This window comes from Arthrobacter sp. Y3221159 (assembly GCF_059089885.1).
This window is the reverse complement of sequence record NZ_JBNHFC010000001.1, coordinates 1-228312: the sequence shown is the minus strand read 5'-3', so window position 1 is coordinate 228312 and position 228312 is coordinate 1. Positions and strand designations below refer to the sequence as shown.

At 65.4% G+C, this 228312-nt stretch carries 205 protein-coding genes, 3 tRNA genes and 2 pseudogenes (1 of these 210 only partly in view); 84 read left to right on the top strand and 126 right to left on the bottom strand.

Annotated elements, in window-relative coordinates:
* Positions 1-358, bottom strand: partial view of a permease gene (locus AC5RT3_RS01050; protein WP_494123297.1) — the 5' end (the start) only. The gene continues 410 nt to the left of window position 1, outside the view; only the first 358 of its 768 coding nucleotides appear in the window; it begins with the start codon at positions 356-358; the stop codon falls past the left edge of the window.
* Between the two features lie 334 nt (positions 359-692).
* Here AC5RT3_RS01050 and AC5RT3_RS01045 point away from each other — a divergent pair, with 334 nt between their 5' ends.
* From AC5RT3_RS01045 to asd, 11 genes are all read left to right on the top strand, one after another.
* Positions 693-1391 (top strand): winged helix-turn-helix transcriptional regulator, encoded by a 699-nt coding sequence (locus AC5RT3_RS01045; protein ID WP_494008955.1) that lies wholly within the window; start codon positions 693-695, stop codon positions 1389-1391.
* A gap of 33 nt (positions 1392-1424) precedes the next feature.
* Complete coding sequence (mshD, locus tag AC5RT3_RS01040) at positions 1425-2396, top strand: mycothiol synthase (protein WP_494051019.1); 972 nt, start codon at positions 1425-1427, stop codon at positions 2394-2396.
* 130 nt (positions 2397-2526) lie between these two features.
* Positions 2527-4776, top strand: coding sequence for an RNA degradosome polyphosphate kinase (locus tag AC5RT3_RS01035; protein WP_494051020.1), 2250 nt, complete (start codon positions 2527-2529; stop codon positions 4774-4776).
* 11 nt (positions 4777-4787) lie between these two features.
* Complete coding sequence (locus AC5RT3_RS01030) at positions 4788-5756, top strand: NUDIX hydrolase (protein ID WP_494123296.1); 969 nt, start codon at positions 4788-4790, stop codon at positions 5754-5756.
* Between the two features lie 49 nt (positions 5757-5805).
* A complete protein-coding gene (locus AC5RT3_RS01025; protein ID WP_494051022.1) occupies positions 5806-6609 on the top strand; it encodes a thymidylate synthase in 804 nt (267 codons plus the stop codon).
* Positions 6606-7190, top strand: a complete 585-nt coding sequence (locus tag AC5RT3_RS01020) for a dihydrofolate reductase (protein ID WP_494051023.1) — start codon at positions 6606-6608, stop codon at positions 7188-7190. Before AC5RT3_RS01025 ends, AC5RT3_RS01020 begins: the two co-directional genes overlap by 4 nt.
* Before the next feature lie 4 nt (positions 7191-7194).
* Complete coding sequence (locus tag AC5RT3_RS01015) at positions 7195-7413, top strand: NF038396 family protein (RefSeq protein WP_138133130.1); 219 nt, start codon at positions 7195-7197, stop codon at positions 7411-7413.
* 123 nt (positions 7414-7536) lie between these two features.
* Positions 7537-8499: a hypothetical protein gene (locus AC5RT3_RS01010; RefSeq protein ID WP_494123295.1), complete on the top strand. Its 963-nt coding sequence runs from the start codon at positions 7537-7539 to the stop codon at positions 8497-8499.
* Positions 8500-8518: 19 nt separating this feature from the next.
* Positions 8519-9181 (top strand): hypothetical protein, encoded by a 663-nt coding sequence (locus AC5RT3_RS01005; protein ID WP_494123294.1) that lies wholly within the window; start codon positions 8519-8521, stop codon positions 9179-9181.
* 1 nt (position 9182) lies between these two features.
* Positions 9183-9617 carry a hypothetical protein gene (locus tag AC5RT3_RS01000; RefSeq protein ID WP_494123293.1) on the top strand — a complete coding sequence of 145 codons (435 nt, stop codon included), beginning with the start codon at positions 9183-9185 and terminating at the stop codon, positions 9615-9617.
* Positions 9618-9752: 135 nt separating this feature from the next.
* Complete coding sequence (gene asd / locus AC5RT3_RS00995; RefSeq protein WP_494123292.1) at positions 9753-10883, top strand: aspartate-semialdehyde dehydrogenase; 1131 nt, start codon at positions 9753-9755, stop codon at positions 10881-10883.
* 169 nt (positions 10884-11052) lie between these two features.
* Here the strand turns inward: asd and AC5RT3_RS00990 are convergent, their stop codons facing one another.
* Entirely contained in the window at positions 11053-12180 is a 1128-nt protein-coding gene (locus AC5RT3_RS00990) for a winged helix DNA-binding domain-containing protein (RefSeq protein ID WP_494123291.1), read from the bottom strand.
* Positions 12181-12285: 105 nt separating this feature from the next.
* Between AC5RT3_RS00990 and AC5RT3_RS00985 the strand changes: the two genes are divergently transcribed.
* Positions 12286-12720 (top strand): hypothetical protein, encoded by a 435-nt coding sequence (locus AC5RT3_RS00985; protein ID WP_494123290.1) that lies wholly within the window; start codon positions 12286-12288, stop codon positions 12718-12720.
* Here the strand turns inward: AC5RT3_RS00985 and AC5RT3_RS00980 are convergent.
* The 9 genes from AC5RT3_RS00980 to AC5RT3_RS00940 form a co-directional block, all read right to left on the bottom strand.
* Positions 12701-13768, bottom strand: coding sequence for a UDP-N-acetylmuramate dehydrogenase (locus AC5RT3_RS00980; protein WP_494123289.1), 1068 nt, complete (start codon positions 13766-13768; stop codon positions 12701-12703). The genes AC5RT3_RS00985 and AC5RT3_RS00980 overlap by 20 nt on opposite strands.
* Positions 13769-13790: 22 nt before the next feature.
* Positions 13791-15077, bottom strand: coding sequence for an MFS transporter (locus AC5RT3_RS00975; protein WP_494123288.1), 1287 nt, complete (start codon positions 15075-15077; stop codon positions 13791-13793).
* 9 nt (positions 15078-15086) lie between these two features.
* Positions 15087-15524 carry a MaoC family dehydratase gene (locus tag AC5RT3_RS00970; RefSeq protein ID WP_494123287.1) on the bottom strand — a complete coding sequence of 146 codons (438 nt, stop codon included), beginning with the start codon at positions 15522-15524 and terminating at the stop codon, positions 15087-15089.
* Between the two features lie 2 nt (positions 15525-15526).
* Positions 15527-15988 (bottom strand): FAS1-like dehydratase domain-containing protein, encoded by a 462-nt coding sequence (locus AC5RT3_RS00965; RefSeq protein ID WP_494008970.1) that lies wholly within the window; start codon positions 15986-15988, stop codon positions 15527-15529.
* Between the two features lie 68 nt (positions 15989-16056).
* Positions 16057-16281, bottom strand: coding sequence for a DUF3188 domain-containing protein (locus AC5RT3_RS00960; protein WP_133345727.1), 225 nt, complete (start codon positions 16279-16281; stop codon positions 16057-16059).
* 32 nt (positions 16282-16313) lie between these two features.
* The gene (locus AC5RT3_RS00955; protein ID WP_494123286.1) at positions 16314-17285 is read right to left on the bottom strand and encodes a DUF2797 domain-containing protein; all 972 of its coding nucleotides are present in this window, start codon (positions 17283-17285) and stop codon (positions 16314-16316) included.
* Positions 17285-18148 carry an HpcH/HpaI aldolase/citrate lyase family protein gene (locus AC5RT3_RS00950; RefSeq protein ID WP_494008972.1) on the bottom strand — a complete coding sequence of 288 codons (864 nt, stop codon included), beginning with the start codon at positions 18146-18148 and terminating at the stop codon, positions 17285-17287. Before AC5RT3_RS00950 ends, AC5RT3_RS00955 begins: the two co-directional genes overlap by 1 nt.
* Positions 18149-18311: 163 nt before the next feature.
* Positions 18312-19253: an aldo/keto reductase gene (locus AC5RT3_RS00945; protein WP_494123285.1), complete on the bottom strand. Its 942-nt coding sequence runs from the start codon at positions 19251-19253 to the stop codon at positions 18312-18314.
* Between the two features lie 46 nt (positions 19254-19299).
* On the bottom strand, positions 19300-21012 hold the full coding sequence (locus AC5RT3_RS00940) for a glycoside hydrolase family 13 protein (protein WP_494123284.1): 1713 nt from the start codon (positions 21010-21012) through the stop codon (positions 19300-19302).
* Positions 21013-21239: 227 nt separating this feature from the next.
* Between AC5RT3_RS00940 and AC5RT3_RS00935 the strand changes: the two genes are divergently transcribed.
* On the top strand, positions 21240-22442 hold the full coding sequence (locus AC5RT3_RS00935) for an ROK family transcriptional regulator (RefSeq protein ID WP_494123283.1): 1203 nt from the start codon (positions 21240-21242) through the stop codon (positions 22440-22442).
* Here the strand turns inward: AC5RT3_RS00935 and AC5RT3_RS00930 are convergent.
* From AC5RT3_RS00930 to AC5RT3_RS00915, 4 genes are all read right to left on the bottom strand, one after another.
* Entirely contained in the window at positions 22439-23092 is a 654-nt protein-coding gene (locus AC5RT3_RS00930) for an SDR family oxidoreductase (RefSeq protein ID WP_494123282.1), read from the bottom strand. The two genes, AC5RT3_RS00935 and AC5RT3_RS00930, sit on opposite strands and share 4 nt — an antisense overlap.
* Positions 23093-23108: 16 nt before the next feature.
* The gene (locus AC5RT3_RS00925; protein WP_494123281.1) at positions 23109-23666 is read right to left on the bottom strand and encodes a dihydrofolate reductase family protein; all 558 of its coding nucleotides are present in this window, start codon (positions 23664-23666) and stop codon (positions 23109-23111) included.
* A 60-nt stretch (positions 23667-23726) separates the two neighbouring features.
* Positions 23727-24518 carry a membrane protein insertase YidC gene (yidC, locus tag AC5RT3_RS00920; protein ID WP_494123280.1) on the bottom strand — a complete coding sequence of 264 codons (792 nt, stop codon included), beginning with the start codon at positions 24516-24518 and terminating at the stop codon, positions 23727-23729.
* 126 nt (positions 24519-24644) lie between these two features.
* Positions 24645-25967: a YjiH family protein gene (locus AC5RT3_RS00915; protein ID WP_494123279.1), complete on the bottom strand. Its 1323-nt coding sequence runs from the start codon at positions 25965-25967 to the stop codon at positions 24645-24647.
* Positions 25968-26115: 148 nt separating this feature from the next.
* Between AC5RT3_RS00915 and AC5RT3_RS00910 the strand changes: the two genes are divergently transcribed.
* A complete protein-coding gene (locus AC5RT3_RS00910) occupies positions 26116-26913 on the top strand; it encodes an IclR family transcriptional regulator (protein WP_494051040.1) in 798 nt (265 codons plus the stop codon).
* Positions 26914-26975: 62 nt separating this feature from the next.
* Here the strand turns inward: AC5RT3_RS00910 and AC5RT3_RS00905 are convergent.
* The 4 genes from AC5RT3_RS00905 to AC5RT3_RS00890 all read right to left on the bottom strand — a co-directional run bounded on the left by AC5RT3_RS00905 (position 26976) and on the right by AC5RT3_RS00890 (position 30695).
* Positions 26976-27049, bottom strand: a tRNA-Met gene (locus AC5RT3_RS00905).
* 60 nt (positions 27050-27109) lie between these two features.
* Positions 27110-27181 (bottom strand) — tRNA-Thr (locus AC5RT3_RS00900).
* Positions 27182-27546: 365 nt separating this feature from the next.
* Positions 27547-29631 carry a DEAD/DEAH box helicase gene (locus tag AC5RT3_RS00895; RefSeq protein ID WP_494051041.1) on the bottom strand — a complete coding sequence of 695 codons (2085 nt, stop codon included), beginning with the start codon at positions 29629-29631 and terminating at the stop codon, positions 27547-27549.
* A gap of 407 nt (positions 29632-30038) precedes the next feature.
* Complete coding sequence (locus AC5RT3_RS00890; protein ID WP_494051042.1) at positions 30039-30695, bottom strand: MOSC domain-containing protein; 657 nt, start codon at positions 30693-30695, stop codon at positions 30039-30041.
* 159 nt (positions 30696-30854) lie between these two features.
* On the opposite strand from AC5RT3_RS00890, the gene AC5RT3_RS00885 reads away from it, so the two are divergent.
* The 4 genes from AC5RT3_RS00885 to AC5RT3_RS00870 are packed head-to-tail and all read left to right on the top strand — an operon-like array spanning position 30855 to position 35419.
* A complete protein-coding gene (locus AC5RT3_RS00885; RefSeq protein WP_494051043.1) occupies positions 30855-31463 on the top strand; it encodes a Tat pathway signal protein in 609 nt (202 codons plus the stop codon).
* A gap of 2 nt (positions 31464-31465) precedes the next feature.
* Complete coding sequence (locus AC5RT3_RS00880) at positions 31466-32677, top strand: glutathionylspermidine synthase family protein (protein ID WP_494051044.1); 1212 nt, start codon at positions 31466-31468, stop codon at positions 32675-32677.
* A 13-nt stretch (positions 32678-32690) separates the two neighbouring features.
* Entirely contained in the window at positions 32691-34214 is a 1524-nt protein-coding gene (locus AC5RT3_RS00875) for an APC family permease (RefSeq protein ID WP_494051045.1), read from the top strand.
* 8 nt (positions 34215-34222) lie between these two features.
* Entirely contained in the window at positions 34223-35419 is a 1197-nt protein-coding gene (locus AC5RT3_RS00870; protein ID WP_494051046.1) for an acyl-CoA dehydrogenase family protein, read from the top strand.
* Between the two features lie 42 nt (positions 35420-35461).
* Here the strand turns inward: AC5RT3_RS00870 and AC5RT3_RS00865 are convergent, their stop codons facing one another.
* From AC5RT3_RS00865 to AC5RT3_RS00835, 7 genes are read right to left on the bottom strand one after another with little or no spacing between them, the layout of a single operon-like run.
* A complete protein-coding gene (locus AC5RT3_RS00865; RefSeq protein ID WP_494051047.1) occupies positions 35462-36232 on the bottom strand; it encodes an SDR family oxidoreductase in 771 nt (256 codons plus the stop codon).
* A gap of 25 nt (positions 36233-36257) precedes the next feature.
* Positions 36258-37604 carry an MFS transporter gene (locus tag AC5RT3_RS00860; RefSeq protein ID WP_494123278.1) on the bottom strand — a complete coding sequence of 449 codons (1347 nt, stop codon included), beginning with the start codon at positions 37602-37604 and terminating at the stop codon, positions 36258-36260.
* Entirely contained in the window at positions 37601-38110 is a 510-nt protein-coding gene (locus AC5RT3_RS00855; protein ID WP_494051049.1) for a winged helix-turn-helix transcriptional regulator, read from the bottom strand. The genes AC5RT3_RS00860 and AC5RT3_RS00855 overlap by 4 nt, the downstream gene beginning before the upstream one ends.
* 46 nt (positions 38111-38156) lie before the next feature.
* Positions 38157-39320, bottom strand: coding sequence for a cystathionine gamma-synthase (locus AC5RT3_RS00850; RefSeq protein WP_494051050.1), 1164 nt, complete (start codon positions 39318-39320; stop codon positions 38157-38159).
* 9 nt (positions 39321-39329) lie between these two features.
* Positions 39330-40715 (bottom strand): cystathionine beta-synthase, encoded by a 1386-nt coding sequence (locus AC5RT3_RS00845; RefSeq protein ID WP_494051051.1) that lies wholly within the window; start codon positions 40713-40715, stop codon positions 39330-39332.
* Between the two features lie 34 nt (positions 40716-40749).
* Positions 40750-41127, bottom strand: a complete 378-nt coding sequence (locus tag AC5RT3_RS00840) for a DUF1304 family protein (protein ID WP_494010338.1) — start codon at positions 41125-41127, stop codon at positions 40750-40752.
* Positions 41128-41156: 29 nt separating this feature from the next.
* Entirely contained in the window at positions 41157-41594 is a 438-nt protein-coding gene (locus AC5RT3_RS00835; protein ID WP_494051052.1) for a VOC family protein, read from the bottom strand.
* A 170-nt stretch (positions 41595-41764) separates the two neighbouring features.
* Between AC5RT3_RS00835 and AC5RT3_RS00830 the strand changes: the two genes are divergently transcribed.
* Complete coding sequence (locus tag AC5RT3_RS00830) at positions 41765-42772, top strand: DNA-3-methyladenine glycosylase family protein (RefSeq protein ID WP_494051053.1); 1008 nt, start codon at positions 41765-41767, stop codon at positions 42770-42772.
* A 117-nt stretch (positions 42773-42889) separates the two neighbouring features.
* On the top strand, positions 42890-43453 hold the full coding sequence (locus AC5RT3_RS00825) for an ABC transporter permease (protein WP_494051054.1): 564 nt from the start codon (positions 42890-42892) through the stop codon (positions 43451-43453).
* A gap of 21 nt (positions 43454-43474) precedes the next feature.
* Here AC5RT3_RS00825 and AC5RT3_RS00820 read toward each other — a convergent pair whose 3' ends face one another.
* Entirely contained in the window at positions 43475-45154 is a 1680-nt protein-coding gene (locus tag AC5RT3_RS00820; RefSeq protein ID WP_494051055.1) for a LuxR C-terminal-related transcriptional regulator, read from the bottom strand.
* 181 nt (positions 45155-45335) lie between these two features.
* Between AC5RT3_RS00820 and AC5RT3_RS00815 the strand changes: the two genes are divergently transcribed.
* On the top strand, positions 45336-45758 hold the full coding sequence (locus AC5RT3_RS00815; RefSeq protein ID WP_494051056.1) for an ester cyclase: 423 nt from the start codon (positions 45336-45338) through the stop codon (positions 45756-45758).
* A 14-nt stretch (positions 45759-45772) separates the two neighbouring features.
* Here AC5RT3_RS00815 and AC5RT3_RS00810 read toward each other — a convergent pair whose 3' ends face one another.
* Entirely contained in the window at positions 45773-47452 is a 1680-nt protein-coding gene (locus AC5RT3_RS00810; protein WP_494123277.1) for an AMP-binding protein, read from the bottom strand.
* Between the two features lie 93 nt (positions 47453-47545).
* On the opposite strand from AC5RT3_RS00810, the gene AC5RT3_RS00805 reads away from it, so the two are divergent.
* Positions 47546-47824 carry a putative quinol monooxygenase gene (locus AC5RT3_RS00805; RefSeq protein ID WP_009357160.1) on the top strand — a complete coding sequence of 93 codons (279 nt, stop codon included), beginning with the start codon at positions 47546-47548 and terminating at the stop codon, positions 47822-47824.
* A gap of 63 nt (positions 47825-47887) precedes the next feature.
* Here the strand turns inward: AC5RT3_RS00805 and AC5RT3_RS00800 are convergent, their stop codons facing one another.
* Together AC5RT3_RS00800 and AC5RT3_RS00795 are read right to left on the bottom strand one after the other, a co-directional pair.
* Positions 47888-48313 (bottom strand): thioredoxin family protein, encoded by a 426-nt coding sequence (locus AC5RT3_RS00800; RefSeq protein WP_494010333.1) that lies wholly within the window; start codon positions 48311-48313, stop codon positions 47888-47890.
* Positions 48314-48439: 126 nt separating this feature from the next.
* Positions 48440-48991 (bottom strand): acyl-CoA thioesterase, encoded by a 552-nt coding sequence (locus AC5RT3_RS00795; RefSeq protein ID WP_494123276.1) that lies wholly within the window; start codon positions 48989-48991, stop codon positions 48440-48442.
* A 69-nt stretch (positions 48992-49060) separates the two neighbouring features.
* Between AC5RT3_RS00795 and AC5RT3_RS00790 the strand changes: the two genes are divergently transcribed.
* Positions 49061-49795, top strand: coding sequence for an ion channel (locus AC5RT3_RS00790; protein ID WP_494051059.1), 735 nt, complete (start codon positions 49061-49063; stop codon positions 49793-49795).
* A 351-nt stretch (positions 49796-50146) separates the two neighbouring features.
* Positions 50147-51160, top strand: a complete 1014-nt coding sequence (locus AC5RT3_RS00785) for a LysM peptidoglycan-binding domain-containing protein (RefSeq protein WP_494051060.1) — start codon at positions 50147-50149, stop codon at positions 51158-51160.
* A gap of 81 nt (positions 51161-51241) precedes the next feature.
* On the opposite strand, the gene AC5RT3_RS00780 is transcribed toward AC5RT3_RS00785, so the two are convergent.
* A complete protein-coding gene (locus AC5RT3_RS00780; protein ID WP_494123275.1) occupies positions 51242-51667 on the bottom strand; it encodes a CBS domain-containing protein in 426 nt (141 codons plus the stop codon).
* Between the two features lie 251 nt (positions 51668-51918).
* Complete coding sequence (locus AC5RT3_RS00775) at positions 51919-54174, bottom strand: Ig-like domain-containing protein (RefSeq protein WP_494123390.1); 2256 nt, start codon at positions 54172-54174, stop codon at positions 51919-51921.
* Between the two features lie 793 nt (positions 54175-54967).
* Here AC5RT3_RS00775 and AC5RT3_RS00770 point away from each other — a divergent pair.
* Positions 54968-55336, top strand: coding sequence for a hypothetical protein (locus AC5RT3_RS00770; protein WP_494051062.1), 369 nt, complete (start codon positions 54968-54970; stop codon positions 55334-55336).
* Positions 55337-55401: 65 nt separating this feature from the next.
* On the opposite strand, the gene AC5RT3_RS00765 is transcribed toward AC5RT3_RS00770, so the two are convergent.
* A tRNA-Tyr gene (locus AC5RT3_RS00765) sits at positions 55402-55483 on the bottom strand.
* A 170-nt stretch (positions 55484-55653) separates the two neighbouring features.
* Positions 55654-55908, bottom strand: coding sequence for a hypothetical protein (locus AC5RT3_RS00760; protein WP_494051063.1), 255 nt, complete (start codon positions 55906-55908; stop codon positions 55654-55656).
* 190 nt (positions 55909-56098) lie between these two features.
* On the opposite strand from AC5RT3_RS00760, the gene AC5RT3_RS00755 reads away from it, so the two are divergent.
* On the top strand, positions 56099-56590 hold the full coding sequence (locus AC5RT3_RS00755; RefSeq protein WP_009357171.1) for a YajQ family cyclic di-GMP-binding protein: 492 nt from the start codon (positions 56099-56101) through the stop codon (positions 56588-56590).
* 156 nt (positions 56591-56746) lie between these two features.
* Here AC5RT3_RS00755 and AC5RT3_RS00750 read toward each other — a convergent pair.
* Positions 56747-56930: pseudogene (locus tag AC5RT3_RS00750) on the bottom strand (protease HtpX); the annotation flags it as partial.
* Positions 56931-57092: 162 nt separating this feature from the next.
* On the opposite strand from AC5RT3_RS00750, the gene AC5RT3_RS00745 reads away from it, so the two are divergent.
* The 3 genes from AC5RT3_RS00745 to AC5RT3_RS00735 all read left to right on the top strand — a co-directional run bounded on the left by AC5RT3_RS00745 (position 57093) and on the right by AC5RT3_RS00735 (position 59828).
* Positions 57093-57578: a Fur family transcriptional regulator gene (locus AC5RT3_RS00745; RefSeq protein WP_494010325.1), complete on the top strand. Its 486-nt coding sequence runs from the start codon at positions 57093-57095 to the stop codon at positions 57576-57578.
* 7 nt (positions 57579-57585) lie between these two features.
* The gene (locus AC5RT3_RS00740; protein WP_494123274.1) at positions 57586-59067 is read left to right on the top strand and encodes a catalase; all 1482 of its coding nucleotides are present in this window, start codon (positions 57586-57588) and stop codon (positions 59065-59067) included.
* Positions 59068-59192: 125 nt separating this feature from the next.
* Positions 59193-59828 (top strand): DUF2461 domain-containing protein, encoded by a 636-nt coding sequence (locus tag AC5RT3_RS00735; protein WP_494123273.1) that lies wholly within the window; start codon positions 59193-59195, stop codon positions 59826-59828.
* A 50-nt stretch (positions 59829-59878) separates the two neighbouring features.
* Here the strand turns inward: AC5RT3_RS00735 and AC5RT3_RS00730 are convergent, their stop codons facing one another.
* The 8 genes from AC5RT3_RS00730 to AC5RT3_RS00695 all read right to left on the bottom strand — a co-directional run bounded on the left by AC5RT3_RS00730 (position 59879) and on the right by AC5RT3_RS00695 (position 69555).
* The gene (locus AC5RT3_RS00730; protein ID WP_494051066.1) at positions 59879-60481 is read right to left on the bottom strand and encodes a TetR/AcrR family transcriptional regulator; all 603 of its coding nucleotides are present in this window, start codon (positions 60479-60481) and stop codon (positions 59879-59881) included.
* Positions 60482-60568: 87 nt separating this feature from the next.
* Positions 60569-62134, bottom strand: a complete 1566-nt coding sequence (locus AC5RT3_RS00725; RefSeq protein ID WP_494123272.1) for an amino acid permease — start codon at positions 62132-62134, stop codon at positions 60569-60571.
* A 173-nt stretch (positions 62135-62307) separates the two neighbouring features.
* Entirely contained in the window at positions 62308-62715 is a 408-nt protein-coding gene (locus AC5RT3_RS00720) for a DUF779 domain-containing protein (protein ID WP_494051068.1), read from the bottom strand.
* Complete coding sequence (gene adhP, locus AC5RT3_RS00715) at positions 62715-63737, bottom strand: alcohol dehydrogenase AdhP (RefSeq protein ID WP_494123271.1); 1023 nt, start codon at positions 63735-63737, stop codon at positions 62715-62717. Before adhP ends, AC5RT3_RS00720 begins: the two co-directional genes overlap by 1 nt.
* A 39-nt stretch (positions 63738-63776) precedes the next feature.
* Positions 63777-65300 (bottom strand): acetaldehyde dehydrogenase ExaC, encoded by a 1524-nt coding sequence (exaC, locus tag AC5RT3_RS00710; protein WP_494051070.1) that lies wholly within the window; start codon positions 65298-65300, stop codon positions 63777-63779.
* Between the two features lie 246 nt (positions 65301-65546).
* Positions 65547-66884 (bottom strand): helix-turn-helix domain-containing protein, encoded by a 1338-nt coding sequence (locus AC5RT3_RS00705; protein WP_494051071.1) that lies wholly within the window; start codon positions 66882-66884, stop codon positions 65547-65549.
* A 160-nt stretch (positions 66885-67044) separates the two neighbouring features.
* Entirely contained in the window at positions 67045-68475 is a 1431-nt protein-coding gene (locus tag AC5RT3_RS00700) for an FAD-dependent oxidoreductase (protein WP_494051072.1), read from the bottom strand.
* Between the two features lie 81 nt (positions 68476-68556).
* Positions 68557-69555 carry a DNA topoisomerase IB gene (locus tag AC5RT3_RS00695; protein WP_494051073.1) on the bottom strand — a complete coding sequence of 333 codons (999 nt, stop codon included), beginning with the start codon at positions 69553-69555 and terminating at the stop codon, positions 68557-68559.
* A 103-nt stretch (positions 69556-69658) separates the two neighbouring features.
* Between AC5RT3_RS00695 and rarD the strand changes: the two genes are divergently transcribed.
* Complete coding sequence (gene rarD, locus AC5RT3_RS00690) at positions 69659-70708, top strand: EamA family transporter RarD (RefSeq protein WP_494051074.1); 1050 nt, start codon at positions 69659-69661, stop codon at positions 70706-70708.
* Between the two features lie 83 nt (positions 70709-70791).
* Here rarD and gabT read toward each other — a convergent pair whose 3' ends face one another.
* Both gabT and AC5RT3_RS00680 read right to left on the bottom strand, forming a co-directional pair.
* A complete protein-coding gene (gene gabT / locus AC5RT3_RS00685; RefSeq protein ID WP_494051075.1) occupies positions 70792-72162 on the bottom strand; it encodes a 4-aminobutyrate--2-oxoglutarate transaminase in 1371 nt (456 codons plus the stop codon).
* An 82-nt stretch (positions 72163-72244) separates the two neighbouring features.
* Entirely contained in the window at positions 72245-73675 is a 1431-nt protein-coding gene (locus AC5RT3_RS00680; RefSeq protein ID WP_494010312.1) for an aminobutyraldehyde dehydrogenase, read from the bottom strand.
* Between the two features lie 157 nt (positions 73676-73832).
* On the opposite strand from AC5RT3_RS00680, the gene AC5RT3_RS00675 reads away from it, so the two are divergent.
* Positions 73833-75269: a PucR family transcriptional regulator gene (locus tag AC5RT3_RS00675; protein ID WP_494051076.1), complete on the top strand. Its 1437-nt coding sequence runs from the start codon at positions 73833-73835 to the stop codon at positions 75267-75269.
* Positions 75270-75284: 15 nt separating this feature from the next.
* Here the strand turns inward: AC5RT3_RS00675 and AC5RT3_RS00670 are convergent, their stop codons facing one another.
* The gene (locus AC5RT3_RS00670; protein ID WP_494123270.1) at positions 75285-76868 is read right to left on the bottom strand and encodes a CYTH and CHAD domain-containing protein; all 1584 of its coding nucleotides are present in this window, start codon (positions 76866-76868) and stop codon (positions 75285-75287) included.
* Positions 76869-77010: 142 nt separating this feature from the next.
* Here AC5RT3_RS00670 and AC5RT3_RS00665 point away from each other — a divergent pair, with 142 nt between their 5' ends.
* The 3 genes from AC5RT3_RS00665 to AC5RT3_RS00655 all read left to right on the top strand — a co-directional run bounded on the left by AC5RT3_RS00665 (position 77011) and on the right by AC5RT3_RS00655 (position 80360).
* Positions 77011-78339, top strand: coding sequence for an MFS transporter (locus AC5RT3_RS00665; protein ID WP_494123269.1), 1329 nt, complete (start codon positions 77011-77013; stop codon positions 78337-78339).
* Between the two features lie 6 nt (positions 78340-78345).
* Positions 78346-79026, top strand: coding sequence for a FadR/GntR family transcriptional regulator (locus AC5RT3_RS00660; RefSeq protein ID WP_494123268.1), 681 nt, complete (start codon positions 78346-78348; stop codon positions 79024-79026).
* Between the two features lie 83 nt (positions 79027-79109).
* Entirely contained in the window at positions 79110-80360 is a 1251-nt protein-coding gene (locus AC5RT3_RS00655) for an AI-2E family transporter (protein ID WP_494123267.1), read from the top strand.
* A gap of 164 nt (positions 80361-80524) precedes the next feature.
* Here AC5RT3_RS00655 and AC5RT3_RS00650 read toward each other — a convergent pair whose 3' ends face one another.
* Positions 80525-81061: a hypothetical protein gene (locus tag AC5RT3_RS00650; RefSeq protein WP_494051081.1), complete on the bottom strand. Its 537-nt coding sequence runs from the start codon at positions 81059-81061 to the stop codon at positions 80525-80527.
* A gap of 156 nt (positions 81062-81217) precedes the next feature.
* Here AC5RT3_RS00650 and AC5RT3_RS00645 point away from each other — a divergent pair, with 156 nt between their 5' ends.
* Genes AC5RT3_RS00645 through AC5RT3_RS00635 form a run of 3 tightly spaced genes read left to right on the top strand, consistent with a single transcriptional unit; the run spans position 81218 to position 83588 of the window.
* Positions 81218-81508 (top strand): hypothetical protein, encoded by a 291-nt coding sequence (locus AC5RT3_RS00645; protein ID WP_494010306.1) that lies wholly within the window; start codon positions 81218-81220, stop codon positions 81506-81508.
* Positions 81509-81511: 3 nt separating this feature from the next.
* On the top strand, positions 81512-82339 hold the full coding sequence (locus AC5RT3_RS00640; protein WP_494123266.1) for a DUF1206 domain-containing protein: 828 nt from the start codon (positions 81512-81514) through the stop codon (positions 82337-82339).
* 28 nt (positions 82340-82367) lie between these two features.
* Entirely contained in the window at positions 82368-83588 is a 1221-nt protein-coding gene (locus tag AC5RT3_RS00635; RefSeq protein ID WP_494051083.1) for an SRPBCC family protein, read from the top strand.
* Between the two features lie 136 nt (positions 83589-83724).
* Here AC5RT3_RS00635 and AC5RT3_RS00630 read toward each other — a convergent pair whose 3' ends face one another.
* From AC5RT3_RS00630 to AC5RT3_RS00600, 7 genes are all read right to left on the bottom strand, one after another.
* Entirely contained in the window at positions 83725-85191 is a 1467-nt protein-coding gene (locus AC5RT3_RS00630) for an FAD-dependent oxidoreductase (protein ID WP_494051084.1), read from the bottom strand.
* Between the two features lie 20 nt (positions 85192-85211).
* On the bottom strand, positions 85212-86471 hold the full coding sequence (gene cobA, locus AC5RT3_RS00625) for a uroporphyrinogen-III C-methyltransferase (RefSeq protein WP_494051085.1): 1260 nt from the start codon (positions 86469-86471) through the stop codon (positions 85212-85214).
* A gap of 252 nt (positions 86472-86723) precedes the next feature.
* A complete protein-coding gene (locus AC5RT3_RS00620) occupies positions 86724-87665 on the bottom strand; it encodes a PLP-dependent cysteine synthase family protein (RefSeq protein WP_494010301.1) in 942 nt (313 codons plus the stop codon).
* Positions 87666-87798: 133 nt separating this feature from the next.
* On the bottom strand, positions 87799-88779 hold the full coding sequence (locus AC5RT3_RS00615) for an ABC transporter permease (protein WP_494051087.1): 981 nt from the start codon (positions 88777-88779) through the stop codon (positions 87799-87801).
* Entirely contained in the window at positions 88769-89494 is a 726-nt protein-coding gene (locus AC5RT3_RS00610) for an ABC transporter ATP-binding protein (RefSeq protein WP_494051088.1), read from the bottom strand. The genes AC5RT3_RS00615 and AC5RT3_RS00610 overlap by 11 nt, the downstream gene beginning before the upstream one ends.
* A 26-nt stretch (positions 89495-89520) precedes the next feature.
* Positions 89521-90648 (bottom strand): ABC transporter substrate-binding protein, encoded by a 1128-nt coding sequence (locus AC5RT3_RS00605; RefSeq protein WP_494051352.1) that lies wholly within the window; start codon positions 90646-90648, stop codon positions 89521-89523.
* Between the two features lie 130 nt (positions 90649-90778).
* Positions 90779-91945, bottom strand: coding sequence for an RtcB family protein (locus AC5RT3_RS00600; protein WP_494123265.1), 1167 nt, complete (start codon positions 91943-91945; stop codon positions 90779-90781).
* Positions 91946-92019: 74 nt separating this feature from the next.
* Between AC5RT3_RS00600 and AC5RT3_RS00595 the strand changes: the two genes are divergently transcribed.
* Complete coding sequence (locus AC5RT3_RS00595) at positions 92020-92457, top strand: SRPBCC family protein (RefSeq protein ID WP_494051108.1); 438 nt, start codon at positions 92020-92022, stop codon at positions 92455-92457.
* A 78-nt stretch (positions 92458-92535) separates the two neighbouring features.
* Here AC5RT3_RS00595 and AC5RT3_RS00590 read toward each other — a convergent pair whose 3' ends face one another.
* The 5 genes from AC5RT3_RS00590 to AC5RT3_RS00570 are packed head-to-tail and all read right to left on the bottom strand — an operon-like array spanning position 92536 to position 98343.
* Positions 92536-93939: a sulfate adenylyltransferase subunit 1 gene (locus tag AC5RT3_RS00590; RefSeq protein ID WP_494051109.1), complete on the bottom strand. Its 1404-nt coding sequence runs from the start codon at positions 93937-93939 to the stop codon at positions 92536-92538.
* Positions 93939-94886: a sulfate adenylyltransferase subunit CysD gene (gene cysD, locus AC5RT3_RS00585; protein WP_400611432.1), complete on the bottom strand. Its 948-nt coding sequence runs from the start codon at positions 94884-94886 to the stop codon at positions 93939-93941. Before cysD ends, AC5RT3_RS00590 begins: the two co-directional genes overlap by 1 nt.
* The gene (locus tag AC5RT3_RS00580; RefSeq protein WP_494051110.1) at positions 94883-95674 is read right to left on the bottom strand and encodes a phosphoadenylyl-sulfate reductase; all 792 of its coding nucleotides are present in this window, start codon (positions 95672-95674) and stop codon (positions 94883-94885) included. The genes cysD and AC5RT3_RS00580 overlap by 4 nt, the downstream gene beginning before the upstream one ends.
* Positions 95674-97419 (bottom strand): nitrite/sulfite reductase, encoded by a 1746-nt coding sequence (locus AC5RT3_RS00575; RefSeq protein ID WP_494010296.1) that lies wholly within the window; start codon positions 97417-97419, stop codon positions 95674-95676. Before AC5RT3_RS00575 ends, AC5RT3_RS00580 begins: the two co-directional genes overlap by 1 nt.
* Before the next feature lie 54 nt (positions 97420-97473).
* Entirely contained in the window at positions 97474-98343 is an 870-nt protein-coding gene (locus AC5RT3_RS00570; protein ID WP_494051111.1) for a sirohydrochlorin chelatase, read from the bottom strand.
* 61 nt (positions 98344-98404) lie between these two features.
* Between AC5RT3_RS00570 and AC5RT3_RS00565 the strand changes: the two genes are divergently transcribed.
* Positions 98405-99073, top strand: a complete 669-nt coding sequence (locus AC5RT3_RS00565; protein ID WP_494051112.1) for a trimeric intracellular cation channel family protein — start codon at positions 98405-98407, stop codon at positions 99071-99073.
* Positions 99074-99086: 13 nt separating this feature from the next.
* Complete coding sequence (locus AC5RT3_RS00560; RefSeq protein WP_494010293.1) at positions 99087-99518, top strand: hypothetical protein; 432 nt, start codon at positions 99087-99089, stop codon at positions 99516-99518.
* Between the two features lie 120 nt (positions 99519-99638).
* Here the strand turns inward: AC5RT3_RS00560 and AC5RT3_RS00555 are convergent, their stop codons facing one another.
* The 4 genes from AC5RT3_RS00555 to AC5RT3_RS00540 all read right to left on the bottom strand — a co-directional run bounded on the left by AC5RT3_RS00555 (position 99639) and on the right by AC5RT3_RS00540 (position 104172).
* Complete coding sequence (locus tag AC5RT3_RS00555) at positions 99639-100484, bottom strand: DUF559 domain-containing protein (RefSeq protein ID WP_494123264.1); 846 nt, start codon at positions 100482-100484, stop codon at positions 99639-99641.
* Between the two features lie 465 nt (positions 100485-100949).
* A complete protein-coding gene (locus AC5RT3_RS00550; protein ID WP_494051114.1) occupies positions 100950-102050 on the bottom strand; it encodes a polyprenyl synthetase family protein in 1101 nt (366 codons plus the stop codon).
* On the bottom strand, positions 102047-103390 hold the full coding sequence (locus AC5RT3_RS00545; protein WP_494051115.1) for a geranylgeranyl reductase family protein: 1344 nt from the start codon (positions 103388-103390) through the stop codon (positions 102047-102049). Before AC5RT3_RS00545 ends, AC5RT3_RS00550 begins: the two co-directional genes overlap by 4 nt.
* A 5-nt stretch (positions 103391-103395) precedes the next feature.
* Positions 103396-104172, bottom strand: a complete 777-nt coding sequence (locus tag AC5RT3_RS00540) for a demethylmenaquinone methyltransferase (RefSeq protein ID WP_494051357.1) — start codon at positions 104170-104172, stop codon at positions 103396-103398.
* Between the two features lie 125 nt (positions 104173-104297).
* On the opposite strand from AC5RT3_RS00540, the gene AC5RT3_RS00535 reads away from it, so the two are divergent.
* The 6 genes from AC5RT3_RS00535 (at position 104298) to AC5RT3_RS00510 (ending at position 110749) form a co-directional block, all read left to right on the top strand.
* Entirely contained in the window at positions 104298-105704 is a 1407-nt protein-coding gene (locus tag AC5RT3_RS00535; RefSeq protein WP_494123263.1) for an isochorismate synthase, read from the top strand.
* A 183-nt stretch (positions 105705-105887) separates the two neighbouring features.
* Entirely contained in the window at positions 105888-106691 is an 804-nt protein-coding gene (locus AC5RT3_RS00530) for an ABC transporter substrate-binding protein (protein ID WP_494051117.1), read from the top strand.
* 139 nt (positions 106692-106830) lie between these two features.
* Positions 106831-107622, top strand: coding sequence for an amino acid ABC transporter permease (locus AC5RT3_RS00525; RefSeq protein WP_494010288.1), 792 nt, complete (start codon positions 106831-106833; stop codon positions 107620-107622).
* A gap of 12 nt (positions 107623-107634) precedes the next feature.
* A complete protein-coding gene (locus AC5RT3_RS00520) occupies positions 107635-108438 on the top strand; it encodes an amino acid ABC transporter ATP-binding protein (protein ID WP_494051118.1) in 804 nt (267 codons plus the stop codon).
* A 251-nt stretch (positions 108439-108689) separates the two neighbouring features.
* Positions 108690-109904 carry an aminotransferase class I/II-fold pyridoxal phosphate-dependent enzyme gene (locus AC5RT3_RS00515; RefSeq protein ID WP_494051119.1) on the top strand — a complete coding sequence of 405 codons (1215 nt, stop codon included), beginning with the start codon at positions 108690-108692 and terminating at the stop codon, positions 109902-109904.
* The gene (locus AC5RT3_RS00510) at positions 109901-110749 is read left to right on the top strand and encodes a VOC family protein (protein WP_494051120.1); all 849 of its coding nucleotides are present in this window, start codon (positions 109901-109903) and stop codon (positions 110747-110749) included. Before AC5RT3_RS00515 ends, AC5RT3_RS00510 begins: the two co-directional genes overlap by 4 nt.
* 24 nt (positions 110750-110773) lie before the next feature.
* Here AC5RT3_RS00510 and menD read toward each other — a convergent pair whose 3' ends face one another.
* The 3 genes from menD to AC5RT3_RS00495 all read right to left on the bottom strand — a co-directional run bounded on the left by menD (position 110774) and on the right by AC5RT3_RS00495 (position 116063).
* A complete protein-coding gene (gene menD, locus AC5RT3_RS00505) occupies positions 110774-112537 on the bottom strand; it encodes a 2-succinyl-5-enolpyruvyl-6-hydroxy-3-cyclohexene-1-carboxylic-acid synthase (RefSeq protein ID WP_494051121.1) in 1764 nt (587 codons plus the stop codon).
* 207 nt (positions 112538-112744) lie between these two features.
* The gene (locus tag AC5RT3_RS00500; protein ID WP_494123262.1) at positions 112745-114820 is read right to left on the bottom strand and encodes a PhoX family protein; all 2076 of its coding nucleotides are present in this window, start codon (positions 114818-114820) and stop codon (positions 112745-112747) included.
* Between the two features lie 232 nt (positions 114821-115052).
* Positions 115053-116063 (bottom strand): o-succinylbenzoate synthase, encoded by a 1011-nt coding sequence (locus AC5RT3_RS00495; RefSeq protein WP_494123261.1) that lies wholly within the window; start codon positions 116061-116063, stop codon positions 115053-115055.
* Between the two features lie 97 nt (positions 116064-116160).
* On the opposite strand from AC5RT3_RS00495, the gene AC5RT3_RS00490 reads away from it, so the two are divergent.
* The 3 genes from AC5RT3_RS00490 to AC5RT3_RS00480 all read left to right on the top strand — a co-directional run bounded on the left by AC5RT3_RS00490 (position 116161) and on the right by AC5RT3_RS00480 (position 118052).
* Positions 116161-116496, top strand: a complete 336-nt coding sequence (locus AC5RT3_RS00490; protein WP_494010281.1) for an ArsR/SmtB family transcription factor — start codon at positions 116161-116163, stop codon at positions 116494-116496.
* A 15-nt stretch (positions 116497-116511) separates the two neighbouring features.
* Complete coding sequence (locus AC5RT3_RS00485) at positions 116512-117018, top strand: SRPBCC family protein (protein WP_494123260.1); 507 nt, start codon at positions 116512-116514, stop codon at positions 117016-117018.
* A gap of 128 nt (positions 117019-117146) precedes the next feature.
* Complete coding sequence (locus AC5RT3_RS00480) at positions 117147-118052, top strand: phosphatase PAP2 family protein (protein WP_494051125.1); 906 nt, start codon at positions 117147-117149, stop codon at positions 118050-118052.
* Between the two features lie 9 nt (positions 118053-118061).
* Here the strand turns inward: AC5RT3_RS00480 and AC5RT3_RS00475 are convergent, their stop codons facing one another.
* The 8 genes from AC5RT3_RS00475 to AC5RT3_RS00440 all read right to left on the bottom strand — a co-directional run bounded on the left by AC5RT3_RS00475 (position 118062) and on the right by AC5RT3_RS00440 (position 125289).
* Positions 118062-119195, bottom strand: coding sequence for a glutamate--cysteine ligase (locus tag AC5RT3_RS00475; protein WP_494123259.1), 1134 nt, complete (start codon positions 119193-119195; stop codon positions 118062-118064).
* 681 nt (positions 119196-119876) lie between these two features.
* Entirely contained in the window at positions 119877-120374 is a 498-nt protein-coding gene (locus tag AC5RT3_RS00470) for a hypothetical protein (protein ID WP_494123389.1), read from the bottom strand.
* Entirely contained in the window at positions 120374-121021 is a 648-nt protein-coding gene (locus tag AC5RT3_RS00465) for a signal peptidase I (protein WP_494123258.1), read from the bottom strand. The genes AC5RT3_RS00470 and AC5RT3_RS00465 overlap by 1 nt, the downstream gene beginning before the upstream one ends.
* On the bottom strand, positions 121011-121619 hold the full coding sequence (locus AC5RT3_RS00460; RefSeq protein ID WP_494123257.1) for a SipW-dependent-type signal peptide-containing protein: 609 nt from the start codon (positions 121617-121619) through the stop codon (positions 121011-121013). Before AC5RT3_RS00460 ends, AC5RT3_RS00465 begins: the two co-directional genes overlap by 11 nt.
* A 69-nt stretch (positions 121620-121688) precedes the next feature.
* A complete protein-coding gene (locus AC5RT3_RS00455; protein ID WP_494123256.1) occupies positions 121689-122231 on the bottom strand; it encodes an alternate-type signal peptide domain-containing protein in 543 nt (180 codons plus the stop codon).
* 142 nt (positions 122232-122373) lie between these two features.
* Positions 122374-123285 (bottom strand): LssY C-terminal domain-containing protein, encoded by a 912-nt coding sequence (locus tag AC5RT3_RS00450; RefSeq protein WP_494123255.1) that lies wholly within the window; start codon positions 123283-123285, stop codon positions 122374-122376.
* Entirely contained in the window at positions 123282-123986 is a 705-nt protein-coding gene (locus AC5RT3_RS00445) for an esterase/lipase family protein (protein WP_494051131.1), read from the bottom strand. Before AC5RT3_RS00445 ends, AC5RT3_RS00450 begins: the two co-directional genes overlap by 4 nt.
* Before the next feature lie 85 nt (positions 123987-124071).
* Entirely contained in the window at positions 124072-125289 is a 1218-nt protein-coding gene (locus AC5RT3_RS00440) for an MFS transporter (RefSeq protein ID WP_494051132.1), read from the bottom strand.
* 153 nt (positions 125290-125442) lie between these two features.
* Between AC5RT3_RS00440 and AC5RT3_RS00435 the strand changes: the two genes are divergently transcribed.
* Positions 125443-125787 carry a thioredoxin domain-containing protein gene (locus AC5RT3_RS00435; protein ID WP_494051133.1) on the top strand — a complete coding sequence of 115 codons (345 nt, stop codon included), beginning with the start codon at positions 125443-125445 and terminating at the stop codon, positions 125785-125787.
* On the opposite strand, the gene AC5RT3_RS00430 is transcribed toward AC5RT3_RS00435, so the two are convergent.
* A complete protein-coding gene (locus AC5RT3_RS00430; RefSeq protein WP_494051134.1) occupies positions 125709-127601 on the bottom strand; it encodes a hypothetical protein in 1893 nt (630 codons plus the stop codon). The two genes, AC5RT3_RS00435 and AC5RT3_RS00430, sit on opposite strands and share 79 nt — an antisense overlap.
* A gap of 6 nt (positions 127602-127607) precedes the next feature.
* Here AC5RT3_RS00430 and AC5RT3_RS00425 point away from each other — a divergent pair, with 6 nt between their 5' ends.
* Positions 127608-128138, top strand: a complete 531-nt coding sequence (locus AC5RT3_RS00425) for a hypothetical protein (protein WP_494051135.1) — start codon at positions 127608-127610, stop codon at positions 128136-128138.
* A gap of 197 nt (positions 128139-128335) precedes the next feature.
* Here the strand turns inward: AC5RT3_RS00425 and AC5RT3_RS00420 are convergent, their stop codons facing one another.
* Together AC5RT3_RS00420 and AC5RT3_RS00415 are read right to left on the bottom strand one after the other, a co-directional pair.
* A complete protein-coding gene (locus AC5RT3_RS00420) occupies positions 128336-130120 on the bottom strand; it encodes an EAL domain-containing protein (protein WP_494051136.1) in 1785 nt (594 codons plus the stop codon).
* Positions 130117-130953 carry an alpha/beta fold hydrolase gene (locus AC5RT3_RS00415; RefSeq protein ID WP_494123254.1) on the bottom strand — a complete coding sequence of 279 codons (837 nt, stop codon included), beginning with the start codon at positions 130951-130953 and terminating at the stop codon, positions 130117-130119. The genes AC5RT3_RS00420 and AC5RT3_RS00415 overlap by 4 nt, the downstream gene beginning before the upstream one ends.
* Before the next feature lie 151 nt (positions 130954-131104).
* Here AC5RT3_RS00415 and AC5RT3_RS00410 point away from each other — a divergent pair, with 151 nt between their 5' ends.
* Both AC5RT3_RS00410 and AC5RT3_RS00405 read left to right on the top strand, forming a co-directional pair.
* Positions 131105-131431, top strand: a complete 327-nt coding sequence (locus AC5RT3_RS00410) for an ArsR/SmtB family transcription factor (RefSeq protein ID WP_494051138.1) — start codon at positions 131105-131107, stop codon at positions 131429-131431.
* Positions 131428-132060 (top strand): cation diffusion facilitator family transporter, encoded by a 633-nt coding sequence (locus tag AC5RT3_RS00405; RefSeq protein WP_494123253.1) that lies wholly within the window; start codon positions 131428-131430, stop codon positions 132058-132060. The genes AC5RT3_RS00410 and AC5RT3_RS00405 overlap by 4 nt, the downstream gene beginning before the upstream one ends.
* A gap of 107 nt (positions 132061-132167) precedes the next feature.
* Here the strand turns inward: AC5RT3_RS00405 and AC5RT3_RS00400 are convergent, their stop codons facing one another.
* The 5 genes from AC5RT3_RS00400 to aztB form a co-directional block, all read right to left on the bottom strand.
* Positions 132168-132707 (bottom strand): dihydrofolate reductase family protein, encoded by a 540-nt coding sequence (locus AC5RT3_RS00400; RefSeq protein WP_494123252.1) that lies wholly within the window; start codon positions 132705-132707, stop codon positions 132168-132170.
* A 220-nt stretch (positions 132708-132927) separates the two neighbouring features.
* Positions 132928-134142: a zinc metallochaperone AztD gene (aztD, locus tag AC5RT3_RS00395; protein WP_494051141.1), complete on the bottom strand. Its 1215-nt coding sequence runs from the start codon at positions 134140-134142 to the stop codon at positions 132928-132930.
* A gap of 34 nt (positions 134143-134176) precedes the next feature.
* Entirely contained in the window at positions 134177-135115 is a 939-nt protein-coding gene (aztC, locus tag AC5RT3_RS00390) for a zinc ABC transporter substrate-binding protein AztC (protein WP_494123251.1), read from the bottom strand.
* Positions 135112-136317: a YncE family protein gene (locus AC5RT3_RS00385; RefSeq protein ID WP_494051143.1), complete on the bottom strand. Its 1206-nt coding sequence runs from the start codon at positions 136315-136317 to the stop codon at positions 135112-135114. The genes aztC and AC5RT3_RS00385 overlap by 4 nt, the downstream gene beginning before the upstream one ends.
* Positions 136298-137197 (bottom strand): zinc ABC transporter permease AztB, encoded by a 900-nt coding sequence (gene aztB, locus AC5RT3_RS00380; RefSeq protein WP_494051144.1) that lies wholly within the window; start codon positions 137195-137197, stop codon positions 136298-136300. Before aztB ends, AC5RT3_RS00385 begins: the two co-directional genes overlap by 20 nt.
* Before the next feature lie 23 nt (positions 137198-137220).
* On the opposite strand from aztB, the gene aztA reads away from it, so the two are divergent.
* The 6 genes from aztA (at position 137221) to AC5RT3_RS00350 (ending at position 147578) form a co-directional block, all read left to right on the top strand.
* On the top strand, positions 137221-137901 hold the full coding sequence (gene aztA / locus AC5RT3_RS00375) for a zinc ABC transporter ATP-binding protein AztA (RefSeq protein ID WP_494123250.1): 681 nt from the start codon (positions 137221-137223) through the stop codon (positions 137899-137901).
* Between the two features lie 537 nt (positions 137902-138438).
* Positions 138439-140952 (top strand): Ig-like domain-containing protein, encoded by a 2514-nt coding sequence (locus AC5RT3_RS00370; RefSeq protein ID WP_494123249.1) that lies wholly within the window; start codon positions 138439-138441, stop codon positions 140950-140952.
* A 137-nt stretch (positions 140953-141089) separates the two neighbouring features.
* Complete coding sequence (locus AC5RT3_RS00365) at positions 141090-142112, top strand: extracellular solute-binding protein (protein WP_494051147.1); 1023 nt, start codon at positions 141090-141092, stop codon at positions 142110-142112.
* Entirely contained in the window at positions 142109-143800 is a 1692-nt protein-coding gene (locus AC5RT3_RS00360) for an ABC transporter permease (protein WP_494123248.1), read from the top strand. Before AC5RT3_RS00365 ends, AC5RT3_RS00360 begins: the two co-directional genes overlap by 4 nt.
* The gene (locus AC5RT3_RS00355; RefSeq protein ID WP_494123247.1) at positions 143797-144963 is read left to right on the top strand and encodes an ABC transporter ATP-binding protein; all 1167 of its coding nucleotides are present in this window, start codon (positions 143797-143799) and stop codon (positions 144961-144963) included. Before AC5RT3_RS00360 ends, AC5RT3_RS00355 begins: the two co-directional genes overlap by 4 nt.
* A 41-nt stretch (positions 144964-145004) precedes the next feature.
* Positions 145005-147578 (top strand): AMP-binding protein, encoded by a 2574-nt coding sequence (locus AC5RT3_RS00350; RefSeq protein ID WP_494123246.1) that lies wholly within the window; start codon positions 145005-145007, stop codon positions 147576-147578.
* A 40-nt stretch (positions 147579-147618) separates the two neighbouring features.
* Here AC5RT3_RS00350 and AC5RT3_RS00345 read toward each other — a convergent pair whose 3' ends face one another.
* Positions 147619-147978 (bottom strand): VOC family protein, encoded by a 360-nt coding sequence (locus tag AC5RT3_RS00345; RefSeq protein WP_494123245.1) that lies wholly within the window; start codon positions 147976-147978, stop codon positions 147619-147621.
* Positions 147979-148206: 228 nt separating this feature from the next.
* Positions 148207-149625: an MFS transporter gene (locus tag AC5RT3_RS00340; protein WP_494123388.1), complete on the bottom strand. Its 1419-nt coding sequence runs from the start codon at positions 149623-149625 to the stop codon at positions 148207-148209.
* A 309-nt stretch (positions 149626-149934) separates the two neighbouring features.
* On the opposite strand from AC5RT3_RS00340, the gene AC5RT3_RS00335 reads away from it, so the two are divergent.
* The 3 genes from AC5RT3_RS00335 (at position 149935) to AC5RT3_RS00325 (ending at position 151978) form a co-directional block, all read left to right on the top strand.
* On the top strand, positions 149935-150324 hold the full coding sequence (locus tag AC5RT3_RS00335; protein WP_494051152.1) for an Hpt domain-containing protein: 390 nt from the start codon (positions 149935-149937) through the stop codon (positions 150322-150324).
* A 42-nt stretch (positions 150325-150366) separates the two neighbouring features.
* Positions 150367-151131, top strand: coding sequence for an SDR family oxidoreductase (locus AC5RT3_RS00330; protein ID WP_494051153.1), 765 nt, complete (start codon positions 150367-150369; stop codon positions 151129-151131).
* A 97-nt stretch (positions 151132-151228) separates the two neighbouring features.
* Positions 151229-151978: an ANTAR domain-containing protein gene (locus tag AC5RT3_RS00325; RefSeq protein WP_494051154.1), complete on the top strand. Its 750-nt coding sequence runs from the start codon at positions 151229-151231 to the stop codon at positions 151976-151978.
* A 272-nt stretch (positions 151979-152250) separates the two neighbouring features.
* Here AC5RT3_RS00325 and AC5RT3_RS00320 read toward each other — a convergent pair whose 3' ends face one another.
* The 8 genes from AC5RT3_RS00320 to AC5RT3_RS00285 all read right to left on the bottom strand — a co-directional run bounded on the left by AC5RT3_RS00320 (position 152251) and on the right by AC5RT3_RS00285 (position 160755).
* Positions 152251-152388 (bottom strand): hypothetical protein, encoded by a 138-nt coding sequence (locus tag AC5RT3_RS00320; RefSeq protein ID WP_494051155.1) that lies wholly within the window; start codon positions 152386-152388, stop codon positions 152251-152253.
* 100 nt (positions 152389-152488) lie between these two features.
* Positions 152489-153829: a right-handed parallel beta-helix repeat-containing protein gene (locus tag AC5RT3_RS00315; RefSeq protein ID WP_494051156.1), complete on the bottom strand. Its 1341-nt coding sequence runs from the start codon at positions 153827-153829 to the stop codon at positions 152489-152491.
* A 26-nt stretch (positions 153830-153855) separates the two neighbouring features.
* Entirely contained in the window at positions 153856-154794 is a 939-nt protein-coding gene (locus AC5RT3_RS00310; protein ID WP_494051157.1) for a carbohydrate kinase family protein, read from the bottom strand.
* A 35-nt stretch (positions 154795-154829) separates the two neighbouring features.
* Complete coding sequence (locus AC5RT3_RS00305) at positions 154830-156413, bottom strand: glycoside hydrolase family 32 protein (RefSeq protein WP_494051158.1); 1584 nt, start codon at positions 156411-156413, stop codon at positions 154830-154832.
* Between the two features lie 39 nt (positions 156414-156452).
* Positions 156453-157505 (bottom strand): LacI family DNA-binding transcriptional regulator, encoded by a 1053-nt coding sequence (locus AC5RT3_RS00300; RefSeq protein ID WP_494051159.1) that lies wholly within the window; start codon positions 157503-157505, stop codon positions 156453-156455.
* Positions 157506-157572: 67 nt separating this feature from the next.
* Positions 157573-158523 carry a carbohydrate ABC transporter permease gene (locus AC5RT3_RS00295; protein ID WP_494010244.1) on the bottom strand — a complete coding sequence of 317 codons (951 nt, stop codon included), beginning with the start codon at positions 158521-158523 and terminating at the stop codon, positions 157573-157575.
* Entirely contained in the window at positions 158523-159410 is an 888-nt protein-coding gene (locus tag AC5RT3_RS00290) for a carbohydrate ABC transporter permease (RefSeq protein ID WP_494010243.1), read from the bottom strand. The genes AC5RT3_RS00295 and AC5RT3_RS00290 overlap by 1 nt, the downstream gene beginning before the upstream one ends.
* Before the next feature lie 67 nt (positions 159411-159477).
* Positions 159478-160755: an ABC transporter substrate-binding protein gene (locus AC5RT3_RS00285; protein WP_494051160.1), complete on the bottom strand. Its 1278-nt coding sequence runs from the start codon at positions 160753-160755 to the stop codon at positions 159478-159480.
* 372 nt (positions 160756-161127) lie between these two features.
* Here AC5RT3_RS00285 and AC5RT3_RS00280 point away from each other — a divergent pair, with 372 nt between their 5' ends.
* Positions 161128-162462, top strand: a complete 1335-nt coding sequence (locus AC5RT3_RS00280) for a NosD domain-containing protein (protein ID WP_494123244.1) — start codon at positions 161128-161130, stop codon at positions 162460-162462.
* Between the two features lie 523 nt (positions 162463-162985).
* Here the strand turns inward: AC5RT3_RS00280 and AC5RT3_RS00275 are convergent.
* Positions 162986-164254, bottom strand: a complete 1269-nt coding sequence (locus AC5RT3_RS00275) for a glycoside hydrolase family 26 protein (protein ID WP_494051162.1) — start codon at positions 164252-164254, stop codon at positions 162986-162988.
* A 504-nt stretch (positions 164255-164758) separates the two neighbouring features.
* Here AC5RT3_RS00275 and AC5RT3_RS00270 point away from each other — a divergent pair.
* Both AC5RT3_RS00270 and AC5RT3_RS00265 read left to right on the top strand, forming a co-directional pair.
* Positions 164759-165637 carry a glycoside hydrolase family 25 domain-containing protein gene (locus AC5RT3_RS00270; RefSeq protein WP_494123243.1) on the top strand — a complete coding sequence of 293 codons (879 nt, stop codon included), beginning with the start codon at positions 164759-164761 and terminating at the stop codon, positions 165635-165637.
* 107 nt (positions 165638-165744) lie between these two features.
* Positions 165745-166407: a class I SAM-dependent methyltransferase gene (locus AC5RT3_RS00265; protein WP_494051164.1), complete on the top strand. Its 663-nt coding sequence runs from the start codon at positions 165745-165747 to the stop codon at positions 166405-166407.
* Between the two features lie 760 nt (positions 166408-167167).
* On the opposite strand, the gene AC5RT3_RS00260 is transcribed toward AC5RT3_RS00265, so the two are convergent.
* Positions 167168-167323, bottom strand: a complete 156-nt coding sequence (locus tag AC5RT3_RS00260) for a hypothetical protein (protein ID WP_494051165.1) — start codon at positions 167321-167323, stop codon at positions 167168-167170.
* A 306-nt stretch (positions 167324-167629) separates the two neighbouring features.
* Here AC5RT3_RS00260 and AC5RT3_RS00255 point away from each other — a divergent pair, with 306 nt between their 5' ends.
* Positions 167630-167980: a flavodoxin family protein gene (locus AC5RT3_RS00255; protein WP_494051166.1), complete on the top strand. Its 351-nt coding sequence runs from the start codon at positions 167630-167632 to the stop codon at positions 167978-167980.
* Positions 167981-168493: 513 nt separating this feature from the next.
* Here AC5RT3_RS00255 and AC5RT3_RS00250 read toward each other — a convergent pair.
* Positions 168494-168712 carry a hypothetical protein gene (locus tag AC5RT3_RS00250; RefSeq protein WP_494123242.1) on the bottom strand — a complete coding sequence of 73 codons (219 nt, stop codon included), beginning with the start codon at positions 168710-168712 and terminating at the stop codon, positions 168494-168496.
* Between the two features lie 226 nt (positions 168713-168938).
* Between AC5RT3_RS00250 and AC5RT3_RS00245 the strand changes: the two genes are divergently transcribed.
* The gene (locus tag AC5RT3_RS00245; protein ID WP_494123241.1) at positions 168939-169664 is read left to right on the top strand and encodes a hemerythrin domain-containing protein; all 726 of its coding nucleotides are present in this window, start codon (positions 168939-168941) and stop codon (positions 169662-169664) included.
* Between the two features lie 248 nt (positions 169665-169912).
* Here AC5RT3_RS00245 and AC5RT3_RS00240 read toward each other — a convergent pair whose 3' ends face one another.
* The 3 genes from AC5RT3_RS00240 to AC5RT3_RS00230 all read right to left on the bottom strand — a co-directional run bounded on the left by AC5RT3_RS00240 (position 169913) and on the right by AC5RT3_RS00230 (position 172026).
* Positions 169913-170206 (bottom strand): acyltransferase family protein, encoded by a 294-nt coding sequence (locus AC5RT3_RS00240; protein ID WP_494123240.1) that lies wholly within the window; start codon positions 170204-170206, stop codon positions 169913-169915.
* Positions 170207-170473: 267 nt separating this feature from the next.
* Positions 170474-170995 (bottom strand): acyltransferase family protein, encoded by a 522-nt coding sequence (locus AC5RT3_RS00235; protein ID WP_494123239.1) that lies wholly within the window; start codon positions 170993-170995, stop codon positions 170474-170476.
* 185 nt (positions 170996-171180) lie between these two features.
* Complete coding sequence (locus tag AC5RT3_RS00230; RefSeq protein ID WP_494123387.1) at positions 171181-172026, bottom strand: SGNH/GDSL hydrolase family protein; 846 nt, start codon at positions 172024-172026, stop codon at positions 171181-171183.
* A gap of 124 nt (positions 172027-172150) precedes the next feature.
* Here AC5RT3_RS00230 and AC5RT3_RS00225 point away from each other — a divergent pair, with 124 nt between their 5' ends.
* The 3 genes from AC5RT3_RS00225 to AC5RT3_RS00215 all read left to right on the top strand — a co-directional run bounded on the left by AC5RT3_RS00225 (position 172151) and on the right by AC5RT3_RS00215 (position 175042).
* A complete protein-coding gene (locus AC5RT3_RS00225) occupies positions 172151-172537 on the top strand; it encodes a hypothetical protein (RefSeq protein WP_494123238.1) in 387 nt (128 codons plus the stop codon).
* Entirely contained in the window at positions 172530-174557 is a 2028-nt protein-coding gene (locus AC5RT3_RS00220; RefSeq protein ID WP_494123237.1) for a DUF8189 domain-containing protein, read from the top strand. The genes AC5RT3_RS00225 and AC5RT3_RS00220 overlap by 8 nt, the downstream gene beginning before the upstream one ends.
* Before the next feature lie 239 nt (positions 174558-174796).
* Positions 174797-175042 (top strand): three-helix bundle dimerization domain-containing protein, encoded by a 246-nt coding sequence (locus AC5RT3_RS00215; protein WP_494123236.1) that lies wholly within the window; start codon positions 174797-174799, stop codon positions 175040-175042.
* Here the strand turns inward: AC5RT3_RS00215 and AC5RT3_RS00210 are convergent.
* The 6 genes from AC5RT3_RS00210 to AC5RT3_RS00185 all read right to left on the bottom strand — a co-directional run bounded on the left by AC5RT3_RS00210 (position 175008) and on the right by AC5RT3_RS00185 (position 183881).
* Positions 175008-175823 (bottom strand): MBL fold metallo-hydrolase, encoded by an 816-nt coding sequence (locus tag AC5RT3_RS00210; RefSeq protein ID WP_494123235.1) that lies wholly within the window; start codon positions 175821-175823, stop codon positions 175008-175010. The genes AC5RT3_RS00215 and AC5RT3_RS00210 overlap by 35 nt on opposite strands.
* A gap of 87 nt (positions 175824-175910) precedes the next feature.
* Entirely contained in the window at positions 175911-178064 is a 2154-nt protein-coding gene (locus tag AC5RT3_RS00205; protein WP_494123234.1) for a CBM96 family carbohydrate-binding protein, read from the bottom strand.
* A gap of 156 nt (positions 178065-178220) precedes the next feature.
* Positions 178221-179405: a glycoside hydrolase family 16 protein gene (locus AC5RT3_RS00200; protein WP_494123233.1), complete on the bottom strand. Its 1185-nt coding sequence runs from the start codon at positions 179403-179405 to the stop codon at positions 178221-178223.
* Between the two features lie 967 nt (positions 179406-180372).
* A complete protein-coding gene (locus AC5RT3_RS00195) occupies positions 180373-181026 on the bottom strand; it encodes a sugar transferase (RefSeq protein ID WP_494010219.1) in 654 nt (217 codons plus the stop codon).
* Between the two features lie 21 nt (positions 181027-181047).
* The gene (locus tag AC5RT3_RS00190) at positions 181048-182181 is read right to left on the bottom strand and encodes a DegT/DnrJ/EryC1/StrS family aminotransferase (RefSeq protein ID WP_494123232.1); all 1134 of its coding nucleotides are present in this window, start codon (positions 182179-182181) and stop codon (positions 181048-181050) included.
* Positions 182178-183881 (bottom strand): polysaccharide biosynthesis protein, encoded by a 1704-nt coding sequence (locus AC5RT3_RS00185; RefSeq protein ID WP_494051177.1) that lies wholly within the window; start codon positions 183879-183881, stop codon positions 182178-182180. The genes AC5RT3_RS00190 and AC5RT3_RS00185 overlap by 4 nt, the downstream gene beginning before the upstream one ends.
* A gap of 580 nt (positions 183882-184461) precedes the next feature.
* Here AC5RT3_RS00185 and AC5RT3_RS00180 point away from each other — a divergent pair.
* The gene (locus AC5RT3_RS00180; RefSeq protein WP_494051178.1) at positions 184462-185514 is read left to right on the top strand and encodes a GNAT family N-acetyltransferase; all 1053 of its coding nucleotides are present in this window, start codon (positions 184462-184464) and stop codon (positions 185512-185514) included.
* Between the two features lie 165 nt (positions 185515-185679).
* Positions 185680-186585, top strand: coding sequence for an acylphosphatase (locus AC5RT3_RS00175; RefSeq protein WP_494051179.1), 906 nt, complete (start codon positions 185680-185682; stop codon positions 186583-186585).
* A 100-nt stretch (positions 186586-186685) separates the two neighbouring features.
* On the opposite strand, the gene AC5RT3_RS00170 is transcribed toward AC5RT3_RS00175, so the two are convergent.
* Positions 186686-186793, bottom strand: coding sequence for a sugar transferase (locus tag AC5RT3_RS00170; RefSeq protein WP_494010368.1), 108 nt, complete (start codon positions 186791-186793; stop codon positions 186686-186688).
* 20 nt (positions 186794-186813) lie between these two features.
* Here AC5RT3_RS00170 and AC5RT3_RS00165 point away from each other — a divergent pair, with 20 nt between their 5' ends.
* On the top strand, positions 186814-187413 hold the full coding sequence (locus AC5RT3_RS00165; protein WP_494010214.1) for a YdcF family protein: 600 nt from the start codon (positions 186814-186816) through the stop codon (positions 187411-187413).
* 47 nt (positions 187414-187460) lie between these two features.
* Here AC5RT3_RS00165 and AC5RT3_RS00160 read toward each other — a convergent pair whose 3' ends face one another.
* Entirely contained in the window at positions 187461-189062 is a 1602-nt protein-coding gene (locus AC5RT3_RS00160; RefSeq protein WP_494123231.1) for a glucosamine inositolphosphorylceramide transferase family protein, read from the bottom strand.
* 190 nt (positions 189063-189252) lie between these two features.
* Between AC5RT3_RS00160 and AC5RT3_RS00155 the strand changes: the two genes are divergently transcribed.
* Positions 189253-190566, top strand: a complete 1314-nt coding sequence (locus AC5RT3_RS00155) for an O-antigen ligase family protein (protein ID WP_494123230.1) — start codon at positions 189253-189255, stop codon at positions 190564-190566.
* Between the two features lie 35 nt (positions 190567-190601).
* Here AC5RT3_RS00155 and AC5RT3_RS00150 read toward each other — a convergent pair whose 3' ends face one another.
* The 8 genes from AC5RT3_RS00150 to AC5RT3_RS00115 all read right to left on the bottom strand — a co-directional run bounded on the left by AC5RT3_RS00150 (position 190602) and on the right by AC5RT3_RS00115 (position 201204).
* Positions 190602-191735: a hypothetical protein gene (locus AC5RT3_RS00150; protein ID WP_494123229.1), complete on the bottom strand. Its 1134-nt coding sequence runs from the start codon at positions 191733-191735 to the stop codon at positions 190602-190604.
* Positions 191736-191850: 115 nt separating this feature from the next.
* Positions 191851-192456 (bottom strand): YveK family protein, encoded by a 606-nt coding sequence (locus AC5RT3_RS00145; protein WP_494010210.1) that lies wholly within the window; start codon positions 192454-192456, stop codon positions 191851-191853.
* Between the two features lie 285 nt (positions 192457-192741).
* On the bottom strand, positions 192742-194220 hold the full coding sequence (locus AC5RT3_RS00140; RefSeq protein WP_494123228.1) for a glycosyl hydrolase family 28-related protein: 1479 nt from the start codon (positions 194218-194220) through the stop codon (positions 192742-192744).
* A 319-nt stretch (positions 194221-194539) separates the two neighbouring features.
* Positions 194540-195592, bottom strand: coding sequence for a glycosyltransferase (locus AC5RT3_RS00135; RefSeq protein WP_494123227.1), 1053 nt, complete (start codon positions 195590-195592; stop codon positions 194540-194542).
* Between the two features lie 101 nt (positions 195593-195693).
* The gene (locus AC5RT3_RS00130) at positions 195694-196980 is read right to left on the bottom strand and encodes a nucleotide sugar dehydrogenase (RefSeq protein ID WP_494123226.1); all 1287 of its coding nucleotides are present in this window, start codon (positions 196978-196980) and stop codon (positions 195694-195696) included.
* A gap of 52 nt (positions 196981-197032) precedes the next feature.
* The gene (asnB, locus tag AC5RT3_RS00125) at positions 197033-199000 is read right to left on the bottom strand and encodes an asparagine synthase (glutamine-hydrolyzing) (RefSeq protein ID WP_494123225.1); all 1968 of its coding nucleotides are present in this window, start codon (positions 198998-199000) and stop codon (positions 197033-197035) included.
* A gap of 48 nt (positions 199001-199048) precedes the next feature.
* Positions 199049-200206 (bottom strand): glycosyltransferase family 4 protein, encoded by a 1158-nt coding sequence (locus AC5RT3_RS00120; protein ID WP_494123386.1) that lies wholly within the window; start codon positions 200204-200206, stop codon positions 199049-199051.
* A 59-nt stretch (positions 200207-200265) separates the two neighbouring features.
* Positions 200266-201204 (bottom strand): NAD-dependent epimerase/dehydratase family protein, encoded by a 939-nt coding sequence (locus AC5RT3_RS00115; RefSeq protein WP_494123224.1) that lies wholly within the window; start codon positions 201202-201204, stop codon positions 200266-200268.
* Between the two features lie 544 nt (positions 201205-201748).
* Here AC5RT3_RS00115 and AC5RT3_RS00110 point away from each other — a divergent pair.
* The 6 genes from AC5RT3_RS00110 (at position 201749) to AC5RT3_RS00085 (ending at position 206132) form a co-directional block, all read left to right on the top strand.
* Positions 201749-202507, top strand: a complete 759-nt coding sequence (locus tag AC5RT3_RS00110) for a prolipoprotein diacylglyceryl transferase (RefSeq protein ID WP_494123223.1) — start codon at positions 201749-201751, stop codon at positions 202505-202507.
* Complete coding sequence (locus AC5RT3_RS00105; RefSeq protein ID WP_494010202.1) at positions 202504-202836, top strand: hypothetical protein; 333 nt, start codon at positions 202504-202506, stop codon at positions 202834-202836. Before AC5RT3_RS00110 ends, AC5RT3_RS00105 begins: the two co-directional genes overlap by 4 nt.
* A gap of 34 nt (positions 202837-202870) precedes the next feature.
* Entirely contained in the window at positions 202871-203230 is a 360-nt protein-coding gene (locus tag AC5RT3_RS00100; protein WP_494010201.1) for a hypothetical protein, read from the top strand.
* The gene (locus AC5RT3_RS00095; protein ID WP_494123222.1) at positions 203227-204825 is read left to right on the top strand and encodes a radical SAM protein; all 1599 of its coding nucleotides are present in this window, start codon (positions 203227-203229) and stop codon (positions 204823-204825) included. The genes AC5RT3_RS00100 and AC5RT3_RS00095 overlap by 4 nt, the downstream gene beginning before the upstream one ends.
* Before the next feature lie 20 nt (positions 204826-204845).
* Complete coding sequence (locus AC5RT3_RS00090) at positions 204846-205220, top strand: hypothetical protein (protein WP_494123221.1); 375 nt, start codon at positions 204846-204848, stop codon at positions 205218-205220.
* A gap of 183 nt (positions 205221-205403) precedes the next feature.
* Positions 205404-206132, top strand: a complete 729-nt coding sequence (locus tag AC5RT3_RS00085) for a hemerythrin domain-containing protein (RefSeq protein WP_494123220.1) — start codon at positions 205404-205406, stop codon at positions 206130-206132.
* A 365-nt stretch (positions 206133-206497) separates the two neighbouring features.
* Here AC5RT3_RS00085 and AC5RT3_RS00080 read toward each other — a convergent pair whose 3' ends face one another.
* From AC5RT3_RS00080 to AC5RT3_RS00060, 5 genes and pseudogenes are all read right to left on the bottom strand, one after another.
* Positions 206498-207763: a beta-propeller fold lactonase family protein gene (locus AC5RT3_RS00080; protein WP_494123219.1), complete on the bottom strand. Its 1266-nt coding sequence runs from the start codon at positions 207761-207763 to the stop codon at positions 206498-206500.
* Between the two features lie 196 nt (positions 207764-207959).
* Complete coding sequence (locus AC5RT3_RS00075; protein WP_494123218.1) at positions 207960-209942, bottom strand: APC family permease; 1983 nt, start codon at positions 209940-209942, stop codon at positions 207960-207962.
* Positions 209943-210110: 168 nt separating this feature from the next.
* Positions 210111-210782, bottom strand: coding sequence for a response regulator (locus tag AC5RT3_RS00070; protein ID WP_494010195.1), 672 nt, complete (start codon positions 210780-210782; stop codon positions 210111-210113).
* Positions 210760-211161, bottom strand: coding sequence for a sensor histidine kinase (locus AC5RT3_RS00065; protein WP_494123217.1), 402 nt, complete (start codon positions 211159-211161; stop codon positions 210760-210762). Before AC5RT3_RS00065 ends, AC5RT3_RS00070 begins: the two co-directional genes overlap by 23 nt.
* Before the next feature lie 193 nt (positions 211162-211354).
* Positions 211355-212287: pseudogene (locus AC5RT3_RS00060) on the bottom strand (DUF4118 domain-containing protein); the annotation flags it as partial.
* 358 nt (positions 212288-212645) lie between these two features.
* Here AC5RT3_RS00060 and AC5RT3_RS00055 point away from each other — a divergent pair.
* A complete protein-coding gene (locus tag AC5RT3_RS00055) occupies positions 212646-212867 on the top strand; it encodes a hypothetical protein (protein WP_494010193.1) in 222 nt (73 codons plus the stop codon).
* Between the two features lie 102 nt (positions 212868-212969).
* Here AC5RT3_RS00055 and AC5RT3_RS00050 read toward each other — a convergent pair whose 3' ends face one another.
* The 3 genes from AC5RT3_RS00050 to pdhA are packed head-to-tail and all read right to left on the bottom strand — an operon-like array spanning position 212970 to position 216917.
* Positions 212970-214550 carry a dihydrolipoamide acetyltransferase family protein gene (locus AC5RT3_RS00050; RefSeq protein WP_494123216.1) on the bottom strand — a complete coding sequence of 527 codons (1581 nt, stop codon included), beginning with the start codon at positions 214548-214550 and terminating at the stop codon, positions 212970-212972.
* Between the two features lie 4 nt (positions 214551-214554).
* Positions 214555-215667: an alpha-ketoacid dehydrogenase subunit beta gene (locus AC5RT3_RS00045; protein ID WP_494123215.1), complete on the bottom strand. Its 1113-nt coding sequence runs from the start codon at positions 215665-215667 to the stop codon at positions 214555-214557.
* Positions 215664-216917, bottom strand: a complete 1254-nt coding sequence (gene pdhA, locus AC5RT3_RS00040; protein ID WP_494123214.1) for a pyruvate dehydrogenase (acetyl-transferring) E1 component subunit alpha — start codon at positions 216915-216917, stop codon at positions 215664-215666. The genes AC5RT3_RS00045 and pdhA overlap by 4 nt, the downstream gene beginning before the upstream one ends.
* A gap of 161 nt (positions 216918-217078) precedes the next feature.
* On the opposite strand from pdhA, the gene AC5RT3_RS00035 reads away from it, so the two are divergent.
* On the top strand, positions 217079-217543 hold the full coding sequence (locus tag AC5RT3_RS00035; RefSeq protein ID WP_494010189.1) for an Lrp/AsnC family transcriptional regulator: 465 nt from the start codon (positions 217079-217081) through the stop codon (positions 217541-217543).
* A gap of 1434 nt (positions 217544-218977) precedes the next feature.
* Entirely contained in the window at positions 218978-220144 is a 1167-nt protein-coding gene (locus AC5RT3_RS00030; protein ID WP_494123213.1) for an acyltransferase family protein, read from the top strand.
* Between the two features lie 98 nt (positions 220145-220242).
* On the opposite strand, the gene AC5RT3_RS00025 is transcribed toward AC5RT3_RS00030, so the two are convergent.
* Positions 220243-220716 carry a serine O-acetyltransferase gene (locus AC5RT3_RS00025; protein ID WP_494123212.1) on the bottom strand — a complete coding sequence of 158 codons (474 nt, stop codon included), beginning with the start codon at positions 220714-220716 and terminating at the stop codon, positions 220243-220245.
* Positions 220717-220843: 127 nt separating this feature from the next.
* On the opposite strand from AC5RT3_RS00025, the gene AC5RT3_RS00020 reads away from it, so the two are divergent.
* Positions 220844-222091, top strand: a complete 1248-nt coding sequence (locus AC5RT3_RS00020) for a hypothetical protein (protein WP_494123211.1) — start codon at positions 220844-220846, stop codon at positions 222089-222091.
* 25 nt (positions 222092-222116) lie between these two features.
* Here AC5RT3_RS00020 and AC5RT3_RS00015 read toward each other — a convergent pair whose 3' ends face one another.
* From AC5RT3_RS00015 to glmS, 3 genes are all read right to left on the bottom strand, one after another.
* Positions 222117-223334, bottom strand: coding sequence for a MinD/ParA family ATP-binding protein (locus AC5RT3_RS00015; RefSeq protein WP_494123210.1), 1218 nt, complete (start codon positions 223332-223334; stop codon positions 222117-222119).
* 2282 nt (positions 223335-225616) lie between these two features.
* On the bottom strand, positions 225617-226642 hold the full coding sequence (gene galE / locus AC5RT3_RS00010; RefSeq protein WP_494123209.1) for a UDP-glucose 4-epimerase GalE: 1026 nt from the start codon (positions 226640-226642) through the stop codon (positions 225617-225619).
* Between the two features lie 120 nt (positions 226643-226762).
* On the bottom strand, positions 226763-228312 hold a 1550-nt coding region (glmS, locus tag AC5RT3_RS00005), incomplete at its 5' end, for a glutamine--fructose-6-phosphate transaminase (isomerizing) (RefSeq protein ID WP_494123208.1).

Sequence of the window (228312 nt, the reverse complement as noted above, 5' to 3'; positions counted from 1 at the left end):
CAAGCCGCTGCGCCTGGCCGGTTCCCCGGATGAGCTGCACCACGAAGACTGCCATCATTCCCAAGGCAATGAATCCGGGCGTCCAGTCGAGGAAACCGGGTGCGGGCACCACCGCAGCGGCGATTGCGGAAGCTGCGCCGGGCAGGGCAATGACTGCTGCGAGCGTCTTCTTGGCCGGAATCCGCAGGAAGTGGGGCCAGCCGACGCCCACCGTGGCGGCGATCAGGACCGCCACGACCACCAGGGCTTCCCTGGTGGTGTAGACACCGGCGATGATGGCCGCGAGACCTGCGATTCCCACGAGGCCGATGGTCCAGGAGCCGAGTGAACGAACGGGTGCCTGCAGATCCGCCGTCATGCGGGACCCTGCCTCTGCTTAGCGTCTGCACTCACTGCGCTGCAATCCCATCCTGGCGTCGACCTGGGGCAGAGCCCCTTCCTGGCAGGGCATCCGGCCCTGGCTCAATCCTGCCTTATATGAACGGGATATGTCGCAAAACGTCCCGTTGCAGCGCGTGAAGCTCTGGTACCGCAGAGGGTGCCGGGTATACTCAAGGTTCAGCTAAGCGCCCTGCCGGGGTGGCTGGCCGGCAGCTTTCCACGCCGGCCGGAAACCCTTACGGGAGCCAGTACCCGCCGGTGGAAATCCGGTTCAGTCGCTCAATGATGCGCGGACGGCCCTTGGAGGAACAATGTCGCACATCCTGTTACTGACGAACAGCACCGGCACTTCGGTCGACATCCTGCCTGCCCTTGAATTGCTGAACCACCGGGTCCATATCCTCCCCGCCGAGCCCACGGCCCTGCTCGAAACAGACCCTTGCGACATCGTCCTGCTGGACGCGCGGAAGGACCTGGTGGGCGCCCGCTCGCTCACCCAGCTCCTGAAGGCCACCGGCCTCAGCGCCCCGCTGGTGCTGATCCTCACTGAAGGCGGCATGGCGGCCGTTTCCTCTGCCTGGGCTGTGGACGATATCGTCCTCGATTCGGCCGGCCCCGCCGAGGTGGAAGCGCGGATCCGACTGTCGGTGGCCCGGGCCGTACCTGAACAGGAAGACGCGCCAAGCGAAATCCGCGCCGCCGGCGTGGTCATCGACGAAGCCAGCTATACCGCCCGCGTAAACGGTGCTCCGCTGAACCTGACCTTCAAGGAATTCGAACTCCTGAAATACCTCGCCCAGCACCCCGGCCGGGTATTCACCCGCCAGCAGCTCCTCACCGAGGTGTGGGGCTACGACTACTACGGCGGCACCCGCACCGTGGACGTCCATGTCCGGCGCCTGCGCGCCAAGCTGGGCGCCGACCATGAGAACCTGATCAGCACCGTCCGCAACGTGGGGTACCGCCTCACCCTGGTGCGGCAGCAGGAAGACGAGCTCACCGAGGCCTGAGTGGTGGGCCTCCAACCCGTATAGCCTTGCTTCATGACTCCTGCGCATCCTGAGAAGTGGCCCGTCCATGTTGTCCGAGGCGGCGTTGACCAGCAGCTCCTGAAAGACTGCCGCGACCTGCTTGCCGCGGCCGAAGAGTCCGACGGCAATCCGTCCATCTCGGAACAGACCCTGGTGACCATGCGCGCCGGCGATTCCACAGGACACTCGCTGCTGACCTTGGCGCTGTACGCCCCTGATGAGGACTCGGATCCCGCCACGGGGCAGGATCTGGCGGGCTTCGCCGTCGTGGTCGAGGAAGCGGACGGCAGCGGAATCCTGGAGATCGCCGTCCACCCCTCCTACCGCAACCAGGGCGTGGCCGACCGCCTGGTGGGCGCCCTGGTCGAAACCCGGGGGCTGGACGGGTTGAAGGCCTGGTCCCACGGCAACCACGAGGCCGCCGCGGATCTCGCCGCCCGGTACGGTTACACGCCCGTGCGTGAACTGTGGAAGATGCGGATGACGACGGCGGGCGCTGACCTTCCCGACGCCGGCTTCCCGGAGGGGGTAACGCTCCGTGCCTTTGTGCCCGGTCAGGATGAGGAGGCATGGCTGGAGGTGAACAGGGCGGCCTTCGCAGACCATCCGGAGCAGGGCAACCTCACGCGGGCGGACCTTGAGGCACGCATGGCCGAGGACTGGTTCGACCCCGCGGGTTTCCTCCTGGCCGAGGATGCCGGCGGGCGGCTGCTGGGCTTCCACTGGACCAAGGTGCACCCGCAGCACGGCCCGCACCCTGCCATCGGCGAAGTCTATGTGGTGGGCGTGGCGCCCGAGGCACAGGGCATGGGGCTGGGCAAGGCGCTCACCGTCGCGGGGATCCGGCACCTCCAGGAGCAGGGGCTGCACGCCGTGATGCTGTACACCGACGCGGAGAATGCACCCGCCGTTTCCCTGTACCGCCGCCTGGGGTTCACCCGCTGGGACATGGATGTGATGTACGGGCCGGTGGCGGCCGGTTAGTCCAGTCGACTGACATGTGCGCCGGAGTACCCGGAAATCGAGGGTTTCGCGGCAATGAATGCTTGTAAGGTTGAAACAAGACCGCGCGGGCCGGAAGCACCAGCACCAAGCGCCAGGTAAAGGAGATGCCATGAACCCGGAACCTTCCGGAACAGCCACGTCCCAGGATGTTGCGGTTCCTGTACGCGCCCGCTTCGGTTCCTCCGAAGTACCGGCTTCCCGCGCCACCCAGGACCGCATTGACATTCCGGAATTTGCGCCGAACCTGCAGCCCGAGGGTGACATCCGCCCCGACCGCTTCCTGGACCGTGAACTGAGCTGGCTCGCCTTCAACTCCAGGGTCCTGGAACTTGCCGAAGATCCCTCCCTGCACCTCCTGGAACGCGTCAGCTTCCTGTCGATTTTCGCGTCCAACCTGGACGAGTTCTTCATGGTCCGTGTGGCGGGCCTGAAGCGCCGCATCGCCACGGGCCTGGCCGTCCCCTCCCCTGCTGGACTGAGCCCCGTGGAGGTTCTGGAAAGGATCAGTGAGGAAGCACACCGGCTGCAGCAGCGGCACGCGCAGGTGTACGCAGACCAGATCCGCCCGGCCCTGGCCTATGAGCACATCCACCTGATGCACTGGGACGAACTGGACGACGCCGCCAAGCAGCAGCTGAGCGCAATGTTCGCCGAGAAGGTCTTCCCCATCCTCACGCCGCTGGCGGTGGACCCGGCCCACCCGTTCCCGTATATTTCCGGGCTTTCCCTGAACCTGGCCGTGGTGGTGCGGAACCCGGTCAGCGACAAGGAACTGTTCGCCCGTGTCAAGGTGCCGGACCAGCTGCCGCGCCTGATCTCCATCGACGGTCCCCGCGCCGGCGCAGTGGCAGGCCGGGTGGCACGGTTCATCGCCCTCGAAGAAGTCATCGCCGTCCACCTGGACAAGCTCTTCCCCGGCATGGAGGTCCTGGAACACCACACCTTCCGGGTCACCCGCAACGAGGACGTGGAGGTGGAGGAAGACGACGCCGAAAACCTCCTGCAGGCGCTGGAGAAGGAACTGCTGCGCCGCCGCTTCGGTCCTCCCGTGCGGCTGGAAGTCACCAATGACATCAACCCCAACATCCGTGCGCTGCTGATCCGCGAACTGGGGGTGGAGGAATCCGAGGTGTACTCGGTGCCGGCTCCGCTGGACCTCCGCGGCCTGTCCGTCATTGCCGGCATTGACCGTGCCGATCTCCACTACCCCAAGCACGTCCCGCACACTTCCCGGTACCTGAACGAGTCCGAGACCTCCAAGGCCGCAAACGTCTTCGCGGCCATGCGCCGCCGCGACATCCTGCTGCACCACCCGTACGACTCGTTCTCCACCTCCGTCCAGGCGTTCCTGGAGCAGGCAGCTGCGGACCCCAAGGTCCAGGCCATCAAGCAGACGCTGTACCGAACGTCGGGCGACTCCCCCATCGTGGACGCCCTGATCGACGCCGCCGAAGCCGGCAAGCAGGTCCTGGCGCTCGTGGAGATCAAAGCCCGCTTCGACGAGCAGGCCAACATTTCCTGGGCGCGCAAGCTCGAGCAGGCCGGCGTGCACGTGGTCTACGGAATTGTGGGCCTGAAGACGCACTGCAAACTGTCGCTGGTGGTCCGGCAGGAAGTGGACGGGCTGCGCCGGTACTGCCACATCGGCACCGGCAATTACCACCCGCGTACCGCGCGGTACTACGAGGACCTTGGCCTTCTGACGGCCAACGACCAGGTGGGCGAGGACCTGTCCAAGCTGTTCAACCAGCTCTCCGGCTACGCCCCGAAGTCCACCTTCAAACGCCTGCTCGTTGCGCCGCGCTCGGTGCGGTCAGGGCTGATCGACCGGATCGAAACCGAAATCCGCAATGCCCGTGCCGGGGTACCCGGCCGGGTGCAGATCAAGGTGAACTCCATGGTGGATGAAGCAATCATCGATTCCCTGTACCGGGCTTCCCAGGCCGGTGTGAAGGTGGACGTGGTGGTCCGCGGCATCTGCTCCCTCCGGCCGGGTGTACCGGGCCTGAGCGAAAACATCACCGTCCGCTCCATCCTGGGCAGGTTCCTTGAGCACTCCCGGGTCTTCGCGTTCGCCAACGGCGGTGACCCCGTGGTGTACATCGGCTCCGCGGACATGATGCACCGCAACCTGGACCGCCGCGTGGAGGCCCTGGTCCAGCTGGCAAGCGCCGACGACATCAACTACGTCCTGGACCTGCTCAAGCGGTACATGGCACCCGAAACCGCCAGCTGGCACCTGGACAACGAGGGCGACTGGTCCCGGCACCATCTGGCCGAGGACGGCAGGCCGCTTGAGGACGTGCAGTCCTGGCTGCTCGCCTCGCGCCCCCGGCAGCGCAGCCTGAGCCGGCGGTAAGGGCAGCCGTTTTGTCGAGCGATGCACTCGTAGCTGACCAGACAGACCATCCCGGGGAACCAGTTGCAGTTACCGCTGCCGGCGCCCTCCCGTGGCGGGTGGCAAATGACAGGCTTGAAGTCCTGCTGATCCACCGCCCCCGCTATGACGACTGGTCATGGCCCAAAGGGAAAATTGACGACGGCGAGACCATCCCCGAATGCGCCCTCCGGGAGGTGCGGGAGGAGATCGGCCTGGACGCGCCTTTGGGCCGTCCGCTGCCGGCCATCCACTACCGCGTCGCGTCCGGCCTCAAGGTGGTTTTTTACTGGGCGGTGAAGGCCAATGGGACACGGCTGGTTCCGGACGGCAAGGAGGTGGACAGCGTCATGTGGTGCACCCCGGAGAAGGCGGCCAAGCTGCTCTCCAACCCCACCGACGTCGTGCCGCTGGAATACCTGCGCAAAGCCCACGAGGACGGCGAGCTGAACACCTGGCCGCTCATAGTCCTCCGGCACGCCAAAGCGAAGCCACGCTCCTCCTGGACCAAAGCCGAAGGTGAACGGCCACTGGCCGCCACCGGGACACGGCAGGCACAGGCAGTGGGACGGCTGCTGCAGGTCTGGCAGCCCCCGCGCGTGGTCACCAGCCCCTGGCTCCGGTGCGTGGCGACCGTTGCGCCCTATGCGAAGGCAGCAGGGGCGAAGGTTCGGATGGCGGAAGCCCTCACTGAGCACCGCCACCACCGCAGCCCGAAGAAGACCGCCGCCGTCGTCGAGGCCCTGTTCGACAAGCAGCGGCCTGTGGTGGTCTGCACCCACCGGCCCGCGCTGCCGACGGTCTTCGCGCAACTGGCGAAGCACATGCCGGGCCGGCTGAGCAGCCTCCTGCCCTCGGAGGAGCCGTACCTCTCCCCCGGCGAAGTGGTGGTCTGCCATGTGGCGCCCGGGGCAAAGAACCACGTGGTCGCCGTCGAGCAGTTCAAACCGTTCGACGACTGACCCGGCCGGGATTCAGAAAGGCGACAAGCAACCCCGATAGACTTGGGGCGTGAACATCCCAACGCCTTATGAAGACCTCCTGCGCGATGTCCTGGCTTCCGGCACGCACAAATCCGACCGGACCGGAACCGGAACCACCAGCGTTTTCGGGCGGCAGCTGCGTTTTGGCCTGTCGGAGAGCTTCCCGCTGATCACTACCAAGCGGGTGCATTTCAAATCCGTCGCGGTGGAGCTGCTGTGGTTCCTGCGCGGCGAAACCAACGTGAAGTGGATGCAGGACCAGGGGGTCACCATCTGGGACGAATGGGCAGACGCGGATGGCGACCTGGGGCCGGTTTACGGCGTCCAGTGGCGCAGCTGGCCCACCCCGGACGGCGGCCACATCGACCAGATCGCCGAGCTCGTGGAGGGCCTGAAGAACAACCCCGACTCGCGCCGCCACATCGTCTCGGCGTGGAACGTCTCCGAGCTGAGCGACATGGCCCTGCCGCCTTGCCACGCGTTCTTCCAGTTTTACGTGGCCAACGGCAGGCTGTCCTGCCAGCTGTACCAGCGCTCCGCGGACATGTTCCTGGGCGTGCCGTTCAATATCGCCTCCTACGCCCTGCTGACATGCATGCTCGCCCAACAGGTGGGCCTGGAGCCCGGCGAGTTCGTCTGGACCGGCGGCGATGTGCATATTTACGAAAACCACATGGACCAGGTCCTCAAGCAGCTGGAGCGGGAGCCTTACGAGTACCCGCAGCTGAAGATCAACCGGAAGCCGGCATCGATCTTCGACTACACGCTGGAGGATTTCGAAGTGGTGGGCTACAAGCACCACCCGACGATTAAGGCACCGATCGCCGTATGAGCACCGAGAACTTCACCGATCCGCAGTCCTTCACGGAGGAACTGGCCGCCTCGATCACGGGCGTCGGCCTGGTTTGGGCGCAGACCCCCGACGGCGTCATCGGCAAGGACGGGGACATGCCCTGGCACCTGCCCGAGGACCTCAAGCATTTCACCCGCCTGACCACCGGGCACCCGGTCATCATGGGCCGCAAGACCTGGCTGTCCTTCCCGGACAAGTACCGTCCGCTGCCCGGGCGGACGAACATCGTCATCACGCGGCAGAAGAGCTGGGCAGACACGCCTGAGGCGGAGGGCGCCGTCGTGGTTCCGTCGCTGGATGATGCGCTGCTGGAATCGCAGTTTGTCGACGGCGGAGACACCGTCTGGATCCTGGGCGGCGGGGAGATTTTCCGCCAGTCCACGGACCTGGCCAACGTTGCGGTGGTCACCACCATCGACGTGGAGGCCGACGGCGACACGTTCGCCCCCGAGCTTGGCACCAGCTGGGAGGCCACCGCCTCCGTTCCTCCGGACGGCTGGCTGACGGCCGCGAACGGCACACGCTACCGATTCACCAAATGGTCAAGGACCGAGGGCTAGGAACATGCTGAAGAAACCGGAAACCCTCTTTGTCCTGGGGTACATGCTGCTGCCGCTGCTTGCGCTGCTGTCCGCCATCGTGGGGCTGACCATGATCCTGGGCGGCAACAAGATCGCCGGCGCCATCGTGCTGGTGGTTGTCACGCAGGTCTTCGCCTTCGGCGCCTTCTTTGCCCTGCGGGCCCGCAAGGCAGCTGTGGTGGAGGAGTCCAAGCGGGGCTAGCTCATTGTGGCTGTGCCGGCTCTGCATGGGGAGCTCACCCCATCGCGGCTTGGCGGGGCCTGGCCTAGGCTGAAGCCTGCAGCCTGACGGACTGCTGTTTGGACAATATTGGGGGGATGCCGGGTGGCAGGAACTTTGTGGGGTGCCGACGTCGAGCAGCTGCGCACCTTGGCGCGGCAGTTCAGCAAGACCGCCGACATGCTGCAACAGCAGTCGCAGCAGCTGAGCGGCCAGATCAACAACAGCCCCGCGTGGAAAGGCCAGGACGCGTCGCGCTTCCGGTCCGACTGGAACGGCAACCACCGTGCACTGCTGCAGAAGACGGCGGCGCGGCTCCAGCAGGAGTCGAAGCTCCTCCTCACGCACGCGGATGAGCAGGAGAAGGCGTCTGCCACCGGAGGTGCCGGCAATTCCGGGCCCGGCACCGGGACAGCGGGCGGAAACGGACCGGGCAGACAAGTCCCGGGGCAGGGAAGCAACAACCCCTGGGGACCGGACTGGCTCGCAGACCCTGATTCGCCGTTCCGTGACGGCTGGGACATCTACGGCCTCACCAAGGCCTTCCCGAACCTCCGGGCGGGCCTGTTCGACATCGCCGCCATGCTGCAGAAGTCCCGCATCTCTGATTTCCTGGACCCGGCAGCCTGGCGGGCCTTCCAGAACTCCAACGAGTTCAGCAAGTTCTTCAACATGTCCAACAGCCTGTTCGAGGGCAAGTTCCACGAGGTCCTGAACCTCGCCGAGGGATCCAACGCCTTCAAGTACCTCGACGGATTCAGCAAGGGTTTGGGCGTTGTGGGCGTTGGTCTGGACAGCCTGGACGCCTTCAACAACTTCCAAGAGGGCGATTACGGCTCCGCCGCCTACTCCACCACGAAGGCCCTTTTGGGCGCCGGCTCGTTCCTTCCGCCGCCCGCCGGCACTGCGTGCATGGTGGCCAGCGGTGCCCTTGCCCTCTACGACAACGTCCCCGTCATCCATGATTCCGTGAACTACGTCGGGGATACGATCGCCGATGGGGCCGAGGCCGTTGGCGGCGCTATCAGTGACGGCGTGGACGCTGTCGGCGACTTTTTTGGCTTCTGAGAACTGAGGAGAACAACCAGTGACTGAAACAACCACAGCCAGGTCCTCCAGCCCCGGCCAAGGGTTTCCGGACGCGATCGGTTTTGGCTTCGCCGAGCTCCTGGTGCTCCTGAACCTGCGGCGCGGACCGGCCTCCGAAGCCTCTGCCAAGGCACTCCGGCTGGAAGGCGAACTCGACGACGCCTCCCTGCTCTCGGCGGGAGCGTCCTCCCTGGTGGCCCGCGGTGCAGCCACGGTGGGTGCGGACAAGGAGTTGTCGGTTGCGGGTCCGGTGGCAGCCGTTACGCATGCCCTGACGATGACCGAGAAGCTGGTGCAGATCAACCTCCTCACGGCCGGCTCCGTGGACAACGTCCTGTCCGTCGAGTCACCCGAATACCGGATCCTGCTGCAGCCACGGGCCTACCTCAGCTGGTTCGCGATGGCGCAGCGGCCGGACACCACACCGGCAGAAGCCAACTTCTTTCTCCTGCGCAAGCATCTTGAGGACAACCCCGACGGCGGAGCCACCATCCGCCTGCTCGACGGTTCCGACGGCAAACAACTTCTGGTCAAACGCAGCGGGGAGGGCTGGACCGTGGGCTACGGCCATCTTGATGCCCCTTCCGAGCCGATCCGGGAAATCTCAGGCCTCAGCGACGGCCAGGTGTTGGACCACATCCGATCGATCCGACAGGACTAGCATGCAGAACGGCAATCCGGGCAGTACTCCCGGCAGCGCACCCACGCCCGACGACCAGGTCCGCGCCTTTCACGAGCAGGCCCTGGCGCGCGGGGAAAAGCGTGTCCTGTTCCGAACGGTGGAGGGCGCGCTCCACAGCTATGAGAAGGACGAACTCGGTGTGGTCACCGCCAGTTCCCACCCGCAGGTGCGGTCCGCCGGAGGGTTCCTCATGATGGCTGTGTTCTTCGCTGCCTTGGCGGTTTTCTCGATCATGCTGGTGGCCGGGCCCACCAGCAGGGGCCAGGATCCGATGTGGGGAGCCCTGGTCCTCACTGTCGCCGGGGCCGCCGGCGTCCTCTACGCAGCACGGATGGCGGGCGTCGCCGCCAAGGCCAAACGGCTGAGGGCGGAACGGGGGATCCCGGAACCGACGGCCCGGCAGTTCGACCGGTAAGGGGCAGCCCTCCTGACAAAAGGGGCCTGCCTTGTTAGCCGCGCGCCGTCGTCGTGCCCTCAGGTCCGTGTAGCCGCCCGCCCGACGTGACGTAACCGACTGCGCCCCACGGGTCCCGACGTCTAAAATGGACGAATGACTACAGCAGCTACCCCTTCCGTCGGCCTGGTCGGATGGCGCGGCATGGTCGGTTCCGTCCTCATGCAGCGCATGCAGGACGAGGGCGACTTCGCCAACATCAACCCGGTGTTCTTCTCCACCTCCAACGCGGGAGGTGCCGCGCCGTCCTTTGCTGACGGCGCCGGCAAACTCGAGAACGCGTTTGACCTCGACACCCTGGCGAAGCTGCCCATTATCGTCACCGCCCAGGGCGGCGACTACACCAAGCAGGTCCACGGCGATCTGCGCAGCCGCGGCTGGGACGGCCTCTGGATCGACGCCGCCTCCACGCTGCGTATGAACGATGACTCAATCATCGTGCTGGATCCGATCAACCGCGACGTCATCGACAAGGGCCTGGTCAACGGCACCAAGGACTTCATCGGCGGCAACTGCACCGTCTCCTGCATGCTGATGGGCCTCGGCGGCCTGTTCAAGAACGGCCTGGTCGAGTGGGGCACCTCCATGACCTACCAGGCAGCCTCCGGCGGCGGGGCCCGGCACATGCGCGAGCTCCTCAGCCAGTTCGGCACGCTCAATGCTGAGGTCAGCACGGAACTGGACGACCCGGCGTCGGCCATCCTGGACATCGACCGCAAGGTCCTGGCCCACCAGCGCACCGACATCGACGCCACCCAGTTCGGCGTGCCGCTGGCCGGCTCCCTGATCCCCTGGATCGATGCCGACCTGGGCAACGGACAGTCGAAGGAAGAGTGGAAGGCCGGGGTCGAAACCAATAAGATCCTGGGCACCTCCGAGGAAAACCACGTCATCATGGACGGCCTGTGCGTCCGGATCGGCGCCATGCGTTCCCACTCCCAGGCGCTGACGCTCAAGCTCCGCGAGGACCTGTCCGTCGCCGAGATTGAGAAGCTTCTGGCCGAGGACAACGAGTGGGCCAAGGTGGTCCCCAATACGAAGGAAGCGTCCATGGCCGAGCTCACCCCGGTGGCCGCTTCCGGCACCCTGGACATCCCGGTCGGCCGCATCCGCAAGATGGAGATGGGACCGCAGTACATCAGCGCCTTCACCGTGGGCGACCAGCTCCTCTGGGGCGCCGCCGAGCCGCTGCGCCGCATGCTCAACATCGCCACCGGCAACCTGTAGACAGCTGCCGTCACAGCGGTCCTGCCCCGTTTGGGGCGGGGCCGCTCCTGCTTAACCGGCTGTCCCTCGCCGAGAGTGAGAGGGCGTCGGCCGGAAAGCCGCCACAAGTGAGAGGGCGTCGGCCGGAAAGCCGCCACAAGTGAGAGGGCGTCGCGGGGGTGGGGCCGGCTCAGGTGGCGAGGAAATCCCGGTACCGCCGGGAAGCCTTGTCGAAGGCTGCCTGCGCTGCCGGGCCAAGCGGGCGGTCGCCGTCAAAGAGTTCGGGTACGACGGCGGCGCGCTGGCCTTTGCCCGCAACGGCCCAGGTGCCGATCACCTCGCCTGCCGCAACAACTGTCTTCTTGAAGACCCCGTTGCCGCCGGGAACAACCAGGTTGGCATGCTCGGGCGGCAGGACAAGGCTCCGGTCGGTGTAGCCCAGCAGGAACTCGTCGAAGCCGGGCAGCAGCAGGACGGAGCGGCCGCCCGGGACCCTGCCTTCCAGCAGCACGGCGGTCTCCGGGGACATCCAGTAGCCCGTACCGTCAAACTTGAGCTCCACCAGCTCGCCGCGGATCTCCTCCAAAGCGGACCGGACTTCAGTCAAGGGAATCTGGGTCCACCAGGCGAAGTCGCGGACGGTGGCCGGGCCATGACTGCGGAAGTAACGGAACAGCCACTCGGCAACCGCCTCCGCCCGCTCCAGGCGCCGGGACTGCGGAATCCACTGATCAAACGCCACCAGCAGCTGCTGGTTCCCGGACAGCGGCCCCTGCACCAGCCAGCCGTGCCGGCACAGCGTTCCCAGGATGTGGACGCCCCGTTGCCCCTGCGTAGGCTGCCCCGCGGCATCGAAAACACTGAACAGCTCACTGCGGCTGGCTGGCCCGGCGGCTGCGAGGCGGTCGAGCGCGAGATCCCGGCACTTTTCGACGTCCGCCCAGGTGATCCCGAGTTCCCGGTGCCGGGCGGCGATGCCCTTGGTCAGCCGGTCCGCGGTGAGCTCCAGCATCCAGCCCAGGTCCTCGGGTGCCACCAGGTGCAGGGTTCCCCGCATCGGCCAGGACCTCACCACGCTTCCGGTGTCGAGTGCGGCCCGCATGGCGCTAATACCGGAGCCGGGAAGCCGAACGCCAACAGCCCACAAAGCCGCCTGCAGGTCCTGTGCCTGCATGGCCGTCATCCAACGGACCACGCCTGCCGGGGAGTCCGTGGCCTCCCCGGCTGCCGGCAGGCCCTGGGCCAGCAGCCTTTGGGACACCAGCCGCAGCCGGCCCAGCGTCCTGCCGTCAATCCGGTTACCCGCCTGCGCAGCCATGCCCTCATCCTACGGTCGCGGCGGAGCACGCAACACGGCGGCTAGGGTAGAACCATGACTTTGGGGAGTTTGTGGCAGTTGCCTGCGCGTAAAACCAGGAGATGGATGATCGGCGGGACGCTGGGCGTCCTGGCAGGAACTGCGCTGGGACTCATTTCCCTCTCCGCGTTCCTCAGCGCGGGGCGGTCAAACCCCCTTCTGCTGCTCCCCTCCCTCGCCCTGAGCCTTGGAGGCGGCTACGCCGTCCTGTTCCCCGCAATCGCGGTCAGCCGCAACGGCGTCCGCATCCACCGGGACTGGCGGCAGCACCCGCGGGCAGCCCGTCTCCTCTGGATCCTGTCACTCGCCGTGGCCGTCGCCGGGCTGGGCACCTGCATCGCTGCGGGGGCGGCAAACCCGAAGGCACCGGGCCTGCTGGTCTGGCTGTTCATGGGCATCTACCTGGCCCTCACCGGCTGGGCGTCAGCCCTCATGGGCGCTGCGGAAGTGCTCCGGCAGGGCTCGCCGGACGCTGAGCGGACTACAGCTCCAGCCCGATAAGCAGCGGCTCCGGGTGCAGTTCAATGCCAAAGCGGCGTTCGACGCCGGCCCTCACCTCACGGGCCACGGCCACCACGTCCGCCGCCCGGGCTGCGCCGCGGTTGGTGATTGCCAGCGTGTGCTTAGTGGACAGCGACGCCCGTCCGCCTGACACGCTGTCCCGCTCCAAGCCGAAGCCTTTCCCGAAGCCTGCCTGGTCGATGAGCCACGCAGCCGACAGCTTGACTAGCCCGTCGGCCCCCGCCGGGTACCGCGGCGCGGACTCAGGCAGCGCTTCAGCCACCGCCGCGGGAACGATGGGGTTGGTGAAGAACGAGCCTGTGGAATAGGTGTCCCGGTCCGCGGCGTCCCACACCATGCCCTTCGAAGCCCGGAGCCGGAGCACCTCGCGGCGGACGTCGGTGGCGTAAGCACGCTTGCCGGGCTCGACCCCCAAAGCACGGGCAAGTTCGGCATAGCGGATGGGTGCGCTCATCCGGCCGAGCGGAAGCTGGAATTCGACGGTGAGCACGATGTAGCGGGGCGAACCGTTGACGGTGGTCCGCTTGAGGATGGAGTCCCGGTATCCGAACTGCAGCTCGGAGTTGGTGAAGGTCCTGACGGCGTTCCGATCGCGGTCCCAGGTGCGCACCGCGGCGATGGTCTGGGAGACGTCGGCGCCGTAGGCACCCACGTTCTGGACGGGAGTGGCGCCTGTGGAACCGGGAATGCCGGAGAGCGCTTCGATTCCGGACCAGGCATGGCGGACGGCGTGCTCCACCAGCTGGTCCCAGTTGTGGCCTGCCTGCACCACCACGGCAACACCGCCGCAGGAGTCCTCGGCGTTCACGGTGAAGCCCTCGGAGGCGATCCTGACCACCGTGCCGGGGAACCCGTCGTCCGAGATCAGGAGGTTGGACCCGCCGCTGATGACCAGCACCTGTTCGCCCGCCTCATCCGCCGTGCGGATGGCCTCGATGATTTCGGCCTCGGTGCGCGCCTCGATGAAGGTGCCGGCAGGGCCGCCGACGGCGGAGGTGGTCAGGGAGGAAAGCAGGGTGGAAGTCACCCGTCCACAATACAAGGGAAAGTCAGGCAAGCTTCCGGGCCACGGGCGAGAGCAGGAAGCTCACCACCAGCATCACCATGACGGCGAGCAGCGAGTGCAGGATGCCCACGTGCTCGGCCAGCAGCCCCAGCAGCGGCGGCCCGCAGAGGAAGGCCCCGTATCCGATGGTGGACACCACGGAGACCCGGGCGGCAGCTTTGGCGGGGTCGTCGGCCGCAGCGGACATGCCCACCGGGAACCCCAGGGATGCGCCCAGGCCCCACACCGCCAGGCCAACGAATGCCAGCCAGGGCACCGGCGCAAAGACGAACAAGCCAAGTCCGGCAACCGCCATCGCCGCGCACCAGCGCATCACCGGCACCCGCCCGAATCGGTCCAGGACCAGGGTTCCGGCGAACCGTCCGATGGTCATGAACGTGACAAAGAGCCCGTATCCGGCAGCACCGGCGGCGTCTGACTGGCCGTGGCCGTCCGCCAGTGCCAGTGCTACCCAGTCCCCCGCCGCCCCTTCGGCCAGGGCGAGGCCCAGCACCAGCACCCCCAGGAGGAGGGTGCGCCGGTCCCGCCAGGCCTGGGCGATCTTGCGTTTGTTGTCCAGGGGCTCGTGGGCGGACTCCGAAGTGGCTGGAGAGATGACGGGAATCGGCCCGGTGCTGGGGTCCTCGAAGTTGTCCGGGGTGTACGTCCGCTCCGCCGCAACCGGGGTGATGTCGGCACGGAACCAGGACGCCGCCGTCGCTACGGAAACGGCAACCACCACGCCGGCAGCGGCCAAATGCGACGCCACCGGCAGGGAAACGGCGGCCGCTGCCGCACCCAGCCCGGCGCCGGCCACAGTCCCCAGGCTGAACGCGCCGTGAAGCCGAGGCATGATGTGCCGGCCAACGGCCCGCTCAACCGCCGCGCCCTCAACGTTGGACGCGGTGTTCCAGCTGCCGGTGCCCAGCCCGATGACGGCCAGGCCCAGCGCGGTGACCACCGGGCTGGCCAGGACAGAGGTACCGGCACCGGTCAACAGCAGGCCCACGCCCACCATGATGCTGCCGGTCCGGATGGTCCGCTTCGAACCCAGGCGGAGCACGATCAGCCCGGAGGCTGAAACGGACGCGAAGGAACCGAGCGTCATGCAGAGCAGGAGTACCCCCACGTTGCCCGGGGTGAGGTCCAGCGCGTCCCGGATGGCCGGGAGGCGGGACACCCAGGAGGCAAACGCCAGCCCGCTGGCGGCGTAGGCCACCACCACGGCGTTGCGCCAGCGGGTAACTTCACCGGCGGTGACAGTTGCCCCTGTGCCTTGCCTGGGTGTCAACGTGCCCGCTCAGGAAAGCCTGACGACGGCCTGGGCCTTCATCAGGACTTTTTGGCCGGCCGAGACAACGGTGAGGTCGACGCGTGCGGTGCCGGCCTCGGCGTCGAGCTTTCCTATGGTGCCGCTCACCTCGATGGTGGCCCCGGGCTGCTCCGTGCCGGTGGTGTCCGTGACCAGGACCGGCTTGGTGAAGCGGGTCTGGAAGTCGACGACGGCGGCCGGGTCGCCTGCCCAGTCGGTCACCAGCTGGACGGCCGAGCCCATGGTGAACATGCCGTGGGCGATGACGCCGGGCAGTTCCACGCTGGTGGCGAAGGCCTCGTTCCAGTGGATGGGGTTGAAGTCACCGGAGGCGCCGGCGTACTTGACCAGGTCGGCGCGGGTGACGTCGACGGTGCGGCTGCCGATCTCCTGGCCGGCGCTGAGTTCGTGGATGCTGGGGCTCATGGCTACTGTCCCTCTCCGCGGACCAGGATGGATGACGTGGTGGTGGTGACCTGCTCACGGGACTCGTCCGCGGCAAGGGCGAAAATTTCGGAACGGGTGGTGATCATCGCACCGCCGCCCATGGCACGGACGCCGTCCACGTGGAGTTCGGCCACCAGCCGGTCGCCGGCGAAGATGGGGCGGTGGTGGGTGAAGCGCTGGTCCGCGTGGACCACGCGGGAGAAGTCGATGCCGGCTTCCGGATCCTCGATGAGCTGGGCGTCGGCGCGCTGGGCGATGATGATGGCGAAGGTGGGCGGGGCCACCAGGTCATTGTGGCCCAGGGCCTTGGCGGCGTCGACGTCGAAGTGCGCAGGATGGGTGGCTTTCACGGCGCGGGCGAACTCGCGGATTTTCTCGCGGCCGACGTCGTACACCTCAGCGGCAGGGTAGCTGCGGCCCTGCAGGTCCGGATTGATAGTCATGGCCTCCAGCCTATCGCCCGCCTGCTGGAGGGCAGAAAAGCGGGTCCCGGCCAAGGAGGCAGGGAACCCTACCGGCGCAGCCGCTTGCGGATGGCCTGGCCGCGGACCACCATTCCGGCCACGTGCAGGACCAGGCCCAGCCCGATCAGCGGGAGGGAGGCCATGGCCAGCCCCTGGTTGCCGCTGGTGTTGCCCACCAGGTTCAGGATGATGCCGACGGCGATGAGCCCCATCGCGCTGAAAACCAGGACTTTGTAGCGGGTTGGCGCGGTGGCCCAGAATTCGTTCAGCACCCAGCCAGTTTACCGGGCCTCGGTGCAACGGTTCAGAACAGGGCTTCCTGCAGGGCCGGGACCTCGGAGGCGAAGTCGCCCAGGATGAGGGTGCGGGCGCCCAGCTGGGCAAGGTTCACCACGAAGGCGGCATCCGTGCCGTCCAGCCGGGCCAGGGCGTTGTGCCCGCTCAGGCCCATGATCTCGAAGCCGTGCCCACCGCTGTCCAGCGGGTGCGGGTACGGGTGCCGGGCCCCCGGGCCGTGCAGGACGGACGCCTGCCTGGGACGGATCCAGGGCTCGTCCACCACGGTGAACCCGTCGACGGCGGTATGCGCCAGCAGTGCACGGGCTTCGGCGGCGCGGCGGGCGTTGGTAGCATCCAGTTCGGGATCGGGCAGCGGCCGGAGCAGTGCCTCGGCTTTGGCGGCGGACCTGACTTGCTGGGGCAGGCCGGCTTCGGCCGTGACCAGGTCCTCGAGGATCCGGACCACCCTGCCGTCCCGGGCGCGGGCCACATACCGGGCCGCCGCGGCGCCCTGCTCTGCCAGCCGGTTCCACTTCCGCGGTCCGGATGCTGTTCCCACCTTGCTGGCACCGCCCGCGAAGGTGGCCACATACAGCCAGTGTTCCTGCATAAGGTACTCGCGCAGCCCGGGGGTGACGCGGCCGCCCCGGTGGAAGTCGTGGATGAGCCGCGATTCGTCCAGCATAAAGCAGCGCTCGCACTGCTTGCCCCGGGCCGCCGGGGCGCCCGCCGCGCACAGGACGTGGTCGCGGCGTGTCGAGGAGTGGACGCGCAGGTGCCCCAGGCAGGATTTTGCCGGGTCCTCGACGCGAAAGCCGAGCCTGGCCTCCGGGTGGAGGCTGACCTGCCGGAAGTCCCCGGACGGTGACTGGAGGCGCAGGACGGGCGCGCCGCCGTCGTCCGCTGCCCTTGACGCCGGCGGCCCATCCCAAGAGACCCCGTGGACCAGATAACGGGTATCGGCCAACGGGGTCCCGGAGGAAAGCGGGTGGGGCATCAGAGCGCGGGCTGGACTCCGAAGGCCACTGCGAGCTTCATGATTTTTTCGGCGCGGCCCAGGCGGGGAAGATCTGAGCCGTCGCGGATGACGCGGCCGTTGGCTTCGAAGTCGGTCATGAAGTCGGTGGCCCAGGCGACGTCGGACGGGGTGGGGCTGATGACCTCGTTGATGACCGGAGTCTGGTCGATGGCAAGGCACAGCTTGCCCGTCATGCCCATCATCACCGTGATGCCGGTCTGTTCGCGCAGGATGGGGTGGTTGGTGCCCACCGTGGGTCCGTCGATGGGGCCCGGGAGGTTGCCCACGCGGCTGGCGACCACGAGCTTGGCGCGGGGGTAGGCCATGGCCTCCGGGGTGGCAGCCATGCCCGTATCGCGGCGGAAGTCGCCGGAGCCGAAAGCCAGGCGGAACGCGCCCTGGGCCTTGGCGATGTTGTTGGCTTCCTCAATGCCGACGGCGGATTCCACCAGCGGGATGACGGGTGTCTTGCCGTCCATCCGGTGGAAGCTTTCGGTGACCTGGTCCGCGGATTCGGTCTTGGCGAGCATGACGCCCAGGAGCCCGGGGGTGCCGCGGAGGCCTGCGAGGTCGTCGGCCCAGAACGGGCTGGTGGCGTCATTGATGCGGACCCATGCCTTGCCGCCGGCGGTCAGCCAGTCGACGACGTTGCCGCGCGCCTGGTCCTTCTGCGAGGGGTCCACTGCATCTTCAATATCCAGGATGATCGAGTCGGCGCGGGAAACTGCCGACTGGTCAAAAAGCTCGGTCTTCATGGCATTAACCAGCAGCCAGGAGCGGGCGATTTCTGCGGGGATATTGCGTTCCGGCCTTACGGTCTCGGTGGCGATGGTAGACGTCATGCTTTCTACAGTATCCGCCCTGCAAGCGGCGCGGCGACGAAAATGGCCAGCTTGTGAGGATCAATACGAACTAAACGGGATGTGACCCCGCCGGGTGGAAAAGACGCAGCAGCACGGGCCGTTCCGGCGGCCGGAACGGCCTGTGCTGCTGCGCAACTGGTGGTCAGGGGATGTTGCTGCCACGCGCGGTCACCCAGAGCCGGTACCAGTCGGCGCGGGACATGGCGGCGGCGGCCTTCGCGGCGTCGGAACAGGCGCGGATGCGGCCTGGGTTGACCGTGCCGATCACCGGTGCGATGCCGGCCGGGTGCTTCATCAGCCAGCCGAGCAGGACCGCCTCACCGGACGTCCCGTACTCCCCCGCCAGCTGCGCCACGAGCTCCGCGGTGGAAGCGTCCGCGGACGTGGGGCTTTCCGGTTCCGCGCCGGTGTAGACGCCCCGGGCCAGGGAACCGTAGGCCTGCAGGGTGATGGAGTGGCGGGTGCAGTACTCCACGGTGCCGTGCGGAAAGCTGTAGTCCAGGTGTTCCGGATGGTTCACCAGCACCTGGCTTTCCAGCCAGGCCCGCTTCAACAGGCTCATCTCCAGCTGGTTGGCCACCACGGGCGTTTCCAGCCGGTCCTGCAGCACCTCGATCTGCGCCCCGGACATGTTGGACACGCCCAGCTGCCGGACCTTGCCTTCCGCCATCAGCTGCCCGACGGCGGACGCCACCTCTGCGGGGTCTGCCAGCGGGTCCGGGCGGTGCAGCAGGAGGATGTCCACGTAGTCGGTGCGCAGCCGTTTCAGGCTCCCGTCGACCCGTTCCAGAATGGCTTCCCGGCTCAGGTCGTAATGCGTCTGCAGGCCGCGTTCGTTCAGCCTGATCCCGCATTTGGTCTGCAGCCGGATCCGGTCCCGCAGGCCCGGCGTTCCGGCCAGCACCTCGCCGAAGACGGCCTCGGACTTGCCGCTTCGGTAGATGTCCGCGTGGTCGAACAGGGTGATGCCGGCGTCCAGGGCTGCCTGGACGGCGGCAGCGGCCTCGTCCACATGGGCACTGCCATGCGGCTCGTCGGACCAGCTGCCGCCCAATCCCATGCAGCCGTAGATGAGCTCCTGCATCAGGGCTGTTTCTGCAAGGCCTGCCGGCCTGTGCCGGGTGCGGGCATCAGCGCAGCCATGCGGTGGTGTTGGCGGGCAGCTTGCCGTCTTCCAGCGGCCCGCTGCTGAGCAGCACCTCCCCCGCGGGAAGCTCGACGGCGGTGCCGCCGAAGTTGGTGACGGACTGCCATCCGTTGGGGCGGCGGAAGTGCAGGACCTCAGGGTTGCCGGTCTCCACCCACTCGAGTTCCTCGTCCGTCTGCAGCTCACGGCGCAGCTTCAGGGCCGCACGGTACAGCTCCAGGGTGGAACCTTGCGTGCCGTCCTGGGCTTCCACGGCGTACTTGCTGAACCAGTCCGGCTGCGGCAGGTGTGAGCCACCCTCACCGAAGCCGAAGGACGTTCCCTCCACTTTCCACGGCAGGGGCACGCGGCAGCCGTCACGGCCGATCTCCACGCCCTTGTTGCGGAAGAAGGACGGGTCCTGGCGCTCGGATTCGGGAATCTCTGACACTTCCTGGAGCCCCAGTTCCTCACCCTGGTACAGGTAGGCGGAACCCGGGACGGCCAGCATCAGCAGCGTGGCGGCGCGGGCGCGGCGTTCACCGAGTTCCACGTCCAGCTGGTCCTTGGGACCGCCGGCGAGGAGCCAGTCCTTGCCGTCCTGGCCCTTGCTGCCCGCTTTGCCCTTGGACACCTGGGGCAGTCCGTAGCGGGTGGCGTGCCGGACCACGTCATGGTTGGAGAACACCCAGGTGGAGGACGCTTTGGTGGCGGCTGCCTCGGCCAGGTTGCGGGTGATGATCTCCTTGTACTCGGCGGCGTCGAAATCGGCCTGCAGCAGGTCGAAGTTGAAAGCCTGGCCCAGGCCCTGCGGGCTGGCGTACCGGGCGCGCCGGGTGGCGTGCACCCAGGCCTCGGCGACGGCGGTCCGCGGCGGGTTGTACTCGTTGAACACCTCGCGCCATTCGGCGTAGATCTCGTGCACTTCGTCGCGGTCCCAGAACGGGTGCGTGCCGTCGTCGAACCCGTCAACGCCGGTGTTGGCCGCGCTCAGTTCCAGCTTGGACAGCAGCGGTTCGGTGAGGTCCTTGGTGAGGGCGTGAGCCACGTCCACGCGGAAGCCGTCCACGCCGCGGTCGGACCAGAAGCGGAGGGTCTTGAGGAAGTCGTCGCGGACTTCCCGGTTGGACCAGTTCAGGTCCGGCTGCTCCTTCGCAAAGATGTGCATGTACCACTGGCCGGGAGTGCCGTCCGGTTCTGTGATGCGCTCCCAGGCGGGGCCACCGAACACCGAGTCCCAGTCCGACGGCGGGAACTCGCCGTTGGGGCCCTTCCCGTCACGGAAGATGTACCGATCGCGGGCGGGTGAACCCTTGGGCGCGGCCAGAGCCTCCTTGAACCATTCGTGCCTGTCGGAGGAGTGGTTGGGGACGATGTCCGCGATCAGCTTGATCCCGGCGCCGTGCAGGGCCTTGGCCATCTCGTCAAAGTCCGCCAGCGTGCCCAGCTTGGGGTCCACGTCGCGGTAGTCATCCACGTCGTAGCCGCCGTCGGCGAGTGCCGAGGGGTAGAAGGGGCTCAGCCACACGGCGTCGATGCCCAGCGCCTTCAGGTACGGAACCTTCGCGGTGATGCCCTTCAGGTCGCCGATGCCATCGCCGTTGGAGTCGGCGAAGCTGCGCGGATAGATCTGGTAGACCGCTGCCTGGCGCCACCAGTTCGGATCAGCGAGGCGGTCGGAGTCGGAGAGGGTTGCCAGCGTGGCGGTGGTGGACAAAGGGATCTTCCTTTTCTGTGCGTTGGGTTATGGCTGGTCAAGGTCTTTTGGGTCTACTTGGCGGCCCCGCGCATTTACTTCGGACAGTACCCACCGTCGCGCCAGGATGTAAACCACCAGTATGGGTGCCATTGCAAACGAGGCCCCCAATCGGAACATTTTTATATTGAATCTAAATTTAGTACCCCAAGTATTATGGAGGGCAACGCACAGAGAGGTCAACACCCATGACGGAACCCACGCCGGCCACACCCCAGCTGCTCCGTCGCGTCAGCGCAGGAGCAGTCCTGGAATTCCTGCGCGCATCCCAGGCGGTGACCGTCACCGAGGTCATGGAGGCCACCGGCCTGACCCGGGCCACCGCCATCTCCGTCTGCGAGGATCTGATGACGCGGGGCTGGATCCGGGAGCTGGAGAACCAGCGCGCCTTTGGCGGATACCAGAAGGGCCGCCCCGCCCGCCGGTTCGAGCTTAACGAGCGCGCGGGCTACGTCCTGGGCATGGATGTGGGTGTCTCCAAGGCCACGGTGGTGGTCGCCGATCTCCGCGGCAGGATGCTGGGCAGGGCTACCCAGGCGTTTTCCCGGGCGGACATCCCAGCCGAAGAACGCGTCGCCGTCGTCGACCGGGCCGCCCTGCTGGCGCTGGAGGGCAGCGGCGCCTCCCCGGATGCAGTCCTTGCCGTGTGCGCCGGCATCGCCGCGCCGGTGGACCGCCACGGGGACGTCCTGGTGAAGCAGCACTTCTGGGAACTGTTCGACGTCGGCCTGAAGACAGCGCTGCTGGAGATGCGGGGCTGGACTGTACTGCTGGAAAACGACGCCAACCTGGCCGCACTTGGGGACCGCTGGCAGGGAGCGGCAGCCGGAGTGGACGACGTGGTGGTGATCCTGGCCAGCGAACGCCTGGGTGCCGGCATCATCGACAACGGGCGGCTGCTGCACGGGCGCGACGGGGGCGCCGGCGAACTTGCCTTCCTGGAGTGGGTGGAAGGCGTTGGCGACACCTACGGTATCGCCTTCCTCGCCCGGAACTGGGCCGCGGAGGCGCTCGCAGGCAAAGCCGGGACAGCGCTGCGGAAGTACGCAGCGGGCGGCGTCGAGGCGGAACAGGTGTTCGCCGCGGCCGCTGCCGGCGACGCCGTCGCCCGGCAGATCCTCGACCGCCTCGCCGACCGGATGGCACGGGTAGTGGGCGCCGTCGCCACGCTGCTGAACCCGGAGCTCGTGGTGATCGGCGGGGCCGTGGCCAATTCGGCGGACATGCTGCTTGAGGCCATTACCGAACGCCTGGTGCAGTTCACCGCCACTCCCCCGCGGGTGGCCGTCTCACCCTTGGGCGACTCCATGGTCACGGTCGGCGCCGTACGCCGGGCCCTCGACTACGTGGAGCAGAACTCCCTGGACCTGGAGCTCACGGCCGCCGGCTAGGAAGAACCCAGGGCGGCGGCAACCGGAAGCGAGCCGTCGCGGAACTCGATGGTCCGGCCGGCCGTTTCCGGCATCTCAATCACGGCTGCGGCCACGCTGGCAGTGTTGTCACGGGACGTTGCCGCGCTGCCGTCCCGGGGCGGGTCCACGTCGATGCGGCCGGTGCCCGGATTGTCCGTCAGCGACCCCGGTCCCAGGATGGTCCATGCCAGCCCCGTGCCACGCAGGTAGTCGTCAGCTGCCGCCTTTGCCTCCGCGTAGGGGAAGAAGCTGTTGGTTTCGGGCACTCCGTGGTCCTTGCCTGCCCCCAGGTAGGAGACCATGACGTACCGGTCCACCCCGGCGTGGGCTGCGGCCTCCATGGAGCGGATGGCCGCGTCCCGGTCCACGGCATAGGTGCGCGCCGGGTTGCCGCCGCCGGCACCGGCGGACCAGACCACCACGTCATGGCCCTGCAGCGCCTCGGCGAGTTCCGCCGTCGTCGCATGTTCCACGTCCAGGACCGACGGCGTTGCTCCCGTCTGCGCCACATCCGCGGCGTGGTCCGGGTTGCGGATGAACGAGGTGACGCTGTGCCCCTCGTCCGTGAGGAGGGCTGACAGGCGGAGGGCCACTTTGCCGTGGCCGCCGATGATTGCGATTCGGGTCATGGACCCATTCTGCCCCTCAAGCTAGGCAGCGGTAGCGCAAATAGACCACGCCGTTGCGGAACCGCCGCTCATCCAGGAGTTCGAGCCTTGTCTCCAGTCCGTCGGGGAAGAAGCCCAGGCCGCCGCCTACGGCAATGGGGTTCAGGAAGAGCTGGCATTCGTCCACCAGTCCGGCTTCGAGCGCCCGGGCAGCCAGGGTGGGGCCGCCGATGCCGATATTGCGGTCGGTGTTCGCTTTCAGGGCGCGGACGGCGTCGGGGCTGAATGCCCGTTCCACCCGGGTCCGCGCCGCGGACACCCCGACCAGGGAGGTGGAGTAGACAATCTTGTCTGCCCCCTGCCAGATGCGTGCGTAGTCCTGGATTACCGGCGGGTCACCGGCGGTGCCCATTGTTTCCCAGACGGACATGACCTCGTAGATCCTGCGGCCGAGCAGGTACGTCCCGACGTCGCGCTCGAGGTCGTTCACAAAGGCGTGGACCTCCTCGTCGGGTGCGCTCCAGTCGAACCTGCCGTTCCGGTCCGCGACGTAGCCGTCCAAGGAGGTGATGCCGGAATAGATCAGCTGGGCCATGGAGTCATTCTGCCCGTGAATTCCGTCCCAAGACAGGAGTCTGGCGGTCCGGGCGCCTCCTCACGCTTTGCGCGTCACCAGGTACTGCTGTACCAGGGTCCAGAGGTTGGAGACAGTCCAGTAGATGAGGACACCAATGGGGAAGATGATCCCGCCGGCTCCGAAGATCACCGGCAGGATGTAGAGGAGGATTTTTTGCTGGCGGAGCAAGGGATTCTCCGGGTCCTGGCCGGCCAGGCTGCGTGCCATGACGAGTTTCTGGGTGACGAACTGGCAGGCCGTCATGGCCAGGATCATGGCGACGGCGAGGATGGCCACTGCGGCCTGGTTACCGCCTCCGCCGTGCAGCAGGGACGCGGACAACGATGCGCCGAAAATGCTGGAGGCGTCAAACTGGGCGGCCTGGGCGGAGTTCAGGGTTCCGATGCCCTCATCCCTGGCCGCCGCGCCGGAAATGCCGGAGAGGACCTGGAACAGGGCCAGGAAGAACGGCGCCTGGATCAACAGGGGAAGGCAGGCAGAAAACGGATTGGTGCCGTGCTTCTTGTAGAGGGCCATCTGTTCCTGGGCCATGGCCTGCCGGGACAGCTGGTCAGTTTTGCCCCGGTATTTTTCCTGGAGCTCCTTCAGGTCCGGCTGCAGGAGCCGCATACGGCGCTGGGCCCGGACCTGCGCAAGGAACACGGGGATCAGGGCCGCGCGGATGACCAGTACCAGCCCGATGATGGACAGTGTCCACGTCCAGCCGCTCCCCTCCGGCATTCCGATGGCGGTCAGGCCGCCGTGGAACGCCAGCATGATGACGGAAACGAGCCACCGGAAGGGTTCCATCACCTCATTGAAAAAGTCCACCACAGTCCCCCGTCCGCCGCCTGCTGCAAAACTACGGCGAAACGGGGAAGTTGTCACGGATGGGAAGCGGGGCCGGCGAGGGTCACCGGCCCCAACCGAAGCTGCGGATGGAGCCGGGACCGTGCTCTAGGACGGAAACAGCAGGAACGCTATGGGGGTCACAAGGATCAGCGTCAGAGCGACCCGCTGGAACCAGATAACAACCAGCTTCCAGACCGGGATGGGAATATCCGTAGCCATGATGCAGGGAACCAGGGCGGAGAAGAAGATGATCCCGGACACGGACACAACGCCTACCACGAACTTGACCACTGGGACCGCCTCCGCCGCAAGGAGAGCGGGAAGGAACATTTCTGCAACACCAACGGCGCTGGCCTTTGCTACGAGCATGGGTTCGGGCAGCTGCAGCGCCCAGGTAAAGGGATAGAAGAGGAAGCCCAGCCAGTCGAAGACCGGGGTGTAGGTCGCAAGGATCAGCCCCAGCAGGCCAATGGAAAGGATGGAGGGGAGGATAGCCATCGCCATCAGCAGGCCATCCCTGACGTTGGTCCATACGTTGACCGCGAGCGAAGGTGCTGCTTCCACAGTTTGGCGGGCTTCACGCCAGGCGACCGAGAGGCGGCGTCCGGAAACGTCCTCTTCAGGCTGCGGTACGGCTTCGGGGTGGTATTCGTCCGGGATGCTGTTCAATGGCCAGATCCGGACCGTGATGGCCGTAACCGCGAATGTGACCAGGAAGGTGATCCAGAAGTAGGCAGTCCACTGGCCCATCAGGTCCAGGGTCTTGGCCACAATAACCATAAAGGTGGCGGAAACAGTGGAGAATCCTGTGGCAATGATGGCAGACTCACGGGCCGTGTACTTGCCCTCTTTGTAGACCCGGTTGGTGATCAGGAGGCCAAGCGAATAGCTGCCCACGAAGGATGCAACCGCATCGATCGCGGACCTCCCCGGCGTCCGCCAGATCGGACGCATCACGCGCTGGACGAGGACACCAATGAACTCCAGCAGGCCATAGCTGACCAGCAGGGCAAGGAACACGGCACCGATGGGGACAAGGAGCCCAACGGGGATTACCAGCTTTTCAAACAGGAACGGCCCCATGCCGGGTTCAAACAGCCACGCCGGCCCCACCCGGAAGACCATCATGAAACCCACCACCATCCCCACCACTTTCAGTAGCGAGAAAACCACCTCCACCGCAGACCTCTTCCACGTTCCGGCAACGAACGGGTAACCGGCGCCCGCAACGATCACGGCCAGGGCATAGAAGGGCAAAACCGGGCCGATGCTCGCCTGGAGAAAGGAGACGATGTGGTCCAGCATGATCGTGTTTTTTCCTGCTATCGTAACCGGCACAAAAAACATGAATGCACCTATGCCGCTGTACACGAATAGCTTCCAGATGTGGCGTGATGCAGTGCGTGGGGCCTCAGAAGTGATGGCCATGGGTCTGTCTCCTGACATTCTTGCCGGCCCGTACCGGCGCGGCATTTTCTTGAATAGAACCATCGCACCGTGAATCCAGGACAAGGACAATGGAATCCACGGCATAGCAGTCCCATATATGAGATTCAGGTCACGGGTGGTGTTTTAAATGGGTGAACCAGAGAGTTCTCTGCGATCGCTCCGGATCCTCAGCTACCTCGCAACGCAGGCAAACCCTGTTCCTGCCGCCAGGATCGCCGAGGCTGTTGGCTCACCAAGGTCCTCCACCTTCCGGCTTCTCCGCGGAATGCAGACGTTGGGCTACGTAGCCCACATCCCTGAGGAGCAGGCCTACGCCTTGGGTGTCGCGGCCCTGGAAATCGGCCAGGCCTTTGCGATCCAGGCCCCGTTGGCAAGGTACGGCCGTCCCGTCCTGGCCCGTTTAGTTGCCAGTGTTGGTGAAACGGCACACCTGGCGGTCCTTCATGGCCACGAAACGCTCTACATCCATGAACAGACCGCTCCCCTGCGGGCGCCGCTAGTCACCGCGAAGGACGTCCGCCTGCCGGCGCACCTGACGGCGTCGGGAAGGGCGATTCTCGCCAGCCTCGGTCATGACCAGCTGAGGGCGCTGTTCCCGTCTAATTTTGCCTTTATCCAACGGACCGGCCGGGGCCCGGGGACCTACGCCGAGCTGGCCCAGCAGCTGGCTGCTGTCCGCAGGCAGGGGTTCGCGCGCGAGTTTGGGGAGGTGACTGAAGGGTTGACGTCCGTAGCCAAAGCTGTCCGCGACAGGAGCGGGCGGGTAGTGGCTTCAATTGCCGTGACCCACACTTACGACACACAAGCAGCCCCAGCTCCGCCCGCCATAGAAGGCACACAGGAGGACCTAATCCTGGCTGCCCTGGAACGCGCGGCTGTGGAGCTCAGCCGCAGGCTAGGGTGGGATCCGGATCGCAGGGGGTGAGGACTTTCTCAGCAGGCAACAAAAAGCCCCCGGAATCTCGGGGATTCCGGGGGCTTGTCCTGTAGCGGTGGGGAGGCTCGATCTCCCGACCTCACGATTATGAGTCGTGCGCTCTAACCAACTGAGCTACACCGCCACGAATGAGAAAAACCTGTGTCAAGCCGGTCAAACCGCCTTGACACAGGCCCTCATTCAGAGCCCCCCACCGGAATCGATCCGGTGACCTCGTTCTTACCAAGAACGCGCTCTACCACTGAGCTAGGGGGGCAACGAGTAAATACTCTACCGGAAGATTCAGCTCCCAACAAATCGGCACAAGGCGGCCCCGGCAAGCTGTGAAACACTTGCTTTTCGCCGCCTCCCTAGCCCCGGTTTCTGCGCCATTACTGGGGTTACGGGCACCATCCAGAGGCGAAACAGGCAGGGTCACACTGGCCGCGGCGCCACAGCTGAATGGAAAATGTGGCAAGCCCCACACCTCTGGAGTTATTGGGCAGATATGGCGACTTGGACGGCCCTGAAGTCGCCATATCTGGACAAAAACGCCAGGAGGTTAAATGCCGATGGGCCGGCTCGAAAGCCGGCCCATCGCCGTCGTCAATTACCCGGGGTGGCAATCACTCAACGGAGGGTTTACCACTTGCCCTTGCGGTTGTAGTCCCGGTGTCCGCCGTCGTTGCCGTGGCGGGGCTTGCGGGAGCCATCACCGTGGCCGCCGAAGCGGGAGTCGCCGGCCTGTCCGCGGTCGCTGAAGCTGCGCTCCGAGCGCTCGCTGTAGGAGCGGCCGCCGCGGTCAGCAGAGGACCGCTCGCCGTCGTTCTTCCGGAACTCCTTCTTGAACCCCCCGCTGCCCTTGAAGTTCCCGCCGCGCTCGCCGCCACGGTTGCCCTGGTAGGCGCCGCGTTCCCCGGAGGGCTTGCGGCCGTTGTCCAGCTCGAGGTGGATCAGCTCGCCGCCGATCCGGGTGCGCGACAGGGCGCGCAACTGCTCGGCGCTCAGGTCCGCCGGAAGCTCCACCAGGGAGTGGTCCGACCGGATGTCGATGCCGCCGATCTGCGAGGACGAGATGCCGCCCTCGTTGGCGATGGCACCCACGATGGAGCCGGGCATGACGCGCTGGCGGCGCCCCACCGCGATCCGGTAGGTGGCGTTGCCCTCGGTCAGGGCGCGGGTGGGTCCACGGGAGCCGAAGCCGTCCTTGGAGCGCTCACGCTTCTGGAACTCGGGAGCTGCCGGCAGTTCCTTCACCAGCAGCGGCTGTCCACCCTGCGCCATCACGGCAAGGGCGGCAGCGATCTCCGAGGCCGGAACGTTGTGCTCTTCCTCGTAGGACGCAATGAGGTCGCGGAATGGAGCCACATCCTCGGAGGCGAGGGTCTCCGTGATGCGCTCGGCGAACTTGCCCAGGCGCAGCGTGTTCACGGTCTCGGCCGTGGGGAGGTGCATCTGTTCCACCGGCTGGCGGGTTGCCTTTTCGATGGAACGCAGCAGGTACTTCTCGCGCGGCGTCATGAACAGGATGGCGTCACCGGAACGTCCTGCACGGCCGGTGCGGCCGATGCGGTGGACGTAGGACTCGGTGTCGTGCGGGATGTCGTAGTTGATGACGTGGCTGATGCGCTCCACGTCCAGGCCGCGGGCCGCGACGTCGGTGGCCACCAGGATGTCGATGCGGCCTTCCTTCAGTGCGTCCACAGTGCGTTCGCGCTGCTGCTGCGGGATGTCACCGTTGATGGCGGCGGCCTGGAAGCCGCGGGACTTCAGCTTGTCGGCGAGGTCCTCGGTGGCCATCTTGGTGCGCACGAAGGCGATGACGCCGTCGAACTCTTCAACCTCGAGGATGCGGGTCATCGCATCGAGCTTGTGCGGGCCCATGACCTGCAGGTACCGCTGGCGGGTGTTGGCGCCGGTGGTGGTCTTGGACTTGACCGAAATCTCGGCGGGGTCGTTCAGGTACTGCTTGGACATCCGGCGGATCTGGCTAGGCATGGTTGCCGAGAACAGCGCCACCTGTCGCTCCGACGGGGTCTGCTGGAAGATCTGCTCCACGTCCTCGGCGAAGCCCATCCGCAGCATCTCGTCAGCTTCGTCCAGCACCAGGTACTGGAGTTCGGACAGGTCCAGGGAACCCTTCGAGATGTGGTCGATCACGCGGCCGGGGGTACCAACGACAACCTGGGCACCACGGCGCAGGCCGGCGAGCTGGGGTCCGTAGGCGGAGCCGCCGTAGACGGGGAGGACGGTGAAGTCGTCGATGTGCTTGGCGTAGGAGGTGAAGGCCTCGGCAACCTGGAGCGCCAGCTCACGGGTCGGGGCGAGCACCAGGGCCTGGGTCTTGCGGGACGGGCCGTTCAGGTCATGCAGTTCGGCCAGGCGGGACAGGGCCGGCACTGCGAATGCTGCAGTCTTGCCGGTGCCGGTCTGTGCCAGGCCTACCACGTCGCGGCCTTCGAGCAGCAGCGGGATGGTGGCTGCCTGGATGGGTGACGGCTTCTCGTAGCCGACATCCTGCAGGGCGGCGAGGACGCGGCCGTCGATGCCGAGGTCGGCGAACTTGACGCCGTCTTCTTCGGTTTCCTGGGCCTTGCCCGCGGGAGCAGCTTCGGCTGCGGAGTCAGTGGCAGCGGGCTCTGCTGCGGGGACAGCGGCCTCAGTGAATTCGACGGCGACGGTTTCGGAAGTCGCGGCGTCGATGGTTTCGTTCTGGTTTTCGGGCATAGGGAAATATTCCTCATCCATAGGGGGCCAGGCGGCACTACCCAGGGTGAGCGGAGCCGCAGTACATGTGCCGTGGATGCCGGGCAAACATTGACCGGCCGGTCACAGAAGTCCGGCGCTTTCGCAATCCCGTGGCAGGACTTCGCGCTGCATCTCTTGGCTGCTATCCCAGCAGTCTGTACAGCGTTTTCTTCAGCCGGCTCTCCCTATGAAACTGCCCGCATCACAGTTGCGGGCCCCAACACTTGCCAGTCCTGCCTCAAAAATTGGGCAGGAATAAGGGATTTCCGGAGTGGGGGATGTTTCAAGTGTAAGGCACCGGGGCCGCGTCCCCTAAATCAGGGGCCCGACGGCGGCGGTGAGCTTGGGCACATCCGGCACCTCCGCCGTCGGAATTCCCTTGCGTATCAGCCGCGCAGCTGCCGCTGCAGGGCCTCGAATTTATTGTTGAATTCGGGCTGCTGCAGCCGGATTTCGCCGTCGGCGTCCGCGTCCTTGAGCGCCTCCATCAGCTCAACACTGGGCTCGCTGAACCACTGCCCCACCGTGATGCCGTGTGTTGGAACGTAGGTCCGGTGGATGTGGTCTCCGGCCTGGATGCTGCCGGTCCTGATGACCCTCAGGTATGCCCCCACGCGCCCCTCTTCCGTGAAGCGCTTGACCCACTGGCGCTCCCCCAGCCGCCGCTGGAAGGTGGCACAGGGTGTCCGCGGCGAGGTGACCTCAAGTTCGACGTCGAGCCCGATCTTCCAGCGCTCCCCGATAATGGCGGACGTGGCGTCTATCCCGGCCACCCGGAGGTTCTCGCCGAACGAGCCCGGCGGCAGGTCCTGCTGCAGCTGTGCGGCCCAGTAGTCGGCGTCGGCCTGCGAGTACGCGTAAATGGCCTGGTCCGGGCCGCCGTGGTGGACCCGGTTCGCCTGGATGTCGCCCTGCAGGCCCAGCCGGTGCACCTTGACCGGCCCCTCCACCGGGCGCTTGTCGATGGCGGTCACTCCCACGCTCGAGGCATCCGGAAGCAACTGGTGAACACGGCAGACGGCCAGCAGGCACGCGGTTTCCATGGCTCCAGTGTAGGGTCACGCTCCGCGCGCGGAAGAGATGGGCAGCTCTCCCCTGCGGCGTGCTCGCCGCCGGGGCCGGCAGGGACTACGCTGATTCGAGGATTGCATTTGGGGGTGCAGCGCTGTGCCCAATTCACGTGGATAACTGAGGGGGACGCCGTGGACCCAGACAAGCAGGACCCGAACAAGCCGGATCCGAAGCGCCAGCCCACCGGCGGCGCCCAACCGGCCGGGGACAGTCCGAAGCCACCCCCCTGGCAGGTACCCAAGCCTGAACTCCGCCCCGAACTGCTCAATGAACCCGTCACCCCGGTGGATCCGTTCGCCCGTGACCGGGAGAGGCAGTTGAACGAGGCGGCCGCCCACAAGAAGCGATCCCAGCGGCGCACCATCGTCGTCGGCCTGGGCGTGACAGCGCTGCTCGCGGGTACCATCACCGCCGTTGTGGCCAGCAACCAGGATGAGCCCGAATACGCGCAGGTGTGCTTCAACGACGAAACCGGCGAGCGCGTGGAAGACCGCAACTGCGACAGCTCCGCCGGGCGGGCCGGCGGCGTATACGCCTGGTACTTCTTTTCCCGCGGCGCCTATGTCCCGCCGCTGGGGCAGAACCGGTCCACCGCCCCCAACTACACCAAGAACGTTCCCAGCGGCGCGAAGGCCTCCACCGGATACAGCACCCAGGGCGGAACCGTCAGCCGCGGCGGCTTCGGTACCAGCGCCAAAAGCGGGACCAGCGGCGGCGGCGGCAAGGTTTCGGGGGGCTGAACGTGAAGCGGCTGCTGAGCGAACCCCGCCCCGACTGGAAGCAGAAGATCGAGGAACAGGGCCTGGTCTTTTCCACCACCACCATGGATGACGGCCGGAAGATCGAGTACTGGAACGAATCCGCCTACTACGAGTTCAGCATGGACGAGGTGGAAACCCTCGAGGAGACCGCCGAGGAAATGCACCGGATGTGCCTGGAGGCGGCCAAGTTCCTTGCCACCGGGGCCATGGGCACCATCGGGATCGGACCGCAGGCGCTGGAACTGGCCGCCGAATCCCTGCAGGCCGGCGACGTGGACGTCTACGGCCGCTTCGACTTCATCTATGACGGGCAGGGCGGCCCGGCCAAGATGCTCGAATACAACGCCGATACCCCCACAGGCCTGATCGAGGCAGCCGTGGCCCAGTGGTTCTGGCTGCAGGACGTCTTCCCGGGGAGGGACCAGTGGAACGGGATCCACGAGGCACTGATCCGGCAGTGGAAGAAGTTACAGTACCGCACCGGCATGAGCACCCTGCACGTGGCCCACTCCGAGGTGGAGGAGTCCGGCGAGGACTGGATGACCGCCGCCTACATGCGGGACGTGGCCGGCCAGGCCGGGTGGACCACCATCGGGATCAACATGTCCGATATCGGCTGGGACCCCAACCTCAACCGCTTCGTGGACCTGGACAACTTCATGATCAGCACCATCTTCAAGCTCTACCCCTGGGAGCTGATGATGAAGGAACCGTTCGGTCCCCGCCTCCTGGAACGCGCGCACAACCCGCGCTGGGTGGAGCCGGCATGGAAGATGCTGCTCTCCAACAAGGCCCTCCTCGCCGCCCTCTGGCACCTGTACCCGGAGCATCCCAACCTGCTCCCGGCATACCTTGACGGGCCGGGGCCGCTGAAGGAATGGGTGGCCAAGCCGCTCCATGGCCGTGAAGGCGACAACATCCGGATCCATGCCGACGGCGTCAGCCTGGAACAGCCCGGCGGGTACGGCCGCGAGGGCTGGTGCTACCAGCAGTACCACCAGCTGCCCGACTTCGACGGCAACCACCCGGTCCTTGGCCTATGGGTGGTGGACGGCGAGTCCGTGGGCTGCGGCATCCGCGAATCGGACGGCCCCGTCACGGACTACTTCTGCCGCTTCGTGCCCAACACCATCGACGCGCCGGCGCCGCTCTCGGCCGCGGCCTCCTCCAGCAAAGCAGGTATCGCATTATGAATCCGGTGACAGCATGAGCACAGACATGACGACGGCGGGAGGCCCGGCAGGCGGGCCCGGCGCCCCGGTCCCGGCCAAGGGCCTCCGCGCCGGGATCCTCGACCTTGGCGACTCCGTGATGCTCGGCCTGGCCTCGACGGCGCCGGTGTACTCGCTGGCGGCAACACTCGGACTGATTGTGGCGGTGAACGGGAACTACACTCCCCTGATCCTGCTGTTGGGTTTCATCCCGGTCCTGTTCATCGCCTACGCCTTCCGCGAGCTGAACAGCGCCATCCCGGACTGCGGCACCACGTTCACCTGGTCCCGCCGCGCCTTCGGCCCCTGGGCGGGCTGGCTGGGAGGCTGGGGCGTGGCACTCGCCGGCATCGTGGTCCTGGCCAACCTGGCCCAGGTGGCCGGCCAGTACCTGTGGTTGCTGGCCGGCGACGGCTCACTGGCGGAAAACAAGGTGCTGGTCACCGCCACCGGGGTGCTGTTCATCGCCGTGATGACCCTGGTCAACTACCGCGGCATCCGGCTGGGCGAACACGTCCAGCGGGTACTGACCTATGTGCAGTACATCGCGCTCGGCATCTTTGCGCTGGCGATCATTGTCCGGATTGTCGGGGGCCCGCCCGAGGGCCAGGCGTTCGATTTCGAGTGGTTCAATCCGGTGGGCGCCTTCACCGATCCCGGGGCCGTGGTCCACGGCGCGCTCCTGGCCCTGTTCATCTACTGGGGTTGGGACACCTGCCTGGCGGTGAACGAGGAAACCGAAAACCCGAGAACCACGCCGGGCCGCGGCGCTGTGATCTCCGCGTTCGTCCTGGTGGCGATCTATGTGTCTGTCGCCCTGCTGGTGATGATGTACGCCACCGTGGGCAGCGAGGGCATCGGCCTGGGGAACGAGGCAAACCAGGACGACGTGTTCGTGGCCATGAAGGACGTGGTGCTCGGGCCTTGGGGTTGGCTGATCGTCGTCGCGGTCCTGGCCTCGGTGCTGTCCTCCACGCAGACCACCATCCTGCCCACCGCCCGCGGCACACTGTCCATGGGCGTCCATGGAGCCCTGCCGGCAAAGTTCGGCGAGGTGCACCCGCGGAACCAGACCCCGGGGTTCTCCACCCAGGTGATGGGTGCGGCGGCGATCGCCTATTACGTGGCCATGAGCTTCCTCAGCGAGAACCTGCTCTCGGACTCCATCAGCGCTATCAGTCTGTTCATCGCCTTCTACTACGCCCTCACCGGGTTCGCCTGCTTCTGGTACTTCCGGGGCACCCTGCGGACGTCGGCCCGCAACCTGTGGTTCCGCGGCATCCTGCCCCTGGCCGGCGCGCTGCTCCTGACCGCCGCGTTCTTCATCTCCGCGGTGCAGATGTGGGACCCCGCCTATGGCGACACCGAGATCTTCGGCGTCGGCGGCGCGTTCATCAGCGGCGTGGTGCTGCTCGCGCTTGGCGTGGTCCTGGCTGTGGTGTGCCGCTTCCTGCCCTCGACCCGCGGCTACTTCATTGGCAATCCCGCGGCCGTGGCCACCGCACGGAACCAGGCGTAGGCCCTCCGATGAGCGACGCTGCAGAGGTGCCGGGCCCCGATCCCTCGGATGTGCTGGCCCTCGACAGGCTCCTGTCCGCGGACGAGCTTGCCCTTCGCCAGCGGATCCGGGACTTCACCGACCAGCGGATCAGGCCGGGCATCGCCGCCTGGTATGACGCGGCGGTGTTCCCGCTGGAGCTTGCCCCCGAACTCGGCGAGCTGGGCGTCCTGGGGATGCACCTGGAAGGCTATGGCTGCCCCGGCCGCTCCGCCGTCGAGTATGGCCTGGCGGCGATGGAGCTGGAGGCCGGCGATTCCGGGATCCGAACGTTCGTGTCGGTGCAGGGGTCCCTCGCGATGACAGCCATCCACAAGTGGGGCTCCGAGGAACAGAAACAGGAATGGCTGCCCCGGATGGCTGCCGGCGAAGTGATCGGGTGCTTCGCCTTGACCGAGCCGGCAGCGGGCTCGGATCCGTCGTCCATGACCACCTACGCCCGCCGTGACCGCACCGGCGAGCAGGCGGGCTGGGTGCTGGACGGTGCGAAGCGCTGGATCGGACTGGCCTCGGTGGCGGACGTCATGGTGGTGTGGGCCATGACGGACGACGGCGTCCGCGGTTTCCTGGTGCCTGCCGGCACCCCGGGCGTGACGGCCACGCCCATCACGCAGAAATTGTCCATGCGGGCCTCCATCCAGTGCGATGTGGTGTTCGACGGTGTCAGGCTGGGACCGGAGGCCCTCCTGCCGGCTGCGCGTGGTCTGCGCGCTCCCCTCACCTGCCTGAATGAGGCGCGGTACGGCATCGCCTGGGGCGCGATGGGGGCTGCCCGGGATTCGTACCAGGCGGCCCTGACATACTCGCAGGAGCGGCTCCAGTTCGGAAAGCCGCTGGCCGGGTACCAGCTCACGCAGGAGAAGCTGGTGAACATGCTGGTGGAGATCCAGAAGGGCACCATGCTGGCCCTGCATCTGGGCCGGCTCAAGGATGCCGGGACGCTGAAGCCCGAGCAGGTCTCGCTGGGAAAACTGAACAACGTCCGGGAGGCCCTGGCCATCGCCCGCGAAGCCCGCTCCGTGCTGGGCGGCAACGGCATCACTCTGGATTACCCACCGCTGCGGCACGCCGCGAACCTGGAGTCCGTCCGCACCTACGAGGGCACCGACGAAGTCCACACCCTCATCCTCGGCCAGCACATTACCGGCCTCGGCGCCTTCCGCTGACCAATCCCCCCAACTGGGAAGGGAAAAAGGCGGGCCGGGCGCTCAGGCCGAGAAGCCGCCGTCGGCCTTGATGAGCTGGCCGGACACCCAGCGGCCGGCGGGCGAGAGCAGGAAGGCCACCGTCCCCGCGACGTCCGCGGGTGTCCCGAGCCGGCCGGTGGGCTGGCGCTGGAGAACCTCCTCCCGGATGGCGTCATCCATCCAGCCCGTATCCACCGGCCCGGGGTTGAGGACATTCGCCGAGATGTACCGGGGGCCCAGCTCGCGGGCGGCGGCAATGACGATCCGGTCCAGCGCCCCCTTCGAGGCGCCGTAGGGCAGGTTGAAGGCTGTGTGGTCACTGGTCAGCGCAACGATCGCGCCGCCGTCGTCCGTTGCCTGCCGGGCGAACGCGGCAATCAGCTGCCAGCTGGCCCGGGTGTTGACGGCGAAATGCCGCTCGAAGGATTCCAGGCTGGTGTCCAGGATTCCGGAGTCAACGGACTCCGCGTGGCTGAGCACGAGCCCCTGCAAAGGGCCCGCCAGCTGCGCGGCCTCGGCCACGAGCCGGTCCGGCACGCCCGGATCCTGCAGGTCGGCGGACAGGACGTGGACGCGAGCGCCGATGGCCTCAAGCTCCGCGGTCAGGCGGACGACGTCCTCGGGCTCACTCCCCCACGGCATCCGCTCGTCGTAGTCCTGCCAATAGGACAGGACCAGGTCCCAGCCGTCGGCGGCGAGCTGCCGGGCGATGCCGGCGCCAATCGAGGCCAGCCGGCCGGCACCCGTGACCAGGGCAGTGCTGTGCGCGGCGCCTTGCTGTGGGGTCTCCATACAGCCAGCCTAATGGGCGGCCCTGCTAGGCGGCCGCGGACGGTGCCGCGTCCCGCGCCCCGCTGTGCCGGCGGATGGTCGCGCTGATGACCGCGGCAACGGTGCACATGGCGGCAGCCCCCAGCCAGGCGTACGTGTAGTGGCCGGTGGCATCGCGCACCGCGCCGGCGGCGAGGGCTGCAGCGGCCGCGCCCAGCTGGTGCGCCGCAAACACCCAGCCGAACACCACGCTGCCGTCGGCGCCGAAGGTTTCCCGGCAGATGGCGGCCGTGGGCGGAACAGTGGCCACCCAGTCCAGGCCGTAGATCACCACGAACACGATCATGCTCGGCTGCACCTCGGCGCTCAGGAGCAGGGGCAGCACCAGCAGGCCGATGCCCCGGAACTGGTAGTAGACGGCCAGCAGGATGCGCGGGTTGAAGCGGTCAGTGAGCCACCCGGAGGCGATGGTCCCCACGATGTCGAAGATGCCGACGACGGCGAGCAGGCCCGCGGCGGTGGTTTCCGGCATGCCGTGGTCATGGGCGGAGGGGATGAAGTGGGTGCCGATGAGCCCGTTGGTGGTGGCACCGCAGATGGCGAAGCCGGCCACGAGTGCCCAGAACGTCCTGACCCGGCTCGCCCGGCGGAGCACCTGGAGTGCCCGGATGGCGGCATTGGCCCGGGGGCCGGTGGCTGCAGCTTGGGCAGTGGTGCCGGGTTCCGCGCCGTATGGCAGGACCCCGACGTCGGCCGGGGAGTTTTTGAGGAACTTCAGCACTAGCGGGACCACCGCCAGGGCCCCGGCCGCGATCAGGAGCGAAGCCTGCCTCCAGCCGGGATCCTGCGCGAGCACGGCAATGAAGGGCAGGAAGACCAGCTGGCCCGCGGCGCTGCCGGCGGTCAGGATGCCGATGACCAGGCCCCGGCTCTTGACGAACCAGGTGTTGGCGATGGTGGCGGCGAACACCAGGGCCATCGACCCGGTGCCAAGCCCGATAAGCAGGCCCCAGGTCAGCAGGATCTGCCAGGACTGGCTGACGAGGACGGTCAGTGCACTGCCCATGCCAATCAGCACCAGGGCCAGTGCTGTGATCTTTCGGATCCCGAAGCGTTCCATCAGGGCGGCAGCAAACGGTGCGGTCAGGCCAAACAGGACCAGGTTGATGCTGACGGCCGCAGACAGCACCGTGGTGGACCAGCCGAATTCCTGCTGCAGCGGAACCATCAGCACGCCGGGGGCAGCCCGGAATCCTGCCGCCCCCACCAGGGCCAGGAACGCGACGGCGGCGACGATCCAAGCCGGGTGCAGCCGGCGCCGGGACGCCGGTGGCGGAACGGCTACCGCTTCCCGTTCATCAGGAACAGCGGCCTCATCGGGAAGGGTGCTCACGCGGCGGCTCCCGCACCGGACACAGCGGTGGAAAGTTTGATGGGGTGCTCGGACCTGGCCTCGCTGTGCCAGCTGGTGTTGGCGGCAGTCAGCCGCTCCCCGCAGGCGGTGCAGGTATCGGCGGATGTGGTGCGCTGGCCGCAGCCGGAGTGGATGACGTGCAGGTGGGCCTGCTCGGACGGAGCCGCAAGGTGCTTCTCCGACCATAGGGTCACCGCGTTCAGGACCGGCAGGACGTCCTCCCCCATGGAGGTGAGGACATACTCCTGGCGGGTCCGGCCGCCGTCGTCGTAGGCCCTTTTCTCCAGCAGTCCTGCCTGCACCAGGCCGGCCAGGCGCTTGGTGAGCACGGAGTCCGCCACGTTCAGGCGGGCACGGATGGCGTCAAAGCGGCCGTTGCCGAAGAAGAGTTCGCGGAGGATGAGGATGGTCCAGGGGTCGCCCAGGATATCCACGCCGCGGGCAATGCTGCAGTTGTGCCCGGACCAGTCGGATCGAAGTGCCATGCAAGGAGCCTAGCTGGCTTCCTTGAAGAAAGCCAGCTAACCGCAGCTACGGGATGGAGGTGAACGCCTGCTCCAGGTCCGCGATCAGGTCCTCCACGTCCTCGATGCCGCAGGAAAGCCGGAGCAGGTTCACCGGAACGGCCAGTTCGGTGCCCTTGACCGAGGCGTGGGTCATTTCGGAGGGGTAGTTCATCAGGGATTCGATTCCGCCGAGCGACTCCGCCAGCATGAACACCCTGGTGGACTCAGCCACCTTCCGGGCCGCCGCTTCGCCGCCCTTGAACTGGACGGATACCATGCCGCCGAAGCTGCGCATCTGCCGCTTTGCCAGCTCATGGCCCGGGTGCGTGGGCAGGCCCGGGTACAGGACGGCCTCCACCTCGGGGCGTTCCAGCAGCCACTCGGCAACGGCCTGGCCATTGACACTGTGCCGGTCCATCCGCACGCCCAGGGTCTTCAGGCCGCGCGTGGTGAGGAAGGCATCCATGGGCCCGGACACCGCTCCAACGGCGAACTGGATGAAGCCGATCTTTTCGGCCAGCTCCGCGTCCTTGACGACGACGGCGCCGCCCACCACGTCCGAGTGCCCGCCGATGTACTTGGTGGTGGAATGGATCACGATGTCGGCGCCCAGGGCGAGCGGGGTCTGAAGGTAGGGGGACGCGAAGGTGTTGTCGACGACGAGGAGGGCGCCGGCGTCGTGCGCTATCCCGGCGAGCGCGGCGATGTCGGTGATCTTCATCAGCGGGTTGGAGGGCGTCTCCACCCACAGCAAACGGGTCTTGTTCGCGGCGACAGCCTGCCGGACGGTGTCCAGGTTGGCCATGTCCACGGGTGTGTTGCCGATTCCCCACTCACCCAGCACTCTGCTGATGAGACGGTAGGTCCCGCCATAGGCGTCATTGCCGAGCACGATGTGGTCCCCCGGGCGGGTCAGCGCCCGGATCAGCGCGTCCTCCGCGGCGAGGCCGGAGCCGAAGCTGTAGGCGTGGGTGCCGAGCTCCACCGCGGCCAGCTGCTCCTGCAGGGAGTCGCGGGTGGGATTGCCGCCGCGGCCGTACTCGTAGCCGTCCCGGAGTCCTCCGATGCCGTCCTGGGCATAGGTGGTGGCGAAGTGCACGGGCGGCACCACGGCACCGGTGCGGGGCTCGAAATCCTGCCCGGCGTGCACGGCGCGGGTGTTGAAACCTTGGTTTGCAGAGGCTGACATGGTGCTCCTTTAGTTGCTGAGGTAGGCCAGAAGGTCGTGGCGGGTCAGGATGCCGATCGGGGCGCCGACGAACGTGACCATGACGGTGTCCACGTCCGACAGCAGCTCGCGGGCGGCGCTGATGGTTTCCAGCGAGCCGATCACGGGCAGCTTGGGACCCATGTGTTCGGAGATTTTGTCCGTCAGCCTGGCTTCGCCGCGGAAGAGCTTGGCGGTCAGGCTGCGCTCGTCCACGGCGCCCAGGACCTCGCCCATGACCACGGGCGGCTCCTGTGACAGGACCGGGATGTGGCTGACACCGAACTCGTTCATGATGTTGATGACGTCGCGGACGGACTCGTTCGGGTGGATGTGCACCAGGTCCGGCAGCTCGCCGTTCTTGGACTTGATCACCTCGCCCACGGAGGTCTCCTCGCCGCCGGACAGGAAGCCGTAGGAGCGCATCCACTGGTCGTTGAAAATCTTGGCAAGGTAGCCGCGGCCCGAGTCGGGCAGGATCACGACGACGACCGCACTTTCCGGCAGGTCCCGCGCCGCCTGCAGCGCGGCCACCACGGCCATGCCCGAGGAGCCGCCCACCAGGAGGCCTTCCTCGCGGGCCAGGCGGCGGGTCATGGCGAAGGAATCGGCGTCGCTGACGGCGATCACCTGGTCCGGGACGGATTTGTCGTAGTTCGCCGGCCACATGTCCTCGCCCACGCCTTCGACGAAGTAAGGGCGTCCGGTGCCGCCCGAGTAGACCGAACCTTCCGGATCGGCGCCGATAATCCGGACCACGCCGCCGTCGGACTCCGGCCGGTTGGCCGAGACCTCCTTCAGGTAGCGGCCGGTGCCGGTGATGGTGCCGCCGGTGCCGGCGCCGATGACGCAGTGCGTGACCCTGCCGTCGGTGTCCCGCCAGATTTCCGGGCCGGTGGTCCGGTAGTGGCTCTCGGGGGCTGCAGGATTCGAGAACTGGTCCGGCTTGTACGCCCCGGGAGTTTCACGGACGATCCGGTCCGAGACGCCGTAGTAGCTCTGCGGGCTGTCCGGGGGCACGGCGGTGGGCGTCACCACCACCTCGGCGCCGTAGGCCTGGAGCACGGCGCGTTTGTCCTCGCCCACCTTGTCCGGCACCACGAACACGCACTTGTAGCCCTTCTGCTGGGCCACCAGCGCCAGGCCGACGCCGGTGTTTCCTGAGGTGGGTTCCACGATGGTCCCGCCGGGCTGGATCTTGCCGTCCCGCTCGGCGTCCTCCACCATCTGGGCGGCGATCCGGTCCTTGATGGATCCGCCTGGGTTCAGGTACTCCAGTTTCACCAGGACCGTGGCTTTGATGCCCTCAGTCACGTGGTTGAGTTTGATGAGCGGGGTATTGCCGATGAGGTCCAGGATGGACTGGGCGTACTTCATAGGTACAAAGCTACCGCTTCCTGCCCCGCCGGTTTCAGGCGGCAAACATCAGCAGGAGGATCACCGCCGGGAAGAGCGACTGTCCGATGCCGCTGACCCACAGCCGGGGTTCGCTGATGATCAGCACGATGCCCAGGATGAAGTGCGCGATGCACATCAAAGTAACCGTGGTGCGGCCCGCGGTGACCTCGCCAACGTTGGCGAGCACCACGCCGGCAATGCCGAACAGGCCCCAGACGATGTTGTAGAACCCGACGTTGACCGTCCAGAGCCGGACGGCAGCGGTGTCCTCCGGGTTGATCAGGAAGATTGGGTGGAGCCGCTGGTCCTTGTAGCGGAAGGCTTCCAGCAGTCCGACGGTGATCAGGACCAGCCCGGTAAGGACGGCCAGCACCTGCACGGGGATACTCATAGCTACGCTTTGCCCCGGCTGCCTGACGGCTAGGCGGGGGCGCCGTCCGCGGTGGCCCCGGTGTCCGCGGCCTGGCCTGCCTTGTCTGCCGGCAGGTTCTCCCAGAGGCCCATCACGTTGCCCTCGGTGTCCTTGAAGTAGGCGAAGGAGCCCATCCCGGGAATGGTTTCCTTGCCCTTGACCACGGCACCGCCCAGCGACTCCACTGTCTGCAGGGTGGCGTTGATGTCCGCCACGTCCACCGTGATCACCGGGGTCCTGAGGTCAGGATCCCTGGCGAACATGCCGCCATTGATGGCGCCGGGTTCCGTGGGCACGCCTGTTGATTCGTCCATCGGCGTGGTGACCACCATGTTGTAGTCCATGCCCGGGACGGGGTCAATCCGCCAGCCAAGGGCCTCCTGGTAGAACTTCCGGGCCCGTTCCTGGTCGTCCGCGGGGATTTCGAAATGCACTACTCCACCCACTTTTTCCTCCTGGTCTTTCGAGCTTCCGGCGCGGTGTTTTCCGCACCACACGCTGGAGTCTAGTCCTGGTACCAGTGCTGGTTAAGGGTCATTTTCCCGCCCCGGGGATGGCCACCGCGGGGCGGGCTGAAGGCAGGCGGATGTCGCAGGGGCGTGGGACGATTGGGGACATGACCATTACTGAGGCACCTCCCCGGCTGGCAGCCGCCGCGGACGCCTCACTCCGGTGGTATCCGGGCGGCCCGTACAACTTGGGCAGGACGCTGGGACCGCTCCTGCGCGGCAACAGCGATCCGTCCTTCAGTGTCCAGGGCGGTGTCATCTGGAACGCGTTCACGACGGCGGAGGGCCCCGTGACGCTCCGGTTGACCTCCGTGGAGGGCACGGAGGGCGGGCCCGGCGCGGGGATAGGGGTGGACCCCTTCGTGGATATCCAGGCTTGGGGTCCCGGTGCCGCCGCGGCCGTGAAGACTGCGCCCCGGCTCCTGGGCGCCGACGACGACTGGCGGGGTTTTGACGAGGCGGACTTTAGCGCAACCCTGCCCCGCATGGTCCGTGAAGCGCGGCGCCGGAGCCTGGGGCTGCGCCTTCCCGCCAGCGGCCGGATGGTGGACCAGCTGGTGCCCCTCATTCTGGAGCAGAAGGTGACGGTGATCGAGGCGCGGCGGGCGTACCGGTACCTGGTGCACCGTTATGGAACGCCGGCACCGGCGGCCGGCTCCTCCACACCTGCCGGGCTGGTGGTGGGACCCACCGCATCCCAGTGGCTGCAGGTTCCCAGCTGGGAGTGGCACAGGGCGGGTGTGGGGCCACAGCGTTCGGCGACTGTCATGCGCGCGCTGCGGTCCGCCGTCGCGCTTGAACGGCTGGCAGCCCTGCCGGCCGCCGAGGCAGGGACGAAGCTGCAGACCATCCCGGGCATCGGCATCTGGACTGCCGCCGAGGTGGTGCAGCGGACCCACGGATGCCCCGATTCCATCTCGGTGGGCGACTACCACCTGGCGGCGTACGTGGGTGCGGCGCTGACCGGCCGGCGCACCGACGACGCCGGGATGCTCCGGCTGCTGGAACCGTGGACGGGGCACCGGCAGCGCGTGGTCCGCATGATCCAAGCCAGCGGTTTCCGCAAGCCCACCTTCGGTCCGCGGATGACCATCCAGGACCACCGCCGGCACTGACCCGGAAACTGGGACTGCCTCCGGGGTAGAGGGCGTGGACTGGCAGGTCCGGCGGGTAAAGCGTGGCGCAAGGGACCCGTACCCGAGTGCCCGTTCGGCCCGCTGCTCAGTGCCTGGGTGAGAGCCCCGGCCTTCGGCGGCCAATCCACCCTGCAGTGGTTCCTGCCTGGCGTGGTGGTAATGATCGCCCTGTTCGGCACTTCGATGACCGGTTCCTACGAGCGGATCCTCGCCACTCCCCTGTCCCGCTCTTCACTGATGATCGGCCAGGCGCCCAAGGAATGGGCGCCGCTGGTGCTCCAGGGACTCCTTGTCGCCCTGGTTTGCATCCCGTTCGGGTTCGTCTTCCACCCGCTGCATGTGCTGCTGGGCCTGGTGATCCTGGGAATCTTCGGCATCGGCCTGGGCGCACTCTCCTACTCCCTGGCGCTGGTGTCGCAGAACAAGGAGCGGATCTTCTGGGGCGTGCAGCAGACCCTGCTCTTTCCGCTGATGATCCTGTCCGGGATCATGCTGCCCATCGAAGCCGGTCCTGCCTGGATGAAAGACCGCCAGCCTGTTCAATCCGCTGACTATCAGCCGCGACATCCGCTAGGACTTGAGCGCGTGCAGGCCCGCGACGGCGTGTTCTTCCCCGCCCGCCGTCCACGATCAACGGCGCCGCCGGCAACCACTGAATAGCGTGCGGTGCTCAGCGCCGGGTCATTCGTAACCGCGCCTGGCGGCGTACACAGCCGCCTCGGCCCGGTTGCGGAGTCCCAGTTTCTCCAGGACGCTGCTGACGTGGTGGGCGGCGGTCTTGCGGCTGATGAACAGACGCCCGGCAATTTCCTGGTTCGAGTACCCCTGTACCAGCAGCCCCAGGATTTCCTGCTCACGCCGGGTGAGGACCCCTGACCCACGGGGGATGGAGCGGCCGGTGGCGCCCCAGGACCGGAGCAGCGCCGCGGCCACGTCCGCGTGGTGGGATGCACCCAGCCGGTCCAGTACGGTCATCGCCGCCCGTGCCTCGGCTACAGCGAGCGGGGACTGGCCGTCGCGGGCCATGACCTGGGCAAGTTCCAGACGGGTCTGCGCGGCCTCGAGCGGAAGGTCCAGGATCCCGAACCAGCGGAGGGCGTCCTCGAAGCAGCCCCAGGCAGATTCAAAGCTGCCAGCAGCCGCCGCCACACGGCCCCTGGCCAGGGCGGCGTGCGCGGACAGCAGCCGGACTTCCCCGGCGCCGGCGTCAAGTTCGGCCAGCTGCCGGGCAACAGCGGCGGCTGCGGCGGAATCGCCCGCGGCCAGGTGGGCCTCAACCAGCAGGCCGCGGGCACCTGCCGTTTCCAGCGGCGAGCGCTGTTCACCGGTATGCATCGGCGGTACGGAGGCGCCGTCGTGGTTGCTGCGGAGCCAGCGTTCGGTCAGAGCAACGGCTGACGCCGGCTGGTTGGTGGCCAGTGCCAGGCCGGCCGCGGCGAGGCTGGTTTCCACCGGGGCTCCGATGCTGTCGATGAAGGCCCTTGCTTCATCAAAGTGCCCCTGCCGGAGCCGGAGCTCGGACAGGCCCGCAATGGTCCGGTGGTACATGCCGGGGAAGACATCCCTGGTGGCGTCGGCGGCCCGGCGCAACTCGTCCTCCGCTTCGGCCCAGTGCCCGGTCAGCAGGAGGACCTGGCCGTGGACCATACGGCACTGGGCGTATAGGTAGGGACAGCCGTAGGACTTCATCCAGTCATCGGCGGCTTGGGACCATTGCCTGGCGCGTCCCAGATCGCCCAGGAGCTCGCAGACCGACAGCATCGAGCAGCTGGCCATGATGACTGTGTAGAGCGTGGTGCCGTCGCCGCCGAGGGCGCTCGCCATGGCCTCGTCCACGCACCGCAGGCCGGCCTGCACCTCGCCGTCTTTGACCAGGATCACCCCGCGTTCCGCCAGCGCACATACCGTCAGGTCCGCGTCGCCGAGTTCCCGGGATGCCGCCAGCGCACGCTCCACCAGGTCCCGGCAGCGCCGGGCATCGGTGGAGAGCAGGGCCGCGCAATAGTCCAGCCAGGCGAGGGTCTGCGCGTCGTCGGGCTCGGCCAGGCTTTCGGCGCGTGCCAGCCAGCCCCGCGCGGCGGCTTCGTTGCCCAGGGACATGCCATAGACCAGGCACAGCCAAATGGCAGAATCGATCGCGTCGGGTACGCTTCCAGCCCGCCGGCTGGCGGCGTAGGCACGCTCTCGGCAGTGGACGCTGCCGCTGGCGTCGCCGAGGAAGAAAAGGGCGTCGCCCAGCCCGGCAAGTGCCTCCGCCGACCCCGATTCCGCCAGCGCTTCCTCGAATGCCGTGCGCGCCTCCGCCCACCGTCCTGCTTCCAGTGCAGCGTGGCCCTTCGCTGTTGATTCCTCCAGCGTCACGGTTCAATTAGAGCACTCTGCGGGTGGGTTCCCTAGGGATTCACCGACCGGTGCCCCGTCCGACTGTCCGGCCCGGGACCGGTCCAAAAGATGGGTCAGTTGCCCCATCCGCCTGGTCCGGCACCCCGGCAGTCTGGAGGTGTCCGGCGAACGGACAGCACACCTCTTGAAGGAGCCAGCAATGAGTATTGAAGCATTTGCCAAGGCAGTGGAGATCATCAACGCCCATGACGCGAAGAGCTTCGCCGCCACGTATGCCGACGATGCGGTGGTCCACGATCCGCTCTACCCGCAGCCCTTGAAAGGACGGGACGCCGTGGAGCAGGACATGGTGGAACTCCTCCGGGCCTTCCCTGACATGCAGTTCTCCACCGGCCCCCTGCTGCAGGACGGCGACACCGTCGCGGCGGAATTCACGCTGCGGGGAACCCACCAGGGGCCGCTGGCATCACCTGAGGGGGAGATCGCCGCCACCGGCCGGTCCATCGAAAACCACGGCGCCGTCTTCTCCAGGTTCGACGCCGACGGTAAGGTCACGGAGGAACGCCGCTACTACGATGCCGCCGGCCTGCTGGGCCAGCTGGTAGCGGCAGCGGAGGGGTAGGCAGTTCCTGACCCTCACAGCCCCAGCCGGGCCACGGCCTCCTCGCGCATCTGAACCTTCCGGATTTTCCCGGAAACCGTCATGGGGAAGCTGTCCCGCACCTCCACGTAGCGCGGGATCTTGTAGTGGGCCAGGTTCCCGCGGCAGAATCCGGCAACGGCGTCCGCGTCCAGCGGTTCTGCGCCGGGTTTGAGGATGATGCAGGCCATCAACTCCTCGCCGTACTTCTCGTCCGGCACCCCGATCACCTGCACGTCCTGGATTGCAGGATGGGTGTAGAGGAACTCCTCGATTTCGCGGGGGTAGATGTTCTCGCCCCCGCGGATCACCATATCTTTGATCCGCCCCTCGATCACCACGTACCCGTCGTCGTCCATGTAGGCAAGGTCCCCGGTGTGCATCCAGCCGTCCGCGTCGATGGCCTCCGCTGTCTTCTCCGGCTGGTTCCAGTACCCCGCCATCACGGCGTAGCCGCGCGTGCACAGCTCGCCGATTTCACCCCGCTCCAGCACATCTCCCGTGGCAGGATCGATAACCTGGCTTTCCAGCTGCGGCATGGTGCGGCCCACCGTCTCCGTCCGGTGCTGCAGCGTGTCCCCCTGCCGGGTCATGGTGGACACCGGCGAGGTTTCGGTCATGCCGTAGCAGATGGCCACATCCTTCATGTGCATGTCCGATACGACCCGTTTCATGACCTCCACAGGGCACGGCGAACCGGCCATCACGCCGGTGCGCAGCGTGGACAGGTCATAGGTGGCGAAGTCCGGCAGGGCAAGCTCGGCGATGAACATGGTGGGGACCCCGTAGAGGGACGTCCCGCCGAAATCCTGCACGGCCTCCAGGGCTGCCGCGGGCGAGAATCCCCTGCCCGGGATGATGGTGGCGGCGCCGCGGCTGAGGGCGTTCAGGTTCCCGATGACCATGCCGAAGCAGTGGTAGAACGGCACCGGGATGACTACCCGGTCGTGCTCGGTGTACCCGAGCAGTTCCCCGATGGCATACCCGTTGTTCAGGATGTTGTGGTGGGTCAGGGTGGCACCCTTGGGAAACCCGGTGGTGCCGGACGTGTACTGCAGGTTGATGGGGTCATGCGGGTCCAGCTCCGCCATCCTGGCCGTCAGGGCGGAATGCGCGACGGCGTCCGCGCCCTTCAGCAGTTCGGCGTACGTCAATTCCGCCGCACCCAGTGGGGCCACGCCGCCGTCGGGCCCCTCACCGCCGGGGACCGGAAGGAAGACCAGTTCACGCAGGTCCGGACTTTCGGCGAGCGCCCGTCGCGCCATGCCCACGAAGTCGCTGTTCCGGTCCGACGGGGCCGTCACCAGCATCCGCATGCCGTTCTGCTTCACCAGGAATTCCAGTTCGTGGCTGCGGTACGCCGGATTGACGTTGACCAGGATGGCGCCCACCTTGGCGGTGGCATACTGCAGCAGGGTCCACTCGGCGCAGTTAGGGCTCCAGATCCCCACCCGCTCCCCCTTGCTGATGCCCAGGGCGAGGAGCCCGCGGGCCAGCCGGTCGACGTCGTCGTTCATCTTGGTGTAGCTCCACCGCCGGGCATCCGCGCCCGGAACCGGGCCTGCCTCTATCAGCGCGTCGTGGTAGGGAAACCTCGCCACCGCCCGCTCAAAGTTGGCGCCGATGGTCTCCTCGAGCAGCGGAATGTCAGTGTCCCCGGCTGTATAAGCACGCATGCTGGCACGCTACCAACAGGTCCGGCGCAAATGAAGCATCCCCGCCCGCGCAACAGAACGGGAGCTGGTGCGTGGGCCGGTATTGTGAAATCCATGAGTGCACCGATCGACCTGCAGGCAACGTTCATCCCCAACGAAGGCGAATTTTTCCGCGTGAAGCTCGCGCTGGAAATCGCCATCGACGAGGTGGTGAACGAGCCGGGCTGCATCCGCTACGAACTGACGGAAGCCACCGAGGAGAAGCTGGTCCTGACCGAACAATGGGCCTCGGAAGAGGACCTGGAGAAGCACTCCAAGGGCATCGCTGTGCAGGACCTGAACGAATCGCTGAGCGCACTGCTCGCCGAACCCGTCAAGGTGGAGCGCATCTAGCGCAGCCTTAAACAGCGAAGCGGGACCCTTCTGAGGGGTCCCGCTTCGCTGTTTAAGGAAGACTTAGAGGTCGGGGATCTGGGAACCGTCCTGGGGGCCCGCCGGCTTGCTGGCGGCAGCCGCGGCCTCTTCCCGCTGGCGTGCCACGTGGGCGTGGACTTCCTCCATGTCCAGCGCCTTCACCGCATCCACCACCTGTTCGAGCTGCTGGGCGTTCAGGGCGCCGGGCTGCGAGAACACCAGCACCTTTTCGCGGAAGGCCATCAGGGTGGGGATGGACGTGATGCCGGCCTCGGCGGCCAGCTGTTGCTCGGCCTCCGTGTCCACCTTCGTGAAGAGGACATCCGGGTGCTTCTCGGAAACAGCCGAGTACGTGGGGCCGAACTGCTTGCAGGGCCCGCACCATTCAGCCCAGAAATCGACCAGGACAATATCGTTGCCCTCAATGGTTGACGCGAACTGTTCACCTGTGATGTCAAGGGTAGCCATGTGTCCACGCTACGCGGGATGGTTGCCGATGTCGCGGCCACAGGGCGGTTGTTCGCTCCCCGCGTCATCGGGAATAACCCGGAACGCCGTCATATTCATGCAGCACCGGGGCACCTAGCCTGGGGATCAGCCCCTGGCCCAAAGATGCGGGGCTGGTGTGCGGCTGCCCGGCAGCGCGCTGGCTGCACGCCAATCGTGGAGCCAGTCCGGAAGGACCAGGTCCGCTGGGGGTGCGCCGAATTCGCGCAGGATCTCCTCCAGACCCACGGGCCCGGCCTTGGTGACCAGGCGGGTGGCGATGTAGGCACGCGCGTAAATTTCGCCGTCGGCCACCATTCGCTGCTCGAAGTAGATGGCTTTGGCATCCAGCCCGATAATGCGCGTTTCAATGCTGTACCGCTGCCACAGCTGCAGCGACTTCCGGAAGCTGATGGTCTCGGCGGCCACAACGGGGCCCCAGCCGCGGCGGCGCATGTGCTTCCACACGCCGCTGCGGACCATCAGGTCGAACCGGCCCAGGTCCATGAGGGACAGGTACATGCCGTTGTTGACGTGCATGGCGATATCGATGTCCGTTGGGAGCACCCGCAGCGGCAGCGAAGAGCTGTCCCACACGGTGATCGGCTGCCGGCGGACGGAGGTGAACAGCAGGAGGAGGGTTCTCAGGAGCAGGTGCATCCCCCTATATTACCCGCGGGTAACATAGGGCCCGCGACCGGGTGCCGACGGCCAGCTAGGATTTCGTCCATGACCCAACAACGCTACCGGGACCTGGCGGAGTGGCCGCTGATGGCAACCGCGCTCGTGTTCCTGGCGGCCTATGCCTGGCAGGTCATCGGGCGGGTCCAAGGCGGCGGAGCCATCTGGCTGGAAGCCGTCATGTGGGCCACCTGGGGGATCTTCGTCGTGGACTATGCGGCAAACGTGTGGCTCGCCCGGGACCGGTGGAACTGGTTCGTCCGGAACCTGCACGAACTCCTTATAGTGGCCCTGCCGCTCTTCCGTCCCTTGCGCCTGCTGCGGCTTGTGACACTGTTGTCCGTCCTGCACCGGACCATCGGCGAGACCCTGAGGGGCCGCGTGGTCACGTACGTTGCCGGTTCTGCCGCCCTGCTGGTTTTCGTCGGCGCGCTCGCTGTCCTCGATGTGGAACAGTCCGCGCCGGATGCCAAGATTGTCACTTTTGGCGATGCGCTGTGGTGGGGAATCACAACCATCACCACAGTGGGTTATGGGGACATGTATCCGGTGACCCCCATCGGCCGGCTGGTGGCAGCCGCCCTCATGATGAGCGGCATTGCCGTCCTTGGCGTGGTGACCGCGTCCATCGCCTCGTGGCTGGTCCAGCGCGTGGAGGATACCGCCGAGACCGTGGCCGAGGCAGTGGAGGAGCCGGTCCGGGTTGAAGTGGCGGAGCTGGTGGCAGAGATTGCCGCGCTCCGCCGGGAGGTTGCGGAACTCAAGGAGCAGCGCACGCTCTAGGCGCTCACCGAGCAAGTATCGGGCACCCGCCGCTTTGCGTAGCAGCTCCGCCGCCGGCAAGTACCGGCCTCGAAAATTCGGGTATTTCCTACTGGTGCCCGGACCTGTACGCACTTCCTAGACTCGGGATTCCTAGGACCAAATACGCGCTGGCGGGTCCCCCGGGTTGGCTTCCAGGGGGTGTCCGCTTCCTCGCGGAGCCTCCGTATTTTCTGGGTGTGCGGACGCCTCCATCCCGCGCTGCTTGCGGCCCGGTTACACACCGGAGCCGTCGGAGCGCTGCACCTCGATCCGTCCCGCCTGCCGCTGTTCCTGCGTGCCTGGCCGGGACCGACTCCGGATGGGCCACCCATGAACCAGCCTTACCTCACCAACCCCGAAGCCGAGAGCAGAAGCTTCGCCACCGACGAACCCCGAACCGACCTTGTTGCAGTCCGTCCGGCCATCAGCAACCGGTTGTGGGCGGGCATGGCCACAGCCGCCGTGGTTGCAGCCGTGGGCGTTGGAGCCCTCGCGGCGCCCGCTTCCCTGACCGAAAGTACGACGTCGTCCGGCCAGGTTGCCGGCGCGGTGGCACCTGCGGAGGGCGCTGCCCCGGCAGTGGATGCTGCCAGCCAGGAACCTGCTGCTGCCGTCCCGGCAGAGGCAACCCCGGCGGCCGAAGCACCCGCTCCTGCAGAACCTGCACCAGCAGAAGCGACCCCCGCGGAACCTGCGGCTGCCGAACCGGCACCGCCGCCCGCACCGGAACCTGCGCCCGCCGCCGCAGACCAGAATCTTTATACGGTGGTGGCCGGCGACACGGTGGGGAGCATCGCGGCCAGGCATGGAGTGGACACGAATGCCATGCTGGCCGCGAACGGGCTGGGCCCGTACAGCATCATCGTCCCGGGCCAGACGCTCGTCCTGACCGGCCCGCCGGTGACAGCCCCGGCGGCCGCCGCACCCGAGGCCGTCCCCGCCGCGGCTCCGGCTCCTGCACCTGCTCCTGCTCCTGCTGCGGCACCCGCTCCGGCCTTGGTTCCCGCAGCACCTCCAGTCCGGACCATCTATGTGGCCGGCGCCGGTGGCCAGGCAATGGTGGACGCCTGCATCGGCCCCATCCACTACACCCCCGGCGATGCATACTCACTCTTCATCACCGAGCATGATTACTGCGGCGGCTGGGCACGTTTCTCCGGGATCGGAGTAGGCGAAACCGTGAGCATCCCCGGCTATGGCACTTACACGGTGACGGCCAGGGGCCAGGTCCCCAACCCGGGCACCACCAACGATGTGCTGAATGTCTTTGGCGGCTTCCCCCGGGCCATCCTGCAGACCTGCATCCCGGGGACCAGCCAGATGCTCCTGATCGCGCTGAACTGACCTTTTCAAAAGTTTGTCCGCGGGTCCGAACCCTCAAGGGCTGGATCCGCGGACAAGGGGCAGGTTGCTGCCGCGTTGGCGCTACACGTGGTGCCGTTCTGAAATGTGCTCCACCAGTTCGCCAACCCGCTGTTCCGAGTAGTTGCGGGCGATGTCGCCCTGGCTGATGATGCCGACCATCTTGTGGTCGGAGATCACCGGCAGGCGCCGAACCTGGTGCCGTTCCATCATGTCGATGGCTTCGTCCACGTTGGCGTCGGCATCTACCCAGTAGGGCGTCCCGGTTTCCAGTTCGCGGGCCATCATGTCGGCCGGGTTGCGTCCGGCGGCGACGCACTTGAGCACAATGTCGCGGTCGGTGATCATGCCCTTCAACTTGCCGTCATCACCGCAAATCGGCAACGAGCCGCAGTCAAGGTCCATCATCATCCGGGCTGCGTCCACCAGGGTCTGGTTTTCGGTAATACATCGTGCATCCGTGGTCATGAATTCACGTACAGCACTCATTGAATCCTCCTTCATCGATGGATTTATCGACGCAAGGCATCGGGGCACCAGCGCCGATATCGCCAGACTACGCCGGGCCGGTGCAGGTGTCGATGGCGGATTTTGTCTGTACGGAGCTGCCCGGTTGTCCCCCGCGGACGGACTACTCCCCTCATCGTTTCAGGGGGAATTGACTATGGTGCGGGGACATTTAGCGGGCACGAGAAGCCTCCGGAACCTGGTGGTTCCGGAGGCTTCTCAACAAACCTGGCCTACCTGTAGGTGAGCACCAGCTTGGGTGCGTATGCGCCGCTGGACGCTTCCTTGGAATTGAGATCCAGGCCGTCGCTGCTGTTGGCGTCCATACCTAGAGAGAGCTGTTGGCCGAGCTCACCGGCCAGAGCGGTGGCCGACAGCGTAATGCTGTAGTTCGTGTTAGTCGTTGTCGGACCCGGTAAGGTGCCGAGGAGGGCACCCAGCGTCAGCCGACTGTCGTACGTGATCCCCGTCTCGGACCAGGTGTCAGTAGCTATTAGCTTGATGTTCTGCGAACCCGTCGACCCACTGCCCGCGCTGCGCAGCTGCAGCGTGGCACTCTCCAGCGTCTTCCCCGCAAGCCCGGTCAGGTCGAACTTGAAGTACGCGACCTCCACGGGACTGTTGTCCACGCCCAGCACAGTGCTCGTGCCATAGTTCGTTGTCGTAGCCCCGCTGGAGACATAGGTATCTGCAGTGGCCGTGAGCGTGACGGTCTGGGACGTGCCGCCGCTGGCGGCAGCCGTGGTGAAGGTCCAGGTCTTGGCCGATGCCAGGGCGTTGCCGGCAAGATCCTTCGCTCCGGTGGAGATCGTCGCGGTGTAAGTCGTGCCGGCGGCCAGATCGGCCGTCGGATCCAGGGTCGCGACTTTGCCCGTGCTGTCCAGAACCACATTGGCCGACACCGCGTTGGTGCCATTCTTCAACGTGAATGACGGCGTAACCGTTGATCCGTTCATCGCTTCCGAGAAGGTCGCCGTCACGTTCGACGCAACTGCCACGCCTGTGGCAGTGTCAGCCGGAGAAGTGCTCGTCACAGTCGGTGCCGTTGTATCAGCAGTCCCCGCGGGAGCCGTGGTGAACGTCCACGTCTTGTCCGACGCAAGCGCGTTACCGGCGGCATCCTTGACTCCACTGGCGCCGCCCTTGATCGTGGCCGTGTAGACCGTACCGGCTGCAAGGTCCGCACCAGGGTCTAATGTGGCAATCTTGCCGGTGCTATCCAACGACACAGCCGCTGATGCCGCCGGCGTCAGCGTGAACGTGGAGGATGTCACCGATGACCCACTCATCGGCTCTGAGAACGTGCCCGTCACATTCGCCGTTGTTGCCACACCGGTCGCCCCGGCAGCCGGAGAAGTACTTGTCACAGTCGGAGGGGTCGTGTCCGTAGTCCCGCCACTGCCGCTGCTGCCCTCGTAAAAGTGCCAGTACCGGCTGGTGGCGTTCACATCGGCGAGCAACAGTAGGCCGCTGTTCGCCGTGCCGCGTGCAGAACTGTTGAGGTTCTGCTTGGTTGATGTGACGTTGTGGACATACTGGTCCGCATCCACAATCCGGGCCGTCTTTGTGGTGGTGAAGCTGATGGTGTCCAACGGGGTGGACTTCTCGTAAATTGCTCCCCCGGAACTGGTGCAGGCACCGGCGTTTGTCGTGCCGCTCGGCTTCGGATACGTGGCGAATGTACGCAGCCTCTGGGCGGCTTCATCAATCAAAACGATCACCCGGTTGGGGCACTCCGCCACGGTAGCGATCGTGTGCGCCGACCACGCCGCCGTCGAAACGTTCAAAGCCAACAATTGGATCAGCGGCTGGGACGAAGACGTAAACGAGGTCTTGATGGCGGCGAAAACCTTGTCAGACGAAGAATCCAGCCACTTAAGGTTCATATGGTCATCACCGCTGCGCTGTCCCGAAACCGCCGCGACCGGAGTGGACCACGTTGTGTTCGCCGCGCCATCAGCGCGATAGCTCCAGTACATGCCATCGGTAGAGTCCCCGACCTGGCGGCTCCACATCACGCCGACCTTGTTTCCGCCGAATGCAATCACAGCCGACGTGTCGTCAATGGACACGTTGCTCAACGATGCAGGATGCGGGAACGGTGTCCCCCACGTCTTGCCATCCGTTGCAGTGACATTCAGGTAGATCCGGTTCCCCTGCTGCCACGTGGCCCACAACCGGCCTGTGGAGTCTTTGTCGATGGACAGGGCTTCGACGCGGTAGTTGTTGATTTGAGATGAGCCCAGGCTGGTATACGTCTTGGTGCTCGAGTTGTAGCTGTAGCGGCGCAGCGTCGTCGGGTAGTTCGGTTCAGCCGCTACGCCGTCGTTGACGAACCGGTAGCTCGCCACATACAGGGTGGCTCCGTCCCAGAGCACGTCGTGATGGGTGCTCGCACGCGTTTCCGTCGTCACACCCGTACTGGCCCACGAGCTCGTTGAAGGGTTGAACCGGAAAATCTCAAAATCCGAGCTTGCCGTGTCCCACATGTTCCCCCACCAGATCCCGTCGTGGAACCATAAGCCGCTCGTGGACCGCTTCGTCCCAGTCGGCGTTCCCGTCCCCGAATGTGATGGACCCTCCACCCCCACATCACCCGTCGCCGCCGATGCCGGAACCGGCACCACCAGGGCAGCAACGGCGAGCAGCAGCGCTGTCAGCAATCCATGGAATCTCAGGGCTCGAAACCTGCCTGGGCGGAGAGTTGTTCTGCGTCGATCATCCTGCTTCGCGCCGGCCTGCTTGGTCCTGCGGCCATCACCGAAGCCGCTCATGGAAAAGGACGAAGGGTACATCATGATTGCTCCCCGGAATGTCAAATAATCCTCAAGTTCGTCCAGTCTCAGGCGCTCCAAAATGGAAAGCAATCCCTAACCGCGGCTACGTAACCCCCCTAATTTTCCACTCCTCGAACCCCTACCAGAGTCGCCTGCAAGCAGTGGCTTGGCAGCAAGGTGTGACATAGAGTGTGGCTACCATTTTCTCTTCGGGGACATCATGAAGCCTTTCTGCCTGATACCGGTTCTCATCCTGACGCTTGCCTCCTGCACCTTGCCCCCACCCACCTCGGATGGTCCCTCCTCGGGAGCGGCCACCGAAGCGGCTGCCTCGCCTTCGGCGCCATCATCCCCGACGGCTCTTGCGGCTCGTCCCTACCGGGTCACCACTGGATCGGGTGCCGAGATCAACTTCTTGCTGCCCGCGACTGCCGCTGACACTGGGATCGCCGCAATCGAGGCTTACCGGGTCAAGGCTGGCGCGGCCCCCGTTTCATATCTTGTAGTGGATGTTGACAACCGCAGAGGGACTGAACCCGTCAACCTGTACGCGATCAGCGCCTTTGATACAAACGGACGCCAGGTCACGTTCTCCAGTGTTGCCGACGTAATCCACAGTTGGGGACCGACCTACAGCTACGATTTCGGCTGGAAGATGGGCGATGGCAGCGCCGTTGACGAGGCAGTAGCCGGCGAGCTAAGGCGCGAAGCTACCGACCTGCACAGCGCCAACTCGAACAACAACGTCGGTGTGGCTGAACAGTCCAGGATTGTTCTGGCGGCGCACGACGCCCATCTGCCCTCCGAGTTCGTGCGGGTTACCGTGCAGCCCTTCGGCATGGGTGCGGAAGAGGAGGCCACGCCCGCCTCCTAACCCCAACCGCCGGAGCAACAAAAAGGACCCGCCTGGATCTGTATAAGATCCAGACGGGTCCGCTGTGGCAGATGAGGGATTCGAACCCCCGTAGGCGTTGCCAGCTGATTTACAGTCAGCCCCCTTTGGCCGCTCGGGTAATCTGCCGAACTTCTCAAAAGAAGACCCGGGCTGCAGTCTTCAGAACGTCCGTTTCCGGGCCGTTCCGCTTCCAGTAACCGCGGGCAAGACAACTTTACAGAACTTATGCCGAAGAATCGAATCGAGCCCCAGCCAGGCGTTCAAACCCCTGTACTTCGCGGAATTTGGGGGAGCAATCACGCCTCGCCCAGGATCCTCCCGGCAAGCTTCGCCTCGAACTTTTCGGCCTGTTCCTCGGTGATCTGGTTCAGCTGCACCGCCCGCTGCAGGTCCGCATGGACTCCCTCGAGGCGGGAGGACGGGTCGGCCACCGGGCTGAAGATGACTGATGCGGCCACGGCAGCCGCTGCCACCGATGTTGCCGCCGTGGCCACAGCCCCGGCCGCGGCGGTAGTTGTTCTGGCGACGTACGTGGCGGCTTTGCGGTGCATTGGTGTTTCCCTTTCGAGCTGCTCTCCAACAGGTATAACCTTCCCCCGCGCTCCTTGGTTCCCTCCCGACGTCCGCTGAGAGGGAACTGTGAATCCTGCCGCCCGCCGGGCGGCGCATCCGTATTAGGCTTGAAAGCAGTGATCCCAAGCCCTGTTTGAGCGCAGGGCTCCCACCCGTAGAAGGAGAGTCATGGCAGGCGAGTCAACGTTCGACGTCGTAAGCAAGGTGGACAAGCAGGAAGTCGCCAACGCCCTCAACCAGTCCCAAAAGGAAATCGCCCAGCGCTACGACTTCAAAGGCGTTGGCGCCGAGATAGACTTCAGCGGCGAAAAAATCCTCATGAAGGCCAACTCGGAAGAACGCGTCAAGGCCGTCTTGGATGTGTTCCAGTCCAAGCTGATCAAGCGCGGCATCTCGCTGAAGTCCCTGGACAGCGGCGAGCCCTACGCCTCCGGCAAGGAGTACCGCCTCGAAGCCTCCATCAAGGAAGGCATTGCCCAGGACCTGGCGAAGAAGATCAACAAGCTCATCCGCGACGAAGGGCCCAAGTCGGTCAAGTCCCAGATCCAGGGTGACGAGCTCCGTGTCTCGTCCAAGTCCCGCGACGACCTGCAGGCCACCATGGCACTGCTGAAGGACTTCGACGAAGCCGACCTGCAGTTTGTGAACTTCCGCAGCTGACGGCGGTTCGCCGTCGTCCTTTGACGCGATTTACCTGCCGCTACGGAAGAGGCCGGCGCACCCGGAAGATGGGGTGCGCCGGCCTCTTTTGCGTGTCGGGAACAGCTACGGCGTCCAGGGCCCGACGGCGACGCCCGGCTGCCGCAGCGGGTGGCCGGCCAGCCGCTCCAGCAGGGCCATGGCGATCACCGCAAGCGGGTTGGCGTTGCGGCGGTCACTGCCGCCGAAGAACAGCACCACCTGGCCCACCGAGGTGATGACACCCGCGACGGCGGCCGCCACGGACGAGGTGAGGATGTCCGGGTTGTAGGTGCATTAGTTCGTGGCCCAAGATACGCCGCCGTCTTCAGCCTGTTGTAATGCCGATGCACGTCCATTCCCCTCTGTTCTTTAGCTGTTACAGCCTAAGAACTGGACGGCGGGGCCGATCGTCCCAGCCCGGTTTTCCGAGGTTAGCCAACCCTTATTGTGAGATATTCATAATAAGTGCTTCAATGGAGCCATGACGGAGCACTACGACGGCCACGAGGACTGGGCTGGAGCCCTGCGCGCCCACGGCCGCCGGGTGACCAAGCAGCGGCTTGCCGTGCTGGCCGCCGTCGAACGCCACCCCCACTCCCCTGCCGAAAGCATCCTTGCTGCTGCCCGGGCAGAACTCCCCGAGCTGACCGCGCAGTCCGTTTACGTGGTCCTTGGGGACCTCACCGACCTGCACATGCTGCGGCGTTTCGAACCCCCGCACTCCCCCGCGCTGTACGAAACCCGGGTTGGCGACAACCACCACCACGCCATCTGCATCAGTTGCGGCCGCGTGGAGGACGTGGATTGCGCCGTCGGGCACGCGCCGTGCCTGACGCCCCACTGGGATGAGAACGCCAAGCCGATGACCATCCAGATCGCAGACGTCATGTACCAGGGCATCTGCCAGGACTGCCAGCAGTCCCAACAACTTCCTTCCAATCGTCCCTCGCAAGTAACAGAGAAATAGGAGAATAATGACTGTCGTTTCGACAACCCAGTCTGGTGCCCCCGTCACATCCGACGCGCACTCCAAGTCAGTTGGTGCCGATGGTGCCATCATCCTGACTGACCACTACCTGGTGGAAAAGCTCGCCCAGTTCAACCGCGAGCGGGTTCCGGAGCGTGTGGTGCACGCCAAGGGCGGCGGTGCATTCGGCACGTTCAAGACCACCGAGGATGTCTCGAAGTACACCAAGGCCGCGTTCCTGCAGCCGGGCGTCGAGACCGAGATGCTGATCCGTTTCTCCTCCGTGGCCGGCGAGAACGGCTCCCCGGACACCTGGCGTGACCCCCGCGGTTTCGCCGTGAAGTTCTACACCTCCGAGGGCAACTACGACCTCGTGGGCAACAACACCCCGGTGTTCTTCATCCGTGACGGCATCAAGTTCCCGGACTTCATCCACTCCCAGAAGCGCCTTCCCGGCACGCACCTGCGCGACGCTGACATGCAGTGGGACTTCTGGACCCTGTCTCCCGAGTCCGCCCACCAGGTCACCTGGCTGATGGGTGACCGCGGCCTGCCCGCTTCCTGGCGTGAAATGCAGGGCTACGGCTCGCACACCTACCAGTGGATCAACGCCGACGGCGAGCGGTTCTGGGTCAAGTACCACTTCCACTCCAACCAGGGCGCGAAGAACATGACATCCGAGCAGGCCGAAGCACTGGCCGGCTCCGACGCCGACTTCTACATCCGCGACCTGCACGAGAACATCGAAGCCGGCAACCTGCCCTCCTGGGACCTGCACGTCCAGGTCATGCCCTACGAGGACGCCAAGACCTACCGCTTCAACCCGTTCGACCTGACCAAGGTCTGGCCGCACGCCGACTACCCGCTGATCAAGGTGGGCACCATGGAGCTGAACCGGAACCCGGAGAACTACTTCGCGCAGATCGAGCAGGCCACCTTCGCGCCGTCGAACTTCGTGCCGGGCATCGCCGCCTCCCCGGACAAGATGCTGCAGGCCCGCATCTTCTCCTACGCGGACGCACACCGCTACCGCGTGGGCACCAACCACGCCCAGATCCCGGTGAACCAGCCCAAGAGCCAGGTCAACAACTACAGCCAGGACGGCGCCGGACGCTACCTGTTCAACGCCCCGTCCGTTCCGGTTTACGCCCCGAACACCTTCGGTGGCCCGGCTGCACTTGAACCGCAGAACCCGGCAGGCGGCTGGGAGAACGACGGCGAACTGACCCTCGCCGCGCACTCCCTGCACGCCGAGGACGGCGACTTCGTCCAGGCCGGCACCCTGTACCGCGAGGTCTACGACGAAGCTGCCAAGGCCCGCTTCCTCGAGACCATCACCGGCGCCGTGGGCGGCGTCAAGCGCTCCGACATCAAGGAACGCGCCATCCAGTACTGGACCAACGTTGACGCCGAACTCGGCGCCAAGCTGCGCGCCAACCTCGGCGCAGCACCCCTCTCCGACGCTGAGGCAGCCAACAAGATCGGCTGATTCTCCGCTCGCTGAGCAGTGAAACCACCCCGTCATGGATGTCCGTGGCGGGGTGGTTTTTTGCGCTGTCCACATAGCAGCAGGATCTCTGGCCCGCCGGCCTGGGCGCTCCCTAGGATCGCTGTATGACAACTTTCCAGGGCATACCTGCCGCCGCTTTCGGGTTCTATGCCGACCTGCAGGAGAACAACAACCGGGAGTGGTGGCTGGAGCACAAGGACAGCTACCAGTCACTGGTCCGTGATCCGCTCGCCTCGCTCCTGGCGGAGCTGGAGCCCCGGTTCGGGCCTGGCCGGCTGTTCCGCCCCAACCGGGACATCCGGTTCTCACTGGACAAGTCCTCCTACAAAACGGCCCAGGGCGCGTTCGCCTCCGTGCAGGAAGGCGTGGGCTATTACCTCCAGGTCAGCGCGGAGGGCCTGCTGGTGGGCGGCGGCTACCACTCCCACTCCCCCGCCCAGCTGGTGAGGTACCGGAACGCGGTGGACGCCTCGGGCACGGGCGAGTCGCTGCGGCATATTGTGGACGCCGTGGCCACCGCGGGCTTCGCGGTGGAGGGAGAGAAACTCAAGACGGTGCCGCGGGGCTATGACCGCGACCATCCGCGGGCCGAACTCCTTAAGCACAAGTCACTTGCGGCGAGCGTAGACCTGGGCCAGCCTGCCTGGCTGGAAACTCCTGCCGCAGTCGGCGAAATCTCCGGGCTGTGGGACCAGCTGCGCCCGTTGGTTGACTGGGTGGGCCGCCACGCCGCCCCGTAGCAGCCGGCGCCTGTTCCGGATTTTCGCTGGGCTGCGGTGGGCTGACCTGGTCAGGCTTCCTGCGCTGCGGCCAGGCGGGTCTCGAGGTTGTTGAAAAAGACCGAGAGCATCAGTTCGAAAGCCTTGGTGGCCGCCTCCGGCTCATTCATGACCACGAAGTCGAACTGCAGCCCGTAAAAGGTTGAGGTGAAGAGCCGGGCGTCGGTGTCCGCGTATTCCTCGGGGATGCCCTGCACCACCAGCCAGTCGCGGGTCTTGTGGTGGAGCATCCGGAAGTGTTCCTGCGAGGTTCCGCGGGGTTCTGCCGCCACGATGTCCTGGGCGGTGGCCTCGAATTCGAGCCGGGTCAGGTGGCGGTTCCGCTGGGCCATGGTCCACTGCCAGGACTCAAGCAGGAACTCCCGCCAGGCTGCGCGGTCGATGTCCCGGACATCGCTGTTCCGCATCCTGTCCAGGCGGGATTCGATGGACACCACGATGTCATTGATCAGCTGCTCCCGGTTTCCAAAGTGGTAGACCAGCACGTAGGCACTCATGCCCAGCCCTTCCGCGAGGCTCCGGAAGGTCAGCTCCGCCAGGGTCTTGTCCATCAGGTAGTCGAGGATGGCGCCCAGCAGCTCGGCTTTTCGTTCGGTTCGTGTCGGGCGTGCCATGAATCCATCCTACGAGCCGGCGCCGTTCCGGAAGCCGGGCATGGAAATGCCCGCCCGGGGCCGGCCCGGGCGGGCATATTAGGGCTCTCAGGCCCGCGAGTACTCGTCTTCGTTATCGGAATCGCGCTGGTCCGCATCGCTGTCGGATACAGCCGCGCCGTTGACGGCGATGCTGGCTGCGCCGAAGCGTTCGTTGAGGCGCGAGTGGCGCTGGCCGTAGGCAAAGTAGATCGTCATGCCGATGGCCAGCCAGATGGCGAAGAAGATCCAGGTCTCCACGGCCAGGTTGGTCATCAGGTAGAGGCAGAGCACTGCGGAAACGACCGGAAGGACCTTGCCGAACGGGACGCGGAAGGCGGGCTTCAGGTCCGGCCGCTTCTTGCGCAGCACCAGGATGCCCAGGCTGACCACAACGAAGGCAGACAGGGTGCCGATGTTGATCATTTCCTCGAGCAGGTCCACGTTGGTCAGCCCGGCCACCAGGGCAACCGCGGCGCCGCAGAGGACCTGGAGGCGGACCGGCGTCGCGCGCTTCTCGCTGGTCTTGGACAGCGCCCGGGGCAGGAGGCCGTCGCGGCTCATGGCCAGGACCACGCGGGACAGGCCCATCAGCAGCACCATGATCACGGTGGTCAGGCCCACCAGGGAACCGAACGCGATGATTTTCGCGGCGGAGGTGTCGCCCACGGCTTCGAACGCGGTGGTGAGGGTGGGGTTTTCCGCCTCGGCCAGCTGGGTGTAGGAGACCATGCCGGTCAGCGCCAGCGACACCAGGATGTAGAGCAGGGTCACCAGGGCCAGTCCGGCGAAGATGCCGCGCGGCAGGGTCTTCTGCGGGTTCTTCACTTCCTCGGCGGAGGTGGCCACCACGTCAAAACCGATGAAGGCGAAGAACACCAGGGCTGCGCCGGCGAAGATCCCCAGGGTGCCGTACTGGGCCGGGGCCGCGCCCGTGAGGAACCCGAAGAACGACTGCTTCAGGACGTCGGCGGCACCGGTGCCGCCCGTGGGCTCGGCCGCGGGAATGAACGGGGCGTAGTTTTCGAACTTCACATAGGTGAAGCCCACCACGATCACGAACAGGACGACGCCGATCTTAATGAGCGTGAAAATGTTTCCCACCCGGGCGGACAGCTTGGTGCCGAGCACAAGCAGCACCGTGAAGACGGCAACGATGAGGAACGCGCCCCAGTAGAGGTCCACGCCGCCCAGCGAGACGGCCGGCGGAATGTCCGCCCCCATGAGGGCGAACACCTTGCTGAGGTAGATGCCCCAGTATTTGGCGATCACGGCAGCGGCGGTGAAGAGCTCCAGGATCAGGTTCCAGCCGATGATCCAGGCAAGGAGTTCGCCCATAGTGGCGTAGGTGAAGACGTAGGCGGAGCCCGCCACCGGGATGGCGGTGGCGAATTCGGCGTAGCACATGATCGCCAGCGCGCAGGTGATGGCGGCGACGGCGAAGGACACGGTGACGGCGGGGCCGGAGAAGTTGGCTGCGGCCTTGGCGCCCACCGAGAAGATACCGGCGCCGACAGCAACGGCGACGCCCATGATCATGAGGTCCCAGGTGCTGAGGGAGCGCTTGAGCTTGCGTCCGGGCTCATCGGCGTCGGCTATCGACTGCTCGATGGATTTGGTCCGGAGAAGGTTCATAGGGGATCACAATCCTGATTTCGGATGGAAACAGACTTATCCACGATAGTGTCCATCCACTGGACGGTCCCAATTGTTCCGAATGCTGAGACGCTGGTTTCAACGAACTTTGTTCCGTAAAAGCACTTGGGGCCCTTCTGATGAAGAGCCCCAAGTGCTTTAGACCGAACTAGCTAGCAAGGCCAGTCCATCAGGGTGGACCGGATCAGGAAGCGCTTGCCCTCCGGCGCCTCCACCGAGAAGCCGCTCCCCCGGCCGTTGACCACGTCAACGGTCAGGTGGGTGTGGCTCCAGTAGTTGAACTGCTCCCGGGACATCCAGAACTCCAGCGGCCGTGGTTCCACCCCGCCGGACAGGTCAAACAGCCCCAGCAGGACGTCGGAGTCGCCGGTCAGGAAGTCGCCCACGGGATAGCACATGGGCGAGGACCCGTCGCAGCACCCGCCGGACTGGTGGAACATGAGCGGCCCGTGCCGGAGCCACAGCGAGCCGAGCAGATCCGCGGCCGCCGGGGTCAGCGCAACCCGGGAGAAGTCCTCCCCGGGCAGTGTCACGGCGGCGTGGAGCCGGTCCGGTGCCATCAGAACCTCAGGACCACGCGGCCGTCGATCTTGGCGTGCTTCATCTCGTCGAACACCGTGTTGACCTCGGAAAGCTCCCGGACCGAGACCGTGGGATGGATCTTGCCCTGGGCGTAGAAGTCCAGCGCCTCCTCCATATCCTGCCGGGTGCCCACTATGGAACCGCGCACGGTGAGGCCCTTGAGCACAATCTCGAAGATCGGTGCCGGAAAGTCTCCCGGCGGCAGGCCGTTGAATACGATGGTGCCGCCGCGGCGGGCCATGCCGATGGCCTGGCCGAATGCTGACGGGTGCACCGCAGTCACCAGGACTCCATGGGAACCTCCGGTTTCGCGCTGGATCACTTCAACGGGATCCTCGTGCAGGGCGTTGACGGCCAGTTCAGCGCCGTGGGCCTTGGCGAGGGCCAGCTTGTCATCGGCGATGTCGACGGCGGCCACCCGCAGTCCCATCGCCACGGCATACTGGACGGCAATGTGGCCCAGGCCGCCGATGCCCGAGATGGTGACCCACTGGCCGGGCTTGGCTTCGGTCATCTTCAGGCCTTTGTAGACCGTGACGCCGGCGCAGAGCACCGGTGCCACCTCGACGGGGTCGGAGCCCGCCGGTATGCGGGCGGCAAAGCGCGAGTCCACCAGCATGTATTCGCCGAAGGAGCCGTCCACGCTGTAGCCGCCGTTCTTCTGAACTTCACACAGGGTTTCCCAGCCCGTGCGGCAGTACTGGCAGTCGCCGCAGGCGGACCACAGCCAGGCGTTGCCCACCAGGTCGCCAACGGCGAGGTCGGTGACGCCCTCGCCGAGGGCCACTACTTCGCCCACGCCCTCGTGGCCGGGAACGAAGGGCGGCGCGGGCTTGACCGGCCAGTCACCCTCGGCGGCGTGGAGGTCCGTGTGACAGACGCCGGTGGTGAGCACCTTGACCAGCGCCTCCCCCGGGCCGGGGGTGGGAACGGCGATGTCCTGGACCTGGAGGTCCTGGCCGAATTCGTTTACTACTGCTGCTTGCATTGTCGTCGTCATTGGCGAAATCCTCGCGTCGTTGTAGCGGAAGTGGAGCGTTTAGAAGAAGCCGAGCTTGTTCTCGTTGTAGCTGACCAGCAGGTTCTTGGTCTGCTGGTAGTGGTCCAGCATCATGGCGTGGTTTTCGCGTCCGATGCCCGAGGACTTGTAGCCGCCGAACGCGGCGCCCGCCGGGTAGGCGTGGTAGTTGTTGACCCAGACGCGGCCGGCCTGGATTTCACGGCCGGCCCGGTAGGCGATGTTGCCGTTGCGGGACCACACACCGGCGCCCAGGCCGTAGAGGGTGTCGTTGGCGATGCCCATGGCGTCGTTGTAGTCGCTGAACTTCGTCACCGAGACAACGGGCCCGAAGATTTCCTCCTGGAAGATCCGCATCCTGTTGTGGCCCTCGAACACGGTGGGCTGGACGTAGTAGCCGCCGGCCAGGTCCCCCGGCAGTTCGGCGCGGCCGCCGCCGGTGAGCACCTTGGCGCCCTCCTGCTTTCCAATGTCGATGTAGGAGAGGATCTTCTCCAATTGGTCGTTCGAGGCCTGGGCGCCCACCTGCGTGTCGGTGTCCAGCGGATTGCCCTGCACCATCTTCTCCACCCGGTCCACGGCGTCGGCCATGAAGGAGTCGTAGATGTCCTCCTGGACCAGGGCGCGGGACGGGCAGGTGCACACCTCGCCCTGGTTGAAGGCAAACAGGGCGAAGCCTTCCTGGGCCTTGTCGTAGAAGGCGTCGTTTTTCTGCGCGACGTCGTTAAAGAAGATGTTGGGGCTCTTGCCGCCGAGTTCGAGCGTGACGGGGATCAGGTTCTGGCTGGCGTACTGGCTGATCAGGCGGCCCGTGGTGGTCTCCCCGGTGAACGCGATCTTGCGGATCCGCGGGCTGGAGGCCAGCGGCTTGCCGGCCTCGACGCCGAAGCCGTTGACCACATTGAGGACGCCGGCGGGGAGCAGGTCGCCGATGAGTTCCATCAGCACCAGGATGGACGACGGCGTCTGCTCGGCGGGCTTGAGGACGACGGCGTTGCCGGCTGCGAGTGCCGGTGCCAGCTTCCAGACTGCCATCAGGATGGGGAAGTTCCAGGGGATGATCTGGCCCACGACGCCGAGCGGCTCGTGGAAGTGGTAGGCGGTGGTGTCGTCGTCCAGCTGGGAAAGGGTGCCCTCCTGGGCTCGGACGGCGGAGGCGAAGTAGCGGAAGTGGTCCGAGGCGAGCGGAAGGTCGGCGTTGAGTGTCTCGCGGACGGGCTTGCCGTTGTCCCACGTTTCGGCGACGGCGAGCATCTCCAGGTTCTCGTCAATGCGGTCGGCGATCTTGTTGAGGATCGCGGCCCGCTCCGCCACGGAGGTCTTGCCCCAGGACGGGGCTGCCTTGTGGGCCGCATCAAGGGCGAGGTCGATGTCCTCGGCAGTGCCGCGGGCCACCTCGCAGAAGGCCTTTCCTGTCACCGGCGTGATGTTCTCGAAGTACTGGCCCTTGACGGGGGCAACCCACTCGCCGCCGATCCAGTTCTCGTAGCGGTCCTTGAAGGTGACCTTCGAGCCCTCGGTTCCGGGCTGTGCGTAAACGGTCATTTTGCTAGCTCCTTTGCTGTGCAGAAGGCGGCCCGGTTCGGGCGCTTGCCGTTGGAGCCAGCGTAGGAGTGCGCAGGTTGCAGCCAGGTTGCAACCCTGTGTCACAGGTCACTACATAGAGCTAGTCGTACGTGGACCCACGCCCGCCGGGTTCCCTGGCCGTGGAGCTGCCCGGCGAGGGCCCCAGCCCGAGCTTGCGAGCGCAGGGCGCCGGGCGGACTTGCGAGGTTAGGGAGCGGGTGGGGACTAGGCGCGGAGTTCGGCTTCCAGCCTTTCCAGGTCCGCGACGACGGCGGCCCGCTTGGGTGAGCGGGCGGGAAGGAGGCGGAGCGCGGCGCGGCGGACGCCGACGTCGTCCCTTGCCTCGGGGAGCTCCGCGTACTTCAGGAGGGACTCGGCGCTGCCATCGGTCAGGACCGCCTCCCGCAGCAGGGACGAGACCCTGTTCCGCAGCTCGATAATGCCGGGCGCTTCCGACCGCGGAAGGACGGCGCCGCGGTAGATCTCCAGCGCGATGCGGTGGGCGCCGCGCTGCAGGCAGCTCAACACCTGGCCGCTGTCCGGCACCAAGTCAAGGGGAAGGCGGTAGGGCCGGGAACCGGGGACGGCATCCGGATGGAGCTGCTGGAGGACCTTGCGCAGGCGGACCATCTCGGCACGGAGCGTAATGGTGGAGCCGTCACCGGGATAGAGCAGGACGCTGAGTTCCTCCGCTGTGAGCCCGTCCGGGTGCGTGCTGAGCAATGCAAGAATCTCGCTGTGCCGGGCAGACAGGACCACCGTCTTGCCCTCAAGGCTGAGCAGCGCCTGGTCGCGGCCCAGCAGCTGGAGGCTGTTCCTGTAAAGGCTGCCTTCCTTGCCCCCAGCGCGGGGTGCGCGGGGCGCGGAAGCTGTGGACCGGCGTCCTGCGGGCCTACCGGCGAGATCGGCGGCAAGCTGCAGCCGCTCGACGCGCAGCTGCGCCTGGGCCGCGGCAACCGTTGCCTCCACAAGGGACAAGGTGTGCGGCGCAACGGCGGTGTCCGTCCCGGTGATGTCCACGACGCCCAGGACCGCGCCGGAATCGGGGTCGTGGAACGGGACGGCGGTGCAGCTCCACGGGTGGACCGCCCGCTGGTAGTGCTCGGCCCCGGCAATCTGGATCCCCCGGCCCAGGGCCAGGGCGGTGCCCGGTGCACTGGTGCCCACGGAGGCCTCGGACCAGTCGGCACCGGCCACGAACATCATTCCCTCGGCGCGGCGCTGCAGGACAGGGTCACCCTCCACCCACAGAAGCCGGCCCACCTCGTCACCCACCGCCACCAGCAGGCCGCTGTCGTGGCTGGGCTGGACCAGGAGTTTACTAATCACCGGCATGATGGCCGCCAGCGGGTGCTGGCTCCGGTAGTCCTCCAGCTCCTCGCGGTCCATGGCCAGCGGGGCAGCGGGATTGTCGGGGTTCGCCTTGAAGCCTGCGGACCGCTGCCACGACTCACGGATCAGGCTGCGCAGGCCGTTGGGGTCCTGGAGGGCGCCGCCGTCGAGCTGTTCATGCGCGGCCAAAGCGCTGAGCTGCAGCGGGCCGGGCTGGATCAGGTTCTGCATCGAACTCCTGTACTGCCTGCGGGCACGGCCTCATGACGCCGGCCAAGGGGTGGTCGCAATTCTAACCCCCGCGGGCCCAGCACGGGTCAAGAGTTTTTGGGCAGATAAAGCGACCTTCGGGGCACGGAAGTCGCCATATCTGGACAAAAACTCTAGGGGGTTAGGTGCGGGAGATGCGGATCATTTCCTCGCGCGGGACCACCTTGATCCGTTCGCGCAGGACAGCCTCTTCGGCTTCGTTGGCCACCCATTCGGCACCGAGGGCAGCCTCATGGGCATCGAGCTTGATCCAGCCCTCCCACGTGGTGTACTCGATGCCGCGCTCTTCAAGCAGGTCGATGATGGCCTGCGGGTCCGGGTTCTCGGCCGGCGGCAGGCTGAGCCGGTCCTCGAGGAGGAAACCGATGGTCTCCAGGGCGTCGCCCTTGGTGTGGCCGATGAGGCCCACCGGTCCGCGCTTGATCCAGCCGGTGGCGTAGATGCCCGGAACCGGCTTGCCGTCCGCGTCCAGGACCCGGCCGCCCTCGTTGGGGATGACGCCGCGCTTGGCGTCGTACTCCAGCTCGTCCAGGGCCGACCCGTGGTAGCCGATGGCCCGGTACACGGCCTGCACGGGGTAGTCGATGTACTCGCCCGTGCCCTTGGCGTTGCCCGTGCCGTCAAGCTGCATCCGCTCGAACTTGATGCCGCCCACCTTGCCCGTGCCGTCGTCAAGCACTTCCACAGGGCTGTGCAGGAAGTGCAGGTGCAGGCGCCGGGAGGACGGGTTCTCGGACTCGGCGTGCTCTTCCACCAGCCAGTTGGTGAGGGTGTTCACCATGGTCTTGATCTGGTTGTTGCTGCGGATGGCTTCGTCGGAGGCCTCGTCGAACTCGAAATCCTCCGGGTAGAGCACAATGTCCACGTCATTCATATGGCTGAGCTCACGCAGTTCCAGCGGGGTGAACTTCACCTGGGCGGGGCCGCGGCGGCCGAACACGTGGACGTCAGTCACCGGAGAGGACTTCAACCCCTTATAGACGTTGTCCGGGATTTCGGTGCTGAGCAGTTCCTCCGGATGCTTGACCAGCATGCGGGCCACGTCCAGGGCCACGTTCCCGTTGCCGATCACGGCGATCTCTCTGGCATCCAGCGGCCACTCGCGGGGAACGTCCGGGTGCCCGTCGTACCAGGAGACGAAGTCGGCGCCGCCGAAGGAGCCCTGCAGCTCAATCCCCGGAATGTTCAGGTCCGCATCCTTGACCGCACCGGTGGAGAAGATCACGGCGTCGTAGAAGGCCCGGAAATCGTGCAGGGTCAGGTCCCGGCCGTATGTGACGTTGCCCAGGAACCGGATGTCGCCGCGGTCCAGGACCTTGTGCAGGGCGTTGACGATGCCCTTGATCCGGGGATGGTCCGGGGCAACGCCGTACCGGATCAGACCGTAGGGTGCGGGGTAGGCCTCGAAAAGGTCGATGCTCACCTCGAAGTCCCCGTCCTTGACTCCGCTGGACTTGGTGAGGATGTCCGCAGCGTAGACTCCTGCCGGTCCTGCGCCCACAATGGCGACGCGGAGTGGACGGGTGGAAGCTGATTCGCTGGAGTTGGACACCTGGAGCCCTTCTGAACTGGTCCGTCATTGCACAATGAGGATGCGCCGGTTGAAGTAGCGCACAGTTCCTTATTCTAGGCCTCAGCCGCTCTTGGCCAGCGGGACCAACTTGCCTTCGCGGTAAAGCAGTGCCCGGAGCTCCGCCTCCGCGGAATCCGTCCGCTTGGGATCGATGGTTTCGCCGTCGTTGTAGTGGTCCACCACGCGCGGGTCAACATAGCTCTTCCGGGCGATCGACGGCGTGTTCCCCAGTACTTCGGCGGCGTCCATCATGGCGCGGCTGATGGCCCGCTTCCGCTTGGCGACAGTCCGCTGGGGGCCGGTGCGGGCGAGGCTGACGGCTGCCGCAACAGTACCGCGCAGGGTCCGGAAGTCCTTGGCCGTGAAGTCCGAGCCCGTCCGTTCCTTCACGTAGGCGTTGATCTCAGCGCTCGTCACCGGGTGCCAGGTCCGGCCAATCTTGTAGGCCAGGAGCCTGGCGTTGGGTCCCCGGCGCTTGAGCAGGCGCAGCAGGACGGCAAGGTCGGGGTCCCGCATTTCGGATTCCCAGTCCTTGCCGCTTTTTCCGGGGAACCGGAGCAGAATGCGGTCCTTCCGTACCTGGACGTGCGCGCACAGGAGGGTCGCCAGGCCGCGGCTGCCGTTTTCGTTCGTGTACCGCTCGGACCCCACCCGCAAGGAGCCGCTGTCCAGCATGCGGAACGCCCCGGCCAGGACGCGGTCATAGGTGAATCCTTCGCTGCGCAGGTCCATGGTCACCCGGCGGCGGGCGGTCGGCAGCGACTCCGCCAGCTGGAGGGACCGGTCAAACTTCAGCCGGTCCTTCCGCGCGCGCCACTCGGGATGGTAGATGTACTGGCGCCTGCCCACGGCGTCCACGCCGGTGGCCTGGATGTGCCCGTTTTCGAACGGGGCGATCCAGACGTCGGTCCAGGCCGGGGGAATCCCGATGCTCTCCAGCCGTTCCCGAACCGGGCCAGCAGGCACGGTGGAGCCGTTCAGGTCCCGGTAGCTAAACCCTTTTCCTGCCGGTATCCGCCGGTACCCCCGGCCCGAGGCGTTGCTGCGCCGGAGCCTCATGGGGCGGACTCCGGCAGTTCGGCACAAGTCATAAAAGCAAGCCTACTGACTATTTGGGTTTTCCCGCCCGAATGCTTGGAATACCTCGCCGGCGGCTGGTGTTATGGGTGTCGTGCCAATCCCCGATGGAGCCCAGTCCGCCAGCCTCTCCAGCCCCGCCGCCACATCCCCGGCCCGGCGCGCTTCGGCGGGGCCAGGAGGGCGCACTCCTCCGCGGCCACCGAAGGCAGTGGACAAAGACACGACGGCGGGAATCCTCTTTGGCGTCGGCGCCTACGGGCTGTGGGGGCTGCTCCCCCTGTACTTCTTCGTGCTCCAGCCGGCCGGCGCCGTCGAAATCGTTGCCAACCGGGTGGTGTGGTCGCTGCTGTTCTGCGCCCTGCTGATCACCGTTACGCGCGCCTGGCCGGCCCTCATTGCGGCTTTCCGGAACCGGGCAGTCTTTGGCAGCCTAACCCTCGCGGCACTCCTCATCGCCGTCAACTGGCTGACCTATACCTACGGCGTGACCACCAACCAGGCCGTGGAAACCTCGCTGGGGTACTTCATCAATCCGCTGGTCTCGGTCCTCCTTGGCGTCCTGGTCCTCAAGGAGAGGCTGCGCCCGCTGCAGTGGGCCGCCGTGGGCATCGGTTTCGTGGCGGTGGGGGTGCTTACCTACTCCTACGGCAAGCTGCCGTGGATTGCCCTCACGCTGGCCTTCAGCTTCGGCCTCTACGGCTTCGTGAAGAAGCGCGTGGGCTCCAGGGTGGACGCTGTGACCAGCCTCAGCGTGGAGACGATGGTGCTGGCACCGGTCGCAGCGGCGACGATGGTCTACCTCGGCGTGGCCGGGGTGGCCACCCTCACTACCCAGGGCCCCGGCCACTTCTGGCTGCTGCTGGCTTCCGGCGTGATCACCGCCGTCCCGCTGCTCTTCTTCGGCGCTTCCGCCCGGCGGTTGCCGATGACCACCATCGGCCTGCTGCAATATTTTGCTCCGCTGCTGCAGTTCATCGTGGCGCTGCTGGTGTTCCGCGAGGCCATGACCCTGGAACGCTGGATCGGTTTCGGTGTGGTGTGGCTGGCCCTTCTGGTGCTGACGGTAGACATGCTGCGCAACGCCCGCAGGAATTCCGTGGCCCGCAAGGCCGCCCTCCGCACCGCCGCGTAGGCGCACCGTTAACCAAGGAAGGCGGGCCCGGTTCGCAAGAACTGGGCCCGCCTTCCCGGCGTTGCCGGAGGGAGTCGTTCCGGTTAAGCGTTCGCCTTGATGGCGGCGGCCAGGACGTCCAGGCCGTCGTTCAGGAGCTCGTCAGTGATGACCAGCGGCGGGAGCAGCCGGATGACGTTGCCATAGGTGCCGCAGGTGAGGATGATGACGCCTTCCTTGAGGCAGGCGGCGGCAACAGCCTTGGTCAGCTCCGGGTTGGGTTCCTTCGAACCGGCCTGGACCAGTTCGATGGCCAGCATGGCGCCGCGGCCGCGGACGTCACCGATCACGGTGGTTCCGGCGTCGGCGAGTTCAGCCTGCAGCTCGCGGAGACGGCTGGTGGCGAGGGATTCGATGTGGCGGGCGCGGCCGGCCAGGTCATACTCCTCCATTGAACCGATGGAAGCCAGCGCTGCCGCGCAGGCCACCGGGTTGCCGCCGTAGGTGCCGCCAAGGCCGCCGGGGTGGACGGCGTCGAGCAGGTCGGCGCGGCCGGTGATGGCGGACAGCGGCATGCCGCCGGCGATGCCCTTGGCCATGGTCATGATGTCCGGGACGATGCCCTCGTGGTTGACGGCGAACCATTCGCCGGTGCGGCAAAATCCGGACTGCACCTCGTCCGCGATGAAGACGATGCCCTTTTCCTTGGCCCAGGCGGCCAGCGCCGGGAGGAAGCCCTCAGCCGGGACGATGAAGCCGCCCTCGCCCTGGATCGGTTCGATGATGATCGCGGCAACCTGGTCCCCGCCGATCTGCTTCTCGATCATGGTGATGGCGCGCTTGGCTGCCTCGGCGCCCGTGATGGCGGGGTTTTCCTCGCGGTACGGGTAGCTCATGGGCATGCGGTAGACCTCGGGCGCGAACGGGCCGAAGTTGGTCTTGTACGGCATGGCCTTGGCGGTCAGCGCCATGGTGAGGTTGGTGCGGCCGTGGTAGGCGTGGTCGAAGGCAACGACGGCGTCGCGCCCGGTGGCGAGGCGTGCCACCTTGATGGCGTTTTCCACGGCTTCGGCACCGGAGTTGAAGAGCACGGTGCGCTTTTCGTGGTCGCCGGGGGTGAGCCGGTTCAGCTGCTCGGCGACAGCCACATAGCCTTCGTATGGGGTCACCATGAAGCAGGTGTGGGTGAAGTGCTCCACGGCTTCCTTGACGGCACCGACGACGGCGGGATCGGACGCGCCCACGCTGGTCACCGCAATGCCCGAGCCGAGGTCGATGAACGAGTTGCCGTCCACGTCCTTGATGATGCCGCCGTCCGCGTCGGCAACGTAAACCGGAACGCCGGAGGCGACGCCTGCGGCCACCACAGACTTGCGGCGTTCGGCCAAGGCAGCGGACTTGGGGCCCGGGAAGTCGGCCTGGACGCTGCGCTTCTGCTCCAGCCGGTAGGTGATTTCTGATGCTGTTGCGGTCATTGGGGTTCTTTCTTTACTAAATGGGCCCACGCCGGCAGGGTTCCCTGGCCGAAGCGAAGCGAGGTTAGGGGGCCGGTGGGGACTAGGCGTCGAGCGCGCTCATGACGTGCTTGATGCGTGTGTAGTCCTCCACGCCGTACATGGAGAGGTCCTTGCCGTAGCCGGACTGCTTGAAGCCGCCGTGGGGCATTTCGGCGGTGAGGAGGATGTGCGTGTTGATCCAGACGGCGCCGAAGTCCAGGTCACGGCTGAGGCGCATGGCGGTGCCGTGGTTGCTGGTCCAGACGCTGGAGGCCAGGGCGTATTCCACGCCGTTGGCCAGTTCAACGGCTTCTTCCTCGGTGCTGAACTTCTGCACGGTGATGACGGGGCCGAAGGTCTCCTTCTGGACCACGTCGTCGGTCTGCTTGGCGCCGGTGATGATGGTGGGCTCGAAGAAGTAGCCCTTCTCCCCCGCCCGGTGGCCGCCGGTTTCGATCCGGCAGTTGGCGGGCAGGTTTTCCACCACGGACGTCACGGCGTTGAAGTGGTTGACGTTGTTCAGCGGGCCGAAGTAGTTGTCTTCGTCGTTCTGCGAACCGGTGTGCAGGGTCCGGGTGTGTTCCACCATGGCGGCCACGACGTCGTCGTGCACCGAATCCTCCACCAGCACGCGGGTGATGGCGGTGCAGTCCTGGCCGGCATTGAAGAAGGCGAATTCGGCGATGGCGGCGGCGCTCTTCTTGATGTCGGCGTCCTTGAAGACGATGGCCGGAGCCTTGCCGCCCAGTTCCAGGTGGGCGCGCTTGAGGCTCTTGGCCGCGCCGGAGGCCACGGCGATGCCTGCCCGGACGGAACCGGTGATGGACACCAGGCCGGGGACCTGGTGGTCCACCATCATTGCGCCGGTTTCACCCGTGCCCAGGATGACGTTCAGGACGCCGGCGGGGAAGATGTCCTTGGCGAGGCGGGCCAGGACCAGGGTGGATTCCGGAGTGGTGTCCGAGGGCTTGAGGACAACGGTGTTGCCGGCGGCCAGCGCGGGCCCGATCTTCCAGATGGCCATCAGGAACGGGTAGTTCCAGGGGGCCACCTGCGCCACCACGCCGATGGGTTCACGGCGGACGTAGGAGGTGTGGCCCTCGAAGTACTCGCCGGCTGACTTGCCCTCAAGGATGCGGGCGGCGCCGGCGAAGAAGCGGAGCTGGTCGGCGCCGGCGGCCACTTCCTCGGAAGCGATCAGCGACCGCACCTGGCCGGTGTTGCGGTGCTGGGCTTCAACCAGTTCGTCGCTGTTGGCCTCGACGGCGTCAGCCAGCTTGAGCAGCATGAGCTGCCGCTGGCCCGGGGTGACGTGCTTCCAGGTTTTGAAGGCGTCCTGCGCAGCGGCCATGGCGGCGTCCACGTCGGCCTGCACCGAGATGGGTGACTGCGCCACCACTTCCCCGTTGGTGGGGTTGATGATGTCCAGCCGGCCGGTGCCGGCGGGCGTGACGAACTCACCGTTAATGAAGTTCTGCAAGGTTTGGACCACGGTGTGCAACCTCTTCTCTGAGCGGCCATCAGCGGCAGGCGGATGGGATGGAACTGGTTTGAGCCTATGCCAGCACCCCAGCGCAGTGAATAGCCACCTGCACACCCTTCCACGCGGTGTTTAGTGCGGTTGTCCAGCAGGCGTTTATCCTTGATCCATGGCCATTTCCCTCGCTGCTCTGCTGGGCGTGAACTCCCTCAAGCTGTCCAAGGCGGGAGTCGCCGAGACCACCTGGCACCAGGACATTAACTGGGTGGCGGTCACGGAGCTGGAGGACCCGCAGCGGTTCCTCAACGGCGGCGAGCTGATCCTGACTACCGGCCTGCGGCTGAAGTCCGCGCCGGAGCAGCGGCGCTTTGTCCGCCAGGTGCAGCGGGCGGGCGCGGTGGGCATCGGGTTCGGCGTCGGGCTTTCGCATGAGGCGGTGCCGCCCGCGCTGCTGGCCGAGGCCAACCGGTGGGCCCTGCCCGTGGTGGAGGTCCCCTACGAGACGCCCTTCATCGCCATAACCAAGCTGGTGGCCGACGCCCAGTCCGCGGACCACTACGCCAAGCTGGAGCGGCTGATCGCCGGGCACCAGGTCCTGGCCCGCGCCCTGCTGACGGGCGGCGGGCTGGCCGAACTCCTGAAGCAGCTGGGCAGCATGCTGCGCACCGATATCGCGCTGACCCAGTTCACGGCGCAGCTGTATAACAGCAGCAGCGCAGCCCCGTCCGCGGATTCCTGGTCCACCTATCCGATCCCCACCGGCCGGCGGGACGCCTGCACCCTCTGGGTCCGGCAGCCGTTCGAGGACTCCGGCATCATCGGCTACGCCCAGAACCTGATCAGCGTGGAGCTGAACAACATGGTCAAGCAGCGCCAGGCCCAGCGCGCCCTGTGCGGCCAGGTGCTGGAGGACGTCATCCACGGCGCACTGGAGACGAGCGAGGCCCAACGCCGCCTGGCCGGCGTGGGCATCAACAGCACCCGGAAGAACGTGGTGCTCCTGGCGGTCTCCGCCGCGCACAACAAGGCCCTGGGCAGCACCGCGGTGCCGCGGGAACTCGAGAACTCGGTGGCCGCCGTCGTGGGCAAGGACCTGGTAGTGGTGGTCAATGACGACGGCGGGGCGGCGCCGGCTTTGGCGCGGAAGCTCAGCGACCATCTGGCGGAGGCGGGCATCCACGCCACCATCGGCATCGGCGGGGCCTACACCAAGCCGAACGGCCTGCGCTGGAGCTATTTCGAGGCGCGGGATGCGGCGAGCCACGGCCTGCCGGTCAATGAGCCGGAGAGGTTGAGCCTGACCTCGCTGCTGCTGGCCAGCGAGGACGTGCCGCTGGCAGACATGGCGCATGAGTCCCTGAACCCGCTCCGGGCGTTCGACGCCGCCCATGGCGCGGAGCTCATGACCACGCTGGAAAGCTACCTGAACAACAACGGTTCGGTGGCCGCCGTCGCCGAGCAGCTGACGCTGCACCGCAACACGGTCCGGTACCGGCTGGCCCAGATCACCGAGCTGACCGGATACGATCCCGCCGTGACCCCGGACCGGGTGCAGCTGTGGCTGGCGCTGGCTGTCGCCCGGCTGTCCGCGCGGCAGGGCAAATAGGCTGCATCCCCCGCCTCAGATGACCCCGCGCCGCAGCAGGTCCCGGGACTTCTTGCGGGCCTTCCGGTACTTGGCCTCGGCGGCGGCCATCAGTTCCTCCTGCCGCTGCAGCAGGGCGGCGTAGGTTTCACTGACGGGCAGCCGGTCCCGGTCCGAGCCCAGGCCCGCCAGCAGGTCGCGGGCCACCACCGCATCGTGGTAGTCGCCCAGGATCTTCTGTTGCCGGTGGGCTGCCTTCGCCACCTTGCGGGCCCGCTTCCCTTTGACCAGGGCGGCCGACTCCGCCACATGCCGGAGCTTTTTGGCATCCTTGCGCACCCGGTGGAGGGCGTTCTCATGGTCAGTACCGCGGCGGGCGCGGACGGCCGCCCGGTGGGAGCGCCGGAGCTTTTTCGCCGCCCTGTCCACCGCCTTCGCAGCCGCACGGCGTCCGGGCGCCACCGTTTCCGCGCGGACGGGCGGGTTGTCTCGGAACTCCTCCAGGCTGTCCAGCAGCCGGAAGTAGCGGTCGGTGCGCAGGGCCTCCTGGAGCCGGCGGTATCCCGCGTCGTACGTGGCACCGGTCTGGCGCTCCACCCGGTCCCGGGCAGCGTCGGGGCCGGGGCCCTGCCCCAGGTCATCAAGGTGCCCGCGGAGCCGGGCCTGCAATACCTCGGCGTCCCGCGGCTCGCCCAGGAGCTGGCCCAGCCATTTGAGTTCGTCCCGCAACCGGCGTACCGGCACCGCCCTGTACAGCTTGCGGTAGCCAGCCAGGACGGAGCGGAGCCGGCGCGTGGCGGAGCGCATGTCATGCACTGCCTCCGGCTCTTCGAGCCTGATGGCGGCGTCCTGGGCAAGGAGCTCCCTGATCTGGGCTGCAGCATAAACAGTGACGACGGCGGTAGCCGGCGACTTCTTGCCGGCCGGCAGGGCGGGGATGGCTTCGTCGGGAGCGGCATTGGCGTCGTCCTGGTCCCCGGCTGATGCGCCAAGCGCCTTGGCCAGCTTCGAGGCGTGGGCCGCCGGGCGGGCTCCGGCCCCCACCAGCAGCTGTTCGGCGGGGGCGAAGAGGCTGGCGTCGCCATTGACGAGTTCCAGTTCCCATTCCCGCCACTGCTGTTTGTGCCCGCCATCAGCTCCGTCCTGACCCGGCAGCCGTTCCGCCGTGACCCGGTCGTCCGCCAGGTCGGCCAGGTGGACGCCGTCGTCCCCGTGGAGGGCGTGGGTCGTCCGCCTGGTGCGCAGCTTCACCACCGGAACCAGTTCGGCTCCGCGGAGGTATGCCTGGACACGGTCCAGGAGGGTGTCGGGCACGACGTCGGCCTGGCCCAGCGGGGCGTGCAGCTCGCGGCGCTGCTGGGGTTCCGTGGCCCCGGTTTCGGCTGCTTGGGGCGGCAGCTTCAGGTGCCAGCCGGCATCATTTCCGCCGGTCCGGCGGCGGAGGGTGATGCGGCGGGAGGCCAGCGTGTGGTCTGCGGTATCGAAGTACACGGCTTCCAGCTTGGCCGTATGCGGCTCGGCCACGCGCGCCACACCCGGCAGGCCATCCAGCGGCGGCACCGTGGCGTCCTTGCCGACGTCGTATTTCTTCTCGACCTCGAGTCCCTGGGAAGCCTCCACAACCGTCCTTCCACATCCGCTGCATTGCGTAGTCCGGGTGGTTGGCACCCGGCTTAGGCAGTCTATGACCTGCTGGTGCACGGCCGGGAGAGCTTGCCCACAAAACCCTAGACATCAAACGTCTAACGTTTAGTCTGGACGTATGCCCGCAACTCCACCCCCTTCCGCCCTCGCGTCCACGCCCTGCCCCGCTCCTGCCGCGCTGGCCCCTGCCCGCGCTGCGGCTTCTGTTCCGATCACGGCGGTTGCACCGGCTGTTGCGGCGTCCCCGGTGGCAGCCGTCCAGGCCCGGCCACGCTCCGCCGTCGTCTTCGGCGTCATAGCGCTGGTGCTGATCGGACTGAACCTGCGCGCGGGCATCACCGGGGCGTCGGCCCTGCTCCACGACCTGCAGGCGGTACTCGGATACGGCGCGCTGGTGGCGGCCGTCATTCCGTCCATCCCCACCCTCTGCTTTGCCTTGGCCGGCGCCGGAACGTCCTGGCTGACCGGGCGGCTGGGCGTGGAGAAGGCCATCCTCCTGGCCCTGGCCATGCTCGCCGGCGGGCTCCTGCTGCGCGGCATTCCGGCCACCGGGATGCTGCTGGCCGGCAGCGTGCTCGGCATGTCCGGGCTGGCGGTCTGCAATGTGGCCATGCCGTCCTTTATCCGCGAACACTTTGCTTCCCGGACCTCGCTGATGACAGGCCTATACACGGTAACCATGACCACCGGGGCAACCGTCACCTCCGTGGCTGTGGTCCCGCTGGCGCAGTCCCTCGGTTCACCGTCCGCCGCCGTCGGAGCTATCGGGATCACCGCCGTCGCTGCTTTCCTGGGCTTCCTGCCGGTGGCGCTGCACGCCCACCGCAACAGCCGCCGTGCCACCGGCGGGCCGGTAACACCCTGGCCGCTGCTGCGCACCCGCAAGGGCCTGCTCCTCACGGCAATCTTCACCCTCCAGGCCCTGCTCGCGTACGCCCTGATGAGCTGGTACCCCTATATGCTCACCACCCTGGGCCTCAGCGCGACGGACAGCGGCCTGATGTTCGGGCTGATGCAGCTCGTTTCGGTACCGGCCGGCATGGCCCTGATCGCCATCGGTTCCCGGCCCAGGATGCTGCGCCCGGCGTTCTACCTGGTCAGCATCGTCATGGTCCTGGGCCTCGTAGCACTCCTGGCACTGCCGGTGCAGCTTGCCTTCGTCTCGGCGATCCTGGTCGGCTTCGGCCTGGGAATCTTCCCGCTGGTGATGGTGATGATCAGCCGCAGCGGCTCGAGCACCGCCGAGACCACTGCGCTGTCCACCCTGGCCCAGTCCACCGGTTACCTGCTGGCGACCGTAGGCCCCTTCGGCATGGGGCTGCTGCACGGCGCAACCGGCAGCTGGACCCTGCCCCTCTCGCTGCTCCTGGCCCTGGCGCTGGTCCAGGTTGTGGTGGCGCACCTGATCACCGGCCCGGCAATGACCGGCAAGCAGAAGATAAAGTAGGACGCCATGGCACTGAGCCCCTCCACCCGCGCGCCCCTGGCCGACGAAGTGACCGCCAAGCTGCGGTCCATGGTGCACTCCGGCGAGTGGCCCCTGAACCAGCGCATCCCGTCCGAAACCGAGCTGATCGCCGGGTTGGGCGTTTCCCGCGGCACCCTGCGCGAGGCCGTCAAGGCCCTGGCCCACAGCGGCATGCTGGAGGTCCGCCGCGGCGACGGCACCTATGTCCGCGCCACCAGCGAAATCTCCGGCGCCGCCCGCCGGATGTACCATGACCACACCGAGCAGCACATCCTGGAGGTCCGGCTGGGGCTGGACACGCAGGCGGCGCGGCTCGCGGCCCGGAACGCCACCGCCGACGACGTAACGGCCCTGCGCGGGCTGCTCGCCACCCGGGACCAGGCCTGGCACGCCGGCGACTACGACACCTGGGCGCGTGCCGACTGGGGCTTCCATGAACGGGTGGCGCAGGCCTCCGGCAACCCCCTGCTGCACGAGCTCTACATCAGTTTCGGGCCCGCGCTCCACCAGGATCTCCTGACCCAGCAGGCCCGGCCGGGATTCGAGGGGCTGCCGCTGGAGGGCCACGAAGTCCTGTTGGAGGCTATCGAACGGCACGACGAAGAGGCCGCCGTCGCCACCGTCAACAGAAACCTGAACTCCTGCGCAGAGTGGCTCGGCGCCTAGTCAGTCAGTAGGCTTACTATCTGACGTAGGTAGTAAGCCTGCCCGCGCCCGCGGGCGGGCGCCGCCGATGATGAGGAGTTCCCGTGGCGCGATCAACACGCCTGACCGAACACGAGCTGGGCAACGAGTCCGAACAGTCGAAACCGGGCACGGAGGCCGTGACCGCGGAAGGTGCAGCCCGGCAGGGTCAACCCCTTGGAAAGTCCGCCCTGCAGCGGGGCGGGAAACAGGGCGAAACCAAACCGGCCGGCGCCTTATGGGCTGACGGACTGGGACGCGTGGGCATCCGCTCCGCCCAGATCCTGCTGATCCTGACGGTGGCCGTGGTGTCCGTCTATGGCCTGATGCAGATCAAGCTCCTGGTTATCCCGATCCTGATCGCACTGATCCTGGCCGCGGCCATCGGCCCGTTCGTCAACATGCTCCGGCGCCGCGGAATGCGGGGCGGGCTGGCCACCGGCATCGCCTTCATCGGGCTCCTCCTGCTGCTGGGCGGCGTTTTCACGGTGATCTACTTCTCGGTCCGGAACCAGTGGGGCGAGCTGGCAGCCCAGGCCTCGTCCGGCCTGGACGAGCTGGAGAACTTCCTCCGCACCGGCCCCATCCCCATTGACCAGGAGCAACTGAACCAGGCGCGGCAGGGCATCATTGACTTCGCCACCAGCAGCCAGGCCCGTTCAGGCGCGATCACCGGACTCTCCGTGGTCACGGAATTCCTCGCCGGGTCCGCCCTGATGGTGGTCATCCTGTTTTTCTTCCTCAAGGACGGCGCCAAGATCTGGAACTTCCTGCTCCGCCCCTTCAGCGGGCAGCGCGAAGCCAAGCTGCGCCGGGTGGGCCGCCGCACCCTTGAGGTCCTGGGCGGCTATGTCCGCGGCACCGCCATCGTGGCGCTCGTGGACACGGTGGCCATCGGCGCCGCCCTGTTGATCATGCAGGTTCCGCTGGCGTTCCCGCTGGCGATCATCGTGTTCATCGGCGCCTTCATTCCGCTGGTGGGTGCCACCGTGGCCGGGATCCTGGCCGCCCTGGTGGCCCTGGTGGCGAACGGCCCTGTGGTGGCGCTGATCGTGGTGGCGGTGGTCATCGCGGTCAACCAGCTGGAGGGCGACCTGCTGCAGCCCATCGTCATGGGCAACGCCCTGAAGCTCCATGCGCTGGTGATCCTGATGGCACTGACCGCTGGCACAATCCTTGCAGGAATCGTGGGTGCGGTGCTGTCCGTCCCGCTGGCCGCCGTCGTATGGGCCATCATCCAGGTGTGGACGGCCGAGGACCCGAACCTCGAGGACATGAATCCGGACCTGCCGGCGGCGGGAACCAAACCGGTCTAGTAACCCTTGGAGTTTTCGTCCAGATATGGGGGCTTGTAGGGCGTTTTGGACTCCATATCTGGACAAAAACTCCAGCAGCCACAGGCACGACGGCGGTCCGGCACCCAGGTGCCGGACCGCCGTCGTGCGTTCCGCCTTGCCGCCGCCCGGGCAGCGAAAGATGGCTAGGAGCGCAGACCCACAAACACGTTCTTGGGACGCTGCATCTCACCGTGCTTGGCGCCAAGGATGATCACCAGGCCGGCGAAGGCGGGGATGACCCACTGGAGCGCCTTGAGCTGCTGCTGGGCCGCCTGCAGTTCCTCGGAGGCACCCGCCCGTGGCTCGGTGGCACCCTCGGAGCCCTCCTCGGCGAGCTTTTCCACCTTCTTGCCCAGGATGCCCGAGTACAGGGTTACCGCCGCGCCGGCCACCGTCACGGCCGTCTTGATGGCGGTGTCCCGCGCCACGCCTTCCTGCTTGGCGATCCGGCCCTTGTTCTCCCAAGCGATGGCAAGGTCAGCCACCAGGTGGGAGGCGAACGCCGCCGTCTGGATCGGCGCCCACTTCATCCAGCCGGCGCTTGAGAGCCGGGTCCGTTCGGACGGGTCCCTGGCTTCCGCCGCTGCACCGTTGAGGCCGATGGCGCCCATCAGGGAACCGCCGAACCACGCCGCTGCCGTCAGATCGTGTACTGACCGGGCAATGAGATTTCCTGCCATGATGTGCGTTCCTAACGTTGAACTGGTTTCGGGATGCCGCTGCTGCGGACTTCGATTTCCGTGTCCCCTCAAGGTCATGGTCCGCCTATGGTAAGCACACTTACTAATGTTACGAAAGCCCGTCTTTCAGCCACGGGAACGCGTAATATCGTCGCCATGGGAAACACAGGCACATTGTTCGGCTGGGCCTTCGGGGACCCGGCGCGGGAAGATGACCGCACCTACGTGGACGGGCTCCAGCGCGAGGCCCTGCGCAACGCGCGCGAGACGGCGGAAGCCAAGGGCGTCAGCGCCGTTGCAGGTTCGGAAGTATTCACTGTGTTGAGTGGCGACGATTCCCTGGTGGAGCTGGGCAACGCGCCCGGCCGGCTGGTGGTCCGCTGCACCATCCACGTGGAGGGACCGGGCGCGGAGAAGCTGCGTGCCGAAGGGCCCATGAACGGCTGATCCATGTCGGACGGGGAATCTACGCTGAGCCAGGCGGCGGACGCCGTCGAGGAGGCTTCCAACCACAAGGCCCTGGATGTCCTGGCGCGCGCCGGGTTCGCTGTCATGGCCTTGCTCCACGTCATTGTCGGGGCCATCGCCGTCGCCGTGGCCTTCGGGCAGCCGGGTGAAGCGGATGCCACCGGTGCCATTGAGCAGCTCGCGGCGAACCCCTGGGGCCCGATTGTGATGTGGGCCTGCGTTGCTGCCTGCGCCGGGCTGTCGCTGTGGCAGGCCAGCGAGGCCACGCTCCGGATGCGGGGCAAGCCGCGCAAGGAGCGCTTGGCCAAGCTTGTCTCGTCGGGATTCCTGGCCATCGCCTACGGCAGCGTGGGGCTCAGCTTCGCCGGCTTCGCCGTGGGGCTGCGCGGGGACTCCGGGGACAGTGCCCGGGATTTCAGCGCCTCGCTGATGGCCAACCCGCTGGGCCTCTGGCTGCTGGTGGCCCTGGGGCTGACGATCATCGGGATCGGCATCTACTTCGTGTTCAAGGGCGCGCGGCGCGGGTTCAAGGAGGAGCTCTTCCACTTCGATGGGACGCGCCGCGGCCGGCTGATCGACAGCCTCGGCGTGATCGGGCACGTCGCCAAAGGCGCCGCCCTCAACCTCACCGGACTTCTGTTCGTCATTGCCGCCGCCAAGCACCGTCCCGAGGAATCCACGGGGCTGGACGGCAGCCTCAAGGCCCTCCGCGACCACCCCTTCGGCCCCACCCTGCTGGTTGCGATCGGAGCCGGCTTCATCGCCTACGGCATCTTTGCCTTGATCCGCTCCCGTTTCGGCCGCATGTAGTTTCCGCGGTTTTGGGTAGGAAGGAAACATGACGCACCTGACGACGGACCAGACGGCCGACGACGGCGCCCGCGGCCTGGGTGCGCCCCTCACCGAAGCGACGGGGCAGTCCTTTGCCGGCCTGTTCCGGCTGCTCAAGGTGGTGCGTCCGGGCCGGCCGATCCACCCGAGGGGCCTGGGCCTGGCCGGCGAGCTGAACCGGACTGGGAATCCCTTCCAACCAAGCGGCCTCGACTGGTTGGATTCTCCGGGCACTGACGCGGTGGAGGCGAGGTTTTCCCGGTCAGTCGGCCTTCCGCAGGCACTGCCGGACGTCCTGGGGCTGGCTGTCCGGGCCCGGCCTTCCGATGGTGGAGTGCCCGGCGGCAGCGCGGATGTCCTGTTCGCCTCCACCGGCTGGCGCGTCCCCGGCCGGTTCCTCCTGCAGCCCCGGCTCGACGTTGACGGCGCCACCATGACCACGCTCATGCCGTACCGGGGCCGGAAAGGCCCGGTGCTGCTCGGCCTGCGCACCATCAGCCTGCCGCCGGGTTCGCTGTCCTCGGGTGAATGGGTGCTGGGCTTGTTCTGGGCAAGGCCGATGGGACGCTGGCGCCAGTGCGGCGAGCTCCGGCTCCATGCAGGTGCCCAGCCCGGCGACACCAACCTGCGCTTCAACCCGCTGGAAAACCCGCCGCCGGGGGCGCAGACCTACGCTTGGACCAGGCGGCTGCGCGAGCACTCCTACCGCACCGCGCAGCGCAAGGCACCCGCCGACGTCGGGCGTCCTGGCAACAACCACGCCGGCACCGCAGAAGGAAGGAAGACCATGTCCACCGTGTCCCAGCTCTTCAACTCCCCCGCAGGCGACGTATGGCGCGTCCTCTCCGATGGCTGGCTGTATTCCGGATGGGTGGTGGGAGCCTCCAGGATCCGGGCAGTGGATGACGCGTGGCCCCGGACCGGCGCCCAGCTTCACCATTCCGTGGGTGCCTGGCCGTTCGTCATCAACGACAGCAGCAAGGTGGTGAACTCCGAGCCCGGCCGGTTGCTGGAGCTCGTGGCTCGCGGTTGGCCGATGGGTGAGGCCAAGGTGGTGATCACCCTCGAGGAGCGGGGCAACCAGTGCCAGGTGACCATCGTCGAAGACGCCATCAAGGGACCCGGCAAGCTGATGCCCAAGTTCCTGCGGGACGCCATGATCGGCGTCCGGAACCGCGAAACCCTCCGGCGCCTTGAGCTCATGGCGGCCGGCGGCGCGGGGCGGTAACGGCTTAAGCAAAAAGGAGGCCATCCCGCGCCGGGAACCCTTACGGCCCGGCGCGGGATGACCTCCCCACCCGCACCCTAGCCTCGCAAGCTAGGCCAGGGAACCCTGCGGGTGTGGGCCCACGTTTGCTTTTGGGCTAGACCTGGGCGGCAACGCCGTCGCGGGAGATCTCCACCATGTCCTCGCGCGGCACCACCTTGATGCGCTCACGCTTGACCTCGACGCCGTGCGAGCCGCCGGCCTCGGTGGCAGCGGCGCCCAGGGCGAGCTCGTGGGCGTCCAGTGCCAGCCAGCCTTCCCAGCTGGTGAACTTCACGCCGCGGGCGTCAAGGAGGTCAACGACGGCGTCCTCGGCAGGCACGCTGGCAACCGGAAGGTTCTCGCGGTCTTCCAGCAGGTAGGTCACGGTCTCGAGGGCGTCGCCCTTGGTGTGGCCGATCAGGCCCACCGGTCCGCGCTTGATCCAGCCGGTGGCGTAGAGGCCCGGCACGTGCTGGCCGTCGGCATCCAGGACGCGGCCGCCGTCGTTCGTGACAACGCCCTTCTTGTGGTCGAACTCAACGTCCGGCAGCGGGGAGCCGAAGTACCCAATGGCACGGTACACGGCCTGGACCGGGTAGTCCACGAACTCGCCGGTGCCGCGGGCGTTGCCCGTTCCGTCCAGTTCGGTGCGCTCGAACTTGATGCCGGCAACCTTGCCCGGGGTCTCGGCGTCGTCGTAGATCTCCACCGGGCTGTGCAGGAAGTGCAGGTGCAGGCGGCGGGAGGCCTTGAGCTCGGAGAGGTCCTCGGGCTGCTCGGCGATCCAGTTGGTGAGCGTGCCCACCATGGTCTTGGTCTGGTTGTTGGTCTGGATCTGGCGGTCCGATTCCTCGTCGAACTCGAAGTCCTCCGGGTACAGGATGATGTCCACGTCCTTGGAGTGGGACAACTCGCGCAGCTCCAGCGGGGTGAACTTGACCTGGGCGGGGCCGCGGCGGCCGAAGACGTGCACGTCGGTGACGGGCGAATTCTTCAGGCCGGCGTAGACGTTGTCCGGGATCTCGGTGCTGAGCAGGTCGTCGGCGTGCTTGGACAGGACGCGGGCCACGTCCAGGGCCACGTTCCCGTTACCGAGGACGGCGATCTCCTTGGCGTCCAGCGGCCATTCGCGCGGCACGTCCGGGTGGCCGTCGTACCAGGAGACGAAGTCCGCGCCGCCAAAGGAACCTTCAAGCTCGATGCCGGGAATGTTCAGGTCCGCGTCCTTAATGGCGCCGGTGGCGAAGATGACGGCGTCGTAGTGGGTGCGCAGGTCCTCGATGGTGAGGTCTGTGCCGTAGTCGACGTTGCCGAAGAAGCGGATGTCACCGCGGTCCAGGACTTTGTGCAGGGCGTTGACGATGCCCTTGATGCGGGGGTGGTCCGGGGCCACGCCGTAGCGGATCAGGCCGTAGGGTGCCGGGTAGCGGTCAAAGAGGTCGATGCTCACGGTCAGCTCGCCGCTCTTGACGGCTTCGCTCTTGGTGAGGATGTCCGCGGCGTAGACGCCGGCGGGGCCGGAGCCCACGACGGCAACGCGCAGCGGACGTTCGGCAGAACCTACGGAGGTGCTTGATGACACGGCTGTGTTCCTTTTGTTCGCTAGGAGGTGAGGACTCGGGGCTTGTTCGGGGTGGTGGTGCTGTAGTCAGCGGTTTTGAAGTGCGACGGCGCGAAAGGGCTCACGCGCACCACGTCACCGATGACAATCACTGCGGGATTCGCGACGCCGGCGGCCTCGGCCTGGTCAGCTATGGAACCAAGCGTGCCGATGGTCACGCGCTGGTCCGGCAGGTATCCGTTCTCCACAATACCAACCGGGGTGCCGGCGGGCAGGCCGGCTTCGCCCAGCGCGGACGCTGATTCGCGGAGCTGGCCTACGCCCATGAGCAGGACGATGGTGTGGTCGGCGCGGGCCGGAACCTCCGACAGTTCCTCGTGGCCGGTGACCACGCTGAAGCCCTTGGCCAGGCCGCGGTGAGTCACCGGGATGCCCGCGGCGGCGGGGACTGAGACCGCTGAGGTGACGCCGGAAACGACCTCGACCTCGACGCCGTGCCGGCGGCAGTACTCGGCTTCCTCGCCGCCGCGGCCCAGGACGTAAGGGTCCCCGCCCTTGAGCCGGACCACGCGGTGGCCCTGCAGGGCCTCGTCCACGAGGATCCGGTTGATTTCGGCCTGCGGCACGGGGTGGTGGCCGGGCGTCTTGCCGACCTCGATGACGCGGACGTCAGGGGCCAGTTCGTTGAGGAGTTCGCGGGGGCCAAGGCGGTCGGCAACCACCACGTCGGCCTGGCCCAGGAGGCGGCGGCCGCGGACGGTGATGAGGCCGGTATCGCCGGGACCGCCGCCCACGAGGGCAACCGAACCGGTGGCCGCAGGACGCCGGCGGCGCAGCGGAAGGTCCCCGGTTTCCAGGGCGGTGGCCACGGCATCTCGGACGGCCATGGCGCGGCGCGGGTCTCCCCCGGCGTTCACGGCGATCTTGACGTCATCCACCTCGGCGACGGCGGGCGTCCAGGCCGCGGAGGCTTCGTGATCGGAGGCGTTGACGCACCAGATGCGCTGCGCCTCGGCGTCGGCCGATACCAAGGCGTCCACGGCGGCATCGCCGGTGGCCGTCTGGACGAACCAGACGCCGTCGACGTCTTTGGAGTCATAGGGGCGCGCTGCCCAGGTGAGCAGGCCGGCGTCGGCCATGTCCTGGAGCGCGGGAGAGGCAACGGGAGCCACCACGGTGACCACGGCACCGGCGTCGAGCAGGCCCTTGGCGCGGCGGGCAGCCACCGGGCCGCCGCCCACCACCAACACGGGACGGCCGAGGAGCCGCAGCGCCGTGGGGTAGATATCCTGAATTGCCATGAATCAACGGTAGGGCCGCGTCACAATCGCCCACAAAGGCCGAGCAACACCAGTTCACGCAAGGTAACGCTGCGTCACAAACCCGGCGGGCCGCCGTCGTGCTCCATAGCGGGGCACTTTGGCTCGGAATGCGGCAGTGCTCGCCATGAAAGCCGGTGCGTCCGTGTCATAGTCCCCCGTTTCGGCTGCTGACCGTAGTGAGGAATCGGCCGCGCTCCCGGATCAGCCGCTGCAGGTACCGGCGCCGCGCTTCTATCCGTACAGCCCAGTGCTGAGATACCGGAACCCGGAGTCAACCATGATGGTGACCACAGTTGCATCCGGGCCAAGCTGTTCGGCGACGCGCAGCGCGGCAACAACATTTCCTCCCGAGGAGGTACCGGCGAAGATGCCTTCCTCCCGCGCAAGGCGGCGGCTCATCGCCATCGCATCCTCGGAATTGACCGGCTCTATGGAGTCCACCTCCTCGGGTTCCCACAGCGGCGGCAGGAAGCCGATTCCGATTCCTTCAATCCGGTGGGAGCCGGTAGGGCCTCCGGAAAGTACGGACGACTCAGCCGGCTCGACGGCCACGACCCTAAGCGTTGGCAGGTGGCGGCGCAGGGCGCGCGCAGCGCCGTGTATGGAGTGGGCAGTTCCGACAGACTGTACTAAGGCATCCACGAGACCGTGCGATTGCTGCCAGATTTCCTCGCCCAAGGCCAGATATCCGGTCACGGCGTCGTGGTTGTTGAGCTGGTCGCAGGCCCAGTAGCCCGGCTGCGCGCTCAGCTCGCCTGCGCGGGCGATCATGGCCCTGATCAAGGATTCGGTGATGCGGCCCTGGTCACTTGGTACGTCCTCAACCGTTGCCCCCAGGGCCTCCATGGTGCGGCGTTTCTCGTCGCTGAAAGCGTCTGAGAAAACGACATGCAGCCGGTAGCCCTTGGCCGCACAGGCCAAGGCGAGCGAGATGCCTGTTGTTCCGGCGGTGTACTCAACAACCGTATCGCCCGGGCTGATGTCGCCCCGGGCTTCGGCGGCGCTGATCGCAGCCACAGCCATTCGGTCCTTCATGCTCCCGGTGGGGTTCGCATACTCCAGTTTTGCGAGCACACGCGCTGACCCCGGCGGCACCACTTTTCGCAGTTCGATCAGCGGGGTGGAACCGATGCCCGCCAGTATTCCTTGACCCGGTTCCAGTCCGTGTTCCATGTATCCGCCTCACGCTGAGCGCCTCCGGCCGGAGCGGTCCGGTAAGGAACAAGGTATACCTGTCGGGAAGGGAAGCACAGCAAAGCCCGACGGCGGGAGGTCGCCGTCGGGCTCTGCAGAAGGTGGGTAGGGGCTAGCGTGTGCTGCCGGCGAGGAGGCCGCGGCTGCGCAGGAGCTTCTTCTCGATGGGGGCGAACACCAGCAGTTCGATGAGGATGCCGACGGCCAGGATCAGCAGGATGGCCGACATCACTACAGACATGTCCGACAGGATGCGGCCCTGGTCCAGCAGCGAGCCCAGGCCGAAGCCGATGGTGCCGCCCACGGCGATGATTTCGGCGGCCATGAGTGAGCGCCAGGAGAAGGCCCAGCCCTGTTTCAGTCCGCCGAGGTATCCCGGAAGGGCGGCCGGGAGGATGACCTGAAGAGCCATCTGCAGCCGTGACGCTCCCAGGACGGTGCCGACGCGGCGGTACTGCGGCGGGATCTGGTCCACCCCGGAGATGAGTCCGTTGATGATGGACGGGATGGCGCCCATGAATACCACGAAGTAGACGGTGGCGTCCGTCAGGCCGAACCAGATGATGGCGGCAGGCACCCAGGCGACGGACGGCAGCACCTGCAGGCCGGAGATCAGGGGGCCGAAAGCCCGGCGCAGTGGTGCCACCTGGGCGAGCAGCAGGCCCACCGGTGTGGCGATGGCGACGGAGATGATGAAACCCACCACGCCGCGCTGCAGCGAGGTCCACATGGCTTCCTGCAGCTTGCCTTCATTCCAGAGAAGGCCCATCTGGGCCACAACGTCCAGCGGCCCGGGCACCAGGTCGCGGCGCTTGACCCCAAGCGAGACGTAGAACTGCCAGATGAGCACCAGGACCACCAGGGCGGCGATGGGCAGCAGGATCCGGCTCCAGTCGATCCGGTGCTTGCGCTCGGCGTCCGACTGCAGCGAGTCCAGCCCGGACTCAAGCTCCCGAAGGTCCTCGTTCCCCGTAGACGTCCGCGTCAAAGCGGCATGCACATGAGGGGCTGGTGAAGCGCCGGATGCCGCCCTCGTTTCGAGAGGCCCAACCACCGGGGTCCTGTCCTCGAGGGGGGTGGGGTTACTTGGCATGGCGGCGAATCTCCTCCCGCAGCCGGGCAGTGATGACCCCGGTCAGCTGGCCGGCGAGCCCGGCGTCGGTTCGGTGTTCCTCGGTGACGGCCCACTCCTGGACCACGCGGCCGGGGCGGGAGGACAGCAGCAGTACGCGCTGGCCCAGCCGCACGGCTTCACGGACGTTGTGGGTGACGAAGACAATCGTGCGCCCGGTTTCCTTCCAGATGCGCTCCAGCTCGTCGTGGAGGAGGTCGCGGGTGATCGCATCGAGGGCGGCGAACGGCTCATCCATGAGCAGCAGCTGCCGGTCCTGGGCGAGCGATCGGGCCAGGGACACGCGCTGGCGCATGCCGCCGGACAGCTCGTGCGGACGCTTGTCGCCGGCGGCGCCGAGGTGCACCAGTTCCAGGAGCTCCTGGGCTTTGACGCGCCGCTCCGCCTTGCCCACGCCGCGCAGCTTCAGCGCCAGCTCAATGTTTTCGCGGGCCGTGAGCCAGGGGAAGAGTGCTGCGTCCTGGAACATGAAGGCTGCACCGTCGCTGGGTACTTCCAGGGCGCCCGACGACGGCGCCTCCAGCCCCGCAATGATGTTCAGCAGGGTGGACTTGCCGCAGCCGGAGGCACCGAGGAGGGCAACGAACTCGCCCTTTTCGATGTTGGCGTTGACGTCGTCCAGTACCGGGGCGCCGTCGCCGAAGCGCTTGCCCAGGTGTTCCAGTACGACTGGCATGGTGCCGTCCTTAGGTAGTGGGTTGGTCAGTCCTGGCCGAGGCCGGCCGCTGAAATCTTGCTGGTGCCGGCGACTTCGTTGAGTGCCCGGAGGTCGAAGAGCCCGCTGATGTCGGCCTGCTTCGTGGTGCCGGCATCGACGCCGTCCTGCAGGAGCCGGGGGTAGGCACCTGCCAGCGGGTCAAGGGTGAAGGTGATGTTGGCCAGGGACCGGGCCAGGACGTCGTCGGCCAGTGCGGCGCCCGCGGATTCCTGCAGGGCCGAGTTGATGACCGCTGCTTTCCGGTCCGCGGGGGCCTCGTTCAGCCACGCCACCGACTTCGCGTGCCCGGCGAGGAGGGCCTTCACGGTGTCCGGGTGTTCGGCCGCGAACTTCTGGTTCACGATCAGGATGGTGGTAGGGAACTCGCCCGGCTTGCCGGTCCCGGTGCCGTCCCACAGGTCCTTCTCGTCAACAAGCACCTTGGCTCCGGCCTGAAGCACCAGGCGTGACGCCCACGGCTCAGGCAACCACGCGCCGTCGAGCTTTCCGTCCTGGAACAGCTTGAGCGTCTGGGCGTTTTCGGTCGGGTTGATGGCCACGTCGCCGCTGCCGTCCACGTTGGTCTTGTAGCCCTGGTGGGCGAGCCAGGCGCGGAGGGCCACGTCCTGGGTACCGCCAAGCTGCGGGGACGCGATGGTCTTGCCCTTAAGGTCGGCAGCGGAGTTGATCTCCGGCTTGACCACCAGCTGGGCACCGCCTGCCGCAGCACCGGCGATGACCCGGACGGATACACCCTGGCTCTTGACGAAGGAGTTGATGGCGGGGTTGGGTCCAATGTAGGCGGCGTCGATGGCGCCGGCGTTCAATGCCTCGATGGCTGCCGGGCCCGCGTTAAAGGTCTCGGTGCTGAGGCTGGTGCTGCCCAGCGATTCGGCCAGGAGGCCTTCCTTGATCCCCACCAGCGCCGGGGCGTGCGTGACGTTGCCGAAGTAACCGAGCTTCAGCTCGGCGGCGGGGGTGGGGGCGACGGCCTGCGCCTCAGTGTTGCGCGAGACGGTGGACGCGACCACCGCACCGACGGCGATGAGCAGGACCAGTCCGATGGCCAGGACGGCCTCGATGGCACGCTTGCGCTTGGGTACCGCGCTTTCGCCTGCCACGATGCGGGTCATCCCGGGCTTGGAACTAGTCATTGTTTCACCATAGGGAGTGACATATTCGCGTTCAATGAAGCCTAAACGGGGGGTCACGCACGTTCATCTAGCGTCACATTCCGACGCGGGGGCACCGGGATTGCGCGGTTCAGTTGCCCTTCACGTTGACCAGCTGCCGCAGCTTGTGCCGCACGGTCACGAGGTCCGCGGCGTCCTGCATCACCTGGTCGATCGGCTTGTATGCGGCGGGGATTTCGTCGATGAATGCCTCCGACGCACGGAATTCGATGCCGCGCATGGCCCGCTTGAGTTCCTCCAGGCTGAATGCCTTGCGGGCGGCGTTGCGCGAGTACTCCCGGCCCGCGCCGTGCGGGGAAGAGTTCAGCGACGCCGGGTTGCCCAGGCCCTCCACCACGTACGACGCCGTGCCCATGGATCCGGGGATGAGCCCGGGATCGCCGGGCTCGGCTTTGATGGCGCCTTTGCGGGAGACCCAGACCGGCTTGCCGTAGTGGGTCTCCTGCTGGGTGAAGTTGTGGTGGCAGTTGATCCGCTCGCGCTCCTGCACCCGGCCGCCCACCCAGCGGCCGAACTGGGCACTGACGCGGTCCATCATTTCCTCGCGGTTCAGCAGCGCGAAGTGCTGGGCCCAGCGCAGCTCGGCAATGTACCTCTCGAACTGCGGCGTGCCCTCGTCCAGGTACGCGAGGTCCGGGTCCGGCAGGTAGACCTGGTTCTTCCGGCTGACATGCTGGGCTACGCCGATGTGGTGCTGGGCGATCTTGTTGCCGATGCCCCGGGAGCCCGAGTGCAGGAACAGCCAGACGGCCTGGTTCTCATCGGCACAGATCTCGATGAAGTGGTTGCCGGAGCCCAGGGAGCCCAGCTGCAGGTCCCACTTGTCGACGTACTGCGCGGGGCTGAAGCCGGCCTTCGCTGCCAGTGCCTTCAGCTCCGCGATCCGGGGTTCCGCGGTGGGCAGTACCTTCTTGTTGTTGTGCCCGGCGGAGAGCGGAATGACGCGCTCGATGTCCTCCCGAATCCGCTTGAGGTCCTTTGGAAGGTCCTTGACCGAGTACTGGGTGCGGACGGCAATCATGCCGCAGCCGATGTCCACCCCTACCGCGGCCGGGATGATGGCACGAAGGGTGGGAATGACCGAACCGACCGTGGCGCCCTTGCCCAGGTGCGCGTCGGGCATCAGCGCCAGGTGCGGGTAGATGAACGGCAGGCTGGCTGTCTTCACGGCCTGCTCGCGGGTTTGGCTGTCCAGGATCGAGGCCCAGTTCAGAAGCTTCGGGCTGATGGTTTCCATGCTCCGCCTCCCACTGCACGGCCTAGGACTAACGTAAGTCCTAGGCTAACCCGCACGTTAGAAGGAGATGCAGCATGGTGGACGTCCAGACCGAGATTGTCATCAACCGGCCGCGCGCCGAAGTTGCCGAATACACGGCCAACCCGGACAACGCGCCGCGCTGGTACGTGAACATCCATAAGTCACAGCGGTTGACCGCGGGCCCCATCGGTACGGGCTCCAAGGTGGCGTTCACGGCCAAATTCCTGGGCCGGGAGCTGGACTACACCTACGAGTTCGTAGAGTACGTCCCCGGCGAGAAGCTGGTGATGCGGACTGCGCAGGGACCCTTCCCGATGCAGACCACCTACACATGGACGGACCACACCGGCGGGACCCGGATGACCCTCGGCAACACCGGCAAGCCGTCCGGCTTCTCCAGACTGGCCGGGCTGGTCATGGAGCCGATGATCCGCCGCGAGACCCGCAAGGACCTGGAACGGCTGAAGGCGATCCTCGAAGGCGGCCTTTAACCACGAAATCGCCGGAACGGTGCGTTGCAGCCGTAGCGCTACGGCGATTTCGCACTGTTCCGGCGATTTGGGCTAAGACTAGATGCTGTAGCGCTCGTCCTCGTGGTCGCCCGGGTGGTCCTTGACCAGGCCGGCGGCCAGCGTGTTGCCGTCCAGCGGGTCGATCACCAGGAACGCGCCGGTGCGGCGGTGGTGCAGGTAGTTCTCAAGCGGCAACGGCGCGGCGAGCCGGAGCTGCGCGTGTCCGATGTCGTTGAGTTCCAGGCTTGAGGCCGGCTCCAGCTTGAAGGAGGCCAGGTCCAGCTTGCCGGAGACACTGCGGACCAGGGCCTGCACGGTGCGGGTGCCGTGCTTCACCAGGACCTTCTGGCCTTCGCGCAACGGCTTCGGGGACAGCCAGCACAGTGCTGCGTACAGGTCTGCGGAAGCTTCGCGGACGGTGCCGGCAGCGGCGATGGTGTCACCGCGGGCGACGTCGAACTCCTCGGCCAGGCGGATGGCGACGGACTGCGGGGCGGCGGCTTCCTCCAGCGAGGAGCCGGCGAAGTCGATGCCCGCCACGGTGGTGGTGCGCGGGTCCTGGCCGGGGGTCAGGACGGAGACCTTGTCCCCAACCTTGACAGAGCCCTCGGTGATCTGGCCGGCGTACGCGCGGTAGTCGCGGTAGGCCTCCACGTCCAGGCCGGCGGCAACGGCGTCGGGAGCCAGGGCACCCTGCGGCCGGATGACCAGCTGCACCGGGAAGCGGAAGCTCTCCAGGTGGCTTTCGAGTTCGTCCGCGGCAGGCAGGGTCTCCAGGACCTCCAGCAGCGCCGGGCCGGTGTACCAGGGGGTGCGCTCGGAGCGGTCCACCACGTTGTCGCCGTCGAGGGCGGACACGGGGATGACCAGCAGGTCGCTGATTCCGTCGGAGCCCAGGCCCAGTTCGCGGCCAACCTGCTGCACGTCCGCCTCGATGTCACGGAACACGGACTCGCTGAAGTCCACCAGGTCGATCTTGTTCACGGCCACGATCACGTGCGCCACGCGCAGCAGCTGCAGCACGGAGAGGTGCCGTCGGGTCTGCTCCAGGACGCCCTTGCGTGCGTCGATGAGCACGACGACGGCGTCCGCCGTGGACGCGCCGGTCACCGTGTTCTTGGTGTACTGCACGTGCCCGGGGCAGTCGGCCAGGATGAAGCTGCGGCGGTCGGTGGCGAAGTAGCGGTAGGCCACGTCGATAGTGATGCCCTGCTCGCGCTCCGCGCGCAGGCCGTCGGTCAGCAGGGCCAGGTCGATGCCGCCCTTGTCCCCGCCGAAGCCGCGGTCCGCGGAGGTGCGGGCAACGGCGTCCAGCTGGTCAGCCAGGATGGCCTTGGAATCGTGCAGGAGGCGGCCCACCAGGGTGGACTTGCCGTCGTCGACCGATCCCGCGGTGGCAAAGCGGAACAGGGTTGTGGGCAGGGCCGTCTCGAGGTCGGCAGCCAAAATATCGGTGCTCATTAGAAGTACCCGTCCTTCTTGCGGTCTTCCATGGCAGCCTCGGAGATGCGGTCATCTGCGCGGGTGGCGCCACGTTCGGTCAGGGTGGAGGCGGCGACTTCGACCACGACGTCGGCCACGGTGAAGGCGTTGGACTCGACGGCGCCGGTGCAGGACATGTCGCCCACCGTGCGGTAACGGACGGTCTTGGTGATGACTTCCTCGTGCGGCAGCGGCTGGGAGACCTCGCCCACTGCGCGCCACATGCCGTCGCGGGCGAAGACCTCGCGCTCGTGGGCGTAGTACAGGCCGGGAAGCTCGATGTTTTCGCGCTCGATGTAGCGCCAGATGTCCAGTTCGGTCCAGTTGCTGATGGGGAACGCACGGACGTGCTGGCCCACGGTGTGGCGGCCGTTGTACAGGTTCCACAGCTCGGGGCGCTGGTTACGGGGGTCCCACTGGCCGAACTCGTCACGGAGGCTGAGGATGCGCTCCTTGGCGCGGGCCTTGTCCTCGTCACGGCGGCCGCCGCCGAACACGGCGTCGAACTTGTTCTGCTGGATGGCGTCCAGCAGCGGGACGGTCTGCAGCGGGTTGCGGGTGCCGTCGGCGCGCTCTGCCAGTTCCCCGCGGTCGATGAACTCCTGCACGGAGCCCACCACGAGCTTCAGGCCCAGGCGCTCAACGGTCCGGTCGCGGAAATCGATGACCTCGGGGAAGTTGTGGCCGGTGTCCACGTGCAGCACGGGGAACGGGACCTTGCCCGGCCAGAAGGCCTTGGTGGCCAGGTGCAGCATCACCACGGAGTCCTTGCCGCCGGAGAACAGCAGCGCGGGCTTCTCGAACTCGGCAACAACCTCGCGGATTATGTGGATTGCCTCGGATTCGAGGGTGTCCAGGCTGGAGAGGCGCGTGGAAACGGCGGCGTCAGTCACCTGGGTGGTCTCCTCGGTCAGTGAAGTGCTCATACGTGTAGTCCGCATTCTGTCTTGTTGGTTCCTGCCCAGCGGCCGGCGCGGGGGTCCTCGCCGGGAGCCACCTTGCGGGTGCAGGGCTGGCATCCGATGGACGGGTAGCCCTGGGACAGGAGCGGGTTGACGGGCAGGAGGTTGTCGTCGGAGTACTGGACCAGCTGGTCGAACGTCCACGCGGCCATCGGGTTGACCTTTACCAGGCCGTTCTTGTCGTCCCAGCCCACCAGCGGGGTGTTGGTCCGGGTGGGGGCTTCGTCGCGGCGGACACCGGTGAACCACAGTTCGTAGCCGGCCAGGGTGCGCTGCAGCGGCGCCACCTTGCGGAGGGCGCAGCACTGGGCGGCGTCACGGGCGAACAGGTCCTTGCCCAGGAGCCGGTCCTGCTGCTCCACCGTGTTCTCCGGGAGCACGTCCACCACGTTGACGCGGAGGTTCGCTGCCACCTCGTCGCGCGTGGCGTAGGTTTCCGGGAAGTGGTAGCCGGTCTCCAGGAACAGGACGTCGACGCCGGGCATCTGGTCCGCGACCAGGGCGGGCAGGACGGCGTCGGCCATGGAGCAGGCGACGGCGACGGCGGGCAGGTCAAAGTTGCGCTCCACCCAGGCGATGACATCGCGGGCGGGGGCGTCCCAGCCGAGTTCGGCGGCACCGGCTTCGGCGAGGGCCTTCAGCTCTTCCTTGGAACGAAGCTTGGGGGCGGCGGTGGCCACAGTGGCCTCAACCTGGGCTGAAGCTTCGGCGGGCGCGGCCACGGGGTCGACTCCGAGTGCGTGCTTGGACATTACTGCAGTGCCTCCTCGTCTGCCGCGTGGGCCCACTCTGCGAAGGTCTGGCCTTCGGAGCGCTGGGCCACGAACGTACGGACAACGCGCTCCACGTAGTCCGGCAGGTCATCGACGTACACCTTCAGGCCGCGGACGGTCCGGCCCAGGCCGGCTTCCTCGCGGTTGTTGTTGGCCAGCCCGCCGCCCAGGTGGACCTGGAACCCCGGGGAGGGGTCGCCGTCGGGCGTGGGAAGCATCATGCCCTTGAGGCCGATGTCTGCCGTCTGGATGCGCGCGCAGGAGTTGGGGCAGCCGTTGATGTGCAGGGACAGCGCCTGCGGCAGTTCACCGGATTCGGCGAGGTCCGCCAGGCGGCGCTCCAGCTCGGCGACCGCGGTGGCGGCGGTGTGCTTGGTCTCCACGATGGCCAGCTTGCAGTACTCGATGCCGGTGCAGGCGATGGTGCCGCGACGGAACACCGACGGGCGGGCGGACAGGCCAAGGGCGTCCAGCTCGGCCACCAGCGGCTCCACGTGGTCCTTCTCGACATCCAGGACAACGAGCTTCTGGTGCGGGGTGGTGCGCAGGCGGTAGGACCCGCGGGCCTCCAAGGTGTCCGCCAGCTTGACCAGCGCAGCGCCGGACAGGCGGCCGGCAACCGGGGTGGCGCCGATGAAGAACTTGCCGTCCTTCTGCTCGTGCACGCCAACATGGTCGCCGGGCGTGGTGGGCTTAGGCGCGGCGGGACCGTCGGCGAGCTTGTATCCGAGGTATTCGTCCTCGAGGATCTGGCGGAACTTTTCCGGACCCCAGTCGGCCATCAGGAACTTCAGGCGGGCCTTGGTGCGCATGCGCCGGTAACCGTAGTCGCGGAAGATGCTGGTGACGCCGAGCCACACGTCGGCGGCCTGCTCGGGCTTCACGAACGCGCCCAGGCGCTTGCCGAGCATCGGGTTGGTGGACAGCGCGCCGCCGGCCCAGAGGTCGTAGCCGACGCCCAGTTCCGGGTGGCGCACGCCCACCAGCGCGAAGTCGTTGATCTCGTGGACCACGTCCTGGCTGGGGTGGCCCGTGATGGCGGACTTGTACTTGCGCGGCAGGTTGGACAGCAGCGGGTTGCCGATGAACCGCTCCCCCAGCTCCTCGATGAGCGGGGTGGGGTCGATGATTTCATCCTTGGCGATGCCGGCCACGGGCGAACCCAGGATGACGCGGGGCACGTCGCCGCAGGCCTCGGTGGTGGACAGGCCCACAGCCTCCAGCCGGTTCCAGATCTCGGGGATGTCCTCCACGCGGATCCAGTGCAGCTGGATGTTCTGGCGGTCGGTTAGGTCGGCCGAATCGCGGGCAAAGTCCACGGAGATCTGGCCGATGACGCGCAGCTGCTCGGTGGTGAGCGCGCCGCCGTCGATCCTCACGCGGAGCATGAAGTACTTGTCTTCGAGCTCGTGCGGTTCAAGGGTTGCGGTCTTGCCGCCGTCGATCCCGGGCTTGCGCTGGGTGTAGAGGCCCCACCAGCGGAAGCGGCCGTGCAGGTCCTGGCCGGGGATGGCATCGAAGCCTTCCTTGGCGTAGATGGTTTCGATACGCTCGCGCACGTTGAGGCCGTCGTCTTCCTGTTTCCAGGTTTCGTTGGCGTTCAGGGGCGTTTTGCCGTCAACTTTCCACTGCCCGTGCGGCTTTGCAGCGGGACGGGACGCGCGGGCGGGGCGCTTGGTGGAAGCGGAGTCCGCGGACGCTCCGGCTAGAGCTGTATCAGTCATGCATCGACTGTAGGTCCCCCCGGAATGGCGTCACAAAGGCCCGGAAACGCTAAGTCACCTAGGGAAATATTTCGTCACGAAACGCCGGACGGCCTTGAAGAAGCCGTCCTGCTGTGCATCGGATTCCGCTGTTCGCCGGGGGTCCGAGGGCGCCTCGGCGGGCGCGCCGGCGGGTGCAGCGTCGGCTGAATTTCGGGCCTTCGCGACGGCGGCGTCGTACCGCTCCAAGGCGATTTCGGCGAGCACGGGGGACGGCAGCAGCGGCTCGGTCACCAGGTCGGCCCCGGCTTTCGCCAGCTGGTCGTGGAAGTAGCCCGGCGCCAGGAGGTAGGAGGCAATCACCACCCGCCCGCCGACGTCGACACCTCCCGCGGACTCCCCCGCCCCGGCACCTCCTGCCAGCTCCTCGCGAAGCATTGCGACGGCGTCGGGCACGGACGGCTTGGCAGAGGCACCGTAGGCGGCCACCATCCGGTTGGATCGCAGCTGCCGCAACTGCCCCAGCAGCTCCTCCACGCTCTTGGCCGCGTTCGGGTTGGACGAGCCCGCGGCGGCGAGCACCACCACGTCGTTGTCCGTGACGCCTGCTTCGCGCAGCCGCTGGTCAAGCAGCGCCGCGAGGCGCGGATCCGGGCCCAGGGGTGCGGCGGCGGCACTTCCCGGCCGGCTCTTCACAGCCCGCGCAATGTCCACCTTCACGTGGTAGCCGACGCTCAGCAGCAAGGGCACCACGACGGCGGACTCCCCCGCCGGCAGTCCCGCCACCACATCCACCAGATCGGGCTGCTGGACGTCCACGTACGCTTCCCGAACGTCCAGGCCGGGGCGGAGTTCAGCGATGGCGGCACGCAGCGCGCTGACCTCCGCCGCTCCCTGTGCGTTGGACGTCCCATGGGCGCAGGCGATCATGATGGGGCTGTTCATAGGGGCTAGCGTAACGTTGGAGCCGCCCTGTCCGAACCACTTTGAATTGCCGGGACGCTCCATGACATCCGCTTTTGACATCGCCCTGGTTTGGCTGGACCTGGCCGGTGTCTTTTTCTTCGCAGTCTCGGGGTCCTTGCTGGCGGCGAGGAAGCGGTTCGACATCCTGGGCTCGCTCCTCCTGGCCTCGCTCGTGGCCCTGGGCGGCGGCGTTATCCGCGACATCATCCTCAACATCGTGCCGGCCGCCTTCACCAACCCCGCCTACCTGGTGCCGCCGCTGCTGGCCACAGTCCTGGTGTACTTCCTCTTCTCCAGCGTCCAGCGCTTCACCTCGCTGCTGGTCCTGTTCGACGCCGGCGGGCTGGCTCTGTTCTGCATCACGGGCACCCTGAAGGCACTCTCCTTCGGCATGAACCCGTACGCGGCCGTCCTGCTGGGCGTGGCCACCGCGGTGGGCGGCGGGCTGCTGCGCGATATCACCGCGAACGAGGTGCCCCAGCTGTTCAACGCCCGGGAGCTGTACGCGTTGCCGGCATTCAGCGGGGCGGCGCTGACCTCCCTGCTGTGGGTGTCGGGCTTGTTCAACACCATGACTGCCGTCCTTGTGGCGGCTGTGGTTTTTGCCTTCCGGGTCATTGCATGGCGCCGCTACTGGTACGTTCCGCTGGCTGTCCGGGGGTGGCAGCGCAACGGCTCCACCGGCGGCGAATCGCGGGGCGGCCATTAGCTAGGATATGAGCATGACTGACATGTTCCTCGAGAAGTTCCGCGCGCTTGTTCCGAAGTATCTCGAGGATGAATGGCAGGAAGCGGACGGGCTGTCCGAGGAGGAACTGGACAAGGCCCTGGCCGAGCACCAGTTCCAGATTCCGCTGGTCCTGCGCGAGTTCTACCTGGCGGTGGGCGGCTGCGAGGACCTCATGGAGGCCTACCACTACTTCTGGGACCCGGACGAGCTCGAGGTGGACGACGAGGGTTTCCTCATGTTCCTCGAGGACGAGGACGAGGAGTACACCTGGGGCTTCCGCGTGGGCGACCTCACCGTCCCGGACCCCATCGTGTACCGCCGCAACAACGCCCGCGGCCAGTGGAAGTCCGAGGAGGGCACCTTCTCCGAGTTCGTGTTCGACATGTTCGAGTGGGCCTTCGAGGACGACGAGCACGAGGACTAACACCCCTGGCTCTTTTCCGCGACCGGAATGCGTTACTTTTAGGCCTCTGGTCCCCTCGAAAGTGCCTGAATAGCGGGAATTCAGCTCAGCCAGGGCTATAAGTCACGCAAATGGGTCAAGTTATAGCTCAGTTCCAGCAGTGAATACGCCGCGACGCCAGAGTTCCAGCACCGCCTGCACCTCGGCGACCATTGCCTCAGGCGTGTGCACAACATCGTCGTAGTAGTAGCGCAGGACCAGGTATCCTCCCAGAAGACTTCGGTTGTTGCGGCGCTGATCCCGCTTGACCGCCTTCGGTTCGAAGTGCGTTGATCCATCGGTCTCAACCACAATGACTTCCTCCACCAGGAAGTCCACCTCCCCGACGCCCGCAATAAGGACATGCCTCCTCACCCGCAGCCCTGCCCGGGCGAAATGCACATTGGCGAGGACTTCCAACACTGAATCTGCTCGAGTAATGACCAGATCGAGTACGGAACGCGCCTTTCCATTGCGGCGGCCGTGGCATTTGGCGTAAAGGAAATCCAAGGAGATGCTTCCATTGCCTACAGCCGACTGCACCATCACGAGCGCCTCGAATTCCGGCAGACAGCGAAGGGCATGAATCAGGACGTCCGCCAATCCAAGTACGGGAAGCCAGGCATGCTTCGGATGCTGGGGACGGCCATGGTCTATGGTGCCTGGAGTGTTGGACGGGTGGCTCCGGCAGAGATGAACACAGGTGGGGCGGTTGAGCGTCCAAAGGCTATAGACCGGCGCTGCGGAAAGACAGGTGAGACGACCTCCAGCTGCAACGGCGGTGGCGAGGAGGCCGGCATGGGGAACCGCATAGATGCCACGCCTGACCTTATGCACCAGCCCGAGTTCCAGGGCCTGAGTAACGGTAGTCCGTGTGAACCCTGCCTTCTTCAAGTGGGCTGCCCGGGCAGCTCCCCCACGCCGCGTCAAGAAATCAGTGGCGTCCATACTCCATAGTCGGCATTCGACAGCACCTGGTGAGAGGGGCCGCCTTGGCTATGTGCAAACCCGGAGTGTTCGGTGACCGGATTGCGCGACTTTTGAAGCTCCATTTGGCAGTGGGTGGCGTCAGGTTGCGGCAGGCTGTGCCCGAAGCTCCCATAACTTACGCAATTGCGTCATCGGACCGACGACGCTGCCCCTTACTGCCCAAAGAGGTGCCGAAATACACTGTGACACAGCCGTAAATTATCGCTTGGCTTTTGTGACAGATCTGTCATAGACTGTTTCCGGATCCGCTAAACGCCTCCGGCGGGTCTGATGCGAACGGAGAGATGGTCCCGGTTCAAAGCAATGCAAGTTGCAGCGGACCGGGGCTGTCCCGTTTAACTGGCGCTGCCGGATTGTGGGCTGGCGGCGCCACAAACAACAGAAGCCCGGCGCCTGGGGGGAGCCGGGCTTCTGCTTTGAGAACTAGCTGGCGCGGTCCACCACAGCCAGCGCGAAGTTGGACAGCGATTCCTTGACCACACCCTCGGGCAGCGGTGCCAGCGCGGCGATCGCCTCGTTGGCCCAGCTACGGGCCACCACCCAGGACTCGGCCGTCACGGGGTGCGCGCGCAGCCCGGCAACGGCCTCGGCCAGCGCCTCGTCCGAGCTCAGGTCCCCGTCCACCAGCTTGAGCAGTTCGACGGCGGACTGGTCGCCGTCCTCGGCAGCCTTCCGCAGGAGCAGCACGGGCAGGGTGGGAACACCTTCGCGGAGGTCCGTTCCGGGCGATTTGCCGGACTTGACCTTGACCCCGGTGACATCGATGACGTCATCGGCGAGCTGGAAGGCCACGCCCACCTTCTCGCCGTATTCCACCAGCACATTCTCAAAAGCCTCGTCGGCGCCGGAGAAGATGGCACCGAGCTGCCCGGAAGCAGCAACCAGCGAGCCGGTCTTGTCCGCGATCACGGAGAGGTAGTGCTCCACCGGATCCTCGTCCGGCCGCGGGCCCACAGTTTCATGCAGCTGTCCGAGGCAGAGCCGCTCGAAGGTGCGGGCCTGGATGCCCAGTGCACGCGAGCCCAACTCGGACACCAGGATGGAGGCACGGGCGAAAATCAGATCGCCGGTAAGGACCGCCACCGAGTTGCCCCAGACTTCGTGGGCCGTGGGCGCGCCCCGGCGGAACGGGGCGGAGTCCATGACGTCGTCGTGGTACAGCGTTGCCAGGTGGGTCAGTTCCACCACGACGGCGGCCTGCACCACTGCAGGCAGGGAGGCATCGCCCAGGTGGGCACACAGCAGGGTGAGCAGCGGCCGGATGCGCTTGCCGCCGGCCTCCACCAGGTGGCGCGACGTTGCGTCAGCCAGTGGGTCCGAGTTGGCAATGGCCTCGCGGAGCTTCTTCTCCACCTTGGCCAGGTTGTTGGTGATGGCCGGGCCCAGTTCTGCATCTTCGGCGATGGCGGCGAATCCCGCGGGGAGCTGGAGTCCGGTGGCAATGGCGCTGGTGTTGAGGCTTGGTTCAGCGTCGGTCATGCCGTGTCCGGCGTGGGTCCAGCTGTGCTCTGCGGGTTTGGTCACGGGTTAACCCTAACTTTTTGTTGCGGATACCGCTGGTTGGAGACTGCCGGGGTGGGCGTCAATGTATTGGATGTGGCCGGGACGAGCGACTCCAGGACCCGGATCACCCTGTCCTCAAAGCCCTTTGCGGTCGGGTCCGTCAGGTTGGCCAGCAGCCGCACCACGAACCGCATCAGCACCGGGATGGGCATTCCGGTCCGCAGCGCGAGCCCCATGACGGCCGGCTTGCCGATCAGCGCGGCGAACACCCTGCCCAGGGTGAAATGCGAGCCCCACTGGCCCCGCACGTAGTCCGCGTATCGCGCCAGGTGCGCGTCGGCGTCGTACGTTCCGCCGGAGGAGGCCAGGCGGGCGGACGCGTCGATAATGAACTCGGCGGCGAAGCGCGCGGATTCCATCGCGTAGGAGATGCCCTCGCCGTTGAACGGGGACACCATGCCGCCGGCGTCTCCGAGCAGGAGCAGGCCGGGTAAGTAGTGCGGGGTGCGGTTGAAGCCCATGGGCAGGGCGGCGCCGCGGATTTCGCCCACCTGGTTTTCCGGCGTGAAGCCCCAGTGGGCGGGCATGCCGGCGGTCCATTCGCGGAGCACCTGCTTGTAGTCGAGCTTGCCGAATTCCTTCGAGGAGTTCAAAATGCCCAGGCCCACGTTGGATGTGCCGTCGCCGACGCCAAAGACCCAGCCGTAGCCGGGCAGCAGCTTGCCGTCGCGGCCGGGAAGCTCCAGCCAGCCTTCCATCCAGTCGTCGTCTGTGCGCGGGGAGGTGAAGTAGGTGCGGACCGCCACGCCGAGGGGCCGGTCGTCACGTTTTTGGATCCCGAGGGACACAGCAGTGCGCGTGGAGTTGCCGTCCGCGGCGAGTACGACGTCGGCAGGAAAGTCACGCGTCTCCCCCGTCTTGCGTCCGGACTGGTCCAGGAGCGCTGCGCGGACGCCTGTCACGCGGCCGTCCTCCGCATGCAGGGCGTCGGTGACACTGTGCCGCTCAAGGATGGTGGCCCCCGCCGCCTGGGCGTGCCGGGCCAGTTCCTCGTCGAAGCCCAGCCGGGTGCGGATCAACCCGTACTGGGGGAAGTCGGCCACCTCGGGCCACGGCAGCTCGATGGTCCGCCCCCCGGCGATCAGGCGCAGGCCCTTGTTCCGGCGCCAGCCGTCATTTTCAGGGTGCGGCAGGCCGAGCTTCTGGATCTCCCGGACGGCGCGGGGGGTCAGCCCGTCGCCGCAGACCTTTTCGCGCGGGAAGCTGGTCTTCTCTAGGACCGTGACCTCGAGCCCGGCCCTGGCGAGGTAATACGCAGCGGTGGATCCGGCGGGACCCGCACCGACAATCAGTACCTTCACGCCGGTCAGCGGGTGATGTTGCGGCGGAGCTTGGCCACCGGGCCCTTGTGCGCGGCGATGGCGGCAGCAGCGTCGCCGGGCGTTTTGTCCGCCGCCTTGAAGGCGCGGTGCACCGCCACGATTCCGCCCGTGAGGTTGCGGTAGGTGACGTTTTCCCAGCCGGCGTCCTGCAGCCACGCCGCCAGGTGGTCCTGGTCCGGCCAGGCGCGGATGGACTCGGCAAGGTAGACATAGGCGTCCGGGTTGGAGGCAACCTTCACGGCGATGGCCGGAAGCGCGCGCATGAGGTATTCGGTGTACATGGTCCGCCAGAGCGGGACCACGGGCTGGGAGAACTCGGCAATGACCAGGCGGCCGCCCGGCTTGGTGACGCGGAGCATCTCCTGCAGTGCCTTCTTGGGCTCGTTCACGTTGCGGAGGCCGAACGAAATGGTGGTGGCATCAAACGTGTTGTCAGCGAACGGCAGGTTGGTGGCGTCCCCGGCGATGAAGTTGATGTCCGGGCGGCGGCGCTTGCCCACCTTGAGCATTCCGAGGGAGAAGTCGCATGCCACAACATCTATGCCTGCATCGGCATATGGCTCGCTGGACGTCCCGGTTCCGGCAGCCAGATCCAGGACGCGCTGGTCCTTGGAGACTTCCATCGCTTCCACCACAACCTTGCGCCAGCGGCGGGTCTGCCCCATGGACAGGACATCGTTGACAACGTCGTACTTCGGTGCGACGTCGTCAAACATGGTGGCTACTTCGTCCGGACGCTTATCCAAGGATGCTCGGTTCACCATGTCATTGTCTCAAATGTTCGGCAGGCCCCGGACCACGGGCCCATTGACTCCCGGCCCTTCCCGGGATGCCCTAAGATCCCTCCCGAAGCCGGCTTTGCGGTCCGGAGTAGTGTTGTCTCATCATGACGAGCACGATCCGCACCCTGACAGTCCCCCTGGATGGCACCGCATTCCCCGGGGGGCTGCCTTCGTTTCTGGTGCGGGACGATGTCCTTTGCTGGACCCGCCGCGAGGCCGGCCTGGCGGGCTTCGGCGAGATCGCCCGCTTCACGGCCACCGGCCCGGAACGGTTCCTCGAGGCCGACATCTGGTGGCGGCACCTGGTGATCGAAGCCGACGTCACCGACCACGTGGAGTTGCCGGGCACCGGCCCGGTGGCTTTCGGGTCTTTCGCCTTCTCCAAGACCTCCGCGCACGAGTCCCGGCTGATAGTGCCGGAAGTCGTGGTGGGCGTGCGGGACAGCAAGGTGTGGGTCACGCAGCTGACGCTCGACGACGGCGAGCTCACCGCACAGAGCGCCCTCGCCGCCCTGGACCGCTGGCTCGGCAACGGCGCTCCGTCCGCAGCTTTCGCCACCGCAACCATCACGACGTCGGCAGCGGACTCCGCCACGGACCCGCAGCAGGGTGCCCTTCCCGGCCGTGCGGGCGCCGCCGTCGTCCGCCCCCTTCCCCTGGCCGCCGGCGCAACACTCCACACCGGGTCCCTGAGCGAGGAAGACTGGATGGAGGCGGTATCCGCAGGGGTTGCTGAAATCCGCACCGGAGCGCTGGAGAAACTGGTGCTGGCCCGCGACGTGGTGGCCACCATCCCCACCGGCGTGAACGCGGCGCAGGTGCTCCGGGAACTGGCCGCGCGGTACCGCGAATGCTGGACCTACGGCGTGGACGGGCTGGTGGGCGCCACCCCTGAGATGCTCATCCAGGTGGAGGGCCGGACAGCCCAGGCGCGCGTGCTGGCTGGAACGCTGGACCGGCGCGACGCGCACGGCGAGGACGGCCTGCCGATGGATTACGCCACCCGGGTGCTGGCCGGCTCCGAGAAGCAGCGGCACGAGCACGAGATTGCCATCCAGTCGCTCACCAAACAGCTGGCGCCGTTCTCGGAAGCCATGAACGCGCACGATGAGCCCTTCATCCTCGAGCTGCCCAACGTCTGGCACCTGGCCTCCGACGTCAAGGCCGAACTCACCGAGGTGGAAGGCCACGTCCCCACCTGCCTGGCACTGATCAACGCACTGCACCCCACCGCCGCCGTCTGCGGCACGCCCACGCAGGTGGCGGGCGCACTGATCCGCAAGCTGGAGCACCTGGACCGCGGACCCTACGCGGGTCCCGTGGGCTGGCTGGACGCCGCTGGGAACGGCGAGTGGGGCATTGCCCTCCGCGGCGCCGTGATCGAGTCGCCGGACACCGTGCGGCTGTATGCCGGCTGCGGCATCGTGGACGGATCTCAACCCGAGGCCGAGCTGGCTGAAACGTGGGCGAAGTTCCGCCCGATGCTGGAGTCCCTCGGCATCAGCACCTGAGCTGGCCTTCCAGCCCCAGGGTCTGGAATCGCAGACAAGTCACCGCCCGACCCGCTTGATTTTTGGTGTGGTTTAGTTATCCAATAGTGAAACTAAGTTTCCTGTGATGCACATCTCATAATCTGGGGCTACACTATGAACCGATTTAGAACCGCATACCCCTGCAACAAAAGGTAAAGAAACATGCAGCTCAAGTCCCTGGCCACGGCCAAGATCACCGCCAAGGCAGCAGCAGTCTTCGCCGTCGGCGCCCTTACCCTCACGGCGTGCGGTGGTGGCAGTTCCACGCCCGCCGCGTCCGAAGGCGGCATCCAGCTGATCAACGCAGGCAAGCTCACGGTCTGCTCCGACATCCCCTATGAGCCGTTCGAGTTCGAGAAGGACGGCCAGACGGTCGGCTACGACATCGACATCGCCAAGGAAATTGCAAAGGACCTCGGCGCTGAACTCAGCATCGTGGACAGCTCCTTCGAAGCGATCGAAACCGGCACCGCCCTGACCCAGTGCGACCTTGGCATCTCCTCGATCTCCATCACGGACACCCGCAAGTCGGTCATGGACTTCTCCACGCCTTACCTCGACGACGACCTGGCCCTGGTTGCCAGCGAGGGATCCGGCATCGAGAGCCTGGACGACGCCAAGGGCAAGAAGGTAGGCGTGCAGCAGGCCACCACCGGCGCCGACTACGCGCAGGAACAGGGCCTTGAGGCGCAGCAGTTCGAGGACACGGGGCTCCTGGTCCAGGCACTCCAGGCCGGCACCATCGACGCCGCACTGGGCAACCAGTCCGTCCTGGGCTACGCCATCAAGGACGACCCCAAGTTCAAGAGCGTTGAGGATTTTGCCACCGGCGAGCAGCTGGGCATCTCCGTCAAGAAGGGCAACAGCGCCATGCTGGAAAAGGTCAACGGCACCCTTGAACGCCTTGAAGAAGACGGCTCGCTGGAGAAGTTCAAGACCACCTGGTTCGGCGAGACCGCCAAGTAAACCAGAGCATGGGCCCAAGGCGTCCGTAGCCTTGGATCCTTTCCAGCCCTGAGAACCACGCAGCCGGGGCCCCGGACAAGCTGTACGCAGTCCGTCCGGGGCCTCTGCCACGCATAACGAATGTGAGCAACCCATGGCAATGGCAATGACAGCACGTCAACGCGCCAGAGTAAGCCTGTACGTCCAGGCCGGAATCTTTGTTGTGGCCGTCGCCGCGCTGATCCTGGCCACCGACTGGGAGACCATCGGCAACAGCGTCTTCAACTTCGCCAAGATCGGCCCCATGTTTCCGGGCATCTTCATCACCGGCCTGGTCAACACCCTGATTTACACCTTCCTGGGCTTCATCGTGGGACTCTCCGGCGGCCTGCTGCTGGCCCTGATGAAGCTGTCCAGCTTCCCGCTGTACCGCTGGATCGCCACTGGCTACATCGAGTTCTTCCGCGGCATCCCCGCCCTGCTCGTGTTCATCGCCTTCGGTTACGGTGTTCCGCTGGCCTTCGGCGTTTCGTGGAACGTCACGGTGATCGTGATGATCTCGCTGGGCATGGTTGCATCGGCATACATCGCTGAGACCCTCCGCGCCGGCCTGCAGGCTGTCCCCAAGGGTCAGCTCGAAGCCGCCCGTTCCCTCGGCATGCCGCAGTGGCGCGCCATGGTGACCATCGTGATCCCGCAGGCGTTCAAGATCGTCCTGCCGCCGCTGACCAATGAGATCATCCTGCTGACCAAGGACTCCTCACTGATCTACGTCCTGGGCCTGACCGCCTCGCAGTACGAGCTCACCAAGTTCGGCCGCGACGGCATCTCCAGCCTGGGCGCCGGCCTGACGCCGCTCCTGGTAGCCGGTGCCTTCTACCTGGTCATCACCATCCCCCTGAGCCTCCTGGCCCGGAAGTTCGAAAGCCGCTCCGCGCGGACCAAGCGATAGGCAGGGAAGACAATGAACGACGTCGTACATTCCTCCAGCGGCAGCACCAGTACCATCCACGCCGCCGGCGTAGCGATCAAAGACCTGCGCAAGTCCTACGGATCCAACGAGGTCCTCAAGGGGATCAGTCTGGACGTGGCACCGGGTGAAGTGGTGTGCCTGATCGGGCCCTCCGGCTCGGGCAAATCAACCCTCCTCCGCTGCGTCAACCTGCTGGAGCAGCCCAACCAGGGCACCATCCAGGTAGGAGGCTTCGAGGCCACCGATCCCGACGTGGACATCGACAAAATGCGCCGCAAGGTGGGCATGGTGTTCCAGCAGTTCAACCTGTTCCCGCATCTGGACGCGAAGCGCAACTGCTCCATCGCCCAGACCAAGGTCCTCAAGCGCTCCCAGGCCGAAGCGGACAAGGTGTCCATGCACAACCTGGAGCGCGTGGGACTCGGGCATCTGTCGGACCGTTTCCCCGACCAGCTCTCCGGCGGCCAGCAGCAGCGTGTGGCGATTGCCCGTGCACTGAGCATGGACCCGGAACTGATGCTCTTCGACGAGCCCACGTCCGCGCTGGACCCCGAGACGGTGGGCGACGTCCTCTCCGTCATGCGGAACCTGGCCCAGGAGGGCATGACCATGCTGGTGGTCACGCACGAGATGGGCTTCGCCCGCGAAGTGGCTGACCGCGTGGTCTTCATGGACGGCGGCGTGGTGGTGGAGGAAGGCGCGGCCGAGCAGGTCATCAGCGCCCCCACCCAGCCGCGCACCAAGGAGTTCCTGCGCCGCGTGCTCGACCCCACGCACATCGAGATCGAGGAGTAGGCCCTCCCCGCTTTCGCTACGCACAATCCCCGGCGCTATGGATCTTTCCGCAGCGCCGGGGATTTTGCGCGTCACGGGGCACTCTGCGCCCCGCTTTTGAAGGAGGTGTACGACGGCGGCACGCGCCTTCTGTGCGGGCATTTACTTCCGCGGTGCCGGGGCACACAATAGGTCCCACCACAGCCCTGGCTCAGCAGCGCGCTGCCCGTCCGGCCGCCGTCCCACCGTGCGGCGCATCCAGGAGCGCAGATATGAATCCCCAAGCCACACCACCGGCGGCGGCAGTATCCGAACGCGCTGCACGGCTGGCATCGGTACCATCGTTCCAGCGGGTTGACTCCTTCATCCGGCGGTACCTTAACCGGGGACAGGACCAGCGCACCGTCTGCGACTTCACGTTCGGCAACCCCCACCAGATGCCGCCGGACCGCTACGTCAACACTTTGCGGGATGCCCTGGTTCCCCGCAATGATCAATGGTTTGCCTATAAAACCAACGTGGAGACGGCGCAGGAGGCGGCCGCACAGTCCCTTGAACGGCTGCTGGACGTGCCCTTCAAGACAGAGGACATCTTCCTGACCACCGGCGGGTTCGCCGCGATCGCCCTGGCGCTGAAGACCGTGGCGGACCCCGGCGACGAGGTGGTCTACAGCCTGCCGCCGTGGTTCCTGTACGAGCCGCTGATCCTCGAAGCCGGGCTGGTACCGGTGAAGGTGAAGGTCGACACTGCCACCTTCGATCTTGACCTCGCCGCCATCGAAGCGGCCATCACGGCGCGGACGCGGGTTGTGATCGTCAATTCGCCCAACAACCCCACTGGCCGGATCTATCCCCCGGAGCTACTGCTCCGGCTCGCCGACCTGCTGGAAACTGCGTCTGCGAGGATTGGGCGGCGCATCTACCTCATCTCGGACGAGGCCTACAACCGGATTGTGTTCGGCGGCGCGCGGTTCCACAGCCCGGCGGAGTACTACCCGTACACGCTGCTGGCCTACTCCTATGGCAAGACGCACCTCTCTCCCGGCCAGCGGGTGGGGTATCTGGCCCTGCCCCCGGCCATGCCGCACCGGGAAGAGATGGCTCCGGCCATCAGCGGCCTGCAGGTGGCGATGGGCTGGGTCTACCCGAATGCGCTGCTACAGCACGCGCTTCCGGCGCTGGAGAAGTTCTCCATCGACGTCGGCCAGCTGGAGCGGCGCAGGGACCGCCTGGTGGACGCGCTCGGCAGCATGGGCTACCGCATGCAGCCGCCGGAGGGCACGTTCTACCTGTTCGTCAGCACCCCCGGCCCGGACGACGACGCCTTCACCGAGTCCCTCGCCCGCCGCGACGTCTTCGTTTTCCCGGGCACGCTGTTCGAGACGCCCGGGTTCTTCCGGATGTCCCTGACAGCCAACGAGGACATGATCGAGCGGAGCCTGCCCACATTCGAAGCAGCGATCAAGGAAAGCAGGAGCGGAACATGAACGGACGGGCGTACCCTCCAGGGGTGCCGTGCTGGATCGACACGACCCAGCCTGGAATCGACGCGGCAGCTACCTTCTATGCCGGACTCTTCGGCTGGACGTTTCGGGAGGCAGCTCCGGGCGGCGGGACGGACCGCTACCTGGTGGCCCAGCTGGACGGCGCGGACGTGGCAGGGATCGCCAGCGGCCGCGAAGATACAACGGCCTGGAGCACCTACATCGCGGTCGAGGACGCAGACGCCGCAGTGGATCGGCTGATCGCTGCCGGTGCCGGGCTGCGGGCACCGGCAACAGATGCGGGAGAGGACGGCCGCAGCGCGGCGCTAACTGATCCGGAGGGCGTCGAATTCCGTCTCTGGCAGCCGAACCGGCAAGGTGGGGCACAGGCCGTCAACCGGCCCGGGACCTGGAACTTCAGCGACCTCCACACACGCAATCCGGAGGCGGCCGTTAGCTTCTACCAGGGCGCGTTCGGCTGGCAAGTGGACAAGGTGGGCTTCGGGGCAGACGACGCCGGCTTCGGATTGATGGTCCGCGTGCCCGGGTACGGCGAGCACCTTGAAAAGACCGTCGATCCGGAGATCAGGGCACGGCAGTCCGAGTTCGCGGCTCCACCCGGATTTGCAGACGCCGTCGCCTGGATCGTCCCGATTGGACCCGACCGGACGCCGCACTGGCATGTCACGTTCGCTGTGGCCGACCGGGACCGGACAGCCCTCGACGCCGAACGGCTCGGCGCCCAGGTCCTTCGGCAGGACGACACCGGGTGGACCCGTGAGGCCGTGATCCGGGACCCGCAGGGGGCTGTCTTCACCGCCAGCCAGTTCACGCCGCCCACGGGGTGACCGGTCCCGCGGGGGACCTACGGCCTACGGCACCAGCACTCCCCCGACACCGGCCGCGACCGAGTCCTTGATCCGTGCGTGCAGCTGCCGCAGGGAATGACGGTCGGTGCGGACTTCCACGATGGTGCGTCCGGACACCGGCCGCGCGAGCGCCTCGGCGAGTCCCGCCGTCGTGCTGACCACCGAATGCCCCACGCCGTACGCCGCGGCGAGTGCCGCGATGTCCACCGCATGCGGGGTGCCGAAGAGGCGTTCGACGGCGTCTCCGTACTTCCCGCCTTCCTCCACCGCGCCGTGCTCGAGCAGCGCGAAGATGGCGCCGCCGGCATCGTTGAGGACCACCATCCGCAGATCCGGTTGCTCTTCCCCCGCGCCGAGGAGGAGGCCGCCGGCGTCGTGCAGGAAGGTGACGTCACCGAGCAGGACAGTGGTTTCCTGCCGCCCGCCCAGCGCGATGCCCGTGGCGGTGGAGATGGTGCCGTCAATCCCGGCCAGGCCCCGGTTGGCGTAGACGGTGGCGGCCGGTTCCGGCGCGGGCAGGCCGGCGAGGTCGACGTCGCGGATGCCGTTGGACGACCCCAGCAGCAGCTGCCCGCGGGCGTGGCGCCACACCAGTGCCCCCACGGAAGGACCGGTGGCCGCAGCCTCCGCGGCCAGAACGCCGTCCAGGGCGTGCTGTGCGGCGGACCCGGCGAGCAGCCAGGTGTCCAGCCAGGCGGAGGTGCCGCGGCCGGCAAAGTCGGCGAGGTCGGACAGGTTCTCCAGCGGCAGTTCCGTGCGGCGGCCTGGCTCGTACCAGGCCACCGGAACGGGCTGGTACAGGGCTGACTGTACGTCCGGGCGGGCCAGCAGGGCGGCGACGGGGCGCGAGAGGGTGGGCCGGCCGAACAGCACCACCCGCTCAATGGGCTGCCTTGAATCCGGCCCGAAATGTTCCAGCAGCAGCCGGTACGGGCCCACGGCGTTGGGGCCGAACCGGGAGTTGGATGACGGCTCGGCGAGCAGCGGCAGGTTGTGGGCGCGGGCGAACGCCTCGGCCACCGGTCCGGCGTCGTGGCCGGCCAGGACAACGGTCCGCCGCTCCGGCAGCTCATCCGCCGCCGGCGGCAGGTTCATGACCAGCGGCTCTGTTCCGATCCGGTAGCGCTGCCGCTCCACCACCGTCGGGAGCCCTTCCTCCGGTGCCGGAACCAGCGGATCCCGGAACGCGAGGTTGAGCTGCACCGGCCCTGGCGGGATCTCGGCGAAGGCGCCGGTCGCCGCGGAAAGCCCGGTCTGGATGGCGCGTTCGGGGTTGCTGCCCGCGGGGACGTCCGCAGCGAACCGGACCTGTTCGCCGAAGAGGTCCGGCTGCACGGTGGTCTGGTTGGCGCCTGTTCCGCGGAGTTCGTCCGGCCTGTCCGCGGACAGGACAATCAGCGGGACGGCGGCGTGGTTGGCCTCCATCACGGCCGGCAGCAGGTTCCCGACGGCGGTTCCGGACGTGGTCAGCACGGCGGCCGGGGAACCGGTGGACAAGGCAAGGCCCAGGGCCGTGAACCCGGCGGCACGCTCGTCGATCCTGACCAGCAGTTCCACCCGGCCCGCTGCGGACGCCTCGGCCAGCGCGTAAGCCATGGGGGCCGACCGGGAACCGGGCGAAACCACCACGTGCCGCACCCCGCCGTCGAGCAGGACTCCGACGGCGATGCGCGCCGCCGCCAGCGCGCCCAACTCAGGCGCGGCCTCCTGCGCGTCGGTTGTGTCGGAAGGGGCAGCGTCAGGGGCCGGTTCGTTCAGCGAAGTCACCAATCCAGTCTGCCACCCCCGGACGCCAGCTCACTTCTGGCGGTTCAAACCCAAACCCCCGCTCAGATCTGGCGGCCACAACCCAAACCCTCTCTCACCTACGGCGGCTTAAAGGGGTACGCTCTCTCACTGTCCGCCGCCCCAGCAGGCAGACAGTGAGAGAGCGTTGATCCCAAAGGCGCCAGAAGTGAGCGCGCGTGCGGAGGGTCAGTCGCGGACGGGGAACACCTGGATCACGGACGGACGCGGGGCGCGCGCCTGGCCGGGAGCCGGCGTCGTGCCTGCCGCAACGTAGTCGGGGAAGAAGGACACCTGGTTCTCGAAGGTTCCGTCCTCGCCCGGGTGCTGCACGGCAACGAACACGCTGCGCTCCTCGTCGTGGATGATGGGGCCGCAGGTCTCGGCGTCGCGCGGGACGGCGAGGAACTGCTCCACCTTGCCGCGCTCGGCGCCCTCCAGCGTGACCTTGAACAGCCCGTCCGCCCGGCCGATGCCGGAGGGGGCGCCGTCGGTGGAGATCCAGAGGTTGCCAACGGAGTCGAACGCCAGGTTGTCCGGGCAGGAGATGGGCGAAACCTTCTCCACCGGGAAGCCGGAGAAGTAGGTGACGTCGCCCTGGGCCGGGTCGCCACAGACCATCAGCAGGTTCCAGGTGAAGGCGGTGGAGGTCTGGTCGCCGGTTTCGGTGATCTCCACAATGTGGCCGTCGCGGTTCTGGTTGCGCGGGTTGACCTCAGTGGCGCCCTCGTTCGTGCCGGTGCCGCGGTTGGAGTTGTTGGTGCAGGCCACGTAGACCTTGCCCGTGTGCAGGCTTGGCTCCACGTCCTCGGCGCGGTCCATTTTGGTGGGTCCAACCTTGTCGGCGGCCAGGCGGGTGTACACCAGGACCTCTTCCACGGACATGCCGGGCACGGCGGACTTGCCGTCAAGCACCAGCGGCAGCCACTCGCCCGTGCCGTCGAAGGCGCCGTCCGAGGGAACTGCACCGGTGCCGGTGATTTCGGCGGCGGGCGAGTTTCCGGTGAACTTGGCCACGTAGAGACTGCCGGCGGACAGGAGGGTCATGTTGTGCTTGCGGTCGCCCTCGCGGTACTTGTCCTTGGACACGAACTTGTACAGGTAGTCGAAGCGCTCATCGTCGCCGGAGTAGGCCACCACGTGACCGGACTTCGCGATGATGACGTTGGCGCCCTCGTGCTTGAAGCGGCCCAGCATGGAGTGCTTCTTCGGTGTGGAGGTGGGGTCGAACGGGTCCACCTCCACGATGTAGCCGAAGCGGTTGGCTTCATTCTCGTAGCCGGGGTTGCGGGTGTCCCAACGCGGTTCGTCCAGCTCCCACTGGCGGGCGGTGGGCTTGGACGTAATGCCGTAGCGCTTGTCGCCGGCGGACATGCCGTTGCCTACGAAGTAGCCCTGGAAGTTTTCCTCACCGGACAGGATGGTGCCCCACGGGGTGGTGCCGCCGGCGCAGTTGCCCAGGGTGCCCTTGATGAAGCGGCCGGCAGGGTCTTCCACGGTCTTGACCAGGGCGGAGCCGGCGGCCGGCCCCGTGAGCTCGTACACCGTGGAGTTCAGGAAACGGCGGTTCAATGCCGCACCCTTGACGTAGGTCCACGCCTTGTTCTTGTTCTGGCGCTCCAGCTCCACCACGGACAGGCCGTGCGCAGCTGCCCCCACAGCGCGCATCTGGTCTGCCGGCATGGTGGGCGGGAACATGATGGCGTCGTTGGTGTACTCGTGGTTGGAGAACAGCACCGCGCGGCGGCCCTTGCTGCCCGGGATCTCCAGGATGTCCGTGTAGTCGTTGTTGTAGCCGAACTGCTTCTCCTGCGCCGCCGCCGTCTGGTTGGCCAGGTCGAACTCCGGCGCGTCGTTGAACATGGGGTCGCCCCAGCGGATGACCGGCTGCCAGGTGAAGCCTTCGGGAACGGTGACCGCGTCAACCATGGCGTCAATGGACGGGATGGCGGTGAACTGGAGCTTGGACTTGCCGAAGCCTTCCTTCGCTGCCTTGGACAGGCCGGCGGCGGAGGCGGAGTCAGGCGAGGTCACTGCTGAACCGAGGACGACGGCGAGCGCACCGGCGGCACCGAAGCCCAGGGCGGCGCGGCGGGACATGGTGGCGGAGGCGATGTCGCGGAAGTAGCTGTTGGAGCTGGTGTTGCAGACATCGCCGGCGCAGGCGTTGTCGCACTTCAGGGCGCAGGTGACGGCACTGCGCTTGCCCTTGGTATGGCCGAGCATCGGCAGCAGCGTGAATTTGCGGGTGGGCGTTTCAGACATGAGGGTGCCTTCCAAAATGTTCCTCTGGGGTCCGTGCCACCCTGTCAGGTGCTTTCTACGGGGAAACATCAGACAGGTGAAGCCAAGGTTAACCGCCTATGACCTGCAGGAACGTCTGCGGGAGTGAGCGGGCGTCCCGGGGAAAGCCGCCACAAGTGAGCGGGCGTCCCGGGGAAAGCCGCCACAAGTGAGCGGGCGTCCCAGGGGAAGCCGCGGGAAGTGAGAGAGGGTCTCAGGCGGCGAGGACGGCGTGGACGCGGCGCAGCCTGGCCAGCCACCACTCCTGGCGCTCCGGCGAGGCCGAATACCGCTCCAGCAGCCCGGGATCGGCCGTGACGTCGCGAAGGCGTATGGCGCCGTCGTGGGCCGTCAGGGGGTCCAGGGTGACGTCCGATTCAAACAGGGACACCGTCCCCAGCCCGCACGCGTACGGCAGTTCCGGCAGTGCGGCGGCCAGGGCCAGGCCTGCACGGATGCCCACCGAGGTGTCCAGCGCGGAGCTGACGACGGCGGGCAGGCCGGCCTGCGCCACGATATCGAGGGCCCGCCGCACTCCCCCGAGCGGCGCCACCTTGACCACCACCAGGTCGGCGGCGCCGGCCCGGGCCACACGCAGCGGGTCGTCCTCCTTGCGGACGCTTTCGTCGGCGGCGATGGGCACAGGGATGCCGGCCGCACGCAGCTGCGTGCGCACTTCCGCGAGGCCCTCGATGGTGGGCACGGGCTGCTCGGCGTATTCGAGCCCGACGGCGGACAGTCGGGTGAGTGCCTTGACGGCCGTGGGCACGCCCCATCCGCCGTTGGCGTCCACGCGCAGGGCGGCATCCGGCAGGGCGGCCCGTACGGCGGCGAGCCGCGCAACGTCGTCCTCGAGGGTCTGGCCCCGCTCCGCCACCTTGACCTTGACGGCGTCCACCCGCCCGAACCGGGCCAGCACACCTGCCACCAGTTCAGCAGGAACCGCCGGCACGGTGGCGTTCACCGGAATGGCAGTCCGCAGCGGTGCGGGGAACCCGAGCCAGGCGGCCTCGATGGCAGAGGCAAGCCAGCGGGAGGCCTCGGCGTCGCCGTACTCGGGGAACGGGCAGAACTCCCCCCACCCGGCCGGGCCCCGCAGCAGCAGCGATTCGCGCTCCAGGATGCCGCGGAACTTCACCCGCATGGGCAGGCTGACCACGTGCGCGCCGGCCAAAAGGTCTTGCAGCAGGGGCAGGTCCGGCAGAGGCGAGGCGCTGGCAGGCATGGCATTCACCCTACCGTCGGTGGAAACCCTCCCGCAGAACGGTGACGGCTTGGTGATGGGTCTTCAAAACATATCAATATGGATATACGATGATGCAATGGCACGCGCAGCTACTACAGAGGACGCCTTCAATGCGGTGGCCGAACCGCGGCGTCGGGAAATCCTGGACGCCCTGGCAGCCGGCGAGCGCACGGTAGGTGAACTTGTGGACCGGCTTGATCTTGCCCAGCCGCACGTGTCCAGGCACCTCCGGGTCCTCCGCGAAGTGGGCGCCGTGCACGTGCGGGACGAGGGCAGGCAGCGCATCTACTCGCTCAACGCAGAGGCCTTGAAGCCCATCTATGCGTGGGTGGCGGGCTATGAGCACCTCTGGGCGGAGCGGTTCGACCTGCTTGAGGACGTGCTTGACGAACTGAAACAGCAGGACAGCTAGATAAGGAGCAGGACAGTGGCAGAAACAGGCAGCAGCACCATGGACGTCACGTTCCCCAGCGACGAGGAAATCCTGATAACCCGCACGGTCAACGCGCCCAGGCACCTGGTATACCGGGCCTGGACCACCTCCGAGCTGGTCCGGAAGTGGTGGCCCGGCCGCCGGGGCGAGATGACCGTCGCGGACATGGACTTCCGGGTGGGCGGTACATGGCGGTATGTCATGGTGGCCCACGGCGGGTTCGAGGTCGCCTTCCACGGCACGTACCGGGAGATCGTCCCCAACGAGCGGATCGTGCACACCGAGGTGATGGAGATGCCGGAGGCGGCGCCCGACAGCCAGGAAGGGGCCGTGGTTAACACCGTCACCTTCGAGGAGGCCGACGGCGGCGGCACCACGGTCAGCATCCGCACCAACGCGGGCAGCAGGGAGGTCCGCGACATGATTGCCCAGTCCGGCATGGAGGGCGGCGTCCGCGAGCAGTTCGAGATCATCGAAGAGCTGGCAGCGGCCCCCGCCTGACCCGGCTGCCTCCCCCCAGGGGCAGAGGCCCGGCCCTGCCTCAGGGCGGCGGCCCGGCCCTCCCCAGGGCGGCGGCACGCCCGTCAAGTCCAAGCGGTCTCCCAGCTTTCTGTGACACCCTTAAGCCGATGACAATTTCACGGCAGGCAGGCATCAGGACCGCATCCCGACCAGCTCCGGGCTCAGGATTCCTGTTCATGCTGGCAACCCTGGCCTGCGTGGCCGGGCTGGTCGCCACCTACTACTACTTTGTCCAGACCACCACGGGTCAGTTCATCGACGAGTCGGCTTTGGTGGAGGCCGTGGAACTCCATGGCCCGGCAGGCAAGGCGAGCACCAGGTTCCTGGATCTGCTGCCCACCATCTCGCTGGTGATGGCCGCCGTCGTGGTGCTGTTTGTGACCGTGATCCGCAAGCGCTGGGCGGAGGCCGGGATCGCGGTGGCTGCGTGCATCGGCGCCAACGTGGCCACTCAGGTGCTCAAGGCCCTGCTGCCGGCCCGGCCGGACAAGGGCGTGGTGACGCTGGATATTAACTCCCTCCCGTCCGGCCACACCACGCTGGCGGCCTCGGCGGCGGCCGCGGTGTTCCTGATGGCGTCCCCGCGCTGGCGCCCGATGGCCGGTTTTGTGGGCGGCACGTTCGCCATCGCCTCCGGGGTTTCGACGCTGATCAACCAGTGGCACCGGCCCGCGGACGTGGTGGCGGCGTTCCTGCTGGTGGGCGCGTTCATGATCCCTGCCGGCTGGCTCATCGTGCGGCGGGGCGCCTGGAACGCCTGGGACGGTTTCGGCGGGCACATCGGTTCGGCCCGGATCTGGCTGACGCTGCCGGTTCTGCTCGGACTGGCCTCGGCGGCGGTGGCCATATACTCGCTGATCCGGATCGCGCCGAGCCCCTGGCAGGAGGCCAGCACCACCAACTACTTCTGGGCCGGGATCTCGTTGATTGTCATAGCGGGGTACCTGGCCACGGTGGCCACCACCTCGCTGTTCGCGTTCGCGGCACGACGCCGGGGCTCCCCGCGCCGCTAGCAGGAACCGTTACAGCACCAGGCCGCGGTTCAGCGCAGCCGCCCTTCCAGGCTCGCGCGGCGCCGTGGCGGGCATGCACGTGGCGGTGACGGCGTCGGCCACCACTGTACGCAGGCTCAGGGCCCCTGCGTAGGAGTTCCGCTGCACTGCGGCACCCGTCCCCCGGTGCAGGACCTGGAACAGCAAAGACTCCACAACACTGAATTCGCCTTGCTCCTCCAGGACCGGGCGGAGGTGGTCCAGGAGGGCCACCAGCACCTCGAAGGCGCCCTTAGGCGTACCGGTGAACGGGTCCGCCAAATTGCCGTCCAGTCCGTAGCGGCTGGCCTGCCAGGACGCAAGCCGCAACTGCGTGGCCGAGGCCGGCACCGGCATGATCCCCTCCCGCCACTGCCGGGCCGCCGTCTCCACCAGGCCCCGCACCAGGGCTCCCATGAGGACGGCGTCGTCGGCAAACAGGCACACGTCCGCCACCCGGACTTCCACGGTGGGATGCTTGTGGCTCAGCCGCGCGTCGAAGTAGAGGTTGGCCTGGTCCAGCGGGACCCCTGAGCTGAGAATCTGTTTCAGCTCGTGCCGGTAGGCGGCAGCGGAACCGAAAATCTCGGCAGGCCCTGTGGTGGGCCACCGGCTCCAGGCTTGGGAACGGTAGCTCGCGTAGCTCGTGTCCGTCCCTTGCCAGTAGGGCGAATTGGCGCTGATGGCCAGCAGGACGGGCAGCCAGATCCGGATGCGGTCCAGGATGGCCACGCCCTCCTCCTCCGACTCGATCTCCACATGCACGTGGCAGCCGCCGGTCAGTTGCTCCACCGCGGTGAGCCCGAACTTCTCCATCAGCCGAGAGCAGCGCTCCCCCGGCGCCAGGGTGGACTGAACGGGCACGGGCGAGGTTGCCAGCGCAGCGGCCCGCGCGCCCACCCTCCTGGCCGCGGCGTCCGCGCTCTTCCTGCCGTCCGTGATGTCGTGGGCCAGCTCGGCAAGGCTGATGCGTGGCAGGGTGCAGGTTTCGATCTGCTCCTGCTTCATCTCGCTGGTGAGGCGGGGAAAATCGCTGAGCTGGTCAAGGACCGCACCCAGCGGCACGGGGTTGCCGCCGTCGTCGACAATCAGGAACTCTTCCTCAACACCCAGCCGGCGCGTCATCGTGCGCCTTCAAACGTGCAGGTATCCATAGCCGGCATCCGTCCCATTCCTAATGCACAACCATTCCGGAAAAAGTAAGCCACGGCGCTCCTCGGCGTCAGTCCGGCGGGCGTCTGCTCAGCCTCGCAGCATCGTCACACACTACCCATGGCTGCAGGCGGCGGGAAGGTGGCGGGCAGCATAAGTTTCCATGAACGTACGACGGCGGACGGGGCCCGGATTCGCCGGCTCCCACCGGCACCGGCAATTCCTGTGGGGAATTTGACCGTTTCTTGATGGCCTCGAGGTCCCTTTATTGATCCACACACTGAATAGTTGCTCTTGCCAGGCCGAAAGGCCCCGGCCGGATGGCTCTCCTGCAAGCCATCACTCTCCTGGCGGCGTCTTGAAGTGGGCGCCGCCAGGTACCCGGTTCCGGCCCGCACCTCCTGCGCCCCGGACCCACTTTCCTCGCCGCTCGGAGCTGTTCAGCGCGCCGCGGCCCCCAATTCGCTGGAACGCTGCGCATTCGCTGTATCGGAACAGCGATCCTGCAGCGCTCCGGCGAATTGGCGGCGGCCGCCCTTCCACTGCGGATTCCCGCTGAACGCACACCAGTGAACGCACGCCAGCTCGGCAGGAGCTGGCGCCACTATGTGGGGGGACATAGCGGCGCCTGCTTCCGTCGAGCTGGCGCGGCGCCTACAGCGCCGTTGAGACGCAGGTGACCTTGTTGCTGTTGTTACCTTGTTCCAGGTCAACCACCGCGGTGGCACTGCCGGTTGACTGGTCGCTGTAGGTGGCAGTCACGCGAATGGTCAGCCGTGCCGTGGACCGGTTCACCACCACGATCGGCGAAGTGATGTCCAGGCTGATGGTGCTGGACGCTCCCAACGTCACGGACTGGTTGTACGAGGGACCGTAACTGCCGTCGGCCTGCAGGGCCGCGTAGGTAAGGGAGGCAGGCGTTTTCGTCCCGGTGGCGGTCAGGGTGGCGTGGGTCCGGTTGTTGTTGTTGGTGCAGGTGAAGCCGGTGAGGACATCGCCCGGCCAGGTGGCTGCGGTACTCACGGTCATGGTCGCCGTCGCGCTTTGCTGCCACAGGGCCGACGCCGACGCGCCGCCCACGCCCAGCGTCACCGTCAGTGCGAAGGCGCCGACGGCGGCTCCGGCACCCGGGAGGTCCCGGAACTTGCCCATCACGATGCCCCAGCCATGCGGGACTGGCGGGACTTGCGCACTGTTGTGAAGACCGTGGCAGCGCCGTAGCCGATGAGGCCGATGGCAGCGAAGCTGATCCAGGTGCCGCGGTCGGAGTTGCCCAGCGCGTTGGCCACAAAGCCGACGTAGGGAACTGCGTAGAACAGCTTGCCCTTGACCTGGATTTCCCTGACGGGTTCAGGATCGTTCACGCCGTTGTTGTCGCCCCGCGTGATGAGCGTCTTCTCGCCCTGCTGCGCGGCGCCGAAACCGACCACCCGGTGCGTCTCCACCTCGGGCCGTCCCGAGTACAGCTGGAACGTCACCACGTCGCCGTACTGGATCTGGTCAAAGGCGACCGGCTTCATCACCAAGAACGTGCCCGGCGGGAATCTGGGCGCCATCGAGTTGGTGAGCACTGTGTAGGGCTGCGAGCCCGTTGCCACCGGCAGCACGATCAGGACCAGCGCGGCGAACAACGCGATCATCATGGCGGACATGCTGGCGATGCGTCCGACGGCGGTCCACGCACCGGCGCCCCCGCCCCGGCCCGGTGCCGCTTCCGACGGCGGCAGTTCCGCCGGATGCGCGTCCTCCCCATCCGGGGTGTGGCCGACGACGGCGCGTTCTGTCAGGTCAGCAGCCACCGGGCACCCCGCACAACTGACGGGCGGTGAGCGGAAGGGTGATGTTCACTGCTTGTCCTTTCACGGTGGTGGGGGCGGCCGCGCTGAGGCTGGCCTGGAAGCAGAAGACGGTGGACCCGCCTTTGGCGACCGCCGGCGAAACAAGTCCCGCGGAGCCGACCGGCGCATAGCTGCCGGTAGCGCCGCACTCCGCGGCAGTGGCCGCGGCCTTGGCGCTGACTGTCACGTACTGGGCCAGGCTTCCGCCGGACGCATTCGCCACGACCGGCTGCCCTACAGTGACGCTGGTGTTGAAGGTACCGCCGGCGTTGGTGTTGTTGGTGACTGCCACGCCCCCGTACACCGAGGTTCCGGGCGAGAGTGTGGCCGCCGGGGTGATGGCCAGGTTTGCCGGCTGCCCGGTGGCCAGCGTCATGTTCGTGACCTGTCCGGACGGAACTGCGCCGAGCGCCACATCGAATGACGCGGAGGCAACAGTCCCGGGGGCGGCCGACGCGCTGGCACTCCAGAGGGCGTACGTGCCCTGCACGGTCAAGAGTCCCAGGAGCACTGCCGCGGCGATGAGCGCCGCCGCCTGAAGTGAGCGCTTGGTGCGCATTGGTCTTCCTCCTGGTCCTGTTCCTTGGTCCGACAGGCGGGTGGCTGCGTCAGCCACCCGCCGTTTTGGTTAGGAGAGGCCGGACTGAGTGACCTGCGTCAGGGTGAATCCGACGTTGTTGAAGTTGTAAGTGGCGTTTACGTCCGCCCGGCCCGCCGTGCTGGACAGGAACTCGAAGGTGATAGTGGCGGTGACCGTCTGTGCCGATCCGGTGGGCTTCAGCGGATTGGAGACAGGGTCTTCATCCACCGTGAGTACAGGTGCGGAAACGGAAACGTTGGCAGGAGTGAAACCATTAGTGGCGGTGATGCCGGTTGTGGCGATATTTGCAGCCATCTTGTCGCCCACCAAGGTGACCGTCAGGTCCTGCGTGTAAGTGAGCTTGTCGCCCGGAACCACCTTGTAGGTGCCGATGGTGACAGGATCGCCATTGCGGTCGGTCCAGGCTCCGGCGCTGGTGGCGTTGACGAGGTTCAGGTCACCGGCCACGATAGTGCCGGGTGCCTGGCTGGCGGAGGCATTCCAGTTAGCGAGCGTTCCGCCGCCGCCCAGCAGCAGTGCTGCGCCCACGGCGATGGCTGCGGTGCCCTTGATCAGAGTGCTGTTCTTCATGACGTGTCCCCTCAGACTTTTGATGTGCGTGTTGTCTAGCTGGGGACCACTCTGCACGGCGAAACTCAGGACCTATGGGGTGAAAGGGTCAAAGAAGCTCAAATTATCTGAAAAATTGAAAAAATGCCGCTGACCTGCGCTTTTACCGGTCACCGGCCTCTGGATGACCCGGCTCATAGAGGTCGATGATGGGCAGGTGCCCGTCGGTGCGGATGGCGTCGCCGCCGCCGTTGCGGTGGTGGTAACCAGTGGAGTAGTTGAGGATGACGTGGACCGACTCCACGGCGCGCGCGGCCTGGAGCGTCTCGATGATGAAGTCCCGTTCCTCGTCCGTGCGGTCGGCGATCTTGTGCGTGATCTGGAACGTGAAGAGGGACAGTCCCACGCTCCGGTCATAGGTGCCGGCACCCACGAAATCGACAGGAATTCCGCCGGGCAGCATCCAGCCCTCGGGGCATTCCCAGAACCGGACGTGGTGGCGCTTGCGCGGATTGCCGTCGATCTCGCGCTGGAACGCCAGGTCCTGGCGGTTGCCGAACACGTACAGGGAACTGACCGGCGCTTGCGGGTAGCTCCGCCCCAGCATTGTGGACGTCAGGGTCCGCCAGGCGGTGGCGGGTGTGATGGGGTCCGCCTCCACCCAGCCGGCGGAACGCATCGCCCGCCGCAGCTCGTCCCCGGTCCCCACCACCGCCAGGTTCACGGGGTCGCCCAGCACGCCGTCACCTGTCCTGGTCCGGCCGATGAAGTAGTCCGGGATGTAAAGGCTGCTGAGGATCTTGTGGATGCGCGGCAGCAGGGCATACGCCAGGATCAGCCACACGGGCAGGAACACCCAGGCCTGCTCGGGACCGCGGGACAGCCGCGAGAGCAGGAAGAACCAGACGGCCCATCCGACGGCGATGGTCACCAGCAGGTACAGCAGCCGCTGCAGCACCGCCAGCACGGTGGCCCACCGGCTCTGCCGCCGCTCGCTCGAACTCTCCGGACGCGTGTGGTCAGGCTCCTGCGGAGCCGGCCGCCCGGCGTCGTAATTCCTTTCCACGGAACTCACGGCTCGTCCGGGGTCAGCTGCTCCACGATGATCCGGGCCGTTTCCGGATCCCCAAGGATGCGGAAGTGCCCGGCCGTGGGCAGCTCGATGTTGGTGGCACCCGGCAGGATGCTGCCCTCCGGGATGTGGGGGTCGAAGGGTCCGTAGATGGACGTGATCCGGCTGTTGATGGTTTCCTCGCGGGCCAGCTCCAGGGTCAGGGCGTTGCGCGGCGAGAAGATCCGCAGGCTGGGCAGCAGCATGTAGCGCGCGTAGGTGGAACCGGAGAAGGGCGTGCACACGGTGATCATCCGGGAGATCCGCTGCTCCGGGTCCAGGTTGAGCATGGCGTACTTTCCGATCAGCCCGCCCTTGCTGTGGGCCACGATGGCCGCGTCCCGCAGCCCGGCTTCCTCGATGTGCTGCGCCACCAGCCTGGCCGCCGCCGGCACCTTCAGCTTGTTCCGCTGCAGCACCGTGACCACGTGGACGGGATGGCCGGCGTCGTGGACGGACTGGATGAGGGGCAGCATGAACTGCCAGTTCTCGTACACGCCCGGGATGATCACCACGGGACTGCGGTGTCCCTGGTGGAACGACCCCGGCTGCACGCGGGACAGCATGCCCTCAACCTGGCATATCGCCGCATACACGTAGTCCTGCAGCCACCACAGGCCCTTCTGCAGCGCACTGATCCGAGTGGGAATCGCCGTTTCACCCATCTGTCGAGGATAACCGCCTCTTCAGTTGCGCTATCACTCCTGGTCCCTAAACCGGCGTTTTAGCCACCTCAAGTGATAGGGCAAGTCAGTAGTTGCGGCGGTGCTTCAGGCGGGGAATCACGACGGCGAACACGGCTGCCGCCGCGAACCCCAGGATGCCCGTGGCCGAGATTCCGGCGCCCAGCGAGGCCAGGGCCGTCACCCCGGACAGGAGCACTGGCCCGCCGGTGGAGCCGGCGTCAGCCATGAATCGCCACAACCCCAGGAACTGGCCCCTGCCGCGGTCGGGTGAGAAGTCGGCGCCAAGGGTCATCACCAGTCCGGAGCTGATGCCGTTGCCGAAACCGATCAGCAGCGCCGCGAGCAGCAGCCCCACGAAGGATCCGGTGAGCGGAATCAGCAGCAGCGCCATGCCCATGAGCAGGGTTGACGGGACGGCTACGAACTGCCGGCCCCTGCGGTCCATGAGCTTGCCTGCCGGGTAGAACACCAGCATGTCGATGGCCCCGGACAGCCCGTAGATCAAGGAAGCGGAGGTGGCGTCCATGCCCAGGTGGTCCGCCCACAGCGGGATCACCACCTGCCGGGAGGAACGCAGCGCGCTCAGCAGCAGGATGCCCACGCCCAGCGAAAGGAAGACCCCCGCGTGGGATACCGCCATGCTGCGGAGCGTGGGCTGGGGACCGGCCGTCGCGCCGTCGTGCGTTTCCGCCGCGGCCAGGTCCGGGATGGTGAGGGACAGCAGCGCCGCGGCCGCCATCGCCACCACGCCCACCCAGTACGCGCCGCCGATGCCGGCGAACTGCATCACGGCTGCGCCCAGGAACGGGCCTATGAACACACCGATCCGGTTGACCCCGCCCAGGGTGGACAGCGCCCGCGCGCGGAATTCCACCGGCACCGCCTCGGTGAGGTACTTCTGCCGTGCCAGGCCAAAGACGCTGCCGGTCATGCCGACGACGGCCATCGCCGCCGCGAGCAGCCACAGCCCGCTGGGCACCACGTAGGACAACCCGCCTGCGGCCATTGCCGCGGCGGCGGCGACGGCGGCACCCACGATGGACCATCGCTCACCGAATTTGAGGGTCACCAGGGAGGCGGGCAGGTTGAAAAGCCACGAACCGAGCCCCATCAGGGTGACAATCAGGGCTGCGATGGCAACGGATGCGCCGAGGTCCCGGGCCGTCAACGCCACCACCGGAAGGATGGCCCCCTGCCCGATCCCGAAGAGGAGCGTGGGCCCAAAAGCGGCAACCGCAATGCTGCGAAGGCTGAAGGGCTGGGGGTCGTCCGGGGAAGTCATCGGATTCATCCTATGGCGGCGCCGCTGTGCGAATTTCCCCGCTGCCGTTCCCCCACATCCACCAAAATTCGGGGGTCACAAACGGCCTGCACAGGAGTAGCGTTCGCCTTATGGGGCGCTGATCCGCGCCCATAGCCAAGGGGAGGTCATCTGATGGGTGAAGTGTGGATCCGAACGCTCGGCAACGGGCTGGTCCGGGCAGCAAGAGTCACCGAAATTTCATCCACCCGGGGATCACTCCACGAGGACCAGGGGTACTCCCTGAAAGTCATCGTGGACGGGAAAGGCCACGTCCTGATCGACGACGCCGAACTTCAGGGCAGCCTGGCTGAGCGGCTGGAGTACGCCCGCCGCATGGAGGACGCCCTGCTGCTCGCCATGGACGAGGCCCGCGCCAGCGACGCCTCCGTGGTGATCTCCTACGAGCCCGAACGCGAGCGCTGGTCTTCAGCGCCGGTGGCGGAGTTAAGCGGCAGGCTTCCCGAGGTAGTCGGCTGACCCTGCCGTAAACCCGCGGTCGGGGAACCCTGGGCCCGAAAATCTGATGTCCGTGCCGGCAGCCCGCTGATGCTGGTGCGGGTGAAGCACAGCGCCCAGAGTGCGACAACCAGCACCACCACCAGGACCCACGGCAGGTCCGGCCAGGCGAGCATGAACGGCACGGCCACCGCCACCACGGTCACAATCAGCAGGTACCAGGCGACGTACCACCATGGGTTTGCCGGCCGGTTGCGCGCGGGGTCGCTTGATTGCCGGACGGACGGTTTCCGCCTGCGCTGAAGCCGGTTGTGCAGCACTCCCCACGCCGGCCCGTTCAGGAGTCCCACCAGTACACCGGCGAACACGGCCGTGGTCACCGCCAGCACGCCCCAGCTCTGCCAGTGCCCCCAGTGGTAGGAAGGGCCGGAACACAGCCAGGAGGACCACCATGGGTCCTGGCCGGCCCCGGGCGGGCCGCATTGCACCAGGTTCCGCGCCCACCCCTGGGAGCCCAGCCAGGCCAGGGCCGCCGGGGCGCTGAGCCCTGCGGTGAGTACCGAGAGAAGCCGCGTCACGCCCAGGCTCTTGACCATGACGCGGTGCGGACGGAGGCGCCGGTCGCCGTCGAGCCCCCGCAGGGCAAGACCGTGAGGGTCGGAGGGCGGGTCCAGGATCAGCCGTGCCAGCGGATCCAGCACCTCCACCCTGTTGCTGGAGTAGACGATGTGGTCATAGATCAGGGCGGACCGGTTATAGACCGGATGCTCCTCCGGGCCGGGGCCGCCGTCGCCCGCGGTGTCCCGGGCATAGATCTTGCCGAAGACGGGCAGTCTGCCGTTGGCGTGGGTTGAAATGGGGCCTGCCGGCACGAAGTCGAACTTGCCCCACACATTGATCCACCGGGGCCGGTCCGGGTTCGCCAGCCAGTCGGTCACTGGGTCCTCCCCCGTTCCACCGCCCCACTGGGCGTACCCCAGCAGGTCGAGCCCGCTGCCCACACTAACGAAGTTTGTGGCCCGCGCCTGGTTCTGGAACAGGACCTGCCCGGTGATCGCGGCACCCTGGCTGTGCGCCACCACCGTCACCTGCGTCCCGCCGTCGTGGTCCCAGCGCTGCAGCGTGTCCACCACCCGCTGCCGCATCGCGGCAGCCTGCAGGGGCTTGCGCTTCCACACCTGGGGATCGCCCAGGAATTCGGCGAACAGGGAGACGATCTTGCCGATCCACCGGCCCGGCCCGGGAATCCAGGCCAGGACAATGGTCAGCAGCAGCACCACCAGCACGGCCAGCAGGATGAAGAACCCGGCACACGCCGCCAGGAAGGTCAGGATCGCCTGCCGCAGCCGGGCACCCAGCCATGCGAGGCTGGCCCGCCGCCGGCCCGGATGAAGGTTCCACCTGATCAGCTGCAGGGACCTTTTGTACACCCGCAGTGCGGTGCGCAGGGCCCAGGAGTACGTGGACGCGGCCGACGCCGGTTCGAAGTCCCTGCCCCAGGACGCCTCGGTCATGAGCACCGTAAGGTAGTCCGGCTTTGCGCCGGCATAGCCGCGCAGCACCTTCACCCATACCTCGGGTGCATCGCCCACTGCGTTGGCTTTGGTGATCACCAGGTGCGGGTGCGGGGCGTTCGGCGCCATGTCCAGGGAAAGATCATGGAGGCTGAGCATCAGCGGCTGAGCCCACTCCTGCAGCGTCCCGCCTTTCAGGGCCCGGCCCATGCCGTGGACAAACACCACCGCGTGGTCCGGGCGGGTCCGGGCATGTTCGCCGGCACCGCCGCTGCTATCCGTGTTCGCGTCCCCCAGGCCGTCGCTTGCGCGCTTGCCCATGGGCTAATGATGGACCTGCACCCGGCGGGAAGGAAGCTTCGAAGCTGGCGCGGCGCCACCGGCGGAACTCTGCGTCATGAAACAACAGTCGATGTAATAAACATCCTCATGTTGCGTGCGTCACATTCTGCCCCTACTCTGGATGAGGCTGATGCAAACGGCCATAGCAAGAAGCTGCAGCGTCGCAGCCAATGCCGGGGAAGGCTTTACATTTTGAACTCAAAGCTCAACATTGTTGTCCGTATCGATCTCGACCAAGCACGAGCCAAGGTGATTGCAAAGGGGCATATCACCGTCCATAGCGTCAACGCCCTTTATGTAGTGGCAAAGCGGGCCAATTCCCTTCGGGAAGGCCTGGATCTGGAACTGGATATCTCACATGCCCGTGTTGATGACGCGGCGCTTGAGATGCTCCGGACCTCATCGGAGACGCATCATCTTCCAACCCTGATCGATCCGCAGCAGGCACCGTGCACCATCAGCGTGCTGGCGCCGCGCAGGAAGGCCGCCGTTCCGGCAGCCGCAATGGCCGCATAGGCCACCGCCAAGGCAACTCCCAGCGCCCAGTACGGGGCCCCAGAGCCTGCCACCTCAACCTTCGATTTACAGTCTTTCGCCCTGCCCTCCACCACGGTTGTACCCGCCTATCCGGGTAGCCGTGCCGGGCAGGGCGAAATAGTGAAAACTTTACTTTTCCCTCCTGATGTCCGGCCGCCCGAGATCAGAAGGGATGATCAGGCACTGACCGGCCGGCCGCCCCGGTTGGCTTGCAGCCATTCCTCCAGAAGCGGGGCCGGCAGCGGGCGGGCGAACAGATACCCCTGCGCAAGGTCACAGCCCATGGCCCTCAGCGCCTGCTCCTGCCCGGACGTCTCCACGCCTTCGGCAACGGCACGGATGCCCACGGCGTGGGCCAGGTCGATGCAGCTGCCCACGATGGCGGAGTCACCGGAGTCCGAGCCGAGTCCCGCGATGAAGGACATGTCGATCTTCAGTTCGTTGATGGGGAACTTCTTCAGGTACGTCAGGCTTGAATAGCCCGTACCAAAGTCGTCAACAGCCAGGCCGACACCCAGGTTCTTCAGGGCGGTCAGCGACTCAAGCGCGGCGGCCGGATCGGACATCAGAGCCGTTTCCGTAATTTCCAGCTGCAGGAGCGCCGGATCCAACGTCCAGAGCTGAAGGGCGCCCTTCACTTCATCCACCAGTTCGGGATCATTGAGCTGCCGGGCGGAAAGGTTGACGGCGAATTCCAGGTCCGCGTTCCGGGGGTCCTGCCGCAAGGCTGCAGCCTGCTTCAGCGTCTCGTTCAGCACCCAGGCACCCAGGGGGCGCACCAGCCCTGATTCCTCGGCCATGGTGATGAATTCCGACGGCGGCAGCAGCCCGCGCGTGGGGTGCTGCCACCGGACCAGGGCCTCCACGCCGCTGGCGGCGCCGGTCCGCAGGTCAATTTGGGGCTGGTAGTGCACCCGGAGGGCGCCGTCCCTGATGCCCCGGCGCAGTTCACCCAGTGCGCGGAGCCGGTCCACGGTGGGATCCGTTTCGGCGGGCTCGTGCAACTCCCACCGGCCGCGCCCCCGCTCCTTGGCCCGGTACATGGCGATGTCCGCGCGGCGGATCAAGTCTTCCAGCGTTTCATCCGTGTTGTCCGCCACCGCAATCCCGATGCTCGCGGACGTTACGATTTCCAGGCCCTCAATCTGCATCGGCGCCCGAAGGACATCCAGCAGGCCGGCGGCCAGTGCCACGGCCTCCGGGGTCTCGACGGCGGTCCGCACCACCAGGAATTCGTCACCGGAGAGCCGGGCAATGGTGCCCGTTCCCGAAACCGCGGCCCGCAGCCGCTCCGCCACGGCCATCAGCAGCTCATCCCCCGCCGAGTGCCCCAGGCTGTCGTTGACGGCTTTGAAGTGGTCCAGGTCCAAAAACAGGACGGCCAGCGTCGCCTTGCCCCTGCCGTCCAGGAAAGGCTCGAGCGCCATTCTCAGCCCTGCGCGGTTGGGAAGTCCGGTCAGGGAGTCGTGCAGGGCGAGCCGCTGCAGTTCCTTCTCCGCCTGTCCCCGTCTGGCCTCGGATTCCTCTGCGGCCCGGAGGGCGGCGACCAGTTCCTTTTCGAACATCCTGCGTTCATGGGCGCTGAAGATGATGACGCGGACACTGGCGGGTTCCTGCCCGGAGCCGGGAATCCGCTGTGCCGAGAGCAGCGCGGCGCGGCGTTCGCCGCCGGCGTCGATGATCTCCACCGCTATCTCCGACACTGAGCCGTTGATGCCCAGCTGCGGTATGCAGTGGGTTGAGTAGAGAATCTGGTCACCCACGGGCATGAGGTCCTGCAGCCTGCGGCCGAGAAGGTCGGGACGGGCGAAACCGGTCCACCGCACAAAGGTGTCGTTGACCGCGGTGATGCTGCCGCCGTCGTCCGTTACCAGGTATCCGCACGGCGCCTGGTGGAACAGCGCCTCAAAGTCGTCCGGCGTTTTGTCGTGGCCCGCGGGCGGGCCTGGGGCGTCCGTCACGGGCGGGACTCAAGGTATCTCAGGATGGCGCGGGCCGTGTCCTCGGGAGCACTGACATGCGGGCAGTGGCCGGTTGCCGTCAGTTGCACCAGTGTGCTCTGCCCCAGGTGCCGGTGCACGTAGGCGCCCACCTCCTGCGGTGCGAGCAGGTCATCGGAACATTGCAGGATCAGGCACTCGGAGCCGGCCTTGTCCAGCACCGGCCGGCTGTCCGAGAGGAAGGTGACCCGGGCGAAATGCCGCGCGATTGAAGGGTTGGTGCGGCAGAAGCTGCTCCGGAGTTCCTCCGCAAGCTCCGGGGCGTCCGGGTTGCCCATGGCCATCGGCGCGAGGGCTTCGGCCCAGGCAACGTAGTTGCTGTCCAGCGAGGCGAGCAGGCCCTCGATGTCCTCCTCGGAAAACCCGCCCACGTACCCGTCGGCGGCGTCGTTGTGGTAGCGGGGCGACGGGGCAACCAGGACCAGCCGGGAGAACCTGTCCGGTTCCCGGACGGCGGCGATCAGCGCGATCATGGCGCTCACACTGTGGGCCACCAGGATGACGTCCGGCAGGTCCAGGGCGGCGCAGATTTCCAGCAGGTCTTCGGCATAGCCGTCCAGGGTCCCGTATTTGTCGCGATCATAGGCGTCCACATCGGAGCGGCCCGCTCCCACATGGTCGAAGAGCACCAGGCGGTAGTCATCGGCGAAGTAGGGCAGCAGCCGCCGCCACATGTCCTGGTCGCAGCCGTAGCCGTGGGCGAACATCATGACGGGCCCGTCTGCGCGCCCGGAGACTGTGATGTTGTTCCGGCGGATCAGCTGCGACGCTGCCTCGGTTGCTGCTGTGACCATCCGTACCGGCCCCCAGGGTTAGTAAGCAGGGTGATTTCCTACCTCAGATAGTAGCGGCGGGAGAAAGTGAAACTCACAATTGTTGAAGGTTGTGGCTCTCGTGCTGAATACAGCTGGACCTGAATACATCCCTCGCTGTACATTCGCTGGCATGGAAACGCTGACGCATGCACCGGTCCTGGCGCGCTTCGGGTACGCGGTGTCCGACCCCACCCGGGCCCGGATCCTGTTGGCCCTGGCCGACGGCCCCGCCTACCCTTCCGACCTCGCCGAGTCACTGGGCGTGTCCCGCCAGAGCATGTCCAACCACCTGACCTGCCTGCGCGGCTGCGGCCTGGTGGTGGCGGTCCCGGACGGGCGAAGGACCAGGTACGAACTGGCAGACGGCCGTCTGGGCCACGCCATCCGCGACCTGCTGGGCGTGGTGCTGGCTGTTGATCCAGCCTGCTGCGCCCCGGACGGGACGTGCACGTCATGAGCGGCCTCCAGCTGTCACCGGCGCCCGCCCGGCGCGCGGTCCTCACCCGGCGCATCCGGTTCCTCGCGGCAGCCACCATCACCTACAACATCATTGAGGCCTCCGTTGCGCTGTGGGCCGGCGGCATCGCAGGCTCTGCGGCGCTGATCGGGTTTGGGCTGGATTCCGTGATCGAGGTGGCGTCCGCCGTCGCACTTTCCTGGCAGTTCGCCTCGAAGGACCCGGAGCGCCGTGAGCACCTGACCCTGCGGATCATCGCGCTGTCCTTCTTTGCCCTCGCCGCGTTCGTCTCCTTCGACGCCGTCCGAGCCCTGCTCAGCAGCGAACCAGCTGAGCATTCGACGCCGGGACTCATCATCGCCGCATTGAGCCTGGCCGTGATGCCGGTGCTGTCCTGGCTGCAGCGCCGGGCCGGCCGCGAACTGGGATCCAGGACGGCTGTTGCCGACTCCAAGCAGACACTGCTGTGCACCTATCTCTCGGCCGTCCTCTTGGTGGGCCTGGTCCTGAACAGCACGCTCGGCTGGTGGTGGACCGATTCCGTAGCGGCCCTGGCCATCGCGGGCATCGCCGCCCGGGAGGGCATCAACGCGTGGCGGGGCGAGGCCTGCTGCGCCGGCTGCGCCTGACCTGCCTTCTGGATACGCCCGCTCACTTGTGGCGCCTCCTGGACGGACGCCCGCTCACTTGTGGCGCCTCCCGTACGGACGCCCGCTCCATATGCGCGCCCCTACCCTCAGGCGGCGCCGGCCCGGAGGCGGTAGTTCAGCAGCACGATGCCCGAGGGATAGGGCCGGCACTCCGCCAGTTCCAGCCTTGTCCATTGGCCGAGGCTGCCGAAGAACGGGACGCCGCCACCCAGGATGACCGGGATGACCGCAATCCCCAGCTCATCCAGCAGCCCGGCCTCGATGAACTCCGTTACGAGCTGGCCGCCGCCATAGACACAAATATCCTTGTCTGCCGGAAGCGTGGCCTTCAGCCGGGCCACCAGGTCGCCCGGGTCGCCACTGAACAGGTGTGTGTTCTTGGGTGTGGCAAGGGTTTCGTCATGCGTGACCACGTAGGTGGGGACGGCGGAGCCCCCCACGCCCATGCCGGCCACCTCACGGTAAGTGTTGGCGCCCATGACGTAGGCGCCCGTGCGCTGCTCCGTGGCCGCGAAACCATAGTCCTCAGTCATCGACATGGCGTCATTCAGCCACGACAGGTTCCCGCTGGCCGAGCGGATGTACCCGTCGAGGCTTGCTGCCATTCCGCCGAACACAATGGTCACATCTGCAGACGCTAGGCACTGCTGCCTTCACGGTCAAGAGGACAAGCATTGCGGCGTTGTGATACTCCGCCGGCTCCCCTGCCTGCGTCTTCAGGCGAACGCCCGCTCACCTTGCTCCAGGAGACTGAAATTAAAGGTGAGCGGGCGTCCGCGGGAAATCCGCCATAAGTGAGAGGGCGTCACGGGTTTAGGCGCGAAAGGTGAGAGAGCGTCGCAGGGGTCAGCCGGTGACGCCGGTCAGCTCGTTCGGGGTGTCCTCCAGCGTGCCGGTTCCAGTGACCTTGCCGGACTCGATGTCCACCGCGTGGATGCTGTTGGTCTTCGGGTCCGTGATGAAGGCCGTGTGGCCGTTGACGAAAATCGTGGGCCGAGGCTCCTGCCATTTCAAGGGCTCCTCCCAGGCCGGGATGACCGGGAAGCTGTTGGTCACCTTCGCCGTTTCCGGGTCGATCACGTGCAGGGCACCGTCCGTGCCGAGCACCAGGGCCTCGCCGTGCGGACCGCGGGCCAGGGAGCGGAAGCTGTAGCTGGTGCCCAGGTCTACCAGCGTCAGGGACTTGGATTCGGTGTTGATCAGCGAGATCTGCTCAGGCCGCTCCAGTTCCGCGTCCTTGTCCTGCTTGTAGTCGCCCAGGGTCACCGGAGACTCGTCCGAGCCGGCCTGGTTGCCGATACGGCCGTACTCGGTGGGGCTGTCCAGCTTGGTGATGGCGCCGTCGGCGTAAATGAGGACGCCGGTCTGGCAGCCGATCACCACAGCTTCCCCGGCCGCGGTTGCTTCGCCGTGGACGCCGGGGCAGTCCTCATTGCGGGTGGTTTCCTTGCCGTCCTTGTCCAGTACCACAATGCCGGGGCGTTCTTTGTCGTTCCCCAGCGTGAGGACCAGTTCGCCGTTGGAGAGTTCGACGGCGACCCCGTGGTGGGCTTCTTCCGCCCGGTGGGTTTCAACCTCCGGCTGCCCCGAGGCAAGATCGTCGGATTCGAAGACGGTCACCTCTCCGGTGCCGTCGCTGAAGAGGATGGTCTTGCCCTCGTGCCGGACCACGTGTCCGGGCTTGCTGGTGGGGAACTCGATGTCCGTCATGGCCGGGTCCTGGGCGAAGTGCTTGCCGCCGTCGGACCAGACACCGGTGTCCAGGACTTCGAAGCCCTTGGCCGTGGAGATGATGACGTGGCGCCCGTCGCCGGCCGGGTTGATCCGGTTGAAGCCCTCGATGGGAAAGTCGCCGAGCACCTCGAAGGTTTCGGGATCCAGGACCTGGACGCCGCCGTCGTACGTGGTGACAATCCGCGGGGTGGCCGCGTCAACGGTCGCGGCAGCCGAGGCGGAGGATGCTGTGCTTCCGGCCGGGGTGGCGCCGGCGCAGCCGGTGAGCAGCAGGCCGGCGGCGGCCAGTGCAGCGAGCAGGCGTACGGGCGGGATGCGATGTTGCATGGAGTTTCCTCTTCGTCAGGGGTGCGGGTGGGACTTACGACAGTGCCTTGGTGATGCTTTCGGTGTTTGCACGCATCATGTCCAGGTAGGTGGCGCCGCCGGAATCTGCGGCCCCCAGCGATTCGGTGAACAGCGGGACCACGGCGATGTCCAGGCCCGCTTCGGCGGCAAGGACCTGGGCCAGCCGCTCCGGCTGGGAGGAGTCGGCGAAAATGGCCACCACGCCGGCGGAGCGGATCTTGCCGGTGAGGTCGTTTAGGTCCGCGGAACTCGGCGAGGCCAACGTGGTGCCACTCGGAATCACGGCGCCGATTACCTCGAACCCGAACCGCTGGGCCAGGTAGCCGAAGACGTGGTGGTTGGTGATGAGCTTCCGCTTGGCGGGGCTGATGCCGGCGAAGCTGGCCTCCATGGACGCCTCGAGCTCGTGGAGCTGCTGCACATACGCGGCGGTGTGCGAGTGCACGGTCTCCGCGTCAACGCCGTCTACATGCTCCAGCACGCTGCCGGCAATTGCCTCGGCAGCCTTTGCCACCCGGGAAGGGTCGGTCCAGAAATGCGGGTCCTCCGCGCCGCCGCCACCTTGGCGGGATCCATCAGCGTCGCCGTGCGTGAACGTCAAAGGTTCGACGGCGTCCATCGCCACCACAGTCGGCACGCCTTCAGCCGTGGCTGCTTCCACGTGGTTAAGGACCCCCTCCTCCAGGCCGCCACCGTTATGGACGATCAGGTCCGCGTTCTCGATTACCGCAGCCTGCTTGGCGGAGATGCCGAACGAGTGCGGATCGGCATTGGCTTCCATCAGCACCACCACTTCCGCCTGGTCCCCCACCAGGTTGCGGGTGATGTCGCCCAGGATGTTGGTGGTGACCACCACTGTGGGCCTTTGGGCGGCGACTGCGGAACATCCGCTGAGCGCAAGGCAAAGCACCACAAGTGCGCTGGCAAACCGTGCCAGGACGCCGCGCCTCACAGCCCGGTCTCCATCACGAGGCCGGCGGCAGGCACCTCGAAGGTCCGGGCGATGCGGAGCCCGTCCGCGTAGTCGATCTCGTGGACGACAGAAAGGGCGGGGTCGCTGACGTAGGCGCGGGAGGCGTCAATGAGCAGCTGCGGGACCGCGCTCCCGGCCGGCGCCTCAAGCAGGGGAACCTGGGCGGCCACCTCGCCGGTGGCGGGGTTCAGGGTGAGGAGGGAACCGTCGGCGCCGACCGCCAGCACCCGCTTCCTGTCACCAACAGCCGAGGCTGCGGCAACCGGGACCGGGGAGGCCAGGTGGGTCCAGGTCCGCTTGGACACGTCCAGGTGCCAAACCCCGTCCTCCCCTGCAGGCCCGGCAAGTTCGTTCGAGCCCGGACGGTGCCCAAGGCTCGTCGCGGGCGGATGGCCGGCGCCGCCGTCGGGATATGGAATCCTCTCGACAGCGAAGGCGCCATCTTCCTCGGTGATCAGCAGGGCACCGTCAGAGCAGGCGAACACCACCCCAACACGGGTGGCGGCGTAGCCCGACAGGCCCGCGCAGTCCTGTGCGCCGAGCACGGTGTGGTCCTCCGCGTCACGGACTTCCACCCCGCCTGCCGCGGAACCGGAAGCAACAGTTGCCAGGAAGTGCCCTTCGTACGGCACCACGATGCCGTCATGCGGAGTGCTGGTTATCCGTGCAGACTCCGCCACGGTGCCGGCGTCAAGGTCCTTGTGCCTGTACACGGAGGCGTAGCCGCCGGATGTTGAGAAGACCGTGATGGATGTGCCGTCTCCGGCCATTGCCCCGGCCTCCGGCACCGCCAGGGTTCCAACCAGGCCGGGTTCGGCGCTGTAGTAGTGCACATGGTCTCCGTGGTCCACGGTCCAGGCCCCGGTATCGAAGACCTGCACGCCGTCCGCCGTGGTGAGCAGGGCGTAGCGGCCGTCCTGGTAGGCGGCGTCGATGCGGCCGTGGCTGCCGGCGTCGGACGTTTTCCCGGTGAGCAGGGAGAGCAGCTGCCCCTCCCCCGTTTCCCGGTTGAAGGTGAGCAGGCCGGTCTGCGGCTCAGGGTTTTCCTGCGCCCCGGCGACGTAGCCGTGCGGGGTGGCGGTTTCGTCCGGCTGCGGTTCGGCGCCGGTCGGGGCGCACGCGGACAGCAGCAGTGGAAGGCCGAGCAGGAGGGCGGACAGTTTAGGCGTGGTGCGGGGCACGGGGAAGCGGTTCCATTTCTAGCGAGGGGAATGGTTCGACGGCGGGCGCAGGCCCGGTGCCAGGCTTGCGGCGGACTGCGGCGCGGGCCAGGGCGGAGACGAAGTAGGACAGGGCGGCCACCAGGGCGATGGTGGCGCCGGCGGCAGTGGATGCGTACCAGGAGATCCAGAGGCCAGCCACAACACTGGCGGCGCCAATGAGGGAGCCGAGGATCATCACGGTCCTGATGGACGTGGCCCAGACCAGCGCGGCGGCGGGCGGGGCGATGAGCAGCCCGAACACCAACAGCGTCCCCACCACCTGGAAGGACGAGGCGACGGCCAGGGTGACCAGGCAAAGCAGCACGAAGTGGGTCAGCCGGGGACGCAACCCCAGGCTGGCGGCCTTCTGCGGGTTGAACGCCGCCGCCAGGAAGGCCCGGTGGAACACGGCCGCAAGCGCCAGGACCACGAGGCCGACGACGGCGAGCACAAGGATGTCATCCGTTCCGACGGCCAGGACGTCGCCGAACAAAGTCCCGGTGAGGTCCACGGCGAAGGAGCCGGAGGCAGACACGATGATTACGCCGGTGGAGAGCATGATGACGAACAGCAGGCCGATGGCGGTGTCCTGCGAGATGCGCCGGTTCCGGGTAATCGCGGAGACACCGGCCGCCGTCGCCGCCGCGCTAAGGGCCGCGCCCACGATCAGGTTTCCGCCCACCAGCGCCGCAATGGCGATGCCGGGCAGCAGTCCGTGGGACATGGCATCGCCCAGGAACGCCATGCCGCGCACCACCACCCAGGTTCCGACGACGGCGCACACCACCGCCACCAGGCCGCCGCCCAGGAGGGCGCGCTGCACGAATGAGGCATTCAGGGGATCAAGTAACCATTCCATCGCGGTTCATCGTACAGTATTAAATGAGACTCATTCGCAACAAGAAAGGCGGCGCCGTGCAGACGCTGACACTCAGCGGAGTGGGGTTTGCGTACCCCGACAGGCAGGTGCTGGAGGACGTGTCGCTGGCCCTCGCGCCGGGAACCCACACGGTCCTGACAGGCCGGAATGGATCCGGGAAGTCAACGCTGCTGGCCCTGGCGGCCGGGGTCCTCAAGCCTGGGCGGGGCACGGTGCAGGCCGCCGCCCGTCCGGCGTTCGTCATCCAGCACACCAGGATGCCCGAGTCCATGCCGTGCACCGTCCGCCAGGCAGTGGAGATGGGACGGTGGCCGCACCGGCGCGGACTGCTCCCCCTGCTGCGGACTGACCGGCAGAAGGTGTCCGACGCCATGGAACGGATGGGAATTGCGGACCTGGCAGGCCGGCAGCTGCAGGAGCTCTCCGGCGGGCAGCGGCAGCGGACCCTGATTGCCCAGGGGCTGGCGCAGGAGTCACCCATCCTGATCCTCGATGAGCCGACGGCGGGGCTGGACAGCAGGGCGCACGGGCTGATCCGCACGGCTGTCCAGGATGAGCTGCGGCGCGGGGTGACCGTGCTGGAATCGAACCACGACGCCGGGGACATCGGCCGGGCGGACAGGGTGGTGATGCTCGACGGCGGCCGGGTCGCCGCGGATTCGCAGGCGGGCCAAGGCCGTTAAGGAAAGTATCCGCCGGCGCCCCGGGGGAGGCGCCGGCGGACGTTTTGAGACCTCGGGATGATTCCCGTTGACTGTCCCCCCAGCCCGGCTGGCCGGGCAGTGCCGCACACTGCTACACGGCGTGCCAATACTGTCGCCCCTGCTCCTCAAGAAAGGGTCAAGGCGAGCGCAAGACTTTGCGATTTCTGCGCCCTGCCCGACCGCCCGCGTTTTTCCGCGTGCAGTATAGGGACATCGATTGGGAAAACCCCGGTATGTTTCGGATGTGCCTCCGGCAATGAGGAACAAACCCGGGAATCAGCGGTGTCAGTCCTAGGCCCGGGAGCAAAATTGGCGAACTTTCCATTTCTTCGTAAGAACATGCGTGGCAGACACTCCAGGGGTTCCTGGGCACAGGTAAGGCGGGGGGATGATCATCCGACTGTTCATCGCCGGCGCCGGCCCGATCTGCGGCTCTACACGTTACTGACAGCGCTCCTGGTGGTCTTGGGCGGCGTCCTGGTGGCACCCGTTCCGGCGAGTGCTGAAACAGGGGATGTGGGGGTTGAAGGTCCCTCGCATGCGGGAACGGGAACGCCGACGGGTACCAAGCGCGCGAACAGTTCCCTGTGGTTCAACGACGGGACCTGGTGGGGGAACCTGTGGAACGCTGCCACCTCAGATTTTGAAATCTTCCGGTTCGACCCGGCGACGAACTCGTGGGCCAGTACCGGAGTGATGACCGAAACGCGGGCAAATACGCATCATGACGTGCTGTGGGACGGGAAAACCCTGTACGTCGCCAGCTACCGGTTCGTAAACGACGGGCTGCCGGCCGAGCCGGGATTTCCAACGAACATGCGCCGCTACAGCTACGACGCCGGCGCAGATAAATATACGCTGCTGGGTTCCACGCAAATCAACAACTCCAAAGTTGAACTCCTGACCATCGACAAGGATTCGACCGGACGGGTATGGGCCACGTGGCAGCAGGGCAACCAGATCTACCTCAATGTCACCGGCACGGACGGCGCCACGTGGGGAACCCCGTTCGCGCATCCTTCGGCGCTCGGCAACGTTTCCGTGGACGACACGTCGGCCCTGATCGCGTTCGACGGAAACAAGATGGGCCTGATGTGGAGCCGGCAGATCGGGGATGCCACCGACGGCGTCTACTGGAGCTACCACATTGATGGAGCGGCGACCTCAGAGTGGACCGCGCCTGTTGCAGCCGTGTCCGGGCTGCGCAGCGGTGACGACCACATCTACCTGAAATGGCTGGATGCCTCCGCGGGCGGAAGGGTTTTCGCTGCCATCAAAACGTCCTATACATCTGCGTCCCAGCCGTCGATCCAGCTGCTGGCATTGAACGGCACCACGTGGAGCGCGCACACCATAGCGACGGTATCGGAATGTCCCAACCGAGTGATCATCCTGATCGATGAATACGCGCAGAGGGTCCGCACCTTCGCCACCTACCCGAAGCCCAGTGGCACCACGGAGGCCGGGGTGTGCAGCACCTCCGGCGGAGCGATCTACGAGAAGTCCACGCCGCTGGACACTATCAGCTTCACTACTGAGAAGACGGCCCGCATCGTGGATGCCGACCAGTATGCGCACAACGTGACCTCGACCAAGCAGAACGTCAACAGCGCGGCCTGGGGAACTGCCAACAGCGGCCTGCTGGTGCTCGCCGATGTGAATGCCACAAGCCGGTACTGGCACTACTTTGACCCCACCGGAGGCACCGGCGGCAGCACTGACACCACGCCTCCAACGGTGACGGCCACGGCTCCCGCTGCCGGTGCCACCGGCGTGACAGTGACGGCGAATGTGACGGGGACATTCTCGGAGGGCATGGACGCGGCGACGGTTACGTCGAGCACGTTCATGCTGCGTGCAGGCACGACGGCGGTGCCGGCCACTGTGACGTACAACGGCACGGACAGGGTTGCGACGTTGAACCCCGGTGCGGACCTGGCGGCCGGCACTCAATACACGGCGACGATCAAGGGTGGCAACAGCGGGGTGAAGGACGCCGCCGGCAACGCGTTGGCAACTGACAGGACGTGGACTTTCACCACGGCCGCAGCCGGGCCCGTGCAGTCCCCCATCGCCGCCAAGGCGGAGTCTCTGAACGGCGCCCTTGGAGCAGCCACCACGCCGGAGGTGTACGGTCTCAAGGACAACGGCGGATATCAGTGTTTTGAACGCGGCTGCATCATGTACTCGCCGGCATCAGGCGCCCACGTCACCCTGGGCGCGATCCGTGAGAAGTGGGCGTCCACAGGGTTTGAGAACGGCGCGCTGGGCTACCCGGTCAGCGACGAAATTGGCGGACTCAAGGACGGTGGAGTCTTCCAGAACTACCAGGGCGGCGCGATTATCTACTCGCCGGCAACCGGGGCCCACATCTCTGTCGGGCCAATCCGTGAGAAGTGGGCGTCCACAGGGTTTGAGAACGGCGCGCTGGGCTACCCGGTCAGCGACGTCGTAGGCGGACTCAAGGACGGCGGGGCCTTCCAGAACTACCAGCGCGGCAGCATCATCTACTCGCCGACGGCAGGGGCCCACATCTCCATCGGCGCAATCCGCGAGAAGTGGGCGTCCACAGGATTCGAAAACGGCAGGCTCGGCTATCCTGTCACCGACGAAATTGGTGGCCTTAAAGACGGAGGGGTCTTCCAGAACTACGAGCGAGGCGCCATCATCTACTCGCCGACAACAGGTGCCCACATCTCCATTGGGGCAATCCGCGACCGGTGGGCAGCCACGGGCTTCGAAAACGGCAGGCTCGGCTACCCGGTCACCGACGATATAGGCGGCCTCAAGGATGGCGGGGTCTTCCAGAACTACCAGGGCGGCGCCATCATCTGGTCTGCGAAGACCGGGGCCCAGATCTCCGTCGGGGCCATTCGCACCATCTGGGCCTCCACCGGGTACGAATCGGGCCGCCTCGGCTACCCCACAAGTGGTGAATACGCCACAGGCAATGACGGAAGCGTGGCCCAGGACTACCAGGGTGGCGTCATCCATGTGGGCCCGGGCGGTTACCACATTGCCTGGCGGTAAGCGGTAGGGAGGAGCTCGAAGCAGCACGGGGGTCCCGCAAGTTAATAATTTCAAGGTAATACGCCGAATTAAGATAGCCTTACCTTGCTAAATTACCTTGCGGGAACCCCGCCCCCATGTGAGAAGAGCCCCCCTCCGTGCCCATTCGACGCCTGATCGCAGCCACCGCAAGCTTTGCCGCCGTCGCGGCCGCCCTGACAGGCTGCGGCATCATCGGCGGCCAGCCGGCCGATCTTCAGATCTACTCCGCACGCCACTACGACCTTGAGGGCGCGTTCGGTGAGTTCACCGACGAGACCGGCATTTCCGTGGAGTTCATCACCGGCGACGACGCAGAGCTCCTGGAACGCCTCAAGGCCGAGGGCGAGGACAGCCCGGCTGACGTGTTCATGACCGTGGACGCCGGCAACCTGTGGAACGCCGCGCGCCAGGACGAACTCGCCGCCGTCGACTCCGCCGCGCTTAACGAGGCCGTCCCCGAGGACCTCCGCGACCCGCAGGGCCGGTGGTTCGGCCTGGCCATGCGGGCCCGCACCGTCACCTACAACCCGGACACCGTGGATCCCGCCGAGTTCGACGCCGCGGACACCTATGCCGGACTGGCCGATCCCAAGTGGAAGGGACGGCTGTGCATGCGCGATTCCACTTCTTCCTACACCCAGTCGCTGGTGGCCAGCCTGATCGACCTGCACGGCCGCGAAAAGGCCCTGGAGATCGCCAAGGGCTGGGTGGCCAACGAGGTGCAGATCATGAGCAACGACGTCCTGCTGCTGGAAGCCATCGACGCCGGAACCTGTGACGTGGGCATCAACAACCACTACTACCTGGCCCGCACGCTGGAGGAGAAGCCGGACTTCAAGGTGGACCTCCACTGGGCCAGCCAGCAGGGCGCAGGCACCCACGTCAACATTTCCGGCGCCGGCCTCGTCGCGGGTTCGGACAACGCCGAGGACGCCCAGCGGCTCATCGAATGGCTCGCCACCAAGGGACAGAACGCGTTCGTGGACGCCAACCACGAGTTCCCCGTCAACCCCGCGGCCAAGCCCGAACCGGTCATCGCAGGATTCGGTGAGTTCAAGCGGATGCCGCTGAACGCTGAAGCCTACGGCGACCTCAACGCCGAAGCAGTCGACCTGCTCGCCGAGGCCGGATACAAATGACCGAAACGGCGGTCCTCGCGCAGTCGAGGGCGCCGAAGCGCCGTCCCGGCCGGACGGCCGGTGCCGGCCGCCCGGCGTGGTCCGCCCTGGTGGCCCTGGTGGCCGCCGTGGTTGCCACGCCCGTACTCGCCGTGGTCCTCGACGGCCTTGGCAGCCTGGGCAGCACCGCGCCCCCGCGCGGACTTGCCGGCATGGTGGCCACCACCCTGCTCCTGATGGGCGGCGTGGCCGCGGGATCGCTGCTGGTGGGTGGCGGCCTGGCCTGGCTGGTGACCGCCTACCGTTTCCCGCTGCGCAATGTCTTTGTCTGGCTGCTGGTCCTGCCGCTGGCCGTGCCCGCCTACATCCTGGGCTTCGTATTCCTGTCCGTCTTCGACGTGTCCGGACCGGTGCAGTCGGCCCTCCGCGGCTTCCTGGGCGCGGACATCTGGGTGCCCGAAGTCCGCTCCCTTCCGGGCGCCGTGCTGGTGATGTCCCTGTCCCTCTACCCCTACGTCTACCTGCTGGCCCGCACGGCGCTCCTGGAGCACTCCCCCGGCACCTATGACGCGGCCCGCACCCTCGGCGCCGGGCAGGGCCGGACGCTGCGCCGGGTCCTGCTCCCGCTGGCCCGGCCGTCGCTGGCCGCCGGCATGTCCCTGGTGATGATGGAGACGCTGACGGACTTCGCCACGGTGCAGTACTTCAACGTCCAGACCGTCTCCGTGGGGGTCTACCTGGTCTGGAAGGGCACCTTCAACTTCCATGCGGCCACGCAGCTGGCGGTCCTGGTCCTGCTGTTCGCCGTCGCGGTCCTGGCTGCCGAGCGGGCGCTGCGCGGCCGGGCGCGCTACCACCGGCAGGGCGGCCGCGGGCAGGGCCTGCAGCCCAAGCGGCTCGAGGGCGGCCGTGGCTGGGCAGCCACGGCCTTATGCACGGCAGCCGTCAGCACCGGCTTCCTGATCCCCGTCATCCAGCTCCTGGCCTGGGCCGTCGGCGGAGCGGCCAAGAACCCGGGCTTCCTGGCAGATCCCCGTTTCGGCGAGTACATCCTCAACACGCTCCTGGTCTCCGCGGTCACCGCCGCGGCCTGCGTTGTCCTGGCGATGACGGTGGGACACGGAGTGCGCCTGAACGGTGGACGCTTCGCCTCCTCCGCGGCACAGGTGACCACGTTCGGCTACGCAGTCCCCGGCGCCGTGGTGGGCATCGGCGTGCTCATCTCCTTCGCCGCGCTGGACACCGCCCTGGAGCGGGCCGGTGTTCCCGGCGGCACCGGGCTGCTCGTGACCGGCTCGGTGCTGGGCATCCTCTACGCCTACGTGATCCGGTTCCTCGCCCCTGCCTACCAGGCCGTGGACGCCAGCTTCACGAAGATCCCGGCAACCATCACCTCCTCCGCCCTCAGCCTCGGCGCCGGCCCGCGCCGCGTCCTGGCGCGCGTGCACTTCCCCCTGGCACGCTCCGGAATTGCCGTGGCCCTGATGCTGGTGGCGATCGACGCCGTCAAAGAACTGCCCATCGTGCTGCTCCTGCGCCCTTTCGGCTTCACCACGGCCTCCGTCTGGGTCTATGAGCTGGCGCGGGAAAACTTCTGGGAGAAGGCCTCGCTGCCCGCGCTGGTCATTGTCGCGGCCGCCATCCTCCCCGTCCTCGTCCTTGTCAGGCAGGCCCGCCGGGCTGAGATTGACCGAAAGGCCCGCCCATGACCATCCGTGCGAGTATCAGGGCGCACCGGGCACCGCGTGCCGAGAACGACGGCGGGGCTCCCGCTGCGCTGGTGTTTGAAGGCGTCAGCAAGCACTACGGCCCGGCCGTGGGCGTGGAATCCGTGGACCTGGCAATCGCGGCCGGCGAACTGGTGACCCTGATCGGCCCGTCCGGCTGCGGCAAGTCGACCACGCTCCGGCTCGCTGCCGGCCTGGAACGCCCGAACGCGGGCACCATCCGGGTTGCCGGCGACGTGGTGGCCGACCAGAGCCGGTTTGTCTACCCCGAGCAGCGCCGGGTGGGCCTGGTGTTCCAGGACTACGCCCTGTTCCCCCACATGACCGTGGCCGGGAACGTCGAGTTCGGCCTGGACCGGCTGGGCCGCGGCGAGCGCCGGGCCCGGACCGGCGAAGTACTGGACCTCGTCCGGCTCTCCCACCTGGCGGACCGCTACCCGCACGAGCTTTCCGGCGGCGAGCAGCAGCGCGTGGCGCTGGCCCGCGCGCTAGCCCCGCGGCCCGCCGTCGTACTCCTCGATGAGCCGTTCTCCAGCCTGGACGAATCCCTGCGGGCCCAGGTCCGTCGGGACACCGTGGCAACGCTCAAGGAGGCCGGCACCACCGGCGTCCTGGTGACCCATGACCAGACCGAGGCGCTGTCCGTGGGAACCCGGGTGGTGGTGATGCGCGGCGGCGTCATCGAGCAGGCGGACACTCCGGAAAAGGTGTTTGAACAGCCGGCCACCCGCTTTGTCGCCTCGTTCATGGGCGACGCCGATTTCCTCCCGGCCAAGGTGCACCGAGCCCTGCTGACCTGTGAGATCGGCGTCGTCTCCACGGTCCCCGGGTGGGCCGATGCCGATGTGGACGTTGATGTGGTGCTGCGGCCGCACGAGGTGGCGCTGCTCCCCGATCCGGCCTCCCCGGCCCGGGTGTCCGCCGTCGAGTACCACGGCGCGTTCGTGCTGCACTACGTGACGCTGGCCTCCGGGCGGACCCTGCGGTCCTGGCAGCCGCACAGCGTCCGCCATCCGGTGGGCACAGCGGTTGCCGTGACAGTGGCGGCGGGCACCACGCCCACGCTGCTGCTCGGTGACACCGCCGTTACCTCCCCGCCTCCCGGCAGTTCCCTTCGGCAGCGCTCATCCGAGCCTGCAGCTTAGTTAGGCCCTTCCATGTCTCTTCACCCCAGCAGGGCTGCGCTGTGATCGCGCAGCCCGAACTCGCCCGGGTCGCGTTCACCGACCTCGCCCGGCACGGCGGCCGCCCGGCGGTCCTCACCGCTGACGGCACCCTAACCTACAGCGAGCTTGCAGCCCTGGTGGACCAGACTGCTGCCAGGCTGGGAACCGAACGCCGGCTGGTGGTGCTGGCCGCCGGCAACGACCTGGACTCCCTGGTGGGCTACCTTGCCGCACTCTCGGGCGGCCATCCGCTCCTGCTGGCCCCGGCGGACAAGCCCGAGGCCCTGGCCTCCCTGGTCAACGCCTACGACCCCGACGCGCTGCTGTGGCCCGGCGGCGGCGACGGCACGCCCATGCTCCAGGAGCGTCGGACCGGCACCCGGCATGACCTGCACCCGGACCTGGCGCTGCTGCTCAGCACCTCAGGTTCAACGGGTTCGCCGAAACTGGTCCGGCTCTCGCACACCAACCTCTCCGCGAACGCCGAGGCGATCGCCGAGTACCTGCACATCGGCCCAGACGACCGGGCCGCCACCACGCTCCCCCTGCATTACTGCTACGGCCTCTCCGTGGTCAACAGCCACCTGACCCGCGGGGCGGGGCTGGTCCTCACCGACCTTTCCGTGGTGGACCCCTGCTTCTGGGACCTGTTCCGGGACCAGCACGCCACCTCCTTCGCCGCCGTTCCCTATACGTTCGACCTCCTGGAGCGGGTGGGGTTCGCGGACAAGGAGCTGCCGCGGCTGCGCTACGTCACCCAGGCCGGCGGGCGGCTGGCGCCTGAGAAGGTCCGGTCCTGGGCCGAGACCGGGCAGCGCCGCGGCTGGGACCTCTTCGTCATGTACGGGGCCACCGAGGCCACCGCCCGGATGGCCTACCTGCCCCCGGACCTGGCTGCCCAGCACGCGGAGACCATCGGCGTCCCGGTGCCGGGCGGCACGTTCCGGATCGACCCCGTGGAGGACCTGGCGGACGGGGAACTGGTCTACACGGGCCCCAACGTCATGCTCGGCTACGCCGAGTCCCCTGCCGACCTGTCTTTGGGCCGGGAAATCCACGAACTGCGGACCGGAGACCTGGCACGCCAGCAGGAGAACGGCCTGTACCAGGTGGTGGGCCGGCGCAGTCGGTTCGTGAAAATCGTTGGCCTGCGCGTGGACCTGGGGCAGGTGGAGCGGATCCTCGCCGGCATGGGCATTACCGCGGCCGCGGCCGGCACCGATGACCTGCTCGTCGCCGCCGTCGAAGGCGAGCACGACGGCGGCATGCTCGCCAAAGTCCTGGCCGGCAGCCTGGGGCTGCCGCGCGCCGCCGTCGTGGTCCACCCCGTGGAGCAGCTCCCGCGCCTGGCAACCGGCAAGATCGACTACCCGGCGGTCCGCTCCCTGGGCGTGGCTGAGACCAACCTTGTTCCGGACAGCACCCGGCCCGCCGCGGCTGTCCCCGCAGCTGCTGGTTCCGGGGCGGCGCGGGAGGCCCAGGCCGACATCCGGCAGATCTTCATGGACGCCCTGGAGCGCGAGAGCGTGGCGGATGACGACACGTTCGTCTCCCTCGACGGCGACTCGCTGTCCTACGTGGCGGTCTCTGTCCGGCTGGAAAGCGTGCTGGGGAAGCTGCCCTCCGACTGGCACCTGCTGCCCGTCAAGGAGCTGGAACGCCGGCGCCCGGCACGCAACAAGAGGCGCTTCCTGTCGTTCTTGGAGACCTCCCTGGTGGTCCGGGCGGCGGCCATCGTGTGCGTGGTAGCCACCCATGTGGAGCTGTTCACCTTCCAGACCGCGCACCTGCTCTTCGCTGTGGCCGGCTACAACTTCGCCCGGTTCCAGCTGGCCGAGCAGCGCGTTCCGCGGCTGCGGCGCCAATTCCGCGGGCTGGCCCGCATCGTGGTGCCGTCCGTGCTGTTCATCGCCGTGGCATACCTGCTGACAGACCACTACACCGTGGCGAACATCTTCCTGCTGAACGCCATGGTGGGCCCGGAGCAGGTGACAACCCAGTGGCACTTCTGGTTCGTGGAACTGCTGGTGTACATCCTGCTGGCGGTGGGAGCGCTGATGGCCATCCCCTGGGTGGACCGGTGGGAGCGCCGGGCGCCGTTCCTTTTCGCGCTGGGCCTGGTGGCCGTTGCGCTGCTGAGCCGGTACGACCTGGTGGATCCCGGCCTGCCCAAGCCCCCGCCCGTGTTCTGGATCTTCGCGCTGGGCTGGGCCCTGGCACGCGCCCGCACCAACCTCCACCGGCTGACGGTATCCCTGATCACCGTGCTGACCCTGCCCGGGTTCTTCAACAGCACGGTGCGGGAGGTCACCGTGGCCGCCGGAATCCTGCTGCTCGCGTGGGTGCCGGCGCTGCCGGTGCCGGCCCTGCTCCGCCGAGTGACGGGGTGGCTGGCCGCGGCCTCCCTTTACATCTACCTCACCCACTGGCTGGTCTACCCGGTGCTGCTTCCGGTCAGCCAAGTGCTGGCGGTGGCCGGATCCCTGGTGTTCGGGGTGGGCTACTGGGCGCTCTGCCGGTGGGTCCCTGGGGCCTGGACGGCGCGGAAGACCTGGGGCCGGGGCCGCGTCGCCCTCCCCGGCACCAGTCCCTGACGCCCGCTCCCATCCGGGCGTTTCACGCCCAATCCCGCGCTCACGTTGCCGGCGGTTGGTGCAGGCCAAAGGCCGAGCCCTGATCGTCCCTACACAGCTTGAACCTGCCGTACTCCGCGGCGCTGCTGTCGCGGTCGCCCAGGTCCGTGTCGTCCACGGAGCCGCCAAGTTCCCGCACCCGTGCAAGCGCCGCGTCCAGGTTGTCCACCCTGAAGAACAGGTAAGGCGACGCACCGGGGTCACCGCCATGGATGCCCCCTGGGATTCCGGCCTTATGGATGGAGAATCCGTTACCGGACGGTCCCGGGCTCAGGTCCCAGCCAAAAAGTTCCCCGTAGAATCGCTTGCCCCGCTCGGCGTCCTCCACGCCGATTTCAAAGAACACAGGTTCACCGGACATGTGTGCCTCCTCTGTTTGCATGCTGGAGCAAGAACCCTAGTCCTTTCGTGGCATGCCGGACAGTGGCGGGGCGAATTTCCGGCGAAAGTGGGGCACATTCGCACGGACACGCCGGAACTAGAGGGGACCAACACCGCGGCAGGCGGCCAATGTGCCCCAGGACGGAGAACCAGAAAGTACGACGGCGGCCGCGGCCACCGCGTCGTCCCTCGCCGGAAAGGTGGGGCCTTAGCCCTCAGCGGGCTCGGATGCCTTTGCCTCCTCGGCCGCCTCGGCATACTCGGCCGAGACCCGCCGGTAGACCGGGGTGAAGAATGCCAGCACCGCGGCGATGACCATGATGATCCCGGCCACCAGGAACACCAGGGCGATGCCGCGGGACGTGCCCTCGCCCAGCAGCGGCGCCAACTGGGCCGCCCCTTCGGTGGAACGCGCGTACGGGATGATCCAGAACTGGGCGATCGGCGCGATAAGGAACGCTGTGATGGGCGCTGCCGCCGACTCGAAGGCCATGGCGAAGCCGAACACCCGGCCCTGCTTGGGCAGCGGCACCACCTGCTGGATGACCGTCTGCTCGGCCGCCTCCACCACGGGCACCAGGGTCAGATACAGCCAGATGCCCAGAACGTACAGCCAGGCCCACTCGCGCAGAGTGAACACCGCGCCGAGGAACCCCATCGCCACGACGGCAAAGAGCAGGGTCCGCAGCGGGTTGGCGCCGAGCCCGAACTTGCCGATCAGTGCCCCGCCCACCAGGAACCCGCTGGAGCCCACCGCCAGGAAGATGCCCCACAGCTCCACGGGGAACATCTCCAGGCCGTACGGGTCCATGAGTGCCATGTACACGCCGCCGATGAAGTTGTTGAACGTGGAGAACAAGATCAGCGCGAACAGCCCGCCGATGGCCAGGACTGCGGCGAGGGCGCCCCGGAGGTCGAAGCCGCCCTGGGCATCCGTTGCAGCCGCCCGCACTTCCTCGGGCATGTGCAGGGTGAGCAGGTGCGCGAAGGCGAGCGCCGTGAGGACGATGGCGACGGCGATGGTCCAGCCCATGCCCAGCAGCCCCACCGACAGCCCGGACAGCACCGAGGTGACCAGGAACATCAGCCCCTGCACCATGCCCACCATCCCGTTCGCGTTGGCCCGCCGGTCCGGTTCGATGAGGATGGTGACGGTTGTGGACAGGGCAATGTTGCGCAGGTTCTCCACCACGGCGCCCACCAGGATGATCATGGTGAAGAGCCAGAACCAGGGCTGCCCCAGGTCCAGCAGCTGGGCTTCGGGTGTCAGCAGGAACATCACGCCGGACAGTACGAACATCAGCAACGTGAAGACGGCGGCGAAGCGCATCACGGCCAGCTTGCGGTACCGGTCCACGAACGTGCCAAAGCTGATGCTGGAGAGCGCAATCAGCAACATGTACGCACCGCCCACCACACCGGTGGCGATCACGTTGCGGGTCTCCAGGTACACCCAGAACGTCAGGGCGAACCACAGGTAGCTGGTGGTGATGTTGGCGACCCCCGTGTTGACCAGGATCCCCAGGAATGTGCGGGACCGTTGCTTCGGAGTCCGCACAGAGGTATCGACGGCGCCAGGATCGGCGAGGCGCGCGGCCTCGCCTTCCCCGTCCACCGCGTGAGCCATGGCGGGGTCGTCCGAAAAGCCTGCCCCGCCGTCGGGAGTAACTGCAGCACGGCCCCCGGCCGGTTCCTGCTCAGTCATGCGTCCCAGTGTAGTGAGAAGGAACCGGCGGCACACGGGGAAAAGCCCCCAATAAATTGGACACGCCTTCCAAGAGGTGGAGCCCCGGCCGGACGGAAAACTCGAGTACCCACTACTCGTGTCCTGCGTACCGCATGGCCGTAGCGTCCTTTCTAGGCCTGGGGGCAGTCAGCGGTTCTTCTTCATGACGGGGAGGAGGGCCACTCGCTCCTGGTGAAGGGACAACTGCCGATGCAGGACGAAAACCTCCCCCGGCCCCTCCTTGACCCGTCCGTGCTCCAACGGCTGCGCGCCGAACTGGACGACGACGAGAGCATCTGGCGGGTCTTCGTGGAGAACTACATCAAGGAACTGCCCATAAGGACCGAGCGCTTGCGGCTGACACTGACCACCGGGGACCTGCGCGGCGCGATGGATGCAGTGCTCAGCCTGAAAACCTCCAGCCAGATGGTGGGCGCCGAACGCCTGGCCGGCCTGGCGTTGAACCTTGAAAAGGGGCTGCGCCAGGACTCCTCCCGCGCCGATCCCGGCGTTGAGCTCCCCCACCTGGCGGCAGCCCACCTGCGGCGGATCATGCAGTGCAGCAAACAGACCATGTATGCCCTCCGTGCGCAGTTCTGACATGGACAGCAAGAGGAGCCCCGCGGGCATAGGATTTTTCCTATGAGGATTGCCGTTGCAGGGGGAACCGGTACGGTCGGGCGCCACGTGGTGGAGCTCGCCAGGGAGCGCGGCCATGACGTGGCCAGCTTGAGCCGTGCCGATGGGGTGGACCTGGTCAGCGCCCGCGGGCTGGATGAGGCGCTTCGGGGCGTGGACACGGTGATCGACGTGTCTGGAATCAACAGCACGGCCACCAAGAAGGCCGTGGACTTTTTCACCAACGCCTCGCAGAACCTGCTGGCCGCGGAGAAGAAGGCCGGTGTGAAGCACCAGGTGGTGCTCTCGATCGTGGGCATCGACAAGGCCACCTCGGGCCTGTACGCAGGCAAGCTGGTGCAGGAGGACACTGTGCGGCACGGCGGCGTGCCGTGGACCCTGCTGCGGTCCACCCAGTTCCACGAGTTCGTGCCGCGCGTGGTGAAGACGGCCTCCGCCGGTCCTGTGGTGCTGGTGCCCAAGATGTTCACCCAGCCGGTGGCCGCCCGCGAAGTGGCCGAGGCCCTTCTGGCAGCGGCGGAGGCTGGGCCGCAGGGTCGCATCAGGGACCTGGGCGGCCCGCGGCTGGAGGAGCTCGACGGCCTGGTCCGCTCGTACCTGGACAGGACCGGCCAGCGGAAAAAGGTGGTGGAAGTCCCGCTTCCCGGCTTCATGGGAAAGGCCATGCGCAGCGGTGCGCTGATCCCGGCGCCGGGCGCCGCCGTCGGACGCCAGACCTTCCTGGAATGGCTGGAAGCAAGTAGCGGCAAGTACCGGCAGGAAAAGTAGAGTACCCACTACTCGTGCCCTGTCTTGGGGCGTCCCCTTAGATTCGTCTAAAGCCTGCTGCGGCGGGCGGGACCTGACGTTGAGTGGGGGAAGAAGCATGGCGGTACAGGCGGTATCCGGAGGCAAGCGGACGGGACACGCCGGTCTTCTGTTGGACCTGGTCACCGGCGCCGAGACGGACCTCGATTCGGTGCAGCGGCTGGCCGGGGCCGCCGCGGCGGCGCTCAGCGGTTCGGCCGGTGTGGACTGCGCCGCCACCCTGCACCGTGCGGGAACGCCGCCGGTGACGGCAGGGAGCACAGGGCCGGCGGAGTGCCTGGCATCCTCCGAGGAGCGGTACGGTGACGGGCCCATGATGCAGGCCGACGCGGGGCCGGTGCAGGTGGCAGCGGACGGTTCCTCCCAGCGGTGGGATGCATACCGACGGCGGCTGGTTGCGTCCGGCTACGGCGCGGCACTGGCGGTGCCGGTGGATGTGGGGACGCGCGTTTCCTGCACCCTGGTGTTCCTGGGGCCGGAAGGTTTCGACTTCACCCCGGACATGGTCAGCGAGGCCACCTCGTTCGCCGGGGTGGCGTCGCAGAGCATGCAGCTGGCGCTGGAAGTGCGCAGCATCCGGTCCGCCGGCGACAACCTGAAAGCCGTGCTGGAAAGCCGCACCTCCATCGACGTGGCGTGCGGGGTTGTTATGGGCCAGACGCGCTGCTCCTACACGGAGGCATTCAGTAAACTCGCCGGGGTGTCCCGGCAGCGGAACCTGAAGGTCCGCACCGTGGCCGAGAACATCCTCAAAGCCCTGGGCGGCGGCTCGCCGGCAACACGGTTCGAGCCCCCGGCGCTGGCCTAGGGCCAGACCTCTTATGCGTGCCCGAGCCCCGTGGCAGCATCGCCGGACAACCGCGTAGGCTGTTCCAATCACTGCAACCGGAAGGTGGAACGGATGAAGAATTTGGCGGTTGGGATCTTCATTCTCGCCGGGATCTGTTTCATCCTGGGGCTGGCAGTCGAAACATTGCGATTCCTCCTGGGAGTTGCCCCGGTACTGCTGATAGTCGCAGTTCTCCTGCTGCTCCTGCGCCGGTCCAGGGGGCGCCGTATCCCCCGCTAACGGCCGCCGGCCTAGCGGCTCAGCACGAAAATGGCGATGGCCAGGCCGACCACCAGGACGGCGTTCACGACGACGTAGGGTGGGACGCCCCGCTTGGCTTCTGTGGCCATCCTGCGGCGCCCGTGCTTGCGATTAATTACCTCTGCCATGCCCCGAATCTATGCAGCCCCCCGGGGCCGGCACCCGCGTAATGCCTACTCGTTTTACTAAACCCCACTACGTGCTCCCCCATCCTGCGGGCTTCCCCTCCTACAAGCCGATCGTCGGGGTGGCCCTGAAGGCGTTGGCGGTTTTGTCCAGGACAACCTGGGCGTCGCTTCCGGAATCAAGGATCGTGTTCCGGGCTGATGCGGCATCGACCATGACGGTCGTGACGGCCAGGCCCTCGGACGCTTCGGTTGCCAGCAGGGCGTCCACCTGGGCGGCGAAGCAGGAGTCACTCGACTTGGCGGAGACGTCCATGGCCACCACATGGTTGTTGGAGACAAAGTTGCCTGCCCCCGCCGCCAGCCTGATGATGACAGGCGTGGCACCGGCCGGCCGGATGCTCTGCGAGTCGACGACCTCGGAAAAGTGGTTGCCCACCACGGAGTTGTTGCTGCCGCTGATGCTGAGGAGCCCGGTGGAGTCGTCCAGTCCGTTGTCCACCCCCAGGAATGGGGTCCAAGGCTCGTGGTCGCGCAGGAAGTGGTTCGTGGCCACGAGGTTTTCCGAGCTGTTGTCCTCGAGGAGCACCATCCCCGGGTAGAAGGAATGCAGGCGGTTGTTGGTGACGCTGGAACGGGTGACCCCTTTGAAGTGGACGCTGCTCGCGCCCCGGGGGAAGACGTTGTTCGCGGTGATCAGGAGCCCGCCGTGGTTCTCGGCGTAGATCGAGCGGCCCTTGAAGCCGGCCCCCACCAGGTTGTCCGTGATCTTTGAGGCCTGTCCCCAGCCCCGCAGTTCAATGCAGCTTCCGCATTCGGCAATGAAGTTGTCGTGGATGGACAGCGCGTCTGCGTGGTAGATGGTGAGGGCGTGCTCCAGGTAGACGAACCCTATGCCGGTGATGCGGAACGAGTCGTTGGCACTCGCGGCATAGATGCCGGTCTTGCCGTTGACGTAGGTGTTTTCTGCATGCAGCTCCGAGCCGTCAGGGGTGAAGTGCAGCCCGTCGATGCAGAAGTTGGAGAACTCCACCGAGCTGATCCGCGGGCTTCCGCTCCGCTCGATGTAGAAGGCGGCGCCCTTGGCTTCCTCCCCATCCCCGGCAGGGGGAAGGTCCACGATGACCCGGCTTCCGCCCGGCCACAGCTCGTGCAGGTCCGGCCATTCATCTTCGGGCACGTTGAAGCGGATGCTCGACGACGTGAAGCCGTGCCCGGAGCCCTCGATCCGGAGGAAGCTGACGTCGATCAGCACCTGGGTGCGAAGGTGGTAGTCCCCCGGCGGAAGGTAGATCACCGCGCCCGGCTTGCCGCCGTCGTTCACGTCGGTGGCCGCCTGCCGTTCCTTGATGTCCGCGATGATGCTGTTGATGACTTCACCCACGTCCTTGGCCGGATTGCCGACCGGCCACGTGGTTACGTCGTAGTAGTTGTTGCTTGGCATGGGCTCTTCCTTTTGCGTTCTGGTTCTCATGGTGCCACCGTTTGATGCGCCGGGAGCCCGGCCTGCAGTTCCTCCGCCGTCGGCGGGTTGGCGCCGGGGCGGCTGACCGTGATGGCCGCTGCCCTGGAGGCCATCCGGCCCAGCGACTCCAGCACGGACGGCGCCAGCCCGTCCGCCCCGCGCATGAGGAGTCCGTAGACCAGGGCTGACATGTAGGAGTCGCCGGCGCCGATGGTGTCCGCCACTTCCGCAGCGACCGGGGGTACGGCCATCTGCGCGCCTGCCGTGGTGAGCAGGGATCCCTCAGCTCCGCTGGTGACGGCGACGAGCCCGGCCCCGAGGTCCAGGATGCGCTGTGAGACGTCCTCCAGGGACAGCCGCGGGTAGAGCCACAGTGCGTCCTCGTCGCTGAGTTTGACCACCTCCGTGAACGGGACGAGTTCCTCGAAGATGGTCTTCGCCTCGAAGTGGCTGCCGAGCAGGGCAGGTCGGATGTTGGGATCGTAGGTGACCATGCAGCGCCGGTGTGACTGCTCAAGAAGTTCCCTGACCACAGCCGCCCCCGGCGCCAGGAAGGTGGCGATGGAGCCGGTGTGCAGGACTTTGGGCAACGTCGCCGGGGCGATCCGCGCAAGGTCCCAGCGGATGTCGAAGTCATAGTGCGCCGACCCGTCGGACGCCAGTGTCGCCGTCGCCGTGGCGGTCCGGCCTGGCCCCTTGGAACCGGGCAGGAGTTCGACGCCGGCGCTGCGCAGGTGCTGCTCGATGGCCGCGCCGCGCGGGTCGTCGCCGATCGAGGTCAGCAACGCGGTGGCCGCACCTAGCCGCCCGAGCCCGTAGGCCACGTTTGCCGGTGACCCGCCGGGGTGCTCCACGGTGCCCGCGGACGAGACGACGATGTCCACAAGGGCTTCACCGACTACTACGACGTCAAGGCCCGGTTGGGGGTCATCGTTCGTGTACATTTCTTCGGACCTTTCTTGGATTGCCCATCCTGCCGTCAGGCAAGGGTTGAGACCGTGAGCTTCCGGACTATTGCCGGGCCTCCCGCGGCCGCCAGCCAGTTCTCCTGGCTTCCGGCGTCGGGGAAGATGAGGTCGGTCAAGACCACCGCCCCGCCCTGCGCAAAGACCTCCACCGAGCAATGGTCGGCGACGATCTGCAGCTTGAGGACGCCGTCCTCAAGAACCAGCGGCGCTGACTCCACGGACGAAAACTTTTCGTGGAAGCCCGTGTCCCCTGACCGGCGGCGGTCCAGGACGAGCCGGCCGGTGGCGGCGTTATAGCCCAGGACGGTGCCCGTGCTCCCGTCCTCGTTGGCGAACAGATGGAAGGCCACGTGCTCAGCACTGCCGGGCAGGATCTCCGCCTCGATGACCTGGGCGCTGCCGGGTGCCGCAGCCGGCAACCGCAGGACCGAGTCCTGCAGTTCGAACGCTTCCGAGATGATCCGCTCCGCGACTGCGGGCGGCCCGTCTACGGCAGGGTGGCCGGGCAGGACAGGCTGCTGGACCAGGCGGGCAGAGCCGCTGGCTGCGGTGAGGCGCACTTCGCGGGCGAGGGTCATCGAGGACCGCCAGGGAGCGGTGGGCAGCTGGTTGGCGTAGTCCCAGTTGTTCATCCAGCCGATGATGATGCGCCGCCCATCGGGAATGTTGCTGAAGGAGACGGAGGCGTAGCAGTCGCGCCCCCAGTCCAGCCACAGGCATTGCTGCAGGGCGGCAGCGGCTGCGGCGGAATCACCCAGGGCGCTGACCCCGGCCGGAGCCGCAACTGAAGAGGAGTCCGGGACGAACCGGGCGCCGTCGAACTCGCCCACGAAGTACTGGCCTCCGGAACCTCCCGCCACCGCACCCGGGTTGACGTTGACGATCAGGACCCATTTGACGTTGTCCTGGTCCCCGTCCACGGCAAGGGGAAAGAGATCGGGGCATTCCCATTCGCCCTGGTCTGCGTTCATGGGGCCAAAGTCGCTGAGGAAGTCCCAGGTCTTGAGGTCGTCCGAACGGTAGAAGACCACCTTCTGGTGCTGCGCTTCGACGGCCACCATAATCCAGCAGGGACTCTGCCCGCCCTCGTAGCGGAAGACTTTGGGGTCGCGGAAGTGCGCGGAGTTCCTGGTGAGGACAGGGTTTCCGCCGTACTTCTGCCACGTCATGCCGGCGTCGGTGCTGTAGGCCAGGGACTGCGCCTGCGTGCCGGAGTGTTCGGACGCGGCCTTGTAGGCGCTGGTGTAGATGGCCACGAGGGCAGGTGCGTCCGACGTGCCGAAGCCGGACGTGTTTCCGTGGTCCACCACCACGCTGCCGGAGTAGATGTCCTCGGTTTCGTCGCAGGCAATGGCCACGGGGTGTTCCGTCCAGTGGAGCAGGTCATGGGAGGTGGCGTGGCCCCAGGACATGTTCCCCCACACGTTGCCATACGGGTTGTTCTGGAAGAAGAGGTGGTAAAGGCCGTCGTGGAAGACCAGGCCGTTGGGGTCGTTCAGCCAGGTGTCCCGGGCCGTGAAGTGGATGGCGGGACGGAACCTGGCGGTCCCGGCCGGAGGTGTTTCCGGGCGTGCGGCATCAAGGAAGGTGGACATGTTGGTGCGGTCCTCTTGGAAAGTGGAAGGGGCTGGCTGCTAGGGCCGGGGAGCCGCGATGGAATCGCGGCGCACCAGCGGGCAGCCCAGGATGGTCGGGTGGAGTGCCATGAGGGTCAGGTCTGTCTTCCCTTCGACGGCGTCAATCAGGTGCTCGGTGGCCCAGGCACCCATCTCGTAGTGGGGCAGGGCCACGGTGGTGAGGCCCGGGTGGAGGTTGGCGGCGATCAGCTCCTGGTCATCGAAGCCGACCACCGAAAGGTCACCGGGGATGCTGAGTCCCAGCTCGGCGGCGGCGCGGTAGGCTCCCATCGCCATCCGGTCGTTGTAGCAGAACAGTGCCGTAGGCATGTGGGCGCGGTCCTTGCGTGCCAGGATCCGCCGGGCCGCCTCGTAGCCGCCGTGCACTTCGGAGACCTCGGACTCGACAGGTGCCGCGTCGCCGTCGAGCCCTGCTTCGGTCAGCATGGCCCGGAACGCCTGGAGCCGCTGGCGGGTGGCGGGGACATCGTCGGTGTTGTTGATGAAGCCCACCCGGGTGTGGCCCGCTTCGAGGAGCGCGCCCACGGCGGCGCGTGCACCGCCGTCCTCGTCCGGGATCACGGCTGTGATGTTTCCGCCTTTGGCCACCGAATCCACCAGCACGGAGGGCACGCTGCCGAGGTTGGCCGGCAGCTCCACGTTGCGGTGGTACATGGTGGCGTAGAGGATGCCGTCCACCCGGCGCTCCAGGAGGGCTTCGACGTCGGCCTGCCGGGATTCGAGGCTCGCCGAGCCGGAGGTGTTGATGATCATGAGGCCGTACCCCCGGGCCTTCGCGGCCTCGTCGGCGCCAAGGATGATGCGGCCGGCGTGGGGCGTGGTGGCAATATCCTCGCTCACCAGGCCCAGCATGCCGGTCCGCTGCGTGCGCAGGGCCTGGGCCAGGCGGTTGGGGCCGTAGCCGAGCTGCTCGGCGGCGGACTTGACCTTGTCCCTGGTTTCGGGGCTGATCCGGGCGTAGGAAACCTCGTTGAGCACGTGGGAGACAGTTGTCACGGAAACGCCGGCGGCGACGGCCACGTCCTTGATGCCGATGTTCTTGTTGCTCATCTGTGTCCCACGTCCTTATGGTTTGTCCGGTATGAGTAGGCTACCGACGAATGTCGGTTCCCCCTGGCTAGCCCTTGACGGCGCCGAGCGTCATGCCCGCCACGATCTTGCGCTGCAGGAGGAGCGTCAGCAGGATGACCGGGATGGAGTAGACGGCGGCCAGGGCCGTCATGGATCCCCAGTCCAGGCCGAACTGGGTCTGGAAGTTCGCGATGACCACGGGCGTTGTCTGCGAGCGGATGGCCGTCATCAGGAGGGCGAAGAGGAACTCGTTCCAGGAGGCCAGGAAGGCGAAGATCGCCGTGACGGCGATGCCGCCGGAGACCACCGGGATGACCACCCGCCAGAGGGCACCGAGCCTGCTGCACCCGTCCACGGTTGCCGCCTCCTCCAGGTCTTTCGGGACCGCTTCGAAGAAGCTGGACATCAGCCAGATGGAGAGCGGCAGGGAGATGGTGGTGTGGGCGATGGACAGCGCGATGGGTGTGTCGGCCAGGCCCACGGATCCCATCATGGAGGCCAGCGGAATGCCGATTGCCACCGGCGGGACCATGCGCGTCACCAGGGCGGCCATGATGAAGATCCGGCCGCTGAGCGTCTTGTACCGGGTGATGCCGTAGGCGGCGGGAACCGCCAGAACCAGGGAGAGCACTGTGCTGATGATGGCCGTCTGGATGCTGTTGATGAACGACGCCGGCACGCCGCTGCGGCCCAGCGCGTTGGCGTAGTTCTCCAGCGTCCACTCCCGCGGAAGGATGGTGGGCGGCACCGCAATGGTGTCGATCGGAGTTTTGAAGGACGTGAACAGCAGGTACAGGAACGGGAATCCGTAGAGCACCATGGCGGCCGCGAGGAGGACCCACAGCAGGGTGCGGGTGCTGCGCCGGCCGGCCTCCAGCCCTTCCCGGTTAACGCCGCGGCGCTTGCGGGGACGGACGACGGCGGGTGCTGCGGAAGGTGCCGCAGCCGCCCTGGCCGGGGTCCCGCCGTCGTGCGTGGTTTTTTCGGCGACGCGCATCAGTTGTCCTTTCCTGGCCGCCAGATGGTGGACACCGCGACGAACGCGACGGCCAGCATCGCCAGCAGGTAGATGGTGCCCATGGCGCTGGCCAGGCCCGGATCGCCGAAGCGGATCATGGTCCGGTAGATCAGCAGGCTCATGGTTTCCGAGGCGGACTGCGGGCCGCCGTTGGTCTGGATGAGGATGGTGTCAAAGGCCCTGGCCGCGTCGATGCCGCGGACCACCAGCGCGACGGCGATGACCGGCCGCAGCAGCGGAAGAATAATCCGGAACAGCAGGGCCGGTGCCCGGGCGCCGTCCAGCCGTGCCGCTTCGATCAGGTCACCCGGGATGTTCTGCAGCCCGGCGAAGAGCACCAGGCACATGAACGAGGTGGTCAGCCAGATGTCCGGGATGGCCACCGAGTAGAGCACGATGCCGGGGTCTGAGAGCCAGCCGATCTGGTTGGGGTTGTCCAGGATGCCCGCCTGGTGCAGGAGGGTTCCGATGAGGCCGAAGTTGTCGATCATCAGGAACTTCCAGAGCAGGCCTGCCACGATCGGGGCGATCATGAGCGGGTACATGAACACCGTCCGCCAGATCTGGGAGCTGCGGCCCAGCATGGTGAACAGCAGGGCCATGCCCAGGCCCAGGGCGAACTCGAGGGTGACCACCACCAGGGTGTACGCCAGGGTCCGCCAGCCCGCTCCCGTGAAGGCCTCAGATGCGAAGGCGCGGAAGTAGTTGTCCAGGCCCACGAAGTCGCGGGGGCCGCCGGCGATCGGGGAGATTTTGAAGAAGCTGTCCGCCACCAGGCGGAACAGCGGGAAGGCCACGAATATTGCCAGGAACAGCGCCGCTGGTGTCATCAGGAACAATGCGAAGCGGCGGTCGGAGATGCGCACGGTTTTCTCTTCCGCTGGTTGGGGCCGCGGCCGGCACCGGTGTGTGCAAGTGCCGGCCGCGGGGGTCTTACTTGAGGAGGTCCTCGATCTGCTTCTTGGCGTCGGCGAGGAGGGCGGCGGAGTCACCGCCGGCAACGGCCTTCTGCAGCATGGGAACCAGGACGGTGTCCACGATCTGCTGCCACTTCTCGGTGGCCGGGCGGGTGGCGGTGGCTTCACCGTTGAGGGTTTCGATCAGCGGCTTGAAGCTCTCGTAGCCTTCCTTGTCCTGGTACTTCTCGAACGCCGAGATGCGGGAGGCCAGGCCCAGGCTGGATTCGATGCCCTTGTCGTTGTAGTCGTAGGCGCACTTCACGAACTTCTTGGCCGCCTCGGTGTTCTTGGTGGCCTTCGGAACGGTCAGGTACCAGGGGCCGGGAACGCCGCCGACGCCGGCGGATCCGGCGATCATGGGGGCTGCGCCCACCTTGCCCGCCACCGGGGAGTCCTTGGGGATCTGCCGGTAGGCGTGGGCCCAGAACCGGGTCATGGCGGTCTGGCCCTGGTTGAACAGGTTCTGCGCTGCGGCCCAGTCAACCTGTGCTGCGCCGGAGGGAGCGTACTTGGCCAGGCCCACGTAGAAGTCCAGGGCTTCCTTGTGCGCGGCGTTGTCAACCACCACCTTGTCGCCGTCCAGGACCATGGGCGAGCCGGCCTGCAGGACGTGGGCCAGCCACTCGGTTTCCACGCCGCCCTTGACGTCCGTGCCGTACATGCCGTCCTTGGTGAAGAACTCGGAGATGTCCTGGTACTGCTTCCAGGTGGTGGGGGCAGCCAGCTCGTAGCCGTACTTGGCCTGGAAATCGGCCTTGTTCTTGGCGTCCTCGAACAGGTCCTTGCGGTACAGGATGATTTCGGCGTTGGTCCAGGCGGGCAGGCCCACGAAGTGCCCGTCCACGTTGGCTTCCTTGACCAGGGACGGGAAGATGTCCTTCTTGGCCTCATCGGTGAAGATCTCATCAATGGGCTGCAGGGCGTCCTTGAAGCTGGGCAGCCACACGGAGTCCAGGGCGGCCACGTCGAAGGAGACGTTGCCGGAGGAGAATTCACTGGAAAGCCGGTTGAACATGCCGTCGTAGGGCAGTTCGACGAAGTTGACGTCCACGCCGGCGTCCTGCTTGCACTGCTGGGCGACACCGGTCAGTTCGGCGTGGCCGCCTGCTTCGACCAGGACGTTGACGGTGTTGGTGCCGGCGCTTCCGGTAGACGTGGCCGGGCCTCCTGCGCCGCATGCCGAGGCGGCCAGTGCGACGGCGGTGCAGATGCCGCCGACGGCGAGCCTGCTGATGAATTTACGAGTGGACATCGCTGTCGACTCACTTTCTCTTGAACGGAATGGTGAGAGTGACTGGGGTCTGAAAAATCGTTTTGCCAAAACGACTTGGCACTCACGATAGGACGAGGAACCTGAGAGTGTCAAGGGTCACTGCTTTGCCAAAACCAAGAGAAATTTTGGCGTTGACAGCTGTTGCACCGCCCTCCTAGCCTCGAGGTATCCGGACGCCCAATCGTTTTGGCACACGCCTGGAAATTTCCGGCTCTACGGAGAGCAGGGACACTTCCATTTACAGACGCGTACACCGAGGCCATCAAGACCCGCCGCTCTGTGCTGCAAAAAACCAATGCCTTGCAGTTCCGGATAGCCCACACATTCCACTGTGCATTGAGGAGAAAAGCGTTGACTGACAAAAATTCGGTATCGGTGGACCCGAGCCGACGCAGGCTGTTAGGCGCTGGCGCTGTTGCCACCCTTACCGGAGCGCTGGCCTTCGGCGCTACAGCACCGGCACACGCCGCTGACAGCCCGGAAGAAACGAACATCTACGACGTCACCTCGTGGAAGATCAAGGGCCGGCCGGAGGTGACGGCACAGGTGGACATTGGTGCGGTCATCAACGACATCATCGCGGACATCAAGAGGCGCCAGACCACGGCGGACACCAGGCCCGGTGCCGTCATCACCATTCCCCCGGGAGACTACGATCTTCGGACCCAGGTGGTGGTGGACATCAGCTACCTGACCATTGCGGGATTTGGCCACGGGTTCTTCTCCCGCAGCATTAAGGACAATGCGGACACGTCCGGCTGGCTCGAGCTGCAGCCCGGCGGCAGCCACATCCGTGTCCTCACCCAATCAGCAGCGCCGCAGGCCTTCCTGGTTCGCCGGGCTGGAAGTCCCCGCCTGTCCGGAGTCGTTTTCCGCGACTTCTGCCTTGATGGCGTGGAGTTCCCGCCGGACGGCAACAGCTACAGGAACGGCAGGACCGGCATTGAAGTCGCCTCGGACAACGACTCCTTCCACATCACCGGCATGGGTTTTGCGTATCTGGAGCACGCGCTCATAGTCCGCGGCGCCGACGCCCTGCGCGTTCACGACAACATGATCGCCGAATGCGGCAACTGCGTAGAACTCACCGGTGCGGGACAGGCGACGATCATCAGTGACAACCTCATGGGCGCCGGGCCGGAGGGCGCCACCCTGCTGGCGGAGAATCACGAAGGTCTTCTCATCACCGGTAACAACCTGTTTCCCCGGGGCAGGAGCCTGGTCGAGCTGACCGGCTGCAACAGGTGCTCGGTGACTTCGAACAGGTTCCAGGGCTTCTTCCCCGGGATGATGCGGCTCACCAACAACTGCAAGGAAAACCTCATCACCGGCAACCACTTCCGCCGGGGCATGGAAGGTTTCCCGCCGTTCCTCGGAGTATCCAACGGCCTGGACGATCTGTACGGCGTGGTTCACATTGCGGGAGACAACAACCTCTTTTCCAACAACCTCATCGCCTACGATGTCTCGCCGGAGAGGATCGTCCCGCCGAATGCCCAGCCCACGATGGTCCTCATCGCCGGGGGCGACAGCAACGTGGTGGCCACCAACCATGTTGTGAGCAACGTCGAAGCACAGAACGTCGTCCTGGACGCTTCCACGGTCCGCTCGAAAGTGCTCGACAGCGGCCCCGCTTCCAGGGTCACTTCCTACAGCGCCGATACCGCCATCCGGCCTACCCCCTAGCCCGGAAAACGCCCTGCCAGAAGGCGGAACGCCCGGCAAGGGGAAAGCCCCTCCTAGGAGGGGCTTTCAACGTAGTGGTCAATTGTCATTCGGTAATGATCAGCGGTGATGCACTCCCCCTTCCCGGACGCCCCCGGCGCCCATCCGGACTATGACACGAACGATGTTAATAACACCGGACCGGGCGCGTAAAGGGGTTTGGGAGAGAAACTTCACCGGAAGTTGGACGTCACGAATCCTCCCGTTACCCGGCCAGGCACGCAGGCGGCTTTACGGACGACGGCGCCTTCGGTAGGCCTAAACCGGGCAGGGCTGTCGTGCAGATGATGGGAGACAGCGGCCCAGGCGCGACAAGCACGAGGAGCCTGCTCACCACTGCCCGGTGGCGAGCAGGCTCCTTGCATGAGGACATCCCGGAAGCCGTCCGTGCCGCTGCGGCCCGGATCACCGGAAGGGCCGCGGAGGACTTGGATGTCCATGTGGACTACTAGCACCTCATCAAACACCGCGCCCGAGTTGGTAGTTACTTCGGTCGGGCGGCCAAAGCCCGTGCCAGGGCTTCAGCAGATGAGCTGCTGCTGTTGATACGCCAGTCAGTTTCCTTGTTGAAGTGGAACCAGGTGACAGCTGTGACATCGCCCTGGGCAGCAAGGTAGCTGACCAATGAAGTGTTCCAGTCGGCTTTGGAGCCGCCCTGCTCGGCCGAGGACGTTTCAGCGATCAGGATCTGCTTGCCCGGCGCCAGGGTGCGGAGCTCTGACAGCCCTTGTCCGAATAGCTGGGAAGGCTCTTGCCAAGAGCTCCATGACGCTGATGTCCCCCAGTTGTAACCGTCCAACGCGACGGCGTCCACGTAGGAGGATCCGGGGTACAGCCCGGTCAGGGGCGTCGATCCCCAGTAGGGAACGTTAGGGTTCCAGACCCAGGTGATGTTGGACGCCCCGGTCGCTTCGAGCACGTCGTGGACATGCCGCCAGGCGGCGACGTAGTCGCCGGAGCTGTTGCTGTTGATACCCTCGGCCCAGGGGTACCAGTTGCCGTTCATTTCGTGCCCGAACCGCAGCATCACCGGATGTCCCCAACTGGCCAGCGCCTGACCCCAGCCCCGCAGGTAAGTATCGAAGTCTCCAGCGGCGATGCGGTCAAGGGCGTAGGCGGGCTGATCCGTGCCGCCGCCCCAGGTCCACGGTTCCCAAGTCAGCAAGGTAACAGCACCACGGGCCCGCACAGCATCGAGTTCAGTCAGCGGAGGCGCCTGGTTGAAGTCCTTGTAGGACAGTATGATCGAAGGCGCCTCCCCGGCCAGGGCTGCCACCTCATCCAGTTCTGCGCCGGCCAATGGTCCTCCGGGTGTCCCGACCCCGAAGCGCAGCGCGGCTGTGCTGATGGCGGCGGTTGTCGGGGCTGGTTCGGAGACCGTTGTCGTTTCCCCGGTGTCTTCGGTGGTGGTGGATGGTGAGCTGTAGGTGACAGTGAAACCCGCGACTGCCTGCGCTGCTCCCGATACAGCCTTGATGGCAACCGCCGGGTCGGTCGTCACCGGGATGACCACATCAACCTTGAAGTAACCCGAAGGACTGGTTTTGAACGGCACCTCATTGGTGCCACCAGTAACCGTGCCCAGGCTCTTTTTGGGAAACCCGGTCCCGGTGACCGTCACTGATGTTCCTGCCGGCCCCGAGGCCGGGTTCAGGCTGATGGCCGGGGTGGCGGCGTGAACGGCAGGAGCCGCACCGGCCAGCATCCCTGCCACCAGCGCCAGGACGCAGGCAATAAAACGAAGCTTTCTCATAAGACTCCCAGACTCCAGCCCCCTCCCCCGGTCTTGTCCCGGGGGGAAAAATTACGGGCACAGCAAATGCCATGCCTCATAAGTCTTCGCCCTGGCCTACACCAACACACGCCGGATCAGCGCAGGATTTGCCAAGGATCCTGTAAGCATCGTTTACGCGGCAGTGGCCGGGATGCGTTTCGGTGCTGGTCGTTCAAGGCCCAGCCCCCACCAGGAGCGGGTACTCCCCGCCGTCGGCAATCTCATTCGCTGCCGCCATGGCAGCCATGGCATCCTCTTCCTCGATCCTGACCTGGGAATCCCAGACAAGATGAATTCACCCCGGCCGTACGCCGCAGGCGACCGCCTACCCATCCCTTCGCTAGCGACCGAAATAGGGGGATTCGCGGTCTTTCACCCTTTGCCATGCCAGCGTAAAGTCTTACCACCTCCGGGTACGGGCCGGACGGCACGGCGCAGGACGCGCATGTACACCATAAGCAGCAGGTGACGGGAGCATTGGTCATGGCACGTTACGGGATGAAGATGGCTTACACGTTCCTGGCCCTTTTCGGGCTATTGGCCACAGGAACGGTTCCGGTGGCAGCGGCTCCGCCGTCCCAGAATAAGGACCTTGTGGGCATCGACATATCCTGGCCCCAATGCGACAAGATCAATACCCTTCCCACCGGGCAGGCTTTCGCGATCATAGGCGTCACCGGCGGACTGGCTAATAACAGCAACCCTTGCTTCGCTGAGCAACTCGCATGGGCCAAGAAAAATACCACCGGGCACCCCACCCAGCCCCAGATTTCTTTGTACGTAAACACGGCCAATTCTGGACATGAAGGCTCCTGGTGGCCAGCATCCAATGTGTATAAAGACGTGGTGGTCCCAGAGCCCTACGGTAAGTGCGAGCCCGCAAGCAAAGGCGAACTTGAAGGCCCGGTCGACCTTCCCTGCTCATACGTGTACGGCTACGCGAAGGCCTATGACGACGCCAAGGAACGAGGCGTGACGGACCCTGGCAGCTATTTCTGGTGGCTCGATGTCGAGACAGAAAACAGCTGGCAGACCGGCGAGGAAAACAGCACAGCCCTGAACCGGGCAACCCTTGAAGGGATGGTCGACTACTTCCAGACCATCACTGCCGGACGTACGGACGCCGAAGGCAAGGACGCCGGTGTCGGGATTTACTCGACAAGCTACCAGTGGGGAATCATCGCCGGGACCGTGCCGGCCGACAGCTCCCTCGATGGGCTGCCAAGCTGGCTGGCAGGTGCCAAAACCCTGCGGGGAGCGAAATCAAATTGCTCGCTTCCTGGCTTGACGCCCAGCAGCCCCGTAACAGTGACCCAATACGTATCGGCCGGACTCGACTACGACTACGCCTGCAAAAAATAAGCAGCTGAGCCGTACTTTCTACCGGGACTGCCGCTCTTGCCGTGGCTTCGTGCAACCGGAACTTCCTCCCAGTTACGATGACGACCTGACTACCCGGGAAGGTCGACATGCGCCAGACCACCAACAATGACATTACGAGAGCCTTCAACAGGAATGCGCCGCTTTACGACAGGTGGATGCGTCTTTTTGAACGATATATTGCCGTTGGAGCCCGGGCCTGGGCTGTATCGATGGCCCGCGGGAAGGTCGTTGAGATAGGGGTTGGCTCCGGCTTGAACCTTCCCCTGTACGGCCCGGACGCGCAGCACGTGACGGGGATTGAACTTTCCGAGGAGATGCTCGCCATCGCCCGCGAACGCGTAGCGAGCAAGCGCATCGACTTGCATCACGGTGACGCGCAGGCCCTGACCCTGCCGTCCGAAAGCGCAGACACCGTCCTTTCAACCTTCACTTTCTGCTCGATTCCTGATCCGCTGGCAGCCAGCCGCGAGGCTTACCGGGTGCTCCGTCCGGGCGGGTCATTCATACTGGCCGAACACGGCCGCCCCACCCACGCCCTCGGGCATCTGATGATGCGTGCAGTCGAACCGTTATGCGTGCTAGTGAGCGGCGAACACATCACCCGTAACCCCGTGCCATACCTCGTAGGCGCTGGGTTCACCGTCACCGAAGTCCAACGCGCCGGACCAGGCGGCATCATTTTTCAGATAATCGCCAGCAAGCGGCACCAATCTTCCCCCGAACCACAGGGGCCCGCTCGAATTACGTGAATCTGTTTCCTGAGCCACGACCACGCGATCGGCCGCTTCGCGGTGGATTAAGCACCAAAATCCACGCCTTGGTCGACGGTGAAGGCAGGCCTCTGCTGCTGGTTGCCCCGTGCAGGGCGAAGATGCACCCACGTTCACCCAGCTGATGGACCAGCTGAAAAGCAACCGCGCCGGTCCCGGCAGACCCGCACCCGCCCCAACCGTGTCCGCGGGTGAGGTGGCATCAGGACCCCCCGCCTTTGACAAGGAAGACTACAAAGGCCGCAACGTCGTGGAGCCAACTTCGATATCTTCAAACAGCGGCGGGCGCCGGCAACACCCTAGACAAACTCGCCCTCACCTACCGCGGCGGAGCGGCCCTCCGGGCAATCAGCATCTGGCTGACACGCCCTAGTGGCGGGCTTTTGCGCGGATCACTCCGGCTGCCAGGAGGCCGGCAGCCCCGAGTGAGGCCAGCATGCTGCCAAGGGCTACAACGTACTCAGTAAGCGTCATTGCTTCCACTCCCCTTCGAATCCGAACTGTCTGATGGCCACAAGCTACGCCCGGCGGGTCAAGGTTGGCCGAAGGATCGCCGCGGGTTGGGTCAAGATCTGAACAGGAGTTTCCGCCCGGGCGCCTATCCCGGTGAAGCCGCAGTCACGGGTTTCGCACGCTTGTCAGCAGATCACCAACCTGGCAATCGAGCACAGGGTCATGCCGCGGTCTGCCAGCAGATCGTCCAGGTGGCAGTGGATGTTTGACGACTCCTCCGCCGGCACTAGACGAGCCCCTCGGTGTCTTTCTCGAGCCGGCGGCCGTACTCGAAGACTCCCGCTATCAGGAGCATTGCAATGCCCACCATGGCCGGGGCGATGTTGAATTCCGCCGAGAACACCGCCGACTCACCTGGCGTGCGGGCGTCCGCACCGATCATCTCTGCGAGCCGGCTCCGGCCAACGCGAGACTTGCAGCCGGGCCTGACGGCAGGACTGGGACAGTTGCTTCCACCGACGTGAAATGCCCTGTGGCCTCCAGCGACAGGCCGGAGGCTGTCTGGTGCGTCGTGGCCACCGGAAGCGCCAGCGTCACCGGCCCGGTAAAGAGCCCGAGGGTGCAGTGCGGGTCTGAACCTCCCTTCCCGCTGCACCTGGTAAACGGGTGGCCCATCCGGGACGAATCGTGTCCACGAATCGCTTGCGGGCACCGCAGGTGGTGCCCGCCCGGCAGCCAGGGCGTCCAGGTGTCCTCGCTGCGGGTGGTGGACCACAACGTGAAGCGCGGCGTGCAGGTGGACACTGGCGACGGGGACGAGTGGCCGCAACTGCGGGAGCGGATCCTCGCGGCGGACATTCTCCTGCTGGCCACGCCCATCTGGATGGGCCACCCCGCCAGCGTGGCGCAGCAGGTCCTGGAACGGCTGGACGCGGACCTGTCGGAGGAGGACGACCAGGGCCGGCCGGTCATGTACGGCAAAGTGGCGGCCGTCGCCGTCGTCGGAAAGGAGGCTGGGGCGCACAAGAGCGTCGCGGACATGATGCAGGGCCTGAACGACGTCGGCTTCAGCAGGCGGCAGGAGTATCCGGCCAAGTAGGCCGCCCGGACGCGGGCACTGGGTGTTTCCTCGGTAGCTGCGCAGGTCCTGTGCCGGTTTGGTCCGGCGGACTCCCGGGGGTTCGGACACTTAACCTGCCCAAGCCTTGACGGTTTCTTGACGGCAATTTCGCGTCCGCTTGAGGATGACGGTCCAAAGTAGTTTCTGAAAGGCCGCGGCGCATGGGGGTGCAGCTGGAGCTGGGTCCAGTGGTACCGCAGCCTTGAGTCGGGAAACCGACGGTTTCAGCGCTTGGCGGTGTTGAGCAAACAGCACCGCCAAGCAAATCCCCGAAAAGTCGTGCTCTTCGTTATTCCTGGTTTCAGCGGGGCTGGCTCCGGAATGCTGCCGTCAGAACCAGCCCCGCCTTTCTTGGCAGGCGCCGCAGTTGGTATCAACGCAAGCCCCGCCGTCGCATCATCTTCTGGCAATGCCCGGGCGCGGGACAACGTCTTCCAGGTAAACAGCAAGCAACCATTGGGGGCCACGGGCCGCCGGCCCCACGTGGCGGGGTCAGACGGGGTTGTTGGAATCCAGCTCGTCCGGGTCCTGCTTGTCGCCGTAGCCCGTGGCTGAAGCCAGTCCCCCCACCTGCTGGCCGGCGTTGGTCAGGCCGGGCGTGAAATGCTCGTCCGGGGACGCCTCGTGCTCATCCAGCATTGCCGGGACCACGTCGTTGCGCAGGTGCTCGTCGTCCGGAAGGTCTTCTGTGTGTGGTGTCTCATCGCTCATCCCTCCAGCGAATCATCCCTCGGCCATGAGGGCAACGGCCAGCCGTGAAAACCGGAATGCGTGATTTATGGGCTTGCAGTTCCCGTCGTGTCCCGGAACTCCAGGCGCCCCCGGCACCCCGCAGGTTGTAAGTGACGCATGTCGGTCACCGTTGTCCGGCAGGAAGGCAAGCGATACCATGCTCGCGGGGAGAGGGCCTGGTCTCACGACGAGTTAGGGGCCCATCATGACCGACTTCTTCACCATGCAGCCCGGCGAGACCGCAGCTCCGCTTCCTCCGGGGCCGGTCCTGTGCGGCGGCTCGGCAGCCATGCGGCGGATCCACCGGTTCTTCCTGTGGGCGTACAGCGAGGCGCCGGGCCTGGTCCGCTCCGTCAATGCCGGCGACACCGCCCGTGTCGCGTATGTGGGCGAGGTGCTGGGCAACTTCGACAAGGTGCTCCATATCCACCACGAGGGCGAGGACCTGCTGATGTATCCCCAGCTGGAGCAGCGGGCCCCGGCGTGCGCGCTGCATGTGGCGCAGATGCTTGAGCAGCACCGGCAGGTCACCCAACGGCTGGAGGCCATCGAGCCACTGCGCCTGCGCTGGATGGAGACGGCTGACGCCGCTTTGGGTGGCGAGCTCGCCGGGCTTTATGAGGAGCTGTCGGCGGTCCTGAATGTGCACCTGCGGCGCGAGGTCACAGAGGTGATGCCCGTCGCTGACCGGGTGATGACCGAGGAAGAGAGCAAGGCCATCGGGCAGCACGGCGTCAAGCAGTTCGACAAGAAGTTCATGGTTGCCTACCTGGGGATGGTGCTGGCCACCAACCCGCCCGCGGATCGCAAGGAACTGTTCGCCGAGATCCCCGCGCCGGTCCGCCTCGCGTACAAACTCGTGGGGCGCCGCATGTACCGGAAACAGTACGCAACGCTCTTCCCGGGACGGCCGATCCCCGAGACGCTCTAGTCGCACAGGCTCCTGGCCGTCTGAAGGATGGCATTCCCGACGCCACCCGCCTAACCCAGGCCTTTGAATCTTGAGGAATTCTTGACCGTATCTGCCCCTCTTCTTGAGTTGTTGGGTGCACAGTGATGCCTGAAGGGCTGCCCTGCGGGACCAACACCCCTTCGATTACTTGAGAAACAGACTCGGGGCCGGTGACGGAGGCGGCGGATCAGCGTAGATCCGCAAAAAAGTCACCGGTCCCCTCATCTTTAAGCGCCCCGCCCCGCAGTAGCGAGTTGTCGCTCCGGCGAGCCATTGCGGACCGGACGGACGACGGCGGGCTCCAGCCTTTCGTTTGCCCAGCGCCGGAGCGGCCGCTCCACCAGGCGGAAGGACGCCCAGGCGAACACCACGGTGAGGGCCGCCGAGAGCGCGATGCGGATCGGCAGCTCCGGGACCAGGGGCATCAGCAGCAGGTACACGGGGATGTGCCAGAGGTACATTCCGTAGGAAAGGTCCCGGCCGGGCCCGGCAAGCCAGGGGTGGCTGAGGAACCGTGCCATGAACCCGGCTGGCTGCAGGACAAGGGAGCCGAGCAGCACAGCAGTCAGCAGGGAGAGCAACGTGGGCCCGGGAACCCGGCCTGATGCACACCAGCAGCAGGGCCAGGGCACACCCGATCAGCAGTTCATCGGCCCGGGTGTCCGGCCCGTTGTACAGCCGGCCCAGCGGCGCGCCGGCCATCACCAGCACGAACCGCTCCAGCAGAAAGGCCGCGGCCAGGCCGGCCGTAGCCCAAGCCGCGGTGCGGGCCCGCCAGAATCGCAGCATCACCAGCAGGAGCAGCGGCCACACCAGGTAGAACTGCTCCTCCACGGCGAGGGTCCAGGTGGGGCCGAGGGTTTCGCCGGTGATGGAGTTGCCGAACATCCCGAAGTGCGCCAGTTCATGACGTAGCCCGCCGCCGGCAGGACGAACTCCGCCTGCCCTCCCCAGCCCGATGCGGGAAAGACAAAACCCACCGCGAGGATGACCGCGCACAGGGCCAGCAGCGCCGGCCACAGCCTGGCCAGCCGCTTGGCGTAGAAGACCCCCAGCCGCAGCCTGCCGGTTGCCTGCCACTCCTTCATGATCAGCAGGGTGATTACGAAGCCGCTCAGGGTGAAGAACACGTCCACCCCGATGAATCCACCGGGCATCTGTTCGGTTGCCGTGTGAAAGAAGAAGACGCCCGCCACCGCGATGGTGCGAAGCCCGTCCAGGGCATGCTTGCGCCCTGAAATCAGCCCGCCTTCCGGGCTTGAGGGGCGTTCCGAAACTGACGAATTTCCGCTGCTAGACCTAAAAACCACTAAGCAAGCATATATAACGTTTCGGTAACTGCGCTGGATGAAGTCTGGACGCAGGCTGGGAACCAGCCCCGCCGGACTGCGATCCGAAGCGGCACCTCTCCCCTGCCCGCGGTGAGAGTTTTTGGGCAGATATGGCGGGCTGAGGGCCTTGGAAGTCGCCATATCTGCCCAAAAACTCCAGAGGGTTATTGGGTGAGGGCGGCCCAGGATTCCAGGAACTTTTCCGCAATGTAGGCGTGGCCGGCGGAGTTCGGGTGGGCACCGTCGGCGTCGAACCCCGGGCTGTTGGCAGGAGTGAACCAGCCGGCGTCGATGGCGTCAACGAACGGGGCACCGGCGGCCTCGGCGCCGGCGCGGACCGCAGTGTTCGTGGCGCGGAGCTCCTCCGCCAGCGGCTGGGGTGCCGAGGGTCCCAGCACCACCACTTGGATCCCCGGCCAGAACCGGCGCGCCGCCAGGATGGTCTGCGTGGTGGCGGCCTTGACCTCCTCGGCGTTGGGGATCTGGGCGTCGTTCTGGCCGCCCTGCAGGATGAGGACGTTCGGCACAAAGGACGGGGTGGCGGCAATCTCCTGCAGCCGGAGCTCGTACTCGCCGCCCAGTTCGTCCTGCGCTCCCCCGCCCCAGGCAAACCCGGTTCCGCCCGCGCCGTCGATGTTGGTGGGGTATCCCAGCGCGTTGGCAACCAGATAGGCCCAGCCCTGGTTCGGCGCATCAGCTCCATCCCCGGCCGTGTAGGAATCGCCCAAGATCAGGATCACCGGCTCGGCCGGCAACTCGATTCCCGCCGGCGGTGCGGTTGCAGTTGCCGTGGAAGTGGGAGTGGGAGTGGCGGTGGGAACCGAAGGAGAACTCGAGGCCACAGAGGCTGCGGGCGTGGACACCTGGCTGCTGGCTGGAAGAGGTTCCACGGCCGCGCCCAGGCCGCCCGGATTCATCAGCGCGAGCGCTGCCACCCCAAAGGCGAGGACCGCCAGCACCGCGAGTGCAGCGTACTTCATCCAGTCCTGCATGCGCCCGCCGTTTCTCATCACGCGGCAAATCCTACCGGTCCCGCGTCGCCGCCCACGGAAGGGGCACCGCCGGGGCAGTAACGGTGCAGTAACGCCCGTCTGATCGACTTATTCCTGTGGTTCCCTCGCGTGAGGACGGGTGATGATGGGGCAGCCGTGGAGTTCCCTCCGGGTGGCCGGTTTGGCGCTGGACGTCCCCGAACAGCTGGCCCCCTCCCAGGAACACACCATTGAGGGCGGCGCCGCCGTCCTCGAAGGCGCCGGCATCAGGCTGACCGTCGACGCAAGCCCCTTCGCCGACCCCCTCACCCGCTACGCGGCCAAACCCGGCTACGAGCACTGGCAGGAAAACGTGGGCAACGGCACCGCGGACTTTGTCTCGTTCGAGGAGGAGGGAATCCGCACCCTTGCCGCCACCTTCCCCGGCCGCGCCACCGCCGTCGTCCATATGTCCCCCGGCGCGGAACGGGACACCGCACTGCAGATCCTGCGAAGCATCCGAACAGATCAAGGAGAGTCCAATGACTGAAGAGCAGTACCGCGCGGCCCCGTACCTGGCCGCCGTCGAAAACACCGCCGCGGGGGAACGGAGTCCGGGGTTCAGCAAGGTGCAAAGCTACCTTGAGCGGTTCGGCTACCTGGGCGAAGCAACCCCCCGGGAGCTCGGTGTCCTGGACGACCCCACCGAAGGGGCCCTGAAGAAATTCCAGGAATTCTTCCACCTGCCCGTCACCGGCGTCTTCGACGACGCCACCCGCGACGTCATGATGCAGGCACGCTGCGGTCTTCCGGACATGCGCGGCGGCGCAATCGCCTTCGCCACCCAGTGCGCGTGGACGGACCGGACACTGACCTACGCGTTCGATACCGGGACCGACGACGTTGCGGGCACCGCTGACTTCGACGCCATCCGCCGCGCCATCCAGACCTGGCAGAACGTGGGCGGGCTGACCTTCACCGAGGTGGCCCTCGGCTCCAGCCCGGACATCCGCATCGGCTGGCGGCCGGCAGCGGACCCGGACCACTCGATGGTGGGCGGGGTCCTGGCCCACGCAGACTTCCCGCCCGGCTGCAGCGTGGTCACCAACACCCTGCCCAAGCCGGTCCACTTCGATGACAGCGAGCACGTCTGGAGCGTGGGTGCCGCGGCGAGCGCCTTCGATATCGAGACGGTGGCCCTGCACGAGTTCGGCCACATCGTGGGGCTGGCGCACTCCAGCGTGGCGAACGCCGTGATGGCCCCCACCGTGTCCTCCAACTTCACCAAGCGGGCCCTCACCCAGGACGACATCGACGGGTTCCGGGCCCTCTACCCGGCGGCCCCGCAGGCCTGGTCCGGCTGGAACTCCCTGGGCGGCGTCATCACCTCGGACGTCTCGGTGGGCAACAACAAGGACGGCCGGCTGGAGGCATTTGCCCGCGGCACCGACGGCGCCGTGTGGCACCGGTGGCAGACCGCGCCCAACGGCAACTGGTCGGGCTGGAACTCCCTGGGCGGGGTCATCACCACTGAGATCGCCGTAGCCAACAACCAGGACGGCCGGCTGGAGATCTTTGCCCGCGGCACCGACAACGCCCTGTGGCACCGATGGCAGACAACCCCCAACGGGAACTGGGCTGGCTGGAACTCGCTGGGCGGCGTCATCACCGGGCCGCCTGCCACCGGCCGCAACGCCGACGGCCGGCTGGAGGTTTTCGCCCGTGGAACCGACGGCGCCGTATGGCACCGCTGGCAGACCGCACCCAACGGCAACTGGTCCGGCTGGAACTCCCTGGGCGGCGTCATCACCTCCGAGATCACCGTAGGCAAGAACAAGGACGGCCGGCTCGAGGTCTTCGCCCGGGGCACGGACAACGCGCTGTGGCACCGCTGGCAAACGGCACCCAACGGCAACTGGTCCGGCTGGCACTCGCTGGGCGGCATCCTCACATCCAACATCGCCATCGGCAGCAACAAGGACGGCCGGCTGGAGGCCTTCGTCCGCGGCACCGACAACGCGCTCTGGCACATGTGGCAGACGGCGCCGAACAGCGGCTGGTCCGGCTGGCGGTCACTGGGCGGCATCCTCACCTCCGATATCGCCGTGGGCAGGAATGCGAGCGGCCGGCTTGAGGCCTTCGTCCGCGGCACCGACAACGCGCTCTGGCACATGTGGCAGACCGCGCCGAACAGCGGCTGGTCAGGCTGGCACACCCTGGGCGGCATCCTCACCTCCAACATCACGGTGGGCAGCAACGCCGACGGCCGCCTGGAAGTCTTTGTCCGCGGCACGGACAACGCCATGTGGCACAGGTGGCAGAACATGCCCTTCCTCACGGAAGAGTCCACCGGGGCTGCGGCGATGGCCGGGGGCACGGACGTCTCGTCCGACGCCGGCGCTCCCCAAACGGTGGAGATGCCGCTTGGCGCCATGGCCGAGAGCGTGACAACCGACGGCCACAAGAGCCGCGAAGGACAGGACATGCCCGCGGGGGCGATGGACGGCGCGGAGAAGGAAGCCGTGAACGCGCAGGAGATGCCGGCGGGAGGCATGCCGACAGCCGTCTGACCAGGCGCAAAGGCGGGACGTACGACGACGGCGCGCGGCCGCCGTCGTACGCTTCGGTTCCGGACGTGCCGGGCAGGCTCGGGCCGCAAACTGCCGCCCCGCGATGCCTGTTGCGGCTTTCCGCAGACTTCCTCTTCAGGCCCTTTTCCCAGCGCCGCCCGTCCGTATCATTCAAGGATGCAGCCCGGCTCAGAATCGCACAGGTTGTCGTTGGCTCTCCCCCGAGGGGAGGACCGGTAATGCTCAAAAGGACCGAAGCCCAGGCCATCGCGGCCGTGGTGGAGCGGCTCGCCGAGCGGTTCCCCGATAAGCCCCGCTCCGTCGTCGAGGACGTGGTTGCCGAGGAGTACAGCCTGCTGGACGGCTGCCGGGTGCGGGACTACGTCGCAATCCTCGTGGAACGCGGCGCCAAGCGCAAACTTGTCCGCCGGCAGTTCACCGTGGACTTCGCTAGTGCTCCCGGCGGGTCTCCTGGAGCCGCTTGATGAACCAGCGCGACTGCTCCGGCCCGTAGGGCAGGACGGGGATCGCCTTGGTGGCGTCGCTTGGGGTGTCGCGGATGGACTGGCGCGCCTGGCGGACGGCGGTGGTCATGGTGTCCGCCATGGTCTTGACGAACTGGTCGCTGCACGGCTTCCCGTGCCCGGGGATCAGGAACTCGTAGCGGTGGCGCAGCGCTGAGATGTGGCGCAGCGCGTCCGCCCACTCCTCCGGGTAGGAGTCCTCGAAGGAAGGGTGCGCGCCCTGCTCCACGAGGTCGCCCACAAACAAGGTGGTGGGGGTGCCCACCAGGAGGTCGCCGTCGGTGTGGCCGCGGCCCAGGTAGAAGAGCGTGGCGGTGAGGCCGCCCAGGTCCACCAGCACCGGCTGGTCCTTCACGATGGCGTTGGGGACCACCAGTTCCACGTTCTCGCCCTCACCGGCGGACATCTCCGGTTCCAGCGTCCCCACGAAGCGGCGCTGCAGGTCCCCGTGTTCGTCGATTTCGGTGGCGCAGTTCTGGTGTGCCCAGAACTCCGTGACGCCGGCTTCGGCGAACACCGCGTTGCCGAAGAAATGGTCGTAGTGGGCGTGGGTGTTGACGACGACGAGCGGCAGCCGGGTCTTTTCCCGCACCGCGTCCAGGATTTCCCTGCCCTGCCGGGGGCCGCAGCCGGTATCGATCACCATGGCCCGTTCGGATCCGACGATGAGTCCGGTGTTCAGCAGCGATCCTTCGGTGAACAGCACATAGTTGTCCGCGCCGACTTCGAGCCATTCCGACATTGTTTCTCCGTACCTCCGGCAAAGCAGTGTTCGTTCGTCTGGCTCCCGATTGTACCCAGCACTGCTTGGAGATCCGGGGAAGCGCACCTACCGGAGGGTGAGGATCAGCTTGGGTGCGGCTGTGCTGCCGGCCTCCTTCGAGCTCACTGCCAGGCCGTCGGTGCTGCCGGTGTCCACGCCCAGGGTGAGCTGCTGGCCGAGCTCGCCGGCCAGGTCTGTGGCGGTCAGCGGAATGCTGTAGCCGGTGCTGACCGCCGTGGGGCCGAGCGTGCCGAGGCTGCTGGTGCCGAGCGCGGGACGGTTGGTGTAGGTGATCCCGCTTTCAGTCCAGCTGTCGTCGACGACCAGTTTGACGTTCTGCTTGCCCACTGAGGCATTGTCGCCAACGCTCAGCTGCAGCACCGCGCTCTCCAGCGTCCTGCCCGCATAGGCCGACAGGTCGAACTTGAGATACACAACCTCCACCGGGCTGTTGTCCACCCACAGTGCGGTTTTCTTGCCGTAGTTCGTCCCCGGCCCAAGGCTGGAGACGTAGCTGTCAGCGGTAGTCGTGAGCGTGACGGTCTCCGGTGTTGCGGGGGGCGCGGGAGCCGTTCTGAAAGTCCAGGTCCGGTCCGAGGCCAGCGCGTTACCCGCGGCATCCTTCACTCCGCCGGAACCGCCTTTTATCGTCGCCGTGTACGCCGTATCCGGCGCCAGGTCCGTGGCCGGGTCCAGCGTGGCAACGCTGCCCGTGCTGTTGAACGACACAGCCGCCGGCACCGCCGTCGTCCCCGCTGCCAGCGTGAACGTGTCCGCGGTGACCGTGGACGCGTCCAGCGTTTCCGAGAACTGTCCCGTCACGTTAGCTGTCACTGCCACGCCTGTTGCGTTGGTGGCAGGGGACGTACCCGTCACGGTTGGGGCGGTGGTATCGCCAGTGCCGCCGCCTCCGCCGCCGGCGGGTGGCTCGTAGAAGTGCCAGTACCGGTTGGTGGCGTTGACATCGGCGAGCACAAGCAGTCCGCTGTTGTCGGTGCCCCGCGCCTCGCTGTTGAGGTTCTGCTTGGTGGAGGTCACGTCGTGGGCATACTGGTCGGCATCCATGATGCGGTTGGTCTTTGTGGTGGTGAAGCTGATGTTGTCCAGGGGTGTGGACTTCTCGTAGATCGCGCCTCCCGAGCTGGTGCAGGTACCGGCGTTCGTGGTGCCGGCCGGCTTCGGATACGTGGCGAACGTCCGCAGCTGCTGGGTGCTCTCATCGATCAGGACCATCACCCGGTTGGGGCACTCCGCCACGGTGGCGATCGTGTGCGCGGACCAAGTGGTGCCGTTCAGCGCCAGCAGCTGGATCAGCGGCTGGGACGCCGAGGTGAATGAGGTCTTGATGGCGGCGAACACCCGGCCGCCGGAGGAGTCCAGCCATTTAAGGTTCATGTGGTCGTCACCGCTGCGCAGCCCCGACACCGCCGTCTCGGGAGCGGACCAGTCAGCTTCCGGCGCCCCGTCCACGTGGTGGCTCCAGTACATGCCGTCGGTGGCGTCGCCCACCTGGCGGCTCCACATCACACCGATTTTCCCGTCGAATGCGATCATCGCCGAAATGTCGTCCACTGACACATTGCTCAAGGATGCTGGATGAGGGAACGGGGTCCCCCATGTCTTGCCGTCCGTGCCGGTCACGTTCAGGTAGATCCGGTTGCCCTGCTGCCACGTGGCCCACATCCTGCCCGTGGAGTCCTTATCGATGGTCAGAACCTCGACTTTGGAGTTGTTGATCTGTGAAGAACCCAGCAGTGAATACTTCTTGGCGCTTGAGTCGTAGCTGTAGCGCCGCATGGTCGTTGGGAAGTTCGGCTCGGCCGGCAGTCCGTCGTTGACGAACCGGTAGCTCGCCACATACAACGTGGTCCCATCCCACAGCACGTCATGATGGGTGTTACCCCGCGCGTCCGTCACCACCCCCGTGCTGGCCCATGAGCCCGTCGCGGCGTCGAACCGGAATATGTGGAACTTCGAGCTTGCGGTGTCCCACAGGTTTCCCCACCAGATGCCGTCGTTGAACCACAACCCGCTCGTGGCCCGCTTCGTGCCCGTCGGCACTGACGTCCCCGCATGCGACGGCCCCTCCACCCCGATATCACCTTCGGCAGCCGAGGCCCCGGCCGGAACCGCGAGAATACCGGTTACTGCAAGCAGCAGCACTGACAGGAGTGCATGGAGCCGCAAATACCAGCGCCTGTCCAGATTCACGTCGAACACAATCCACCCTCTTCAGCTAGAGCGTGCCCCCTGCCCACGGCGATTCCTCACCGTACCAATGGGGCTTCCAGCCGATCACCAGTAGCGCCTACCCGCTTCAGGGGGAGCCGGTACCCGCGGAAAGTGGTTCGATACCCGGATCCGGGCGGACTGCACCTAGTTCCGGGCCCAGATGGCCACCCAGTCAACGTAGACGTGGCCTGCGGTGTCGGGTGCCGGGCAACCGGTCAGGCAAGACTCGGTCTGCAGGAGGTAGCGCATCGGCTTGTCCGGCACCATGGACGTTGCAACGCCGATGGATTTGCCGTCCAGGAAGAATTCGATGCGACCGGGTGTCCATTCGGTGGTTGCCACGTGCCAGTCCGTGAACGGGACCTCGGGGCGGAAGACGTCGAAGGTGTGGTTCCCGTCCGGGCCGATGCCGTGCAGGGCGGCGTAGATGACTTTGGACAGGTCCCCTTCCGGGAAATCGATCTCGCCGTCCTGCGGCCACTGCTTGCTGACGGGCCAGAGCAGCCAGGCCAACTTGTAACCCGGGAGGGAATCGGCTTTGAAGCGTACGGAGTAGCGCCCGTAGAGCTGGCTGTTCCAGGGCGCCTGGGTGGTACCTGCGAATCTCGGGGATGGTGCTGCGCCCATGGAAACACCGTTTTCGGAGTGCAAAAAGAAGTCCAGGACGCCGTCGTGGACGCTGAGAACCTTGGACGGGTAGTACCCGGACGTTCTCGCATCCTTTGGCTGCGTTTTGCCATGGGTGTCCGGCGTGCCGTCCTTGTAGGTCTCGTGCCATCGCGAACCGTAGATGCCGGGAAAATCGCCAATGGGCACGTTTCCGTCCGTGAAGTCATCCACAAAGACCTGCCGCCAGCCGGGCAGGTCGCCCACCGGGACGGACTGGTAGAAGGACGGAAACTCAGGTTTTGGAGCCGGCTGGGAACCGCTGCCGTTTGTCGGCGCCGGGGAGGCGGTTTCGACCGTAGCCGCCGGGGTGCTTGCCTCGGCAGTTGCCTCGGCACTTGGCTCGGCACTTGGCTGCGAGGAACTTGGCTCGGAAGCCTGCTCCGGGGAAGGAGCATCCGTGGTGGGCTGTGCAGACTCAGTCACCTGGGTCGCGGGCTCGCTACTTGGCCCTTCGGAGCTCTGGGTCCGCGGGTTATTTGCTGCAACGCTGAGCGTGCCGATCGTGAGCGCCAGGGAAACGACCATCAGCACGGCCCCGCCGGTCCGCGCACGCTCCTTGACCGTCTCCGTGTGCGACGCTCCATCCTCAGGGACAAGATGCCGGGGCGTCCGGCGACCCCCCATCCAGGCAAAGCGGGAGTTGCGAGGGCTGTCTCCCATGGTGTCCTCCCAGCGTGGTCCGGCCGCCGGGGACTTCTGGCAAGAACGGAGCGCCCCGGCCTCATCCCCTTTTGTTCAGCGTAGGAGGGGCCGCCGCAACAGGTCACGAGTACCGAGTACTCATATTTAGGATTCAACTCTCGCGCAGGTACTTGTTTTCCAGACGACGCGCTCCAGTACGTTCCGCTCGTAATGACGTCAGTCCCGTCTAAATCCGTGCATACGGGCAGCGGCGAGGCTGTGGCTTGCATCGAACTCTGCAATCGGCGGCTTCTTGGCCGGTGCCCACGCTTCAGGTCCATTACTGCTTGGCTGCTGCAAGTAACGCCAAAGGACCAGCCCCGTGCAGGCCATCAACAGCAACCCTGCAACCAACCCCCAACTTCGGGGTACCGGAACTCCCGCCGGCTTCAACTTGAAGTGTGAAGCTGCAACTTTCGGTGCTACATGTCTCCAATGTTCTTGGAGTCGGGGGTAGATGGGTTCCGTTCCGCCTGCTACCTCGTCAGCTAGCTGACGTAACGTCACCTGCAGACGGGGTGAAGCTGTTTCAAGGCCGGCATCTAGCCCGGCCACAACTTTCTGCAGCGCAACCTGAACACCCGGCGTGGCCCATTGCCTACCCTTCGCCAAATGATGAATCAGGTCTTGTGATAGGAGAAACGTCTGCTCCTTGTCAATCACATGCCCTGTTGTATGCACGGGTGCCTCCTATGAACAGCTACGTCAATGGACTACGTCGGGCATTGGTGACCGCTGGAGAGTAGCCGGCTTCGAAATGGAAGCCCTCGCCTCCGATCCGCTTCCACATTAGGACTCCTAACGCAAAGGTCGCCCGAGTAACTAGTACGCGTCTTCAAATCACCCGTTACGGGGCTGGCATGAGCGGACTCGTGAGACCCCCCGCGACCAGGGCGAAGTGGGACGAACACTTTACCCGTCCCGTTGACCAAGCTGGAAATTCCCATCAAAGTTGCTTTGCATTGCCCGTATCAAAATTGCCCGTATCAAAGTCGTCGTTCTCGTCCTGACTTAACGTTTCGACGACGCCCTCAGCTCTGAGAACTTTGAAGATCGTGGCAACCAGTATCTTGGCGTCCAAGAAAGGGCCCACGTCGGAGACGTACTCCAGGTCCTTTTTGATTCGAAGACTCCAGGGCGCCTCGGCCCTGTAAGTTACTTGCGCCAATCCTGTGAGCCCTTGAGGCACCAGAACCCGACGGGCCTGCTCGGGGGTATATCGCGCGTAATGGGCGGGCAGTGCGGGCCGCGGCCCCACGAAACTCATGTCTCCTCGAAGAATGTTCACCAGCTGGGGAAGTTCGTCCAAACTGTATTGTCGCAGTTTCACGCCCAGCGGTGGCACGAGATTCAGTTCCGGCAGAATGGACCCGCCGCCGATCTCCTCCGCATTGTTGATTAGGGTTCGGAATTTTACCATTGTGAAAACTTTGCCAAACTGGCCTATACGGCGTTGGCGAAAGAGAATCGGCCTCCCCATGCGGACGCGTATCAGGATGGCGATTAGTGCCATGAGTGGCGTGAGCGCCACAAGCATGAGTGCGGCCGTGACCCTGTCAAAAAGTGCGCGCCATGCCAAATACGTCTGATGATGATCCACGGGCTTCCCTCCGCTCAAACATCAATTTCGGGATGCTAGGAATGATTGAAGAGCCTCAATAACGCGGGAAAACTCACCAGACGTCAAAGCAGAGCCCGAAGGAAGCGTGAGACCTGTCATAAAATACCGCTCCGACGTACCGTCCACGAAACACTCAGCGTCCGCGAACACAGGTTGGAGGTGCATCGGTTTCCACAGAGGACGTGTTTCGATATTTTCTGCAGTAAGGTAGGCAGCCATATCCTGCGCTGTGAAACCGGCCGCCTCCGGGTCAATTACCACCGACGTGAGCCAACAGTTGTCCTCGTGATCACAGAGAGCCCCAAACAGTTCCGCACCTTTCACCTGTGAGAAGAACTCTCGATAGATTTCGCGACGCCGGCGGCGTATGGACATCATCCCGTCCAGTCGCAGGAGTTGTGCCCGCCCCAAGGCAGCCAAGACGTTGCTCATCCGGTAGTTATAGCCAATGTCCTTATGCTCGTAGTGAGTCACAGGTTGCCTCGCTTGGGTGGCCAAATACCGCACGCGGGATGCGGTCTTGGGGTCTGCGGTCAAAAGCATTCCGCCGCCAGAAGTCGTCATGATTTTGTTGCCGTTGAAGGACAAGGCGGCCATGTCGCCGAATGAGCCGGCAGCCTTCCCACGACGGGTGGCGCCAAATGACTCCGCTGCATCGGAAATCACCGCCATTCCGAACCGTTCAGCAATGCGGTCTATCTCGTCAAAGTTGCAGACCTTACCCAGTAGGTCTACGGGCAGAACCGCCTTGGCGGGACGAACTTCCGCTGCCAGCTTTTCCGCTGCTTCTTCCAATAGCGCCGTACTGATGTTGCCAGATACATCACTGTCAATGAAGTAAGGGCGAGCACCTGTGTAACGGATCGCGTTCGCTGTCGCAGCGAAAGTCATAGTCGAGGTCAGTACTATGTCCCCATGTCCGATGCCCTGGCTCAGCAGGGCCAGATGCAAGGCGGCAGTTCCCGATGCAAGCGCCACACCATAAGGAACTCCAACCCGCTTCGACACCTCGGCTTCAAATTCCTCGACATCCGGGCCCATAGGGGCGACCCATCCCGAACGGAGTGCGTTTAAAACAAACTTCTCTTCCAACTCACCGACATCAGGTGCTGATAGATAGATCCTGGTGTTCATTGTCTGCTCTCAAGGCTGAGTAACCGCAGCATGTCGTCCCTTGCCTGGGCAAGGGCTGGGTCGAAGCAGTTTCCCATTAGATCCTCGGGCGAAAGAGGCGGCACCACGGTATGGCTGATCTTCGGGTGGATCGGCCGTCTGTCCGTTTCGCCCTCCCCTACCAGCTCCTCGTGCAGTTTTTCTCCCTGTCGAAGCCCGGTGATACAGATGCTGATGTGACGGCCGGACTTAGCAATCATCCGTTCAGCTACATCCATAATTCGAACTGGCTCTCCCATATCCAAAATCAGCACTTCCCCTGGACATCCGATCGCGCCCGCCTGCACCACCAGCTGGCATGCCTCCGGAATAGTCATGAAGTAACGTGTTACGTCCGGGTGAGTTATGGTCAACGGACCTCCTGCCTCAATTTGTAGTTTGAAGGTAGGAAGCATAGAACCGCGGCTGCCGATGACGTTGCCAAACCGTACGGACAAATAGGACTTCTCTGTATCAGCGGCAAACCAAGCTGTTAACCGTTCTCCCAAGCGCTTCGAATAACCTAGGACACTCGTTGGGTTTGCCGCCTTGTCAGTAGAGATATTCACGAAGTTTTGAACGCCCGCTGCCTTGGCTGCACGCAGGACATGAAGCGTTCCGAGCACATTTGTTTGCCATGCTTCGTTCGGGTATTGCTCCAGCATGGGCAGGTGCTTAAGCGCAGCGGCGTGGAACACTATGTCCGGGCGTCTTTTCATGAAAATGTCTTCGATTGTGCACGCATCGCGAATATCGGCAAGCACAACATCGTCCGTGTCGAGTAGCCCGTGTCCAGAGATGGAAATTTGGGTGCCCTGCAAATTTGTCTCATCCCGGTCGAGCATGATGAGCTCAGAGGGTGCGAACCGCGTAATCTCCCGGCAGAGTTCAGATCCGATCGACCCACCCGCACCAGTGACCAGGACGCGTTTGTTAGCGATGAATCCAGCTATGGAAGCCAGTTCGGTGTCAACAGGCTGCCGGCCAATGAGGTCGGCTATGGATACGTCCCGAAGGTCCTTCAGCCCTGTACGGCCTTCAAGGACATCGGCGAGTAGGGGCAGAACAAGCAACCGAAGGCCTGCTTCATCCGCGGCATCTGAAACTTCGCGGAGTAGCTCGGCGTCCGCCCGGGCGATCGCAAAGATGAGTACTTCCGCTCCGCTGGCCCCTGCTACCCGGGCCAGATCCTCGCGGCGGCCCAGAACTGGTACCCCTTCCAGCCGGAAATTCCGGAGTCGGAAATTGTCATCTATGATGCCCACGGGACGGTAAGGCGAATACTTGTCCTCGTTCATCTGCCGTATGACGTGTTGCCCCAAATGGCCCGCTCCGTAGACCAGGGTGGGAGTGGCAGTTGCACCCGGACGGAGACGCCGCTCGCTAAGCGCTCGATGCGTTAGACGCACTCCTGCCATCAGAACAGCAGCAACGAGCAACGCAATGCAGGGTGCGCTTCGAGGGAAATGGTCTGACGCGGGAACGAAAAGCCGACCAATCGTCAAAATGGCGCCGACACTGGTCACCACCAACATGAGGTTCAAAGCATCGTGCCGGGAACCATACGGATGAAGATATCTGTAAAGGCCGAGGACCCACCCAAGCAGTGCCTGCAGGACAACCGCAAACGATATCGCTATACCGAGAATTACAGGATCAATCCTTGCAGCATCGAAATCCAATCGGATCAGTGTGCCAACAGGAAGTGCGGCGGCCCAGACACCGCTGTCCACCAGAAACTCTCGCCACCGAAAGACCCGATCCGGCGTTGAAGTAGTATCCGCGCCGCTCGCCCGGGCTGCATCAAACTTGCGCCGTCGCGCCAAGCCAAAGTTGGGTCCCGGATGGGGTAACCGGACACCGCTGAAGTGTCCAATCACCGCAGGCCCCAAGAATTAGTAATCCAACGCTGCCGCACACCCACAAAGCCGCTATAGCGCGCACACTCTGAGCTCGCAGGTACAAAAGCTGCCTGACGAAACCTCATGTGAAAACGCTAAATCCGAGAGGCCAGCGGAGAACACAGTAGAGACTACTCGATTTAGAAACCATGGCTACCCGGAAAGACCGCACATTCGGGGCCATTGTTTTTTCGGCATCGCCTTGGCGCCGAGGGCGGCAGTGGTTAACAAAGGAAGGCAGCACAATTCCCTCTAGGGAGATGCTGTCCGTTCGCGCAGCCATTGTGTAGCAGAGCGGGCAACGCTAACATACTGGCGGGGAGGGTCTGGTCTCGCTTGACGAGCGCGAAGGGCCCATTACATGACCTCCTCCGCCCCCACCACCCCCGTAGCGTCCAGGCGGTTCATCCATGTAGTAGACGCCGCGGTTTGGGACTCACACATCGCCCGACTGGGTATCAGGGACACCTACAGCTGCGCTGCATACCACCGAGCGGCGGCCCTGATCGAACCGGAAGGCACCAAGCCAGTCCTGCTGGCTTACGAGGACGAGCGCGGCGAAGTGGCGCTTCCGCTGTTGTTGCGTCCGCTACCGGGGGGTCACGGGTGGGATGCCACCAGCGCGTACGGCTATGGGGGTCCGATCGGCCGGGGAGCCCCGGACTTGAACGCCTTCGGCGCCGCCGTAGACGCGTGGGCCCACGAGCAAGGAGTCGTGTCCACGTTCCTCCGACTGCACCCGCTTCTCGGCAACGGAAGGCTCGTGCCGCCAACTGCCGAGCTGTTCGACGTCGCGTCCACCGTGGCATGGGACCTGTCGCCAGGCCGGGACCTGCGGCGAAACCTGCACTCGGATCAACGTAGATCAGTGCGGAAGGCGGAGAATGCGGGTCTCACAATCACCATAGCAACCCACCCAACGAGCCTGGACGGCTTCCGGGACCTGTACGTCGCCACGATGCGGCGCCAACAGGCAGCGGACTTCTTCTTCTTCCCTGACGCGTACTGGCGGGCGCTGCTCACTGACGACCAATTCCTGGTACCGCTGCTGGTCGAAGGTCGGCTGGCGGATCGTCTGGTCAGCGCACTGCTGTGCTTTGCGGCAGAGCCCTGGCTTCACGCGCACCTCTCGGCCGGAGACGACGTGGCGCGAGCGATTGGCGCCTCCGCTGCCTGCTATCTTGCAGCTGCGGAATGGGCGCAGGCGAGTGGACTGACCAGCTTCCACTTGGGTGGTGGACTCGGTGGAAACACCACTTCTCCGCTTTATGCTTTCAAGCAGCGCTTCGACCCTTCCAGCCCGCCACGGCTGTTCCAAGTTGCAAAGTTGGTCCACGACCGTGATCGGTACCGGAAGCTCGCCGGGACAGACGCCACCGACGGGTTCTTTCCTCCATGGCGCCGCCCACAGTAGCCCCTCCGCGCTGACCCAAAGTAGCTCATCAACCAGCGGCGTCAACCCTATCCATGCGAAAAGCCCCAGAGTAGGCTTGCCCGCACCACACTGAAGAAGCCCGAAAGTGGAGGACCCATGTCAGCCAAGCACCCGACTTCCCGGCGCGCCGTTTACAGTGCTGGCATGAGGCTCTTGTGGCCGATATACGAGCGGGCCGGAAGCGCATACCTGGCCGGCCGGGAAAGGGCCTCGGCCCTGGACCTGACCGAGCGCCTGCTGGCGGCAGGCTCGGCGGCAACCCTCGGATACTGGCCGCACCAAGGGGAGCCGGCCGCACAGGTGGCGGCTGAGGAGCGCTCCACCCTCAAGGCCCTCAGCCAACTGGGCGCCGTTGGAGATCGGGCTGATCTTTCACTGAAGGCCGCACGGCTTGGGTTCGACGCCGACGTCGTACGCCAACTGGCGAGGCTGGCCATGGAACAAAACACGCGGCTCGTCTTTGACTCGCATTCCCCCGCCGAAGCTGACCGTACCTTGGCGTTGGCCAGAGTATCTCGTAGTGAAGGGGCATTGACCGGGGTAGTCCTGCCCGCACGCTGGCAACGAAGTATCGACGACGCGGTCATGGCATCCGAATGCAATATCTCGGTGCGTGTAGTAAAGGGCCAGTGGCGGGACGATATCCCCGGCGGCAGGGTAGACACTGAGTCCGCGCTGCGCTCATGGTACTTACGCCTGATTGACCGGCTGGACGGGCTCAACGTGCGCACCGCTGTGGCTACCCACGATGTCGTCCTGCTAGAAAAAGCTCTCGCCCGCCCGACGGCCACGGGCGCGCCGCGAGAGGTGGAGCTGCTGCTCGGCCTACCCGTCCGGCGGGCACTGGAGGTGGCCCTACAAGCGGGCGCGGCGACCCGGTTCTACGTGAGTTTCGGCTACCCGGGACTGCCGTACCCCTTCCGGGCTGTCCTCATGCGCCCGAGGCTGGCCCGGCTGCTTGCCCAAGGAATCATTCTGGGGGGCCGCAACCAGGTAATCCAGCGCAACGCCGCCCTCCAACGAGACTCATCATCCGCTACGGCTCCTTGAAAGAAGCCAAAGGATGGCGTGTAAACGTACCTCCATGGATGGAGCAACATGGAGCTTTAGAGCAACGTGACCATTTGGATGCGGAGACTCCATGGCGCGCCTAATGGACGGGCAGGGCTGGCCGCGGACCGACACAACTCATATCTGCCCGGAGTACATTCACCAGTTGAGGAAGGACTTTAGGCGCGAACCCGGCAGGGGCATATATCCGTGCGTACTATTGCCACTATGGATTCCTCACTGACCGCAGGGGAAGGCCATCTCCCGTCAGGAAGAGCCCACGGTCGCCGAAGACACCGAGTTCGGAACAGCTTTATCGCCACCCTCGTGTGCTGCGACGTCTTCCTGGTCGCATGGGTAATTGCCGGGGCTTTCCTATTTGCAAATCCGGCAGTCGATCAAGCCACGGAATCGGACGCCGTCATAGTCTTGGCGCCAGCGGCTGGCACAGGCCGACTGGATTACGCGTTAGGTCTCATGTCCGAAGGCTACAGTGAGACACTCGTTGTTTCGGCGCCGGACGATGAGAGCAGCATCTGCGGAGCAGATCGGCCTTATAGAATCGTGTGCTTCAGCCCAGATCCAGTGACCACGCAAGGAGAAGCCAGGGCTATCCAGGAGTTGAGCGAAGAAAACGGGTGGAAGAAAATCACAGTTGTAACAGACGACTCCCACGTCACAAGGGCTCGGATCCTAATCGCAAGGTGTTACTCCCAAGAGCTCAACATGTCCGCTTCCAGGCGAGAGCTCTCACCCTCCGGCTGGGCCTTTCGGTTTCTCTACGAGAGCGCCGCACTCGTAACAGTTGTCCTCAATCCCTCGTGCTGAGCCCGTGACCTGACAGGCTGTAGGTTCCGTCAACGGCGTGCCGGATGCTAGTCTGCTGATTTCCGCTTCAACCGTGCCAGAAATCTTCTCACCCCGGCTAGCGGCGAGAAGCAATCCCGATACCAGTCGAAAACCATCCGGCCATTGTCAAAGTTGAGCGTGTGGGGTCCCTTCCGGTCCGGAAAGCGGATCTCACCGATCGGTGTCTCGCTATAATCGCGGTCGCTGAGCGCCGTCACTTCGAAGGCGAAGATGCCGTTGCCATAATCGCCGAGAAAGCTCTGGCCGAAACGGATCAAACGCTCGCCATCCCGCACCAAAGCCCCGGCCATGCGGGCGCCCCGCGGGCTGATTCGCAAAGGGCTCTTGGGGTGCGGCACGAACATGCCCCCGATATCGTCGGCCGACCAGAGGAGGAGACTGTTGGTTCCGACAGTCTCGGTATTGCCGAACAGGTAGATCCGACCGCCATGTTCCAGCAGCGTGGGATCGGCGACGCGGTGGCTTCCTTCGACCCGAATCTGGAACGCCTCGGTCATTCCGGAAGGGCTCATGCGATAGGCCTTCAGTTCCGACCATTGCGCGATTTCCGGGACGATCAGCTCTTCGCCGCCGGCTCGAAACCGTGCCGGATAGGAAAAATGGCCGCCGTCGGGCGATACCCGTCGATGCTGGTCGCCGGCGACCAGCACGATCTCGCCGAGCGCGTTCTTTCGGCTGAGCGCTTCCACCAGGATGCCCGGCGGATCCCGGATAAAGAAGGGATCCGCGTAGAAGAGATAGTTGCTGGGGATCGGAAGCGTCTGCCAGGTTGCCGCTTCCGGAAAGGCACTCGCCACCAATGCCGCTGCCGGTTTTGCGGACGCGTACGACACCTGCCAATGTTTTTCGAACATCGCGCCGTAGGCGGCGCGTCTGAGAAACGCGGCCGCCATTCCTGCCACGAACTTCAGCACCTGCCCGTTGGAGGGGAGGCGGTAATTTTTGCCCTGCGATGTCTTGGGCAGAGTTTCACCGGCAAGAGCGTTGGCGATGGCGGGATTGATGAGCAGCGGCGAATGGCGGTAGGCCTCGATCAGTGAGCGCCGGTAGGAATGCGGCTGGAGCTTGGTCTCGGCGAAGGCGACGACTTTGCCCGCATCAAGCTCATTGCTCAGCACCTGCAGGATCTGTCCCATCGTCTGCCGGCCGTGCAGCATCTCCCAGAAGCCCGCCGGACGGCCACGATATTCGTCCGGATCGCCATGGTGGTAGGACAGGATCGGCGTCCTCAGCCGATCCTTGGGGGGAACCGTGAGCAGGCCCATGCCGAGCTTTATGATCACGTCGAACCCCGAGGCATCGAGCTCGGCGATCAATTCGTCCGGAAGCTCCTGCCACGTGCCGCGATAGCGGGATTCGAACGCCTTCTCGTAAACGATGCGCTTGTTGCACCCACGCAGGGAGACCACCCGCGTCATCGGGTTTCGGATCGAGACCAGGTTCAGCAGGTACCAACCGAGGTGCTTCCACGGCCGCCGCTTCGGCTTCGTGTTGGTGCAGGAGAAGACCGCGATTTCCTCACAGCCTTCGAGCGCGTTAACAGCCTCCAGCCCAAATAGGGGAACGAGCGCGAAATCGGTGAGGACCGCGATCTTAAACTTCTGCATAACGCACCTACCCATTCCGCTATTTCGGCCTCGACTTCTAGAAGTCCGTTCAGCGCTTGAGCCTTACCTCATCGTGGAACGTTATCGGCGCTGGGAGGGACGAGGCCACCGCAGTGGCTACTCGAGTTTTGAACGTCCTATACCTGCACCAGGACAAGTAGCCAGTAAGACTGGTACCTATCATTGGTTCATGACCGAGAAGAAACCCGCCGGCGCGGCACTCATGCGGTTCGTAGCAGCGGCGTCTTTCGCATACATACTGTTGATGCCGGTGTCGCAGGGACTTCTGCTCGTAGGAGTTTTCGCCGTGATGGTCACAGCCGCGCTCATGACGAGCCTGGTTCAGCGGAAAATCCTGACCTTGCCCGTCATGGGGGTGGCGTTCTTCACTCTCCTGCTGGGGATTCTTGGGCTCCTGGTCGGGGCGGAAAATCCGGGTCTGGTCAATTCGGCCGGCGTGTATGTTATCGCCCCGATGGTCTACTTCGTAAGCATCGCTGCTCTCGGCCACTCCTCCCTCAAGGCACTCCTCACTACATGCGCAGTCATGACGGTGATAGCCGGCACCTACATTCTTGTGTATGTGGGCGGCGAGTTGGGCGTGACTCCGCAGGTCATCCCGGACATAGTCCTCGAACTTACCGGGGCAGGATTTGGTAGAACGGGCGACGCGACAGAGATCCGCTTTTACGGTCTTTCAACGCTCGTCGCCTCCGCGCCGATGTGGCTGGCATCACTCTTGGTAAAACGCGACGACTTGTTACCAAGGATGTCCCTGCGTGCGGCTGCAGCAACGGCTGGAATCGCGGGAGCCATGGTGGGTGGGCGCCGTGCAATCATCGTGGTCTTGGTGCTGATTCCTTTGGTTGCTTGGGTAGTGAAGCGCAGCACCATGCGCCGAGGTCCCCTGACTGTATCTCCCCTTAAAGCGCTGGGGGCGATGGCTGCGCTTATCGCCGTTATTTTTGCTTCGCCAGCCATACTTGCCCACCCGCTCGTAGCCAATACTTGGGGTGCGGTCGTATCCCTCTTCTCAGGCGAGTCGTCGGACGTAAGCACCAGCCAGACGGAACGCAACGAGCAAGCCGACCAGCTCTTGAGGGCATGGTCGCAGTCGCCTATCTGGGGACACGGTTTAGGGGCTGTCATCCCCGGCTACTCGCGAAGCGATACACAGCCTTGGCAGTTTGAGCTGCAGTATCACGTACTCCTTATGCAGACGGGCGTGATAGGTGTGCTCCTGGTCCTAACAATCGCCGTATTCGTGGTGGCCGCGATCCGAAGGGCGGCCAGCCTCCGCCCGGATATGCTCCCCACGCTGACTGTCACTCTCTGCGCTGGCATTGCAATGCTCATCGCCAACGCCTCAAATCCCTACCTCCAGGCACCCGCACATCTGTGGGCAATTTTCCTGCCCCTCGCAGTCATAAACGTCATGCTCCGCGACCCTGCTTCTCGAGACGTCGAAAAGACCCTCCTGCCCCAACCTTCGACCTTGAAATAAGGCACCGCCTGCCACGTACCGGAGCTACCGCAGATTTAGTTAGGCGCCAACATGAGCGACACCCACGTAGTTGAAGAAACCAAGGTGGCTCCGACGAATCCCCAGATCGCACCCGGCAACCCAAAGAGCGCTGCGCCGAGTAATGGACACCCGACAACGAGGACGGTTTGAACAAATCGGCCAGCACGAATTCTCTTAGCGGGCGAGTGCGCCCTGTTCAGCAAGTAGTAGAAATGGCCCAAAAAATTGCTAAAGACAAAAATTGAACAGGGCACGGCAAACGCGGTCAGCGCCTCAAGTGTTCCTTGGACCAGATCAAAGCGGTCCAGTGACAGAAGTACGACGAAACAGGCAATCGACATCACCAGCCCAGACCCGACGACTCCCAGCAGCAATTTCAGTCCAGTCCGACGAGCGTCCGCCATATGTGCCAGGAGTGGCCTAATCGGTTCGAGGACAAGCTGCACGGGTGACGCGACGCTGGAAACGCCGCGATAAATTCCAAATCCTTGAGCGCTCAAGCCGGGCAGTAGCAGCAGTGGACCGATGATCGCTCCACAATCCATGAGAAGTGAATCCGACAACAGCATACGGATCGTGCCCCACCTAAGCCTGCACCACCCCAAAAGTGCCCTGAACGGATTCGATAAGAGAGGGGGTGAGATACTGATGCTTGCTATGCCGGCGATAAGCCAAGCAACAGAGTGCGACGTCAGGTTGATTACCCCGATCGCCATAGCGCCAAATAATGGCGCCAGGAAAAATAGGAGGTTGCAAACCTCTGCCCAAAGCACCGACGCAGCACCGAACGTGAGCGACCGGAAAAAGCGCGCACCGAGGCGATAAACCCCCAGCGCTATGGCGCCGGAAGCCGACAGTGCAGAGAGAACGTCCGGATATATAAACAAGGACACGCCAAGCGCGGTAACAGCAACGAGAGACGAAAAGCCAACAAGAACCGACGAAAATTCCGCCCAAGTAATGCGGTCCCCTACTGCCCGCAGGAAAGTATCGCAAACGACGGACAGGCAGACCGACCAGCCAAACGCGAAAACTGCGTAGAGGAACGCAAATACCCCGAACTCGTGGACCGGGAGCAGCAAAAGCGCCGCCACTGTTGGCGCAATACTTGACAAGGCGCCGAGGCCAGCAGACAGAAGTACCTGCACCCTAACTGCCAATACCCACCTTCTCAGCCGATCTCAAACTCGTTTGAACCTTGACGTGGTTGGTACCACTCCGGCAACCAGGATCGCAAGGATGTCTTTGACGGCCCGCTCCGCATCAGCTTGGTTTCAAGTTCCTGCCATCAAGCACCTCGCGAAAAAATACATAGCCAAGTCCGAAAAGAAGTCCCAAAAGAACCCCCAGGACAAGATTGACGGGCACGTTCGGCGATGACGGGGAACTGGGGGCCGTGGCTTCCTCAAAAACGTTGAGGCTCACAAAGCTCACGTCTTCGACTGCATACACACCCGTGATAACTTGCTTCACCGAAGTATTCGCAATCCTGACAGCCTGTTGGGGGTCCGGGTCGGTGGCAGTTACCTCAATAAGGACAGTACCTGCAGGCGAAGTGGCCGAGACTCTGCCTTCGAGTGATTTCGCTCCTCCGGTCAGGTTTAGTTCCCGGGCAACTGCCTCGAGCACCCTGTCGCTCGTTGCCAGGCTCACGTATGACTTGATCCGCGCTTCTGCAAATGCATTGCCCTGATACAGTTCAGACGCCGAAGTCCCTGCCTTTACGGTAACAAAAATTTGGCTCTTGGCTTCGTATAACGGGGTTTGCAAGAACGTGTATGCCGAGGCCAGCCCCAACCCAATGAGGGTGAAGGCTACAATTGCTAACCAGCGTAGCCGTATGACACGTAGGTAGTCTCTCAACTCCATTAGTTTCCCAGCCCTGTCCGCTACGAAGGCAGCTTATGTCAACCAACCCCTGAGACGCTCGCCACGCCCATTTCCCATTGAAGCATGCCACGTTGCCGTAACAACAGTGACAGCCGATCTCGTCGCAGGGACACCTATTTGCCTGTCAACATACACCACAAGTATTAGAAGAAAACGGAGATGCAAAAGCCATCGACAGGCTTTCGGCTGAAAGTGCTGTGGTGACAAACGACGTCCGTGTTTTCAAGGCGGAATCACAATTTCTATACCATCGACGTGCCCTAGCTAGGTACCGGGACCTGGCCCATCAATCGGGAAACCGATGTTTCCAACGAAACTGTTCGTTGATGGAGTGGTAGTGCCAGCGCCAAAGCTTACGAGCCGGCTAACGTTCCTGCCGACGTTGTTCCGCACAATCAGCGCCGAGGTGGGGCCGGTGCCGGCAACCAGGATGAATGCGTTTTGCGCCGCCCCTTTTTTTGTCACGCTGTTGTCATCTATAGTAACGCGGTCGCCCACATTGAAGTTGATGACATAACCGGGAGTTGTGCCACACTCCACAAAGACGTTGTTCGAGATGTTGATGTCTTTTACCGTGCTGGTGTTGTCGTAGCCCATTAGGACAATTTCGCCGGGCCACGAGTGAAAGCTGTTCCCATCGATCCGGACGCCCCGCAAGCCTTCTATGACGAACGCGGGGCCAGTGTTGGCCGCGTCGGGGGCGCTGATTATGTTGTCGCGGACGTTGATATCGATGTAGGGGTCACTGTCCGCAGCGGCGTGGTTGTGCCAAAGAAAGTAGAACGCCGCAGCCTTCGAACCTGAAAAAGTGTTCCCCGCAATTTCCCAGCGCTTCGATGTGAAAGTCGGCGGCACCAGCGAAGCGCCCACATCTGCCATGTAGCCGCCGCAGTCCCTGAAAGTGTTGTTGACGATTCGGATGTCGTTGCAGATTGCGGTGGTGTCGAATGCGTTCGGTTCCACGTCGACAGCACCGGGCATGTTTGGGCTTGTAAGCCGCGTGAAGGTGTTTCCCTCGATGAGGACGTCCTCACCGGCAATGACAGTTACACCGTTCCGTCCGGCGTAGTTCACGCCGTCGAACAGGTTGTTAAGGATGCGCACGTTGCGGTTACGAACCCCGGTGTCCGTTCCGCCAACGGCAGTGCGGGCGATGTTGATAGCGTCGCCCTGCATATTGAGGAACTGACAATTGCTCACAACAAGTCCATCGACGGCGGACATGTGCAAGAGTGCCTGATTCTCGCTAAGCGTCCCGGCACCCTTGAACACGAGATCCCTGAAGGTAATGCTGCTGTCATTCACAGACGGGTTGGCGGTCAGGTTCCAACCGATCAGTGGATCCACCGCGCCAGCGCCCGCGCGGTTGTACAGCAAGGTTGAGGCCCCTCGGACGCCTCGGAAAGTGACGTTTGACTTTCCCGTACCCACAATCCTGCGGCACAGGTAAGTTCCGGGGGGAAAGTAGACGGTAGAGCCAGGACCAGCGGCGTTCAGAGCAGCCTGAATCGATTCCGTGTCGTCGATCGCTCCGCCGCCTGTGGCGCCGTAGTCCTTGACGTTGAGGACGAGTTCACCCCCGCCCACGGGCCCGTCATCAGCGTCGTCGCCGGTCAGGGAACCATTGAGTTGGGCGGCAAGGCCAGCCACGGAGACGACGGCGAGGGCGGCGGCTCCGGCAAGGACTATGCGGCGGGGAAGCTTTGACGAGGGATCGGGTTCTGAAGTGCTGTGGGGACGCATCCTATTCTCCTTTGGAATAACACACAGGGGGAACGCGGCTGCAAAGGACATACCTGGCAATGGGATGGCGCTTCAAGCCTTGCCCCCGGCGTGTGGAGGATGTCCGGGATACGAAGATAGGTCCCTTGTCATGCTTCATTATCGAGTATGGCTAATGCTTGCGCACCCCTAAGCTGATGCTTGCGCACCCCTAACTTGAGATGCTTGCCTGAGTTGCCAGCCGGGTAGGCCACAAGACGCTGCTCGCCCTCCGGGGGAAGATGTTATTCGCGCTGATCAGGAGCCCGCCTTGGTTTTCGCCGAGGTGCCCTTGAAGCGGCTAAATGCCCGTCGAGCTCCGCCAGACTTCCGACCAGCGATCAAAACTGTACTCCTTGCTGATAACGTCCCGCGCGCGCCGCCCCAACTGTGCCCGGTCCGCATCCGAGGACGCTATGAGGTCTCGGAGAGACCGCTCCCATTCCTGTCTGGTAGTCGCGCAATGCCCCCCCGTGGCTTCCAAAACTGTGCGGTTCGCTCCCACCGGACTTGCAACGGCCGGCAGGCCTGCCGCCCCGTACTGAAGCAGCTTGTACGCGCATTTACCTCGCGAATATAAAGAGTTATCCAGCGGCATAATGCCTATGTCCGCTTGCGCCAGGACAGAGCCGAAGGTCTGCGACGACCAGTTGACCCGTTCCACAATTTGATCCAGTTCACCAAGCGACCTAGCTCCTGCACTGACTACGCGAAGGCGTATGCTCCGTTCCTTATGGATCGCCAGTAGGGGCTGAGTTAGCTGCTGCAAGTAGCGCTCGGTTGCCGGTGTTCCCATCCACACCAAGGTCGGGACTTCCGCCAATGCATAGTCAGATTTCGGAACATAGTCTGCCGGATTCACACAACTCGGAATAACGACGACATCATTGCGAAGCTTCGCTGCATGTTCAGCTAAATATTCGTTGCCAGCGATAACCACGTCGGCTGATCTCATAGCAGCAGACCACACCTTGGCTTTGCTCCAAAGTCTCTTAAGCCCACGCGGGTTAGTGTCAAAGACCGCGTCGTCAAAGTCATAAATACTACGACTTGCACCCGACAACAGAGCAAATTCGAGTCTTCCGTTGCTGAATGGCGATGCCTCCCGACTCATGAATAGGGTCGACTTCGATACTTCCCTGGCGAGACGCCGCAAATCCGACTCGGCACGGAGCAGTTTTGGCAGCCCGCGCACAATCGTTCTCAACCCGTTTTCGCTGCCACCCAAGTAATCGTGATGAACCGCACTAATATCTAGGAATTCCAACCAGTCATGGATTCGAACTCTTGCACTACTACCGGTGACCCCGTAAGTGGTAACAGTAACGAGAGGGTTTTCTTCTCTTATTGCCAAGGGACTTTCCCCTCATATTGCGTAGGCGCGGAATGAATGGCGCATGCTCGCCGGAGCGACGTTGATTTCCCTGTCGCATAACGCGTGAATCCCGTCGGCATTCACAATGTCTCGATGTGATCGGCAAATAGCTTGTTCTTGGTATCGAGCACAGGAAGACAAGGAGAGGCTAACAACGCTAAGTCAAGATCATCGTGATCAGTAACGAGGACAGCGATGTCTGCCGTTGAGATCACAGCCTCATCCAGGGTCGCTCTCGTGACTCCTGGGGGCCAGCGGTGAGCCTCGATGTGGTCATCCACAGCGATGAGGCGGGCACCCGCGTCCAAAAGAAGCTCGATGAGGCGGAGCGAAGGGGCCTCGCGAATGTCGCCGGTATTCTTCTTGTAAGCCAATCCAAGGAGCAGAATAGTGGACCCAGAAATGGAGCGCTGTTCCCTATTAAGCATCAGCATCAGTCGCTGGACTACGTAGTCCGGCATATGGTCATTGACGTCATTGGCAAGTTCGACAAATCGAAAGTTCTGTCCCAGTTTGCGGCGGACCTGCCAGGATAAATAGCTGGGGTCCACCGGCAGGCAATGTCCACCAACGCCAGGACCGGGAGTGAACTTCATAAATCCGAACGGCTTTGACGACGCTGCTTCGATGGACTCCCATATGTTCACGCCGAGCTGGTGCGCGTAAATGGCCAGCTCGTTTACCAAGGCAATGTTTACGTGCCTGAAGGTGTTTTCCAGAAGCTTTGTCAGCTCGGCTTCTTTTGTACCGCTGACGGGCACCGTCTGATTGACGAGCCTTCCATAGAAAGCCTCTACTCTTTTCAAGGATTCGGCATTGATGCCGGAAACCACCTTTGGCGTTTCGACGAAGCCCCAGACTTTATTGCCCGGATCGATCCGTTCCGGGCTATAGCCGACGTAGAAGTCTTTCCCTGCTTTCAGACCAGAGCCCTCCTCCAATATCGGCACGAGAAGCTCCTCCGTCGTGCCTGGATACGTCGTGGACTCGAGAACTACTGTGGCACCTGCCCTTACGTGAACGCCCAATGAACGCGCAGATTCCTCAATGAATGTCAAGTCTGGGAGCCTCTCACGCAGAGGCGTAGGAACACTGATCACCGCAACGTCAAAGTCTGCAGCGTCGCGATAGCTCGTAGTTGCCAGATAACGGCCCGACGTGAGTGCTGCATGCAAGGTTTCTTGATCGATATCATCCACGTACGATCTACCCGCCAGCAACTCATCGATTCGGCGCTTGTCAATGTCCACACCGACGACGTCGTAACCCACTTCCGCCGCCCGGATGGCCACAGGCAAACCTACGTAGCCCTGACCGACGATAACGACTTTTTCCTGCTCGTGAGACATCGGCGAGTTTCCCTTCATTTCTGAATTATCGGCGCATCAGCGGTGGTTGCAACATTTTCTGGAGTGCACTCTAGTGGCTGGTCAATTCCTGCTCTTCCAGCCAGGCCTGAAACATGAGGATGGTCCACAACTGGTGCTGGCGGTTGCGCTTGCCGCCGAGGTGGTCCGACCACATTCCCCTGACTATCTCGGGGCGAAAGTATCCTTCCCGTCGCAGTCGTTCCTCGTTCAGCAGGAGCTCGGCCCAGTCGCGAAGAGGGCCCCTGAGCCAGCGGTCAAGGGGAAAATCAAACCCCATCTTGGGACGTTCTATAAGGCTTTTAGGGACATGCCGGTAAAGCACCTGCCGGAGCAACCATTTTCCTTCTCCCGCTCTCACTTTCTTATCCAAGGGCATACGCCAGGCAAGCTCAATAACTGACGGGTCCAACATTGGCACCCGCGATTCGAGGCTGACAGCCATGGCCGCCCGATCGACTTTCACCAGAATGTCGTCAGTCAAATAAGTCAGGGTGTCCATCGCCATCATCCACTCCACGAAGCCTGAGGTTTCAGGCCATTGCCGTGGATCGGTCATTATCGTCGGCGGCTCGACACCCCCAAGAACCACGCTAGCGGGATCATCCCAGTGGCTGGTGAGCTGGCGGTAGAAGTTGGTCTCACTGGCGGTATCCAGCACTCCGGCTAACTTGTGGGCTTTATCGCCCGGGGCGTTCAGATGCAGCCGTTTGGGCAGTACCTTGCTGGAGGTTTCAAAAAGGGAGTCCCACGCGTGGGGCGGCACCGCCATAAGCCCCGCGGCAGCAACCCGCCGGAGTGGCGCAGGGAATTTGGCGACCCTGGACCAGACCGCGCGAGCATCCAGATAACGGTTGTAACCGCCGAACACTTCGTCCCCGCCGTCGCCAGTTAGCGCCACCTTCACTTCCTTGCTGGCAAGCCTGCTGACCAAGAACGTCGGAATTTGTGAGCTGTCGGCGAATGGTTCGCAGTACATGGTAGGCAGGGCCGGGATAACGTTCAGCCCATCCGCCGGCTGCAAAATGAGCTCCGTGTGGTCGGTTCCCAAATGCCGGGCCACGGCCTTGGCATGTGCGGATTCGTCGTAGTGCGAGCTGGACGAGCCGATGGTGAATGTTTTGACGGGCTGCGACGCTGAGGCCTGCATGAGCGCAACAACCGTGCTGCTATCCACTCCTCCGCTCAAAAACGCTCCCAGGGCCACGTCGGCCACCATCTGCCGACGCACGCTGGCCCCCAGAACGCGTTCTAAAGCGTCCACTGCCTCGGCGTCACTGCCAGCGAATGGCTCAAGCTGGCCCTGATCGACAGGTTCCCTCAACTGCCAGTATGGAACCGGTTCGGGCGACAACCCCCCATTCAGAGCGGCCCGCGTCAAAGTAAAATAATGGCCTGGGCGAAGCTTATGTACGCCCTTGAAAATTGAATGGGGAGCAGGGATGCAGTCATGCCGAAGCAGGAGGCATAAGGAGTCTCGACTAACCTCGTTTTCGAAAGCGGGGTGAGCCTTTAGCGCCTTCAACTCTGAACCAAAAAGAAATGCCCCTCTTTGCCAACCGAAGTAGAGAGGTTTCTCCCCGAATCGATCGCGTGCCAGCGTTAAAGCACCGTTTGCTCTGTCCCAGAGGGCGAGGGCGAACATGCCCTCGCAGGCCTTTAGTGTCCGCTCAATTCCCCAAGCGGCAAAGCACTCGAGAATCGTTTCCGTGTCCGAGTGGCCTCGCCAAGCAATAGGCTTCTGTGCGTCCAAGGCGGTGCGCAAATCAGCATGGTTATAGATCTCGCCGTTGAACACTATTACGAAGTCTCCATCAGCCGAGACCATGGGTTGGGCGCCTGCGTCGCTCAGATCCAGAATGGACAGCCTTTGGTGCCCCAGAGCTACGCCGACCTCCTCATCCACCCAGACTCCGCTATCGTCCGGCCCGCGGTGACGAATTCGCGCGATCATTGCTGCCGCAACGTCAGCACGCGGTTGGACTGGGTATCTTTCGTAAAATCCGCTGATTCCGCACATCGCTGCCCTAACTCTGCCTGTCCGTATTCTAGATTGCGACCGGAGCCTTCACTTGTAGCGCGCCTGAGTGATGCTCACAACCTCGGATTTTGGTGGCTGGTGCAGCGACTGGGTATAAAAATCCTCCAGAAGGCCCCAGACAAGTGGCCGCCTATAAAGGTCGTGCGCCCTTTGCCTGGCGGCTTCTCCCATCCTTGTCCTTAAACCAGGATCTTCGATGAGCATGGCCAGGCCCTCAGCCAGTGCTGAAGCCGAGTCCACTTTGGTTACAAACCCTGTCTCGCCGTCCACGACTGAATCGATCGCCCCGGTTGCGTCGGTTGTTACTGTCGGGATGCCCGTGGCTGCAGCTTCTAACACCACGTTAGGAAATCCTTCCCTGCGGGTCGGTAAACATAAGAGATCCATTAGGCGGTAGTAGGGTGCGGTGTCGCGTACGTAGCCCGATTGAACTGGGGACCGACCGCTACGCTCTAGCTCTATTAGGACGGCGGGTGCGGCGGAATCATCGATTCCTCCCACGACCAACAACTGGTGGTCTATCCCTTTGTTATGCAATATATCTCGGGCCTTGGCTAACTGCGCCAGGCCCTTGTCCACGCTCAACCGGCCGACAAAACCTATAACTGGGACGTCGGGGTCCAATCCGAGTTCGACAGCAAGACGATCTCTGTCCTCGCTGCCACGGGGATCGGTATTACGTTGCACCGGTTGATAGTGAAGTAGATCCACGCCGTTGGAGCTCCCAGCACCTAGGACCACGATTTTCCCCGAGCGGACCAGGCCTAGTCCGACGGCCCTGGCACACAAACTCGGGCTCACGGCGACGGCCTTGTGCGCCGTGGCGAACGCCAGTTTCTCCAGGATCATGAGAAGCCTTAATTTGACACCAGTAGCAGTTTCCAAATGGAGTCCACGCAGCAGGTAGACACGGGTTGGGACCCGAGTCAGCCAGCCTGCAATTCCGCCGAGGAAACCGGCCTTCGGCGTCCCCACAGAGGTAATGTCAGGCCTGAGACGCAGCAAAAGAAAGACCCACTGGGATACGGCTACGAGGTCAGAAAGTGGTGACGGCTTCCGTGCCATCGAGATGCGATGAGTGGTTACGCCTGGTGCGTCGTCCAACTCGTCCAAAAGCGGGCCTGGCGAGCAAACAACATGGACGTCCCAACCATGGCTGGCGAGATACTGCGGGAAACCCTCCATGAGTTTGAGGGACATGTCGGCCGTGATTCCAAGCACTATCCTGCGTTTACGCGGCGCCACTAGCTCACCTGCTTACCCTGAAACCACGCGATGGTCTGGGCGAGTCCCTCATCCAGGTCCACTGGAGTAATTGACGGAAAGAGTTCCCTGACTCGCAACCCGTCAGACTGTGAGGCGCGGACATCACCGGCTCTTGACTCAACGTGTTGCACGTCAATCCTGCGGCCCAGGGCTGCTTCGATTCGTCCAATTAAATCCAGGAGCGTGGTGTTCGTTCCAAAGGCAAGGTTGACCGGATCCAGGGAGCAGATGCCTCGCCGGAAGGCGTCGTAAATGGTCGCGCATACCGTCTTGACATAGGTGAAGTCCCGGGACTGCAGCCCGTCCCCGTGCACAGTGACCGGCTGGCCGTTGATCGCTGCGTCCAGGAAGCGCGGTATGACTGCCGCATAGTCGTGGTCCGCAGGCTGCCTTGGCCCGAAGACATTGAAGAAACGGAACGCCAGGGTCCGCATCCCATAGGAGTGGCCGTAGGCGATCGTGTAGCCCTCGGTTGCCTGCTTACTCACTGCGTAGGGGCTCATGGGCCGGGTCCAGTCGAACTCGGACTTGGGGAGCGCTTTATTGCTGCCATACACCGAACTTGAGGACGCCACAATTACGTGGGCAGTCCGCATTTCTCGAGCGGCTTCGAGTACGTTGAGGGTGCCGGTGGCGTTCGCGTCATGACTGGGCCGGGGCGCACCGATGGAACGTGGGACACTTCCAATCGCCGCCAGATGAATGACGGCGTCGACTCCGCTCACGAGCTCACGGAGCAGCTCGTAGTCAAGGATGGATCCTTTCGTAAAGGCAACATCGAGGCCATGAAGGTTCTCGATTCTGCCGGTACTTAAATCATCAATGACCCGCAGCTCGATATCAGGGTTTTCATGATTGAAGTAGGCCACGAGATTAGAACCAATGAAGCCTGCTCCGCCGGTTATTAGAACCTTCAACAAAACTCCTCAGAAGATCACGTCGCCGTCTCGTTCTGGCCGAAAGGTTGCCGTGATCGTACCTCCGCGCTAGCAGGGAAACAATGAATCCAGGCAGACCTTGATCCGAAATTGTTTTGCGGGGAATTTTCCGGTTTCGTGGTCATTAGGTGAGCGAGTGCGGGGGCACGTAGGCGATATGTACGACGGCGGCGCGCCCCGCCGTCGTAATTCCTCCTAGTCACCTCAAGGCGAAGATAGTTCCGGGCTGTTGGCTGACGTGAACCAGCCGGTCTCGGTGGTGTCAATGAATGGAGCGTGGCTGCCGCGGCCCCGTCGCGGATGGCGCTGCTCGCGGCGCGCAGCGTCTCAGCCAGCGGCTGGGCGCGACGGCCCGAGCACCACCACTTGAATGCCAAGCCAGAACCTGCGGGCCGACTCGATCGTCCGCGTTATGGCATTCCCGTCTCCCGGCAATTTCACCCGGACACAACTGCCCGGCGTTCTTCCTGTTCCGGTCGAAGTCGCAGGGGCGGGCAGGAAGGGTCGCTGTTACACTCTGCTCATGATCGGGCTTCCCTTCGCGGGAGACGGGCTGGTGCACGCCGGCTTATTGGGGCTGGGCATCCTTGCAGCCCTGCTGTTCTACGCTTACGAGAAGCGCCGCAGGGGCCTTACCGATCCCCGGCTGTGGCCGATTGCAGGTTTCGCCATCGCCTTCGGTGCCATCGGCTCCAGATTGCTGACCTGGGATTTTTCCCGGCAGATGTCCCTAGTTGACTGGTGGGGCAACGGCGACCGCAGCATCCTGGCCGGACTGGTCGGCGCATGGTTCGGCGTCCATCTGGCCAAGCGGATGACAGGTTACCGCGACTCCACCGGGGATCTGCTTGCGCCCGCTGTCGCCTTGGCCTTGATCATCGGGCGCGTCGGGTGCCTCCTCACCGAATTGCCTGGCACCCCCACCGGGGGGACGTGGGGAATTGTTCTCACGCCCGCGCAGGCTGCAATGTTGGGTGGAGTTCCCGGGGCGGGACTCCACCCCTCCTTTGCCTATGAAATCGTGTTCCACGCGGCCGCGTTCGGGTTGATGTGGCGTTACCGGGACCGCCTGCCCCGGTCCGGCGACCTCTTCATCTGCTACGTAACCTCCTACGCCCTCTTCCGCTTCGGCGTCGAATTTGTCCGCGGCAACGAGGTGCTCTGGCTGGGGATGAGCCGCCCCCAGTGGTTCCTCCTGGTGATCCTCCCCCTGCTGCTCTGGCGGATGCTGCGGGTATTCGGGAAACCCCTCCGCCCGAAGTTGGAGGAAAGAGCAGCATGAGTGAGGACTATCCGCCGCGCCAGGAAAGGGAGGAGGAGGATGAGGAGGATCCCCCCGAACCAGGTCTGGGCCCCATGGGGTTGGGAATCCTGGTGGGGGCTACTGCCCTTTATCTCTTCTATTTCTTTGCGCTCTCCTCCATGCATTTCCTCGCCGGGCCCGCAGCATTGATTCCGATCGGCGTCTATCTGTTGGTAGCGGCTGTTCTCGCGGTCCGGCCGCGCACCTCCCGGCTGGGTACGGGGCTGCTGATTGGCCTGGGGATCTTCACCCTGCTCGGCGGCGGGATCTGCGTCGGACTCCTCGCGCAGATGAGGCCCCTGACATGAAACCACTCCGCCCGATGTTTAAGGAGCGAGCATCATGACCGATGACAATTCCAAAGAACCCTGGAGCCCCCCGCCATCGCGCCAAGAAAAGGAGCCCCAGGAACCAAGACGCGGCTCCATGATGCTTGGAATCCTGCTCGGAGCTGCTGGTCTCTATGTCCTCTATTTCGGGACAACAGCTGGTATCGCTCCGGACGAAGGCTATAAAACTCCTCTCGCCGGGCCGGCAGCGCTGATACCAATCGGGGTGTATCTGGCGGTAGCCGGTGGTCTGGCAATCTGGACACGCACGTCCCGGTTGGGCGCGGGGCTGTTGATTGGCCTGGGGGTCTTCATACTGGTCGGGGGCGGGATCTGCGTCATGGCCCTCTCGCAGATGAGTAGCCGGATATGAACCCGTTCACATCCCGGCAGCCGTTGCCGGGCCCCGGCCAGCCTCTTCGCGGGGACCGCATCCACCGCTATGTCACAGCCTTCTGTCCCCGCTGCCACGAGGCGAACCCCCCGCTTGCGCAGGTCCGGCGCCTCTCCGGCGCGCTGCTGATCCGCGACGGGCGGGTCTGGCTTGAACGCGGCTGCCCGGACCACGGACTCATCAGCACGTTGTACGACGAGTCCCCCGAAATTCTGCGCTACCTGGAGAGATGGCAGGCCCCTACCAAGCAACACGTCCCGGACCAGGCCGGCAATTACCGCCAGGTCCCGGAGGCGTATTCATACGGGCTTCCCGCCATGCAGACGCAGCACACGTGCATCCTCCTGCAGGACATCATCGAGCACTGCAACCTGCGCTGCCCCACTTGCTTCACCGCTTCCGGCCCCCAACTGCAGGGAGTTGCGCCGCTCAGTGAGGTGCTGGCTAATATCGACACCCGGCTTGCCCGCGAGAACGGGCGGCTGGATGTGCTGATGCTCTCCGGCGGCGAGCCCACGCTCTACCCGCATCTGGCCGAACTTCTGGATGAGCTCGTCGCCCGGCCGATCGTCCGGATCATGGTGAACAGCAACGGCATGCTCATTGCCACCGACGAGGACCTGCTCGCACTGCTGGCCAGGCACCGGGACCGGGTGGAGGTGTACCTCCAATACGACGGCCCGTCCAGAGCAGCATCCATCCACCACCGCGGCGGAGACCTGACCCGCTTCAAAGACCTGGCCATCGCTCGCCTGTCCGAGGCCGGCGTGTTCACCACCCTGACCATGACGGCGGCCCTCGGCGTCAACGACGGAGAGGTCGGCGCCGTCGTCATGCGGGCTCTGGAAACCCCGTTCGTAGGCGGGGTTGCGCTGCAGCCGGTGTTCGGTTCAGGGCGCGGCCATGGCATCGACCCTTTGGACCGGCTCACCCACACAGGCGTCCTGGACAGGCTCGCGGAGCAAACGAACGGGGTGGTCTCGTGGCACGACCTGACGGCACTCCCCTGCTCTCATCCGCACTGCGCCTCGGTGGGTTACATGCTGAAGGACGACGCCGGGGTCTGGCGTTCACTGACAGCCCTCATCGGGCACGACCAGCTGCTCGCCTGGCTGGAACTCAACCCCGACACCATCGCCAACCGGATCGCCGACAGTGCCATCCCGCTCGAGCTGCGAAACCTCATGAAGACCTCCCTCCTGGACCTTCTCAGCGAGCAGTCCTCCCTATCCCACCCGCGGACAATGGATCTTTGGAAGAACATCTGCACCCAATGCGACCTCGGCATCGGCACCCTGACCACGCTGGCCGCCGGCAAGCTTCCAGGGCAGCAGCAGCGCCTGCGCCGGCTCCTGGGCGAACGGATCACCCGGATCATGGTGAAGCCCTTCATGGACATCTCCACCATGATCGAGGAACGGCTCACCCAATGCTGCATCCACGTGGGCACCAAGAGCGACGCCGGCGATCACCAGTGCGCCCCGTTCTGCGCTGTCCAGGCCTGGCCGGCCCTGGCCAGGCAACGGATGAGCACAGCCACGGGCACCCGACTCCTCCCGGTCCGCCAGGTCTGAGCCAGGAATAAGGGGAAATGATGAGTTCCGCTTCTGACGCCCGGCGCCTTGCCGCGGGGCCACCGCCGTCACATCTGGTGCGCGCCAGGCTTGCGGCCCGGCAGGGTCACCGGCCAGAGCCCGACGCCGGTCCGCAGTCACCGCCGGCCTTCGATCCATTGCGGCTCTGCATCTTCGCCACCATCGCCCTGCTGGGCTGGGCAGCCGGCCCGGTGGCACTGGCCGTGTTCGCCGCCGTCGGATTCGCAGGCTACTGGAAAGCCCGTCGGCGGGGCCTGACGAAGTCAAAGTGCTACCTCCGGGATACGAGGCTGGTCCTGGCCTACCTGGGCGCCCTCCTGGCAGCAGGGCTATGGGGAATGTATTCGCTGGCCGCCCAACTACTCGGCTCTTAACGCCTTCGCCGATCCGTTTCGCCGCTGCCAAAGGGACCCCTCTGGCACCACTATAAAAGTAGTGACAGCTCACTACAGAAGTAGTAATCTGGCTCCCTGGCCACAATCTAATCCGGACCCGGCCCGGAAACCGCCGTGCCGGCGTCCAGTCGGGTATCGCCAGATTTTCCAATGGAGCCAGCCATGACTGATTTCTTCACCATGCGTCCCGGCGAAACCGCGGCACCCCTGCCGCCGGGGCCGGTCCTGTCTACCGGGTCAACCGGTATCCAGCGGGTCCACCGCTTCCTGCTCTGGGCCTATGACGAGGCGCCCGGCCTGGTGCGTTCCGCCAACCCCGGCGACACTGCCCGCGCCGCCTACGTGGGAAAAATGCTGGGTAACTTCCACACGGTGCTCCTTGTCCACCAGGAGGGCCAGGACCTGCTGATGTACCCGCAGCTGGCCGAGCGGGCACCGGCGAGGACACCGCACATAGAGGAGATGCTCAGCCACCACAGACAGATCCGGGACCACGTGAAGGCCATCGAACCCGTCCTTGAACGCTGGATGCAGACGGCGGACGCAGAAAGCAGGGCGGAACTCGCGCAGCGCTACGAAGACCTGCAGCCCGTCCTCAAGGAGCACCTGCGTCGCGAGGTCACGGAAGTGATGCCCGTCGTGGACCGGGTGATGACCGAGGAGGAACTGATGGCAGTACCCAAGCATGGGGTCCGGCAGTACGACAAGAAGTTCCTGGTCTCCTTCCTCGGCCTGGTCCTGGCCACGAATCCGCCGGAAGACCGGCGGAGAATCTTCTTCGACGAGATGCCCGCACCGGTGCGCTTCGCTTACCGGCTGTTCGGACGCAGGATGTACCGCAAGCAGTACGCGGCGCTCTTCCCCGGCCGTCCCGTCCCGGAGACGTTCTAGCTGGCGGAGCACCAACGGGCATCAGGCTTTCGCCAGCACCATCGGCTGGTAGTAGCCGCTGACCTGGGGCGGGTCAACGGGAACTTAGGTGAGCTGATTGCGACGGCCCTGCTGCTAAGTCTGAGACTGTTCACCCACTAGGTCTTCACGGTGCTCGGCGCAGTGCACGTCAGGAACTATCCCGCCTCTTTCCTCATCCTTGAGGTAGTGCGTGAAGTGGTTAGTTGTCCTTCCGCAGACACTGCAGAAGGTTTGGTGCTGTTTGGTCCACACGTGACTTGTCCTTGTGCTTCACGAACCGCGCGTCATGTTGCGCGCATGTTCTGCCCTGATATTTGGCGGTGCTGCTTGTCCCCGGTTTCGGTTCAGCGGACCTTCGCCTTGGTCACGGTGATTGTGATGGGGCCGGTGACCGTATCGGGGCTGACACCGTTGGTTGCGGTCACACTGAACGTGAACCTGCCGGCCTTGGTCGGTGTTCCGGCCAGGACTCCCGTGGCGGCGTCCAGGGTTAAGCCTGCGGGCAGTGCACCAGAGGAAACCTGGAAGGTCGGGGCAGGGACACCTGTTGCGGCAAACGTGTAGCTGTAGGGGGCACGCGTGGTCGCCTTTGTCGGCGGTGTCGCCGCGATGAACACCGACGCTGCTGCATTCACGGTGATGACCGACACCGTATTGGAGGACGTGTTTACGACATAGAATCTCGACCCGTCGGGGGCGACCGCAATACCAGTGGGAGACGCCCCAACCGGGATCTCAGAGGTCACAACGCGCGACTCCACGTCGATGACCGACACCGTGTTGGAACCGGAGTTGGTGACGTTGGCCGTCAACCCGTCCGGGGCGATCGCAACACTGTCCGGGGCCCACCCGACCGTGATGGTCGCGACCTCATCTTCGGTTGCCACGTCGATGACCGACACCGTGTCACTTTCGTTGTTGGCGACGTAGGCCTTGGACCCGTCCGGGGTGATCGCAATGCTGCCAGGAGACGCGCCGACCGGGATGGTGGAGATCCACATGTTCGTGGCCACATCGATGACCGACACCATGTTGGAATCCTGCCCGTTGGTGACGTAGGCCTTCGCTCCGTCCGGGGTGAACGCAATGGAGCCCGGAAGCGGCCCGACCAGGATCGAAGAGGTCATCCTGCTCGTGCCCACATCAATGACCGACACCGTGTCAGTACTGGCGCTGCTGACGTAGGCCGTCGACCCGTCGGGGGTGAACGCGACGGTGGTCGGAGACTCTCCGACGGGGATCGACGAGGTCATCATGTCGGAGGCCACATCGATGACCGACACGGTGTCGGAACTGACGCTGGTGACGTAGGCCGTCGATCCGTCCGGGGTGAACGCAACACCAATCGGAAGCGGCCCGACCTGGATCGTGGAGGTCACCGTGCCCGAGGCTACAGCGATGACCGACACCGTGTTGGATTCCCAGTTGGCGACGTAGGCTTTGGACCCGTCCGGAGTGAACGCAACGTTGCTTGGGCTCGACCCGACCGGGATCGTGGAGGTCACCAGGTTTGCAGCGGTGGCGGGGATATTGCCGACCAGCGTGAGCGCCGCGATGATTGTGACGACGACGGCCGCACGCCACCGAGACCCTGTAGTTATTAGCTGCATCAGATTTCCCCTTATAACGGCGGGCCGAAACAGACGGCGTAAGCCGGAGTTTATAGACCCGGCGAACTCACGGTCACCGTTGGCCGGTACCTGTCTTTTGCGCTGGAGCTACCTGTTGAGGTGGGCGGTTTCAGCAGAAGGCTGGGTCAGACGGTCTAGCCGATGATGGGGCGTTCTTCAGGGAGGCGGTATCCGTTCATCCCACGTGGATACCGGGCCGACGATCCGGATCCGGTTCGTTCTTGCGGATGATTTCCCGGACCACCGGGGCGGTGTCACCCCGGCCCAGGAGCAGGTAGCGCATCAGGTGGACGAGGGGGTTTCCTTCCGACCACTCGAAGTAGGCGTGCGGCCTGACACCGGTGGCGTCCCGCAGCGCCAGGAGGATCGCGGCGATAGCGTTCGGGGCGGCCGGGCTATGGGCCCGGAGCACCCGGTGGCCCCCCACTTCCATGCCATGTACTTCGAGGGTGTCGCTGAATTCGGAGGGGTCGGTGATGTCCACTTCGAGGAAGATGACGTCGGCGGTTCCGGGCACAGGATTCATCTTGCGCTGGGCGGCTTCCTTTCCCGCGTATTCTGCTGCAGTGCCGGATTCCGGGCGGTGGGCGATGAGGTTTATCCGGCCGTCGAAATCCAGGGTGTCGCTAATAAACCGGCGGGCCGCGGCATCCAACTCGATACGGTCAACGCGCAGTTCGGTGGTGCGGCTGACGCGGGAGACAAGGGAGACGGCGATGATGCCGAGGATGAAGAAGGCGGAGATGGTGATGCCGTCCGGTTTGGCCACCACGTTGGCTGCCAGGGCGTAGAGCATCACCAGCGTCAGGACCGTGAAGGCAATGGCAGCGGCGCGTTGCTTACGGCGGATGGCGGAGATGGTGACGGCGGTTGCACCGGAGACCATCATGGCCAGGATGCCGGTGGCGTAGGCGCCGGCCTGGGCGTTGACGTCGGCGTTGAAGCCGATGGTGATCAGGATGCTGATGGCCGTGTATACGAGCACCACCGGGCGGACGGCGCGGGACCAGTCTGGAGCCATCCCGTAGGACGGCAGGTAGCGGGGGACGATGTTGATGAGTCCGGCCATGGCGGAGGCTCCGGCGAACCAGAGGATCAAAATGGAGCTGACGTCGTAAACGGATCCGAAGCCGTTGCCGAGGTGCTCGTGGGCCAGGTAGGCCAAGGCCCTGCCGTTCGCTTCACCGCCTGCCTGGAACTCCTCGGCGGGGATCAGCACGGTGGTGACGAAGCTGCTGCCCAGCAGGTACACGCTCATGATCACGGCCGCCGTCGTCAAAAGCTTACGGGTGTTTTTGACCCTGCTGGCCAGCTTTTCCTCGGGTGTGGCTCCTCGGGCCGACACAAGGGGCATCATGCTGACGCCGGTTTCAAAACCCGACAGGCCCAGGACCAGCAGGGGAAAAGCCATCAACGCAGGCCCAATGACCCCGCTCAAACCGCCGCCGGACGACGTGAGCGCGTCGGTCCAACCGGTGAGCGCAGCGGGTGTGGCGAGGATTTCCGCGATACCCGTGCCGATGATGATGGCGTTCATGCCGAGGAAGACGGCGACGAGGGGGATGGCGATGGCCACCGCTTCCGAGAACCCAAGCAGGAACACCGCGCCCAGGATCAGGAGCAGGACAACGGTGATTGCCACCGCCTGCCCTTCCAGGAAGGGCGGCAGGTAAGGGTTTTCGAGCAGGTGCACTGTCGCGTCAGCCGCTGAGAGGGTGATGGTGATGATCCACGACGTCGCGACGAACCCGAGCAGGACCAGCACGAAGATCTTTCCACGCCAGAATGGCAGGAGCCGTTCCAGCATCGCCACGGAACCCTGCCCGTGCGGGCTTTCCTTGGCTACGCGCCGGTACATGGGCAGCATCCCGAGCAGCGTCAGAGCCACGATCAGCAGCGTGGCCAGCGGGGACAGCGCCCCTGCCGCCAGGGCTGCAATGCCGGGCAGGTAGGACAGGGTGGAGAAGTAGTCCACCCCGGTCAGGCACATGACTTTCCACCAGCTCTGCCGGGACGCGTGGGCGTCCGGGGTTTCCGGACCGACGGGCTGGTTGACCCGGTGTTCGAGCAGCCACCGAACCAGCGGGCTGCCTGGTGCCGATTTTTGTTCAGGGTTGGGAACTGTGGCGGGGATGGAGAACCGGGTGGAAGCCGTCAAGGACGTGTCTTTCTATACTGCCTGGGACGGGTGCAAACAGCCCCCGTTTCAGGCGCGAAGCTGTGCTGATAACCACCGGAGCGTAGCACCGGGCTCATCCCGTATCCGGGGCGTTTCCACGGATTTTAATGCTTTCTTAACGCCCCCAGCAGGTCTTTCGGGCGGCAGCTATTCCCGGAAGCGGTATCCCAGTCCGGCCTCAGTCAGCAGGTGCCGCGGATTCGCCGGATCGGCTTCGAGCTTGCGCCGCAACTGTGCGAGGTAGACCCGCAAGTAGCCGGTTTCCTCGGCGTAGGCCGGTCCCCAGACCTGCCGGAGGATCTCCTCGTGCGTGATCAGGGCGCCGCTGTTCCTGACCAGCAGCTCCAGGATGTTCCACTCCGTGGGGGTCAGCCGGACAGGAACTCCGCGGCGCGTCACCTGCTTGGCGGGGAGATCGACTGTGAAGCCTTCGGTTTCGATGACCGGGACATCACCGGAAGATCCCCTTCTCAGGGCAGCCCGGAGACGGGCCAGGAGTTCGTCCATCCCGAAGGGCTTGGTGACGTAATCGTCAGCACCCGCGTCCAGTGCCTGGATCTTGTCATCGGAGCCGTGCCGGGCGGACAGGACCACGATAGGGACGTCGTTCCAGCGCCGGAGCCTGCGGATCACCTCAACCCCGTCCAGGTCAGGAAGTCCCAAGTCCAGGATGATGACGTCCACCGGATGCTGTGCTGCCCGGTCCAGAGCCTCTTTCCCGGTCAACGCGGTCACCGTCGAGTAGCCCCGGGCCGTCAGATTGATCTGGAGGGCACGAAGGATCTGAACCTCATCGTCAACGATCAGAACGGTGGCCACGCTGTCCTTTCATGCCGGATGAGGGCGCTACGCCCGTGGAGAGCGGCAACCGGACCACCATCGTCAGGCCCCCGCCAGGAGTGGGCTCGGCCAGCAGGACCCCGCCCATGGCCTCGGTGAACCCTTTCGCCACGGCAAGACCAAGACCAATCCCCGTTCCGGCCGTCGTGTCATCAGCGCGCTGGAAGGGGCGGAACATTGCCAGGACCTCATCAGCGGGGATGCCCGCGCCACGATCGACGACAGTAAGTTCGCTGGCAGGAACATCCCCAATTCTTGCACTGCCGGCACCGCCAACAGTTCCGGAAATCACCACATCCGACTCGGGGGCATACTTCAGGGCGTTTTCCACCAGGTTGGCGATAACCCTTTCCAGCATCCCCGGGTCGGCATCGACCGGGGGCATGTTGTCCGGCAACAGAACGCGGAGCCCGCGCGGAGTCCATGCCGCGGAGCGCTTCACCTACGGCGTCTGCCCAATAAACGGGACGGATCAGGGGTGCGACCGAGTCAGCCGTGATCCTGGACATATCCAAAAGGTTGCTCACTAGGCGGTCCAGCCTGTCTGCCCCCGACTCTACGGTGGCCAGAAGTTCTTCCTGCTCCTCCGCGCTGAAGGTAATGGTCTTATCACGCAGGCTGCTGGAAGCGAGCTTGATGCCAGCCAGTGGAGTGCGGAGATCATGGGACACCGCCCGCAGAATGGACGTCCGCATGGTGTTGCCCTCGGCAAGACGGAGGTTTTCGCGCTGGCTCGCCGTGAGCTCTTCACGCTGGACCATGGCCAGCAGATGGGCGCCAAAGGCGGTCAGCAGCCGCCGTTCATCATCGGTGAGATCCTTTCCGGTAAGTGTGAGGATCCGGTCCCGGTCCAGCTGCTCCGCAACGTCAGCCTCCGAAACGTCATCCGGCTGCGGTCCGCCGGAGGATTCCTGAAGCTCCCACACCACTGTCCCGCCCGGGCCGGTTTCCCGTTTGACCCACATACCGGCTCCCACCACCTGGAAGTGTTCCCGGACCTTGTCCAGGAAAGCAGGAATACTGTTCCCCTCGGCCACAGCCCTCCGGCTCAGATCGCTGAGGACTGCTGCTTCTGCCCCTGCCAGGTGTGCTTCCTTACTGAGCTTGGCCGAGCGGTCCACGACCAGTGACACGGCCACCGCCACCACGACAAAAATGAACAACGCCAGGACGTTTTCGGGATCAATCACCGTCAGGGACCCCACGGGGTGGACGCTGAAGTAATTCACGGTCAGCCCCGCGACGACGGCCGCCAGCACGGCTGGCCAGAGCCCCCCGAGCAGCGCAACACCAACAATGCCGGTGAGGTGTACCAGCATGTCCGTAGACAGCTGGTCGTGGGGAAGAAGGTCCAGGAGGAACTGCAGGAGCGGCGGGAGCCCCAGAGCGAGGATGAATGCCGGTATCTCCCGGCGCCGCCCCAGCCGCGGACGCCTGTGCCCCCTGCGCTCCTCGGGAAGGATGCGCCGATTTCCTCGTGCCATGGCTCTATTGTTCCCTCCGCGGCAACCTGAAGCCGCCACGAAGCGGAGGAAGCCGGGATGAACCCCTACCACCCGGTTTGCCCGCTTTTGGCTAGTTGGTTTGACCGTTTCAGAAGAGGTCTTGACCGTCCCGTCCAGAGGGGATCACACTTTTTATGGGCGCGATTGACGACAACGTCTATCGGTCAATGTTCGGAAGAATCTTTTCACTCATCACGGAGAGAAGATTCCGCACCAGGTCGGAGAAATTTCCCATGATCGGGTCTCCTGGTGCGGCCGCAGACGCGGAGGGGACACCGCGATTACCTCCGTCTCACATCATTCATGCATAGGAAAATTACAAAGGGTGGGGTACGTAATGGACATTGAGCAGCTGTGGGATCGGCTCGAACCAGAAACGCGGCATTGGCTGGTGGATAATCCGGGGTGCCGCATCCTTCCCAGAACCATCGCGGCAGAGATCAAAGCGGCTACCGGAGCCGAGTTTGAACAGGACCGGCACGGTGAAAGTATCCTCTCCGCCAGCGACTGCGACTTCATTCGCAGGGCAGCGGAACTCCACGACGCCCGGCGGCACTGAGTCTGGGCAGCCGCGTTTTGGAAGGTTTCGTATCGATACCGCCATAAGTGAGCGAGCGTCGCAGGAAACACCGCCATAAGTGAGAGAGCGTCGGGACTCCGGCTAGAGGTCGGCAAGGAGGGTGGTGGGGTTCTCCATCGCGTCAGCGACGAAGCGGAGGAAGCCTGCCGCCGTTCCGCCGTCGCAGACCCGATGGTCGAACGTCAGCGTCAGCTCGGTGACTTTACGGACCGCCAGTTCGCCGTTGACCACCCACGGCTTGTCGATGATCCGGCCGACGCCGAGGATGCCCACCTCCGGGTGGTTGATGATCGCCGCGGACCCGTCCACCCCGAACACGCCGTAGTTGTTCAGCGTGAAGGTGCCGCTGCCCAGTTCGGTGGGGGTGGCCTTGCCCTGGCGTGCGACGTCGGTCAGCCGGCGGATCTCGGCGTCCAGTTCGCGGGCGCTCAGCTTTTCGGCGCCGCGGACAGACGGCACCACCAGGCCGCGGTCGGTCTGGGCGGCGATGCCAAGGTTGATCCCGTCGAACGCGACGATCTCCTGGGACCCGTCGTCGGCCGTTTCGATGCGGGTGTTCAGCTCCGGGTACTTTTTCAGCCCGGCTGTGACAAAACGGGCGATAAACGCGAGCAGGCCCGGGACCTCTGCGCCGTTGGTCTTCATTCCCTCACGGAGCTCCAGCAGCGCGGTGGCATCCACCTCCACCCACACCGTTGCCTCGGGGATTTCCGAGCGGCTGCGGGCCATGTTCGCGGCTACGGCCTTGCGCACGCCGCGGACGGGCGTGCGGGAGGAGACGGGCAGGCCGGTGCGGGCGTCCGTGACTTCCGGTGATCGAGCCTGTCGAGATCCAGAAACCGCTGGCTTGGTTTCGATGGGCCGGGTTTCGACAGGCTCAACCACCGAATCGTTGGTTGAGCTTGTCGAAACCTCAGGCTTGGTTTCGACAGGCTGAACCACCGGGGCGTGAATGGCTGCCTCGATGTCGCGGCGCATGATCAGCCCGCTCTCGCCGGAGCCGTTGAGCTCGCCGAGATCCACGCCGTGTTCCTTCGCCATCCGCCGGACCAGCGGGGAGATCACCGCGCCGAGCTTCCCGGGCACGCGGGTGCGCAGGAGTGAGAGGTCGGTTTCTTTGGTTTCGACAGGCTCAACCACCGGGGTTTCGACAGGCCTGGTTTCGGCAGGCTCCGCCAGCGCAACAGAGGACTTGCGTGCACGGGTGCGGCGGGCGGTGCCGTGGCCGCCCGGGGTTCCGTAGCCGATCAGGACGTTCCCGGACCCGGCCTTCTCCTCTTCTCGGTAGGACTGGGCGACTTCGGTTTCGACAGGCTCAACTACCGGCTCGCCCAGTTCCGTCTCCGCAGGCTTGGTTTCGGGCTCGGCAGGTTCCGGGGTTTCTTTGGTTTCGACAGGCTTGGTTTCGACAGGCTCAACCACCGGCGTCACCGATATAAGGGGACGGCCCACGTCGATGGTCTCCCCCGGCTGCCCGTGCAGCTCGGCCACAACCCCGGCGTAAGGAGAAGGCACCTCAACCGTGGACTTGGCCGTCTCCACCTCGGCGATCGGCTGGTCCACCGAGATGGTGTCTCCTACCGAAACGTGCCAGGACACCAGCTCGGCCTCGGTCAGCCCCTCCCCCAGGTCCGGCAACAAAAACACGCGAGTCTCGCTCATGAAATCAGTCCTCCCACTGAAGGTCGTCGACGGCGTCGAGGATGCGGTCCACGCCGGGCAGGTAGTACTTCTCGAGTTTGGGTGCCGGGTACGGGATGTCGAACCCGGTGACACGGCGGATGGGTGCCGCCAAAAAGTGGAAGCAGCGCTCCTGCACGCGGGCCACGATCTCGGAGGACACGGACGCGAAGCCGTGCGCCTCGGCGACCACCACGGCCCGCCCGGTCTTCCGGACAGATTCACAAACCGTAAAGTCGTCGAACGGAACAAGGGTCCGCACGTCGATGACTTCCAGCGAGCGCCCCTCCAGCGCGGCAGCTTCGGCGGCAGCCAGCGCGCTGGGAACGGACGGCCCGTACGCGATCAGCGTGGCATCGGTGCCGGGACGCGCGACGGCGGCCCTCCCCTCGGTGGTGCGTCCCGCCGTCGTGCCTTCCTCATAGGAGGCGCGCAACGAAGCCAAATCAACGGAGTCCTTGGACCAGTACAGCTTCTTGGGCTCCATGAACATCACGGGATCGTCCGAGTCGATGGCCTCGCGCAGCATCCGGTACCCGTCCGCCACGGTGGCCGGGGTGAACACCTTCAGGCCGGCGGTGTGGGCGTAGTAGGACTCGGAGGAGTCGCAGTGGTGCTCCACTCCCCCGATGCCGCCGCCGTACGGAACCCGGATCACCATGGGCAGCTTCACGGCCCCGCGGGTCCGGTTGTGCATCTTGGCCACGTGGCTGACGATCTGCTCGAACGCCGGGTAGGCGAACGCGTCGAACTGCATCTCCACCACCGGGCGCATCCCGTTGATGGCCATGCCCACGGCCATGCCCACAATCCCGGATTCGGCCAGCGGCGTGTCGAAGCAGCGCTGCTCGCCGAACGTTTTGGTGAGCCCGTCCGTGATGCGGAAGACCCCGCCCAGGGTGCCCACGTCCTCGCCGAAGACCAGGACGGAGGAATCGGCGCGCATGGCGTCCACCAGGGCGGTGTTGAGGGCCTTGGCCATGGTGACCGGCTGCGGGCCGGCGGCTTCGGCGGTGGCCGCGGCAGAGGCGGCGGCCCGGGCGGTGGCGGCGGAAACGTTGCCGTTGGCCTCGGAGGAGGTGGTGACGGTGGGGCTCACTTGGCGGCCTCCTGTGCTGATGAATCGGGGTTCTGGGCTGCGGCGTCGCGGGCGAGTTCGTCGGCGAGCAGGGCGGACTGTTCCTTCAGCTGCGGCGTGGGAGTGGCGAACACGTGGCGGAAGAGTTCCTGTGGGTCCACGGGCACGTCCTCGCTGAGGCCGTCGCGGAGCTGCGCGGCCACGGCCTCGGCCTTTTCGGCGATCCGGGCCTCCCCTGCGGAGTCCAGCAGGCCGCGGTCCGTCAGGTAGGTCCGCATCCGGTTCACGGGGTCCTTGGCCCGCCACTCGGCAACCTCGGCGCTTTCCCGGTAGCGGGTGTCGTCGTCGGCATTGGTGTGGGCCTGCATGCGGTAGGTGTTGGCTTCCACCAGCAGGGGGCCGGAGCCTTCGCGGGCGAGCTTCACGGCGCGGTCCAGGACGGCGAGGAGCGCGACGACGTCGTTCCCGTCCACGCGTTCGCCCGCCATGCCGTAGCCCACGGCCTTGTGCGCGAGCGACGGCGCCACGGACTGGTGTGCCAGCGGCACCGAGATGGCGTACTTGTTGTTCTGGACGAAGAAGATGACGGGCAGGTGGAAGACGGCGGCGAAGTTGAGGGCCTCGTGGAAGTCGCCTTCGCTGGTGGCGCCGTCGCCGCACATGGCCAGCACCACGGTGTCCTCGCCGCGGAGCTTGGCGGCGTGCGCGACGCCGACGGCGTGCAGCAGCTGGGTGGTCAGCGGGGTGCACTGGATGCCCACATGGTGCTTGACGGGATCGAACCCGCCGTGCCAGTCGCCGCGGAAGATGGTCATCACCTGCACGGGGTCCACGCCGCGGGTCATCACGGCGACGGCGTCGCGGTAGGTGGGGAACATCCAGTCGCCGTCGGACAGGCACAGGGCGGCGGCCACCTGGCAGGCCTCCTGGCCGTGGCTGGACGGGTACACGGCCATGCGGCCCTGCCGGACCAGGGCGGAGTTCTGGTCGTTGACGCGGCGTCCGACGACGAGCTGTTCGTACGCTGCCAGCAGTTCGTCATCGCCGGGCAGGGGGTATTCGTGGCCGGGTTCGGTGCCCTGCTCGGCGTCGGGCTTGAGCCGGCCGTCCGGGTCCACCATCTGGATCTGGTGCCGGGCCGGGAGCATGTAGTCCTCGGCCGTGATGCCGAACTTCTTCACGGCTTCGGTGAGCGCGTCCTCATGCTGTGCCGTGCCCGCCTGGCCTGCGGCGGTTGTGTCCGGTGCGGTGTGGTCTGCGGAGATCGTCATTGGTCCGTTCCTTCTGTTGCCACTATTCCTTCCCAGTATTGACCTGCGGGAGGTTTCGTATCCAGCACCTGCGGAAATCGTGGAGAAGCTGCTCTGCTTTCCCTAAACTGGGAGACGATTTGTAAATGTGAGCCAGATTACGGGCAGGAGTTGTGGACGAAATGCCGGCAAAGGAAACCCGGACGGAGCCGGTACCGCTGGACGAGATCGACCGGAGCATCATTGCCGAGCTCACCCGGGACGGCCGGATGTCCGTGACCCAGGTGGCGGAGAACGTGCATATCTCCCGGGCGCATGCCTACACCCGCATCGCCCGGCTGACGGGTGAAGGGGTGCTGTCCCGGTTCACAGCTGTGGTGGACCCGATCAAGGCGGGGCTGAAGTCCTCCGCGTACGTGACCCTGAAACTGAAGCAGGACGCCTGGCGGGAACTGCGCGACCAGCTGGGCGCCATCCCCGAGGTGCACCACATCGCCCTGGTGGGCGGCGACTTCGACGTGATCCTGCTGGTACGCGCCGTGGACAACATCGACCTGCGCCGGGTCATCTTCGACCAGCTGCAGTCCATGCCGGGCGTGCTGGACACCCAGACGTTCCTGGTGTTCGAGGACGTGGATACGCGGTAAGCATGGTCAGTCCTCTCCCATCGCTGGAATGTGGCGGGGAAGCGGCAAGTCGCTTTCTGCCACCTATGTAAGAACACCGACTCCATACCGCCCGCTAACCCTGCTGTAGGGCAGACTTGGTATTCCTCTGCTCCGAAGCACCTGCGAGCGCCTGCCGCCAGGGCGGACCGTCCAATTGTTTTTCTCCAAAACGGGAACATGTGAGGGCGAAGCGCTGCAGGGAGCCATCCGTGTGGATTGCGGACGGCAAGTACCAAGCACTCTTTCAGCCGGCGCCGGTCTTGGCTACGCCTCCTGCCGCTCACAGCGGACCCGACCGTCACCATCAATTGGTCACGCCCCGCTTCCCACACCGAACCCATCGTTGCCGATGTGAAGCGCTCCCGTCCCTGCGTCGAAAACGGGACGATCCACCTCTACTACATTGAGCTTGCCACCAGCATGAAGTTGATGTAAGCCAGGGCGTCCACCGCCAGCCCGTTGACGTGGACGGCAGATGTACAGGGATGTCCCTCCCTCCGGGCTCCAGCGTCTTCGGTAACACCCGCGTTGTGAAGGATGATGTCGGCACTTACGTCATGATTATCGAGCCTAAGATCGGTGCGACGGGCCGCTCGCAGATTGGCCAAGCTTCGTCCGCCACCGTGAATGGCACATGGATGCTGGTCCCGGACGTGGAAGTCATCGATACCCTATGGCCCGAGACTGACCGGCAGGGCTCGGTGACGCGTGGCAGGCCAAGGAAAACGGCGAGTGGGTCAAGTATCACCACGCCTCCATCAAATGGAACGGCCCTCTTCCCAGGGGAATCTCCCGGGCAATAGTTCCGACGCTGCGGGCAAACAACTGGACGATCACCAACCAGCAGGACCCGATCATCCTGCGGGTAGCGCCGCACGAGGTGGACGAGGTAGCTGACGTGGAGGTCATTCGAGCGCCGCACGGCACCGTGTAGGCGTTCTGGCTAGGCATGCACAACCGCGGCGCGGCACAACGGCCGCCGTCCTGCCGGCCCACCATGCTGTTTTGGGCCGGCAACAGCTGGCGATCCATAGAAGGCGAGTTATGGCGCGGGCAACAAAGCAGTGCCCCCGGCCGGGGACGGCCGTGCTCGCCGCAGACTTCTCCGGCACCACCACTGACATGTGGATCGACGTCCCCGGTCTGTCCCTCACCATCCGGTAGCGGGGAAACGGATGTGGAAGTTGAAGTGTACGGGGTATCCCCCCACTGGCTTGAGTGGTTACAAAGCGTACATTCCTGCTGGCGGCGGTACACTTCCCTGCCGCCTAGTTGGGCAGACGGGCACCGAATCCGCCATCAAGGCGACAGACGTCACGTATTCATAGGGGAGGCGCCGGCTGGCTCGCGTATCCTTGACCAGGGACGTGGGCCAGCTGGAGGCCTGCCACTAATCTTTGGGGGAGATGGGGCATGACTGACGCTGCGCTCACAACAAAGCCGCGACGAAGGCTGGAACACCTAGATGGTCTGCGTGCTTTAGCTGCCTTGGCGGTACTGGTGCATCATGCGTGGGCGATGATCTTCCCCCCTCAGGCTGGGATCTTTCCCACGGGAGCGTTGGCGCTGACCTTTCCAGCGAAGTTTGGGCCTTACGGCGTGACAGTGTTCATCATCCTCGCTGGATATTCCCTGACCCTGGCAGTGTCCCACCGCACCGGGCATCTTCCGCATGGGGCATGGGCCTTCATCAAACGACGCGCTAAAAGAATCCTGCCGCCCTACTATGCCGCGATAGCGCTTACCCTGATCCTGTCCGTGCTCTGGCTGAACCATAAGACAGGTACGCACTGGGACCTGTCCGTGCCCCTGGACTGGAAGGGTGTCGTCACCAACATCCTCCTTATCCAGGATATCGTCCCCTTCGAAGCAACCAACCTGGCGTACACGTTCTGGTCGATCGCCGTTGAATGGCACATCTACTTCACCTTCCCGATCCTGTTGATCGTTTGGCGCCGGTACGGCTACCTCCCGGCAACCATCGCCGGCACAGCACTGGGCGTCATTGGAGGATATGCGGCGCTGATCTTCCCCAACCTTGAGGCGCTTCACGCGGACTACTATGCACTCTTCGCTATCGGAATTGGGGCTTGCGCTGTAGCCTCCCTTCAGCCTTCATGGGCGGCTCGCGTACATTGGTTCTGGCTCAGCGTTCTGGGCGTCCTCGGATGGGTGGCTTTCGTTGCCCTGAACATCCCGCGGGCTCTGTCCCCGATCCTTGACCCAGACCTTGCGCTTGGCGTGGCCGTCGCTGCCATGCTTATCAAGGTCAGCAATGGAACCGGAATGCTGCACCGGGGGCTTAGCTGGAAGCCTCTAGCCCAACTCGGAGTGTTCTCCTACAGCCTGTATCTGGTCCACGCCCCACTCCTGCAGGTCGTTTGGCTCCTGTTGGTGGAACCGTTCAACTTGTCTCGAGGTGCAGCACTGACTGTCATGTGGCTGGTGGCCCTGCCTGTGATCATTGCCTTCGCATACCTTTTTCACATGATCGCAGAGCGGCCCTTCATGACCAAGTCGCCGGAGTCGAAGCACAAGACTCCGACTCCTACTTCAGGAGGGCCGCTGTCACGAGCATAACGGCGGCAATCACCAAGACGGCACCTAGGACGTAGGAAGAGCGCTGCAGGAGTCGCTTGCGGCGCACTTCCTTTCGCTGGAATCGATAGCGCTTCGCATCATGAGGCCTCCGGTGACAGGACCCGCCCGGTGCCCACGACCGTTCTGGACGGGGGCACGTCTCGGACGATGGTGGAGTTCGCGCCGACAACGGCGCCGTCACCAACGACTGAAGGGCCAAGGATCACAGCGCCGGTGCCCACATAGACGGAATCGCCAAGGGTGGGCAGTTGCTGTCCCTTACCGATCCCGAGCGTGGTCCGGTGATATAGGGTGACGCCTGAACCCACACGGGTACCTGGCGCGATAATTACACCGCGGCCCCAGTGGGGCAGGCGCAGACCAGGACCGGCTGTGAACGAAAATGGTAGTTCAGCACCTACAACTGTCCGCGTCCAGAGCAGGTCAACAACCTTCCAGAATGGCAGCAGCGGCGAGCGCTTAGCCAGGGCAGCAGACCCGCCCCGGTAGATAGCAAGAGTGACCCGAGTTGGAAGCTGCGGGTTTACGGCAAAGTCTTGAGTGATCCCCATGGCGCAAGTATAGGTGTACCCTCAGACACTCAAGCCTCCCGCTATAGCCTGGCAAGTAACCCGCTGCCATAAAGTCGCGTATCGCTCACGCTGTTTTCAAGGAAGACCCGGCCGTACGTTCATGCGCATGGACAGCAACATTCGACCCGGAGAGGGCGTCGGGCGCAGAAAGCTCTTCAGAGTTGGCACGCTCGCAACGGTCCTCACAGGTGCAACGATCGGCGCGCAACCTGCAAGCGCAGCAACCGGCGACCCCGCCTACATCCCTACATCCGAGAAGGGCGCGGCATCCGGAGTCGCAGCGCTGGATGCTGCGGCCAAAATCGCCCAAGCGCAACTCCCCGACCTTGCCCCTGCGATCTCCGCGGCCATCGGTGTTGCAGCTGAACCGGCTCATACTGCCAAACTGATTGCCGGCGCGGGAAAGAACGGCCTGGTAATCCGCAATGATCAGGCCACCTACGGGCTCAAGTTGGATCAGGTAGGCATCCACGACGCAGTAAACATCGCAGCAAACCAGGCAGGCGCCCACACGCCTCTTAGCGTCAACGCTGGAAACACTGCATGGTCCACCGTGAAGATCGTCAACACCGCCATCCAGACAGGCGGCGCGGTGATAGTCGGGGTTGGATCCAACCCCGCCCGTACGGCACAGATAGTTCAAGCTGACAACGCTGGCAAGGGCGCTTCGTTTCTCGCGACGCAGCAACCCGGTTCGACGGGCGCCGGGCTGCAGATCCAGTATCAAAACTCCGGGGCGAACGAAACGTACGCGAGCCGTGCAATATGGGTCCAGGCGCGGCACGCAAGCGGAGATGTGGTGTACATCGAGAACGCGTCGGATGTCGCACAGACCTCCGGTAGCCTCGTTTCAATTGTCCAGCCCAATCATGCAAGCACAGCACCCTGCCTGACCCTGTCACCGTTCGGCAGCGGACCCGGCCTGAAGATCAATGCCTCTGGAGCGTCTATACTGCTGCAGGTCGGCAGCAGTTACTCGGTCGACCCCAACGGCACCGTCAGGCTCACCTCTATAGTCAACGGCGCGTCGTTCAACAACGCCTCGATTACGCCAAGCGCCGTGGGAACGGTTATCGCCCGCAATGTGGCAGACGGGCAGCCGGTCCTCCAGCTAAAGAATCTCAACGCAACGTCCACGGGCGACCTCGTGCAGTTCAAAGGCCGCCCAGGGACTATCGTCGCAACTCGCGTGGACAAGAACGGCTACATCATCACCGGCAAGAACACCGCCCCAGCGGATTCGGATTTGGCTGTAGGCGAGGCAGCCATGTGGATCGACCCCACCCCACGTACCGGTGGAATCCGCTGGAAGATCAAGTCGACTGACGGAACCGTTATCACCCGAAAGCTTTAGGGTAGATAAGACCGGTGATATGGAGCTACCGGTACCCGTCGACAATTGCCGCGGCGATTTCTTTGTAGGCCCGCCGGGTCTCCGGCTTGAGCACGTCCAGGGTGACTAGGTCGCCGTCTGCCACGCCTCGGTCATGCGGTACGGCGATCAGTTCACGGCAGATCCCGGCAAGGTGTTCCTCGATGGCGTCCTTGTCCACGCGCGAGGACACCTCGTCCTTGTCGGTGATCACCACGATGGCGTTCCGCGCCAGGTCCTCGTAGCCGTGGCTGGCCAGCCAGTGTAGAGTGCTGCGGGCACGCTTGGCACCGCTCACCGCGTAGCCGGCAGCGATGACCAAGTTGTCGGCGGACTGCAGGATGCCGCTCATGGCATTATGGGTCACGCCGGTACCGCAGTCGGTCAGCGCCACAGAGTAGTAGCTGGAGACGAGCTTGCGGATCCGCAGGTACTCCTCGGCCGTCAGGGAGTCAGACACCTCAGGGTCCTGCTCCCCCGCGATCAGGTGCAGGCGGCCTGCGTGGTGCATGTACTGCGCTAAGGCGGTCAGCGAATCAACGGACTCGATGTTCTTGAGAAGATCAGTGATAGTCCGAGGGCTGGACTGCTGGTAGATGCCCTCCCCCAGAGCGCGCTCCACCAAGTCCCCCGAATCCGGGTTGGCGTCAATTGCGCAGGGGGCGTCGCCCCGGTACTCGGCCAAGGTCAGGCCGACCCCCACCGTGGTCGAGGTCTTGCCGATACCGCCCTTGAGGCTCAGCACGGCCGTGTTGTAGCTGCCCTGCAGCTGGCGCGAGATGCGGCGGGCCAGTTCATCTTCCTGGCGCTGCTTAGCGCCGGGGCCAAGGTTCCAAGCACCGCCCGTGAGCTTGTAGAGCGCACCGCGGAAACCACCGACAGGGCGTGGCTTCTGTTCTTTGACGAACAGCCCAGGCGAGCTGATGAAGTCCGGCATGGGGCTATCTGCGATGGTGTCAGCAACAGTGGGCCGGCTACGCCGGAAGGCCGGAGTGTCCGAGGGAGCATCTGCCGGCATCGGCGGCACTTGCCGGGCGGTGTCGGGCTGGCGAACGGAAGTGGTGCCCGGAGTTGGTGGCTCTGCAGAGGCCGGCGCCGTGGCGGGTACGTGCAGGGATTGCTTTGCTTCGTCGGCTGCGGCCGCGGCCTCGGCCCAGGAGGTCCGGTTCGTGGCTGGCCGTCCAGCATCAGGCAGGCTTGAGGTGTCGGGCGTTACGGCTGACATGGTTCCTGTCCGGACATCCGTCGGTTCACCGTCGGCGCGACGAAGGTCGCGGCGACGGCGCTGCGGCTGCCCTGCTTGGGCGTGTGCGTTCTGATCCGCCGGATCGGGCATGTCTGTTCCCCCAGGACGTTCGGCTAAGGTTCTGCGGCACTGGTTCAAACAGTAAGTCTAGGGGGTTGAACTTCCCGGGCAGGTCAGCCGCGTGTAAGCGCAGCAGCCACGACGGCGGCTGTGAGGATCAGCAGGACGGTCAGAACGGCATAGCCCTGCCACTTCGGACGACCTTTGTGCGGGTTGATGTCGACGTAAGGCATGGCTAGCTGTGGTCACCTCGTGGCGTGGGAGTGGGAACAGTGATCCGTACGGCTCGACGTTTGAGCCGCAGAACTTGGTACAGAACAACGAAGGGAACCAGCAGGGTGCCCAGCAGCGCACACAGCGCAAAGGCGTACTCGGAAAAAGCCACAACAGCCTCCATCGGTCACAGTGATCCCATCGCCATGACCTAACCACGGGACTGAGCTGCTGACAAGTCACGTCAATAGCAGGAGTAACGCCAGCAGCCTACCTTTGCAGAGCCACCGACACGACAACCATCGTTACGATTGCCATGGAAGTAAGTGAAAAATAGGAAAGTACCCTTATTTTCCGCTGTTTCCTCTCCCGTCGCCAATGCCGTGCGGCGTACGCGCCCCCATATCTCCCCATGCCGAGATGCTACAAAACAGAACCTCAAGGTTTGATCAAGTCAATGGCTTTGTTACGCCGCCTATGGAAGATGAGCCGTAGGGGCGACAACTGAGGCGTGCAGCAACTGGGCTGCCAGAGAGGTGCACTGTATACCGATCTGGTGCTCGACCGGTCGTACCCAGCGTGCGGCCGCCACTGAGGATGGTCATGCGACGGGGGAAAGGGGCGACAGCGTCCTATAGGAGGGGAACAACAATTACAGTGGGAAGGGTGGAGACAGGCAGCCGCCTGGGAAGCCTCTCCTAGCCGCTGCTGCACGGGGAAACGGCTATGCGCCCCTGCCCAATCAGGGCGGGGCGTCCTACGAGCTGTTCGTATGTTGTCAGCAGTTCTGAAAGTGTTTGAAGATATGGATACGCCGTGGTTGGTACCTTTCGGAGCCGATCTGCAGATCATTCTGCAGGGGAGTACGCATCGTTATCAAGGTGGTAAGGAACCACGACGCTTCTTTGGCATAAGACCTGCAAGACCCAAGACGGTGGAACCCCCGCGTTGTATTGATGTATTCAGGCGGAGGAGTATGTTGAGTAGCAAGAATACGGTCCGAGTACTGCTTCGAGGACAAGACGCGTAATGTGCACTGTGGTATGCACACCCGCCAACAAATAGCTTTTGTAAATGGCTTGGAAGAGCGGAAAGAACCGGAAGTTGGCTGAGGGCGAGGCTAACGTCAAACGGCGGGGGTTGCAGCGTGGAACGCAAGTAACCGCATTGTCAGTTACTAAGACAATTTTGCGGGTGGCACGCCTAGCCGTAGACGCGAAAATCCCCACTAGTCAGCTACCAAGTCTCTCCACAACTATTGCCCTGCGGTGCACAGTGCTGCTTACCTAATCACTGAAATTGAGAATTCATATGCGGTTTTCAGTCAACTCAATCTTTGCGTGGAATGCAGCAATACCGATAGCAATCAAGTCGGGAGTCAGGTCATGGGCGAATTGGCATTAGACGGTATTGGAGAAAGTTCTTATGGAAATACAACTAGGTGAAGCCTACGACGAAGCGTGCCGCGCGTTGGGCGAGAGCATCGTGCGCGAGCGTTTGCTGAACAGGCTCTTGCAACACCAGGCCGCAGTTGTCCCTAATAGTCTCAGTGACACCGGTCTTCAAGTTCAGCAGAATGAATGACCAGAGCCCCCGCCTGTCTTGACTCGTAAAGCAACAGCCGCCGATAGGTGTCCGCAATGCTATTTTTCTTCTCCCAGGAAGGTAAGGAACGACACAGGCGAAAGCGAAAGGCGTGCCCGCTTCCGAACCGGTTCGTGGATGGCTCCCATTATGAAGAGAGCGAGCTCGGCAGGGAAGAAGCGATAGGTCCATGAGTCGTAATTAGTTCCGATTAGCGCCAGCGCGATGCGGCCGGGCACAGAACCTGCGCCGATCAGACTTCAGGCTCTTGTGAGCAGCCTTAGCAAATGACCGTGTCAGATCAGGGGACTGTCAAGCAATTGAGACACCACTTACTTCCGTGCAGGGCAGTCAACAGTGGCCGCATGAAACGCGCCACCTTCTGGCACTAAGTCGGGTGCAAGCTAAGAGACCTGCCCCGAGTTATAGCCGGTCGGGTTGGCCTCCTGCCATCGCCAGTGATCCTCACACATCTGACTGAGCCCTCGTTTCGCCGACCACCCCAACTCTGACAAAGCAGAAGCAGGATCTGCGTAACTAACAGCCGCGTCCCCAGGCCGGCGGGCCGCGAACTCGAAGGGGATGTCTCGGCCCGCAGCTGCGCTGAAAGCTTCAATTACTTCAAGGACCGATGAACCACGGCCAGTTCCTAAATTCCACCGGAAGACACCTGCGTTATGTTCGAGATAACTCAAGGCAGCCAAGTGGCCGTCTGCCAAATCCATGACATGGATATAATCCCTCACACCAGTCCCATCGACGGTGGGATAGTCATTACCAAAAACTCTGACAATGGAACGTTGTCCGACGGCTACTTGCGCGACAAATGGGAGTAGATTATTGGGTATACCCTGCGGGTCTTCGCCTATTTGACCAGATTCGTGCGCTCCTACTGGATTAAAGTACCTCAATAGGGCTATTCTCCAACTAGCATCGGCAGCTCCCAGGTCGGCGAGAATATCCTCGATTTGTTCTTTAGTGCGTCCGTAGGGGTTGGCAGCATTTAACTCGCACTCTTCTGTCAGCGGGACGTTGTCGTTGAGTCCGTATACAGTTGCCGAGGAACTGAAAACCAGACTCCTAACCCCATGCCTGTCCATCGAAGCGAGTAGGTTAAGGGTGCCTACGACATTATTCGTGTAGTACTTGAGCGGAGCCTGAACTGACTCTCCAACGGCCTTCAAACCCGCGAAATGAATGACTGCATCAAATCGTCCTTCTGCAACAAGGTGGTCCACCGCAGCCCCATCGAGCAAATTCGCAACACGCAAATCAACTCCACAATTTGCCAACTTACCTACTCGAGCTAAAGACTCGGGATGTGAATTCGACAAATTGTCAAGCACAACGACCTCATGCCCCTCCTGGAGTAGTCTAAGTGTTGTATGGGACCCAATAAAACCAGCACCGCCGGTAACTAATATCTTCATGACCATTAGTCTAGGGGCACAGCTTGGCTCCGGCAGAAATTTTCAGGACCATTGCAGCCAAGGCTTGGACATAAACGTTCAAAGCTTTAGCGGCGGCCTAACTTTTGGAAAAATCTTGCACTACTCTACGGTGACGCTCTTGGCCAGGTTGCGGGGCTGGTCCACGTCGTAGCCCTTGGCCGCGGCGAGTTCCGCGGCGAAGATCTGCAGCGGGACGGTGGTCAGCAGGGGCATCAGCAGGGTGGGGGTCTCGGGGACGTAGAAGACGTGCTCGGCGTAGGCCTTGACCGCTTCGTCGCCTTCCTCGGCGATGACCAGGGTGCGGGCGCCGCGTGCGCGGACTTCCTGGATGTTGGAGACCACCTTGGCGTGCAGCGAGTCGCGGCCGCGCGGGGACGGGACCACCACGAACACCGGCTGGCCCTCGTCGATCAGGGCGATGGGGCCGTGCTTGAGCTCACCGGCGGCGAAGCCCTCGGCGTGGAGGTAGGCGATTTCCTTCAGCTTCAGCGCACCCTCAAGCGCCACCGGGTAGCCCACGTGCCGGCCCAGGAACAGCACGGACTTCTCATCCGCCATGCTCCGGGCAAGTTCGCGCAGCGGTCCGGCGTTATCCAGGATTTTCTGGATCTTCGCGGGGATCTTGTTCAGGTCCGCGAGGACGTCCTTGATCTGGCCGGAGAAGATGTTGCCGCGCAGCTGGGCCAGGTACAGGCCCAGCAGGTACGCGGCCGTGATCTGGGCCAGGAACGCCTTGGTCGACGCGACCGCGATCTCCGGGCCGGCGTGCGTGTACAGCACGGCGTCGGACTCGCGCGGGATGGTGGAGCCGTTGGTGTTGCAGATGGAGATGGTCTTGGCGCCCTGTTCCCGGGCGTAGCGGACAGCCATCAGGGTGTCCATGGTCTCGCCCGACTGGCTGATGGACACCACCAGGGTATTTGCGTCCAGGATCGGGTCGCGGTAGCGGAACTCGTGCGCCAGCTCCACCTCGGTGGGGATCCGGCACCAGTTCTCGATGGCGTACTTCGCCACCGTGCCCGCGTAGGCCGCGGTACCGCAGGCCAGCACGATGATCTTGTTGACCTGCTTCAGGCGTTCAACATCGATCCGCAGCTCGTCCAGGGTCAGCTTGCCGTTGATGTCAGACCGGCCCAGCAGGGTCTGCGCCACGGCGTCGGGCTGGTCATGGATTTCCTTCTCCATGAAGGAGCTGAAGCCGCCCTTTTCAGCCGAGGCCGGGTCCCAGTCCACGTGGTATTCCTTGCCCGCTGCCGGGTTGCCGAAAAAGTCCGTGATCTCCACCGTGTCCGCGGTGATGGTGACAATCTGGTCCTGGCCCAGCTCCACCGCCCGGCGGGTGTAGTCGATGAACCCGGACACGTCAGAGCCCAGGAAGTTCTCCCCCTCGCCCAGGCCGACCACTAGCGGCGAGTTGCGGCGCGCCGCCACCACCACGTCGGGCTGGTCAGCGTGCACCGCCAGAAGGGTGAAGGCTCCCTCAAGGCGCTGGCAGGCGAGCTCCATGGCCCGGGTCAGGCCGCCGTCGGACGTGTCCCCGCCCAGCTTGTTGCGGAAAATGTCCGCCAGCAGCGCGGCAGCCACCTCGGTGTCCGTCTCGGAGAGGAACTCCACGCCCTTGTCCAGCAGCTCCAGCTTCAACTCGGCGA

Bases quoted from the DNA above. Each gene is read 5' to 3' on its own strand.
- AC5RT3_RS01045 (WP_494008955.1), top strand. From the start codon at position 693: ATGTCGCACATCCTGTTACTGACGAACAGCACCGGCACTTCGGTCGAC.
- mshD (WP_494051019.1), top strand. From the start codon at position 1,425: ATGACTCCTGCGCATCCTGAGAAGTGGCCCGTCCATGTTGTCCGAGGC.
- AC5RT3_RS01035 (WP_494051020.1), top strand. From the start codon at position 2,527: ATGAACCCGGAACCTTCCGGAACAGCCACGTCCCAGGATGTTGCGGTT.
- AC5RT3_RS01020 (WP_494051023.1), top strand. From the start codon at position 6,606: ATGAGCACCGAGAACTTCACCGATCCGCAGTCCTTCACGGAGGAACTG.
- AC5RT3_RS01015 (WP_138133130.1), top strand. From the start codon at position 7,195: ATGCTGAAGAAACCGGAAACCCTCTTTGTCCTGGGGTACATGCTGCTG.
- AC5RT3_RS01000 (WP_494123293.1), top strand. From the start codon at position 9,183: ATGCAGAACGGCAATCCGGGCAGTACTCCCGGCAGCGCACCCACGCCC.
- asd (WP_494123292.1), top strand. From the start codon at position 9,753: ATGACTACAGCAGCTACCCCTTCCGTCGGCCTGGTCGGATGGCGCGGC.
- AC5RT3_RS00990 (WP_494123291.1), bottom strand. From the start codon at position 12,180: ATGGCTGCGCAGGCGGGTAACCGGATTGACGGCAGGACGCTGGGCCGG.
- AC5RT3_RS00985 (WP_494123290.1), top strand. From the start codon at position 12,286: ATGATCGGCGGGACGCTGGGCGTCCTGGCAGGAACTGCGCTGGGACTC.
- AC5RT3_RS00970 (WP_494123287.1), bottom strand. From the start codon at position 15,524: ATGAGCCCCAGCATCCACGAACTCAGCGCCGGCCAGGAGATCGGCAGC.
- AC5RT3_RS00965 (WP_494008970.1), bottom strand. From the start codon at position 15,988: ATGACTATCAATCCGGACCTGCAGGGCCGCAGCTACCCTGCCGCTGAG.
- AC5RT3_RS00955 (WP_494123286.1), bottom strand. From the start codon at position 17,285: ATGCCCCACCCGCTTTCCTCCGGGACCCCGTTGGCCGATACCCGTTAT.
- AC5RT3_RS00950 (WP_494008972.1), bottom strand. From the start codon at position 18,148: ATGACGTCTACCATCGCCACCGAGACCGTAAGGCCGGAACGCAATATC.
- AC5RT3_RS00945 (WP_494123285.1), bottom strand. From the start codon at position 19,253: ATGCAGGAGCTCATCTACGGCTGCATGGGATTGGGCGGCAGCTGGTCC.
- AC5RT3_RS00935 (WP_494123283.1), top strand. From the start codon at position 21,240: ATGACGGAACCCACGCCGGCCACACCCCAGCTGCTCCGTCGCGTCAGC.
- AC5RT3_RS00930 (WP_494123282.1), bottom strand. From the start codon at position 23,092: ATGACCCGAATCGCAATCATCGGCGGCCACGGCAAAGTGGCCCTCCGC.
- AC5RT3_RS00925 (WP_494123281.1), bottom strand. From the start codon at position 23,666: ATGGCCCAGCTGATCTATTCCGGCATCACCTCCTTGGACGGCTACGTC.
- AC5RT3_RS00915 (WP_494123279.1), bottom strand. From the start codon at position 25,967: ATGGCCATCACTTCTGAGGCCCCACGCACTGCATCACGCCACATCTGG.
- AC5RT3_RS00910 (WP_494051040.1), top strand. From the start codon at position 26,116: ATGGGTGAACCAGAGAGTTCTCTGCGATCGCTCCGGATCCTCAGCTAC.
- AC5RT3_RS00895 (WP_494051041.1), bottom strand. From the start codon at position 29,631: ATGCCCGAAAACCAGAACGAAACCATCGACGCCGCGACTTCCGAAACC.
- AC5RT3_RS00890 (WP_494051042.1), bottom strand. From the start codon at position 30,695: ATGGAAACCGCGTGCCTGCTGGCCGTCTGCCGTGTTCACCAGTTGCTT.
- AC5RT3_RS00875 (WP_494051045.1), top strand. From the start codon at position 32,691: ATGAGCACAGACATGACGACGGCGGGAGGCCCGGCAGGCGGGCCCGGC.
- AC5RT3_RS00870 (WP_494051046.1), top strand. From the start codon at position 34,223: ATGAGCGACGCTGCAGAGGTGCCGGGCCCCGATCCCTCGGATGTGCTG.
- AC5RT3_RS00865 (WP_494051047.1), bottom strand. From the start codon at position 36,232: ATGGAGACCCCACAGCAAGGCGCCGCGCACAGCACTGCCCTGGTCACG.
- AC5RT3_RS00855 (WP_494051049.1), bottom strand. From the start codon at position 38,110: ATGGCACTTCGATCCGACTGGTCCGGGCACAACTGCAGCATTGCCCGC.
- AC5RT3_RS00850 (WP_494051050.1), bottom strand. From the start codon at position 39,320: ATGTCAGCCTCTGCAAACCAAGGTTTCAACACCCGCGCCGTGCACGCC.
- AC5RT3_RS00845 (WP_494051051.1), bottom strand. From the start codon at position 40,715: ATGAAGTACGCCCAGTCCATCCTGGACCTCATCGGCAATACCCCGCTC.
- AC5RT3_RS00840 (WP_494010338.1), bottom strand. From the start codon at position 41,127: ATGAGTATCCCCGTGCAGGTGCTGGCCGTCCTTACCGGGCTGGTCCTG.
- AC5RT3_RS00830 (WP_494051053.1), top strand. From the start codon at position 41,765: ATGACCATTACTGAGGCACCTCCCCGGCTGGCAGCCGCCGCGGACGCC.
- AC5RT3_RS00815 (WP_494051056.1), top strand. From the start codon at position 45,336: ATGAGTATTGAAGCATTTGCCAAGGCAGTGGAGATCATCAACGCCCAT.
- AC5RT3_RS00810 (WP_494123277.1), bottom strand. From the start codon at position 47,452: ATGCGTGCTTATACAGCCGGGGACACTGACATTCCGCTGCTCGAGGAG.
- AC5RT3_RS00805 (WP_009357160.1), top strand. From the start codon at position 47,546: ATGAGTGCACCGATCGACCTGCAGGCAACGTTCATCCCCAACGAAGGC.
- AC5RT3_RS00800 (WP_494010333.1), bottom strand. From the start codon at position 48,313: ATGGCTACCCTTGACATCACAGGTGAACAGTTCGCGTCAACCATTGAG.
- AC5RT3_RS00795 (WP_494123276.1), bottom strand. From the start codon at position 48,991: ATGCACCTGCTCCTGAGAACCCTCCTCCTGCTGTTCACCTCCGTCCGC.
- AC5RT3_RS00790 (WP_494051059.1), top strand. From the start codon at position 49,061: ATGACCCAACAACGCTACCGGGACCTGGCGGAGTGGCCGCTGATGGCA.
- AC5RT3_RS00785 (WP_494051060.1), top strand. From the start codon at position 50,147: ATGAACCAGCCTTACCTCACCAACCCCGAAGCCGAGAGCAGAAGCTTC.
- AC5RT3_RS00780 (WP_494123275.1), bottom strand. From the start codon at position 51,667: ATGAGTGCTGTACGTGAATTCATGACCACGGATGCACGATGTATTACC.
- AC5RT3_RS00775 (WP_494123390.1), bottom strand. From the start codon at position 54,174: ATGTGGGACACGGCAAGCTCGGATTTTGAGATTTTCCGGTTCAACCCT.
- AC5RT3_RS00760 (WP_494051063.1), bottom strand. From the start codon at position 55,908: ATGCACCGCAAAGCCGCCACGTACGTCGCCAGAACAACTACCGCCGCG.
- AC5RT3_RS00755 (WP_009357171.1), top strand. From the start codon at position 56,099: ATGGCAGGCGAGTCAACGTTCGACGTCGTAAGCAAGGTGGACAAGCAG.
- AC5RT3_RS00745 (WP_494010325.1), top strand. From the start codon at position 57,093: ATGACGGAGCACTACGACGGCCACGAGGACTGGGCTGGAGCCCTGCGC.
- AC5RT3_RS00740 (WP_494123274.1), top strand. From the start codon at position 57,586: ATGACTGTCGTTTCGACAACCCAGTCTGGTGCCCCCGTCACATCCGAC.
- AC5RT3_RS00735 (WP_494123273.1), top strand. From the start codon at position 59,193: ATGACAACTTTCCAGGGCATACCTGCCGCCGCTTTCGGGTTCTATGCC.
- AC5RT3_RS00730 (WP_494051066.1), bottom strand. From the start codon at position 60,481: ATGGCACGCCCGACACGAACCGAACGAAAAGCCGAGCTGCTGGGCGCC.
- AC5RT3_RS00725 (WP_494123272.1), bottom strand. From the start codon at position 62,134: ATGAACCTTCTCCGGACCAAATCCATCGAGCAGTCGATAGCCGACGCC.
- AC5RT3_RS00720 (WP_494051068.1), bottom strand. From the start codon at position 62,715: ATGGCACCGGACCGGCTCCACGCCGCCGTGACACTGCCCGGGGAGGAC.
- adhP (WP_494123271.1), bottom strand. From the start codon at position 63,737: ATGACGACGACAATGCAAGCAGCAGTAGTAAACGAATTCGGCCAGGAC.
- exaC (WP_494051070.1), bottom strand. From the start codon at position 65,300: ATGACCGTTTACGCACAGCCCGGAACCGAGGGCTCGAAGGTCACCTTC.
- AC5RT3_RS00705 (WP_494051071.1), bottom strand. From the start codon at position 66,884: ATGCAGAACCTGATCCAGCCCGGCCCGCTGCAGCTCAGCGCTTTGGCC.
- AC5RT3_RS00695 (WP_494051073.1), bottom strand. From the start codon at position 69,555: ATGAGGCTCCGGCGCAGCAACGCCTCGGGCCGGGGGTACCGGCGGATA.
- rarD (WP_494051074.1), top strand. From the start codon at position 69,659: ATGGGTGTCGTGCCAATCCCCGATGGAGCCCAGTCCGCCAGCCTCTCC.
- gabT (WP_494051075.1), bottom strand. From the start codon at position 72,162: ATGACCGCAACAGCATCAGAAATCACCTACCGGCTGGAGCAGAAGCGC.
- AC5RT3_RS00675 (WP_494051076.1), top strand. From the start codon at position 73,833: ATGGCCATTTCCCTCGCTGCTCTGCTGGGCGTGAACTCCCTCAAGCTG.
- AC5RT3_RS00665 (WP_494123269.1), top strand. From the start codon at position 77,011: ATGCCCGCAACTCCACCCCCTTCCGCCCTCGCGTCCACGCCCTGCCCC.
- AC5RT3_RS00660 (WP_494123268.1), top strand. From the start codon at position 78,346: ATGGCACTGAGCCCCTCCACCCGCGCGCCCCTGGCCGACGAAGTGACC.
- AC5RT3_RS00650 (WP_494051081.1), bottom strand. From the start codon at position 81,061: ATGGCAGGAAATCTCATTGCCCGGTCAGTACACGATCTGACGGCAGCG.
- AC5RT3_RS00645 (WP_494010306.1), top strand. From the start codon at position 81,218: ATGGGAAACACAGGCACATTGTTCGGCTGGGCCTTCGGGGACCCGGCG.
- AC5RT3_RS00640 (WP_494123266.1), top strand. From the start codon at position 81,512: ATGTCGGACGGGGAATCTACGCTGAGCCAGGCGGCGGACGCCGTCGAG.
- AC5RT3_RS00635 (WP_494051083.1), top strand. From the start codon at position 82,368: ATGACGCACCTGACGACGGACCAGACGGCCGACGACGGCGCCCGCGGC.
- cobA (WP_494051085.1), bottom strand. From the start codon at position 86,471: ATGGCAATTCAGGATATCTACCCCACGGCGCTGCGGCTCCTCGGCCGT.
- AC5RT3_RS00620 (WP_494010301.1), bottom strand. From the start codon at position 87,665: ATGGAACACGGACTGGAACCGGGTCAAGGAATACTGGCGGGCATCGGT.
- AC5RT3_RS00615 (WP_494051087.1), bottom strand. From the start codon at position 88,779: ATGCCAAGTAACCCCACCCCCCTCGAGGACAGGACCCCGGTGGTTGGG.
- AC5RT3_RS00610 (WP_494051088.1), bottom strand. From the start codon at position 89,494: ATGCCAGTCGTACTGGAACACCTGGGCAAGCGCTTCGGCGACGGCGCC.
- AC5RT3_RS00605 (WP_494051352.1), bottom strand. From the start codon at position 90,648: ATGACCCGCATCGTGGCAGGCGAAAGCGCGGTACCCAAGCGCAAGCGT.
- AC5RT3_RS00600 (WP_494123265.1), bottom strand. From the start codon at position 91,945: ATGGAAACCATCAGCCCGAAGCTTCTGAACTGGGCCTCGATCCTGGAC.
- AC5RT3_RS00595 (WP_494051108.1), top strand. From the start codon at position 92,020: ATGGTGGACGTCCAGACCGAGATTGTCATCAACCGGCCGCGCGCCGAA.
- AC5RT3_RS00590 (WP_494051109.1), bottom strand. From the start codon at position 93,939: ATGAGCACCGATATTTTGGCTGCCGACCTCGAGACGGCCCTGCCCACA.
- cysD (WP_400611432.1), bottom strand. From the start codon at position 94,886: ATGAGCACTTCACTGACCGAGGAGACCACCCAGGTGACTGACGCCGCC.
- AC5RT3_RS00580 (WP_494051110.1), bottom strand. From the start codon at position 95,674: ATGTCCAAGCACGCACTCGGAGTCGACCCCGTGGCCGCGCCCGCCGAA.
- AC5RT3_RS00575 (WP_494010296.1), bottom strand. From the start codon at position 97,419: ATGACTGATACAGCTCTAGCCGGAGCGTCCGCGGACTCCGCTTCCACC.
- AC5RT3_RS00570 (WP_494051111.1), bottom strand. From the start codon at position 98,343: ATGAACAGCCCCATCATGATCGCCTGCGCCCATGGGACGTCCAACGCA.
- AC5RT3_RS00565 (WP_494051112.1), top strand. From the start codon at position 98,405: ATGACATCCGCTTTTGACATCGCCCTGGTTTGGCTGGACCTGGCCGGT.
- AC5RT3_RS00560 (WP_494010293.1), top strand. From the start codon at position 99,087: ATGACTGACATGTTCCTCGAGAAGTTCCGCGCGCTTGTTCCGAAGTAT.
- AC5RT3_RS00555 (WP_494123264.1), bottom strand. From the start codon at position 100,484: ATGGACGCCACTGATTTCTTGACGCGGCGTGGGGGAGCTGCCCGGGCA.
- AC5RT3_RS00535 (WP_494123263.1), top strand. From the start codon at position 104,298: ATGACGAGCACGATCCGCACCCTGACAGTCCCCCTGGATGGCACCGCA.
- AC5RT3_RS00530 (WP_494051117.1), top strand. From the start codon at position 105,888: ATGCAGCTCAAGTCCCTGGCCACGGCCAAGATCACCGCCAAGGCAGCA.
- AC5RT3_RS00525 (WP_494010288.1), top strand. From the start codon at position 106,831: ATGGCAATGACAGCACGTCAACGCGCCAGAGTAAGCCTGTACGTCCAG.
- AC5RT3_RS00520 (WP_494051118.1), top strand. From the start codon at position 107,635: ATGAACGACGTCGTACATTCCTCCAGCGGCAGCACCAGTACCATCCAC.
- AC5RT3_RS00515 (WP_494051119.1), top strand. From the start codon at position 108,690: ATGAATCCCCAAGCCACACCACCGGCGGCGGCAGTATCCGAACGCGCT.
- AC5RT3_RS00510 (WP_494051120.1), top strand. From the start codon at position 109,901: ATGAACGGACGGGCGTACCCTCCAGGGGTGCCGTGCTGGATCGACACG.
- AC5RT3_RS00500 (WP_494123262.1), bottom strand. From the start codon at position 114,820: ATGTCTGAAACGCCCACCCGCAAATTCACGCTGCTGCCGATGCTCGGC.
- AC5RT3_RS00495 (WP_494123261.1), bottom strand. From the start codon at position 116,063: ATGCCTGCCAGCGCCTCGCCTCTGCCGGACCTGCCCCTGCTGCAAGAC.
- AC5RT3_RS00490 (WP_494010281.1), top strand. From the start codon at position 116,161: ATGGCACGCGCAGCTACTACAGAGGACGCCTTCAATGCGGTGGCCGAA.
- AC5RT3_RS00480 (WP_494051125.1), top strand. From the start codon at position 117,147: ATGACAATTTCACGGCAGGCAGGCATCAGGACCGCATCCCGACCAGCT.
- AC5RT3_RS00475 (WP_494123259.1), bottom strand. From the start codon at position 119,195: ATGACGCGCCGGCTGGGTGTTGAGGAAGAGTTCCTGATTGTCGACGAC.
- AC5RT3_RS00470 (WP_494123389.1), bottom strand. From the start codon at position 120,374: ATGGGCAAGTTCCGGGACCTCCCGGGTGCCGGAGCCGCCGTCGGCGCC.
- AC5RT3_RS00460 (WP_494123257.1), bottom strand. From the start codon at position 121,619: ATGCGCACCAAGCGCTCACTTCAGGCGGCGGCGCTCATCGCCGCGGCA.
- AC5RT3_RS00455 (WP_494123256.1), bottom strand. From the start codon at position 122,231: ATGAAGAACAGCACTCTGATCAAGGGCACCGCAGCCATCGCCGTGGGC.
- AC5RT3_RS00445 (WP_494051131.1), bottom strand. From the start codon at position 123,986: ATGGGTGAAACGGCGATTCCCACTCGGATCAGTGCGCTGCAGAAGGGC.
- AC5RT3_RS00440 (WP_494051132.1), bottom strand. From the start codon at position 125,289: ATGACTTCCCCGGACGACCCCCAGCCCTTCAGCCTTCGCAGCATTGCG.
- AC5RT3_RS00435 (WP_494051133.1), top strand. From the start codon at position 125,443: ATGGGTGAAGTGTGGATCCGAACGCTCGGCAACGGGCTGGTCCGGGCA.
- AC5RT3_RS00430 (WP_494051134.1), bottom strand. From the start codon at position 127,601: ATGGGCAAGCGCGCAAGCGACGGCCTGGGGGACGCGAACACGGATAGC.
- AC5RT3_RS00425 (WP_494051135.1), top strand. From the start codon at position 127,608: ATGATGGACCTGCACCCGGCGGGAAGGAAGCTTCGAAGCTGGCGCGGC.
- AC5RT3_RS00415 (WP_494123254.1), bottom strand. From the start codon at position 130,953: ATGGTCACAGCAGCAACCGAGGCAGCGTCGCAGCTGATCCGCCGGAAC.
- AC5RT3_RS00410 (WP_494051138.1), top strand. From the start codon at position 131,105: ATGGAAACGCTGACGCATGCACCGGTCCTGGCGCGCTTCGGGTACGCG.
- AC5RT3_RS00405 (WP_494123253.1), top strand. From the start codon at position 131,428: ATGAGCGGCCTCCAGCTGTCACCGGCGCCCGCCCGGCGCGCGGTCCTC.
- aztD (WP_494051141.1), bottom strand. From the start codon at position 134,142: ATGCAACATCGCATCCCGCCCGTACGCCTGCTCGCTGCACTGGCCGCC.
- aztB (WP_494051144.1), bottom strand. From the start codon at position 137,197: ATGGAATGGTTACTTGATCCCCTGAATGCCTCATTCGTGCAGCGCGCC.
- aztA (WP_494123250.1), top strand. From the start codon at position 137,221: ATGAGACTCATTCGCAACAAGAAAGGCGGCGCCGTGCAGACGCTGACA.
- AC5RT3_RS00360 (WP_494123248.1), top strand. From the start codon at position 142,109: ATGACCGAAACGGCGGTCCTCGCGCAGTCGAGGGCGCCGAAGCGCCGT.
- AC5RT3_RS00355 (WP_494123247.1), top strand. From the start codon at position 143,797: ATGACCATCCGTGCGAGTATCAGGGCGCACCGGGCACCGCGTGCCGAG.
- AC5RT3_RS00345 (WP_494123245.1), bottom strand. From the start codon at position 147,978: ATGTCCGGTGAACCTGTGTTCTTTGAAATCGGCGTGGAGGACGCCGAG.
- AC5RT3_RS00340 (WP_494123388.1), bottom strand. From the start codon at position 149,625: ATGGCTCACGCGGTGGACGGGGAAGGCGAGGCCGCGCGCCTCGCCGAT.
- AC5RT3_RS00335 (WP_494051152.1), top strand. From the start codon at position 149,935: ATGCAGGACGAAAACCTCCCCCGGCCCCTCCTTGACCCGTCCGTGCTC.
- AC5RT3_RS00330 (WP_494051153.1), top strand. From the start codon at position 150,367: ATGAGGATTGCCGTTGCAGGGGGAACCGGTACGGTCGGGCGCCACGTG.
- AC5RT3_RS00325 (WP_494051154.1), top strand. From the start codon at position 151,229: ATGGCGGTACAGGCGGTATCCGGAGGCAAGCGGACGGGACACGCCGGT.
- AC5RT3_RS00320 (WP_494051155.1), bottom strand. From the start codon at position 152,388: ATGGCAGAGGTAATTAATCGCAAGCACGGGCGCCGCAGGATGGCCACA.
- AC5RT3_RS00315 (WP_494051156.1), bottom strand. From the start codon at position 153,829: ATGCCAAGCAACAACTACTACGACGTAACCACGTGGCCGGTCGGCAAT.
- AC5RT3_RS00310 (WP_494051157.1), bottom strand. From the start codon at position 154,794: ATGTACACGAACGATGACCCCCAACCGGGCCTTGACGTCGTAGTAGTC.
- AC5RT3_RS00305 (WP_494051158.1), bottom strand. From the start codon at position 156,413: ATGTCCACCTTCCTTGATGCCGCACGCCCGGAAACACCTCCGGCCGGG.
- AC5RT3_RS00300 (WP_494051159.1), bottom strand. From the start codon at position 157,505: ATGAGCAACAAGAACATCGGCATCAAGGACGTGGCCGTCGCCGCCGGC.
- AC5RT3_RS00295 (WP_494010244.1), bottom strand. From the start codon at position 158,523: ATGCGCGTCGCCGAAAAAACCACGCACGACGGCGGGACCCCGGCCAGG.
- AC5RT3_RS00285 (WP_494051160.1), bottom strand. From the start codon at position 160,755: ATGTCCACTCGTAAATTCATCAGCAGGCTCGCCGTCGGCGGCATCTGC.
- AC5RT3_RS00275 (WP_494051162.1), bottom strand. From the start codon at position 164,254: ATGAGAAAGCTTCGTTTTATTGCCTGCGTCCTGGCGCTGGTGGCAGGG.
- AC5RT3_RS00270 (WP_494123243.1), top strand. From the start codon at position 164,759: ATGGCACGTTACGGGATGAAGATGGCTTACACGTTCCTGGCCCTTTTC.
- AC5RT3_RS00265 (WP_494051164.1), top strand. From the start codon at position 165,745: ATGCGCCAGACCACCAACAATGACATTACGAGAGCCTTCAACAGGAAT.
- AC5RT3_RS00260 (WP_494051165.1), bottom strand. From the start codon at position 167,323: ATGATCGGTGCGGACGCCCGCACGCCAGGTGAGTCGGCGGTGTTCTCG.
- AC5RT3_RS00250 (WP_494123242.1), bottom strand. From the start codon at position 168,712: ATGAGCGATGAGACACCACACACAGAAGACCTTCCGGACGACGAGCAC.
- AC5RT3_RS00245 (WP_494123241.1), top strand. From the start codon at position 168,939: ATGACCGACTTCTTCACCATGCAGCCCGGCGAGACCGCAGCTCCGCTT.
- AC5RT3_RS00240 (WP_494123240.1), bottom strand. From the start codon at position 170,206: ATGGCACGGTTCCTCAGCCACCCCTGGCTTGCCGGGCCCGGCCGGGAC.
- AC5RT3_RS00230 (WP_494123387.1), bottom strand. From the start codon at position 172,026: ATGAGAAACGGCGGGCGCATGCAGGACTGGATGAAGTACGCTGCACTC.
- AC5RT3_RS00225 (WP_494123238.1), top strand. From the start codon at position 172,151: ATGATGGGGCAGCCGTGGAGTTCCCTCCGGGTGGCCGGTTTGGCGCTG.
- AC5RT3_RS00220 (WP_494123237.1), top strand. From the start codon at position 172,530: ATGACTGAAGAGCAGTACCGCGCGGCCCCGTACCTGGCCGCCGTCGAA.
- AC5RT3_RS00215 (WP_494123236.1), top strand. From the start codon at position 174,797: ATGCTCAAAAGGACCGAAGCCCAGGCCATCGCGGCCGTGGTGGAGCGG.
- AC5RT3_RS00210 (WP_494123235.1), bottom strand. From the start codon at position 175,823: ATGTCGGAATGGCTCGAAGTCGGCGCGGACAACTATGTGCTGTTCACC.
- AC5RT3_RS00200 (WP_494123233.1), bottom strand. From the start codon at position 179,405: ATGGGAGACAGCCCTCGCAACTCCCGCTTTGCCTGGATGGGGGGTCGC.
- AC5RT3_RS00190 (WP_494123232.1), bottom strand. From the start codon at position 182,181: ATGAACACCAGGATCTATCTATCAGCACCTGATGTCGGTGAGTTGGAA.
- AC5RT3_RS00180 (WP_494051178.1), top strand. From the start codon at position 184,462: ATGACCTCCTCCGCCCCCACCACCCCCGTAGCGTCCAGGCGGTTCATC.
- AC5RT3_RS00175 (WP_494051179.1), top strand. From the start codon at position 185,680: ATGAGGCTCTTGTGGCCGATATACGAGCGGGCCGGAAGCGCATACCTG.
- AC5RT3_RS00165 (WP_494010214.1), top strand. From the start codon at position 186,814: ATGGATTCCTCACTGACCGCAGGGGAAGGCCATCTCCCGTCAGGAAGA.
- AC5RT3_RS00160 (WP_494123231.1), bottom strand. From the start codon at position 189,062: ATGCAGAAGTTTAAGATCGCGGTCCTCACCGATTTCGCGCTCGTTCCC.
- AC5RT3_RS00155 (WP_494123230.1), top strand. From the start codon at position 189,253: ATGACCGAGAAGAAACCCGCCGGCGCGGCACTCATGCGGTTCGTAGCA.
- AC5RT3_RS00145 (WP_494010210.1), bottom strand. From the start codon at position 192,456: ATGGAGTTGAGAGACTACCTACGTGTCATACGGCTACGCTGGTTAGCA.
- AC5RT3_RS00140 (WP_494123228.1), bottom strand. From the start codon at position 194,220: ATGCGTCCCCACAGCACTTCAGAACCCGATCCCTCGTCAAAGCTTCCC.
- AC5RT3_RS00130 (WP_494123226.1), bottom strand. From the start codon at position 196,980: ATGAAGGGAAACTCGCCGATGTCTCACGAGCAGGAAAAAGTCGTTATC.
- asnB (WP_494123225.1), bottom strand. From the start codon at position 199,000: ATGTGCGGAATCAGCGGATTTTACGAAAGATACCCAGTCCAACCGCGT.
- AC5RT3_RS00120 (WP_494123386.1), bottom strand. From the start codon at position 200,206: ATGGAGGGTTTCCCGCAGTATCTCGCCAGCCATGGTTGGGACGTCCAT.
- AC5RT3_RS00110 (WP_494123223.1), top strand. From the start codon at position 201,749: ATGATCGGGCTTCCCTTCGCGGGAGACGGGCTGGTGCACGCCGGCTTA.
- AC5RT3_RS00105 (WP_494010202.1), top strand. From the start codon at position 202,504: ATGAGTGAGGACTATCCGCCGCGCCAGGAAAGGGAGGAGGAGGATGAG.
- AC5RT3_RS00100 (WP_494010201.1), top strand. From the start codon at position 202,871: ATGACCGATGACAATTCCAAAGAACCCTGGAGCCCCCCGCCATCGCGC.
- AC5RT3_RS00095 (WP_494123222.1), top strand. From the start codon at position 203,227: ATGAACCCGTTCACATCCCGGCAGCCGTTGCCGGGCCCCGGCCAGCCT.
- AC5RT3_RS00090 (WP_494123221.1), top strand. From the start codon at position 204,846: ATGAGTTCCGCTTCTGACGCCCGGCGCCTTGCCGCGGGGCCACCGCCG.
- AC5RT3_RS00085 (WP_494123220.1), top strand. From the start codon at position 205,404: ATGACTGATTTCTTCACCATGCGTCCCGGCGAAACCGCGGCACCCCTG.
- AC5RT3_RS00080 (WP_494123219.1), bottom strand. From the start codon at position 207,763: ATGCAGCTAATAACTACAGGGTCTCGGTGGCGTGCGGCCGTCGTCGTC.
- AC5RT3_RS00065 (WP_494123217.1), bottom strand. From the start codon at position 211,161: ATGCTGGAAAGGGTTATCGCCAACCTGGTGGAAAACGCCCTGAAGTAT.
- AC5RT3_RS00055 (WP_494010193.1), top strand. From the start codon at position 212,646: ATGGACATTGAGCAGCTGTGGGATCGGCTCGAACCAGAAACGCGGCAT.
- AC5RT3_RS00050 (WP_494123216.1), bottom strand. From the start codon at position 214,550: ATGAGCGAGACTCGCGTGTTTTTGTTGCCGGACCTGGGGGAGGGGCTG.
- pdhA (WP_494123214.1), bottom strand. From the start codon at position 216,917: ATGACGATCTCCGCAGACCACACCGCACCGGACACAACCGCCGCAGGC.
- AC5RT3_RS00035 (WP_494010189.1), top strand. From the start codon at position 217,079: ATGCCGGCAAAGGAAACCCGGACGGAGCCGGTACCGCTGGACGAGATC.
- AC5RT3_RS00030 (WP_494123213.1), top strand. From the start codon at position 218,978: ATGACTGACGCTGCGCTCACAACAAAGCCGCGACGAAGGCTGGAACAC.
- AC5RT3_RS00025 (WP_494123212.1), bottom strand. From the start codon at position 220,716: ATGGGGATCACTCAAGACTTTGCCGTAAACCCGCAGCTTCCAACTCGG.
- AC5RT3_RS00020 (WP_494123211.1), top strand. From the start codon at position 220,844: ATGGACAGCAACATTCGACCCGGAGAGGGCGTCGGGCGCAGAAAGCTC.
- AC5RT3_RS00015 (WP_494123210.1), bottom strand. From the start codon at position 223,334: ATGTCAGCCGTAACGCCCGACACCTCAAGCCTGCCTGATGCTGGACGG.
- galE (WP_494123209.1), bottom strand. From the start codon at position 226,642: ATGAAGATATTAGTTACCGGCGGTGCTGGTTTTATTGGGTCCCATACA.